The sequence below is a fragment of the Dyadobacter sp. genome (assembly GCF_039919315.1).
In the GTDB taxonomy this organism is placed as follows: Bacteria; Bacteroidota; Bacteroidia; order Cytophagales; family Spirosomataceae; genus Dyadobacter.
This window is the reverse complement of the sequence record NZ_JBDSFX010000102.1, coordinates 1-230,686: the sequence shown is the minus strand read 5'-3', so window position 1 is coordinate 230,686 and position 230,686 is coordinate 1. Positions and strand designations below refer to the sequence as shown.

General features: G+C 45.1%; 189 protein-coding genes and 1 pseudogene (1 of these 190 cut by a window edge). 93 read left to right on the top strand and 97 right to left on the bottom strand.

The features are described 5' to 3' along the window. A protein-coding gene (locus ABIO93_RS30555; RefSeq protein ID WP_348073830.1) for an amidohydrolase family protein crosses the window boundary here: on the top strand, positions 1-226 show its 3' end. Its footprint begins 1,115 nt before the window's first position; the window shows 226 of its 1,341 coding nt (coding positions 1,116-1,341); the start codon falls outside the window, past its left edge; the stop codon is at positions 224-226. Positions 227-255: 29 nt separating this feature from the next. Further along, positions 256-621 (top strand): VOC family protein, encoded by a 366-nt coding sequence (locus ABIO93_RS30550; protein WP_348073829.1) that lies wholly within the window; start codon positions 256-258, stop codon positions 619-621. 51 nt (positions 622-672) lie between these two features. On the opposite strand, the gene ABIO93_RS30545 is transcribed toward ABIO93_RS30550, so the two are convergent. Beyond that, positions 673-1,551, bottom strand: a complete 879-nt coding sequence (locus ABIO93_RS30545; protein ID WP_348073828.1) for an alpha/beta hydrolase — start codon at positions 1,549-1,551, stop codon at positions 673-675. A 285-nt stretch (positions 1,552-1,836) separates the two neighbouring features. Here ABIO93_RS30545 and ABIO93_RS30540 point away from each other — a divergent pair, with 285 nt between their 5' ends. The 8 genes from ABIO93_RS30540 (at position 1,837) to ABIO93_RS30505 (ending at position 11,144) form a co-directional block, all read left to right on the top strand. Then, positions 1,837-2,844, top strand: coding sequence for a hypothetical protein (locus ABIO93_RS30540; RefSeq protein WP_348073827.1), 1,008 nt, complete (start codon positions 1,837-1,839; stop codon positions 2,842-2,844). Next, complete coding sequence (locus ABIO93_RS30535; RefSeq protein WP_348073826.1) at positions 2,845-3,984, top strand: glycosyltransferase family 4 protein; 1,140 nt, start codon at positions 2,845-2,847, stop codon at positions 3,982-3,984. It abuts the gene before it with no gap. 41 nt (positions 3,985-4,025) lie between these two features. After that, positions 4,026-5,183, top strand: coding sequence for a glycosyltransferase (locus ABIO93_RS30530; RefSeq protein WP_348073825.1), 1,158 nt, complete (start codon positions 4,026-4,028; stop codon positions 5,181-5,183). A 49-nt stretch (positions 5,184-5,232) separates the two neighbouring features. Then, positions 5,233-6,159 (top strand): glycosyltransferase family 2 protein, encoded by a 927-nt coding sequence (locus ABIO93_RS30525; protein WP_348073824.1) that lies wholly within the window; start codon positions 5,233-5,235, stop codon positions 6,157-6,159. After that, positions 6,116-6,682 (top strand): WcaF family extracellular polysaccharide biosynthesis acetyltransferase, encoded by a 567-nt coding sequence (locus tag ABIO93_RS30520; protein WP_348073823.1) that lies wholly within the window; start codon positions 6,116-6,118, stop codon positions 6,680-6,682. The genes ABIO93_RS30525 and ABIO93_RS30520 overlap by 44 nt, the downstream gene beginning before the upstream one ends. Continuing rightward, on the top strand, positions 6,679-7,422 hold the full coding sequence (locus tag ABIO93_RS30515) for a glycosyltransferase family 2 protein (protein ID WP_348073822.1): 744 nt from the start codon (positions 6,679-6,681) through the stop codon (positions 7,420-7,422). Before ABIO93_RS30520 ends, ABIO93_RS30515 begins: the two co-directional genes overlap by 4 nt. A gap of 147 nt (positions 7,423-7,569) precedes the next feature. Continuing rightward, positions 7,570-8,778: an MraY family glycosyltransferase gene (locus ABIO93_RS30510; protein ID WP_348073821.1), complete on the top strand. Its 1,209-nt coding sequence runs from the start codon at positions 7,570-7,572 to the stop codon at positions 8,776-8,778. 95 nt (positions 8,779-8,873) lie between these two features. After that, the gene (locus ABIO93_RS30505; RefSeq protein ID WP_348073820.1) at positions 8,874-11,144 is read left to right on the top strand and encodes an NADP-dependent malic enzyme; all 2,271 of its coding nucleotides are present in this window, start codon (positions 8,874-8,876) and stop codon (positions 11,142-11,144) included. 191 nt (positions 11,145-11,335) lie between these two features. On the opposite strand, the gene ABIO93_RS30500 is transcribed toward ABIO93_RS30505, so the two are convergent. After that, positions 11,336-13,198 carry a sugar-binding domain-containing protein gene (locus ABIO93_RS30500; protein WP_348073819.1) on the bottom strand — a complete coding sequence of 621 codons (1,863 nt, stop codon included), beginning with the start codon at positions 13,196-13,198 and terminating at the stop codon, positions 11,336-11,338. A 184-nt stretch (positions 13,199-13,382) separates the two neighbouring features. Between ABIO93_RS30500 and ABIO93_RS30495 the strand changes: the two genes are divergently transcribed. Together ABIO93_RS30495 and ABIO93_RS30490 are read left to right on the top strand one after the other, a co-directional pair. Then, the gene (locus ABIO93_RS30495) at positions 13,383-14,447 is read left to right on the top strand and encodes an isoaspartyl peptidase/L-asparaginase (RefSeq protein ID WP_348073818.1); all 1,065 of its coding nucleotides are present in this window, start codon (positions 13,383-13,385) and stop codon (positions 14,445-14,447) included. Between the two features lie 83 nt (positions 14,448-14,530). Beyond that, positions 14,531-15,634 carry a T9SS type A sorting domain-containing protein gene (locus ABIO93_RS30490; protein ID WP_348073817.1) on the top strand — a complete coding sequence of 368 codons (1,104 nt, stop codon included), beginning with the start codon at positions 14,531-14,533 and terminating at the stop codon, positions 15,632-15,634. Positions 15,635-15,644: 10 nt separating this feature from the next. Here the strand turns inward: ABIO93_RS30490 and ABIO93_RS30485 are convergent, their stop codons facing one another. Further along, positions 15,645-16,538 (bottom strand): alpha/beta hydrolase, encoded by an 894-nt coding sequence (locus ABIO93_RS30485; protein ID WP_348073816.1) that lies wholly within the window; start codon positions 16,536-16,538, stop codon positions 15,645-15,647. 194 nt (positions 16,539-16,732) lie between these two features. Here ABIO93_RS30485 and epsC point away from each other — a divergent pair, with 194 nt between their 5' ends. Beyond that, complete coding sequence (gene epsC / locus ABIO93_RS30480) at positions 16,733-17,563, top strand: serine O-acetyltransferase EpsC (protein WP_348073815.1); 831 nt, start codon at positions 16,733-16,735, stop codon at positions 17,561-17,563. Here epsC and ABIO93_RS30475 read toward each other — a convergent pair. Together ABIO93_RS30475 and ppk1 are read right to left on the bottom strand one after the other, a co-directional pair. Continuing rightward, positions 17,556-18,149, bottom strand: a complete 594-nt coding sequence (locus tag ABIO93_RS30475) for a TetR/AcrR family transcriptional regulator (protein ID WP_348073814.1) — start codon at positions 18,147-18,149, stop codon at positions 17,556-17,558. The genes epsC and ABIO93_RS30475 overlap by 8 nt on opposite strands. A 205-nt stretch (positions 18,150-18,354) precedes the next feature. Beyond that, positions 18,355-20,454, bottom strand: a complete 2,100-nt coding sequence (gene ppk1, locus ABIO93_RS30470; RefSeq protein WP_348073813.1) for a polyphosphate kinase 1 — start codon at positions 20,452-20,454, stop codon at positions 18,355-18,357. A gap of 141 nt (positions 20,455-20,595) precedes the next feature. On the opposite strand from ppk1, the gene ABIO93_RS30465 reads away from it, so the two are divergent. After that, positions 20,596-21,618 carry an aldo/keto reductase gene (locus ABIO93_RS30465; protein WP_348073812.1) on the top strand — a complete coding sequence of 341 codons (1,023 nt, stop codon included), beginning with the start codon at positions 20,596-20,598 and terminating at the stop codon, positions 21,616-21,618. Between the two features lie 52 nt (positions 21,619-21,670). On the opposite strand, the gene pyrE is transcribed toward ABIO93_RS30465, so the two are convergent. Together pyrE and ABIO93_RS30455 are read right to left on the bottom strand one after the other, a co-directional pair. Further along, positions 21,671-22,312 carry an orotate phosphoribosyltransferase gene (gene pyrE / locus ABIO93_RS30460; protein ID WP_348073811.1) on the bottom strand — a complete coding sequence of 214 codons (642 nt, stop codon included), beginning with the start codon at positions 22,310-22,312 and terminating at the stop codon, positions 21,671-21,673. Between the two features lie 2 nt (positions 22,313-22,314). Then, positions 22,315-23,619, bottom strand: coding sequence for a hemolysin family protein (locus ABIO93_RS30455; RefSeq protein WP_348073810.1), 1,305 nt, complete (start codon positions 23,617-23,619; stop codon positions 22,315-22,317). Positions 23,620-23,720: 101 nt separating this feature from the next. Here ABIO93_RS30455 and ABIO93_RS30450 point away from each other — a divergent pair, with 101 nt between their 5' ends. Beyond that, entirely contained in the window at positions 23,721-24,410 is a 690-nt protein-coding gene (locus ABIO93_RS30450) for an NUDIX domain-containing protein (protein WP_348073809.1), read from the top strand. Between the two features lie 24 nt (positions 24,411-24,434). On the opposite strand, the gene coaD is transcribed toward ABIO93_RS30450, so the two are convergent. The 4 genes from coaD to ABIO93_RS30430 form a co-directional block, all read right to left on the bottom strand. After that, entirely contained in the window at positions 24,435-24,917 is a 483-nt protein-coding gene (gene coaD / locus ABIO93_RS30445) for a pantetheine-phosphate adenylyltransferase (RefSeq protein ID WP_348073808.1), read from the bottom strand. 19 nt (positions 24,918-24,936) lie between these two features. Continuing rightward, the gene (locus tag ABIO93_RS30440) at positions 24,937-25,842 is read right to left on the bottom strand and encodes a DUF3822 family protein (RefSeq protein WP_348073807.1); all 906 of its coding nucleotides are present in this window, start codon (positions 25,840-25,842) and stop codon (positions 24,937-24,939) included. A 15-nt stretch (positions 25,843-25,857) separates the two neighbouring features. After that, entirely contained in the window at positions 25,858-26,376 is a 519-nt protein-coding gene (locus tag ABIO93_RS30435; protein WP_348073806.1) for an NUDIX hydrolase, read from the bottom strand. Positions 26,377-26,482: 106 nt separating this feature from the next. Continuing rightward, entirely contained in the window at positions 26,483-26,923 is a 441-nt protein-coding gene (locus tag ABIO93_RS30430; RefSeq protein ID WP_348073805.1) for a CBS domain-containing protein, read from the bottom strand. Between the two features lie 140 nt (positions 26,924-27,063). Between ABIO93_RS30430 and ABIO93_RS30425 the strand changes: the two genes are divergently transcribed. Further along, a complete protein-coding gene (locus tag ABIO93_RS30425; protein WP_348073804.1) occupies positions 27,064-28,491 on the top strand; it encodes an AAA family ATPase in 1,428 nt (475 codons plus the stop codon). Between the two features lie 20 nt (positions 28,492-28,511). On the opposite strand, the gene ABIO93_RS30420 is transcribed toward ABIO93_RS30425, so the two are convergent. Beyond that, a complete protein-coding gene (locus ABIO93_RS30420; protein ID WP_348073803.1) occupies positions 28,512-29,468 on the bottom strand; it encodes an L-threonylcarbamoyladenylate synthase in 957 nt (318 codons plus the stop codon). Between the two features lie 172 nt (positions 29,469-29,640). Here ABIO93_RS30420 and ABIO93_RS30415 point away from each other — a divergent pair, with 172 nt between their 5' ends. Both ABIO93_RS30415 and ABIO93_RS30410 read left to right on the top strand, forming a co-directional pair. Continuing rightward, positions 29,641-31,380 (top strand): GMC family oxidoreductase, encoded by a 1,740-nt coding sequence (locus ABIO93_RS30415; protein ID WP_348073802.1) that lies wholly within the window; start codon positions 29,641-29,643, stop codon positions 31,378-31,380. 30 nt (positions 31,381-31,410) lie between these two features. After that, positions 31,411-32,046 carry a gluconate 2-dehydrogenase subunit 3 family protein gene (locus tag ABIO93_RS30410; protein ID WP_348073801.1) on the top strand — a complete coding sequence of 212 codons (636 nt, stop codon included), beginning with the start codon at positions 31,411-31,413 and terminating at the stop codon, positions 32,044-32,046. A gap of 81 nt (positions 32,047-32,127) precedes the next feature. On the opposite strand, the gene ABIO93_RS30405 is transcribed toward ABIO93_RS30410, so the two are convergent. The 5 genes from ABIO93_RS30405 to folP form a co-directional block, all read right to left on the bottom strand. Next, positions 32,128-33,741, bottom strand: a complete 1,614-nt coding sequence (locus tag ABIO93_RS30405) for an ATP-binding cassette domain-containing protein (protein WP_348073800.1) — start codon at positions 33,739-33,741, stop codon at positions 32,128-32,130. A 132-nt stretch (positions 33,742-33,873) separates the two neighbouring features. Then, entirely contained in the window at positions 33,874-35,148 is a 1,275-nt protein-coding gene (locus ABIO93_RS30400) for a WD40 repeat domain-containing protein (protein ID WP_348073799.1), read from the bottom strand. A gap of 170 nt (positions 35,149-35,318) precedes the next feature. Further along, positions 35,319-35,582: a 30S ribosomal protein S20 gene (gene rpsT / locus ABIO93_RS30395; RefSeq protein ID WP_348073798.1), complete on the bottom strand. Its 264-nt coding sequence runs from the start codon at positions 35,580-35,582 to the stop codon at positions 35,319-35,321. A 109-nt stretch (positions 35,583-35,691) separates the two neighbouring features. Further along, a complete protein-coding gene (gene cdaA / locus ABIO93_RS30390) occupies positions 35,692-36,495 on the bottom strand; it encodes a diadenylate cyclase CdaA (RefSeq protein WP_348073797.1) in 804 nt (267 codons plus the stop codon). Between the two features lie 37 nt (positions 36,496-36,532). Then, the gene (gene folP, locus ABIO93_RS30385; RefSeq protein WP_348073796.1) at positions 36,533-37,384 is read right to left on the bottom strand and encodes a dihydropteroate synthase; all 852 of its coding nucleotides are present in this window, start codon (positions 37,382-37,384) and stop codon (positions 36,533-36,535) included. 81 nt (positions 37,385-37,465) lie between these two features. Between folP and ABIO93_RS30380 the strand changes: the two genes are divergently transcribed. The 3 genes from ABIO93_RS30380 to ABIO93_RS30370 are packed head-to-tail and all read left to right on the top strand — an operon-like array spanning position 37,466 to position 39,679. Then, positions 37,466-38,011: a DUF1599 domain-containing protein gene (locus ABIO93_RS30380; protein ID WP_348073795.1), complete on the top strand. Its 546-nt coding sequence runs from the start codon at positions 37,466-37,468 to the stop codon at positions 38,009-38,011. A gap of 41 nt (positions 38,012-38,052) precedes the next feature. After that, entirely contained in the window at positions 38,053-39,144 is a 1,092-nt protein-coding gene (locus ABIO93_RS30375) for a BT_3928 family protein (protein ID WP_348073794.1), read from the top strand. Between the two features lie 31 nt (positions 39,145-39,175). Further along, positions 39,176-39,679 carry a shikimate kinase gene (locus ABIO93_RS30370; RefSeq protein ID WP_348073793.1) on the top strand — a complete coding sequence of 168 codons (504 nt, stop codon included), beginning with the start codon at positions 39,176-39,178 and terminating at the stop codon, positions 39,677-39,679. Between the two features lie 54 nt (positions 39,680-39,733). On the opposite strand, the gene ABIO93_RS30365 is transcribed toward ABIO93_RS30370, so the two are convergent. Together ABIO93_RS30365 and ABIO93_RS30360 are read right to left on the bottom strand one after the other, a co-directional pair. After that, positions 39,734-41,287, bottom strand: coding sequence for a hypothetical protein (locus ABIO93_RS30365; RefSeq protein WP_348073792.1), 1,554 nt, complete (start codon positions 41,285-41,287; stop codon positions 39,734-39,736). 125 nt (positions 41,288-41,412) lie between these two features. Further along, positions 41,413-42,723 carry a hypothetical protein gene (locus tag ABIO93_RS30360; RefSeq protein WP_348073791.1) on the bottom strand — a complete coding sequence of 437 codons (1,311 nt, stop codon included), beginning with the start codon at positions 42,721-42,723 and terminating at the stop codon, positions 41,413-41,415. Between the two features lie 181 nt (positions 42,724-42,904). Between ABIO93_RS30360 and proS the strand changes: the two genes are divergently transcribed. Next, positions 42,905-44,380, top strand: coding sequence for a proline--tRNA ligase (proS, locus tag ABIO93_RS30355; RefSeq protein ID WP_348073790.1), 1,476 nt, complete (start codon positions 42,905-42,907; stop codon positions 44,378-44,380). A 74-nt stretch (positions 44,381-44,454) separates the two neighbouring features. Then, positions 44,455-44,886 carry a peptidylprolyl isomerase gene (locus ABIO93_RS30350; protein WP_348073789.1) on the top strand — a complete coding sequence of 144 codons (432 nt, stop codon included), beginning with the start codon at positions 44,455-44,457 and terminating at the stop codon, positions 44,884-44,886. Between the two features lie 57 nt (positions 44,887-44,943). On the opposite strand, the gene ABIO93_RS30345 is transcribed toward ABIO93_RS30350, so the two are convergent. Further along, a complete protein-coding gene (locus tag ABIO93_RS30345) occupies positions 44,944-45,573 on the bottom strand; it encodes an ATP-binding protein (RefSeq protein WP_348073788.1) in 630 nt (209 codons plus the stop codon). 4 nt (positions 45,574-45,577) lie between these two features. After that, a complete protein-coding gene (dprA, locus tag ABIO93_RS30340; RefSeq protein ID WP_348073787.1) occupies positions 45,578-46,702 on the bottom strand; it encodes a DNA-processing protein DprA in 1,125 nt (374 codons plus the stop codon). Between the two features lie 121 nt (positions 46,703-46,823). Here dprA and ABIO93_RS30335 point away from each other — a divergent pair, with 121 nt between their 5' ends. Next, positions 46,824-48,647 carry an alpha-amylase family glycosyl hydrolase gene (locus tag ABIO93_RS30335; RefSeq protein WP_348073786.1) on the top strand — a complete coding sequence of 608 codons (1,824 nt, stop codon included), beginning with the start codon at positions 46,824-46,826 and terminating at the stop codon, positions 48,645-48,647. A 50-nt stretch (positions 48,648-48,697) separates the two neighbouring features. On the opposite strand, the gene lepB (ABIO93_RS30330) is transcribed toward ABIO93_RS30335, so the two are convergent. The 8 genes from lepB (ABIO93_RS30330) to ABIO93_RS30295 form a co-directional block, all read right to left on the bottom strand. Then, positions 48,698-49,876 (bottom strand): signal peptidase I, encoded by a 1,179-nt coding sequence (gene lepB, locus ABIO93_RS30330; protein WP_348073785.1) that lies wholly within the window; start codon positions 49,874-49,876, stop codon positions 48,698-48,700. A gap of 142 nt (positions 49,877-50,018) precedes the next feature. Next, positions 50,019-51,155, bottom strand: coding sequence for a signal peptidase I (gene lepB / locus ABIO93_RS30325; RefSeq protein WP_348073784.1), 1,137 nt, complete (start codon positions 51,153-51,155; stop codon positions 50,019-50,021). 24 nt (positions 51,156-51,179) lie between these two features. Continuing rightward, a complete protein-coding gene (gene dapB, locus ABIO93_RS30320; protein ID WP_348073783.1) occupies positions 51,180-51,899 on the bottom strand; it encodes a 4-hydroxy-tetrahydrodipicolinate reductase in 720 nt (239 codons plus the stop codon). Positions 51,900-51,933: 34 nt separating this feature from the next. Next, a complete protein-coding gene (locus ABIO93_RS30315; protein WP_348073782.1) occupies positions 51,934-52,641 on the bottom strand; it encodes a DUF5683 domain-containing protein in 708 nt (235 codons plus the stop codon). A gap of 3 nt (positions 52,642-52,644) precedes the next feature. Then, positions 52,645-53,562 carry a ParB/RepB/Spo0J family partition protein gene (locus ABIO93_RS30310; protein WP_348073781.1) on the bottom strand — a complete coding sequence of 306 codons (918 nt, stop codon included), beginning with the start codon at positions 53,560-53,562 and terminating at the stop codon, positions 52,645-52,647. Between the two features lie 28 nt (positions 53,563-53,590). Further along, positions 53,591-54,388 carry an AAA family ATPase gene (locus tag ABIO93_RS30305; RefSeq protein ID WP_348073780.1) on the bottom strand — a complete coding sequence of 266 codons (798 nt, stop codon included), beginning with the start codon at positions 54,386-54,388 and terminating at the stop codon, positions 53,591-53,593. Between the two features lie 164 nt (positions 54,389-54,552). Then, a complete protein-coding gene (locus ABIO93_RS30300; RefSeq protein ID WP_348073779.1) occupies positions 54,553-55,575 on the bottom strand; it encodes an SPASM domain-containing protein in 1,023 nt (340 codons plus the stop codon). A gap of 86 nt (positions 55,576-55,661) precedes the next feature. Then, entirely contained in the window at positions 55,662-56,123 is a 462-nt protein-coding gene (locus ABIO93_RS30295) for an Lrp/AsnC family transcriptional regulator (RefSeq protein ID WP_348073778.1), read from the bottom strand. A gap of 179 nt (positions 56,124-56,302) precedes the next feature. Between ABIO93_RS30295 and ald the strand changes: the two genes are divergently transcribed. From ald to ABIO93_RS30280, 3 genes are all read left to right on the top strand, one after another. Beyond that, complete coding sequence (gene ald, locus ABIO93_RS30290) at positions 56,303-57,415, top strand: alanine dehydrogenase (RefSeq protein WP_348073777.1); 1,113 nt, start codon at positions 56,303-56,305, stop codon at positions 57,413-57,415. A gap of 456 nt (positions 57,416-57,871) precedes the next feature. After that, the gene (locus tag ABIO93_RS30285; protein WP_348073776.1) at positions 57,872-59,662 is read left to right on the top strand and encodes a DEAD/DEAH box helicase; all 1,791 of its coding nucleotides are present in this window, start codon (positions 57,872-57,874) and stop codon (positions 59,660-59,662) included. Between the two features lie 66 nt (positions 59,663-59,728). Beyond that, positions 59,729-60,250, top strand: a complete 522-nt coding sequence (locus tag ABIO93_RS30280; RefSeq protein ID WP_348073775.1) for a DinB family protein — start codon at positions 59,729-59,731, stop codon at positions 60,248-60,250. A gap of 14 nt (positions 60,251-60,264) precedes the next feature. Here the strand turns inward: ABIO93_RS30280 and ABIO93_RS30275 are convergent, their stop codons facing one another. After that, on the bottom strand, positions 60,265-61,137 hold the full coding sequence (locus ABIO93_RS30275) for a zinc dependent phospholipase C family protein (protein WP_348073774.1): 873 nt from the start codon (positions 61,135-61,137) through the stop codon (positions 60,265-60,267). A gap of 508 nt (positions 61,138-61,645) precedes the next feature. On the opposite strand from ABIO93_RS30275, the gene ABIO93_RS30270 reads away from it, so the two are divergent. Next, complete coding sequence (locus ABIO93_RS30270) at positions 61,646-62,050, top strand: Dabb family protein (protein WP_348073773.1); 405 nt, start codon at positions 61,646-61,648, stop codon at positions 62,048-62,050. A gap of 69 nt (positions 62,051-62,119) precedes the next feature. On the opposite strand, the gene ung is transcribed toward ABIO93_RS30270, so the two are convergent. Continuing rightward, the gene (ung, locus tag ABIO93_RS30265; protein WP_348073772.1) at positions 62,120-62,785 is read right to left on the bottom strand and encodes a uracil-DNA glycosylase; all 666 of its coding nucleotides are present in this window, start codon (positions 62,783-62,785) and stop codon (positions 62,120-62,122) included. Between the two features lie 150 nt (positions 62,786-62,935). Between ung and apaG the strand changes: the two genes are divergently transcribed. The 11 genes from apaG (at position 62,936) to ABIO93_RS30210 (ending at position 72,441) form a co-directional block, all read left to right on the top strand. Next, on the top strand, positions 62,936-63,322 hold the full coding sequence (gene apaG, locus ABIO93_RS30260) for a Co2+/Mg2+ efflux protein ApaG (RefSeq protein WP_348073771.1): 387 nt from the start codon (positions 62,936-62,938) through the stop codon (positions 63,320-63,322). Between the two features lie 57 nt (positions 63,323-63,379). Further along, positions 63,380-64,156, top strand: coding sequence for a class I SAM-dependent methyltransferase (locus ABIO93_RS30255; RefSeq protein ID WP_348073770.1), 777 nt, complete (start codon positions 63,380-63,382; stop codon positions 64,154-64,156). Between the two features lie 109 nt (positions 64,157-64,265). After that, a complete protein-coding gene (locus tag ABIO93_RS30250) occupies positions 64,266-65,234 on the top strand; it encodes a DUF2157 domain-containing protein (RefSeq protein WP_348073769.1) in 969 nt (322 codons plus the stop codon). Beyond that, the gene (locus tag ABIO93_RS30245; RefSeq protein ID WP_348073768.1) at positions 65,231-66,373 is read left to right on the top strand and encodes a hypothetical protein; all 1,143 of its coding nucleotides are present in this window, start codon (positions 65,231-65,233) and stop codon (positions 66,371-66,373) included. Before ABIO93_RS30250 ends, ABIO93_RS30245 begins: the two co-directional genes overlap by 4 nt. A gap of 57 nt (positions 66,374-66,430) precedes the next feature. Then, a complete protein-coding gene (locus tag ABIO93_RS30240; protein WP_348073767.1) occupies positions 66,431-67,408 on the top strand; it encodes a glycoside hydrolase family 43 protein in 978 nt (325 codons plus the stop codon). A gap of 77 nt (positions 67,409-67,485) precedes the next feature. After that, complete coding sequence (locus ABIO93_RS30235) at positions 67,486-68,547, top strand: endonuclease/exonuclease/phosphatase family protein (RefSeq protein ID WP_348073766.1); 1,062 nt, start codon at positions 67,486-67,488, stop codon at positions 68,545-68,547. 127 nt (positions 68,548-68,674) lie between these two features. After that, positions 68,675-69,433, top strand: coding sequence for an EcsC family protein (locus ABIO93_RS30230; protein ID WP_348073765.1), 759 nt, complete (start codon positions 68,675-68,677; stop codon positions 69,431-69,433). A 4-nt stretch (positions 69,434-69,437) separates the two neighbouring features. Beyond that, positions 69,438-70,226: an ABC transporter permease gene (locus ABIO93_RS30225; protein WP_348073764.1), complete on the top strand. Its 789-nt coding sequence runs from the start codon at positions 69,438-69,440 to the stop codon at positions 70,224-70,226. 1 nt (position 70,227) lies between these two features. Beyond that, entirely contained in the window at positions 70,228-70,992 is a 765-nt protein-coding gene (locus ABIO93_RS30220) for an ATP-binding cassette domain-containing protein (protein WP_348073763.1), read from the top strand. A 2-nt stretch (positions 70,993-70,994) separates the two neighbouring features. Beyond that, positions 70,995-72,008, top strand: a complete 1,014-nt coding sequence (locus ABIO93_RS30215) for an MlaD family protein (RefSeq protein WP_348073762.1) — start codon at positions 70,995-70,997, stop codon at positions 72,006-72,008. Between the two features lie 64 nt (positions 72,009-72,072). Next, positions 72,073-72,441 (top strand): Hpt domain-containing protein, encoded by a 369-nt coding sequence (locus ABIO93_RS30210; RefSeq protein ID WP_348073761.1) that lies wholly within the window; start codon positions 72,073-72,075, stop codon positions 72,439-72,441. 37 nt (positions 72,442-72,478) lie between these two features. On the opposite strand, the gene ABIO93_RS30205 is transcribed toward ABIO93_RS30210, so the two are convergent. Next, on the bottom strand, positions 72,479-73,651 hold the full coding sequence (locus ABIO93_RS30205) for a glycosyltransferase family 2 protein (protein ID WP_348073760.1): 1,173 nt from the start codon (positions 73,649-73,651) through the stop codon (positions 72,479-72,481). A gap of 3 nt (positions 73,652-73,654) precedes the next feature. Next, complete coding sequence (locus tag ABIO93_RS30200) at positions 73,655-74,572, bottom strand: glycosyltransferase family 2 protein (RefSeq protein WP_348073759.1); 918 nt, start codon at positions 74,570-74,572, stop codon at positions 73,655-73,657. 181 nt (positions 74,573-74,753) lie between these two features. Here ABIO93_RS30200 and ABIO93_RS30195 point away from each other — a divergent pair, with 181 nt between their 5' ends. The 5 genes from ABIO93_RS30195 to ABIO93_RS30175 are packed head-to-tail and all read left to right on the top strand — an operon-like array spanning position 74,754 to position 78,490. Further along, a complete protein-coding gene (locus ABIO93_RS30195; protein WP_348073758.1) occupies positions 74,754-75,305 on the top strand; it encodes a hypothetical protein in 552 nt (183 codons plus the stop codon). Beyond that, a complete protein-coding gene (locus tag ABIO93_RS30190; protein ID WP_348073757.1) occupies positions 75,302-76,459 on the top strand; it encodes a response regulator in 1,158 nt (385 codons plus the stop codon). The genes ABIO93_RS30195 and ABIO93_RS30190 overlap by 4 nt, the downstream gene beginning before the upstream one ends. 5 nt (positions 76,460-76,464) lie before the next feature. Further along, positions 76,465-76,803 carry an STAS domain-containing protein gene (locus tag ABIO93_RS30185; protein ID WP_348073756.1) on the top strand — a complete coding sequence of 113 codons (339 nt, stop codon included), beginning with the start codon at positions 76,465-76,467 and terminating at the stop codon, positions 76,801-76,803. 3 nt (positions 76,804-76,806) lie between these two features. After that, entirely contained in the window at positions 76,807-77,376 is a 570-nt protein-coding gene (locus ABIO93_RS30180) for an anti-sigma regulatory factor (protein ID WP_348073755.1), read from the top strand. Between the two features lies 1 nt (position 77,377). Beyond that, entirely contained in the window at positions 77,378-78,490 is a 1,113-nt protein-coding gene (locus ABIO93_RS30175) for an acyltransferase (RefSeq protein ID WP_348073754.1), read from the top strand. Positions 78,491-78,554: 64 nt separating this feature from the next. Here the strand turns inward: ABIO93_RS30175 and ABIO93_RS30170 are convergent, their stop codons facing one another. Then, positions 78,555-79,895 (bottom strand): lipopolysaccharide biosynthesis protein, encoded by a 1,341-nt coding sequence (locus ABIO93_RS30170; RefSeq protein ID WP_348073753.1) that lies wholly within the window; start codon positions 79,893-79,895, stop codon positions 78,555-78,557. Between the two features lie 243 nt (positions 79,896-80,138). Here ABIO93_RS30170 and ABIO93_RS30165 point away from each other — a divergent pair, with 243 nt between their 5' ends. The 4 genes from ABIO93_RS30165 to ABIO93_RS30150 all read left to right on the top strand — a co-directional run bounded on the left by ABIO93_RS30165 (position 80,139) and on the right by ABIO93_RS30150 (position 85,278). Then, positions 80,139-81,035, top strand: coding sequence for a glycosyltransferase (locus tag ABIO93_RS30165; RefSeq protein WP_348073752.1), 897 nt, complete (start codon positions 80,139-80,141; stop codon positions 81,033-81,035). Positions 81,036-81,039: 4 nt separating this feature from the next. After that, positions 81,040-81,813: a glycosyltransferase gene (locus tag ABIO93_RS30160; RefSeq protein ID WP_348073751.1), complete on the top strand. Its 774-nt coding sequence runs from the start codon at positions 81,040-81,042 to the stop codon at positions 81,811-81,813. Between the two features lie 23 nt (positions 81,814-81,836). Beyond that, positions 81,837-82,604 (top strand): glycosyltransferase, encoded by a 768-nt coding sequence (locus ABIO93_RS30155; RefSeq protein ID WP_348073750.1) that lies wholly within the window; start codon positions 81,837-81,839, stop codon positions 82,602-82,604. Positions 82,605-82,665: 61 nt separating this feature from the next. Further along, positions 82,666-85,278: a response regulator gene (locus ABIO93_RS30150; RefSeq protein ID WP_348073749.1), complete on the top strand. Its 2,613-nt coding sequence runs from the start codon at positions 82,666-82,668 to the stop codon at positions 85,276-85,278. A 13-nt stretch (positions 85,279-85,291) separates the two neighbouring features. On the opposite strand, the gene ABIO93_RS30145 is transcribed toward ABIO93_RS30150, so the two are convergent. Then, positions 85,292-86,479 (bottom strand): glycosyltransferase, encoded by a 1,188-nt coding sequence (locus ABIO93_RS30145; protein ID WP_348073748.1) that lies wholly within the window; start codon positions 86,477-86,479, stop codon positions 85,292-85,294. Between the two features lie 67 nt (positions 86,480-86,546). After that, positions 86,547-87,398 (bottom strand): beta-1,6-N-acetylglucosaminyltransferase, encoded by an 852-nt coding sequence (locus ABIO93_RS30140; protein ID WP_348073747.1) that lies wholly within the window; start codon positions 87,396-87,398, stop codon positions 86,547-86,549. 127 nt (positions 87,399-87,525) lie between these two features. Between ABIO93_RS30140 and ABIO93_RS30135 the strand changes: the two genes are divergently transcribed. After that, complete coding sequence (locus tag ABIO93_RS30135; protein WP_348073746.1) at positions 87,526-88,590, top strand: acyltransferase; 1,065 nt, start codon at positions 87,526-87,528, stop codon at positions 88,588-88,590. Here the strand turns inward: ABIO93_RS30135 and ABIO93_RS30130 are convergent. Genes ABIO93_RS30130 through ABIO93_RS30110 form a run of 5 tightly spaced genes read right to left on the bottom strand, consistent with a single transcriptional unit; the run spans position 88,577 to position 94,276 of the window. Further along, positions 88,577-90,097 carry an O-antigen ligase family protein gene (locus ABIO93_RS30130; protein WP_348073745.1) on the bottom strand — a complete coding sequence of 507 codons (1,521 nt, stop codon included), beginning with the start codon at positions 90,095-90,097 and terminating at the stop codon, positions 88,577-88,579. The genes ABIO93_RS30135 and ABIO93_RS30130 overlap by 14 nt on opposite strands. Further along, positions 90,097-90,243, bottom strand: a complete 147-nt coding sequence (locus tag ABIO93_RS30125) for a hypothetical protein (RefSeq protein ID WP_348073744.1) — start codon at positions 90,241-90,243, stop codon at positions 90,097-90,099. The genes ABIO93_RS30130 and ABIO93_RS30125 overlap by 1 nt, the downstream gene beginning before the upstream one ends. Before the next feature lie 12 nt (positions 90,244-90,255). After that, on the bottom strand, positions 90,256-91,434 hold the full coding sequence (locus tag ABIO93_RS30120) for a glycosyltransferase (protein ID WP_348073743.1): 1,179 nt from the start codon (positions 91,432-91,434) through the stop codon (positions 90,256-90,258). After that, a complete protein-coding gene (locus ABIO93_RS30115; protein WP_348073742.1) occupies positions 91,431-93,611 on the bottom strand; it encodes a lipopolysaccharide biosynthesis protein in 2,181 nt (726 codons plus the stop codon). The genes ABIO93_RS30120 and ABIO93_RS30115 overlap by 4 nt, the downstream gene beginning before the upstream one ends. Next, positions 93,608-94,276, bottom strand: a complete 669-nt coding sequence (locus ABIO93_RS30110) for a TolC family protein (protein WP_348073741.1) — start codon at positions 94,274-94,276, stop codon at positions 93,608-93,610. The genes ABIO93_RS30115 and ABIO93_RS30110 overlap by 4 nt, the downstream gene beginning before the upstream one ends. Before the next feature lie 326 nt (positions 94,277-94,602). Here ABIO93_RS30110 and ABIO93_RS30105 point away from each other — a divergent pair, with 326 nt between their 5' ends. Next, entirely contained in the window at positions 94,603-95,010 is a 408-nt protein-coding gene (locus tag ABIO93_RS30105) for an acyltransferase (RefSeq protein WP_348073740.1), read from the top strand. A gap of 4 nt (positions 95,011-95,014) precedes the next feature. Here the strand turns inward: ABIO93_RS30105 and ABIO93_RS30100 are convergent, their stop codons facing one another. The 4 genes from ABIO93_RS30100 to ABIO93_RS30085 all read right to left on the bottom strand — a co-directional run bounded on the left by ABIO93_RS30100 (position 95,015) and on the right by ABIO93_RS30085 (position 98,553). Continuing rightward, positions 95,015-96,229, bottom strand: a complete 1,215-nt coding sequence (locus tag ABIO93_RS30100) for a sugar transferase (protein WP_348073739.1) — start codon at positions 96,227-96,229, stop codon at positions 95,015-95,017. A 12-nt stretch (positions 96,230-96,241) separates the two neighbouring features. After that, positions 96,242-96,631 (bottom strand): response regulator transcription factor, encoded by a 390-nt coding sequence (locus tag ABIO93_RS30095; protein WP_244819280.1) that lies wholly within the window; start codon positions 96,629-96,631, stop codon positions 96,242-96,244. Between the two features lie 361 nt (positions 96,632-96,992). Then, positions 96,993-97,976: a hypothetical protein gene (locus tag ABIO93_RS30090; RefSeq protein ID WP_348073738.1), complete on the bottom strand. Its 984-nt coding sequence runs from the start codon at positions 97,974-97,976 to the stop codon at positions 96,993-96,995. Next, positions 97,963-98,553, bottom strand: a complete 591-nt coding sequence (locus ABIO93_RS30085) for a sigma-70 family RNA polymerase sigma factor (protein WP_348073737.1) — start codon at positions 98,551-98,553, stop codon at positions 97,963-97,965. Before ABIO93_RS30085 ends, ABIO93_RS30090 begins: the two co-directional genes overlap by 14 nt. Positions 98,554-98,695: 142 nt before the next feature. Between ABIO93_RS30085 and ABIO93_RS30080 the strand changes: the two genes are divergently transcribed. Continuing rightward, entirely contained in the window at positions 98,696-100,555 is a 1,860-nt protein-coding gene (locus ABIO93_RS30080; RefSeq protein WP_348073736.1) for a von Willebrand factor type A domain-containing protein, read from the top strand. Between the two features lie 56 nt (positions 100,556-100,611). Here the strand turns inward: ABIO93_RS30080 and ABIO93_RS30075 are convergent, their stop codons facing one another. The 4 genes from ABIO93_RS30075 to ABIO93_RS30060 form a co-directional block, all read right to left on the bottom strand. Beyond that, the gene (locus tag ABIO93_RS30075) at positions 100,612-101,196 is read right to left on the bottom strand and encodes a DUF4202 domain-containing protein (RefSeq protein ID WP_348073735.1); all 585 of its coding nucleotides are present in this window, start codon (positions 101,194-101,196) and stop codon (positions 100,612-100,614) included. 17 nt (positions 101,197-101,213) lie between these two features. Next, complete coding sequence (locus tag ABIO93_RS30070; RefSeq protein ID WP_348073734.1) at positions 101,214-101,687, bottom strand: hypothetical protein; 474 nt, start codon at positions 101,685-101,687, stop codon at positions 101,214-101,216. A gap of 93 nt (positions 101,688-101,780) precedes the next feature. Continuing rightward, positions 101,781-106,004 carry a malto-oligosyltrehalose synthase gene (treY, locus tag ABIO93_RS30065; protein ID WP_348073733.1) on the bottom strand — a complete coding sequence of 1,408 codons (4,224 nt, stop codon included), beginning with the start codon at positions 106,002-106,004 and terminating at the stop codon, positions 101,781-101,783. Positions 106,005-106,073: 69 nt separating this feature from the next. Continuing rightward, positions 106,074-106,451: a response regulator gene (locus ABIO93_RS30060; protein ID WP_348073732.1), complete on the bottom strand. Its 378-nt coding sequence runs from the start codon at positions 106,449-106,451 to the stop codon at positions 106,074-106,076. A 192-nt stretch (positions 106,452-106,643) separates the two neighbouring features. Between ABIO93_RS30060 and ABIO93_RS30055 the strand changes: the two genes are divergently transcribed. Beyond that, positions 106,644-110,858, top strand: coding sequence for a two-component regulator propeller domain-containing protein (locus tag ABIO93_RS30055; RefSeq protein ID WP_348073731.1), 4,215 nt, complete (start codon positions 106,644-106,646; stop codon positions 110,856-110,858). An 11-nt stretch (positions 110,859-110,869) separates the two neighbouring features. Here the strand turns inward: ABIO93_RS30055 and ABIO93_RS30050 are convergent, their stop codons facing one another. From ABIO93_RS30050 to ABIO93_RS30040, 3 genes are all read right to left on the bottom strand, one after another. Further along, a complete protein-coding gene (locus tag ABIO93_RS30050; protein WP_348073730.1) occupies positions 110,870-111,259 on the bottom strand; it encodes a response regulator in 390 nt (129 codons plus the stop codon). A gap of 332 nt (positions 111,260-111,591) precedes the next feature. Then, positions 111,592-112,674, bottom strand: a complete 1,083-nt coding sequence (locus tag ABIO93_RS30045; protein ID WP_348073729.1) for a T9SS type A sorting domain-containing protein — start codon at positions 112,672-112,674, stop codon at positions 111,592-111,594. A 15-nt stretch (positions 112,675-112,689) separates the two neighbouring features. Further along, positions 112,690-116,754 carry a hypothetical protein gene (locus tag ABIO93_RS30040; protein ID WP_348073728.1) on the bottom strand — a complete coding sequence of 1,355 codons (4,065 nt, stop codon included), beginning with the start codon at positions 116,752-116,754 and terminating at the stop codon, positions 112,690-112,692. 889 nt (positions 116,755-117,643) lie between these two features. Here ABIO93_RS30040 and ABIO93_RS30035 point away from each other — a divergent pair. Both ABIO93_RS30035 and ABIO93_RS30030 read left to right on the top strand, forming a co-directional pair. Next, positions 117,644-121,213, top strand: a complete 3,570-nt coding sequence (locus ABIO93_RS30035; RefSeq protein ID WP_348073727.1) for a histidine kinase — start codon at positions 117,644-117,646, stop codon at positions 121,211-121,213. 5 nt (positions 121,214-121,218) lie between these two features. Further along, positions 121,219-121,974, top strand: a complete 756-nt coding sequence (locus tag ABIO93_RS30030; RefSeq protein WP_348073726.1) for a LytTR family DNA-binding domain-containing protein — start codon at positions 121,219-121,221, stop codon at positions 121,972-121,974. Positions 121,975-121,979: 5 nt separating this feature from the next. Here ABIO93_RS30030 and ABIO93_RS30025 read toward each other — a convergent pair whose 3' ends face one another. Both ABIO93_RS30025 and ABIO93_RS30020 read right to left on the bottom strand, forming a co-directional pair. Continuing rightward, positions 121,980-122,363 (bottom strand): DUF3037 domain-containing protein, encoded by a 384-nt coding sequence (locus tag ABIO93_RS30025; protein WP_348073725.1) that lies wholly within the window; start codon positions 122,361-122,363, stop codon positions 121,980-121,982. After that, entirely contained in the window at positions 122,341-123,138 is a 798-nt protein-coding gene (locus ABIO93_RS30020) for a HipA family kinase (RefSeq protein ID WP_348073724.1), read from the bottom strand. Before ABIO93_RS30020 ends, ABIO93_RS30025 begins: the two co-directional genes overlap by 23 nt. A 204-nt stretch (positions 123,139-123,342) precedes the next feature. Between ABIO93_RS30020 and ABIO93_RS30015 the strand changes: the two genes are divergently transcribed. The 3 genes from ABIO93_RS30015 to ABIO93_RS30005 are packed head-to-tail and all read left to right on the top strand — an operon-like array spanning position 123,343 to position 126,624. Next, a complete protein-coding gene (locus ABIO93_RS30015) occupies positions 123,343-124,761 on the top strand; it encodes a hypothetical protein (RefSeq protein WP_348073723.1) in 1,419 nt (472 codons plus the stop codon). 57 nt (positions 124,762-124,818) lie between these two features. Further along, entirely contained in the window at positions 124,819-125,496 is a 678-nt protein-coding gene (locus tag ABIO93_RS30010; protein WP_348073722.1) for a hypothetical protein, read from the top strand. A gap of 36 nt (positions 125,497-125,532) precedes the next feature. Beyond that, positions 125,533-126,624 carry an Ig-like domain-containing protein gene (locus ABIO93_RS30005; RefSeq protein ID WP_348073721.1) on the top strand — a complete coding sequence of 364 codons (1,092 nt, stop codon included), beginning with the start codon at positions 125,533-125,535 and terminating at the stop codon, positions 126,622-126,624. A 66-nt stretch (positions 126,625-126,690) separates the two neighbouring features. Here the strand turns inward: ABIO93_RS30005 and ABIO93_RS30000 are convergent, their stop codons facing one another. Further along, a complete protein-coding gene (locus ABIO93_RS30000) occupies positions 126,691-127,692 on the bottom strand; it encodes a zinc-binding dehydrogenase (RefSeq protein ID WP_348073720.1) in 1,002 nt (333 codons plus the stop codon). A gap of 91 nt (positions 127,693-127,783) precedes the next feature. Between ABIO93_RS30000 and ABIO93_RS29995 the strand changes: the two genes are divergently transcribed. Beyond that, positions 127,784-128,653: an AraC family transcriptional regulator gene (locus ABIO93_RS29995; RefSeq protein WP_348073719.1), complete on the top strand. Its 870-nt coding sequence runs from the start codon at positions 127,784-127,786 to the stop codon at positions 128,651-128,653. A 59-nt stretch (positions 128,654-128,712) separates the two neighbouring features. Beyond that, a complete protein-coding gene (locus tag ABIO93_RS29990) occupies positions 128,713-129,087 on the top strand; it encodes a hypothetical protein (protein ID WP_348073718.1) in 375 nt (124 codons plus the stop codon). A gap of 586 nt (positions 129,088-129,673) precedes the next feature. Here the strand turns inward: ABIO93_RS29990 and ABIO93_RS29985 are convergent. Continuing rightward, positions 129,674-132,319 carry a c-type cytochrome gene (locus ABIO93_RS29985; protein ID WP_348073717.1) on the bottom strand — a complete coding sequence of 882 codons (2,646 nt, stop codon included), beginning with the start codon at positions 132,317-132,319 and terminating at the stop codon, positions 129,674-129,676. 133 nt (positions 132,320-132,452) lie between these two features. Continuing rightward, complete coding sequence (locus tag ABIO93_RS29980) at positions 132,453-133,346, bottom strand: LysR substrate-binding domain-containing protein (RefSeq protein WP_348073716.1); 894 nt, start codon at positions 133,344-133,346, stop codon at positions 132,453-132,455. Between the two features lie 324 nt (positions 133,347-133,670). On the opposite strand from ABIO93_RS29980, the gene ABIO93_RS29975 reads away from it, so the two are divergent. The 6 genes from ABIO93_RS29975 (at position 133,671) to ABIO93_RS29950 (ending at position 139,619) form a co-directional block, all read left to right on the top strand. Continuing rightward, a complete protein-coding gene (locus ABIO93_RS29975; protein ID WP_348073715.1) occupies positions 133,671-133,991 on the top strand; it encodes a PadR family transcriptional regulator in 321 nt (106 codons plus the stop codon). A 1-nt stretch (position 133,992) separates the two neighbouring features. Further along, the gene (locus tag ABIO93_RS29970; RefSeq protein WP_348073714.1) at positions 133,993-136,689 is read left to right on the top strand and encodes an ABC transporter permease; all 2,697 of its coding nucleotides are present in this window, start codon (positions 133,993-133,995) and stop codon (positions 136,687-136,689) included. 119 nt (positions 136,690-136,808) lie between these two features. After that, entirely contained in the window at positions 136,809-137,729 is a 921-nt protein-coding gene (locus tag ABIO93_RS29965) for a Nif3-like dinuclear metal center hexameric protein (protein ID WP_348073713.1), read from the top strand. A 138-nt stretch (positions 137,730-137,867) separates the two neighbouring features. Then, the gene (locus ABIO93_RS29960; RefSeq protein WP_348073712.1) at positions 137,868-138,440 is read left to right on the top strand and encodes a hypothetical protein; all 573 of its coding nucleotides are present in this window, start codon (positions 137,868-137,870) and stop codon (positions 138,438-138,440) included. An 18-nt stretch (positions 138,441-138,458) separates the two neighbouring features. After that, positions 138,459-138,815, top strand: coding sequence for a hypothetical protein (locus ABIO93_RS29955; protein ID WP_348073711.1), 357 nt, complete (start codon positions 138,459-138,461; stop codon positions 138,813-138,815). Between the two features lie 3 nt (positions 138,816-138,818). Next, a complete protein-coding gene (locus tag ABIO93_RS29950) occupies positions 138,819-139,619 on the top strand; it encodes a hypothetical protein (protein ID WP_348073710.1) in 801 nt (266 codons plus the stop codon). A 3-nt stretch (positions 139,620-139,622) separates the two neighbouring features. On the opposite strand, the gene ABIO93_RS29945 is transcribed toward ABIO93_RS29950, so the two are convergent. Next, the gene (locus tag ABIO93_RS29945) at positions 139,623-140,030 is read right to left on the bottom strand and encodes a VOC family protein (protein ID WP_348073709.1); all 408 of its coding nucleotides are present in this window, start codon (positions 140,028-140,030) and stop codon (positions 139,623-139,625) included. A gap of 174 nt (positions 140,031-140,204) precedes the next feature. On the opposite strand from ABIO93_RS29945, the gene ABIO93_RS29940 reads away from it, so the two are divergent. Then, complete coding sequence (locus ABIO93_RS29940; protein WP_348073708.1) at positions 140,205-140,888, top strand: outer membrane beta-barrel protein; 684 nt, start codon at positions 140,205-140,207, stop codon at positions 140,886-140,888. 48 nt (positions 140,889-140,936) lie between these two features. On the opposite strand, the gene ABIO93_RS29935 is transcribed toward ABIO93_RS29940, so the two are convergent. Further along, a complete protein-coding gene (locus ABIO93_RS29935) occupies positions 140,937-141,185 on the bottom strand; it encodes a hypothetical protein (protein ID WP_348073707.1) in 249 nt (82 codons plus the stop codon). Between the two features lie 369 nt (positions 141,186-141,554). On the opposite strand from ABIO93_RS29935, the gene ABIO93_RS29930 reads away from it, so the two are divergent. From ABIO93_RS29930 to ABIO93_RS29920, 3 genes are read left to right on the top strand one after another with little or no spacing between them, the layout of a single operon-like run. Then, positions 141,555-141,905, top strand: coding sequence for a hypothetical protein (locus tag ABIO93_RS29930; protein WP_348073706.1), 351 nt, complete (start codon positions 141,555-141,557; stop codon positions 141,903-141,905). 6 nt (positions 141,906-141,911) lie between these two features. Then, on the top strand, positions 141,912-142,427 hold the full coding sequence (locus ABIO93_RS29925) for a hypothetical protein (RefSeq protein WP_348073705.1): 516 nt from the start codon (positions 141,912-141,914) through the stop codon (positions 142,425-142,427). 27 nt (positions 142,428-142,454) lie between these two features. Then, a complete protein-coding gene (locus tag ABIO93_RS29920; RefSeq protein WP_348073704.1) occupies positions 142,455-142,967 on the top strand; it encodes a Panacea domain-containing protein in 513 nt (170 codons plus the stop codon). A 52-nt stretch (positions 142,968-143,019) separates the two neighbouring features. Here ABIO93_RS29920 and fdhA read toward each other — a convergent pair whose 3' ends face one another. Continuing rightward, on the bottom strand, positions 143,020-144,207 hold the full coding sequence (gene fdhA, locus ABIO93_RS29915) for a formaldehyde dehydrogenase, glutathione-independent (protein WP_348073703.1): 1,188 nt from the start codon (positions 144,205-144,207) through the stop codon (positions 143,020-143,022). Between the two features lie 181 nt (positions 144,208-144,388). After that, positions 144,389-144,967, bottom strand: a complete 579-nt coding sequence (locus ABIO93_RS29910) for a class I SAM-dependent methyltransferase (RefSeq protein ID WP_348073702.1) — start codon at positions 144,965-144,967, stop codon at positions 144,389-144,391. 182 nt (positions 144,968-145,149) lie between these two features. On the opposite strand from ABIO93_RS29910, the gene ABIO93_RS29905 reads away from it, so the two are divergent. Then, positions 145,150-146,151: a ScyD/ScyE family protein gene (locus tag ABIO93_RS29905; protein WP_348073701.1), complete on the top strand. Its 1,002-nt coding sequence runs from the start codon at positions 145,150-145,152 to the stop codon at positions 146,149-146,151. Between the two features lie 88 nt (positions 146,152-146,239). On the opposite strand, the gene ABIO93_RS29900 is transcribed toward ABIO93_RS29905, so the two are convergent. The 8 genes from ABIO93_RS29900 to ABIO93_RS29865 all read right to left on the bottom strand — a co-directional run bounded on the left by ABIO93_RS29900 (position 146,240) and on the right by ABIO93_RS29865 (position 156,036). Next, entirely contained in the window at positions 146,240-147,388 is a 1,149-nt protein-coding gene (locus ABIO93_RS29900) for an AI-2E family transporter (RefSeq protein WP_348073700.1), read from the bottom strand. 127 nt (positions 147,389-147,515) lie between these two features. Beyond that, the gene (locus tag ABIO93_RS29895) at positions 147,516-148,556 is read right to left on the bottom strand and encodes a hypothetical protein (protein ID WP_348073699.1); all 1,041 of its coding nucleotides are present in this window, start codon (positions 148,554-148,556) and stop codon (positions 147,516-147,518) included. A gap of 2 nt (positions 148,557-148,558) precedes the next feature. Beyond that, positions 148,559-149,983, bottom strand: coding sequence for an MBOAT family O-acyltransferase (locus ABIO93_RS29890; RefSeq protein ID WP_348073698.1), 1,425 nt, complete (start codon positions 149,981-149,983; stop codon positions 148,559-148,561). A 129-nt stretch (positions 149,984-150,112) separates the two neighbouring features. Then, positions 150,113-150,667, bottom strand: coding sequence for a hypothetical protein (locus ABIO93_RS29885; RefSeq protein WP_348073697.1), 555 nt, complete (start codon positions 150,665-150,667; stop codon positions 150,113-150,115). Positions 150,668-150,679: 12 nt separating this feature from the next. After that, positions 150,680-151,276, bottom strand: coding sequence for a 2'-5' RNA ligase family protein (locus ABIO93_RS29880; protein WP_348073696.1), 597 nt, complete (start codon positions 151,274-151,276; stop codon positions 150,680-150,682). Between the two features lie 116 nt (positions 151,277-151,392). Then, positions 151,393-155,055: a phosphoribosylformylglycinamidine synthase gene (gene purL, locus ABIO93_RS29875; RefSeq protein WP_348073695.1), complete on the bottom strand. Its 3,663-nt coding sequence runs from the start codon at positions 155,053-155,055 to the stop codon at positions 151,393-151,395. A 148-nt stretch (positions 155,056-155,203) separates the two neighbouring features. Further along, positions 155,204-155,680, bottom strand: a complete 477-nt coding sequence (locus tag ABIO93_RS29870) for a DUF6644 family protein (RefSeq protein ID WP_348073694.1) — start codon at positions 155,678-155,680, stop codon at positions 155,204-155,206. A 2-nt stretch (positions 155,681-155,682) separates the two neighbouring features. Then, a complete protein-coding gene (locus ABIO93_RS29865; protein WP_348073693.1) occupies positions 155,683-156,036 on the bottom strand; it encodes a DUF6152 family protein in 354 nt (117 codons plus the stop codon). A gap of 77 nt (positions 156,037-156,113) precedes the next feature. On the opposite strand from ABIO93_RS29865, the gene ABIO93_RS29860 reads away from it, so the two are divergent. Continuing rightward, positions 156,114-156,725 carry a DUF4468 domain-containing protein gene (locus ABIO93_RS29860; protein WP_348073692.1) on the top strand — a complete coding sequence of 204 codons (612 nt, stop codon included), beginning with the start codon at positions 156,114-156,116 and terminating at the stop codon, positions 156,723-156,725. Between the two features lie 3 nt (positions 156,726-156,728). Here ABIO93_RS29860 and ABIO93_RS29855 read toward each other — a convergent pair whose 3' ends face one another. Both ABIO93_RS29855 and ABIO93_RS29850 read right to left on the bottom strand, forming a co-directional pair. Then, positions 156,729-157,556 carry an SGNH/GDSL hydrolase family protein gene (locus tag ABIO93_RS29855; RefSeq protein ID WP_348073691.1) on the bottom strand — a complete coding sequence of 276 codons (828 nt, stop codon included), beginning with the start codon at positions 157,554-157,556 and terminating at the stop codon, positions 156,729-156,731. A 66-nt stretch (positions 157,557-157,622) separates the two neighbouring features. Further along, positions 157,623-158,375, bottom strand: coding sequence for an MBL fold metallo-hydrolase (locus ABIO93_RS29850; protein ID WP_348073690.1), 753 nt, complete (start codon positions 158,373-158,375; stop codon positions 157,623-157,625). 77 nt (positions 158,376-158,452) lie between these two features. Here ABIO93_RS29850 and ABIO93_RS29845 point away from each other — a divergent pair, with 77 nt between their 5' ends. Both ABIO93_RS29845 and ABIO93_RS29840 read left to right on the top strand, forming a co-directional pair. Next, on the top strand, positions 158,453-159,379 hold the full coding sequence (locus ABIO93_RS29845) for a LysR family transcriptional regulator (RefSeq protein ID WP_348073689.1): 927 nt from the start codon (positions 158,453-158,455) through the stop codon (positions 159,377-159,379). A 95-nt stretch (positions 159,380-159,474) separates the two neighbouring features. After that, positions 159,475-162,300, top strand: a complete 2,826-nt coding sequence (locus ABIO93_RS29840; RefSeq protein WP_348073688.1) for a PQQ-dependent sugar dehydrogenase — start codon at positions 159,475-159,477, stop codon at positions 162,298-162,300. 210 nt (positions 162,301-162,510) lie between these two features. Here ABIO93_RS29840 and ABIO93_RS29835 read toward each other — a convergent pair whose 3' ends face one another. Further along, the gene (locus tag ABIO93_RS29835; RefSeq protein WP_348073687.1) at positions 162,511-162,702 is read right to left on the bottom strand and encodes a cold-shock protein; all 192 of its coding nucleotides are present in this window, start codon (positions 162,700-162,702) and stop codon (positions 162,511-162,513) included. A gap of 96 nt (positions 162,703-162,798) precedes the next feature. Here ABIO93_RS29835 and ABIO93_RS29830 point away from each other — a divergent pair, with 96 nt between their 5' ends. Beyond that, entirely contained in the window at positions 162,799-163,680 is an 882-nt protein-coding gene (locus ABIO93_RS29830) for a transglutaminase family protein (RefSeq protein ID WP_348073686.1), read from the top strand. 133 nt (positions 163,681-163,813) lie between these two features. Then, a complete protein-coding gene (locus tag ABIO93_RS29825; protein WP_348073685.1) occupies positions 163,814-166,039 on the top strand; it encodes a c-type cytochrome in 2,226 nt (741 codons plus the stop codon). 448 nt (positions 166,040-166,487) lie between these two features. Here the strand turns inward: ABIO93_RS29825 and ABIO93_RS29820 are convergent, their stop codons facing one another. Beyond that, positions 166,488-167,687, bottom strand: coding sequence for an amine oxidase (locus ABIO93_RS29820; RefSeq protein ID WP_348073684.1), 1,200 nt, complete (start codon positions 167,685-167,687; stop codon positions 166,488-166,490). 2 nt (positions 167,688-167,689) lie between these two features. Continuing rightward, entirely contained in the window at positions 167,690-168,847 is a 1,158-nt protein-coding gene (locus ABIO93_RS29815; RefSeq protein WP_348073683.1) for a glycosyltransferase family 1 protein, read from the bottom strand. Between the two features lie 329 nt (positions 168,848-169,176). Between ABIO93_RS29815 and glgX the strand changes: the two genes are divergently transcribed. Continuing rightward, on the top strand, positions 169,177-171,354 hold the full coding sequence (gene glgX / locus ABIO93_RS29810) for a glycogen debranching protein GlgX (protein ID WP_348073682.1): 2,178 nt from the start codon (positions 169,177-169,179) through the stop codon (positions 171,352-171,354). 87 nt (positions 171,355-171,441) lie between these two features. On the opposite strand, the gene ABIO93_RS29805 is transcribed toward glgX, so the two are convergent. The 8 genes and pseudogenes from ABIO93_RS29805 to ABIO93_RS29770 all read right to left on the bottom strand — a co-directional run bounded on the left by ABIO93_RS29805 (position 171,442) and on the right by ABIO93_RS29770 (position 179,902). Beyond that, positions 171,442-172,110, bottom strand: a complete 669-nt coding sequence (locus ABIO93_RS29805) for a DUF6766 family protein (RefSeq protein WP_348073681.1) — start codon at positions 172,108-172,110, stop codon at positions 171,442-171,444. A 24-nt stretch (positions 172,111-172,134) separates the two neighbouring features. After that, entirely contained in the window at positions 172,135-172,860 is a 726-nt protein-coding gene (locus ABIO93_RS29800) for a hypothetical protein (protein ID WP_348073680.1), read from the bottom strand. Between the two features lie 54 nt (positions 172,861-172,914). Further along, positions 172,915-175,104 (bottom strand): catalase, encoded by a 2,190-nt coding sequence (locus ABIO93_RS29795; RefSeq protein ID WP_348073679.1) that lies wholly within the window; start codon positions 175,102-175,104, stop codon positions 172,915-172,917. Positions 175,105-175,120: 16 nt separating this feature from the next. Continuing rightward, positions 175,121-175,672 (bottom strand): ferritin-like domain-containing protein, encoded by a 552-nt coding sequence (locus ABIO93_RS29790; RefSeq protein WP_348073678.1) that lies wholly within the window; start codon positions 175,670-175,672, stop codon positions 175,121-175,123. A gap of 98 nt (positions 175,673-175,770) precedes the next feature. Further along, positions 175,771-177,276 (bottom strand): hypothetical protein, encoded by a 1,506-nt coding sequence (locus tag ABIO93_RS29785; RefSeq protein ID WP_348073677.1) that lies wholly within the window; start codon positions 177,274-177,276, stop codon positions 175,771-175,773. 52 nt (positions 177,277-177,328) lie between these two features. Further along, entirely contained in the window at positions 177,329-177,784 is a 456-nt protein-coding gene (locus ABIO93_RS29780) for a PA2169 family four-helix-bundle protein (RefSeq protein WP_348073676.1), read from the bottom strand. Between the two features lie 169 nt (positions 177,785-177,953). Beyond that, positions 177,954-179,195, bottom strand: coding sequence for a hypothetical protein (locus ABIO93_RS29775; RefSeq protein WP_348073675.1), 1,242 nt, complete (start codon positions 179,193-179,195; stop codon positions 177,954-177,956). 147 nt (positions 179,196-179,342) lie between these two features. Further along, positions 179,343-179,902, bottom strand: a pseudogene (locus ABIO93_RS29770) (LysE family translocator). Between the two features lie 300 nt (positions 179,903-180,202). Here ABIO93_RS29770 and ABIO93_RS29765 point away from each other — a divergent pair. Next, positions 180,203-182,257, top strand: coding sequence for an alpha-amylase family glycosyl hydrolase (locus tag ABIO93_RS29765; RefSeq protein ID WP_348073674.1), 2,055 nt, complete (start codon positions 180,203-180,205; stop codon positions 182,255-182,257). Positions 182,258-182,351: 94 nt separating this feature from the next. On the opposite strand, the gene ABIO93_RS29760 is transcribed toward ABIO93_RS29765, so the two are convergent. The 3 genes from ABIO93_RS29760 to ABIO93_RS29750 form a co-directional block, all read right to left on the bottom strand. After that, positions 182,352-183,701 carry an alkaline phosphatase family protein gene (locus ABIO93_RS29760; RefSeq protein ID WP_348073673.1) on the bottom strand — a complete coding sequence of 450 codons (1,350 nt, stop codon included), beginning with the start codon at positions 183,699-183,701 and terminating at the stop codon, positions 182,352-182,354. 77 nt (positions 183,702-183,778) lie between these two features. After that, a complete protein-coding gene (locus ABIO93_RS29755) occupies positions 183,779-186,937 on the bottom strand; it encodes a carboxypeptidase regulatory-like domain-containing protein (protein ID WP_348073672.1) in 3,159 nt (1,052 codons plus the stop codon). Between the two features lie 257 nt (positions 186,938-187,194). Next, positions 187,195-187,731, bottom strand: a complete 537-nt coding sequence (locus tag ABIO93_RS29750; RefSeq protein WP_348073671.1) for a hypothetical protein — start codon at positions 187,729-187,731, stop codon at positions 187,195-187,197. Positions 187,732-187,976: 245 nt separating this feature from the next. Between ABIO93_RS29750 and ABIO93_RS29745 the strand changes: the two genes are divergently transcribed. Continuing rightward, positions 187,977-188,846: a hypothetical protein gene (locus ABIO93_RS29745; RefSeq protein ID WP_348073670.1), complete on the top strand. Its 870-nt coding sequence runs from the start codon at positions 187,977-187,979 to the stop codon at positions 188,844-188,846. Here the strand turns inward: ABIO93_RS29745 and ABIO93_RS29740 are convergent. Continuing rightward, positions 188,841-189,242: a response regulator gene (locus ABIO93_RS29740; protein ID WP_348073669.1), complete on the bottom strand. Its 402-nt coding sequence runs from the start codon at positions 189,240-189,242 to the stop codon at positions 188,841-188,843. The genes ABIO93_RS29745 and ABIO93_RS29740 overlap by 6 nt on opposite strands. Positions 189,243-189,587: 345 nt before the next feature. Here ABIO93_RS29740 and ABIO93_RS29735 point away from each other — a divergent pair, with 345 nt between their 5' ends. Continuing rightward, positions 189,588-190,220 carry a response regulator transcription factor gene (locus tag ABIO93_RS29735; protein ID WP_348073668.1) on the top strand — a complete coding sequence of 211 codons (633 nt, stop codon included), beginning with the start codon at positions 189,588-189,590 and terminating at the stop codon, positions 190,218-190,220. A 49-nt stretch (positions 190,221-190,269) separates the two neighbouring features. Beyond that, positions 190,270-193,323: a two-component regulator propeller domain-containing protein gene (locus tag ABIO93_RS29730; RefSeq protein WP_348073667.1), complete on the top strand. Its 3,054-nt coding sequence runs from the start codon at positions 190,270-190,272 to the stop codon at positions 193,321-193,323. A 22-nt stretch (positions 193,324-193,345) separates the two neighbouring features. On the opposite strand, the gene ABIO93_RS29725 is transcribed toward ABIO93_RS29730, so the two are convergent. Then, the gene (locus ABIO93_RS29725; protein ID WP_348073666.1) at positions 193,346-193,819 is read right to left on the bottom strand and encodes an SRPBCC family protein; all 474 of its coding nucleotides are present in this window, start codon (positions 193,817-193,819) and stop codon (positions 193,346-193,348) included. Between the two features lie 362 nt (positions 193,820-194,181). Here ABIO93_RS29725 and ABIO93_RS29720 point away from each other — a divergent pair, with 362 nt between their 5' ends. Both ABIO93_RS29720 and ABIO93_RS29715 read left to right on the top strand, forming a co-directional pair. Continuing rightward, positions 194,182-194,499 (top strand): hypothetical protein, encoded by a 318-nt coding sequence (locus tag ABIO93_RS29720; RefSeq protein WP_348073665.1) that lies wholly within the window; start codon positions 194,182-194,184, stop codon positions 194,497-194,499. A 100-nt stretch (positions 194,500-194,599) separates the two neighbouring features. Then, entirely contained in the window at positions 194,600-195,097 is a 498-nt protein-coding gene (locus ABIO93_RS29715) for a GyrI-like domain-containing protein (protein ID WP_348073664.1), read from the top strand. Between the two features lie 46 nt (positions 195,098-195,143). Here the strand turns inward: ABIO93_RS29715 and ABIO93_RS29710 are convergent, their stop codons facing one another. Both ABIO93_RS29710 and ABIO93_RS29705 read right to left on the bottom strand, forming a co-directional pair. Then, positions 195,144-195,599, bottom strand: coding sequence for a hypothetical protein (locus ABIO93_RS29710; protein ID WP_348073663.1), 456 nt, complete (start codon positions 195,597-195,599; stop codon positions 195,144-195,146). 123 nt (positions 195,600-195,722) lie between these two features. Then, positions 195,723-198,146 (bottom strand): glycogen debranching protein, encoded by a 2,424-nt coding sequence (locus ABIO93_RS29705; protein ID WP_348073662.1) that lies wholly within the window; start codon positions 198,144-198,146, stop codon positions 195,723-195,725. Between the two features lie 202 nt (positions 198,147-198,348). On the opposite strand from ABIO93_RS29705, the gene ABIO93_RS29700 reads away from it, so the two are divergent. The 3 genes from ABIO93_RS29700 to ABIO93_RS29690 all read left to right on the top strand — a co-directional run bounded on the left by ABIO93_RS29700 (position 198,349) and on the right by ABIO93_RS29690 (position 202,679). Next, positions 198,349-198,924 carry a dihydrofolate reductase family protein gene (locus ABIO93_RS29700; protein WP_348073661.1) on the top strand — a complete coding sequence of 192 codons (576 nt, stop codon included), beginning with the start codon at positions 198,349-198,351 and terminating at the stop codon, positions 198,922-198,924. A 133-nt stretch (positions 198,925-199,057) separates the two neighbouring features. Continuing rightward, complete coding sequence (locus tag ABIO93_RS29695) at positions 199,058-201,202, top strand: PQQ-binding-like beta-propeller repeat protein (protein ID WP_348073660.1); 2,145 nt, start codon at positions 199,058-199,060, stop codon at positions 201,200-201,202. Between the two features lie 298 nt (positions 201,203-201,500). Further along, entirely contained in the window at positions 201,501-202,679 is a 1,179-nt protein-coding gene (locus ABIO93_RS29690; RefSeq protein WP_348073659.1) for an acyltransferase, read from the top strand. Positions 202,680-202,694: 15 nt separating this feature from the next. Here the strand turns inward: ABIO93_RS29690 and ABIO93_RS29685 are convergent, their stop codons facing one another. The 3 genes from ABIO93_RS29685 to ABIO93_RS29675 form a co-directional block, all read right to left on the bottom strand. Next, positions 202,695-203,873, bottom strand: coding sequence for an efflux RND transporter periplasmic adaptor subunit (locus ABIO93_RS29685; protein ID WP_348073658.1), 1,179 nt, complete (start codon positions 203,871-203,873; stop codon positions 202,695-202,697). Between the two features lie 59 nt (positions 203,874-203,932). After that, complete coding sequence (locus ABIO93_RS29680; protein WP_348073657.1) at positions 203,933-208,321, bottom strand: CusA/CzcA family heavy metal efflux RND transporter; 4,389 nt, start codon at positions 208,319-208,321, stop codon at positions 203,933-203,935. Between the two features lie 89 nt (positions 208,322-208,410). Further along, entirely contained in the window at positions 208,411-208,725 is a 315-nt protein-coding gene (locus ABIO93_RS29675; RefSeq protein WP_348073656.1) for a DUF6660 family protein, read from the bottom strand. 251 nt (positions 208,726-208,976) lie between these two features. Between ABIO93_RS29675 and ABIO93_RS29670 the strand changes: the two genes are divergently transcribed. Beyond that, positions 208,977-209,267 (top strand): hypothetical protein, encoded by a 291-nt coding sequence (locus tag ABIO93_RS29670; RefSeq protein ID WP_348073655.1) that lies wholly within the window; start codon positions 208,977-208,979, stop codon positions 209,265-209,267. 43 nt (positions 209,268-209,310) lie between these two features. On the opposite strand, the gene ABIO93_RS29665 is transcribed toward ABIO93_RS29670, so the two are convergent. From ABIO93_RS29665 to ABIO93_RS29650, 4 genes are all read right to left on the bottom strand, one after another. Further along, positions 209,311-211,473, bottom strand: a complete 2,163-nt coding sequence (locus ABIO93_RS29665) for a T9SS type A sorting domain-containing protein (protein ID WP_348073654.1) — start codon at positions 211,471-211,473, stop codon at positions 209,311-209,313. A gap of 174 nt (positions 211,474-211,647) precedes the next feature. After that, positions 211,648-214,128, bottom strand: coding sequence for a hypothetical protein (locus ABIO93_RS29660; protein WP_348073653.1), 2,481 nt, complete (start codon positions 214,126-214,128; stop codon positions 211,648-211,650). Between the two features lie 67 nt (positions 214,129-214,195). Then, a complete protein-coding gene (locus tag ABIO93_RS29655; protein ID WP_348073652.1) occupies positions 214,196-215,869 on the bottom strand; it encodes a RagB/SusD family nutrient uptake outer membrane protein in 1,674 nt (557 codons plus the stop codon). Positions 215,870-215,905: 36 nt separating this feature from the next. Then, a complete protein-coding gene (locus tag ABIO93_RS29650) occupies positions 215,906-218,965 on the bottom strand; it encodes a TonB-dependent receptor (RefSeq protein ID WP_348073651.1) in 3,060 nt (1,019 codons plus the stop codon). A gap of 181 nt (positions 218,966-219,146) precedes the next feature. Here ABIO93_RS29650 and ABIO93_RS29645 point away from each other — a divergent pair, with 181 nt between their 5' ends. From ABIO93_RS29645 to ABIO93_RS29620, 6 genes are all read left to right on the top strand, one after another. Beyond that, positions 219,147-220,484 (top strand): hypothetical protein, encoded by a 1,338-nt coding sequence (locus tag ABIO93_RS29645; RefSeq protein WP_348073650.1) that lies wholly within the window; start codon positions 219,147-219,149, stop codon positions 220,482-220,484. Between the two features lie 160 nt (positions 220,485-220,644). Further along, entirely contained in the window at positions 220,645-221,814 is a 1,170-nt protein-coding gene (locus ABIO93_RS29640; protein WP_348073649.1) for a homogentisate 1,2-dioxygenase, read from the top strand. Positions 221,815-221,883: 69 nt separating this feature from the next. Then, entirely contained in the window at positions 221,884-223,011 is a 1,128-nt protein-coding gene (gene hppD, locus ABIO93_RS29635) for a 4-hydroxyphenylpyruvate dioxygenase (protein ID WP_348073648.1), read from the top strand. An 11-nt stretch (positions 223,012-223,022) separates the two neighbouring features. Then, a complete protein-coding gene (phhA, locus tag ABIO93_RS29630) occupies positions 223,023-223,745 on the top strand; it encodes a phenylalanine 4-monooxygenase (protein ID WP_348073647.1) in 723 nt (240 codons plus the stop codon). 19 nt (positions 223,746-223,764) lie between these two features. Then, positions 223,765-225,009: a fumarylacetoacetase gene (gene fahA / locus ABIO93_RS29625; RefSeq protein WP_348073646.1), complete on the top strand. Its 1,245-nt coding sequence runs from the start codon at positions 223,765-223,767 to the stop codon at positions 225,007-225,009. Positions 225,010-225,120: 111 nt separating this feature from the next. Then, entirely contained in the window at positions 225,121-227,280 is a 2,160-nt protein-coding gene (locus ABIO93_RS29620; protein WP_348073645.1) for an ATP-binding protein, read from the top strand. A 181-nt stretch (positions 227,281-227,461) separates the two neighbouring features. Here ABIO93_RS29620 and ABIO93_RS29615 read toward each other — a convergent pair whose 3' ends face one another. Continuing rightward, positions 227,462-228,460: an NAD-dependent epimerase/dehydratase family protein gene (locus ABIO93_RS29615; protein WP_348073644.1), complete on the bottom strand. Its 999-nt coding sequence runs from the start codon at positions 228,458-228,460 to the stop codon at positions 227,462-227,464. Positions 228,461-229,244: 784 nt separating this feature from the next. Between ABIO93_RS29615 and ABIO93_RS29610 the strand changes: the two genes are divergently transcribed. Then, positions 229,245-230,686, top strand: a 1,442-nt coding sequence (locus tag ABIO93_RS29610) for a M4 family metallopeptidase (RefSeq protein ID WP_348073643.1), incomplete at its 3' end; no start/stop codon positions are given.

The window sequence follows — 230,686 nt, the reverse complement described above, 5'->3', positions numbered from 1 at the left end:
GATGGTTCAGTCTGGTCTGACACCTTTGCAAGCTATTACCATCAGTACGCAAAATGCTGCGAAAGCATTGAAAATGGATCAGGAATTTGGGACATTAAAAAAGGGAAAAAAGGCTGATCTGATTATCTTGACCGACAATCCAGAAAAGGATATTAAAAACACCCGAAAGATTGAGGCGGTTTGGAAAGAGGGAAAAGAAGTGAGCAAAGGGCCTTTACAACATTAATTTTATTGGAAAAACCACTCCATCAAACAATGAAAATTGAATTTAAGAGACTAGACCACATTATGCTTTGCATTCCGATTGGGAAAGAGCAAGAAGCGCGTGAATTTTATGGAAATATCTTGGGCCTGAAAGAAATAACAGATACTGGATACGCATTACCCAATGGGGCAATATGGTTTCAAATGGGTGATATTCAGCTTCATATTCGTGCCGAAGATGCCCATGAAACCTCCCAGAGACATCCGGCGTTTGAAGTACACGATCTCGAAGCAGCCCGGAAGCTTCTGCAATCACATGGTATTGAATTAAAAAATGAGAGCAAAATACCCGATCGGAACCGGTTTTCATTCAGAGATCCATTCGGCAACAGGATCGAATTCATTGAACTGATTTAAAACAATGAAGCCTGGCGAGATGCCAGGCTTCACTCATATAAGGTACCCGACCTAGTTGACAATGTCTGTGTAAGGATTGCTGATCGTTACCACCTCCTGATTGATGAATTGGATCAGATTTTCATTCAATCTCTCCTTGTGAGTAATAAACAATCCGTGCGGCGCGCTCTCGTAGATAATGTACTCGGCACCGGGAAGCATTTCCGAAGTACGGTCGCTGCTCACTTCAATGGGGACAGTCTTATCCGATTCACCATGAATGATCAGTATCGGAATGTCCAGATAGGATAATTCATTTCTGAAATCCGTCGCACTGAAACTCCGAATGCATTGTGTCGTCGCGCGACCCGATGCCTGTAATGCCAATATGCCATGCCAATTTAGTATCTCGTCGCTTACGGCATTGTTTAACAGCGAATTACCATAGAAATCTTTCGCAAAACCAGTCAGGAATTTAGGCCTGTCCTCTTCTATATCTTTAACAAAACCGTCAAAAAGTTCCTGGGGCACCCCGTCAGCATTATCCTCTGTTTTCAGCATATAAGGTACCACCGAGCTGACAAGCACTGCTTTGGAGATCCGGTCGCTGCCGTAGGTACTCAGGTACCGGACCACCTCGCCTCCGCCCATTGAAAAACCAACCAGCGTCACATCATGGAGATCCAGTTCATCGATTACGGATTTTAAGTCAGCGGCCAGCGTGTCATAATCATACCCGTTCCAGGGCTTATCCGACCTACCAAAACCACGTCTGTCGTATGCAATGCACCGGATACCATGCTTTGGAAGCTCATTGAACTGATATTCCCACATTTCGTGGCTGAGCGGCCATCCCGAGATAAAAATTACAGGCTTCCCCTCGCCTACTTCATGGACAAACAATTTAACCGGTTCCGATGAAGTCCCTGCTTTTGATTCAATGAATTTCATAATAATGTGTTTTTGAAAATGCTTTTGAAATAATTTAACACCAGTTCAGTTATACTTCGCAGGTGTTAATCAAAGGATACCCAATTATTATTCCAACTCAACAGAGGCGGCTTTGTTGGATATACGGGGCATTTATTGGAACAATACCGGCACAAACCGTGCAAGATCATCAGCATGGGCGTGCGCTGGCAACATATTTATTTTACGCAGACGTAAAAAGTCGTAATTGGAAAAAGTAATTCTAAATTTGCAAACGCGTTCGAAGCAGACACCGAACTACACACGATGTTAAAATACGTTTATAAGTCATTCATTGCGATTGTTATTCTGGCCGGGATTGCCGAAGTAGTATTGAGAGTAAAATACGGTTTCTGTAATTCTCCGCTCTACGTTTCCGACCCTGATTTTGAATACATTTTTGCCCCCAATCAGGATGTTACACGCTTCGGATACAGGATCCGCACTAATAGCTACTCCATGCGAAACGATGAGGTTTTACCGACCGATAGTTTGGTAATTCTTCTGATTGGCGATTCGGTTGTCAATGGTGGCAGCCTGACCGACCAGGACAGCGTGGCCTCCACATTACTTGAAAAACGTTTTCTGAAAGATTTTGGCCAGAGAGTGCGGGTACTCAATATTTCTGCCGGATCGTGGGGCCCGGACAACATTGCCGGTTACCTCAAAAAATACGGTCTGTTTAAAGCCAAACTGATCTGCCTTGTAACGAGCAGTCACGACGCGCACGATATCATGTCGCCGGAAAGTCCTGTGGGAAAAGATCCCGGCTGGCCCGACAAACAATACAAAGTGGCCCTATACGAGCTTTGGGACCGCTATCGCTGGATGTTCTTTTATTTCTTTGATTCTTTCTTCATTAGCCCGCAGGTAGCCAAAGAACCCACCATTGCCAAAACAAAGGTCGATTCGGTACAGGTAGATGCCACTAAAAAAGAGGAGCTTAATGATGCCGGCATCCGCAAACCAGGCCTGGTGTTCAACCCTGGATACGAGCAGATTTATCAAATGGCTAAGGACAATAAGGTGCCCATGTTCATTTATCTACATCCTGAAATTTCCGAGATCGAGCTGGGACATTTCAATGATCAGGGAGACGAGATTATCCGTTATGCAAAAGAAAAAGACATTCGCCTGATCAATGAATTCCGGTATGATATTTCTCCGAAATACTATCGCAAGATGGATGTCGTGCATTTTAACAGTAACGGACAAGTCTTTCTGGCCGACAATCTTTATCCATTATTTCAAGAATATCTTAACCTCAAAAAATAAATGCGCGTACTTGTTGTTCACAACCAATTATGGGCGCATTACAAATCCAGGCTTTTCAGCGAGATCAACCGGTCTTTGAAAGAAAATGAACCGGAAAGTGATTTTCTGGTCGTCCAGATTGCCTTATACGAAGCGAGCCGAAGCGTCATGCAAAGCGACGAAACGGTCCGCTATCAATATCCTTATCAAGTCTTATTCGAACGCAGCCTGGACAGTGTCGCTTTTGGTGAAAGACGGAAAGCATTGTTTGCCGCCTTTCGTCAATTCAGGCCAACAGTGCTTAATATCACCGGCTACTTCGACTGGGCGCAGGTACTACTCATGTTTTATGCCAGAATACAAGGTGTAAAAGTGGTCATTTCCTCTGAATCGTCTTCCATGGATCACAACCGGTCGAACATCAAAGAATCGATCAAAAAATTCATTGTGAGCCGGGCCAATGCTTTTTTTTGCTTTGGTAAAAGCTCCGCAAAATACCTGGAAAGCCTCGGTGTAAAACCTTCCGACATTGCAGTCCGGAAAGCGGCCGTCATTGATGAAGAATACATCAAAGGACAATATGACCTGTCCAGAGCAAAAATTGGCGTAAAAACCGGAGTCAAAAGGTTCATATATGTAGGCAGGCTTGCACCCGAAAAAAATCTTGAACTCATGATCAGGGCTTTTAGCAAAATCCAGGGTGAAAACTGGGAAATGCTCTTGGTTGGGGACGGTCCATCGAGAAGTTCTCTTGCAAAACTTGCGGAGGAATTGGGCGTAACAGCCAAAATTCAGTTTGCGGGAGGCGTTGCATGGTATCAAGTTCCGCAATGGCTGGCCAAAAGTGATGTGCTCATATTGCCCAGTAAATCAGAGCCTTGGGGCTTGGTAGTCAATGAAGCGATGGTTTGCGGCATGCCCGTGATCGTCTCCAAAACTTGCGGATGCGCGGAAGATCTGGTTAAAAACGGTGTGAATGGTTTTACATTTGACCCCGAAAACCAATCAGAGCTGGAAAAGGCAATGGACTTTTTTATCCGGCACACCTACGATATCACGCCAATGGGCAAAGAGTCTTTGGCACTAATCGCCCCGTTTTCATCAGGCAAGGTTGCTTTGCAAATGGTGAAGTGTTATCAAAAATTAGAGCAGGCCAGCTAGTGACTACCATGTGCTTTCGTCTCAGAAATTGAATGCAGAATATGCGAATTTTAAATATATGTGCTTACACCTGGGCAATCGGCGGACCGGCCAGGATCATTTATGACCACACCACCGAGGTCGTCAGGCAGGGCCACCAGGTCGACATTCTGAGCCCGATGACGCCCGGTGAGAAAATGTATCCCGTACCCGAAGGTGCGCGGCTGATCGAATGCGCCCGCACGACGCCGTTAAGCAACATTTATCGTGAGTTCTCCATTGATATGTATCAGTATTTGAAGAAACATATCCATGAATATGATGTGATCCACATGCATGGTATCTGGCATTTTGGAAGCCTGGCACCTTTTTTAATTCCTAATAAAGCCGTAAAAGTGATCACCATTCATGGTCTTTTGGATAAATGGGCGGTAGCACATAGCAAATGGAAGAAGCAGATCGTCACACTGCTTTACCAAAAACGTCTCTTGGGAAAAGCAGACCTGATCCAGATCAATAATACGGATGAAGAGGAAGATGTCATTCGTTACCTGGGTTACCGGCCGAAAAACATGGTCATCGTGCCCAATGGTATGAAGCTCGCCGAGTATGAAAATTTGCCAGCAAAAGGCATGTTTCGAGCCCAACATGGCATTAGTACTGATCAGCAAATGGTGCTCTTCATGGGCAGGCTTAACATTAAAAAAGGCCTCGACCTGCTGCTTCCGGCATTCAAAAAGATACACGAGCAGCTACCCAATGCCATTCTCGTGCTGGCTGGGCCCGATGATGGGTACCAGACGGAAACCGAGGATTTTATCAAAAAAAATAACCTTGGCGACCGTATAAAACTGGTTGGTATGCTTACCGATACCCGCAAGAAAGAGGCACTGGCCGATGCGGATCTTTTTGTACTCCCATCCTATTCCGAAGGGTTTTCTATCGCGGTTCTGGAAGCGATGACTTCCAGGGTTACCGCCCTTGTTTCCGATCGCGTTGGCTTTGGCGACTACATCAAACGGTATGATGCGGCGTATCTCACACCGTTGACCAGCGATGGCGTAGCTGATGGACTTCTTAAAATATTACAAGATAAAATCTACGCTGTCGAACTATCAAATCGTGCCTACAAGATGGTAACCGAAAACTTTGACATCAAAACGGTAGCCAATCAATTATTAGAAGAATACAAGAAAATTAAAAAAACTAATTATCTTTGAACATCAAGTAACCGATCAAACGAAAACGATTTACCGTTTTCCCCTGGGTATGATTGATTTATCCGTCATCATTTTAACACACAACGAATCCAAGCACATTGCACGTTGCATTAAGAGCCTGCTTCAGGTAACGGATAAGATCTTTATCGTTGATTCATTTTCCACAGACGATACAGTTGCAATTGCAGAAAGCCTCGGCGCTGCCGTCATTCAAAATCCCTGGGTCTCCTACGCTTTTCAGTTCAATTTTGGCATTGAGAACAATCCTTTCAAAACCACGTGGCTAATGAGGATGGACGCCGATGAATACATTACGTCCGATCTCGCAGCAGAACTTTCCAACTCCTTACAAGGAATTGCTGGCGACGTGTCGGGATTATATGTCAAAAGACGCGTCATCTTTATGGATAAATGGATCAGGCGGGGCGGTTATTACCCGATCTGGCTGCTAAGGCTCTGGCGTCGCGGACTGGGGACATGCGAAGAGCTCTGGATGGATGAGCACATTAAGCTCAGCAGCGGTACTACCGCTCAGTTACAGCATGATATTGTGGATCACAACCTCAATAACCTGACCTGGTGGACGCAAAAGCATAACAATTATGCAATACGGGAGGTAATCGATTTATTGAATATAAAATATAATTTTGATAGTAAAGAGACTGTTGAGCCCAGCTTTTGGGGAAGTCAGGAGCAGCGCACACGTTTTCTGAAGATTAAGTACGCGAGCATGCCCTTGTTCACCCGTCCATTTATCTACTTTTTTTACAGGTATTTTTTAAAAGGTGGTTTTCTGGATGGCAAAAAGGGGCTGATCTGGCATTTTCTTCAGGGATTCTGGTACCGCTTCCTGGTGGACGCAAAGATTTACGAAGTTTACTTCAAAGTTGGAACAAGCAAGGAAAGCATCATTTCACATTTCAGGACAGAATATGGAAAAGACCTCAAAAGCCCAAACCAATCTGTCCGGGTATGATAACAGCTGGTACCAGCCAGGAGGCTTTGTGAAGCAGCTTTTTTGGTACCTGACCTGCCGGATGTTCATCAATACGTATCTACCCTATCCTTCTTTTTTAAAGGTATGGCTTTTGAAGATTTTTGGAGCGAAGGTGGGTTTAAATGTGGTGATCAAACCAAAAGTGAATATTAAATACCCATGGTTTTTGGATATCCAAGACCATGTCTGGATAGGTGAAAATGTGTGGATCGACAACCTCACTTTGGTGACAATTGAATCAGATGTCTGTTTATCGCAGGGTTGCCTGCTGCTGACCGGCAATCACAATTATACCAAGAGCACTTTTGATCTGATTGTCAAGGGCATAACGATTGAAAAAGGCGCCTGGATCGGAGCGAAAGCGACGGTCTGCCCGGGAGTACAAGTTGGTTCTCATGCGGTGCTGACTGTGAATTCGGTCGCAACGACTAATCTGGAAGCCTATGGAATTTATCAGGGAAATCCAGCCAAATACATTAAAACGAGAAATATAACCAGTTGAAAGTAAGCATACTGACCGTAGTTTTTAATGGCGTCCAAACCATTCGCCAGTGTATTGATTCTGTAAAAGACCAGGATTATCCGCTGATCGAATACATTGTAATCGACGGTAATTCGAAAGATGGTACGCAGGCTGTGGTTCAGTCTTATGGGGATCAAGTGACCAGATTTATCAGTGAGCCTGATGCCGGAATCTATGATGCCATGAACAAAGGCATACAATTAGCAACAGGTGATATTATTGGTATTCTGAATGCAGATGATTTTTACGCCAGCCGCACAGTGATCAGTGAAATGGTGGCAGCGATATCAGCCGGTGATTTTCAGGGTTGTTATGGGGATCTGGAGTACGTGGATTCGGTAGACGAAACGGTCGTTAAGAGGAAATGGATTTCTGGTGACTATCAAAAGGGTGCGTTTTTGAATGGCTGGATGCCACCACATCCTACTTTTTTTGTAAAAAAGGAGGTTTACGAACACTTTGGAAAGTTCAGGCTCGACCTTGGAAGTGCAGCAGACTATGAGCTGATGTTACGGTTCATTCATAAGGAAGGCATCAAAGTCGCTTATCTTCCAAAAGTTTTGGTCAAGATGAGAATCGGAGGGGTTAGTAACAGTACTTTACGCAACCGAATTGCGGCCAACCGAAATGATTTAAAAGCCTGGAAGACAAATAATTTAACACCCAGATTTTACACTTTGTGGCTAAAACCGTTGAGAAAAATTGTTCAGTTTATCTAAATAACCGGCTCAAATGCATCCAGGCCGGATAATAAATATTTTGATATTCAGCTATTTACATATTCCTAATATTGATTTAAATTACGACTTTTGGTTAGGATAACTCCCTAACAATGTTATAACACTTCATATACATTGGCAGACACTATGAAATTACAACTACCTCTACAGATCCTAAGTGAAGGGAACTTCAGCAACATCATTCACCATGATGTTTATCAATGCCTCCTTTCCTTTCTGATTGCCTGTTTCCTCTCCATCATCTCGATTCCCATTATCATTAATCTGTCGAACCTTTTACACTTGACAGCTAAGCCGGGTTTTAGAAGTTCACATGAAACAGAAACACCTACATTGGGCGGAATCGCCATCTTCGCAGCTACATTAATTGCCTATTTCCTTTGGCCCCATTCTGAAAACATACTGGATTCCAACCTGATCAGCCTGGCAATGACAGGTGTGATCATTCTGTTTTTTCTGGGCATTAAAGATGATATTTTGGCCGTTGACCCAACCAAGAAGCTGATTATCCAAATTTTCGCTTCGCTGATACTGGTGGCGATGGGGAACTTTAAAGTTGATAATTTTTACGGTATCTTCGGAATTCACCAGGTTTCGGATTTTATCAGCATTCCACTGACTGTCTTTATTTTCATCGCTATCATCAATGCGATCAATCTGATCGATGGTATCGACGGGCTCGCCGGGGGTATCAGCCTGATTGCCGGACTGGGCTTTGGGATATGGTTTATCCTCAATGACCACTTCTCGTTTGGCTGTCTTGCATTTGCCATGTCGGGTTCGTTACTGGGTTTCCTTCGTTTTAATTTCTCGAAGACCAGCAAAATCTTCATGGGAGACACCGGCTCATTGATCGTGGGTTATCTGCTTTCCATATTCTCTGTTGAATTTCTATCGCTGAATGTGGGGTACCTGCATGATCCGAACGCATACTTTAATGCACCGATCATTGTAATGGTTTTGCTGATCGTTCCTATTTTTGATACACTGCGCGTTTTCATCGTCAGAATTTTCAAAGGAGGGTCACCATTCGTTGCAGACCGCAACCACATGCACCATATCCTGATCGATAACGGCCTGAACCATTTCTGGGCAGCGTTTTCATTGTGGATGGTTACGATCCTGAATACTGCCTTGTTCTTTACGTTTCATGGTAACATTACCAACACCGCTTCCCTGTACATTTACATAGCGCTGTTTGGTCTGTACATGGTATTTGCTCATTTTTTAAAGAAGAGAATCGTCACAGTAAAAGAGAGAAAGAAGCTGGTTAAAAGTCCTTCCTTTAATGATGATGACGTTTCTTCTTCCAATAAAGTACTCAGAGATTTTTAAAAAATATCGGATGATTTTACTGTTAATACCACAGTAAATTTCATGGCCTTGTATCGATTGTTTGTACCTTAGCACGAAATCATTGTCTAAACGGTATGAATAAAAAGATCAGAAAAGAGGACGCCCTATACTACCATTCCAAGGGTAGGCCTGGTAAAATTCAGGTGATTCCTACCAAAGAAACCAGCACGCAACGCGATTTATCACTCGCATACTCTCCCGGAGTAGCGGAGCCTTGTCTGGAAATTGCTGAAAATGTTGAAAATGCCTATCTGTACACTGCCAAAGGAAATCTGGTCGCTGTAATCAGTAACGGGACAGCCGTTTTGGGGCTAGGTGATATCGGCCCGGAAGCTTCCAAACCCGTTATGGAAGGCAAAGGACTCCTCTTTAAAATATATGCAGACATTGATGTTTTTGATATTGAACTCAATACCAAAGATGTTGATGAATTTGTCAGGACTGTTAAGATCCTGGAACCGACTTTTGGGGGCATTAACCTCGAAGATATCAAAGCCCCTGAGTGTTTCGAAATTGAGTCGCGACTTAAAAAAGAGCTGAGCATTCCGGTCATGCACGATGACCAGCATGGTACTGCGATCATCAGTGCGGCAGCGATGCTGAATGCATTGAAATTGGTCAAAAAAGATATCAATGACATTCGTGTGGTTGTTTCGGGGGCAGGTGCCTCTGCTGTTTCCTGTACCAAACTATACCTTTCCCTTGGAGCCAATCCCAAGAACATTGCCATGTTTGATACCAAAGGCCACATTCACAATGGCCGGACTGATCTCACTGAAATGAAGAAACAGTTTGCAACTGAGGTGGCTTACGCTTCCCTGGAAGAAGCCATGATAGGTGCCGATTTGTTCCTGGGCCTTTCCACAGCAGACATCGTTTCCAAAGATATGGTGAAATCAATGGCTAAGGACCCCATTGTTCTGGCCATGGCTAACCCTAATCCCGAAATACCCTATCCTGATGCAGTAGAAGCCCGTGAGGATGTTATCATGGCAACTGGCCGCTCCGATTATCCTAATCAGGTCAACAATGTGCTTGGCTTTCCTTATATATTCAGGGGCGCCCTGGATGTACGTGCGACAGAGATCAACGAAGAAATGAAGCTTGCAGCAGTTCACGCGCTGGCTGATTTGGCCACCAAGCCCGTACCGGACATTGTCAATCTGGCTTATAATGAGACCAATATTGTTTTTGGTAAAAATTATATTATTCCAAAACCCGTGGATCCGCGCTTGCTGACCACTGTTGCTCCTGCTGTTGCGAAAGCAGCGATTGCAACTGGTGTAGCCCGGAAAATTATTACAGACTGGGACGCTTACGAGCAGGAATTATCCAGCCGCTTGGGACGCAATGAACAGATTTCCCGCGTAATTCTCAATAAGGCGAAACTTGCTCCGAAAAGAGTGGTTTTCGCAGATGCTGAGAACATTCAAGTGCTGCGAGCAGCACAACAAGTACGTGATGAAGGAATTGCTATTCCGATTTTGCTGGGTAGCAAGGAAACCATTCAAAAGATGATCGCCGAAAGTAAGCTGGATCTGTCAGACGTTGCGATCGTCGATCCGCGTGCAGAGGAGAATGCGCATACGATCGACAGGTATGCGAACGCATTGTACGAAAAGCGTAAAAGGAAGGGCTTAACACCTATCGAGGCACACAGGTCAGTTTATTTTAGGAGCTATTTCGGTTCTATGATGGTGGAAACGGGCGAGGCCGATGCACTCATCTCCGGGCTAACGCGAACTTATCCCGACACCATACGTCCGGCATTGCAAGTGATTGGTAAGGGTCCTGGCGTGAATAAAGTGGCAGGTATGTACATTTTGCTTACTCCAAAAGGTCCGCTTTTTTTCTCCGATACAACCGTAAACCTGGATCCCACCGTAGATGAAATTGTTGAAATCACCGAACTGACGGCAAAAGCTGTCGAGAGATTTAACATTCATCCACGCATTGCACTGCTCACTTATGCCAATTACGGTAGCGCAGGCGGAACGGATGCCGAGAAAATGCGTGAAGCCACTGCGATTCTTAAAAAACGTAACCCGACCATGCTTGTAGAAGGAGAAATGCAGGCGCATTTGGCTTTCAACACAACGCTTTTAAAGGAAAACCATCCTTTTAGTGATCTGGTTGATGGCGGTGCCAATACATTGATTTTCCCAAATCTTTCCGCTAGTAATATCGCATACAACTTGTTAAAGGAAGCAGCTGAACTGGAAACGATCGGGCCGATATTGTTGGGTATGAAAAAACCAGTTCACGTTTTACAGCTAGGTAGCTCTGTTCGTGAGATTGTCAATATGGTTGCAATTGCCGTGGTAGAAGCGCAGATGAAGCATTGATTCTGAATGATGTGACATTGATAATAACAACTTGTCACATTGATAATAACAACTTGTCACATTGAGCGGAGTCGAAATGCGTTACTTCCTGGTTGTAGCGCATTTCGACTGCGCTCCTTGTGACAAAGGTTAGTTTGAAGTCACAAAGTGGTTAACTCAATATGACAAAGAGGTCAGCTTCAATTAATACATTACTTCAACTTCACCCAAGCCGGATTATATAGTGGCAGGTGAATTTGTTTCAATTTAGCTTCCGGCAGCTTCACTACTTTCCGGTCATAGGTCATCAGACCATTGATTTCTACTTCTACATCGGTTGTTTGCGTATAAACGGCGGCCGATAATCCCTTTTTGATCAAAGGTTCGAACCTTTCGATAAACGATTCATAGCGTTTGTAGAGCTCATCCGGATTCTTAAAACTCTGGTATCCCCAGTTATCTTTTTGCTGCCAGGTATGCTGATCAACCGGTAAGCCCAGGCCTCCAAATTCACCCAGAACGATGATTTGCTTTGCTCCAAAAATCTCAGGTTTAGGCATCACCGGTGCAGGATAATTATGCATGTCGATAATGTGTCCTACCGGATGAAAATTACCCCCACTCGCACTGTTCACAAGCCTGCTGGGATCATATTGCATGGTCCAGTTTGTGATTTCCTCTGTCTTAAATTGCCCCCAGGCCTCATTAAATGGTACCCAAACGACAATAGATGGAAAGTGATAATTGGCATCCATAATCGCCTTCCATTCGGTTTTATAAATGTTTTCTGACTCTGGCGTACGGTCTTTGTCGGTTTCTGCACCGGTGATTCCCGGACGCTGTTCCCAGTTATTTCCCAGATCACCGCTTGGCATATCCTGCCAAACCAGCATACCCAGTTCATCGCAATACCGGTACCACCTTGCCGGTTCTACTTTCACGTGTTTTCTGATCATATTAAAACCCATTTCCTTGGTTTTAACAATGTCAAATTTCAATGCTTCGTCTGTTGGCGCAGTATAAAGTCCGTCAGGCCACCAACCTTGATCAAGCGGCCCATATTGAAACAAAAATTTGTTATTAAGCAACATGCGCTGCACGCCGTTCGCATCCGGCTGCATAGAGATCTTACGCATTGCGAAGTAGCTCTTTACCTCATCCACCACCTTGCCGTTACGGGCAATGGTAACAGTGAGATCATATAAGAAGGGAGAATCCGGTGACCAGAGTTTTGGATTACTGATCGTTAAAACCGCATCGGTACCAGCGGCTACTTCCTGCTCAGCTACCTTATTTGCCCCGTCCCAGGCGGTGATTTTAACTTTATCAGCCGGCCCTGCGCTTTTAATGTCAGTATGGACAGTCACAGTTTGCTTATCAATGTCCGGTGTTTGTTTAATTCCTGCAACATAACTTATCGGAACCGTTTCAAGCCAAACCGTCTGCCAGATGCCCGTTACAGGAGTATACCAGATACCATGTGGGTTTTTGATCTGCTTTCCTCTCGGCTGAGGCCCGTCGCTACTAGGATCCCAGACTCTGACACTGATTTCCAATGGCTTCTTCTTGATCAGCAAATTGGTGATATCAAATGTAAAGGGATCATAGCCACCCTGATGGGAGCCGGCAGGTTGGCCATTTACGAAAACATCACATTTCCAATCGACGGCGCCAAAGTGAATCAGTACCCGCTGATCCTTCGATTTTGGTACAGCGAAATCAATCGAGCGGTTGTACCACAGTGCACTATCTTTCCCCACAGTTCTGCCTACCCCGGACAAAGCCGATTCGACTGCAAAAGGCACCAGGATTTTCCCGTCAAATGTTGTTGGTTTGGTATCCGACCCATTTTTGGGTACAATGGCATAGTTCCACAAGCCATTGATATTTTGCCAGTTCTGCCTGACAAGCTGGGGTCTGGGATACTCAGGAAGTGGATTTTGAGCAGTCACTTTGTCGGCCCAGGGCGTCACGATTTTACCTTGCACATATTTCCATTCCGCAGTTTTTTGCGCAAAAGATTGGCCGCAGACGGTTCCCAACACAGCGCCTAAACCAAGCAGTACTTTTTTCATCAGGATTTTTAGTTACAAACCGTATTAATTATATGAAAGTAAAAGAACCGCATCAGACACCTCTACTGCCGTAAATGATGAGCACAACTAGTCAAAAACACGTTTTCTACTCTATTTGAACGGTGTAAAGGAAATTTAAAGTTTAGTGCTTAGCTTTGGAAAGACTCACTCAAATTACAAGATCATGAAAAAGCTCTGCCTCATTGTCCTGTCCTCATTTAGCTTCGTTACTACGTACGCCCAGGATTATGCCAGCAAGATCACCCTGGTATTGCACGGAGGCGCAGGTACCATCACGCGGGCGAACATGACTCCCGAGCGTGAAAAAGCATACAAGGAAGTGCTCAACATTGCTTTACAAAAAGGTTATCAGGTTTTAAAAAAAGGAGGTACCAGCGTTCAGGCGGTGGAAGCTACCATTCACGTCATGGAAGATTCTCCATTGTTCAATGCGGGAAAAGGTGCAGTATTTACCAGCGAAGGAAAAAACGAGATGGATGCCTCTATTATGGAAGGCAAGACATTGAAAGCCGGTGCGATCGCAGGTGTTACGACCATTAAAAACCCGATCAGTACGGCCATTGCTGTCATGGAGAAATCACCGCATGTGATGATGGCTGGCAAAGGGGCGGAAAAATTCGCCAAAGACCAGGGTCTCCAAATAGTAGACCCCTCTTACTTTTACACCGAGGCAAGGTATAAAGCATTACTGAGAGCGAAAGAAGAAGAAAAGACAGAGCTGGACCACGACGCAAAGGAAGAGAAAGAGGTCCAGAAAACCCCTAAAACAGGTTTCCTGGACAAAAGTGAGCTCATTTTCACTGAAGGTAAAAAATTCGGTACGGTGGGATGTGTCGCACTGGATCAGTTTGGTAACCTGGCGGCAGGCACCTCTACCGGCGGAATGACCAATAAAAAATATGGCCGTATCGGTGACGCGCCAATTATCGGGGCTGGAACGTATGCCAATAATGCTACCTGCGCTGTGTCTGCCACGGGCCATGGCGAGTATTTCATCAGGTCGGTAGTGGCTTACGACATCTCTGCATTGATGGAATATAAAGGTTTGTCCCTTCAAGACGCTGCTAATGAAGTAGTCATGAAAAAACTGGTGGAGCGGGGTGGCGAAGGTGGCGTAATCGCATTGGACCGCAATGGAAATGTGGCCATGCCATTCAACAGCGAGGGAATGTACAGGGGCTACATTAAAAGTGATGGAAAAAGCGAAGTATTGATATATAAAGACTGATTTCTTCGTGAAAAGTCATACAAAAAAGGATCCCCCGGACGTTCTGATTTCAACACAGAACTTACGGCTTCCTTTTCTTCGATATGAAATCAGTTTACAGAATAATCCTCCTGCTTTTGCTGATCACGCCAATGTGCTACGCAACCCACATCAAGGGTGGCGAGATCTCGACTTCTTACGTTTCCGCACAAACATATAATGTTAAAGTTCGCTTGTACTCTGACCTCCAAGTCGGTGAAGGTGCGGGGCAATCCACCGTGGTGGTTTGCTTTGGTGATGGCAGCACAAAGGAATTTTCCAGGCTTCCGGGAGGAATAGTTCCCGGAAGCCCCAATGTAATTTATTCCGATTATGTGGGCACGCATACCTATCCAGCCAATGGAACCTATCAGATCTCGGTATCGATACAAAATCGTACCTCAGGCCTAATTAATCTACCAAATTCAGAACAAACACCAATCTTTTTGTGGACCGTTATTAATACCCAGTTACCCAACAACACGCCGGTGATGCCGTATCCTATATTTGAGGCCGGTGTGAGACAGCAATTTTTGATTGATCTCAAGCCTGCTGTGCAGGATCAGGACAGTATTACTGTTAAAGTATCAAGGCTTAGCAAGGCGTCACCAGGAACTTGCGGTGTCAGAATGGCGGAACATACTTATCTGTTTCCTAATGAAATAAGCAGTTCGGGTGTTTTTAAGGTCGATGCTTTGAAGAAAAAACTGGTTTGGCAAGCGCCAGAAGTGATTGGGAATTATGCATACGCAATGGTCGTCAGCGAGTGGCGGGATGGTATCATTATCTCGGAAACTTATCGGGAAGGTTTAATCTCAGTCGTTGACCGTCCCGGCGAAACGGTGGAAGTTTTGCCTTACGAGTCTTCGGAATTTGGAGGGTTAATTACCTCAGCGCCTAACGTTGATTCACCAGAAGTCTCGATGGCTGTTGAAGCATACCCTGTCCCTTCGGAGGACTTTGTAACCGTAAAAGCTTACAGCAAAACAAGGGCTGTAATTCGTTTGCAGCTTATTGATATAAAAGGTAGGGTCATTAGGGAAATTAGCAGCAAGTCTCCTGTCATTCTGGTTCAGGAGGAATTCGATGTGCGGAATCTGAACCACGGGATTTATATGATCCGGGCAGACAATTCGGTTCATTCGGTGACTCAGAAAATACTTCATTAAGCACCAGTCGCTACTGTCTCAAATCCACAGAGGTAATTTTTTCCTGGAAGAGCTGACTTTTCAGTAGCATTTCTTTAATCATCGCCAAATGCGTGTAGGTGATCATATGGCCCGCATTGTGTAGGAAAATATATTGCGCCCGTTTACTGCGGATATGCTTTTTGGCGAAATCAATGTTCGAAGGATCGGCGATCCAGTCATTACCACCCTGGATAACTGTGGTGGGAATTTGAAGATTTTGCCACACAGGAAGCAGTTTTTTCAACTCTTCGGAATGACTATATTTTTCGGCAGTAGCGGTATTGAATTCTCCGGGCAGAAACAGCTGAATAAAAGAATTGCGGCCCCATTTGGAAAACCAGTAAAATTTCTCTTTTTCAGGATCAATAACGGGCGAAACCATAATCAATTCCTTCACTTTTTCAGGAACCATTGATACCAGCTTGGCTGCAATGGGCGCGCCATAAGAACGCCCCAGAACAGTGACCTTTTCGGCGCTTTTATTGAGGTTGAATACGGGAAGCAATGCATTGGCCTGGGTAGCGATGGAAGTTACAAACCTGCGTTTTTTCAATCGTGATTTTCCATAACCTACCCTATCAACAGAGACAATATGGAAATGCTTTTGCAGATCTTCGTCGTCCATCAGATTCATATAGCCCCAAAGCGAACCTGGTGCCCCGTGAATAAGGAGTAGCATAGGAAGCGTATCGGCACCCACACTGGCAATGCAAAGTGAGAGCGTATCGTTTTTGATGATCTGTTCAGTAGGCTTTATCTTCTTTAAAGCATAATGTTTTCTGACCTGTTTGGCTGATATGATATACCTCGAAAAGCACGAACTTAGTGAAGCCGACAAAAAAAGGACCAATACAAACGACCGAAGGAATTTAAAACTTAACATATACTTTAGAGAATGTTACTCTATTTCATAAATTCACAGGATATTTCAATATACGAGAAAATCACTCTTAAAGTGAAAAGGCTGAGCGATTTTTCAACGAAACAGCACGAATTAAATTTTTCCGTCCGTTTCTGTGTTCAGTAAAAAAGGGATGCCAGCTATAAATTGACTTTATTGTCTAACTTCTACATTTAATGACAGCCAACCACCAAGAACTATTCTTTCAGCGTCTGGACAAGCAGAATGAGAGATACAAATACAAATTGCCTTCCCGACAGGATGCTGGTAAATTCATTAAAGACCTGATTAATTTTTTATTCCCGATCAGTCAGGATTGCCCTAGTTGCCCATCGAAGGATCTAGCTGCAAAATATGCTGACTTACGCCACAGTCTGGACTGCATGCTACAACCCATGCTTCCACAGCTGGACAGAGATAAAGAAGACATTCTGGATCAGGTTTTTTCACAAATCCCCGGTATCTACGAAGATCTTTTGATGGACGCCAAATCTATCACGGATAATGATCCTGCATCGGTAGGCATTGAAGAAGTTATTGCGGTTTATCCCGGCTTTATGGCCATTGCGACCTATCGCTTTGCGCATTCTTTTGCTAAAAGCGGTATACCACTGCTACCTCGGATGCTCACAGAATATGCCCACAGCCAGACTGGGATAGATATTCATCCCAATGCGGTCATAGGCCATTCATTTTTTATCGATCACGGGACGGGAGTAGTAGTTGGAGAGACGACGCACATTGGCAATAATGTAAAATTGTACCAGGGCGTAACGCTGGGTGCTACCCATGTTTCAAAGTCGCTCGCATCGCGCAAGCGACACCCCACTATTGAAGACAATGTGGTAGTTTATGCCAACGCAACTATTCTGGGAGGAGAGACCGTCATCGGTCATGATTCGATTATTGGCGGCAATGCTTGGTTAGTAAGAAGCGTACCTCCATTTTCGCAGGTATATCACCAAAGCAAAATAGAGATACGCCAGCAACCTCTGCCTCTTACATAATGCTCCGGATAAATCTCCGGACACCCTCCATGTAAACGGGTTCTGCCTGTGGGAAGGCATAACGTGGTTGAGTAGTCATCGTAATGCTGATGAAACCATAGGTTAAACACCACCATTCATAATAAGTCTTGGTTACAGCCTCGCCTGATTTCGGGCGCAGGCCTGCGATCATTTCCCAGACCGGATTACCTTTGATACTCATTGCCTCAGAGTAAACTCTCTTGGAATCACAGTATGCACCTTCCAGGTTAAACATGACCTGAAAGACTTCGGGATTCTCAACGGCAAAATGCCATATGCTCTGCGCAACTTCCACCAGTTGTTTCTGGGGATTACTGAAATGCCCTTTTATTTTGACAAATTCTGATTGCAGGTAATCGAAACCTTCAATGCGGATTGCTTCCAGAAGTTTGTCTTTACTTTCGAAATATTCGTACAGGATTGGCGGACTGTATTCAATCACCTCAGCAATTTTGCGAATCGAAACAGCGGTCCACCCGTCTTCACGAGCGATCTCCTTGGCTGTCTTAACGATATCTGAACGAACCTGTATTCTAAGCCGCTCTCTTCGCTCTACTATTCCCATGCTACAATGTGTCTTTTATGATTGAGTCAGAATGTTATGCTCTCAAATATAATGATATACTCCATACGGCTCAAGGGCATTTCGCCCCTCACCAGCAAAAATTTTGCTTAACTTTTTTATTTTTTTTCACAAACTGCGTTCATGAAATCTGACGGCTGATTATAAAATTTTAGTGTTAGAAAATTTTTTTTAACCGTCAAAAATGTTAATGATCTACCTTTCTGGTGGATCCATTTTTCTCTATTTTTTCCACTAGCCTGTAATTCGCATCCTGTGCCCTTACTTTGCCGCGCGACTCGTCGGTAATGCGTAAGTTATTCTGATACAGGTCGAGCCGCACAGATTTTTGATTGTCGTTTGCGTAATTTCTGAGCACCATCCGCATCTGATTTTTCAATGACTCATCCAATATTGGAAAACAAATATCAATCCGCCGGTGCAGGTTACGATGCGTCCAGTCGCAGGATGATAGGAAAATCTCATCATTGCCCCGGTTAGCAAAATGAAAAATACGTGTGTTTTCAATATACCGGTCCACGTGCCGGCTGATCGTAATGTTATCACTGATCGATGGTAAACCGGAGATCAGTCCACAGCTTTCGCTCACGATCACATGCACGGGAACTCCCATTTGGCCGGCCTGATATAGCTTATCAATGAGAATATGGTCCTGCAACTGATTTATTTTAATGGTTATAAATGATTTCAGACCTGCATTGCAATTGGCAATTTCGCGATCAATCAAATCCAGGAGTCTTTTTTGGAGCGTAAACTGTGTTACCTGCAAGAAGTTAAACGGCAGGTACTTATATTTCTTAGGCTCATCCTGGGTTGACAAATAACCAAACAGAAGTTCCAGCTCATTGGTCAGCTCGCGGTGGCTGGTTAGCAGCGCATGGTCTACGATCTCCCGGCTGGTAAGCCTGTAAAAACCACCGGTTCCTAAAAAAGCGTAACGCTCCCACCCCTTTTGAACCTTTCGTTTAACCAGGGCCATTTTTGCATGAACCTTCAATCCGGGAACACTTAGAATGATCTTCACCCCTGCATCCCGCATCTTTTTTGACCATTGCAAATTCTGTTGAATGTCCAGTTTGGTATTTAGTTCAACATAGGTAGTTACCCGTTTCCCATTTCTTGATGCGCTGATCAATGAATTGAGAATAAATGAATTGGGACTAATTTTATAGAGTGAAACATGTATTTCCCTCACATGCGGATCAATGGCCGCCTCATTAAAAAACCGAACAATCGGCTCATAGGATTGGTAGGGCAGATGCAGCAGCTGATCTGCTTTTTGAATAGATTCAAAGACAGAGGTTGTCTCATCGAAGTCCGGATTCTGTACCGGCCTTTGGTAGGGATAGTCCAGGCGCCGGGACAAAACAGGAAATTTGACCAGGTCCTGCATACATATATAATGTCCGCGCTCATGAAACTCGCTCATCGGTATGGCAGCCTTGCCCGCCAGGTATTCCCGCATAAAAAGCGGCATGCCTGATTCGTAAAAATACTGCGACGGCTGTATAAAGTTCCTTTTTTCAAGCTGTTTCAGAATCCGTTGTGTAATCTGCATCGGGTACTCATCTTCCACCGCTAATTCCGTTTCCCGTTCTACCCGAATGGTGTAGCTTTCAAGAACTGTATAGCCCGGAAATAATAACCCCATGTTTTCACGGATCACGTCTTCCAGAAATGCAACATGCCTTTTCCCATCCCATTCAGGCAGTTCGACGAAGCGACCATACGCTTCGGAAGGCACATTCACCGTAGCATACCAATCCTCATCAGCATCCTCTTTAAGTTGCAGCCTGACAACCAAATAAAGCTGCCTGGATTCAAAAAATGGCATCTTCGAACTGCGACGGCTGTCCATGAAAACAGGTTGTAAATAACGGAACAGCTTGTCGACGAAAAATTTACGCAGGAATGCAGAATGCTCGGCTGCAAAGGCCTGCCGATAGTAAAGGTGAACGCCCTGATCGGCCAGCGCGGGTAAAATACCAGAAAGTAAGATGTCGTTGAATTCGCGCAGCTGATTTTCGACCGTTTCATAGACGTGTTCCAGAAGCGATTCAGGAAAAAGGTTCAACTTGACACGGATATCATTGCTAACCTCGCCCATAGCCAACAAACTTGGAATACGTACCCGGAAAAATTCCTTGGTTTGGTAGGCATAAATTCCCAGAAAACGCAGACGCTCCCTAACGGGTACGGTTTCATCCTTCGCTTCGAGCAATAGTCTGTAATTATTGGAGAGCCAGCTTAAATTTGGATCGAAGTAGGGATAGGAAACATCAATCATTGAGTGTGGTGAAAAAGATTCTAATTTTGTTACAATATAAATACATTTGGCGGGTAAGGATATAACTTTGCGACACAAAATTAACCACGTACGATAAGCGTTCGTTGTTATATCTTCATTCAAATTCTTAATACAATTACTATGCGCTATCAATTATTGGGCCGGTCGGGTTTAAGGGTATCAGAACTTTGTTTGGGTACCATGACCTTCGGAACAGAATGGGGCTGGGGAGCTGACAAACACGAAAGTTTTAAAATATTCGAAGCATTTGCCCACGCAGGAGGTAATTTTATTGATACAGCCAACCGCTATACCGAGGGTTCCTCTGAAAAATATGTAGGCGAATTCATTGAAAGTGATCGTGATCATTGGGTGCTGGCCACCAAGTTTACACTCAAAGACCGCAACAATGATCTGAACTTTGCCGGTAATCATCGCAAGAATATGTTCCGCTCTGTTATGTCGAGCCTGAAAAGGCTTAATACTGAGTACATTGACTTGCTTTGGGTGCACATGTGGGACAATACCACTCCTACCGAGGAAGTCATGCGCGGCCTGGACGATCTGGTTACAAGAGGATTGGTACATTATGTCGGAATTTCCGATACACCCGCCTGGATCGTTTCGCAGGCCAATACGATTGCCGATTTTCGGGGTTGGAATGCATTTGCCGCTATACAGTTTGAATACTCATTGTTACAGCGAACGCCTGAAAGGGACCTTCTTCCGATGGCCAAAGCGCTGGATCTGGCTGTTACTCCCTGGGGTGCTATCGGCGGAGGCGCATTGACCGGAAAATATTTGAGAGGGGAAACCGGCCGCGTACCTGACGACAGTATGCGCCGTAACGACCATAGTAGCATTATTGCACAAACTGTGGTAGATGTGGCAAGCGAATTGGGCGTCACACCCGCCCAGGTAGCTATCAACTGGACACGTCACCGCGACCAGGTAATGATACCCATCATTGGAGCTTCCAAAGAGAAACAACTCATCGATTCCCTTGGATGTCTTAATTTCCAATTGCCTGAGGAGGTTATTCAAAGGCTCAATGAGGTCAGCAAAATTGAATTAGGATTCCCACACGAGTTCCTGAAATCGGACGGGGTCAAGGAGGAAGCTTTTGGAGGATTCTTTGAAAAGCTGGATAATCATAGGAGCTGAAAATACTTCGGCTATCGGCCGTCGGCTATCAAAAATAACCGACTGCCGATGTCTACTTGCCCCACTTCTCCGGCGCTACTCGCCAGGCGCTTAGGCTTTCCACTTGCGAGCTATTGACATAGTCGTGCTCCAATGCGGTTTCTATCAATGCATTGTAGTTGCTCAATGTGCTCAATTTCACATTTTTCACTTTAAAATTATTTTCTGCGACTGCGAAACCATAAGTAAAAATCGCCACCATTCCGGCTACTTCAATACCAGCGTCTCGCAGCACATCTACTACTTTGAGAGAGCTTCCGCCCGTGGAAATCAGGTCCTCAATAATAATTACAGATTGTCCCTTTTCGATCCTGCCCTCGATCTGATTTCCCATTCCGTGCTTTTTTGGCTCCGGACGAACGTAGGCAAATGGAAGTTCCAGCAAATCGGCTACTAATGCTCCCTGCGCAATGCCGCCCGTCGCTACCCCTACTACCACCTGTGCATCCGGGTATTCACGTCTGATCAATTCAGCAAGCATTTTTTTAATGTAAGTCCTCGTCTCCGGATACGATAACGCGACACGGTTATCGCAATATATGGGCGACAGCCAGCCAGAGCTCCACTGAAATGGTTTTTCGGGGCTTAATTTGATAGCCTGGGCTTCCAGCAGCAGTTCTGCAATTCTTTTGGTACTCTCCTGATCGTTCGACATTGTTACTCTTCGGATTCCTCTTTTTTACTATGATTTATAACTAATAACTTATCAATTCGGCTTCGGTCCATGTCAATCACTTCAAATTCAAAGTGTTTCCATTTAAACTTCTCCCCTGTTTTAGGAATATTTTCCAGTACATGCAGCACAAATCCTCCCAATGTGTTGAAACCCACCAGCTCACGGCGCTCTGTATCCTGAATATTTAAATTGAAATAATGTAAAAAATCATCAAATGGAAGCTGTGCATCGATCAGATAACTTCCATCCTCACGTCTGACGATTTCAGAAGCCTCTTCAATATCCTCTGAAATGTCGCCTACCAGGGCATCCATAATATCGTGCATCGTCAGCACACCGAGCAAGCCGCCATACTCATCGACAATAATGCCAAAATACACACGCTGTTCTTTGAATTTCTCCAGTGCCTGATAAGCACGGTTACTTTCGGGGAGATACACCGGATCGCGGACAATGGCATTCAAATCCGCCATTTGTGCTTCAATGTCTGTGGCGATCAGGTCCTTTACATATACCAGCCCCACCACATCGTCCACTGTACCACGGCAAACCGGGTAAATGGAATGTCTGGAATCAAAGATCTTTGCTTTATTTTCTTCAATGGTATCTTCCAGGTCCAGCCAGACGATTTCCTGCCTGTTGGTCATCAGTGAGGTTACTTTTCTGTCGCCAAGCTGGAAAACGTTGTGAACGATCTCCTGCTCGATTTCTTCAAAAACACCACCAGAAGTTCCTTCCTGGATCAGACTTTTGATCTCTTCCTCAGTTACTGAATTCTCACTTTGTTTGATATTCAGTATTTTAATGATCAGATCACTGGAAAAGCCGAGTAAAGCAATGAACGGCGCGGTTGCCTTTGAAAGCAAATTCATGGGCGTGGCCATAAATTTGGATATCGCCTCCGGGTTGGCCATACCAATCCTTTTAGGGACCAGTTCTCCCAAAACAAGCGAGAGATAAGTGATAAAAACCAGTACCGTTCCAACTGCGAGTGAATGGCTATAAGGTGTCAAAACTGGTATTGTCGATATAAAATGCTCAAAATCAGAGGTAATGTTATCGCCGCTGTACATACCTGTTAAAAGACCTATCAATGTAATACCGATCTGAACAGTCGATAGAAAACGGGTTGGCGAATTGGCTAGGTGTAATGCGGCTTTGGCACTGGAATCACCATTTTTTGCAGCAGCTTCAAGACGGGATTTACGGGATGAAACAAGTGCGATCTCAGACATGGAGAATATACCGTTGAGCAGCACAAGAAGTAGAATTATCAGGAGTTCCAAGAACTTTTAATTTGATACTAATACAAATTTATCAATAATAATCTCTGTCTAAACTAAACTCTTTACTTAATTTTGGTATCGATTCACGTACCATTTGAAAAATGATCATTTTTTTTGACGACCGTCCATTCAGAATTGTACGGACTAATCAGCTTTCTGCAACGGAAACCTCGGCTTTTGACCACATTGTGGACCTGAGATTGGAGAAGTTGCAAAAAAGCATGCTCAGCGGGCATGTCTTGTTCCTCAATTCCACATCGGCGATCGCCATCCAGTTACTACAAATCCTGGAAAAGGGCTTACCCAAGGATATGTTGTCGGTTACGGTGGCAACCAGGGAAAAATCGGAGGTGGAGGACAAAATTAAATCTCAATACAAAGTAATTAAAGCCGCCGGAGGAGTTGTGGTCAAGGAGGGAAAATGGCTTTTCATGTTCCGCCGCAAGAAATGGGACCTTCCCAAAGGGAAACTCGATAAGGGTGAAAATTCAAAGACTGCTGCAATACGCGAAATAGAAGAAGAAACTGGCGTGAAAGCGCTGGTAAGGGACAAAATCTGCACTACATGGCATACCTATACGCTCAATAACAACCGCATTCTGAAACGTACCAAGTGGTACCTCTTCGACTGTCTGGACGATTCTCAAATGAGCCCGCAGGTGGAGGAACAAATCGAAAAACTGGATTGGTATACGCAATCAGAAGCCAAATCATTGCTGATCAACTCATACAGCTCGATCCGATATGTAGTGGATAGCCTTGCCAAGGCACACAACATCAAGGAATCCTGAACATTTGATGCATTCATGATAAACTCAGCCTTCTTGGTTGAGTTTATTCATTTCTGAAAGTGAGTAAGGCAGAAAATCATCGACCTCCTGTCCATAGCGGTGCAGGTCACGGATAATGCTGGAACTGATAGGAGCAAGTGGCGGTGAAGTGATCAGGAAAACAGTCTCAATTTCTTCGTACAAGTACCGGTTGACCTGTGAAATACCATTTTCATACTCAAAATCGGTTGTGTTACGCAAGCCGCGCAGCAGAAATGTCGCGCCTAATTCTCTGGCTGTGTGGGCAGTTAGGTCATCATAAGTCACTACTTTCACATTACGCTCCGAATCGAAAGTCTTTTCAATCATTTCCTTCATCACATCCAGCGGAAAATACCTTTTCTTGGTTGCATTGTTTCCAATACCGATCACAACCTCATCAAAGAGCCTTAATCCACGCAAAACGATGTCCTGGTGTCCTTTCGTAAACGGATCAAATGACCCTGGAAAAAGTGCTATACGCTTCATAAGCTACGCTGCCGTTTTATTAGGATGATACCAGGTATGTATTGAAAAGGCCAAAATACCTGTGGCCAGGAACATCACCACACTGGGGACTGTATTTTAATGTAGTGGGCCCGTTTCCTATCTGCAAATTGGAAAAAAATCGCGAAAGCTCCGTATATGCATCCGAAGAAGATGATATTTCACCATAACATAATACCTTCATTTCGTCCGGCAGCAAGTTTAACTGATTGAGCGTGAAAAGTATAATGTAGGCCAGCTCCTGGGTTTGCGAATACCTAAACCTGTTACAAAGGATCAACTGCTGACTTTCGCTGACAATGAGCGTAAAGTATTCCTTTTCAAAATAAATTGAAACGATCCTGAGCTCCTGCTGCTCGGCATGGCTTACCAGCGCGCCGATAATCAAAGGACTGGTAATGTGGTAAAATGCGATGCTGGAAGAACCAAAGTGATTGATCATCCAATCATACCAGATCTGCGGAATGCTGAATACATTATTGGCATGTACCAGCGGTAATTCATGATAAAGTACCTTCTCCTCCTTTGGAACAGCATTACCCAACGCAAACGAAAGGTAGTCCTCCACTGAATCCTTTTCAAAGATCAGATTAGGTATCAGACTGAAAGCGTGTGAATTAATAGCAATCCTAACATTTTTCCAATCATTGGAAGACCATAGCAAATGCCCTGTAAAGATCTTTTTTAGTTTTTCAAAAATCTCGTCCGGATTCAGGGCCGTATCAAATGCATAATCTTCCAGCCAGATACATTCCATCCTTTCGTCCCGGACAATGCAAAACCGGATGCGCCTTTCGTCCACTTCAATGCACAATGTGCATAATGGAATACTGGCCGCGTCGAATGAGTTATCGCCTACGAGCAGCGTAGGTATAATTTCAATGACCTGGTTTTCAAAATTTGCCACAGTAACAGGATAATGTTAATTAATATAGTTGTTAAGCCTCAGTATTCCCTCTACCGAATCAGCTTTGGAAAAGAGCCTATGCAATTGATCAGCATGGTATCGACTAATCTCCTGCCAGTTCATAAAACGCACATCTTGAATGATCTGATTCTGAAACAAAAATTCCGGATCAAGGCCTTTTATGATTGCACCTTCAAAAGATGTTATCTCAAAAAACAATTCAATAGCGTGCAAGGGATCAGCAATGTGCTCATTAAAAAAAAGCAGTGAGCCAACCTCGACTTCCAAACCGGTTTCTTCCTTAAATTCCCTTTGAACAGCCTCCTGTGCAGTTTCCCCAAAAATTATCCCACCACCAGGAGGACTCCAGAAAAAACCGTCTGTCCCATACATAGCATGATTGACGAGCAGGATCTTTCCTTCGGCCACACAAATACCACAAGCGCGTACCCGTATTTGACCTCCATACAAATCCTTCACATCATCATTGATCGCAGGCAAAATGTAGTTTTTTAGAGCGGCAAAGATAACCATCCTGCCAGAATTGGCAAGACATAATTATCCAGTCACGAACCTGTTCTGTTTTGAATGTAGCTAACAGTTCCGTATCACTTTCTGCGTGAAGTAGTTAATGTGACTTTCAGGAATAAGGACTGCCTGAGATATAACTTTCAAGCGTGTTGATATGCTCCTTTTGTTCCCGGATAATGGCCGATACGATGTCATTGATAGAAATGATCCCGATCAATATCCCATCTCGGTTCACAGGTAAATGGCGAATATGTTTGTCAGACATAATCTGCATACATTCCTCGATTTTCTGATCGGTTTCGACTGTAATCACCTTGGAGGTCATCACGTCCCTGATGAGCGTATCCCGTGAGCCCCTTCCCTGAAGAATAACCTTTCTTGCGTAGTCCCTTTCTGAGAATATACCGATCAATTCATTATCTTCAAGAACCAAAACTGCACCAATGTTTTTCTCGGCCATAAGTTCCAGAGCCTCAAACACCGTGTTGTCCTGCGTTACGGACCAAAGCGCATTGACAGGCTTGTTGCCCATTACATATTGTACCAGCATAGATGTTTAGGTTTTGATTGTGAGGTAAAAGGGAGTCTAATATATGGAATTGAAACATTAAAATCCAATTAATTCTGTGTATATTTTTGTAATCCTACCCCCACTTTGATATTACTTTTCCTTCCATTAGATTCGTTGGCATGGAAACAGACAAAATTTTACCTTCCGAATTATTACGAAAACGTTTTCCCTTTAAACCCACTGACGGACAGCTTCGTTTTTTTAATAAAACCAATGATTTTCTGATCGAAGAAAAGGGCCTGGAACGATATAGAGACTGTTTTCTTTTGAAAGGATATGCGGGAACAGGTAAAACAACCATCATCAGCACATTAATCAAAGTCCTTAAAAACTTCGGCTACCAATCGATTTTGCTGGCACCAACCGGCCGCGCAGCGAAGGTAATGTCGGGCTATGCTGATAAAATCGCCCTGACGATACACAAGAAAATATATAAGCAAACGGCCGACTCGTTTTCAGGCACATTGACATTCCAGCGACAGAAAAATTACCACAACAATACATTATTCATTGTCGATGAGGCTTCTATGATCACCGACGAGGCTGATTTCGGAAGCCGGAGCCTGCTGGCCGACCTGATTGATTTTGTATTTGAAAACCCGGGTAACAAGCTGATGCTGGTTGGCGACGTCGCTCAGCTGCCGCCCGTGGGCAAGGAGCTAAGTCCTGCATTGGACGGGGACTATCTGGAAAAGACATACTATATGTCCGTTTTTCAGGAAGAGCTCCGGGAAGTAATGCGTCAGGATGAGCAGTCAGGCATTCTGTTCAATGCTACCTTGCTAAGAGAGCAACTTGCCGCCGAAAAACCTGAAATCCAGATCACCACCCGCTCCTACCGGGATGTTTTCAAAATGACGGGAGAAAAACTGGAAGAAGGGCTGCGGTATGCCTACGATAAATATGGGAAGGAAAACTCGATTATTCTGACCCGTTCCAACAAATCGGCAGTTCAATACAATGAGTATATCCGGCGAATGATCAATTTCTCGGAAGAAGAATTAGACGCGGGTGATAGACTGATGGTCGTGCGAAATAATTACAACATTTTGGATGAAGACTCACCGGCGGGTTTTATTGCCAATGGCGATTTTGTAGAGCTTTTGAAAATTCGAAAAACGCAGGAAATGTACGGTTTCCGCTTCGCAGACGTCACATTGCGCCTGAGTGATTACGAAAAGCAGCCTGAATTTGACGCTAAAATTTTCCTGGATACGCTCCATTCTGCCTCGCCTTCCATGTCCTCCGAAGATAATAAGAAGCTCTATGAGGCAGTATTGGAAGATTATTTTCACATTAAGTCAAAAAAAGAGCGAGTCGAAGCTTTGCGTAAAGACCCTTATCTGAATGCATTGCAAGTCAAATTCGCTTATTCGCTGACTTGTCACAAAGCGCAGGGCGGACAATGGAGCGCGGTATTCATTGACCAGGGTTACCTACCCGAAGAGCAGATCAATGCAGAATTTATCCGCTGGCTTTACACGGCCATCACCAGGGCAACCGACGAAGTATTCCTGATGAACTTTCACCCTCATTTTTTTAAGTAAAATCGATTGAACATTATAAATTAATCTGTTACAGAAGCGCGTTGCAGTCTGTCGTTGATAGCCAGTCCGAGCCCTGTCATAGGAACCCATTCAGCCTTGATCGTAGCAACAGGCAATGTATCCAGCTCTCGCAGGTAGGCAAATAAGTGACGCGCTGCCTCCTGCATATCCCCTGATGGACTCAAAATGCGTTGATATTTTCTGTCCAAACCTTCCAGATACTGGTCAAATAAAAGATAGCCCATCAACTCATTATCTTCGTCGGAAATTTCATTCCTTCTTTGCAGGTACAATGGTTTTCGGGGAGCATAATGGCTTTTGAGCATACCGGGAGCCTTCGGATCGGAGGTTGAATGCGGCATTAATTTCACTGGGCCAACTACATTTTCAATATCCTCAATGGCCAATCCGCCCAACCGGTACACAATGATATCGTCGCCTTCAAACCCAATAATGGTGGACTCAATGCCTACTTCGCATTCGCCACCGTCTAATATGTAAGGAATTTTATCACCCAACTGCTGATCAACGTGCCCTGCATTGGTAGGACTAATGTAACCAAACGGATTGGCGCTGGGAGCAGCCAATGGGAATGTAAGACCTGCCAACAGTTCGAGCAGCAACGGATGTTTGGGAATGCGGACGGCAACTGTGTCCAAACCCGAAGTGACCAGATCAGGGATAATTTGTTTTTTAGGCAAAAGCAAAGTCAGCGGCCCTGGCCAGAAATGTTGGGCAAGTCGTTGTGCCGTTTCAGGAAATTCAGAAACATATTCCTTCACTTTTTCGATCGAATCCGTGTGAATGATCAATGGATCAAATGCAGGCCTGTTCTTGACTTCAAAAATGGATAAAACCGATTTTTCATTCAATGCATTGCCTGCCAGCCCATACACGGTTTCGGTAGGAATTGCTACCAGTTCTCCTTTAATAAGAAACTCCTTTGCAATGTTTAGTTCGGTTCCGGTGATTGCCAAAATATTGTTCGATTTTAAGAACACAAAAATAACGGCTCTGAATTTCAAATCCGCTACATCTCATTTAGATTGTTTTTAAATAAACTTGAAAGTTGGTCGGAATAGCGCCCCGTTACGCAATCCCTGATTATATTTATTGATTAAATAATACTATCTAAACTACCCTTTTACCATGTTTCAAATCAAAGAACAACCTGCCGTTTTTGATGTCTGCATAATAGGCTCAGGAGCGGGAGGTGGAATGGCAGCTTACCAACTTGCGAAAGAGGGTGCCAAAGTGGCTCTTTTGGAAGCTGGCGGATATTTTGATCCTGCTGATCCTAAGTACATTACTCAGCTAAAATGGCCTTACGAATCACCAAGACGTGGCGCTGGAAACCATCGTCCCTTCGGAGATTTCGACGCTGCATGGGGCGGATGGGAACTTGAAGGCGAACCATATACCCATAAAAACGGAACGCAATTCGACTGGTTCCGCTCACGTATGCTCGGCGGACGTACCAATCACTGGGGTAGGATTTCGCTGCGTTTCGGCCCAAAAGATTTCAAAAGAAAGAGCATCGACGGCCTGGGCGACGACTGGCCAATCGGATACGACGAAGTAAAACCTTACTACGATAAAGTCGATAAACTGATAGGTGTTTTCGGAACGGTTGAAAACATGGATAACGAGCCGGATGGTATCTTCCTTCCTCCTCCCAAGCCACGCTTGCACGAGCTTTTCCTGAAGCAAGCCGGAAAAAAGGCAAACATTCCAATTATCCCTTCCCGGTTATCCATCCTGACTAAGCCGATCAATGATCAGCGTGGGGTATGTTTTTATTGCAGCCAGTGCTCGCGGGGTTGCCAAGCTTACGCCGATTTTTCCTCTTCATCCGTACTTTGCATTCCTGCGATAAAAACCGGTAACGTTACCCTGATCAACAATGCCATGGCGCGTGAGGTCCTGACAGATCAGGCTACTGGTCTTGCGACTGGTGTATCTTACGTAAACCGTGTTACTTTAACCGAACATACGATTAAGGCAAAAGTGGTAGTGCTGGCAGCCAGCGCCGGAGAGTCTGCGAGATTGCTTTTGAACTCAAAATCTGATCGTCATCCGAATGGATTGGCCAATTCAAGTGGCGTAGTGGGAAGGTACCTGCATGATTCAACAGGCGCATCTCGCGGCGCATTTCTTCCTCATTTGATGGATCGCAAGCGTTATAACGAAGACGGTGTAGGAGGTATGCACGTATATACGCCTTGGTGGCTCGACAATAAAAAACTTGATTTTCCAAGAGGTTACCACATTGAATATGGTGGTGGTATGGGAATGCCAAGCTACGGTTTCGGCTCGGGAATTGAGAATCTGAATGGTAAGTATGCCACCAAAGATGGCGTAATGAAGCCCGCCGGCGGATATGGTTCTTCACTTAAAGAAGACTATCGCCGTTTCTACGGGGCGAATATCGGAATGGCAGGACGTGGTGAAGCCGTCCCCGACATCAATAATTATTGCGAAATCGATCCGAATGTGGTTGACAAATACGGTATCCCGGTACTTCGTTTCCACTACAAATGGTCGGATTACGAAATCAAGCAGGCCAAGCACATGCATGATACATTTGAAGAAATGATCCATGCATTGGGTGGTGTAGCAACCGGTGTTAAACCAGGTGCTGACACCAACTACGGCATTGCAGCTCCTGGTCGTATCATTCACGAAGTAGGAACGGTAAGAATGGGCGATGATCCTAAAACTTCTGCGCTCAACAAATATTCGCAGGCGCATGATGCCAAAAACGTATTTGTAGTGGATGGCGGTTCATTCGTGTCACAAGCCGATAAAAACCCAACCTGGACGATCCTGGCACTGTCGATGAGAGCATCGGAGTACATTGTGGGTCAGGTTAAATCAAAAAATATATAATCATTTGAACATTGTTTCAAGTCAAACAATATGAAACGTAGAGATACACTTAAAGCCTTGACGCTTAGCTCGCTGGGACTTACCGCGCTAAACCCGCAGGTAGCCATGGCCGAGCAGCGAGAAATGGATATGATGAATCCGCCTGAAACCCCGATTAAGATACCGGGTGGAAGGCAAAAGGAGGAAGCGATCCGGGATGCTAAATTAATGAAAGAGAAATTTTTTACAGTGGCGGAACTTGCTACCGTAAAAGTGCTGGTAGATATCATTATCCCTGCTGACGGCAAATCAGGTAGCGCCTCACAAGCAGGTGTTCCGGATTTTATAGAATTTATAGCCAAGGATATGCCCCAAAACCAGATTCCTTTACGCGGAGGACTCAAATGGTTGGACCTGGAATCAAACAAGCGGTTCAAGAAGAGTTTCGTCCTGAGTACCAAAGCGCAGCAACTGCAAATTGTTGATGACATTGCTTATCCTGAAAAAGCTAAGCCGGCATTAAGTCAGGGTGTTGCGTTTTTCAATCTGATGCGTAACCTGAGTGCCTCGGGCTTCTACACATCCAGGATCGGTATTGATGACCTGGGTTACGTAGGAAACACACCCAATGTATGGGAAGGTGTTCCGGCGGACGTGCTGAAACAGTATGGTTTGAGCTACGAATAGGGAAATATTTAGCGTTAACATTAAAAAAGAACCCGGCTTCCATCAATGAAGGCCGGGTTCTTTTTTAATGTTCTATTTCTATCAATACAACTTTTGTCTCTGCTCTTTAACGGTCTCGTCCTTCAAGAATTCGTCGTAGCTCATCAATTTGTCCAAAATACCTTTTGGTCCAATTTCAATGATACGGTTGGCGATCGTATGCACGAACTGGTGATCATGGGAATAGAACAAAAGACAGCCCTGAAAATCGATCAGGCCATTGTTCAAAGCCGTAATGGATTCCAGGTCAAGGTGGTTGGTCGGGTCATCCAAAACCAATGCATTAGCGCCCGACAACATGGTACGTGAAAGCATACAACGCACTTTTTCACCTCCTGAAAGCACTTTGGCCTTTTTCAGAGACTCTTCACCCGAGAAAAGCATCCGACCTAAAAATCCGCGGATGAAGCTTTCATCTTTCTCTTCCGAATACTGACGCAGCCAGTCGACCAGGTTCAGATCAACATCGAAGAAAGAGGTAGGATCTTTTGTAAAGTAGGATTTAGTAATCGTCACACCCCAGGTATAAGTACCTTTGTCCGCTTTCTGAATTTCATTAATAATATCAAAAAACGAACTGATCGCCATGACATTACGGCTGACAAAAGCGATTTTATCTCCTTTATTAATGTTGAAGCTCAGATTCTGAAAAAGCTTGGTACCATCCTCAGCCGTTTTGGACAATCCTTCTACTCGCAAAAGCTGATCACCCACTTCTCTTTCCGACTTGAAGGCAATGTACGGGTACTTACGTGACGAAGGCTTAATGTCATCGATCGTAAGCTTTTCCAACAGTTTCGAACGCGAGGTGGCCTGCTTGGATTTTGAAGCATTAGCACTAAACCTGCGAATAAATTCTTCCAGTTCTTTCTTTTTATCCTCTGATTTTCTGTTCGCATCCTGGCGCTGCTTCAAGGCCAATTGGCTTGATTCGTACCAGAATGAATAGTTACCTGAGAACATTTGCACTTTGCTGAAATCAATGTCTACCACATGTGTACAAACTTCGTCGAGGAAGTGGCGGTCGTGGGAAACAACGATGACCGTATTTTTAAAATCAGCCAGGAAGTTTTCCAGCCACAAAACCGTTTCCACGTCCAGGTTGTTGGTAGGCTCATCCAGCAAAAGCACATCCGGATTACCAAATAATGCCTGTGCAAGAAGTACCCGGACTTTATCATTGGCGTTGAGATCACTCATCAATGCGGAATGCAGTTCCTCGCCCAGTCCTAGTCCGCTCAATAATTGAGCTGCTTCGGTTTCTGCCTCCCAACCATTCAAATCAGCGAATTCCGCTTCCAGGTTCGCCGCTTTTTCTCCGTCAGCATCCGTAAAATCTTCCTTTTCATATATCGCCTCGCGCTCCTTCATGATTTTGTAAAGACGTTCATGTCCCAAAATCACAGTATCCATCACTGAATAACTATCAAATTCAAACTGGTCCTGTTTCAGGAAAGTCATCCTTTCGCCAGGATTCATGCTGACGTTGCCGGTTTGCGATTCAATTTCTCCTGAAAGAATTTTCAGGAATGTGGATTTACCTGCCCCATTCGCTCCAATAACGCCGTAACAATTCCCAGGGACAAACTTTATATTTACTTCGTCGAATAATATCCTTTTACCGTATCGTAATGATACGTTCTGAACCGTAATCATCTTAAAATATATTTTTATGAATGAAACCGCAAAACTACAAAAAACACGCCGATTTAGCATGTTTGATCAAACTAAAAGCAAACAAAACGGGCCGGTGATCGCCGGCCCGCTGGTATTTAAAAAATGATTTGATCAAGGAATCACACGTAATGTATGTGCGCCCTTGCCCACACTGATCTTAGCCCCCTGTTTTTTGAGCGTCGGAGCATCTCCTTTTGCTACACTCCAGAATTCAACCCCGCCATTTCCATTACCATATTCCAGGTACTCGTAAACCGCTACTGCCAGGTTGGATCCGTCTTTATCGAATGCTACACTTTGCGGAAAAATACCTTCAAAAGGATAATCAGCCACTTTGGTAGGAACACCAGTCGCAGCCAGTTTGTACAATGTCAATGAAGCACCTGTTCCGGCTCCTGCTTCTGTCCAAGGCGAACTGCTTTTTCCTGCATTGACCGTTACAAGCAATGTACCATCCGGACTGATCGCAAAAGCGCCAGTGTTGGTACCGGCCGGAACCTGCCCTGCCACTTTATGCTCAACAGCGCCATCCATTGAAAAGTCAACTACCAGAAGCTCACCGTCCGCTGCACCTTTCCCAAGGGCTGCTTTTGAATCCAGGACCAGGTAATGTTTACCGTCTGTCGAGAATCTTCCGAAACTAGGATCTGTACCTACTTTTATCGGCTTGCCCACCAGTTCTACGTTTTTAAGCTTACCAGCCTCTCTGATCACTTTGTATAACCCTACTTCATTGGAGTTATCCAATGTAAAAGCGATAAAGTCACCAGACGGGTGCCACGAAAGATCAACGATTTTATTGGCTGTATCAATTGCAGCAGGCAAATTCAGGAAACGCGCAGGCTTACCGTCCGGCCCGGCTTCAATGAACACAAGCTCCTTACCAGTATCGGTAGTAGAAAGGATCAATTCGTTTTTATTGACATCAATAGCTGTCGGCTTTCTTCCTACCGGAAAACCAAACTTCGCTTTTGGCGCAGCAAGATTCGTAATATCTACAACAAACAGCTTTTCTCCTGCCGGAAATTCTTTGGATGCATCTTTATACTCGGCAACCGCGTCTTCCGGTCTGATGCGGCTTTCCAAGACAAAGGCAAGCCCCCCGTTTGCAGGAACCGCAAGGGTCTTCGAGGATGCCAAGGCCGAATTGGACACCAATGCGGTACCTAACCCCTTACTTCCTCTCTCAATCGGAAACTTAATGGTAGTTAACTGATCTCTGCTTGTGATGTCTCTTAATAACTTACCATCAACCAATGCCGAGGCTGACATATCTGCGTCCGACACAACGACCAGGCCGCGGGCATTGAAGGTAATGGGCGATTGAGCAACAGACGGAAAACTTGCCAGAGCTGCCAAACCGGCAAACAATGCTACTTTTTTCATGAAAAAGAATTTAAGTTTTAGGTGGTTTGAAAATTATGATACACATATCAAAAGAAACCTTGTAAAGCCAAATGCCTTACAAGGTTTCTCCCATCAATTGGCAATATACAATAAAAAAATAAACCCCGACAACTAAGTTATCGGGGTTTATCTCCTGGTAGAAAAAAATCTTATGCTGCTATCGCAAGTGAATTGACCAATTTGGACAATTTTGATTTTTGATTAGAAGCCTTTTTCTTGTGGATGATATTTTTCTTTGCCAAACGATCCAACATTGAAGAAACAGTTTTGTAAACTTCAATAGCTACTGCTTTATCAGTCGTTTCACGCAATTTCTTTATGTACGAACGTGTAGTCTTGTGCTGGTAACGATTACGCAAACGTTTAGTTTCGTTAGCGCGAATTCTTTTTAATGCTGATTTATGATTTGCCATTATTTTGTACTTGATATTTTTCTATTTCTCATTTCGGTTTGCAAAAATAGAAATTGCTTCTTAAAATGCCAAATTTAGAGTAAAATATATTCTGAGAATCTTTCATTGACTATTTCGGCATGCGCTGAACATCCGAAGAAAGATACTCTTCGATGCGGATTTCCAGCTCATTATATGGAATGTTGCTATGTAGCTCTCCTTCCACTGCCAACGAAATTTTGCCCGTCTGCTCTGAAATCACAATGACAATCGCGTCAGTTGCCTCACTCATTCCCATTGCTGCCCGGTGGCGAAAACCGAGTGATGATGGCACATCCACGCCATCGGCTACCGGCAGTACGCATCTGGCGGCTTTCAAAACGCCGTCCACGATTACCACCGCGCCATCATGCAGTTCACTATATTGGTTAAACAGTGAGACTAGCAGTGGCTTGGACACACGGGCATCCAACAACTCTCCTGTCTCTACATATTTGCTGAGATCATCCCGCTTGTTAACCACAATAAGTGCTCCTGTAAAGTTGGCGGCAATGGTTTTGCTCGCGTCAATGATCTCCCTCAGGTTTTTCACCTTGAAATCCAGCACAGAATTGCCGAGCACTTTTTTCAGAAAACTATTATTGGTATAAACCGTCGACTTCCCAATGATGAGCAAAAAGCGGCGGATTTCCTGCTGAAAAATAACGATTAGAGCGACAGCTCCCACACCCATAAAATATTGCAAAATGGCCGTCAGAAGGCCCAGGCCTAACCCCTTAACCACAAGGTAAAAGACGTACACGAACAAATAACCCAGGAAAACCCTGCTGGCAATACTTCCCCGCACAAGTGTATATACCTGATAAAGAAGAACAGACACTAAAAAAACATCGAGGACATCGGCCCAGTTGATGTTCAAAAAACCCACACGCATATGAAAATCAATATTATTTCGCGACTAAATTACTATTTTAATTCATACAGTTGCCAGCCTCCATCCATAGTTTTACTACTTCCACTGCCGGCCCTACATCGTGCACCCGAAGAATGGATGCTCCCTGCTGCAAAGCCAGTGTATTGAGAATAGTGGTTCCGTTTAATGCCTCATCCGCTGAAATTCCTAGTGTCTTATAGATTGTCGTTTTTCTGGAAATTCCAGCCAGTACCGGGTAGCTCAATAGGCTGAATTCCGACAGGTGCTTCATCAATTCAAAATTTTGAGCAACGGTCTTGGCAAATCCAAATCCGGGATCGATGACTATGTCAGTTACTCCCCTGTTTCTAAGCCCAGTAACTTTTCCTTGCAAATCACTCATAATATCGGGTATCAGTTGATTGTACTTTGTCATTTGGTTCATGGTCTGCGGGTTTCCGCGCATGTGCATCAGAATATAGGGAACCTTCAACGCGGCAACAGTGTCGAACATAGCAAGATCCAGACTTCCGCCAGCGACATCATTAATGATATGCGCGCCCTTTAAAATCCCCCTTTCTGCAACCTGGGAACGAAAAGTATCAACAGAAATCACCAGATCAGGAAAATATTTATTCAACGACTCCACGGCTGATTCTATTCTGTCGCCCTCCTCTTCCTGATCAATTTCCCTGGCGCCCGGACGGGTTGAGTAGCCGCCGATGTCGATAATCCCCGCGCCTTCTGCAATCATTTGCCCCGCCTTGTCTACGACCTCATTTTGCGTGGTAACGCGGCTTTCAGAATAAAAAGAATCGGTCGTGATATTAAGTATTCCCATCACCACCGGTGTTGAAAGATCGAAAAGCCTGCCCCGAATGTTGAGTGTTTTTTTGCTAACTTGCGACATAAATGTTGTTAAATGCGGCCAATGGAATGAGTATGAGGTAATTTGTTCCGAACGCCACCGAAGCAGTAAACCAATTAAATAGTGAAATCCACAGAATCGGAATATCAGGAAATCATTCAGTATTGCCAAGATCTTTTTACAAAAAAAAATAAAGATTACGGAACGTCATGGCGCATTCTGCGAATTCCTTCCATTACAGATCAAATATTCATTAAAGCTCAGCGTATTCGTACCATTCAGGAAAAGGGCGTTCAAAAAGTTAATGAAGACATCTCCTCTGAATTTATCGGTATCATCAACTATTGCGTAATGGCCCTAATCCAGATCGCCTCTGGTGAAAGTAAGCAGCTCATCGATGATTCTGATCTAACGACACTTTATAACATTCAGGTGAACGAAGTAAAAGAGCTTTTGTTTAATAAGAACCACGATTACGGCGAAGCCTGGCGTGACATGCGCGTGAGCTCGATGACTGATATCATCCTGATGAAGCTGCTACGGATCAAACAAATCGAAGATAATCAGGGATACACATTGGTTTCAGAAGGCGTAAAAGCTGGTTATCAAGACATTATCAATTATTCGGTTTTCTGTTTAATTAAATCCAATTCATTACAGACTAATTAAATCATTACTGGCCGCAAGGCGAACCCGTTAACCCATCTGAAATGAAAATTCTTGCTCAGATTTCGCGTGTCATCGTTGGATTGTTATTCATTTTTTCCGGTCTCATCAAGCTCAATGATCCAATAGGGACGCAGTATAAGCTGGAAGAGTATTTTGAAGTCTTCGCGGCCGACCTTCCCGCTTTGCATGATTTTTTCATTTCCATTGTTCCCTTTGCACTCTACTTTTCAGTATTCCTTTGCACGGCCGAAGTAGTTCTGGGGATCGCGTTGCTGGTGGCTTACAAACCCAGAGCGGTGTCCTGGTTGCTGCTTACCATTATTCTTTTCTTTACGTTTCTTACATTCTATTCCGCCTATTTCGATAAAGTAACAGACTGCGGATGTTTCGGGGCAGCCATTAAGCTGACTCCCTGGACTTCATTTGGGAAAGATCTGTTCCTGCTGGCGCTGATCCTGATTATCGTATATTATCGTAGAAAATTCAAAGCATATCCGACCGGCATTATTGTAGTCATTTCTACCATTGCGTCGCTGGGCATCGCAGTTTACTCATTGAGGCATTTACCCATTATCGATCTGCTGCCTTACCGGGTCGGAGCAAGCATTCCCGCTCAGCTCAAACCCTCAGCACCTCTTCGATACTTATATATTTTCGAAAAAGACGGTGAAAAGTTTGAGTACGAAAAGTACCCGAGCGATACTACCCTTGTCTTCAAGGAAATGATCGTACTCAATGAGGATGCAAAGCCAAAGATCACCGACTATAAAGTCTGGAATGATGCAGGTGATTACACCGAGGAGACATTCAAAGGGAAAAAGCTGTTTCTGATCATCAAAAATCTGTCAGATATTAATACCGCGGCGTTGCCTGATATGAACAAACTGATCAATAATGTGCGAACAAAGGGCATTGAACCCGTTATTCTGACTTCTGGCAATAGTGCTGAAATTGAGAAGTTCCTTAGCGAACACCAATTGAACGCTCCATACTATTACGTGGATGCCACTGTTTTGAAGACGATTTCGAGATCTAACCCTGGACTTTGGCTATTAAAAGAGGGTACGGTTAAAGGTAAATGGCATTATAACGACACGCCCACAGCCGAGGAGGTGATCGCACTGGCCAAATAAAGACGGTATCTCAGCTCGCACCAAGCATTCAATGAAAAATATTATACTCGTCGGAATGATGTCTTCCGGCAAAACTACCCTTGGAAAAAAACTGGCGCGGACGCTGGGATACCGGTTCATTGACCTGGACAAGCTGATCGAAAAGGATCAGCAAATGGATATTTCGTCTATTTTTAGTCAAAAAGGAGAAACCTATTTTCGTGAAGTGGAGAGCCGGGTCTTAAAGGAAACTGCTACTCAAAAAGCAATCGTGCTGGCTTCGGGAGGTGGTACCCCCTGTTTTTACGACAATATGTCATTGATCAAAAAAATGGGCATCAGCATTTTTCTGAATGTTCCTGCGGCCGATTTAGCCCGACGGATCGAAAACCACGGAAAAGACGACCGGCCCATTCTTTCGGGGACAACTTCACTCCAAGATACTTTACAAAACAAAATCACCGAGCGCCTCCCCTACTACTCCCAGGCGGATATGACATTGACTGGCGAGATCGAAGTGAAGCATTTACTGGAAGTACTGGGGCCATTATTATAGCAAAACACCTGCGAATCGCAGGTGTTTTGCATTCAATCTATTGCACTCCTTCTCTCAGAAAAATATCCCAACGGTCAGCATTACATTCACCGGCTTGTTGGAAACCTCCACAGACGAATAGTCTTGTACATTGTTTAAAGTGTAAGGTGTAAATGCGGATTTATAGGTGGTCAATGTGCCGGTTAAATCTGCGAAAAATTTACTTGTTCTTACACCCACACCTGCCGAGAATGACAATTTACTCCGGTCGATACCATCATTGTTTAAATAGGGATCGGAGAGATAGGCTGCTCCTACGCGTCCCCGGAACGCCTTGGCACGAAACTCGCTACCCAACCTGAAATTGACTGCATTCTTATAGCTATCCTGGATCTCAGCCCTTGTATCGTTTTTAAAATTGGTGTTATCACTGCTGCTCAGATAACTGGTCTTGGTGCGCATGCCGCTATATCCTACAAATTCCACTGATCCCGTGATGAAACCCTTATCCTGTAAAAAAACAGTGGCGCCGACATTTCCTCTTACCGGACTTGTCAGAGAATATTCGAAGTCATTGGGCGCCAGAGGCAATGATGTGTAGGGCGGCGTAATCAACTTACCATCCGGGCCAGTTACCAGGTTGTCGACAAACTGTGCGCTCACGTTCTGGGAAAATGTTTCCTTAATGGCCGTGAATGTTGGGCTAATGATCACCCCGCCAAGCTGAAACATCGGATTGACTTTGTATATCACACCAACCGAAAGGTTGATACCGCTTCCCGATACAGTCAGGGCCTCTCCCTGCTCAATAGAGATCAGCTCAGGGCTGTCGATGTAGCTATCACGGAATGTCCGATCGTACTTATAACGGATCCTGTTGAAACCTACATTGGCACCGATATAAAATTTATCATTCAAATTTCCCGCATAAGCCAGCGTCCATTGTGTGTTGGCGCCGGTAGCACTGTAAGTCCCGGACTGATCCACTACGCTGCTTTTATCCAGCGCATTATACGGGGCACCCGCCGCAGTAGTGGGGTTGATCAGGTACATCTGATAGTAAGCAGCAGGTATCGAAAAAGCCACCGGTCCGCCATTGGAGGTACTACCTTCAAAATCTGTTTCCAATTGTGTGACGGGCGTTTTGGCCGCGTTCACATTCTCAACGACATTATCTAGGTACGCGCTCCTGTTGTTGCGACCGGAATAGTAGTAAATGTCCTGAAACGATTGCTGGCGAGAAAAGGAAATACCCAGCGATGACCGCTTCCATTTTCTCTGAAACCCGGGCTGACTAGCTATTACCAGCGATGCCTGCGCCAAGTTGAAATTGGCTTTGTTATCCGAATTTCTTGTTCCCAGATAATCCGTTTTCGTACCGATACCTGTTACTGCCGGGCTAATGGACAATTCTGACCGCGTATAAAAGCCTAATCCAGCAGGGTTGCCGTGTATAGCGCTCGGGTCACCTCCTAATGATGCGTGATTTCCTCCCAAAGACTGAAACCTGGCAGAACCTGTTTGGTTCATTTCGGAATATCGTAGTGCATCGGCTGCGTATTGGCCATAGGATGAAGAGGAAGCTAGTAGGGCGAAAGTGATTGATGCCCATAAATGTGGTTTTGTCATGGCATTTTTTACTGATATCCGGTAATCTTAATTTGACTATGAAGTAAACGAAAACCCTGCAAGAATATGACATCTTGCAGGGTTTTGTATATTAAATTCTATGCGTCATGCACGGGCCGTTACAATTATCTCGGTCCTCGTGATGAAGAACGGGTGGCACCGCCTCCGCCGCCCGAAGAGCCGCTGCTTGCAGGTGCACTGTAACTTCTTGATGGCGCGCTATATGTTGGTGCACTGTAAGTCCTTGTCGGCGCACTGTATGATTCAGTACTTCTGCTCGGCGCAGAATAAGACCCGCGTGACGGAGTACTGTAATCAGACTGGCTCCTTGACGGAGGACTGTATGATGGCGAGCTGTTAGTGTTGACGCTGTTCCCTCTTGACGAGCGTGGTGAAGTATAACTTCCTACATTACCACTTTCAGACGAATAACTGCTGGCTCCTGACGAGCGTGGACGAGAATAGTAAACGTTGTTTCCTTCTCCCGATGCACTCCTGGTACCGTAAGACTCGCCACTTGTTCTGCCACCCGCATCTGCTACACCGCCACGTCCGGAAGTTCTGGATGATCTTGGTGAAGCATAAGAATCGTTGGCTGAAACTGCATTGGCTGACCTTCTACCGCTACGTTCTCCTGAACCAGTCGCTGATCTTGGCGTATTTACTGAACCCGAATTGTAGCGATCATTACTTCTGGATCTGCTGCCACCTACATTGGATGCAACACGTGGTCCGTAAGTTCTTGAAAGGCCTCTTTCATAATTGTTGTTGACTACGATAACCGGACGGCTGTAAGCCCATGGGTTGTAACCATATCCTCCGCCATAAAAGCTGTCATAGTATCCACCATAGCCACCATATCCGTAGTTGTTATATCCAAAAGGACTGTAACCGAAGGAGTTATAACCGAATGGATCGTAACCATATCCCATCATGCTTCCGTAACCCCAGGGAGAATATCCCATCATCATGGAACCCATTCCAAAACCAAGATATGGACTCATTCTGAATGAATTGCCAAATCCGAACTGGAATCCTACATTCATTCTACTACCAGGCCAGTAAGATCCAAGGCCGCCGTAATAAGGTAATGTATTGGCTGTCGCTAAGTTATACCCGTCAGTAAAGCCGGCATTGTAACCTACATCATTTGAAACCGCCCGTTTTACACTGCGGGATGAAAGGTAGGATTCGTCGTAATAGTCGCTAGTGCCTGATTCGGCGTAATCTCCGGTGTAAGCGTAATCCGGATTGTTTGAGCGGGATACTTCTTGATCTGCACCTCGGTCACTTAACACAACTCCGGAATTAGGATTCCCGCCATAAAGGTCGTCATATCCTCCACCCGAACGTGATACATATTGATTTGTGGTACATCCCCAAGCTCCCAGCAACACTAGCAAAGGCAAATATTTTGCTTTATTGATCGTACTCATGGCTTTAAAGGATTAAAAGTTTGTTGCTAATATATATAAAATTCCGTTCCATACAAGTAAGTAAACGTCTGTTACAATACATTAATTCCAAAGTTAACATAAAAAACTATCTTTGCAACTGCCAAAAAAGGAGCATGTATTTAACGATAAACTCCATTTCAATTACAAAATAATCCTACGAATGAGTAAAGCCCTGCCAACCCGAAGTGAAAATTACTCCGAATGGTACAACGAGTTAGTAAAAAGAGCCGACCTGGCAGAAAATTCCGCGGTCAGAGGCTGTATGGTTATCAAACCTTACGGCTATTCGATCTGGGAAAAAATGCAGCGTGCGTTGGATGATATGTTTAAAGAGACAGGACATTCCAATGCCTACTTCCCCCTATTCATCCCGAAATCATATCTGAGTAAAGAAGCATCACATGTGGAAGGTTTCGCGAAGGAATGTGCGGTTGTTACCCATTACAGGTTAAAAAATGATCCTAATGGAAAAGGAGTAATCGTTGATCCGGACGCTAAGCTGGAAGAAGAGCTCATCGTGCGCCCAACCTCTGAAACCGTGATATGGAGCAGTTATAAAAACTGGATTCAATCCTACCGCGACCTGCCTTTGCTCATTAACCAATGGGCCAATGTGGTGCGCTGGGAAATGCGTACGCGCCTCTTTTTGCGCACCGCTGAATTCCTTTGGCAGGAAGGCCATACCGCTCACGCAACCGCCGGGGAAGCAGTAGCAGAAACCAAACAAATGCTGGACATCTACGCCACTTTCGCAGAAGAATGGATGGCAATGCCGGTTGTAAAAGGAGTGAAAACAGCGAATGAAAGATTTGCAGGCGCCGAAGACACGTATTGTATCGAGGCACTAATGCAGGATGGAAAGGCATTACAGGCTGGTACTTCCCATTTTCTTGGACAGAATTTCGCGACCGCTTTTGATGTGAAGTTTCAGGACAAAGACGGAAAACTGGAATATGTCTGGGGGACTTCCTGGGGTGTTAGCACCCGCTTGATGGGCGCGCTCATTATGGCGCATTCTGATGACAGCGGATTGGTACTACCTCCAAAATTGGCCCCTATTCAGGTCGTGATCGTTCCGATCTACAAAAATGAGGAGCAGCTCGCCCAGATTTCTGAAAAAGTAGGAGAGATCACCAAACAGCTTAAAAAGCTGGGTATCAGTGTTAAATATGACAACAACGATGCCTACAAGCCAGGTTATAAATTTGCGGAATATGAGCTGAAAGGTGTGCCTGTAAGGCTTGCGCTCGGTGCGCGTGACCTCGAAAATGGCACAGTTGAAGTGGCCCGAAGAGACACTAAAACCAAAGAGACCGTTTCGCTGGAAGGCATTGCATCTCACATTCAGGAGTTGCTGGACAACATTCAGGAATCTATTTACAACAAGGCGCTGGCATTCAAGAAAGATAATACTTTCCGCGTCGATACTTTTGAGGAGTTCAATAAAGTACTGGATAATACAGGTGGATTTATTCTGGCGCACTGGGACGGTACTTCGGAAACAGAAGAAAAAATCAAGGAGGAGACCAAAGCTACCATTCGCTGTATCCCTTTGGATCAGCAAGAGGAAGTTGGCGTTTGCATTTATTCGGGAAAACCATCGGCTGGAAGAGTAGTCTTCGCCAGGGCATATTAAATTAGTAACCCGGCTTTCCTATCCAAAATTCAGAGGGAAAGAAGGACATTTTTAACCATTTAAGTTAACATACAATGAAGCAGGCGCAGGCAGGTGATCATGTACAGGTCCATTACAAAGGGACCTTACCAGACGGACAACTTTTTGATTCCTCTGAAGGACGTGAACCATTAAGCTTTCAATTGGGAAGCGGACAAGTGATTAAAGGATTTGATGACGGCGTAACCGGAATGGAAATTGGCAACAAGAAAACCATCCATATTCCCAATGCCGAAGCTTACGGTCCGATTAATGAAGATATGATCATTAATTTTGAGCGTGCACAGATACCTTCCGACATTCCTTTGGAAGTAGGCGGCACGCTGAACATGCATCAGGACGGTAACGGACAGGTGATCCCGGTGGTGATCAGAGAAGTAACGGAGGAATACGTTATTCTGGACGCCAATCATCCCTTGGCAGGTCAGGACCTGATCTTTGAACTGGAACTGGTAGGCATCAAGTAGTTTTAAAAGATTTGAATAGGATCAGCCTGAATCGTCATTCGGGCTGATCCTATTTTTTTATTCGGCCCATTTCAGACTGAAAGTTTCGGGTTTATTGCGGGAAATTTTCAGCAGTATTTGTTTTGCCGCCAGATCTTGTAACATTCGTTCCGCCCTTTTTTCCGAAATATTGATAATCTTGGAAAATACTTTTGCATTGACTGAATCAGTCTCTTTCAGATAAGTAATCAGCGTTTTCACGTGCCGGGAGGAAAGAATTTTTTCAGTATTGGCGTCGCTTTCTCCATATAGCAAAAGTCTCGGAATAGGCAGGCTCTTATCTTTAACTCTGATATAAATAATCCGCTCTGCTTTTTCATTAATGGCATGATGCGGCTTTTCAGGGCTGTCTTCCACTTCAATCAGCAGGATCTTCTTACCGTCGATCAGTTCCGACCGGATGCCTATCGTCAGCTTTGGCTCAATTAATTCCCCCATCGCTTTTTCCAGCTTCTGCAACTCCTTCAGCTCCGACTCCACGCCCGGAATAGTACCATTATCCGCCACTCCTATCAGCAAATTGCCTCCCGATGTATTGGCGAATGAAACTATGGTCTTGGCAATTTTGTAGGCACTGTCGATCGTTCTTTTAAACTCGGTCGTCAGCCCCTCTCCTTGCTTAATCAGTTGAATGATACCTTTACTCATGCATTTACATTAAACCATATTTTTTACCCGGTAATGACCGGACCATTCCCTGAAATTCAAGATTTAAAAGCAGTGTTGCCAGCTTATTCTGATGCATTCCCGATTGCCAGGCCAGTTCATCGATTTGAACAGACCCTTTTTGTTTTAACAGCGCAAGTATCTGTCCCTCGTCCTGCGTGAACCCTTCGAAGCTGCATTGCGCCTGCACTACTGGCACTGCGGCAGGCTTCTTAGTTTCCAATCCCCAACCCATTGCGGTCACCATGTCTTCTACCGAGGTAAAAATGGATGCCTTGTGGTCTCTGATCAGATAATTGCAACCCTCCGATTGCCCGCTTCCAATCATACCTGGTACTGCGTAAACATCGCGATGGTAATTTTGCGCAAACTCGACCGTGATCAGACTTCCTCCTTTTTTGGCAGACTCTACTACCACTGTAACATCGCTAAGGCCTGCAATAATTCGGTTCCTGGCGGGAAATCTCATAAAATCAGGCTTGGTACCCAATGCATTTTCTGTGACCAATCCGCCATTCTCCTGCATTTCCAGTGCAGTGCGTTGATGCCCAGCCGGATAGATTACGTCAAGCCCGCTCGCCATCACGCCCAGTGTGGGCAAATTGTACTTTACACAGGCGCGGTGTGCAGTAATGTCAACACCATAAGCCAGGCCGCTAACGATCATCGCTTTGAACGGTTCCAGCTCTTTAATGATTGTTTCGGTTACTGATTTTCCATAATCACTGATTTGCCTGGTTCCGACGATCCCAATGCTGATGGCGGTGTTGAAGTCGAATTTTCCTTTGGAATACAGCACAACAGGTGCATCATACAAAGGTTTTAACCTCGCAGGATATGTTGGATCATTAAAAAAATGAAGATTAACACCTGATTGATTGCAACTGTGCAACTCCCTTTCAGCCATTTCAAGCGTGGTTTTAGCCAGAATCGCTTTTACAACCTTGTCTCCAACTCCGGGGATTTTGATAAGATGCTTGTAATCTGCGAGGAAGACGCTGGAAGCGCCGCCGCAATAGCTGATGAGTTGGCGAATGGTAACCGAACCAATTCCTGGCGTATGGATAAGCGCCAGTGTGAAGACTTTTTCGTCTTCGTTAGATTGTAACATATATAGTGTGTTTTCAATGTGGATCTGAACGTATAAAGTCGCAGAAGCTACTGGCATACATTTTGCCAATATACGTCAAATAGTTTACCTCAAAAATAACAATAATCTGCAAATAGGGAATATGGAAAATTCACAGACTGATCAACCGGAAACCACCCAACATTATGAAGGCATGGGGGCGACCTGCTATCCCGATGGCGTGTACTATCGTGTATGGGCGCCTCACGCAGAAAGCGTATCTGTGGTGGGTACTTTCAATGATTGGAATGATACAGCTACGCCTCTTCAACCCGAAGAGAATGGTGTTTGGGGCGTTTTGGCTGAAAATTCAAAAGAAGGAGACGAATATAAATTTGTATTAAAAACGCCATCAGGCGATTTGCACAGAAATGATCCTTATGCATTAAAAATGACCAACTCAGCTGGAAACGGTGTCGTCTACAATCAAGGCTCATTTGATTGGCAGGATGTACACTTTCAAATTCCAAGCTGGCATGAACTGGTCATCTATGAGCTGCATGTGGGCACCTTTCATGTGAAGGAAAAAGATCAGGTTGGGACCCTATACACTGCGATCGAAAAGCTGCCTTACTTGAAGGATATGGGCTTTAACGCTGTTGAATTAATGCCCTGTTCTGAGTTCCCGGGGTCCCGCTCCTGGGGATATAATCCCGCAAATCCATTTTCAATTGAATCAGATTACGGCGGCCCGGATGGTCTGAAAGCATTCGTTAAAGCTGCTCACGAGGCCGGTATAGCCGTTATCCTTGATGTGGTTTATAACCACTTTGGCCCCTCGGACCTTGACCTGTGGCGTTTTGACGGCTGGGGTGAAAACGATGGTGGCGGGATCTATTTTTATAATGACTGGCGTGCCGAGACTCCTTGGGGAAGTACCAGGCCGGATTTCGGACGCAACGAGGTGAGGCAGTACATTCATGACAATGCAATGATGTGGCTGAAAGATTACCGTGTTGACGGTCTCCGAATGGATATGGTTCCCTACATCCGCAATGTGAAAGCCGACGGTAATCCGGGTAATGACATTCCTGAGGGAAAATCGCTTATGCAATGGATTAATAAAGATATTCGCGACAATTGTCCTAACTGCATTACCATTGCCGAGGACATGCATTCACTGGATTTTATTACGAATTCAGTTGAAAATGGTGGCCTGGGATACGGGTCACAATGGGACGCAGAGTTTGTCCATACCATTCGGGATGCCATTATAACGGCCAACGATCAGGATAGAAATATGGATGAGGTGGTTGCTGCAATTACCAATCGGTACAATACTGATGCTTTTCAGCGGATCATTTACACGGAATCGCACGATGAAGTAGCTAATGGGCAGGCCAGAGTTGCCGAGGAAATTGCAGAGGGGGATGTTAACAACTGGTATTCCAAAAAGCGTGCAGCATTAGGAGTTGCGTTGGTACTGACTTCGCCGGGCATCCCGATGATATTTCAGGGACAGCCGCTTCTGGAAGACAAATGGTTTTCAGACAATGATGCAATCGACTGGTCCAGGCTCGAAAAATTCAGCGGGTTTGCTACCCTCCACCGCGATATGATCCATATCAGAAGGAACTGGTTTGGAGTTACCAAGGGACTACAAGGTCAGAATGTACAGATAATCCGTGCCGATAATGAGAAAAAAGTAATCTTTATGCATCGCTGGGACCAAGGTGGGCCCAAAGACAGCGTAGTGATATTACTGAATTTTTCAACCGAAACCTTCTCGGACTATAAGGTAGGATTGCCAAGAGCGGGAAAATGGAACTTGCGGTTCAATAGTGATAACGAACAATATGACCCGGAGTTTTCACACATAGGAGTTTTTGACATTGAAACAATGGACGGTGAGTTTGACGGGCAACCTGTATTTGGTTCATTCCAGATCCCGCCCTACTCCGCACTGATTTTTTCGCAAGAGGAATAGAGTTCTAAAATTTACGATAACAAACAGAGGCCGCTTGACGGCCTTTTTTGTTACTGAATGATCCTAAAAATTCTATCCCAGCGCAATTTCTTTAAAAAACTGGTAGGATTAGGATCAATGGACATCCATACAAAAGCCGCTTTCCCTACAATGTGATCCTTGGGCACAAACCCCCAGTACCGCGAATCAGCCGAGTCATGGCGGTTATCACCCATCATAAAGAAGTAATCCTGTTTGAATGTGTAGCTTTCCAAGACTTTTCCGTTCAAAGTTATTTTACCTTCTTCCAGGATAACCTGATCGTTGCCTTCATAATTTTTAATTACCTCACCGTAGAGGGCAATGTTCACTGCGGTCATGGGCACCCTCGCGCCTTCTTTTGGAATCATAACTGGTCCGTAATTGTCTTTATTCCAATCCAATAAATTAGTCGAAGGAAAAAGAAATGGTTCTTTCAGGCCCTTACTCATGAAAACCGGTTCGATCCTTTTTACAAAATCATGAGATTTGAGCTGAGCGGCCAGGTCACTCGTCGTTTTGACGATGTATCCGAATTCATCATTTGCAGCAGTGCTATCATTGAAAGTCTCGGTAAACTGTGTGAAGTCGGTAATGCCATTCTTGCGGAATACATTTTCTTCATTGATCGCCGTCGTGGTGGAAACAAAGTACTCGTTCTGCATCCGTACCGGATTAACCTGTTTATTTCCGTTGATGTAAACCTGCCCGCCCCTTACTTCCAGCCGATCGCCTGGCAGCGCCACACACCTTTTAATGTAATTGGAGCGCTGATCGAGCGGATGGGGATGTAGGTTCGGCAATACTGAACTGTACTTCTGGTAGGCGTTCGGGTGTTCGACAGGCAGATAAAATACGATCACATCTCCACGTTTAACGTCGGTGAATCCTGGAAGGCGGAACTGTGGCAACTGAATCCAGTCCAGGTAGGATGGAATACTGGTCTGCCAGATCGTCTGGTGCGTAAGCGGTACCTGCAACGGCGTGACCGGGGTGGTAGTCCCGTAATGCAGCCTGCTCACAAAAAGGTAGTCCCCTACCAACAGGCTATTTTCCATGGAAGGTGTCGGAATTACAAAAGCGCTGAAAAAGAGCCAGCGAATGATCGTGGCCGCTATCACCGCAAACAAAACGGAATCCAGCCATTCGCGAAATGCAGATTTCCTGGGTTTTGTTTTCTCGGGTGTTTGAAAAATTTCTGTAACCGGCATTTTAATGAGGATTTAAAGTCGCGGCAATATAGCATTTATCAAAATAATAAGAAAACAGTTATATAATGTTTATTTATATATGAATCAAAACAAAAAAGGGAAGGCCATAACGACCCTCCCTTTTGCATGTACTTTTGAAATGCTAGTTAATGACGCGGAAAAGGCGATTCCAGCGAATTTTATTAAAGAAGCTAGTCGGACTCGGATCTATTGACATCCACACAAACACCGCTTTTCCTACAACGTGATCCATCGGAACAAAACCCCAATAGCGTGAATCCGCAGAATTGTGACGGTTATCACCCATCATAAAGTAATAGTCCTGTTTGAATGTATAACTGGTAATGGCTTTACCAGCCACTTTTACTGATTTTTCGTCCAGTACTACATCTTCATTTTCTTCATAATTTTTAATAACCGGTCCGTACATCGCTACGTTTTCTGGCGTCAGTTGAACCGTCATGCCTTTGGCGGGAACAGTTACCGGCCCGTAATTATCACGATTCCATTTATAAAGAGATGAATTCGGATACAAGCTAGGCTCACTGATATCTTTTGAAGATTTCACCAATGTAATGTTTTTAACGAAATCGTAAGTTTTGAGCTTGGCTGCAATTTCCACCGTGGTGAAAACCAGGTAACCCATCTGATCATTGGAAGGAATCGTATCATTATAGCTTTCGCTATATGCATTGTACTCCGAAACGCCATTCTCCTTGAAAACCTTCTCTTCATTAACCGCCGTGGTAGTCGCTACAAAGTACTCATTCTCCATACGGACCGGGTTTTCAACCGCAGTACCATTGGCAAATACCTGTAAATCCCGTACTTCCAGCTTATCTCCCGGCAAACCCATGCAACGCTTGATATAATTGGTTTTCAGGTCAACCGGATGCTGCAATTCGGGTGGGTAATTAAAGACAACGACGTCACCACGTTTCACATCGCTAAATCCTGGCAAACGATATTGTGGCAACTGAATGGCGTCCGTATAGGAAGGAATATTTGTTCCCCAAATCGTTTGGTGGGTCAACGGAACCTGCAAAGGCGTTTTTGGTGTGCGGGTTCCGTAATGCAGCTTACTTACGAAGAGAAAATCCCCCACCAGCAAACTGTTTTCCATCGAGGGAGTAGGTATCGTAAATGCCTCAAAAAACAGCCACCGGATCAATGTCGCCGCCACAACGGCAAACAATATGGAATCAAACCATTCCCGCACCGGAGATTTCCTTTTTTTAGTATGAACAGCGTTAGAGGTCAGCTCTTTATTAATAGCCATGCTATGCAATGATTGTTAAGTGTATTAATCCAAATTTTTGAGAAGGTCATTCATGCCAAAAACCCCGTATCTGCCGGGGAGCCACTCTGCCGAAACGACCGCACCTAATGCGAATCCTTTGCGACTGTGGGCAGTATGCGAAATTTCAATGGTATCTACTTCTGATTCGTAACGCACGACATGCGTCCCCGGAACTTCACCCTCGCGCTTTGCCAGGATCTGAACGAAACCTTCCTCGTCATCAGGGGCAAGTTTCCATCCAGTCAGGTCTTCCCGCTCTTCAATTATGCCTTCTGCAAGTGTGATAGCGGTACCGCTCGGGGCGTCCAGTTTATGAATGTGGTGAATTTCGGTCATCGAAGCCTGATATTCCTGACCATTCATCAGGCGGGCAAGCTGACGACTCAGGCGAAAGAACAAATTAACGCCAATGCTATAATTAGAAGCATAGAAGAAGGCTCCTGACTGCTCTTTGCAAAGATTTTCAATCTCAGTACGGTGTTCCAGCCAGCCCGTTGTGCCACTTACGATCGGCCATCCCTTTTTTAAGCAGTAGGTTATATTATCGTATGCTGCTTCCGGCGAGCTGAACTCGATAGCCACATCCACATCAGCGGATTTGAGCTGGTCCATATCTGCGCGATTCTGGACATCAATTTTCCCAACGACCGAATGTCCCCTGTCAAGGGCAATTTGCTCAATCGTTTTTCCCATCTTGCCATACCCGAGTAATAATATTCTCATTAACTAAAAATTAGATTCCGTACTTATTTATATATCATTTTAAATTAAAAACAACTCTTAAACCTGGCGTTGGTGTGATCATCGACGGCTGATGAAGCTTTGGTTCTATCCGAAGGCTTAGATCTTCCGAGAGATCAAATGTTTTTAAATGCGCCGCCACGTTGGCCTCAATGATCGAAAGCGTGTAAATAAGCCCTGTTACGATCAAGGAAAACCCTCTGTTCCTTCTCCAATAGTTTTTACCCTTCGCGATCCTGTCCCTTGTCGCCGGCAAATACTGACTATTCGTATTTAACAAATTCCTCACCCGGACTATTTTCGAGGAATCAGCAGTCAACCCCGTCTTGATCTGCCCATACTTAGGACTGTTTTTATCCAGGTCGTAAAACTCCTTATATGCACTGAGGTAATCATTGTACTTGATCGAATTCAGATAGTAGGTGTACAACCCACCGCCGAAAGCAATGTAAACAATGGGCAGCTTCCAGTAATCCCGGTTATAAATTTGTCCACCACCCGGGATTAGAGCAAGTCTAGTTGCTGTTTTAGGAACGGGGAAAAATTTCTTCTTCCCGTCGGCATCTTTAACGTTTTTTAACGAATCTGACCCGGTTACAATGAGGGTATCACCAGTGATCACGGTCTCTTTACCGATCTTTATGGTGTCCCTTTTAGTTGTCGTTTGCGCCGCAAGTCCCTCCGAAAATAACAAAATTACCCCAAGCCAAAACCAGTTTTTCAAGTCTTATTTGAATTTCAAAGTGTCCAAAATCTTTTTCAATTCGTCCTGAGACGTAAAAGGGATCTTAATTTCACCCTTGTGCTCCTCATTGCTTTTTACCGAAACCTTAGCTCCGAAAAAGGACGATAATTGAAACTGTAACGACTTTATTTCCTGATTAATTGTTGCTTGCTTTTTGGCCGCGAACGAGATATTGCTCATCATTCCCAGCTTTCTTACTTCTTCCTCTACCTTTCTCACCGACCATCCTTCTTCTATGATCTTATTAAAAATTTTAAGCTGACTCTGGTCACTGTTAATGGTAATGATCGCCCGCGCATGACCCATACTGATCTGATTGTCGCGAAGTGCAGCCTGGATGACCGGAGGCAATTTCAATAGTCTAATATAATTATTGACCGTGGTGCGGTTCTTTCCAACCCTTACACCCAGTTCTTCCTGTTTCAGATTACATTCCAGTATCAGGCGCTGATAGCTCAGCGCTATTTCAATAGAATTAAGGTTTTCACGTTGAATGTTTTCGATAAGCGCCATTTCCAGCATTTGCTGGTCATTGGCAGTCCGTACGTAGGCAGGTATGGAGGTCATGCCCAATGAGCGTGACGCCTGTAAGCGACGTTCCCCGGATATAAGCTGGTAGGAATCATCTCCGAGCTGCCTCACCGTGATGGGCTGAATGATGCCTTGTACACGGATAGAATCCGCCAGTTCCTGCAAGGATTCCTGATCAAACTTCGTACGTGGCTGGTAGGGATTGGCTTCGATGTGATTTACATCAATGTCATTCATAGACCCCACCACGTCAGTAGGTGCAAGACGGGCGCTGGCCCGGGGCGGGTTCATTTTTTCCGAATCTTGTAGAAGAGCACCCAAACCTCTTCCTAATCCGGTCATTTTCTTTGTCTTACTACTATTCTCCATCGTATGTCGCGCTATTCAAATCGTTTTATTAGTTCACTCCCAGATGTTTATCGGAGGAGAGTAAACCATTTTTAGTGAGAATTTCTCTTGCAAGATTCAAATAGCTGACAGCACCTTTACTATCAGCATCCTGTGCCATGACAGGGATTCCAAAACTTGGCGCTTCACTGATACGTACGTTACGAGGGATAATGGTATTAAAAACGAGTGACTCAAAGTGGTTAGTAACTTCATTGACAACCTGATTGGATAAACGCAGGCGCAAATCATACATGGTTAACAAAATGCCTTCAATAACCAGCGCAGTGTTCAGGCGGGATTGAATAATGGTAATGGTGTTCAGCAGCTTACCCAGACCTTCCAGGGCGAAATATTCGCATTGCACCGGAATAATTACTGAATCGGCCGCAGTAAGGCTGTTGATGGTGATCAAGCCCAGCGAAGGCGAGCAGTCAATCACAATAAAATCGTAGTCGTCACGCACTTCCGCAATAGCGTCCTTCATTCTGTGTTCACGGTTTTTGAGGTTAATCATCTCAATTTCCGCTCCCACGAGGTCAATGTGCGATGGTAATAAATGCAGGTAAGGAAAATCGGTTTCAAGAATAATATCGGCCGTTTTTGCCTGCTCCACCATGCATTCGTAAATACTGTTTTCCATTTCCTGGGGGTTGAATCCCAGCCCCGAAGTGGAATTTGCCTGAGGGTCAGCATCAATGATCAGCGTCCGGAATTCCAGCGCAGCTAAACTAGCGGCCAGATTAATAGCAGTGGTGGTTTTCCCTACTCCTCCCTTTTGGTTTGCAATTGCAATTACTTTGCCCATGTATTAATTTGTGTTACCAATGTCAAATTTCCATTATTCGGGACAATTCACCAAAAAATGTTCCACGGAGTTTGAAATTAAATAAATAAGTGCCTATATATCAGAATACTAGCTGACATTATTATTTGGTTAAAAATAAAATAAGGTTCAAATTGAGTAGTGTTTCACGCCCAAACCTGGGTTCCTTCGGTGCAGTTTTTGCACATTTCTATCTCGGAGCGCGACCTAATCAGCGAAGCACGGAAGTCCTGGTATTTTTTACCTCTCCACAGCTGCCGGAAGGTCTGTCTTTTCATATCACCCAGCTGGTATTCCGCATCTTTATCAAAGCAACAAGGCACTACCGCCCCGTCCCAGGTGATCACGCATGAATGCCACATTTTCCAGCAATGGTCTACAAATTTATTTTTAATGGAGTAGCGGCCGGTTTCTTGCTTCTGATACCTGGAATATTTCTCAATGGTCGGTATCAGGTCCGAACCTTCTTCGTAATCATAAATCTGTGCAGTTTTTAGTCCTACCTCATCCACACCCATTTCCTCTGCCAGTTTTTTCACATCCTCTATCTGATGCTCATTGGGTTTCACGACCAGAAACTGAAAAATAACATGAGGCGTACTGGATTTCAATTCTTTCTTCCACTTAATGATGTTACGGGTACCTTCCAACACTTTTTCAAGGTTCCCTCCTATCCGGTACTGCTGGTAAACATCCTGCGTCGTACCATCGATAGAAATAATTAATCTGTCCAATCCCGATTCCACCGTTTTTCTCGCCTTTTCATCATTCAGGTAATGGGCGTTCGTAGAAGTAGCCGTATAAATGCCCTTATCATGCGCATACTGAACCAGTTCGAAGAATTTCGGATGAAGGTATGGCTCTCCCTGAAAATAAAAGATCAGGTATAATAATGTATCAGCCAGCTCATCAATGGTTTTTTTATAGAGCTTTTCCTCCATCATGCCTGTCGGCCTGGTGAAAGAACGCAGACCACTGGGACATTCGGGGCAACGCAGGTTACAAGAAGTCGTTGGTTCAAAAGAAATGGCGATAGGCATTCCCCAGTGAACAGGATTCCCCGTCGCTTTTGAATAAAAATAGCTGCTTAGTATCTGAACGGCGTTCCAGGCTCTCTTCACCGTCACTTTGGACATCAGGTTCAGGCCGTCTTTAAAATTCTTATTCATCGTTTATGGCTGTAATTATTAGGCGGTTAGCTACTAGCTGTTAGCCTTTGGCGGTCAATGTCGGGAAATTAGGTTGCTTCTCTAAATTAAATAACAGCAATTCCCGTGGTGTATTTGATTTCGGAAATTACAAAATAACTACTGATGTGTAACACACTTTTGAGTGCAGAAAGTTTGTGCTGGTAAAATTGATTGTACGCTTCCCCGTCTTCCACCACTACTTTCAGCATGTAATCAAAATTGCCTGAAACAACCGAACATTCCAGTACTTCACTCATGTTGACGATGGCTTGATTAAAGTCCTCAAAGCTCTCCTTACGCTGTTTGTCAAGGGTAACATTGCAGTAAACGACCAGTGCCTTACCTAGTTTTCGGCGGTTTAACAGGCATACATACTTGTCAATAAACCCTTCTTTTTCCAACTTTCTAATACGTTCGTGCACCGGCGTTACCGAGAGATTGATCTGGCTGGCTATTTCCTTGATAGTCAGTTGAGAATTCTTTTGAAGCAGTTCCAGGATCTTTCGGTCTGTGGTATCGGGTTGCATATAGTTTTTTTTATTGCTAACTGTTATTTGATATGGAGTTGAACAGAATTTTTTCTCACGTATACATTCAAAAATAGTTTTCTTTTCTGTCTTAGATACATTTAGTAGTAAGTTTTTCCGCCATAAATTAATTTTGTAGTCTCTTCAATACTATCCAAACACTACAAAATTCTATCGCAATGATCATTGGTGTACCCAAAGAAATCAAAAACAATGAAAACCGTGTGGCTTTGACCCCGGCAGGTGTAACAGAGTTCCGCAAACACGGTCATACGGTTTATGTACAGACAGATGCAGGCAAAAGCAGCGGTTTTACAGATGACCAATATTTAGAAGCAGGCGCGGGCATTCTTGCTACCATCGAAGAGGTTTACGCGATTGCCGAAATGATCATCAAAGTAAAAGAGCCGATCGCCAGCGAATATGACCTCATCAAGCCCGATCAGCTTTTATTTACCTATTTCCACTTTGCTTCTTCCGAACCGCTCACGCACGCTATGATAGCACGTAAGGCCGTTTGCCTGGCGTACGAAACCGTTGAAAAAACCGACAGAAGCTTACCGCTACTAGTACCAATGAGCGAAGTAGCCGGTAGAATGGCCGTTCAGGAAGGTGCCAAGTACCTTGAAAAACCAATGGGCGGATTTGGAATCCTACTAGGCGGTGTCGCAGGCGTTAAGCCAGCCAATGTGCTGGTTCTGGGCGGCGGGATCGTTGGAACCCAATCTGCGAAAATGGCTTCCGGCTTAGGAGCCAATGTGACGATCGTCGATATCAGCCTGGCAAGACTGCGTTACCTGGAAGATATTATGCCGGCCAATGTAGATACCGTCATGTCCAATGAATACAATATCCGCGAACTGGTGAAAAGTGCAAATCTGATCATTGGAGGCGTACTCATACCAGGCGCAAAAGCGCCGTCATTGATCACCCGTGATATGCTGAAACTGATGAAGCCCGGAACCGTAATGGTAGACGTAGCCATTGACCAGGGCGGCTGTTTCGAAACTTCCAAGGCAACCACACACGAAGATCCTATTTATGAAGTAGATGGCGTGGTACATTACTGTGTGGCTAACATGCCTGGTGCTGTGCCTTATACCTCCACACTTGCATTGACCAACGCGACTCTTCCTTACGCACTACAACTGGCGAATCTGGGCTGGAAACAGGCGTGCTCCAACAATGAGGAGCTTCGCAAAGGCTTGAATGTGGTGAATGGACAGGTAGTGTTCAGAGGCGTTTCCGATGCCTGGAATCTTCCATACACGGATGTAAAAGGATTATTCTGATCAACAAACCACTCTGAAAAAAACCTGGCGGGGACATATACCCGTCAGGTTTTGCTTTTCTAAAAATATTACAATTAATTTCCCTACTGCATTGCGATTTCCAATATTATTCTTACTTTTGCATAAATTTTAACGAACATCCGTTCGCTATCTCTGCTTCATAACACGGTTTGGCATTTACAGATTAGCCACCAACCTTTAAATTTGCCCGGTTGGATTTCCCGTTTCTCATGCAGAGCCCCACGGATCGTTTGTGGTGGGCTTTGCGCAATCCCTTTTTAAATTATTAATACTGCTTTGTCTTGCTGTCCGGTTGACCGGCGGCTTAAAATGACATGAGCGAAATCTTTTGCCGTATTCAATTTAAACCTGAATGCATTTTAACGGAAAACTATGGTTTGACCGTAGCAGAAATTATTAAAATTATCTCTCAGAATTAATACTAATAAACATATAATGACAACAGAAACTATTGAAAATTTCTCAGAGCTTGGTCTCTCTGAAAACATTATTAAAGCCTTAACTGAAATGGGTATTGCAAAACCCTCTCCTATACAGGCACAAGGAATTCCAGCAGTAATGGGTGGAGCTGACGTAATTGGTCAGGCCCAAACCGGTACCGGTAAAACAGCTGCATTTGGTATTCCTGTGCTGGAAAGAATTGATACATCAAGTAATGCAGTACAAGCCCTTATACTTTGCCCAACACGTGAATTAGCAGTACAGGTTTCTGAGGAATTAGGCCGTTTAGGCAAATTCATGAGGGGAATCAGAATTGAAGCAATCTACGGAGGTGACTCTATCGATCGCCAGATCCGCTCCCTGAAAAAAGGTGTACATATCGTGGTAGGAACTCCTGGTCGTGTCATGGACCATATGGAGCGCAAAACGTTGAAATTTGACGAAGTAAGAATGATGGTGCTTGACGAAGCGGACGAAATGCTTGACATGGGTTTCCGTGAAGACATTGAAAGCATTCTTGCTGACATGCCTGAGGACCGTCAGACAGTTCTTTTCTCGGCAACCATGTCGAAGCCGATTATGTCGATCACCAAGCGTTTCCTGAATGATCCTATCCTGATCAAAGTGGTTCGCAATGAATTGACCAACGTGAATATCGAACAGGTTTACTTTGAAGTGAAGCCACAGGCGAAAGTAGAAGTAATGACCCGTCTGATCGACATGCACCATTTGAAATCGCTACTGGTTTTTTGTAATACCAAACGTAAAGTGGACGAGATCGTTGAAGACCTTCAACTGAGAGGTTATGCATCGGAAGGTATCCACGGTGACTTGCGTCAGCAACAACGTAGCAATGTCATGAGCAAATTCAAGGCTGGTGTTACCACTATCCTGGTTGCAACAGATGTAGCAGCACGTGGTATTGATGTGAGCGGACTGGATGGCGTGATCAACTACGATATTCCATTGGATGAAGAATATTACGTACACCGTATCGGCCGTACAGGTCGTGCAGGTTTGTCAGGAAAGGCATTCTCCCTGGTTGCCCGTGACGAGAAATATCGTCTTAAAACTATTGAAGGCTTTACCAAAGTAAAAATTGAAAAAGGAGTAATTCCTTCTTACGAAGATATCGTTGGCGTTCGTAAAGCACGTTTCGTTGAAAACATCTCAGCATCAATTAAAGAAGGTGATGATCTGGATCTTTTCAATGATGTTCTGGAAATGCTGCATCACAGTGGCTTCTCTACTGAGCAGATCGTAGGCGCATTGGCTAAGCAGATCATGGGTGTTCAGAAAAACGAATACGCTGATAGCAACCTGGCATGGGAGGAAAGACGCGGCGAACGTGATGGCCGTCGTGAAGGTGCAGGTGGGGACAGGTTTGAACGTCGTCCATCAACTGGAAGTCGTTTCGAAAGAGGCAACGACCGCAGAGAAGGTGATCGTCGTGGCGCTACTGATCGTTACGCACCGGCCGGAAGACCTGATTCACGCAGAGTAGAAGGTAGTAGCCGTGACGAATCGAAACGCAGCGCTACGCCGGAAGCAGGTATGACCCGCTTATTCCTAAGCCTTGGACGCAAAGACCATATCCTTCCAAAAGATATCGTTGGAGCCATTGCAGGCGAAGCTAACATACCAGGAAAAACCATTGGAGCGATTGATATTTATGATAAATTCACTTTTGTAGATGTCCCTGAGCGTGACGCCCGTGCGGTATTGCGTGCAATGGATGGCAACACCATCAAAGGAAAGCCTGTCCAAATTGACATTGCGAAATAAGAATTCAATCATTGTGATTGCGAAAAGGGACTTGTAAAAAGGTCCCTTTTTTTGTTACCTTCCCGCATGCAACACATCGAAAAACTAGAAGTATGGCTCAGAGGTCCGCTGCCAGCAGTACCCGCATTGTTACAGCCCGTCGCGCATGCATTGCTTCAGGGCCAGGAGGAAATGAGCATGTTTGCGTCTGATTTTCCTGCTAAATTTTTATGGGAACGGCCCGAAGGCCTTGCATCCGTGGGCTTTCATTTGCAGCATATTACAGGTGTTCTCGACCGGTTATTCACGTATGCATCAGGAGAATCGCTCAATGAAACCCAGCTCTCGTATCTGAAAAGCGAAGGAAAAGAGCCATTTGAAGGTTGTTCTTATGATGATTTATTAAAAACACTGACTAAGCAAATTGCCCTCTCGATTGAGCAGCTTAAACAGACTAACGAAAATACATTGACCGAAATCCGCTATGTGGGCAGGGCAATGATACCGTCAACTCAGCTAGGACTGCTTTTTCATGCAGCTGAGCATACCCAGCGCCACGTGGGACAACTGATTGTCACAGCACGAATACTACTTTCCCGCCATATTTAAGGTAATGTGTTCGGTTAGTTTTCACTTTCTTGCCGAACGTGAAAAAGTCGCTGTAACCAGTTTTGCTGCTCGGCAGTTTCTTCTTTTTTATCAATAGCTCCAAAAGAAAAGCCCGCTATTTCTCTAAGATCAGGCTGACCTGCATTGACCCAGCAAGTGTACCAAATATCGCCCACCATTTTGACCGAAGCTTTCATTCGCCGCTCCACCTGGTCGCCAAGGAGCTGATGGTATTTCTCGGAAAATTCACGGGAATAGGTACGCGTCAAAATGTTATTTCGCAATTCATAACTGTACTTTTTATCTGCATTAAAACTCCGGGTCAGTTCTTCTTCAAAATGGAAAACAGAATCGCTTGCCTGATGCGAGTCGGCCACAGTTTGCCACACATCATTGGCAATATCGGCTCTGTATTGGGCCTCTCCGATCCATAGATCATAATGCTCGGCAAATAGTTCGGGAAGGCGTGATTCCCAAAAACCATGAATCCCCTCCTGATTGGTCAGCTGTCCATTGTAATTCTTGGTAGTATGTAAAGGCACGTGAGAATCCGCAATATAATGCCCAAGGTCGGCCGACACTCGGAGAATACGCCGGGCATCTTTTTCCTTCAAAGCCTCCGTTAGCTGAAAAGCTGCCGCTTGAATGTGCCAAGGCACAATCCCATGTTTTCTCAAACTATCCTCTCCTAATTTTGATACAGCTTCTCGCCAGTATTTTGGTAAGATTTGCAGCGCGCTATCGCCATAAACATCCAGATCAATAAAATGCCTTTCGGCTTCGCCTACCACCGAATACCTTCTTTTATCGGGGTTAGTCGCGTTTTCCGACAGGTAATCGACATGCTTTTTGTAAAAGAACTGCATCTCCGGGGGCAAGCGATACACTGCCAGCCTGTTGATTCGCTTATGAGCCCAGAATCCCCAACGCGGCGAAAAACAACAAAACAGGATCATACACATGGTCAACACCATCGATATGAGCCATTTTGGCGAAAAAAAAACTCTTTTTTCGAAAACTTTTTTTCGGAAGTCGTTTTCGAAGACCATACAATATTTGGCTGTTGGTGAATACCCATTTACAGCCATTCAGACGCAATTCACAGAAAATAGTAACGATTAGTTAAAGTTTTTAACCCGTTTATCTAATTTATCCATTTTTGATCAAGCCCATATTCCAATTTTTCACACATTTCTTATTGAAATATCAAAAACAAACATTATGCATGATCCAAAATTTAATTTTGAAAAAATCCGATTTACCTCCTGTTCGTTTCTTAAAATATCATTTTTTCAGAATAAGTTATATTATATATATAAATAATACAATTATTAAATATTGTTTTAACTTTGTGACAAGAAAATTTTAGAATCGAATCTCATAGAATAAGTAATAATGAAAACGAGAAATAAAACATTAGGATATTTAGTACCTGTCTTCGCTTTGTGCGTCTTTATGTTGATTATTTACGGGGCATACGTACCTCACAAACCAGCTGAAATCCAGCGCGTGGTTTGTATCAAATTTAAAGCGGGAACTACCAACGAAGATGTAGAAAAACATTTGCGGGATTTCGCTATCATGAAAAACGCAGTGAAGGACGTAGTAGCATATTCAGCTGGCCACGTTCAGAAATCAGGGGTTGACGAAAATCAGTTCGATGTGATTCATTATCTGACCTTCCGTACAAAAGAAGGTGCTCAACAATACGCTGCCAATTCAGACCGCAAAGCATTTGTTAAAACAAATCAGGCTAATTGGGATAATGTACTGGAAATGAATTCCAACATTGAAAAATAATTAACAATAGTAATAGGAGTGAAAATCTTAAAAAGAGTCGGGCATCCCGACTCTTTTTTTCGTTTCAACCTACCAATTGATTTCGTCTAATCCCTGTGCTTTCAGATATTCGTTCGCCTTACTGAAATGATGTGTACCAAACCATCCACCATTGTTAGCCGACATCGGTGAAGGGTGACGCGCCTTTAATATATGATGCTTGGAAGCATTAATGATACTTCCTTTGTCCTGAGCGTATTTTCCCCATAGCATGAACACCAAATTTTCCTTGTTGTCGGATAAGCATTTGATCACTGAGTCTGTAAACCGCTCCCAACCTTTATTCTGATGAGAGCCCGCCGCGCCGCTTTGCACAGTAAGTGTCGCATTGAGCAGTAAAACCCCTTGCTTAGCCCACCTTTCCAGGTTACCAGTTGGAGGAACTGACTGGCCAAGGTCTTCCTTAATTTCTTTAAAAATATTGATCAGCGAGGGAGGCATCCTCACCCCATCATTGACAGAAAAACAAAGGCCATTCGCCTGTCCGATGCCGTGATACGGGTCCTGACCGAGAATCACCACTTTACAAGCGTCGAAACTGCAAAAATTGAAAGCATTAAAGATCTGCTTTGCAGGCGGAAATATTTGTTTTGACTTGTATTCATCCTTCACGAATGCAGTCAAAGAGGTGAAATAAGGCTTTTCAAATTCAGGTGCGAGGTGCTCTTTCCATGACTGCTCTATTTTTACATCCATACGTTTGTTTTTAATTTGGAAACCAAATTATATGATTTTTGATTTGGTTTTATCAGTAATTGATGACTATTTTCGTTTAAACAGAAGTATTATTGAGTATATTTAACGCAATACCCACCGTATCCAAAACTTAATAACACCCTCATCTATATGGTTTCCAAAGTGACAGATGGTGTGAAAGTCACCGTATTAACGGAATATCAGCCGGATTACTCCAACCCGGGACAAGATCATTACGTTTTCACTTACAAGATACTGATCGAAAATCATAGTGAGCATACTGTTAAACTATTAAGAAGGCATTGGCTTATCTATGACGCTAATGGCACGGTCAGAGAAGTGGAAGGAGCTGGAATTGTGGGCCTTCAACCCATTCTCGAACCAGGTGATATCCATGACTACGTATCGGGCTGTAACCTTCGCACAGATCTTGGAAAAATGGCGGGCACCTATCTAATGGAGCGAGTTTTGGACGGGCGTCAATTCAGGGTAATCATTCCTGCGTTTTCATTGGTAGCGCCTTACCGAATGAATTAAGATCATCAAAAAAAGGGCTAATCTTCCAGCCAATTTTTCCTAATAAATACCAGACCATTGATTGCAGCTTATTTTAAGTACCTTTTCCGTTCGGGAAACCAACATTCCATCCATTCTCCTTTCCTGTTTGAGCTTTACACGCAGGTAATTTCTGTCAGAAAAGACAATAACCCTGATTATGTTGCCCTCAAATCTCTGCGCAAAGAACTCCTAGCTTCTGATGAAGAAATAGAAATCCTGGATCTGGGTGCAGGTTCACGGGTTGATAAATCAAACTTTCGCAAGATTAAGACCATTGCCAGAAACGCCGAAAAACCTGCAAAATTTGGCCGATTGTTCAATCGCCTGATCCAGAGATTTCAGCCTCATACTATTCTTGAACTCGGTACTTCACTGGGGCTTACTACCTTATATATGGCCAAGGCAAAGCCGGACGCCGACCTGATCACTTTTGAGGGCTGCCCCGAAACGGCAAAAAAGGCAAAACAGCATTTCGATAAATTCAATGCAAACAACATCGAAATTGTTCTGGGCAACATTGATCAAACCTTGCCGGAAGCATTAAAACGAATGAACAGGGTTCTGGACTTCGCCTATTTTGATGCCAACCACCGTTTCGAGCCTACCGTTCAATACTTTGAAGATTGCCTGCCTTACATTCAGAATGATTCCGTATTTATTTTTGATGATATATATTGGTCCGAAGGCATGACCAAGGCCTGGGAACATATCAAAGCACACCCCCGGGTTACGCTCACCGTAGACCTGTTCTGGATCGGATTGGTTTTCTTTAGAACTGAGCAGGTTAAGGAAGATTTCGTGCTGCGTTTTTAGATAGCAGCCTCAGGTCATATTCATGAATTCCGTTAGATAAGTTCAAAGGTTTGAGGGCGACATTATTTCTGTAAAGTTGCTACCTTTACTTTCCCTCGTCTAACAATTAATGAATACACAAACTATACTTAACGCGCTGATAGGCAAAGAAGTACTATCGGATCCTCAGGCTTCTGTCATCGAATCCTATGAAGCTGCCAAGCCGTTTTCCATCCATTGGGAGCTGCGTTCAATCCTCTACCTGGGCATCATCCTTTTTACCTCCGGAATCGGGATCATTATCTACGAAAATATAGATACGATCGGCCACCAGGTTATCATCGCAGCCATTGCAGCACTTACGGGGGCCTGTTTTTATTATACGGCAAAGCACAGTCTTCCGTATAGTCATCAAGAGGTCAAGAATCCTAACAAATTTGTAGATCACGTGCTTCTGCTGGGTTGCACACTATTTCTGGCCCTGGAAGGTTATTTGCAATTTCAGTATAACGTATTCGGTTCACGTTACGGGCTGGCGATCATTATTCCCACCATTGTATTTTTTCTTTGCGCCTACCGTTTTGATCACCGCGGCGCACTTTCCATGGCCATTACCGGTCTGGCTTCATGGCTCGGGCTTACGATAGCGCCCTTCTCGATTTTATCTGAAAATGATTTCACGGCAGAACGTATTTTGGTAACTGCTGTCGCGCTTGGTGTGGTGCTGGTAGTCATTGGCTGGATCTCTGATCAAAAAGAACTTAAAAAGCATTTTTCTTTTACATATATGTTTATGGGTGGAAACCTGGCAAGTATTGCGGCCATAACCGGCCTGTTCTCACACGATTTCAAAATTGTTTATTTTGTGATTGGAATGGCACTCTCCGCATTTTTTGTTTTCCGTGCCCGCTACGCTCACTCACTGATTTTTCTTTTAATGGGCGTCATTTACGGTTACTCCATTATCACGTATTCGATATTCATTACACTTGGCGAGGATGCCGCATTTGCTCTGGGAACATTTTACTTTCTGTTTTCAAGCATTGGGGTCATCTTCTTTCTTTTAAACTTTAAAAAATTCCTGGGGATCAAGAAATGAAAAAGGCCTATAACGAAAACTGGGTTGAAAATCTACACATTCAGCAAACCGCGTCTGCATGGCTATCCAAAAATCTGCTGACCCAAGAACAGTTTGAGCAGGTAAAGAACGTTTTTCCCGAACAATTCTATCGACCAGGGATCTTCGTCAAAATCGGGCTTTTCTTCTTCGCCATGATTGCCTGTTCGTTTTTTGCAGGCTTCATCTCCCTCTTCTTCCTAAGTTCAGGTTCAGAGGCCGGCTTCTCCTTCCTTAGCTTGATTTGCGCCTTTTGTTTCGCCTTTTTTCTTGAATATCTGATCAAAAACAAAGGATTGTTCCATTCCGGCGTGGACAATGCATTGCTATATGCGGCTGTTTTCGGGGCGATGATACCTGTTTTTCTTGTTTTTGAAAATGCAAGCGTCTGGCTTTATTGTATAGTCGCGCTGGCCATTCTCGTTCCAGTTATATTGCGATATGCTGATTTGTTGGCTGTCGTTATTGCATTTGGAGTGCTATTTACACTGCTGGCAAATCTGATGATGATGTTTCCCCTGGGTAAAGCACTGCTTCCTTTTTCAGTAATGATCTTATCAGCGGTCATTTATGTGACGGCTAGAAAAAGTAAAAGTCTCTACTACCAGGATTGTCGGAAAGTGCTTGAAGTGCTTTCACTCTTTACATTTTACCTCGGCGGCAATTATTTTATCGTCCGGGAAGGCAATGCATTGATGAATGATTTTAACCTCCCTGTCTCCCCTCAGATTTCATTTGCTCCACTATTCTACTTTTTCACCATTATTATCCCTCTCGCTTACATCGTGAACGGTTTGAGAAAACATGACCGAATTCTTTTCATTATCGGGTTGCTCGCTCTCGGATTTTCAATTTTTACATATCGCAGTTACTTCAGTCAGCTGACGCCATCGCAGGAGCTGGCCGTGGCAGGAGCGCTCCTGCTCCTCATTGCCTGGGCAGCAATTCGTTACCTGCACACACCCAAACACGGGTTGTGTGACGAGCCAGACGGCAGACGTAAACTTGCTAATCTGGAAGCCATTTTGGTGGCTCAGCATCTGGGGCAGACTCCCCAGGAAAACGGAATAGAATTTGGTGGAGGTAATTTTGGCGGCGGAGGTGCAGGGGAAGTCTATTAATTTGATAAAAATTAAGAACTTTACACAGATTTACATATCCCTGTCGAAATCTGTTAAATGAAAAAACACCTTTTACTGCTGTCAGTTTGCCTGTGTAGTTATTTCTCATTTTCTCAATCAGTCTCCAAAACTTCCGGAAACCCTGTATTTCCTGGCTGGTATGCTGATCCGGAAGGCATTATCTTCGGTAACCGTTTCTGGATTTATCCCACCTATTCCGCTCCGTATAACCAGCAGGTACATATGGATGCATTTTCATCCAAGGATCTGGTAACCTGGACAAAGCACAGTAATATCCTCGATACCGCCTCCATCAAATGGGCGAAACGAGCGATGTGGGCACCTTCCATTATAGAAAAGGACAAAAAATACTATCTCTTCTTCGGTGCAAATGATATTCAGAGCGATCAGGAGAAAGGTGGTATCGGTGTTGCAGTATCAGACAAGCCGGAGGGCCCGTTTAAAGATTATTTGGGCAAACCACTCATTGATAAGTTCCATAATAAAGCCCAGCCGATCGATCAGTTCGTTTTCAAAGATAAAGACGGGCAATACTATCTATTTTACGGAGGCTGGCGTCATTGCAATGTTGCCAAATTAAAAGATGACTTTACAGGTTTTATTCCTTTCGAAGACGGTACCATCTTCCATGAAATCACTCCCGAAAATTATGTAGAAGGTCCCTTCATGTTTATCAGGAATGGCAAATATTACTTTATGTGGTCGGAAGGGGGATGGACTGGCCCGGATTATTCGGTTGCTTACGCCATTGCAGACTCTCCTTTCGGGCCATTTGAGCGGGTTGGGAAAATTCTTCAGCAAGATCCCAAAGTGGCCACCGGCGCAGGCCATCATTCGATCATTCAGATACCCGGCAAGGACCAGTGGTACATTGTTTATCACAGACGTCCGCTCACGGAGACGGACGGAAACCACCGCGAGACCTGCGTGGATGTGATGACGTTCGATCAAAAAGGGTTGATCAATCCTGTAAAAATTACCCGGGAGGGCGTAAAACCGGTGAGTTTAAAATAACCTATCAGCTTTGAGTCGGAGGGACAGGTTTGGAATAAGAAATTATTATTACCTTAACCGCCACAAAGTCTTTCCAAATGCATTCGTTTAAAATCGTTTTAGAGGTTTCAGGTGGTTTAATCATACTTTTTTCATTGATACCACTCATCAGAAACGACTTCTGGGCCTTTCGGGTATTTGAATATCCCAGGCTCCAAAAGCTGTTTCTAAACCTGTTGATTATCATCCTCTATTTGTCATTGTTTAACATTTCTTCGGGGTTTGGTTTCGTTTTCACTGCATGCTGCGTACTGAATGCCTGCTATTTGATTTATCAAATATTCCCTTTCACATTTTTGGCGAAGAAAAGCATGTTGAAAGTGAGCCAGATCAATGGGAAAGATGGCCTCAGCATGATCTCTTCCAATGTGTTTCAGGACAACAAGAACACTGCCGGTTGCATGAAGGTGCTCCAAAAATACAGCCCTGACCTGATTCTGCTGCTGGAAACGGACACAATTTGGGATGAGGGAACGAAGGAGCTGGCAAAGGACTACCCCTATAATGTGCTGGTTCCGATTGATAACACCTATGGAATGCTACTTTATTCAAAACTGAAACTGATCGACCCGAAAGTCAGGTATTTGGTAGACAATGAGATTCCGTCCATTAAAACGCAGATTGAGCTCCGTTCCGGCCAAATCATTCAGCTTTACTGTGTACATCCCACGCCGCCAGTTCCGGGCGAGAACATGTATTCCACCGAGCGGGATAAAGAACTTTTGCTGGTTGCCAAAGAAGTAAAAGAAAGTAATGTACCGACCATCGTCGTGGGTGACCTTAATGATGTCGCATGGTCCTATACCACTAATTTGTTTACCCAAATCAGCGGATTGCTCGATCCCAGAAAAGGTCGCGGCTTTTTCAATACGTTTCATGCCAAATATCCATTTTTAAGATTTCCGCTTGACCATGTATTTTGTTCAACAGATTTCAAGCTGGTACATTTGAAACGTCTCGAAAATTTCTCATCCGACCATTTTCCTATTTTAATTGCCCTACAATACGAGCGGACTGCTGATAATGAGCAGGAAGAGCCGATTGCTGATCAAGATGAAATCGAGCTCGCAGAAGAAAAAATCGCAAAAGACATCAATTAATTTCCTCAGAATCCTGTTATCGTTCGAACTTTTGGCGGGTTGGAATGATTTTTGCTACTTACAGTGCAGTATACGCATTACCCGTCCCTATTCGACCTGAATTAGCCATTGATCCAATATGCAGAGCATGACATATGAAGAAAAGATACAGCCTGAATTAGTCAAATGGCAGCACAGAATGCAAAAGCGGCCCAACTTTGTTGACAGGACCTCTAAAAAATTTCAGGACAAAATCAATAATATCATTCCCGACAAAGTTCATCAGGTTATCACTGCGACGATCAAGCAAATGACCCGGGGAGTGCTCACGGGCGTTGAGTACACCACCTCGCTCCCACTGCCGGCAACGAGCCTGGAAGAGATAGAGCTGGCGGTCAAAAAGAAAATAGAGTTTTATAAAAAAGCAGGAGCAGCCGAAGGTGGTATCACCGGCGCAGGTGGATTTTGGCTTGCATTGGCCGAATTCCCCATTTTAATTGGTATTAAAATGAAGCTGCTATTTGAAATTGCCGCGCTTTATGGCCGTCCCGTAGACGATTACCGTGAGCGGTTATTCATTCTGCACATTTTTCAGCTCGCGTTTTCCAGTCAGAAACAAAGACAAAAAGTATTTGAACAAATGAGTCTTTGGCACGTCAAGAGCGCAACATTACCCGAAGACATTCACCAGTTTGACTGGAAAACCTTTCAGCAGGAATACCGTGATTACATTGACCTGGCAAAAATGGCCCAGCTTATCCCCGGGATCGGCGCAGCCGTAGGTCTTATTGTCAATTACAGATTACTGGATCGGCTCGGTAAAACTGCGATGAATGCTTACAGAATGCGTTGGTTTGAAGAAAAGTATATCAACAACAGTTACTCAAAGATCAACCTTGTAAAATAATTGAATGAGCGCTTCGAAAAAGGGATATGTCTACACAAAAGGGTTGGATTCCGCCTTTCTTTCAGTTTATAATGGCTACATGTTCTTCCTGCGATTTTTCAGGGAAGCCTTCAAGGGAAGGATGGAATTTCAGGAAATCGTTAAACAATGCTATGCTATTGGAAACAGGTCGCTACTGTTGATCAGCATGACCGGATTTATCACGGGTATGGTTTTCACCAAGCAATCCCGTCCTTCACTGGCAGAATTTGGCGCTACATCCTGGTTACCTTCTTTGGTGGCTATCGCTATTGTAAGAGCATTGGCAGCACTGGTTACCGCACTGATCAGCGCAGGTAAAATCGGTTCCAGCATTGGTGCGGAGCTGGGTTCCATGCGCGTTACCGAGCAGATCGACGCAATGGAAGTTTCAGCGGTAAACCCATTTAAATTTCTGGTCGTCACCCGCGTACTGGCTTCAACAATCACCATTCCCATCCTCATGTTTTATTGTACACTCGTTGCTTTGCTGGGCGCATATCTCAATGTGACTTTAAATGAGGGCACTAGTTTCATCGCATTTTTTGAAAATGCATTTGAACAGATCACCTTTCTGGACATTGGAACGTCGGTTGCCAAAGCAGTGGCTTACGGATTCACCATTGGAATAGTAGGCTGTTACCAGGGATATAATGCCAGTAAAGGCACAGAGGGTGTTGGTAAAGCTGCAAACTCCGCGGTCGTGATTTCAATGTTCCTTATTTTCATTGAGGAAGTGATTATTGTACAGGTTTCGAATTATTTCAGAATATAAAATGGAAGAAAGTACCCAGCCCGATCAACCGGTTATAGAAATCAAAGATCTTCACAAATCTTTTGGTGATCTCCACGTACTGCGGGGAGTAGATCTGGTTTTGAACAAGGGCGAAAATGTGGTAGTGCTCGGCCGCTCAGGAACGGGAAAATCAGTCCTGATTAAGATTATCGTTGCACTACTGAAACAGGACAAAGGAAGCTGTGTCGTTCTGGGAGAAGAGGTTTCGACGCTCAATGAGAAAGAGTTGAGAAATCTACGTCTAAAAATTGGATTCTCTTTTCAGAACAGCGCGCTATATGATAGTATGACCGTTCGCGAAAATTTGGAATTCCCGCTCGTCAGGAATGTGGCCAACCTTACCCGTGCTGAAATCAACGAACAGATCGAATCGGTTCTGGATGCTGTGGGCCTTTTGCAAACGATCAATCAGGTGCCGTCAGAACTTTCAGGTGGACAGCGCAAGCGAATTGGGATTGCCCGGACGCTGATTCTCAAACCTGAGATTATGCTCTACGATGAACCTACGGCAGGACTCGATCCTATTACCTGCCTGGAAATCAATCAATTAATTAACGAAGTGAAGGAGAAATATCACACTAGTTCCATTATCATCACGCACGACCTCACGTGCGCCAGAGAGACCGGCGATCGCATTGCGATGCTGTTCGATGGCCAGTTTCTCAAACAAGGAACATTTGAAGAGGTATTTGATACCGATGAAGAAAGAATCAAAAGTTTTTACGATTATAATTTTATTCAATAATAATGGAAACATCAACAAGAAAACGCTCCATCACAGTCGGTCTGTTTGTCATCATCGGCATTATCATCTTCGTGGTAGGCATACTCACAATCGGTAGCATGAAAAAGGTTTTTTCTTCGACTATATCGGTCAAAACCATTTTTGACGACGTGAATGGATTGAAACCAGGCAATAATGTCTGGTATTCAGGGGTGAAAATTGGAACCGTGAAAACGATTCGTTTCCTGGAAAATTCGCGTGTGGAAGTCATGCTACACATAGAGGAGAAATCACAGGAATTTATCCGTAAGAATGCGAAGGCAAAAGTAAGTACCGACGGATTGATCGGGAATAAAATTATCGTTCTATACGGCGGGACGCAAAAAGTGCCGTCCATTGAGGATGGTGATGAGCTGGTGGTTGAAAAAATAGAAAGTACAGAGGAAATGCTGGCAGTGCTCTCTGAAAACAACAAAAATTTGCTCGGAATCACCAGCGCATTTAAGACGATCAGCAAAAATATCCTGGCTGGAAAAGGAACAGTAGGTATGTTGCTCAATGATGAAACGCTCTACAAAGATGTGGATCAGACAATGGCAGCACTCAAAAAAGCAGCGACTAACGCTCAGACAATGACTTCGTCATTATCAGGATTCACCGATAAGCTCAACCAAAAAGGTGGGCTAGCTAACGATTTCGCTACTGATACGGTGATTATGAGGGATTTGAGAACCACAATCGGCAAATTGAATGAGACTGTTTCCTCAGCCAACGTCATGGTTGGTAATCTTAAAACGGCCAGCGCGGATCTGAATTCCAATACAACTAGTCCTTTGGGTGTGATGCTGCATGATGAAGCTACGGCATCAAACCTGAAAAGCACCCTCAAAAACCTGGAAAGTACCACCGAAAAATTGGATGAAAATATGACCGCGCTGAGGTCCAATTTTCTCTTCCGGAGGTATTTTAAACGCAAGGCAAAAGATGAGGCCAAAGAACCCGCGAAAGAAGAAGTAAAAGAACAGGTAAACCAATAAATTCATAGTTTTGCAAACCCACTGACTCTTTCAGCGTTTGAAAAACTTTTAACTGAACTCTTTGATGGCTTTACAACTCAACCCTGCTCTGGATACTGCTTACATTGATCAGGTATACGGGGATGACCCTGTTATTCTCTACATGATTTTTGACGCATTTCTGAGTGACTCTCTCCCGCGCTGGCATGCACTGCACCAAGCTCTGGACCAGGAGGATCTTAAAGAATCTGCAAGTATTGTTCACGGCCTCAAACCGTCTTTTACCATGACTGGTCTAACCGGAATACGTCCCAAAGTAGAACTTTTGGAAAAAGCGATCAAGGAAAACAGTCCAGCCGATGCCCTGATGACGATGTATAAGACGATTTCAGCGGAGCTTAATTCAATGATACCCATTCTGGAACAGGAATCAGAGCGATTGAAACAACTCTGACGACATTGTATCAAACTAATGTAGCGCGTGGTGAAAACTACGCGCTTTTTCTTTTGGCCTTGTCCCAGGCCGCACTCTGTGTGCCCTTGTAATACCGCCTTATTCCCGCCAACACAGCATAATTCATCATGCAGAAGTAATAGGGAACAAACAAAGCCTTCACCTTGATCTTTCTTCTTTCCAGTGCCCAGCCGGCCAGAGCAAGCGAATAAAAAAAGACTTGCGCAATCAGAATAAGCTGGTAAAGCCAATTTCCACCTTGGATTACAGTGACAAAATTCAGGATGAATGCCAGTATCATCAGGAATGGAGTTACCGTCCACCGCAGCACACGGTGGCTTATGTACTGGAAGGATAACATTGGGTAATGTAAAGGATTCAGCAATTTTTTCAGTCTTAAAATAGATTGTATCCCGCCAGCAGCGATACGCACCTTTCTTTTAAGCTCTTCCTGAATGTTCTCAGAGGAAAGCTCGGACGCGTAAGCTTCCGGCTCGTAGATGATGCGGTACCCTTGCTGCGCGATACGCATCGAAATCATAAAGTCGTCCAGGATGGTATCGGGCTCAACCGAAGTATAAACCGCGTGCCTCACACTGAAAAGCTCTCCGGCGGCACCGACAACAGAATATAACTCCGAATCCCATTTTTTCAACGCCGACTCATATTTCCAATAGAATCCTTCACCGGCCGTTGCATCGGATACCGTATCTTGCATTACTCTTTTCTCGCCCGACACTGCCCCTACCGTGGGATCGGCATAGTGCCTGGCTATCAATAATAATGCGTCTTTATTCAAAAACGTATTGGCATCTGTATAAACGACCACGTCACTGTCCACCTCATGCATGGCGCGGTGCATGGCCAGAATTTTCCCGCTCCTTTCCGGCTTATGCATCAGTTTAATCTCGCTGTAGGTGCTGATCAGATCTGGCGTGCGGTCGGTGGAGCCATCGGTGACGAAGATCAGTTTTAACTTTTCTTTGGGGTAAGACAGGCCCAGTGTGTTACTAATTTTTTCTTCGATAATACTTTCCTCATTGTAGGCCGCGATAATCAGCGTTAAGGTTGGAAAATCCTGATCCAGGCTTGGCGGAATGCGTTTACCCTTGAAAATACGTCGAATGCGCACCAGGATATACAGCAGTATTCCGTATCCCAGAAAAGTGTAAAAAACAACGAATAAACTGATCCAGAAGAGTATTTCCATAAATTAACGGGTGAGGGGAAAGCCGAGGTTATTGCTATCCGCTTTGTTGGTAAAATGCCAGGTAATCGCTTTGAGAAAAACAGGAACGAAACTGAACTCGTTATTCCTGACATAATGAATTAAATTTCTTGGAACCACAGCAGCAAAAAAGTAGCAGCAAAAAATAAAGAACGTAAGCCCGGAAGCATTTTTCCGGATAAACAATATCCTGTTCCGGTTCATGAAATATTCTTTCAGAGCCGTGCGCTTTCCAACCGAAACAGATTCCTTGTGATAGATCAGTGCCGATAGATCTACATGGACCTCGTACCCTGCCTTCCTGATCCTTTCGCACCAGTCAAGCTCCTCATAATACAGAAAATAATTTTCTGCCATCCCCCCTGCCTTTTCCAATGCTTCTCTTTTGATCATCATGGCTGCTCCGTGCGCATAGCCGGTCACCCCGCTCAGTGCGTCGTACTGCCCTTTGTCCTCCTCGAACTGACCAATGGAGGCATTACGTGCTGTATAGTAATTCATAGGAGTGTACCCTGTGTATTGGAGCATGCCCGGATGATCAAAATAGTGGATCTTGGGAGAGATTATTCCAATTTTTGGGTTCGCTTCCATCGTTTGCACTAATGTGCCTATCAGCTCTGCGGTTACCTCAGTATCGTTATTGATCAGAAATAAATACTCCCCACTTGCTTCCCGGATGCCTATATTGTTTCCACCGGCAAATCCAGTGTTCAGTTCGGACCTGATAAATTTAACATCCTTATAGCGGCGCTGCCACTCCGGCACGGGATTAACCTTGCTGCCGTTGTCCACCACAATTATTTCAAGATCAGGATAGGTGTTAACCTCATCCAGTGATTTTAGTAAATCCTCTGTGACCTGAGGCTGATTAAAATTTACTGTAACAATGGACACGCTCTTCATACAGTGTGACAGGCCGGGCTGTTCTGAGTGGGGAAATATTTTTATTGATTTGTAGAACTATTTCAAAATTAACAATAAAAATATAGCTTTAAACAAAATGTGCAGGCCGACAGTTGATTTTACGAATGTCGGTATATAATAGTTATTTTAGATCGATAAAATCCAAACAATTACTTGTAAAGTGAAAATAACTCGGCTGCTGGATATTAAAAGAGTTCCCCAAGAAACCGAAAGTTACTCTTCCGGGCCGACATCAGATTACACTGCACTTGAAAGTAAGATAGAGGAATTGGTTCAGGTCATCGAGCGCACCGGTGTAGATCATCTCCATTCCAAGATTTATGCGCAGCGCATTGCAGAGGCCTTCAAAAAGTCAGCAATGACCCAGAAGCAGGTCGCTCCTTTTCAGGCCCTTGATCAGGATAACAATCTATCGAGAGAAGAGCTTCTGGAAGGACTTGAAAAATTGCTGGCAGAAAATAAGATCGACAGTAAAATGAACAGCTCCTCCAAGGGGCATACCTTCTTGCAAAAAGGCATCATGTTCTTGTTGGCCATACTGCTTATTGTTTTCGGGTTTGCCATGATCATCATGCCCGCACCACCTGACTTTGAGATACTAACCGTATATTATTTTAATGCAAATGACGGTGTTACAGTGATGGACTTGGTTTCATTACTGATTATTTTTGGGGGAGTACTTCTGTTCTTGTTAAATTTTAACAAAAAATGATCAGTTTTCCCGGTCCCCCCACTACTGTAAAAAAAATCCTTTTGGTCGAAGATAACCTCCTGTTCCGCAAGGTTATCGAAGCCTCTTTACTGAAAGCCGGATACAATTGTGTGCTGTGCGAATCTGCCACCGAAGCCTTAAAGCTGCTACTGGTTGAAACCCCTGATCTGATTTTGTCAGATTATGATATGCCGGAAATGAATGGCTTTGATTTCAGGCAGGCCGTTTTGCTTAATCCCAACATCAGCGACATTCCATTCGTGTTCCTCACTTCCTTTACCGACAATTCGCTCGTACTGGAAGGCCTCAATATGTACGCGCTGGATTTTATCAATAAGGAAACGCCGATACCGGTGATCATTTCCAAATTGAACAACATTATTAAGTCCCTGCAAAATGAGCACGTCCGGTCGGTACGCGAGCTAAAAATTGCTGCTGAAACATTGAATGTCAAGTCAATACCAGTTCGGGAGCCTGTAATAGCAGGTTATAGGGTATTCTTCTGGCACAAGGGATACCGTGGTTATCCCGGTGGTGATTTCATTGATTTTGTACACGCTGACGACCGGTTTTGTTTTGCGTTCCTGGGCGATATCATGGGAAAGAAATGGCAGGCGTGGTTTTTCACATTTGGCTTTCTTAGCTACATCCGCGCTGCGATCCGTTTTTGTGTCCTGGACAACGATCTGAATCTTGATATGATTGTCCAGAAAATCAATAAGCTGATTTACCTGGACGAAAGCCTTCAAAACATTTTGTCGAGCCTCTCACTGCTTTTGCTAGATAGCGAAACTGGCGAAGTTCACTACACAGGTGCGGGAGATCTGCCGCTGATCAGTTATAATTCCAGTGATCAGGGCGTGAATACCATTCAGTCTTCGGGCTTATTGCTGGGTTTATTAGAAGATGGTTTTTATGACAAACAGATTATCCATATGAAGTCAGGTGACCAGCTTGCCATATTTACCGACGGCATGATTGATATTCCTTCCAATGGTTCTAAAAAAAGCGATTATCCTTTTTTTGTTGAAAAAATAAGCCCATACCTGGGAAAAAACGAAAGTTTTAACCTCATCACCACTCATGTCCTGGATATGATAGATGACAATAATCAAATGGACGATGCCAGCATCATTTTTATAGAAAAACAATAACCCTGATGATCTTAAAAATCAACGAAATTCATCGCATTGTACAAGCCACCATCCTGCCGGAAGAGGCTAGTCTTACAAATGCAGAACTATTCAAGGAAGAAATGATAAGCCTGATTGCCAATGGTGCAAGACTGGTAATCGTAAGTTTTGAAAATGTGAATTATATCGACAGCTCATTTTTGGGTAGCCTGGTCGTCGCGCTGAAATATGCTATGCCTCGTAACGTCGACATCTATCTTGTTTCACTTAAACCGGACGTCAAAAACCTGCTGACACTGATCAGAATGGATAAAGTCTTTAAAATATTCAAAGACTACGAACAGGCGATGGAAACTGTAAAGTAGCTTATGAACGGGGATTCGGAGGAGATTAAGATAGTTTTTAAATGTAACCGGGAGGTAATTCCCGGTACCGTGAATGCGTGCCTGGATGAGATCAGAAAGAAAACAGAATCTCATTCCATCAATGAGTCTATTTTGTCCAGGATACAGTGGGTGATTACCGAGTTGCTGACCAACGCGGTAAAACATTCTGGTCAAGAGGAATCGGCATTGAACATCAGCATCAGCGATTTTGACCTGGTACTGCAAAAGGAGGACTCAGGAAAGCCTCTCCATTTGACGGCACAGGATAGTAAAAAAATCATCTGGCCCATTGAAAACCTCTCCACTCCGATGGATTTTCCTATTTACCACAACGGCATGGACTCATTATGCGTCAGAACCGATAATGCCGGTAAAGCCATCTTTTTTATCGAAACAATGGCAGATATGGAAATGCCAGGATTGTTGACAGATACCAGCGAACACTTCGGTCTGCTGATTATGACCAAAGCTTCGGATCAATTCACTTACGAATACGATTCTTTGAACAAGGTAAACCGATTTGTATGCTTGTTCAATCTCAAAAGTAAATAGTATGAAACATAGATTTGAAGTTCTGGATATTTTTCGAGGGTTATTTGCCGCATTGGTATTTATGTTTCACCTGGCGCCTTTCGCGGACACGCCGCTGCTCAACAATGCGTTTGTCGAAAACAGCGATATGTTTGTTGATTTCTTCTTTGTGCTCAGCGGCTTTGTGATTGCTTACAGTTACCAGTTCTTATCCAACGGACCACAGCTGAAACTGTTTTTGACTAAACGAATTTATCGGGTCTACCCCCTTCATTTAGTCATGCTTTTGGCTTTTGCAGGAATGGAGGTAGCCAAAAATTTGCTTAATCCTTACATTCAGGTCAATAATCTGGTGAATCCTGCTAACAGTGTCTCTACTTTTTTCACCTCTTTATTTTTGGTCAATTCGACGCCCATACCTGGGGTAGCAGATGTGAGCTGGAACATACCAAGCTGGTCGATCAGCGCTGAAATGATTGCCTACATGGTGTTTGGGACGCTTTTGGTTCTCATTCATTCATCCGGACAATTCGCCCGCAAAAATCTTTTCTACGCCCTTGTAATCATCATTTCCCTGACGGGTCTTTGGCAGGTATCCAATAGTTTTCAGATCAATTACAGCTTCAACTATGGCTTTTTGAGGGGCGTTTTAGGTTTCTTTACCGGGGTAATTTGCTTTAATCTGTTCGATAAAACACATCAGCAAGTCAGAACGTGGCCACCGATCCTTTTTTCACTTTCTGAACTGCTCACACTCATCTCGATAGCGATTTGCATTTACAATGGTGAAGTTATGAAACCCTGGGGAGCTGTGTTCGAGATTCTGTTTTTTGCCTGTATTTATACCTTCTCATTTGAAAAAGGTTTTATATCAACAGGATTAAAGAGCGTGAAACTGTTTCATCAGTTGGGGAAATACTCATACTCTATCTATATGACGCATGCCCTGATGATCAGTCTGTTCAATGTGCTGTTTATCAGGATTCTCAAATTCCAGCCCCAGGACTACTCCTATCTGGTCATTTTGAATTTCGTACTGATCTATTTTGTCTCGGCTTGGACATTTAATAATATCGAAATGCGGTTTCAGTATAAATCCAAAAGAAAACCAGCACCGGAAGAAGCCCAGAAGTAGAGAAGCACCCCGCTAGAAGTCATCTTAAAAGGGTGTAAAGAATTAGAATCCAACCTTCTCAACGCTATTTGACCGCGAATTTGAGCCAGAAAGTTCTCACCAGACTAATAGCCTCAGCATATCCTGTGGAGAAAACACTGAATACGCTGAACGGATGAAAACGGTTGAGCCCCCAGTAGCCGATACTCACGCCGATCAAGGTTGGAACAATGCCAGCCACCGCTACGCCATATACATTTCCGGTCAGGTAAATCCCCAGAAAAGATGCCGAAACACTTCCAACCAGCATCAACAATACCTTTATAAAATTGATTTTGGGTTGATGGATTACATCCAGTGTCAGTGCAAAAAAGCGGTCGAGTGGATAGAGGAGAGCGAATGTCATGAATAGCCTCATAATGTTGGCCGCTTCCGAATTAACATATTTGCTCCCACCGATAATGCCGATGGCGACATCGGCAAGCAGTACCGCGCCCACGCAGGCGGGGAGCAGCGCAACGGTAATGAGGCCTGTATAGCGTTTCATGGTATTGATCACCTTTTCACGATTTCCCTCATTAAAAGCCGCCGAAAGTTCAGGCATTCCGGTGGCGGCAAAGCTGCGCAATGGAATTTCGATAATTTCCATCAGCCTCTGGCCCAGATTGAAAACAGCCAGCGCCTCGGGTCCCAGCATGAAATTGATGATCATGGTATTGGAAGTGCCAAAAAGATTGGAACTGAGCGTAGTACCGACACTATACTTACCGAAATGGAATATTTCACGGATACATTCCCAGCTCCTGTTTTTGAAATCGCCCAACCTTGCCCAACCCATCACAATGGTAAAAAGGCTCGTCATCGCTGCGCCGCCCAGGTAAGCGTAAATAATGTTTTGCAGGTTGGCCGTTTTGGTTACTGCCATGATAATGACAAACAATATGAAAACGCCCTGACTTAAAAACCGGATGCATAACAGCTGATCAAACCGCTGCTCGGCTTGTACTACGCAGGAAGCAATAAAATACGGAAGCGAGGCAACGTAAATCACTCCAAACCATTCCAGAAAAAGAATGAGGGAGGGGTTTTCGAAATAAGAGGAAAACAGAAACGCAGGAATGTTGATCAGCAGCAGAATACTTGTAATGGAACCTCCTATAAACCAGGCCGAACCTACCACTTCCGCCTTTCTGCCATCACTGGCACCGGCATAAAATTTAATGAAGGCTGTGGTCAGAAAGCCGGAGCGAAAAGTATCGACCAGCAGCAGTATGGAAAGAAAAAACACCCACATCCCAATGCTCGCTACTGGCAAGGCACGGTAGAGGATAATCATGTTGAGCATGCCCAAAACGGACATGATACCATTTCCGGCGAGCGAAAGAAAATGTTTGTTTCTTAACTTTTGTAAAAGTTGAAATGCCATTTATTTACAGAGTCAGAAAGTGAGCCGGGGTTTAACGAGGATACGCAAATATGTAATTTTTTAATTACATATTATCTTTGGTACGAATTATTTCCACAGATTATTTAACTAATTTGCTCAAATATAGGACAGCCAAAACAATAGAACTAATATTACAATTTTCATACAAACCGGGATTAAAGTTTTAACTTTCCCCTCAGGCCGGACACGTAATAGCAGGATCACATTTATTTTCAAAGCTTATTGAAACCACTTTATTATCAGGATATGAGTTTATTTGGTTTGCCGAAATGGATTTCACCGCACTTATTTACAAACAAGCGCTTTCAGGATCTCACAGGTAAAGAAATTGATCATCTTAAAACCAATATCAGCCGTTTAAGGGACGATAATCCGGACATATCCGTGGTGATTCCTGCCTGGAATGAGGAAAATAATATCTACCGCACGCTGTCTTCCCTGTCAGCCAGCAGAAGCAAATACAAGGTTGAAATTATTGTGATCAACAACAATTCGACCGATGGTACCCAGCACGTGCTCGATACGCTGGGTGTCCGCAATTACCTGCAAACGGTTCAGGGAACACCCTTTGCGCGACAAATGGGCCTTGAACTTGCCCGTGGAAAGTACCATCTCTGTGCTGATTCCGACACATTTTATCCGCCCGACTGGATCGATCTGATGGTAGCGCCAATGGTCAACGACTCCGGTATCAGCGGTGTGTATGGCAATTACGCCTTCATTCCGCCTGATAATCAGGGGCGGCTGGGGCTTTGGCTTTATGAAAAATTTGCCGGCATTATGATCCGGATCCGTAAGAAAAACCGGGAGTATCTCAATGTTTACGGATTCAATATGGGGTTTGTCACCGAGATCGGTCGCAGCACCGGAGGCTTCAAAGTAAGCGGCTCCCGGGTGTATGCCAATATTGTAGGGAGCGATTTCCAAAATGAGGCAGAAGACGGCCGGATGGCGCTGAACCTGAAAAAGGCCGGAAACCTGAAAATGGTAACCGATTCGAAGGCTACTGTATTTACATCTCCCCGCAGGTTGCTCGACGACGGGAGCATTACCAATGCTTTTTTCAACAGGGCCAAAAGGCAATTGAAAGGAATGCGTGATTACCTCTCTATGTTTTGATTTTATGCACATTTTCCAGGACACGACACTGCTGATTACCCACTATAACCGAAGTGAATCTTTGGAGCGGCTTTTGACCAGTTTTGAAGATCTGAACTGTCGCTTTGGGGACATTGTGGTTTCTGACGACGGCAGCAAGCCCGAGCACCTTACCAAAGTCAAATCTCTGGGAAACAGGTTCAACTTTACGCTGGTTACTACTCCCGTTAATAAAGGTTTGGGAAATAATATTAACAAAGGTCAGGATGCAGTCAAGACGCCGTACACTTTATATGTACAAGAAGATTTTCAGCCATCCGATATTTTTCCTGAGCATTTCGGAGACGCGATCGGGTTTATGCGCGCTGATTCCAAATGGGACATTGTCAGGTTTTACGCCTACTTCGCCTACCCTACTTTGAAACCATTTAAAAAAGGATTTTCGGAAATGGTATATTCGTTCTGGGATTTGAACCACCTGAAATTTTACTATTACAGCGACCATCCTCATTTAAGGCGCAGCAGTTTTTTAGAGAAATTCGGACGCTACCCCGAGGGCATAAAGGGTGATTTGACCGAATACACCATGGCGGTGCATTTTTTACAGAAGAAAGGTAAAGGTTTGTTTTTCAACGACTTTACAAAAATATTTTATCAAAAAAATTCGTCTGATGAGCCTAGTACCATGGTCAGGGCTGATTGGAAACTCAGTGAAAACCCGTTGATCAAGCTTGCCAGGCTTGCCTACCTGCGATACCGGTGGTTGAAGAATACCCTCGACCTTGTGTTCATGAAATAACCCGGAATGGGCTGACCTAAACTATGAAAAAAGAATACTTCTTTAAGGATGTGACCCTGCTGGTCACCCATTATAACAGGAGTCAATCCCTGGAACAACTTTTAAAATCTTTCATACAGCTCGACTGCCAGTTTGAAGATATCGTGGTTTCCGATGACGGCAGCAAGCCCGAGCACATCGATTATCTCCAGTTGCTGCAAAAACAGTTTGATTTCAGACTGATCACTACGCCCAAAAATAAGGGACTTGGCAACAACATTAACAAAGGCCAGGATGCCGTTCAAACTTCGCTCACCTTATATGTGCAGGAAGATTTTACGCCTGCTGCGATTTTCCCTCAGCGCTTTCAGCATGCGCTGAACCTGATCAATGCCAGACAGGAGATTGATATAGTCCGATTTTACGCTTATTTTGAATATCCCTACCTGAAAAATCCCGACGAAGGCTTCTATGATATGGCATTCAAACTATGGAAACCTGGCTACCGAAAGTTTTACATGTACAGCGATCATCCTCACTTGCGCCGTAGTGATTTTTTCCAAAAGTTTGGCAGATATATCGAGGGCCAGAAAGGTGATTTCACCGAGTACAGCATGATGATGTCATTTCTCAAAAACAATGGTAAGGCCCTTTTTTATAAGGATTTCCAAAATCTGTTTACGCAAAAAAACTCCGAGTCCGAGCCCAGTACGATGAAAAGAGAAAACTGGCGGGAAAGCAATAATTTTTTTCTTTCACAGCTGAGGCATCTTTACCGGCATTTAAAATTTAACTTTGATTACCTGACTTGAAATAAAGCTTTCAAGATCTTGCCGTTAATCAGCTCCCACGAGAGTCCAATAATTCCAGTCTATGCCGACCAGTTTGACAAAAGATTCATTCAGATGGTACTATGCGAGCATATACCTTGGCCTTGCCTTGATTTTTGGATCTCAATATTTTACATACAAAAACGTCACAGACCTTTCCCTCAACAATGAAAGGCTCAACAGGACCATTGGCGTGTTGAATCAGACAGCCAATTTCGGATTGCTTACCAAAGACTTTCAGTCGAATATGCGGGGCTATCTGATCACCCAGGACCGGGCCCTGCTGACTGATAACTACAATAAAAAGATTCAGCTGATCGGAATTACGGACACTCTTTTTAATCTGGTACAAACTGACGAGGTTCAGCGTAAAAACGTGCAGGACTTGCTGTCTATATCCAGCAGGATCGTGTTGTATTCTCAGGGGGTCATCACCATTTACAGGACTGATGGGCCGGAAAAGGCTTTCAGCAAAATTCAGGAAGGGGAAGGAATCCAGCTCAATAACATTCTGACCAAAAAGATCAATGAAATCGAAGATTACGAAAATCATAACCTGAACCAACGCAGAATGCTGGTAGCACGTACCCAGAAAAACTCGGTTCTCTTCATCATTGTCACGGGCATTGTCGGGTTTCTTCTTACCGTGCTGTCCATCATTTTCTTGAATCTCGATAAACGAAAGCAGGTATTGCTGCAAAAGGAGATCAATGAAAAGGAACGGCTGTTGAGCCAATACCTGGAAGCGATCCCGGATGGCGTTATGGTAATCAACAAACAGAGCGAAATTGTATTTTTAAATCAGTCCGGTAGAGATATACTGGGGCTCAAATCAGGCAAGTCGATCACATTAGCCGACCAGCTGAACCAGATTAAACTACTCGACCCAAACCGCTACCACGTACGCTTTACCGCTGAGACGCTTCCGGTAGCGAGGGGATTGCAGGGCGAAAAGCTGATCGCGAATAAAATAGATCTGGTTCTAAACGATAAAATTTATCATTTAGAAACCAATGTGCAACCTGTGATCGGGCTGGAAGGCGAAATTACGAGTGCCATCACCGTTTTCAGAGATATTACCGAGCGGGCTAACTATGAGGCTACTTTGGAAAAGGCCAGGGTGCTTGCCGAAAAATCCGTCAGGGTTAAAGACATTTTTTTATCGAATGTAAGTCACGAGATCCGCACACCATTGAATGCGATCATTGGGTTCACCAACCTGCTGATCGGCGAGGTGACCGACCCTAAAACCATTGAATACGTAGGGTACATTCAATATGCAGGAAGAAACCTGCTTGAACTGATCAATGATATCCTTGACTTCTCCAAGATAGAAGCCGGGCAGGTTCACCTAGAAAAAACCACGATTTCGATCAAAGAGGTAGTTGAGTCTGTATCCGCAATTATCAACCAGAAAGCGGTTGAGAAAGGCATTACCTACGAGTCTGTTCTTGCGGAAGGTATCCCCGAGTACGTCGAAGCTGACAAGCTGCGCCTTACCCAGATCTTGCTGAATGTGTCCGGTAATGCCGTCAAATTCACTGAAAAAGGAAGCGTCAGGCTGACGGTAAATCCGATCAGCGAAATCGTGAATGGCAAACAAACGATCCGGATTGAAGTAACTGATACCGGAATTGGAATTGCAAAGGATAAGATCAATGATGTGTTCAACCGCTTTGTGCAGGCCACTGAAAGCACGACCAGGGTTTTTGGTGGTACAGGTCTTGGCCTTAGCATCGTAAAGTCGCTGGTACACCTGTTTGACGGAACATTGAAGTTACAAAGTGAAGTAGGCCAAGGGTCCGTATTTACAATGGACTTTCCATTCAAGGTCATGAAACATGCGGCTCCGCAGGAGGAAATGGAGCTGAGTATGGACGCCGGTGCGGCGATCAGCAAGCTGCGTGTGCTGGCAGCCGAGGATAACACATTGAATCAAAAACTTTTGAAAGCCATTTTTGAAAGGCTGAAAATTCCTTTGAGTATTGTCAATAATGGTCAGGAAGCATTGGATAAGCTCAATTCAGAAGAATTTGACATTGTATTAATGGACATTCAGATGCCAGTCATGGACGGCTATACTGCCATTAAAGAGATCCGCAGATCTATATCCAAGACCATCCCGATCATCACGATGACTGCTCATGCAATGGTCGGGGAAAAAGAGGAATGTCTTAGCATTGGCGCCAATAGTTACATTTCGAAACCCTTCAAGGAAAGTGAATTGCTTTACACCATAGCGCATTTAGGAAATAAGGATAACTTTGAATCACAACCACCACCCAAAAAAGAGCTCAACACGCAACCTCAAAACAACATGCCCGACAATATTTTGAATCTGGAATATCTTTCTGAAATCACAGGCGGTGATCAGGAACTTCGCGATGAACTGATCGCAATGTTTGAGAAGGACAGCCAGATCCAGTTATCCTCTATCGCTGATGCGTCTGCTTCGGGAGATACGGACAAATTACGCCAGTCCATTCATAAATTCAGATCTTCGCTATTCTCGGTAGGAATGCTGGATACGGCCAATCAATACAAAGAACTGGAAGCAACTCTAAAGCTGGGAAACTGGAATGCAGAACTAAGCCAGAAACTCGTCCTGCTAAAAGCAGAATCCGAGAGGGGCTTGGTACAGTTAAAATTGTTATAGCATTCGAATATCCTCAGGATACGGAGCCCGCCCGGCTAATGGCCTTGTAAATTTCACCTACACTGTTTTCCCAGGTATGAGAGCTTGCAAATGTCCGCCGGGCTACCTTTCCGGATTCTGAATTTTCAGAAAGTGCCAACTCAATAAGGGCAATGTAATCCTCCTTGGTCTGTCCCAGGTAAACGTGTTCGGCAAAAACACTCATCGCATCGGTTTTGGTTGCTACTACCGGCTTACCAACTGCCAGGTACTCGTCAATCTTCCTTGGATAATTGCCTATCGTTACTTCATTGAGCAGCTGCGGATTGAGGCATACATCAAAAGAATTGATATAAGCAGGCAGATCCTTGATGTCCCTTGAGCCGGTAAAGATCACATTGGGCAAAGCATGCAAGCCACTTGCCCGAAACTCATTGTCTTCCGGTCCCACCAGTACCAGGTTCCAGTCCGGGCGCGTTTTTGCTATATGTTCGAGCAGGTCCATATTCAATCGGATGCTCTGCAATGCGCCTACATAACCAATGCGAGGGTGAGAGATTGCACGCATATCTTCGGGCTCATCTTGACTGGCAGCTTCCATGAATATTTCCAGATCGCAGCCTTGCCCCACATAGTATGACTGCGGATTATATTTGCGGCAATAGTCTGCGAGGTAGGTTGAATTAGCGACACACAGGTCACTTTTAGCGATCAGCGCAGGCTCGATAATGGCTCCGTGCTTTTTCCAATAGTCCACGGCCAGCATAAAGTCCCTGGAATAGTAAATGGATAATTTTGGACTCAGCATTTCTTTCAGGTGAAAGCTGCGGAACATATCATTGTCATTGAAATGGATATAATCCCGGAAACTCAGTTTCGCCGCCGCCCGGGCAATGCTGCCGGCAAAAGTCCGGTTATTTCTTTTATTGAGAAAAGTAAAGATTGCCTGGGAGGAAATCCAGTTGATCGACTCAATTAATTCGTCCGGATACAACACCCAGAGATTTTCCTGCACCTGTTCAAGGCCGTCCCGCTTTTTCCGAATGACATCCCGGCGTTTGATTACCTTTGGATCATCGCCATTTTTAAACTGAGTAATTCGGTCAAGGGCAGAATTGACATACAATACACGATGCTGTTTGCTAAATTCTAATGCAATATTTTTGCAATTACTACCAATTTCCACATCCCAAGCCTGTTGTCCGGTAATAACAATGTCCATAAAAATTTACCGATAAGTGAAAAATGATTTCTGCATCTATTCTGTGAAATGCCCCCAGGGCTCACAATCAGGTGTGATTGAGTATTTTTTTATCAAGTTGATCCAGTAACCCGGAGGAACTCAGCACATCGAATTTTCTGGCAAAAATAGCCCCGGAGTTTAGCAGTTTAGTCAGATCAGTTTCTGTCAATATTTCAGGACTAGCCTTCCCTTCCAGCCATCGGATGTACCTCAGATTGTCATTGACCATTTTGGCCCGAAAATCAGAGTTGTATAAAATGGTTTGAAAAACCAGTTCATCAGGCGCCCAGGTATGTTTGAAAAAATTGACAAACCTTGGATGCGAATCCAGATATTGCAATATAAATCTGACAGCATCCATGGTTAAGCTCATCCATTGCGAGCGTCCCACCGGTACCAGATGATCCGGTACTTGTCTCGCAGGCAGAAGTTTGTTCATCCATTTCTGCACCATGTACTTGCCGGGAAATGCGTAGTTGGTCAAATGATACTCGGTTAATCTGGGAATGGCTTCCTTCCAATCTTCCATCACCAACTCATACTGCATGAAGTTATCAGGCTGATGCTCCTGAAAAAACCGATGGATTTCATCAGGATACTTCAACGGATAATCCGACCCGCTTAACAAATTCACATAATCAATGCTCAGATCAGACGCTGCTATGGCACGGAATCCATTGATCGTTGCCTGCACAATGCTGTAAGCCCCCCAGCCGACTTTTACGCGTTCATTTAGCAAAAACACCCGTTCCCTTGCCGCCAGAAAACGAAATGGATCCAGGGATGCTTTGGCGTCAATGTGCAAAAAAAAGTACGCATCCGGATGTTCGAGCGCACGGATAAGGCGTGCCAGTTGCCCGGGTTCAGAATGAGCCAGAATGAGATGAGCAATTTTCATAAACTGATCTGTTGCTTAGCGTTTTCCAGCTAAATTTTTGTGAAGGATATCTATATTCAGATGACTTAAAGATGGCATAATTTAATATTTTTGTACAAATAATTTTACTTAGTTCCCTCAATTTAAAATGACGAAATCACCGGTAAGGATTCATTCGCTTGATTATTTGCGTGGCCTTGCTGCGCTTGGAATCATGGTTTATCACATGCACCTGCTCAATTTTGGTGAAACCGATTCATCCTCTCCACTGGCCGTTATCAAGATCTACGCAGTGACGATTTTCTTCATTCTGAGCGGATTAACTTTATATAAGGTCTACTATCGCAGCCTTACCATCGACTCAATCAAAGTCTTTTTTATCAAAAGAGCATTTCGGATCATTCCACTTTTATGGTTGGCGACCTTGCTTACATTCCTACTCTCCAACGAGAGTTATACATTGAAAAAGATCATGGTCAATATGCTGGTTTTGCCTGGCATTCTCAAACCCGAAACCTTTATTGCAAACGGCGCCTGGTCCATAGGAAATGAACTGGGCTTTTATCTCTTTTTTCCACTCATCATTCTGCTCATCCAGCGGAATGTCAACTACCTCATCGCCTTCTTCCTGATCTCACTGATACCGTTCTTATACTTCACTTATTTTGTACTCGATCCCAACGTTACGCTCGGAATGCAGTGGAGTCGCTATGTAAGTCCATTCAATCAATTCACCTTTTTTCTGGTGGGAATGGGCTTGGGTGCATTGAGAAATCCTCCTGCTATACTGGTGCGTGCAGCCCCTCTTCTTTTTCTTGTAACACTGGCACTGCTGTTCACCTACCCCGTACATGGTGAGCCTATTCAACTCACATCCGGCAATAACAGGATCGTCCTGTCCATACTTACCACATTGCTTTGCTACTTTATTTATATTGCTGACTTCTCGTTCCTACCGGCTGCTGCGCAATGGTTTTTCTCGACATTAGGAGAGATCAGCTATTCTGTTTACCTCATTCACCCCATTGTATTCATTTTGATCCGGATGGCCTTGGGTGAAACTGCGGTCTCGCAACCTTACATTCTGATCGTAAGCACCATAGTCGCCTCACTCATTCTCAGTTATTTTGTATATCAATATTTTGAAAAGTATTTCATGAATCTCGCCAAACTTTTCACCTTCACCAAGAAGTCGGCGGTCACAGTGAAATAGCAGCCTGTTTGAGGCGTTTCTCCTCCTGCTTGTCGTCAATCACTTTGGTGACATTGATAATCGCTACTACGAGATAAAAGTAGATGTTGGAAGGAAATTGCACCAGTGCTTCCTGAGGGTAATTTCCTATATTATAAGCAAATACAATCAACAGCATGGCCATGCAATAGGTTTTCAATTCCTTATCCCGAATAGTATAGTAATTGTTGATGCCCTCCCTCAGAATAAAAAACATCAACAGACAAAATATGGCCAGGCCAATCCAGCCAAGTTCAACAGCGATGCGGACATATCCGCTATCAGGCGGAAATTTGGCCAGGTAAGAATTGGGCGCAAAACGCTGACCCCATGCTCCCGTAGCGCCCAATCCTCCGCCCATAGGATGGGACAAAATGTAAGGCTGAATGCGTTTTTGATTGTTTTTCCTGGCCTGAAAGGAAATGTCCTCATTGGGTTTGAAGGCCGTCTGAAAACGTACGATATTCGAATTGCTGGTCGGCATTAAAATCAGGAAAAGAATACCGACGCCAGCAATGGCAGTACCGATAACCACCTGCCTGTTGAACCGAAGTATAACAAACAAAACCATTGCCGCAGGAAGCAGTACATACGCTCCCCTGGTGCCCGAAAAAAGCATTGCGGTAAATAAGAGGACGACCAGAATGGCCAGTACCGCCTTTTTCCAGGTTTGCTTTACATAGGTCAACATGGCGATACACAAGATACTGCTTACTACCATGTTATAAGAAAAGGCAACAGGATCGGAGAAGATCGAAAACTTCCTCCAGTGCCCGGCAATGAATAGCAATTCTTTGATGTTAGGATCAGAATAAAGCCACTCCTCTTCCGCAGCTGAAAACCCGATAAATTCTTGCTTGAATGCGTATAGAGCTGCGAAAACAGACAGTGCAATCCACATTTTAAGTAGAAACCGGATCTGCTTCACTGTCTTAATCTGGTACATAAACACAAAGTACGTCAACATGACGATGGCTACCGCCCGGATCGTATACACCCATGCCAGGCGGGATTCGGTAACAGGGTTGGCTACTTCTACCAGGTTATAGAAAATCCAGATCAGGATCATTGTACTGATTGGCCCATGGAAAACCTTCCAGTTGGGGTTTCGTTTCTGGTGAATAAAAAATCCCAGAATAAGTAATCCCTGAATGCCATCCATGACCGTTCCCATCGGGAAATCGATACCAAACCGCATAATATAAAAAAGCAGATAGGCTAGTACCAACAGCACTACCATCCCAAATTGCGGAAAAACGACTACGGAATAAATAACCGGCGGCACGATCATCAGCACCAGGATGAGCGCCCCAGCCAACGTTCCCTTGTATGCAATGAGCGCACCCAACCCCACCGACATTAAAAGCAGAATGATCAGCCCGGTCGTGTTGGTAAGCTTATCCACCCAAAAAAGTTTTCTAAGCCGGTACTTCAAAGAAGTATGGCCCTCATTAGGTTTGGCAATAAAGAGCTGTAAATCCTTCTCCACTAAAAAAATAGAATTTTAAAGAAAAAAATAAATGCGCTGATCACCGCAAGAAGCAATGCTACCTGACGGGTCTTCTTTTGCAATGGTGTCAAATGATCAAAGGAAATTTTCTTTTTCTTCTCGGTCTTTTCCGGGTATATTTTCATAATTGCAGAAGGCTATAACTGTTTATGGTCCGTTTGTCCACTTCGTGTTGCCACTGAAATCTGATTGGCCTTCCGCGCATTAAGTAGTGCCAGAAGTTGAAAAGCAATAAATTTTGGAATGTTGACGAGCGAATGATAAATCCGAGGGTCTGTGTGCGATCTGCTTAATGAGATGTAAAAGCCTGTCACAAAAATACAGAGCCCTATAAACCAAGTGATTGCCACCGATAAAGAGATAAATATATTGATCAGCATAAAAAATACCGACAGGATCAGGAAAATGAAAAGCGGAGGTCTCAGCAGTACCAGTCCAAAAATCATCTGGTTCCAGTTCAAGCCTGCTACTCCCCCGAAAAAGATCTTGAAGCCCAGTGCAAAGTACTTGAACCAGGTATTGATCCAGCGTGCCCGCTGCTTAACCAGCTGATCGGATCCGGTCGTCTTTTCATCATATACAACCGCTTTTTCAGCAAATGCAATGCGGTACTTCCTGCTGACGATTCCCTCCTGAAGAACTTTGTCGAATCCTGCGCCGGTAACATCCAGATGCCCGAGACATTCCTGATACAGCGCGGTACTGAACGCCATACCCGAACCAGCCAAAGTGGCGGACGAGCCAGCGCCGAAAAGGATCTTACCGTCATAAAAATGATAATAGATATCCCGTGCAGCATCCAGGCAAGCGTAGGTACTATCCAGGTTCTTGGCTTCACGCACGCCTTGTACCGCCTGAAAACCCTGTGTAAAATAAGTGTTCAGTTCGTGGAGGTATTGTGGATCCGTTAAGTTGTCGCTATCGATAATGGTCAGGTGAGAATGCAGTCTGATGAAATTTTTGATGGCATGGAAATGAGACCGGGTGTTACTGCCCAGAACCTGCTCAGGCCTGAGCAAAAGCACTTTATCCGACGGGAAATGCAGACCGCTGATGTCACATTTATCCGCTACTACATAAATATGATAGCGTTCGTAGTTCAATTCCAGCAAAGAAGCTACCACGGCCGGTAATTGCTGCGTGTATTCGTACGCCGTTACAATAATGCCAAAGTCCGGTAAATCTGCCGCGGGGTGGCCTGGTATGCGCTTTTCGCCGCCTCTCAAACTGTAAATCAGCAACAGTAACACTGGAAATACCAGGTTAAACCAGATCAAGAACTGAATGAGCAGCCACACTGCCTCGACTATTTTCATGCTTCCAACGGTTTACCGATTTTACCTGCCTGTTCAGGAATGTCCTCCGTATTGGTCAGTACCCATCCAGAGAATTTATCTTCCAGATTATTGAGATACTGTATTTTGGATTGATCTTCTCCCGAAATGGATTGTCCTGCTGCAAATACCGCCACTACCCTATCCGAGAATGTGATCCATTCTTTTGCTTTGTTCATGGCAGTCAATGAATCCGTTTCGATCAGGACGATATCGAATTGTGATTTCAGCACCTGTAAACGGTTGGCGATACCCTTCTCATCAGCAAGTTCCAGGAGCGAAATATCGCCTCCGTTGTTACCAAGGATACGGATCTGGCCGGGACTGGCTTCAATAACCGCATCGCTCTTGATAAACCTTTCGATGAGGCTACTGTCAGGGTTCAGTTTCGAAATATCCGGTTGCCCGAAATTACCGTCAATGATCAGCACTGTTTTGTTAATCTTAGAAAATGCCCAGGCCAATGCCACTACGAACGAGGTTTTTCCTACTCCATACGACAAGCTGGTTATCGCGATCAGTTTCGGATCATTCAGCTCATTATCAATTTCATAGCGAATAGACCGCACCAAATCTTTGTACAACCTGATGGATTTATCATCGGACGAATTCATACCGGAGAGGCTTAGGCTCGAACCTTTGTCCAGTGCATTCAGATAACCCAGTACAGGCCGCTCGGTTGCGTTGGCAAGCTGCAATGGATAGCGGATGGATTTGTCCAGATAGAATAAGATGAAGAATACAAATACGCAGAAGGCTAAACTGATTACCCCCGAGAGTATCACCAACACCATTTTCTTTGATGCCTGTACCTCCCCTGGCATGGCGCGTTCGATCAAACGCAGGTACACCGGGAAGCTGAATTCAAGACTTGCTTCGTTGTATCGTTGCAATGATTCAATGTATTCTTTGCTGGCAATGTCAATGGATGTTTCGTATTCCTGGATCTTGGCCTCATTAGGGACCAGTCCATCGAATTTGCGGTTCAACCGATTTAATTCCCCTTGAATGGAGGAGACACTATTTTTGGCCAATTCCAGTGAAATTTCCATGGTCAGCTTCTGGGTAACCAGGTCTTGTTTGAGCGCCATCGGGTTGTAAGCATACTTATCAGAAGCCTCGTCAATCTCGCCGGTAAGCTGGTTGCGCAAGGAATCCAAACTAAATTTCAAGCGGGGATCAAAATTATTCGTCACGTAACGCTCGTTCAGCGCTCTTAGATTTGCTTTTGTAGCAATGATCTTTTGATTGATCCCGATAAGCGTACTTTCGAAATATTTTCGTTCAGCAGGATCAAACTTATTGTCAATGTTGCGGATTGCGGCCCCCAGTGCTATGATATCTTTTTGAGCGACTTCTCTTCTGGTCTCGTAATCAGCCATTTGCCCATAAATACTCTTTGCCTGCTCATTCAGGTTCAAGACGCGGTTTTGAATTTTGAAATTTCGCAATGTGTTCATCCGCGTATTGAGAGCCGCCTGCTTTTGCAACATAAAGTTTTGCAAGAAATCAATAGTCCTTTTGTTGTTACCAACTACCCTGGACGAGTTATCGGAGATCAACTCCTGGCTCAGGACATTGATCACATAGGCAGCCAGCCCGGGACTTTCTGCTTCAAACTCTATGTCGATGTAATCACTTGCTCCGGTCCTGTAAATAATCAGCTTATCCCGCAATGTACTAGCACCATAATTCATGTCCACGATGATCTTATTGAGGTTATTCTCATAAGGTTTCCAAAGAGAAAGCTCTTCGCGGGTCTTATATTTCTGGGTAATGAGTGCGATTGCCTTGGCTTTATCGGCTTTGCTCATATTTTCCAGCGCTCTCACAGGTTCGCGCCACGTTGAATCCTTTAAGCCTTTCAAATCATTCAGTATCAGCCGGTAAGAAACCTGATCTAGGGTCCTTTTCAGGCGCAGCACCTGAATAAGGCTCTCGAACTTGCGGGCTATCTGCTGCTCCTGTTCATCTTTGGCCTTCGTGATCACCTGGTCGGTTTTGTCTACCAGCCCTGTTGCAATACGGGCACGTGACACGAATGTGTCGGGCAATCGTCTGACCAGAAAGTATGTGATGATAACAGTGATCAGCGGAACCAATATCAATGTGACTTTATTCCGCTGAAGCAACCTCAGAAATTGTAAAAATTCGCTCATTTTATGTCTTCTAATTTTTGTCCCAACAATTCTTCCAAACTGCTTTTGGCAATCAATACATCACTTTCAGCATTCAACAGGTTTTGCGAGTGATCGGTCTGCATAACCAGCATCTGGCTATACTTTTCAATCGACTCCTGCCCCATTTCAAATCGATGTTTGATATTGGAAACCATGCTTTCGATATCAAGCACGGCGGTGGACCTCACCCGAAAAACTGCTCTTTTCTGGATATAGGTGAAATAGCGCTTTTTGACCTCTGCTTCCATGTTCAGATCGAAGGATTCTTTGTCGTACTGTGCAATGGCAAGCTCACCCTTTGCCTGCCTGATCATCGTAGGCTTTTGAAGAATGGCCCCGATATTGACGAAAAAACCCAGCTGATATCCGCTGAGCACTGTCGGTGATATGGTAGCCGTGTTGTTGTTAGGGCTATAGAGGTAGGAAAAATTAAAAATATCAAAATAGGAAAGCTTGGCCTTTTTGATACCGTATTCCGTGACTGCCACCCTGGCCTCGTACATTTTGATCTTGGGGTAGTTGGTTTTGCAAACCGCAATCAGTTTGTCGAGATACTCGTAGGAAATATCCTTGCTGAGCGATTCCTGTGCTTTGGCGGTGTGTATTATGAAAAACAGGGGAACCAGAAAAACGGCGTATCTCATCGGCATCAATTTGAAAAATATGTTATTAAAATTATTTTTTGCTTGATTTTGTAGCAATAAAAAATACATTTGGATAAAATTATTACTACATCATTTTTTTCACAATCCTTTCAGAAATGCCTTTCTCTGATCAAATCCGGAACAATCCCCGTTTAAAAAAGTTTTTTCACTGGCTCCTGATACCAACCAATCAGGCCCGTCCAAGGCTATGGGTGAGGATATTTTTAAACCGGTTTTATCATCAAAAAGGTAAAGCTGTAGTCATCAGACGTTGGGTACGAATGGATGTAGTACCATTCAATCATTTTTCAATCGGAAACAATTCTATGATTGAAGATTTCACTACGGTCAATAATGGTGTGGGGGATGTGGTAATAGGAGAAAACTCTTTGATAGGCCTTGGTAATGTAATTATCGGCCCTGTAAAAATAGGAAATAATGTAATCCTCGCTCAAAATATCGTGGCCAGCGGACTGAACCATAACTACGACGATGTCACTCAACCCATTCATCAGCAGGGAGTAAACGTTGCTCCCATTGTCATTGAGGATGATTGCTGGATCGGCGCCAACACAGTGGTTACCGCCGGAGTTACCATTGGAAAACATTCCGTCGTTGCCGCCGGGGCTGTGGTTACCAAAAGCATCCCTCCTTTTTCCGTTGCGGTAGGCAATCCCGCCCGCGTCATCAAAAGATATGACGAAACTCAAAAAGAATGGATTAAAACCTACTAACATATCACACGTTTTCTGACTGTAAAAGAGCAGGGAAGGTTTTAAGAATGATCTGCATATCCATTTTGAATGAAAATTCCTTGGCATATGTGATATCCAGTTGAGTTCTTTCCTCCTCGGACATATCTGCTTTCCCCTTGCCTCTTTTGGTGACCTGCCAAAGGCCTGTCAAACCAGCTGGGCCTGCAAAGCGCAGAATTTTGTCGTCAGTAGTCATTTTTTCGGCTTCATATAGCGGTAATGGTCTGTTACCAACCAATGACATATCACCTTTGAGAATGTTAATAAGCTGTGGCAATTCGTCCAGACTCGAATTTCGCAAAAACTGACCGAAACGTGTAATACGCGGGTCATTCTGAAATTTCATGAAAGCTGCCTTCTGGTCTTTTTGGAAATGGTACAATTTTTCGCAAATTTCCTTACCATCGTGAAATAGCAGGCTTTTACAGTGATTTCCCGCCAGACATTCGTCGCACAATCCCCTGCTTTCAAGTTGTTGGACCGGTTCGGTATTCTTATTGTACATGCTCAATGCAGCCATTTTGCGGATCAGCTGATCCGCGTCAGTACGCATGGTCCTGAACTTGTAGAGATCGAAGATTTTGTAGCCGCTACCTACCCTTTTAGACCTGTAAAAAACCGGCCCTTTTGAATCCAGACGAATGAACAGGGCCACAAGCAAAAATACCGGAAGCAATAGAATAACTGCACTGCCTGTCGTGATCACGTCGATTGCTCTCTTCCAAAGTGGTGTCTTGTTGCCCTGAGAAGCTATTTTTTGGGAGGCTTTGTTGGCAACATACCATTGCCGTTTCTTAAAATATTTAATTCGGGTGATCAGGTCACCATCGTCAAAGCGAACAGAAAAGACATCGTCAGCATGTTTTGCCTTAGCCACATCTATTGCTTCCTGACTTAGACGGTCAACCAGTAGTACAAAAGGAATATTGCCATATCCTGAGCTGCCACGGATAATGTCCAGAAGTTCCAGACCGCCGCTGGCCGAGTGCGCCAGGATGACATCCGCGGGGTAATTCTCCTTCAATGCTTCCAGGACCATTTCCTTCGATGCGAAATACTCTGCCTGCAAAGATTCTGCATATTTCTCCGAAAATCTAATGTATTCGTCAAGGTCAGCATTCATATACATGACCCTGAACTGGACCATGTAGGACTTCGTTTCAACAACCATTCCCGGGGACGTGCTTGTCAATTCCATGTTTGTAACTGATTAGGAGAAGCGTTTTGCGCGGCGCAAGATCGCATTGATCTTTGCATGAACTTCCATTGGATTAAACGGCTTTACCATGAAGTCGTCTGCGCCCAAATTAAGGCACTGGATACGTTCACTGCTCTCGTCAGATCCTGAAAGTATGATAATTGGAATATCGGAATATAGATTGCTGGCTTTTGCCACTTTTAAAAATTCCTTTCCACTGAGATTGGGCATATGGAGATCAGCAATAATGAGGTCCGTCTGGTGGCCTTCTTCCAACCACAGCATCCCTTCTGACCCATCACTTTTAATTACTACGTTAAAATCTTTTTTTAGAAAATGTTCCAGAATTTTCGTGATACTAGGCTCATCATCTATAATTAACAGATTTTTTCTACTGTCCATAGGTTATGTAAATATTTATCAAAAAAGATCGATGGTTAGACTTAATTAATGTAAGGGTTTACAATTATTTCGTAGAATTAACGATAATACTTGCCATAACAAAATTTGAGGGGAGAAATTGTAGAATTCTTGTATTGAACCCATTTAGTTTTGCACTAAAAACTAGCTTCTCCATCTTTTTTCAGGAAATAGGCGCATTGTGCGTATCACATCAAATTGAAGATTCCTTGGAGAGAGCTACTAAGCGTATGTAGTAAAATTAAGTACTGGCAGCAATATCTCAAAAGATAACTGTTCTAAATTAGGAATAATTAATAATTAGTTCTACAAATAGCTAGGTAATTAGCTGATTGTACAGAAGTTAGTTTGAATTGCGAAACCGGATGCGAACGGTTGTTTGCATCCCAGTTGGCTGGCCGTCGGACCTGGCAGGTATCCAGGCTGGACCATTCTGAATGGTAAGTATGGCTTTTTGATAAAAACGCCGGTCACCTTTGGTTGAAAATGTGGATAAAGTGCTGTCAGCATTCACCGTGAAAGTAACCTCGACATCTCCTGGCTGCTCTGCTGACAAAGCATTCTTCGAAAGATAGAATTGAAATGACTCCCAGCCATTTAACGGGGCCGGACGACTGGAAAGCGATGTGGCAGAAGCCCCTGCGGCATCATTCTTAGTCACTTTCCGCGCTGACTCTGAGAGCGGCGCCTGAGACGGCAAAGCAGCTGCCGCAGTAGCGGATGCCGGAATAGTTTGAACAATTGAAATTTGTTCCTGATCATTTGCTGCAATCGATTCTTCCAAATTGGTATCCAAGCGTTCCTGTACTTCCTGAGCCGGTGCGGCAGCTGCGACAGGTTCTGATGTAGTAGTATTAGCAGGCGAGTTTCCGTAAGCCTTTTGGGGTGTGGGCCTAGCAGATGCTGGCGGCAATGGAGTTTCTTTTACTTTCACTTCTTCATCGACCGCAGCGTGCTCAGGTTTTTCAATGGACATTTCGAATGCTACGTCCTGCGTACTGGTATTTTTATTTATTATAAAAACAAACCAATACAAGCTCATGCCCAACACAATAGAAGCCGCCGAGGCATAAGCCCATATCGGCAGGGTCCTGCTTTTTTCCGGTTTGGCTTGTTCATTTAATGTATCCCTAAGGCTTTCAAGTGCGGATTGATAGTCGATCTGATCTTCATTCAATGCTAAAAAACCTTCATAGGCGTCGGCCACAAGCGGTTCTTCCAGCATTCTTTTTTCAAGGCTGTGCTGTTCTTGCGCGGACATTTCACCGTCGCGATAACGGCGAAAATGATCGAAGCCAAATTCCGGTTGTGAATTAATCGTTGCCATTTCTATCCATGCAAATTTTCAAATTCCGCTTTCCGTTCTGGATATAGCTTTTCACTTTATTGAAATCATAACCCGTTTCGATGCAAATGTCCTTATAACATTTCTCTTCCACGTAAAACAACTGGATACTAACCCGCTGCTCGCTGACCAGCGATTGCATACATTTGCCGAGCGAGTTCAGCTGATGATCAAGCGTAAAAATGTCCTCCGATTCGTTATTTTGTAAATCCGGGCCGGCATACTCCTCCTTGATTTCCTCGTTGCCCACAAACACGCGTTTGCTCCTGAGCTGCATGAGGCAATGGTTTCTTGCAACGCTGTGCAGCCAACTTTTGAAGTTGCCTACTTCATGGGTCTTCAAATCCTGAACCAGTTTTTCAAATATCTGCATCACCGCATCTTTACTTTCATCCTCATCCCTCAAATATTTATAACAAATCCCGAACACCATCTCCATGTAGCTGGAATACAGTTCCCCCAACAGCCCGACGTCTCCCGTCTGGCGGTAAACCGACAGGCGCTGGGCCTCCGGTAACGGTTCTGGATTCCTGGTTCGAAATATGCCTAAAAACTTCACATGTGCCTGCTTAAAGATAACTTCTTCTGAGCCAAGTGACCATTGGATGCAGTTTTCTCAAAATTCCATAAAAAATATTTAAAAGTTTTATGGAATTATCCGTCGGCGTGCATCAAGTTGAAAAAACAAAAAGATATCGACCATGAAAACAAAAATTGTAATACTCCTCGCCACGTTTTTCAGCGCATTCGCCATGCTCCCCGACAGGACCATTACCGGCGTCGTTAGCGATACCAATCAGGTTCCGATTTCCGGAGTGATGGTAACCGTTGCAGGCAGCAAAGCCATTGCTATGAGTGACTCTGCAGGAAAATATTCGATTTCGATTCCTACATTTTCCAGAACCCTGTTTTTCAGTTATGTAGGTTACAAAACAAAGGAAGTTAAACTCACCAAAGGTTCTGAGATCAATGTAACCATGGAAGCGGGTACGCCCTTCCAGGAAGAAGTAGTGGCCACTGAGCACGAGGACGTCGCATTCACCGTTGAGCCCAATTTCGCAAAAATGGCAGCAAGCCCATCGACCTATGCCGCCGGAATGACCGTTCGTTCACAAAAAATGAACACCGAAAATTATAATCCAATCAACGAAAATAGCTTTCAAATGGTTGGTCAGCAGGCCGTCACGACATTCTCGGTAGATGTGGACCGAGCCGCGTACAGCAATATGCGCAGGTTTGTTAACATGGGACAAATGCCTCCGGTTGATGCGGTGAGGATCGAGGAAATGATCAATTACTTTGAGTATGACTATCCACAGCCCGCTGCCGGCAACCCGGTATCGGTTACCACTGAAATGACGGACTCTCCCTGGAATAAAGGATTGAAACTGTTGCATATCGGCTTACAGGCCAAGACAGTGTCCAGTAAAAACCTTCCCGCTTCCAATTTGGTCTTTTTAATTGACGTATCAGGCTCAATGTCTGATGAAAACAAGCTCCCGTTGCTCAAAGAGGCGTTTAAATTACTGGTTGACCAACTTCGCGCGGAAGATAAGCTCTCGATCGTGGTCTATGCCGGTGCGGCGGGCGTTATCCTCCCTCCCACTTCTGGAACCGACAAAATGAAAATCAAAGAAGCACTTGACAACCTGGAAGCCGGTGGCTCGACGGCTGGCGGTGAAGGAATTGAAATGGCTTACAAGCTTGCCAAAGAAAATTTTTTACCCAAAGGTAATAATCGTGTCATTCTGGCTACCGACGGCGATTTTAATGTCGGCATTTCCAGTGAGGGAGAATTGCAGCGGCTAATAGAAGAAAAGAGGAAAGCAGGAATTTATCTGAGCATCATGGGCTTTGGAATGGGTAATTATAAAGACAGCCACATTGAAACACTAGCCGATAAGGGAAATGGAAACTACGCTTACATTGATAACATTCAGGAAGCCAGAAAAGAATTTGTGCAGGAATTTGGCGGTACGTTATTCACGGTCGCCAAAGATGTCAAAATACAGATTGAGTTTAATCCCACGCATGTACAAGCCTACCGGCTAATCGGCTATGAGAACCGGGCATTGAAAAATGAAGAATTTCATGACGATAAGAAGGATGCCGGTGATATGGGATCGGGACATACCGTGACTGCTATTTATGAGATTGTGCCAGCCGGTGTGCAGAGTGATTATCTCGCCAAAACGGATGCATTGAAATATCAACAAAACAATGTATCAGGTGTAGGCAGAACGGATGAAATGCTCACGATTAAAATCCGGTATAAAAATCCTGACAGCGAAAAAAGTGTACTTTTCGACTTGCCAGTTAAGTACTCGCTTAAACCCATGGCGGCATGTTCGGATAATTTGCGGTTTGCAAGTTCCGTAGCTGAATTTGGCCTGTTGCTTAGAAACTCAGAATTCAAGGGAACATCAACCTACTCGGATGTGATTGCCCGTGCCAAAGGAGCTTTCGGCAAAGACGAAGAAGGTTACCGCTCCGAATTCGTTCGACTCGTCAAAACCACGCAAACGCTGGATGGTAGAAAGGAAACTGCCAGGAAAGATTAACAACAAGAATGGCCGGAGCTTTGAAGGCCCCGGCCATTCCTTTTGATATATTACTTCTAGTCTTCCTTCAAAGCCTTCTGAATCAAAGAGATTCCGTCTGAACTATAATTTAAAGATAGTGCCATATTTCTGCCTGGGTCGCTCATTTTCCCCCAGGTTTTGCGAAGGATATCAATCATTTTTTCTTCGCTGAGCTTTGCGATCAGATCGTCGTACTGAAATTCCAAAAATACCAGGCAAAGCGCGTTTTCCATGGTTTGCACCTCGCTATCCGCCTTGATACGTTGTTTCATAATGATCTGCTTCACGCGGTCGATCACATCCCGCTCATAACCAACCGATTCTAAAATTTCCGAAGCTTTTCCCGCGTGGTACCGCCCCAGATCGCTTCGCCATTTCAGGTACCCTAATCTTCCGTCCGGGTAGGAAGTTCTAGCTATTTCCCACCTGCCGATATGCTGACTCCGTGAAGCAAGCAGTAAGCTTTCGCTGGCTTCCGGTTCGAGCTTTTTTACCCATTCATAAAGTTTAATGGCATAAAAATATTCAGCAGGATAATCTACCTGATCGTGTACCAGGTGCTCCGGGGATCTGCGGTTATAGGTATCAAAAAGTTCAAAAGCACTGTCAAGTCTGTTCATGGAGAAGGAGCTGAAAATTATTTCTTAGGTTTGAATTTCAATGCGACTTTGGTCATTCGCGGATAATCGTAGGCTGTACTCTGGGTTTTCATGCTAAATGACTCGTCGCTCACATCCTGCGGCACAATGGTCCACTCCCCTCCTTTTGCTTTTACATCCGGCGCATTCACAGTAATGTCTTTTTCATTGACCGTCCATTTCAAAATAAACGGCTTGCTTTCTCCTTTGAAGATCCCGGAAAAAGTCCCATCCTTTTTAAGCTCAACCGTTTCCATATAACGTTCAAAATCAATCGACCCGAATTGCTGCGTCATTTTCCCGTCCTTGAAGGTAACGGCATCATTGACAGCAATTTCATCAATCTGCCAGAGCTTAGTTCCAGTCAGGATAGCAGCTGCTTCGGCAGGGTTTCCTGCATATTTTTTACATGCCTGCAACTGACACAATAAGCATGTCGCAAGAATGAGAAATAAGGTGTTGAATCGCTTCATATAATCAATCAAGGTGCATTGCAATATAATGACATCCCGAACAGAGCACCTATGGAATGCCTGACCCAATATCTGAAAAAGCACAGAGAACGCCTAATCCCGGTTAAAAAGCGTAGTCAGCTTTACCAGAAACTGCACAGCTTGATCGTCAATCTGTCCCGGCAATAATCGCCACGACCAATTGTCACCATGCGTTCCAGGACTGTTCATTTTGGCAGTCTCATCCAGGTTGAGTACATCCTGAATAGGCAGAATGGCGGCTTTGGCTACCGAGCCGTAGGTAAGCCTTGCCAACGCTTCGCTGACATTATCCTCATTGACCGGATACCCGACATAATTTTCAATGCGTGCCTGCAACGCATCGTCGGTGGATTCCCTGTACCAGCCTTTCACTGTGTTATTGTCGTGCGTACCCGTATATGCGATGAAATTTGGAGTGAAATTATGGCCAATATGATCCGATTGCGGCATATTTTCGTCAAATGCAAATTGCAATACCTTCATCCCGGGTAAAGAAAATTTGTCTCTGAGCTTGTACACCTCGGGGCTAATCTCGCCAAGATCCTCCGCTATAAAGGGAAGACTACCGAGCGAGGCTTTTATTTTTCTGAAAAAATCCTCATCCGGCCCCAGTTTCCATTCGCCGTTCACGGCGGTTTCTTCGCCGCCGGGTACTTCCCAGTAATCCGCAAAAGCACGAAAGTGATCCAGTCTGATCAAGTCATAAAGCTCCATATTTTTGGCAAGTCTCTGCACCCACCATTGATAATCCTGCGCTTTGAGGGCGCCCCAGTTGAATACGGGCATACCCCAAAGTTGGCCATCATCCGAAAAGGCATCGGGCGGCACACCAGCCACACCCGTGATTTTACCAGTTTCGTCCACACAAAAGAGCTCCCTGTTTGACCATACATCCGAGGAATCATAACTCACATAGAATGGAATGTCACCCAGTAACTTAATGTTCAGGCTGTTACAGTAGCCGCGCAGATTTTTCCATTGTTTGTCAAATATGTACTGCTGCCATTGCACATAGCGGATACCATTGGGTTCTGATTTGAGAACTTCCTTCAATGCCTGCTTGTCCCGCAACCGAAACTCTTCGGGCCACTCGTACCAAGGCTGATTTCCGTGTTTTTCTTTCAAAACCATATATAATGCGAAATCACCAAGCCATTCCGAATTCTTGTTACAAAAAACCTCAAAATCAGTCCTGTCAGCATTGCTTGCATCCCGATTGAATGCTTCATATGCTTTTTTCAAGAGGTTTTTTTTAACGTTTTCGGCTTTTGCAAAGTCAACATGCGCGGTTTTCGGCAGGTAGTATTGGCTTATCAAATCCGATGTAAGCAGGCCATCCTTTACGAGTTCTTCCGGACTGATCAGCAAAGGATTCCCAGCACGGCTCGACAGCGCGCTATAAGGTGAATTTCCCTGCGCCTCTTCACTTGGGTTCAGGGGAAGTATCTGCCACAACTTCTGATTGCTTTTTTCCAAAAAATCGGCAAATGCGAAGGCTTCCGGGCCTAAATCACCAATTCCAAATGGTGAGGCTAAGGAGGTAATGTGCAATAAGACGCCTGCTTTCCGCTCATTTTCAAGCCTTGAACCCTTTAAAATAGCAACCGGCAAATTGTTAAATATTTCGTGAGGGTGAAGTTTCCCTTGAAAATCTGCGCTCTGTCTGGTGAACACATTCTGCCACTCAGGCGACAGATTATCTGGCAGCACAATGGAGGTATCCTTCCAGTCAAGCTCCAAAAATGGCTTTTGCTGCTCTTCACAAATTCCAGCGGTATGCAATGGAATTACCACTACATAGAAATCCTTTTTATGCTTTCTGGCAAACGCAAGCAAATGATCTTTGTAAATACCCCTTGTTTTCAAAGCAACATATTCTCCTTCATCGAATAGTGAGGGATTGCTGTTCCGAAGGTTGAACAACTCACTGGTCAGCCACAATTTTATTTGTGCATTGCTCCGGTTTGCCCACAGATTTTCCAGCAAAACTTCCCTTTCCTGCTTCTCAAACTCGTCTAACCATTCTTGCCGCAAAATATAGTCAACAGGCCGCCGGTTATCAGGATCCACCAGACTAAAATCCCACAATTCGCAGCCCTGGTACACATCAGGAATGCCCGCACAGGTAAATTTGAGGGTTAGTTGCGCCAGTGAATTTACAATGCCGTAATCCGAAACCTTCGTGTGAAAAGACGTGAAGTTCCGCCAGAAATTGCCTTGCTCATCCAGCAACTGCGCTGCAAAATCTTTGACATCCTGTTCATACTGCTCATCAGGTTCAGCCCAGTTGGTGTGTACTTTTGCCTCCCGCATTGCTTTCTCCAGATAGTCACCCAGTCTTTGCGCAAAATCATCGTCCCCTTCACCTGGCATTGGATATGCCCCTGTTAAGGTCTGGTATATCATATACTCATCATTGTCGTCAGGACCCGACCGGCCTTTTTTAAATTCAGCGTTAATATCTCGCCATTCATTTACCCTTGCAAGCCATTGCTCCGGCAGGTCGGTCAGCACATTCAGTCGCGCCCGCACATCCTCTCCCCTCTTGGTATCATGCGTGGAAGTGGCGTTCAGCGCAAGCGGCCACTCCTTTCGGCGAGTATGCATATAAGCATGAAACTCCTTTTGAGATAACCCAAACCGGTCGGGGAAATCGCCTACTTCATTGTGCCCAATGAAACGATAATAGGTGTACATTAATGTGTCCTCGCCTCCTTTGGCCATCAATGGACCGGAAAACTGCATCCAGCGCTGATAGAATTCCAATGCTTTTGCACGGTGGTTTTCATCAGCGGATATGGGTTTTTCCAGTAACGATTCTGCTATCAACGCAGTTGCGTCTGACAGGTGCGAATGCTTCTCAGCGACCTCGTTCAAGATCTGGGAGACGGCAACCGTTTCCGTTTCTGACAGCGGCATGGTATTGCCGTAATAGCGGTATACCGGGCAATGTATCAAAAATTCGCCGATCGCTTTTTTTAGATTATCCTTACCAATGCGTTCAAGATCATCAGGCTCTGCAAGTTGGAGTTCTGAAAAAAGCCTATGCAGATTTTCCAGTTCTCCACCCATGTGCTCGTATAGGATCTCTGCCTTCTTTCTCAGCAAATGCGCGCGAATCGGTTCATCATTTTGAATTAGATTCTGATAAAAGTTCGTAAAAGCTTCTTCGGAATTGCTGTTGGTAAATAAATTATTGACTAAGCCCAGAAATTCATACCCCGAGGTGCCCTGAACCGGCCAGGCAACGGGAAGCTGCTCTTTTTTTTCAAGTATTTTTTCAATCACAATATAGGTTTCGTCCCCGGCTAGTTTACGCAGCTTTTCAAGATAGGACAACGGGTCGTAAAGCCCATCAATGTGGTCTATCCTTAGGCCCTGAAAAATGCCTTCCTCTAATAAAATCTTTACCAATTGATGATACTCCTCCAAAACCAAATCATCCTGCATATTGAGACATATCAGGCTATTGACGGTGAAAAAGCGCCGAAAATTGATCTCCTGCTCGCTTTTCCGCCAATGACAAAGCTCATATTCCTGCTCATTGGCAAGTTGGAGCAGTAACACCTTGTCTGCGTTTACATACGCAAGGGTGTTCTCCAAATAGATTTGAAATGATTCAGTTTTATACAGAGACGAAAGCTGCAAAAGAAACTCTCTCCATTGTGCTGCAAATGTTCTGACATCCTCTGTCTCATGGATCTCTTTCAGCAACTCCACCCATTGCCGGACAGACTCAGGATGCTCTATTCCGTCCAAATCCAGCACCGCCAAATATGAGCGTAGATTAATGGGAAAGCATGAATCTCCAAAATTCAACGTCAATCTGCCGCCGGTATATCCCATTGTTAGTTCTCCTGCTTTGACCGTTTCGTCCAGCTCCTTTCCCAGGAAGGGTGCCATTATTTTTCCCTGAAAAAAATGGCCATTCATGCTGGTATCAAAAAAAGGAGCATAAGCGGATAGCCGCCCTTTTTCCAGCACGTCCATCAGCCATTGGTTTTCAGAGTGATAAGCCATATGGTTGGGCACAATATCCTGTAACCAGCCTATGCCACTTTTCTTCAATTCATGGCATATTTCGCGCAGTTGATCGATGGTGCCCAGCTCAGGGTCTATACGGCGAGGATCAATTCCATCATAGCCATGCGTGCTACCACCGGTCGCCGCCAAAATTGGCGATGCATAAATGGTGCCTACGCCCAATTTCCGAAGATAGGGTATCAGTGATGCCAGATCGGCAAAAGGAAAATCCTTATGAAATTGTAATCGGTAGGTAGATACGGGATGGTGCATAACAGCTTGGATGTTCTTTTGCTGCACATTAAATATTATGCCAGCCGCTTTGGCCATGTGGTCAATGTCCTATTTGCGCAGCAGTTCACGCAGGACAGGTATTTCCAGCGGTTTAGACAACAATTGTATGATGTAGGGGTTTGTTCTTGCTTCCTCGATGTCCGTTGTGTCAACCGTAGAAGATATCATAAACAGTTTTATTTTCTCGCGTATGGCAAGCGGCAACAACGCGTAGTGCTCGGTGAACTCAAAGCCGTTAATGCCAGGCATTTGAAGATCCAGCAGAATTACGGTATTTGGGAAAGTTTCGTCGCACTGCCTGAGGTATTCTATTGCATCAGAGGCTGAACCAAACGGATGGACCAATTTTGTCAGGCCACTTTTTAAAAGTAGTTTTTCCTGAGTGAATAAATCGAATACACTGTCATCAATTATAATAAATTCCATTGCATCTACTGGTAAGAATTTTATTATAAGCCATTCCTGAAAAACGCATTAATATAAAATTGCAGAAAAATAGTTTTTTTTTCTACATTTAAAAGATAATGTAGAAGTAGTTACTTGACGAAGCTGCCCGACATGTAAATGTAATTGCAAAGTGGTAAAAGTTAAGTAATGCGTTATTTTGTTTGGTATAAAATGAAAGTCTTTTTAGTAACGGTTCTATTTTTCCTGCTTCCTATTGTTTTTTTGCATGCGCAAGAAAAAAACAGACCTTTTCGACACCTTACCACAAATCAGGGCCTTTCCCAAAATAATGTAACCAGTATCGTTGCTGACCGTCGCGGTTTCATGTGGTTTGGAACCCAGGACGGTCTCAATATGTACGATGGATATAAGTTTATAGTTTATCACAACGAACCCGGCAATGCTGGAAGTCTGTCACATAGCTATGTACATGTTGTCTTCGAAGACCGTAACGGATGCCTATGGGTCGGCACCGACGACGGCGGGCTGAGTTGCTACAATTATGAGACCAACCAATTCGTAAATTTTCGACACGATCCCAAAAACCCAGCCAGTATCAGCAGTAATAATGTCTTGTCCATTGCGCAAGATGCCAGAGGAAATCTTTGGGTGGCTACCTCCGGGGGAGGATTAAATTATTTCGACAGCATAAAAAAGACTTTTCGCAGGTACATGCATCATGCCAATGACCGGGGAAGCATCGCGAGCGACTTCGTCAATTCTGTTTTTGTAGACAAGAAAGGCGTGGTTTGGGCGGGAACCAAGGACCGCGGGCTCGAAAAGCTGGATGCGAAAACGGACCGGTTCATTCATTATCCTCATGACCCGGCCAATCCACATTCGATCAGCAGAAACGAGTTGAATAGCATTTATGAAGATTCAAAAAACAATTTCTGGATAGCCACAGAAGGTGGTGGACTAAATCTGATGGACAGAAGTACAGGTAACTTCATCTCTTACCGCCATAATCCAACTGACCCTGAGAGCATTTCTCACAATGATGTCATTTCAATAGCAGAAGACAAAGTAAAAAGACTTTGGATAGGAACCAGAAACGGAGGTATTAATATCCTTGAAAAGGATGGTGATTTTACTAAATACATCGCCGATAAAGCCAATCCAGAGGGCATTAACAACGGCTCGATTTATGCTCTTTTTTGCGATAAGATCGGAACCATGTGGGTGGGTACTTACAGTGGGGGCATCAATGTAATGGATCAGGAATCACTAAAATTCAACCGTTACAGAAGCAATCCAAGCAACTCCCGGGGCATCAACAATGATAATATCCTATCTATTACCGAAGATCATCAGGGCAAATTGTGGCTCGGAACCGATGGTGGTGGTATTAATGTGTGGGATCGCAGCACCAACCAGATCAACCACTACCTGCATGAGCCAGCCAGGCCGACAAGCATTGCCAGTAACTACATTATATCCCTCCATGAAGATACCAACAGCAAGATGTGGATTGGTAATTATAAAGGTGGAATCAGCGTCTATAACCGTCCGCTCGATTCCTTTAATAATCTCAACAAGGAAGGAAAAATCAAAGATGCCATACCTGCCAATATCCATGCAATCATCGATGATCTGAAAGGATCATTATGGATAGGTACCTCCGAGGGCCTGCTTCGTTATAATAAAGAAGCAGGCTCTTACGTCCGCTATCAAAATAATCAAAAAAAACGTAACAGTATCAGTAGCAACCTGATCCTGTCCATGCACGTAGATCGCGCCGGGCTGTTGTGGATCGGTACAGAAGGGGGCGGGTTGAATCTTTTCAATGAAAAGCAGGACACATTTACCTCATTCGTGAATGATATTGGAGATCAGAAAACGATCAGCAACAATCTTGTCAACTGTATTTATGAGGACACAAAAGGCAACCTATGGGTGGGAACCAACGGTGGTCTGAACCTGTTTGACCGCGTTGGCAGACACTTTAAGGTCTTCCGCCAAAAAGACGGGCTACCTAATGATGTGATTCAGGGTATTATGGAAGACGCCCATGGAATACTTTGGGTCAGTACCAATAATGGGCTATCTGCATTTAACCCGGCCACAAGGGTATTCAGGAATTTTGATAATAGCGACGGCTTGCAGGGTACATCTTTTAATCGGATGTCGTTTTACAAAAATGCAGCTGGCACCATGTATTTCGGTGGACAGAACGGCCTGAATGTGTTTCATCCGGACAGCATCAGATACAACAGTTTTGTGCCGCCCGTTTTCATTACTGACTTCCAGATATTTAACCGCTCAGTCAGCGCACAGGATACGGACTCTCCTATCAAAAAGCACATCATTGAGGCAAAAGATATCTTTGTCACCTACAAAGACCTGATGCTGTCCTTCGAGTTTACCGCCCTGAATTATACCCTCACACGAAAAAACAAGTATGCATACAAACTAGAGGGATTTGATCAGGACTGGATATATCCCGGGACCACCCGCAGGGCTACTTATACCAATCTGGATCCTGGTGATTATGTTTTTCATGTAAAGGCATCCAACAACGACGGTGTCTGGAACGAGACAGGGACTTCCATCAGGCTGCACATCGTGCCTCCGTTCTGGAAAACCTGGTGGTTTCGTGTTTTGGGTGTTCTTGTTGTCCTGGCGGTAATATTTGGTTTGTACCAGGCCAGGATGAATGTGATAAAAAGGCAAAAACTGGCTTTGCAAAGGCAAGTTGAAGAAAGGACCAAAGAAGTGATTCTTCAAAAGCAGGCACTAGAGCAGCAGGCCACCGACCTGCACAAACTAAACGGTGACCTGCATCAGAAACACATTGAGGAGCAACAGGCAAGACAGGATGCCGAAAAGGCCAATCAAGCGAAAAGCATATTCCTGGCCACGATGAGCCATGAAATCCGAACCCCTATGAATGGGATATTGGGAATGGCGCTGCTGATCTCACAAACCGAAATGACCGAAGAACAGGCCGAGTATGCGGATACGATCATCAGCTGTGGAGACGGACTATTGACGGTTATTAACGATATCCTGGACTTTTCTAAAATTGAGTCCGGGAACATGGAGCTGGAACACAAATCTTTTGACCTGCATGAATGCATAGAAGAAGTATTAGGTATTTTTTCCAGAAAAGCAGCAGATTTGGGTCTTGACCTGGTATATCAAATCGATCCGGAAGTACCCGCAATGATTGTAGGTGACAATCTTCGATTGCGGCAGGTGCTAATCAATCTGGTAGGAAACGCTATCAAATTCACAAATCATGGTGAGATCATGGTCAGTGTGGAGTATGCGGGGGAAATAAATCAGGATCAAATCGAGTTAAAATTTCAGGTGCAGGATACGGGCATTGGCATTCCTGCGGACAAATTGAGCCTCCTGTTCAAGGCTTTCTCGCAGGTAGATTCTTCGCATACCCGAAAGTACGGAGGTACCGGCCTTGGTCTGGTCATCAGCCAGCGTTTAGTGGAGCTGATGGGCGGTACTATCTATGCAGAAAGTGAAGTTGAGACAGGAACGAGTTTTTATTTCACCATCCATACTGAACCCAGTAAAGACTCTGTGCATCCAATAAGCGACCCGAACAGTTCAGGCCCAGAGGGCAAAACAGTGCTCGTGGTGGATGATAATAAAACGAATCTTAGAATTATAGAAACGCAGCTGAAACATTGGAAATTAGTACCCATTATGGCGTCATCAGCTAAGGATGCGCTTAAAATTCTGAGCCAGCACGATAAGATTGATATGGTAATTACCGATCAAAACATGCCTGAAATGAACGGGGTACAACTGGCCCAAAAGATAAGAGAGAAATTTACTGATCTGCCTATTGTCCTATTGAGTTCAGTGGGAGATGAGACCCGAAAAAACCATCCTGGTATTTTCTGCTCAATTCTGACAAAACCGGTCAAGCATCAAAAGTTGGGGGAGGTTATCAAAAAAGAACTTTCCAGGCAATTGATTGCTACTGAGGTCGTGGCGCCGGAAGGTAGAGGTCTACTGTCCACTTATTTTGCCGAAGAATTCCCTATGAGGATCCTGATCGCGGAAGACAATGCCATAAACGAGAAACTTTTTGTGACTGTGTTGACCAAATTAGGCTATCGAACAGACGTAGCCAGAAATGGTCAGGAAGCTCTCGACGAGGTACAGGCGCAAGCATTCGATATTGTTTTCATGGACGTTCAAATGCCTGAAATGGATGGGCTGGAAGCTACCCGTCTGATACGCAAATTAGCCATGCAACAGCCTTACATCATTGCTATGACGGCCAATGCGATGCAAGAGGACAGGGAAATCTGTTTGCAATCGGGAATGGATGATTATGTATCCAAACCACTGCGTTACGAAGAAATAAAAGCTTCGCTCCAGCGGGCTTTTGCTGCGAAGCAGGTTCAGGCGGGATAATGTTGGCTTCGTTACAAGATATCATCCTCGCCATACTGGTTTTCTGCCAAAATCTGGTTAATGACAACTTGATACTCCTCGCTGCTTGAACGTTTGGTGAGAAATGCATCGGCACCTGCATTCAAATAGAGGTCTCCGTATTTCTTTTTATTCTTTCCAGTAAAAATCAGTATGCAAATGTCATTTTTTATTTTTCGAAATACGTCAATTATATCCATGTCTCTTTCAATTCGAATGGATATATCCATCACCACCAATCCAACTCCTTCATTAATAATTCGATCCATTGCTTCCTCCAAAGTCGCGGCATGTAATATAGGTCTGCCAGGAAAAAAGTCTTTAACAAACATTCGAATCCCATAGCTCACAATTGGATAATCAAAGATTAGAATTGACGTCATATTTGTGGGTTGTTTAGATGAAGGGTTAAATAAAATCGGAAACAAAGTCCCGGACGAACGAACTTGTCCATCCGGGAGCACACTACACACGCAAAGCTTATTTTCGTTAATTTGGATTGTAATTTTTAATCAAGATCCGTTAGGACGACAAAGCGAGAAAGGAACATTCATTTGCTCGTTTATTAGAACTTAAAAATAAAGACATTAATATAGCCAATGATGGTGTTCTATACTCCATATACGTTTTGAGTTAAAGTTGGCCTTCTTGGATTGTTAAACCTAGGAACGTTAACCCTAATAAGTCGGCGTTCCCAGGTATAGTTTTCTTTTGATTATCTGGCGACCAGGATTTTGTAGCTGCTCACTACATTGTTTTTCTGTGCAACCTTTACCACGTATATTCCGGCTGCCAAATTTTTAACATTGATGGTTGTACTTGGTGCTCCAACGGACTTATATACTTCCAGTCCGTTCGTATCGTAAATTTGGATATGAGAAACTCTCGAAAAGTCATCCACTTTGACGCTCAGTTCATCTGATACCGGATTGGGATACATGGCAATCTTTGTAGTGATCCCGAAATCAAGGCTTTGAATTTTACTGTAAGCACTAGTGCCATCCACATCAACCATGCGTAAGCGGTAAAGATTGGCTCCATTCAGCGGATAAGCATCCAGGGCGGTATAGCTCGCCAGAACACTGCTCTCACCTTTTGCTGACACTTTAGAAATCGTCTCCCAAGTTTTCCCATTCGCACTACGCTCCACATCGAAATGATCGCTGTTGGTTTCCTCGGAGGTTTTCCAGGCCAATTGCGCTGTATTGCCTTCCTTGGTTGCATTGAAGGAAACAAGCTTAACCGGCAAAGCAGTCTGAACAAAATTGAATGGTCGGAACAGGTTCTCATTTGCGAAATTCGACCAGGAACTTCCGAATACATCTGCATTTGACCGTGGCGTAAACGCGAAAGTTTCAAGAACCGGTGCTGAAAAGTTAACGGTGTAGGTAGCAAGCCTGACAAACACATCATTTGGTATGTCAGCATTGTTATCTGCCCGCTCTAAGGTTAAGCCTAGCTTTTGCGTGTTCGCTGGTCCTCCATCCGGAACAAAAACTCCTACCTGGACGCCGCTGCTTGCAGAAGCGTAAGTTGCTGATCCGCTTGCGGAGCCTCCGGTAAGTGTAACGCCAGCTGGCAGAGCAAGATCAAGTCGTATATTGTAAGCGATCCAAGATCCATTATCCAGCCCGCCATATTGCGCGTCTCCCTTTGCCTCGACATCAAAAGTCCAACTTAATCCATTTGCACTAACCACACGATTGGTGAAGTTAATGAGAATCGCTTGGGATCTCACGTTGTCGGTCACTGCCAGGAATATCAAGACAGCTAATGAACATCTTAAAAGTAGTTTCATAATTTTCTGGTTTTGTTAATATTTGAATACAATTGAAAAGAAGCCGGCATTGAATCTGTTTCTTTGGGCGGTTACATCTTGATTTTCCAAGAAAGCGTTCATGTTCAGATCTCTTGAAGAATATACGCCTACACCGCCTGTCTTGAAACCGTTCCTTGTTTGAGTGACATCCTGATTCGATACGAAATAATCCTGTGAAACGTCTCCACTGATCATACACCAAATGCCATTGACAAGCTTCATTTGGTCGGGGGATGATCCATCGTTGAAAACAGTGTTCAAGCCCGTTGTGAAGTCTGCTGATCCCGCAATAAGATTAATTGGATTACTGCGGATCGCCAAATGGTTGCGGTGCTTAACAACAATGAAAACATCTCCAGACGGCTGGGTGAAGCTAGGATATTGGCCATTGACATCCACCAGGTACCCGTCCGTCCTTAGCAATAGGCTTTTGGTTTGTAAAACAGCGAATGGCGATACAGCGCTCTTGATATCAACTTTGACCCAGTCTACCACATTCCCTGCTACACCAGCTGGATTATTTATATCGTTGTAAACAACGCCATTTCCATAGGGATCTGTTTTTGGCAATACACCTACTATAGTCTGATTGGTGTACTTTTGAAGATCATTCCTCATCGTGGTGCCTGAGCCAGGCATTGCACCTTGCAGCGCGATTTTTATCGCGATTGCGCTTGGTGCGCAGGGAATCACAGTAGCTGTCACTTTTGCCGTGGAATTTTCTGTATTATAACAATCCATGCTAACAAAATATTCAAAGGCATAATACTCGCCTGCACCAACCAGTTCACCCGGCTGAATCCAGGAGCCAGTGTGAGTTGGATTGTCGAACCACCTCAATTCTCCATCATTGTCGTTCACGAGAAGACCGAACAAATCGTCAGTGTCAAATCCAAGCTTAGGACATACGTTCTCTAATGAATTGCCTTTTAATTTTACCTGCTGAGCTGGGAGTATTGCTAGCACAGCTGTCGAGTTATTTGTATTGTAGCAATTATTAATAACATCAAACAAGAAACAGTAATAGGTACCCACAGAAACAGATGTTGTTGGCGCAATCGGTGAACCGTTATGCTGAGGATTATCAAACCAGACGAACTCGACACCAGCCGGTAGCTGCGTTACTAGAATGCTATTTTTTAAGTCAACGGTCTGCCCCGGGCAAAGTAACTGTATAGCTGGATTGATTACTATGACCTGCTCACTACCGGCATTACAGGTCGCCACGCAATTCGAACTTACAATCACTTTCGAAGTCGAATTATCCGTGTTGTAACAGTTCTCTGGTCCAAAGTAAAAGAAGGCATAGTAAGTACCAAGACCAGCTTTTGAGGGATCTGCTATCTGTGCACCAGAATGTGTTGCATTATCAAACCACCTTATCACTGAACCCACAGGCTGAAAGCCTTGGAATAGCGTGTTGAGGTTGATTGTAGCAGGCGGACAAAGAGAACTTGTCGTTGCGCTTAAACCAACCTGAGGTGGTGCTGTTACATACACTTTGGCATCTGAGATATCTGTATTATAGCATTGATTAACAGCATCATAAAAAAATGCATAGTAAAAGCCTGCTTTCACTGCTGTGGGATCTGCAACAGGTGCTGCATGCAAGGCATCCGTAAACCATACTAATGAAGTTCCGACAGGTGCTGAACCCGTAAAGGTATTGTTCAGGTTAAATGTTGACGATGGGCAGTTCTGCTGAAAGTTGGTTTCACCAGACAAAATCACCTGCGCTGTTCCGGCCTTGCAACACAATACTATGGTGACATTGACGGAAGCAGGGTGATCTGAGCTCCAGCAATTGTTTACCGCATCATAATAAAAGGCGAAATAAACTCCTGAGGCACTTACGCTGGATGGATTAGCCACCTCCGTACCGGGTTGATGTATTGAACTAGTATACCACTTTACCGTTGTCCCTGCCGGCGCAATACTATTGACCAAACTGGTCAGATCGACCGTACTCGAAGGGCAAACATTACTTAAAGTAGTCGCGGACAATGAAGGAGCAGCAGCACCTGCTCTACAAGGGCTGGGGTCACAACGTGTGATCGTGACGGTTACTTTTGCCGTTGAATTGTCCGTGTTCCAGCAATCTGGACCACTTGTAATAAACGCATAGTAAGTACCGGCACCAACGGCAAAAGCTGGGTCTATCGGATTGCCGGAGTGTGTTGGATTATCGTACCAATTAAGAGCGCCATCCGCCCAATTGCTGGTGACAGTTTGATTCAGGTCGACCGTTTTGGATGGGCAAAGATTAGAAGCAACTGAACTTTTCAGAAGGACTTGATCTGTACCTACATTGCACGGTGGCGGACAAACCGAAATAGTGACTACTACTTTAGCGGTGGAATTATTCGTGTTCCAGCAATCATTTACAGCATCATAGTAAAATGCATAATAGGTTCCGGCAGTCGCTGTAGTAGGATTCGAATATATGTTTGCGTGTGCTGCATCCGTACACCATGTGATCGCTTTGCCGAAAGCTGGCCCAGCATCATTTAAATTTACGGTGGTTGCGGGACACACATTTTTCAAAGAAGCATTGACCACTACTTGAGCAGTACCAGCGTTGCATGGTGGCGGACAGGGTGTAATTGTCACCACAACCGCAGAAGTAGAATTGGCCGTGTTAAAACAATCATTAACCGCATCATAAAAGAAAGCATAATAAGTACCAGAAACTCCAACGTTGATTTTCTTAATCCCACCAATTTCTGAACCGGAAATAAGTGTACCGGGAGCATGGTTTGCAGTTGAATAGAATACGATATCCGTCCCGTCAGGAGGCAAACCATTCATCAAAGTCCGAAGATCAACCAGTTGTGACGGGCAGATATTTTTCAGAGTGGTGGCCGTTAGCGGAACCTGAGCTGTTCCTGTCTTGCAGCAGTCTTTGATAAACGACTGTACCATTGCCGAAGAGTTGGCTGTATTATAGCAGTTATTTACACTATCGTAAAAGAAAGCATAGTAAAATCCGGATGTTGTAATATTGGTAGGATCAGCTATTTTGGTACCTGTGTGCTGGGGATTATCAAACCAGACCAATGAACTACCGGTAGGGCTTGTCCCAGTAAATGCACTATTTAAGTTTATCTTTTTGGCAGGGCAAATATTGGTTAAGAAGTTCGAAGTCAAACTCACTTGTGCAGTTCCCGCACTACAGCAACCGGTTATTGAAGCTTGCACCATTCGCGTTGAATTGTCAGTATTATAACAATCCCCTACACTATCATAAAAAAAAGCATAATACGAGCCAGATACCGTAACATTCGTCGGATCTATCACGGACCATCCTGTGTGCTGGGGATTGCTGAACCACACCAAGGAGCTTCCTTGTGGCGGTGTGCCTGTAAATGCAGTGTTGAGGTTGATTTTTTGCGCAGGACAAGCATTTGTTAAGAACGTCGAAGTTAGATCGACCTGAGGCGTTGCACTGAAATTACAGGTGGTCTCGTCAATCGGATCCGAAATCATGTCCAAACTCACAACTCCTTTTGCATTTGTGGGAACCTTTACAATAACACTAAATGATGCTGTGGTTTGCTGAGCTTTGAATGTTATTGACTGTTGTATCCATTTGTTCGTATTGACTCCAGGAGAAAAGGCGATGTCAGGCTTAACAATGGACACACCATTGTTAACTTGTCCTCCGGCCAAGGTAGGCCATTGAGTAGTTGTTGTTCCACCATTATAATAATAGAGGCTAGCCATAAGGGAATACTTAATTGTATATTCAAACCCTGGAGTTAGACCGGTGATAGTAGTGGTCATTCCTCCATCGCCGTTATGCATCGACCCCTCAGCTTGCAGGGTTAGATAGGTTAGACTTAGGGAAGCCGGTGGTGGCATTGGTGCTGAGTGCCATGGATAAACCCCAGGTTGTGCTGGGTAATTAAAGCCGCTCTTATTGGAAACGACAATGGTAGACCCGGCATATACAGGGTTCCAGCCTGCTGTTGCCTTCGTGGCAGCTATGCTTTGGCCGAAGGTAAATGCTGCGGCCCAAAGCAGGAAGGCTAGTGTGATTAATAGTAATTTCTTTATCATCTTTTCTAAAAATTTAGATTGAAACTTTTCATTTTAATAGAGGGGAAAAATTCCATAATTCTTTTGTTCTCTTATCTTCTATCATTTCAAAATGTGCCTTTCACTATGTAAAAGGACTTTCAGATGGGTGCTTGCTTTTTTCATACGTTCGTGTTTTGTGTGAATGGAATATTTACCAATTCCACAAATTTGAACAGCAAAAAACCAGTCATTGCAAAGAAATGAACAAACGGCAGTTTCAATTATTCTTCGGCAATCTTAGTTGCAACTAGGGACGCGACTTCTGATTTAATAAGGTATTTAATCGTTATTGCTATCAAAAAATATTAACAATAAGGAAAAGGCACCCGCCGCCAGTATTGGGATTCCCGTTACCCACACAATGATATCCGCAGTTGCCGGATCACCGTTATCATAAAAGCCATACGACATCACAATTGACATAATCAGGAGAGCCCCGATAGATCGCAGTACATACGTTTGAAATTTAGAAGTGCGATTTTCGTCGTCATTAATAAAATTAACGATGATAAGCACTACCGCTATAAAGTTTATTATTACGCCTAAAAAATACATAACTTAATTAAATGGGTTAATTGATTAATTAGTTCTATCAGTTAACGCATAACAGTTTTTACAAATATGCTTCCTGATATTTCGATAGACAGTAAAAATCATTTATTAAAATGAAACCATCATTTAATAATGAGCAATCGGCAAGTTTGGATGAATATCAGGTAGATTTCGAAAACAATGGAGTAAGAATGTAGTTCGACAAACGGGTGCTGGCGCGCGAAACCTTAAAATAACTGAAACCTACCTCACAATAATTTTTTAGCTGCTTTACAAACAGTTACCTTAGATTTCAGGTAAATGAGAAAGAAACCGGATGATAGGTAAAATTTTACTATTGATAATCAGCACTGTCATGGTAACCAACGTGTACGGACAACTCATTTTTCAGAACCTACGGGAGGAGGATGGCCTCAGCGCAAAGCAGGTAAGGTGTCTTTATAAGGATGAGCAAGGTTACCTCTGGATTGGCACCAGCAACGGTTTGAATCGATTCGACGGTGCGGTAGTGAGGCAGTATAAAGCGCATTCGGGGCATCTCGATTTTTTCGTTAATGCCATTTCACCCATTGCCGGGACAAACAAACTATTGTTAGCGACCAATCAGGGGTTAGAGATTTTCAACAAGAACAACTCCAAATTTGAAAATACTGCACACCTTTCTCTACTCAGCCAAACCGATATCTTAACGATAAAACCAGATGGAAAGGGTAGACTTTGGATCGTCACGAAACTTCGAATTTTTATTTTCTTTAAAAACAAACTGATACCTATTGAAGCGATTATACCCGGTGCAAAAGAAATCCTAGATTCGGAATTTCTTTCATCTTCTATTATTCATGATTCTTTGAGAGGCGGATTTTGGGTAGGTGGAGATAAAGTGTTTTTCATTGACTATAAACGAAATATAATTTTTCACAAGAATAATAACCCTCAAAACATTTCACTTTTAAAGAAGAGTCATATTTCCGCCATTGCGCTTGATAAAGAATTCAATTTTTGGTATAGCTGTAGTAAAGATTTGTCGCTAAATTACTGGAACTATAAAAATAATAAGTCCGAAAAATATCTATCATTAGATGGAGAAAAAATTTATGAAGGATGTAACTATATTTTTATTGACAGCAAAAATAGGGTCTGGATTTCCACCTGGTCCTTTGCCGCGTATGTTAAAGAACCAGGGAGTACAATAAAAAAAATCCCTTTTGATCAAAATCAAACTTATTCAATTGGCTATGGTTTTTTTCGAGAAGCTATTGAGGACAAAGAAGGGAATGTTTGGCTCGCTACGATTAATGGAATCAGTAAAAGCCATGCAAAAGCTCCTATCAAAGCCATTTACCAGCTCCCGAGTTTTGATTTTTTTCTACATACCGGTTTTTCACATGCAAACACCGTAACCATAGACAAAGATTTAATAATGGCAACTAAAGACGATGGAATTGTCGCCTACCACATGAAAACTGGAAAATTTAAGCGACATACAGCCATCGACAAACCACCATTTTTAGAAAATAGATTTGTAATGTCGGTTAAGGTAGGATCGACATGGTGGTTCGCCGGCTTTAACGGCATCTATTCTCTTGAGCACGGAAAAAAGCTAAAGAAACTTAATGTTTACAAACAGAGAGGAGCTGTACTATCTTCCCATTTCATATTTGCCGACAAACAGGGAAATATTTGGTTTCAAATTTTAAACGATGCACTTTATCGATACAACCCGAAAACCAATCATTGCGACAGGTTTGATGGGAAAAGCGAGAAATACGGTAAATTCAATAATAGCACTTGCACCAGCTTTCTTCTTTTAAACAATGGCAATATTTTATTTTCATTAGCAAGGACAGGAATTCTGATTTTTGACACCGAGCGCGAAAAGTTTGTGACTCACCATATTACCAAGGTGCGTGATTTTGAGGCAAGCTCTCTTGAAGAAGATAGTTATGGCTACATTTGGGCATCTAGCATGGGCAAGGGAATTATAAAGTTTGACCTACAGGGAAAGACGATTGAAATATTCAATACCGCAAATGGACTCACTTTTGATTTTATTACTAGCCTAGCGATTGACGACAGAGGTTTCATTTGGGCCGCTGGCCGGGAAGGGCTGGTATTTTTCAACCCATTAACGCACAATGTGACAAAAGTCACAATCGATCTAGGCCAAACACTTGAGAATTACTGGAACGATGTAACAGTGTCCAATAAACTTGTTTACGCGGTTATGCTTGATCACGTAGTAGTCATCGATCCATTTCTTTTTGCGTCTATTACGTTGGATAAGCCACCGCACATCACATCGGTCAAAATTTTTGATCGTGAGATTGAAGATTTTGCCAGTAGAAAAACACTACGCTTAACAGCCGATGAGGACTATCTCAATTTCCAATATGCCTCTATACATCACCGGGATGTCCCCTCTTTGCAGTACAGCTACCAGTTGCAAGGATTGGACAAAAAATGGATCAATGTCGGCAGAGCAACCACTGCCTCTTACAACAACTTATCGCCGGGCAGCTATACTTTTAAAGTGAGGAGCACCGATAAAAATGGGAAGTGGATGACTGCCGTCTCCTCTATTGATATTTATGTAAAACCTCCCTGGTGGCAAAGCTGGTGGTTTATCTCCCTAGTGACGACATTGGCAGGTGCGTTCATTATTTTGGTATACCGGGCACATTTGCACCGCAAGCAAAAAATGAAATTTGACAATACGATTGATTATTTTGCCAACTCTGTATATGGTGAAAATTCAGTCAGTGAAATCTGTTGGGACATTTCCAGAAATTGTATTTCCCAATTAAATTTTCAGGATTGTGTTGTCTATCTCTGGGATGATACCAAAACAAAATTGGTACAAAAAGCGGCCTACGGTAAAAAAAATACAAAAGAACACGAAATTACCAATCCGATGGAGTTGTCGATTGGAGAGGGGATTGTAGGAGCTGCTGCCAAGGAGAAGAGAATTTTAATCATCCCAAATACTGCGAAGGACAGCAGGTATATTGTTGATGATGAGCGCAGAATGTCGGAAATTGCTGTACCGATCATACATGAAGGTAAAGTAATCGGAGTCATTGATTCGGAACATAGCAAAAAGGGGTTCTTCAACTATGAGCACGTGCGGGCGCTATCCACTATTGCGGCCATCAGTGCGACTAAAATAGCTGAGGCGCAGGCTGAGGAAAAGACGCAGCAGAAAGAGATCATGCTCCTGGAAATAAGCAAGATGTTGGCTGAAAGTCAGTTGATGGCCTTGCGGGCGCAAATGAACCCTCATTTTGTTTTTAACTGTCTCAATAGTATACAGGAATGTATTGTGACGGAGAAGTATAGGGAGGCCAGCAAATACCTGAACAAATTCTCCAAGCTTTTCAGAATGGTCCTGAATAATTCTGATAAAAATCTGGTAACCATTGAGGAAGAGATTGAAGTCCTTGACCTATATCTTCAACTGGAACAGATGCGATTTGAACAAAGCTTTGTCTATAGCATCACGTTGGAGGATGACCTTGACGAAGATATCGTGTTGCCCTCCATGCTACTCCAGCCCTACGTGGAAAATGCATTATGGCACGGATTGATGCATAAGGATGGAGAAAGAGTGCTATCGATCAAATTTCAGCGGATCGATGATGATATTTTCAAATGTACCATTGAAGACAACGGCATTGGCAGAGAAAAATCTTTTGAAATCAAAAAACATCATGTCAAGGCCAAGATGCATAAGTCCAAAGGTTTGCAAATTTCCAAAGACCGCCTCGATCTCCTGCAACGACAAGGGCAACATGCATCCGTGAACATTATAGACAAATATAGTCCCGACCACACCGGCATCGGAACCACAGTAGAGATAGAACTTTCAACTTTCCTTAAAACTACCTGAAAACCATGATCAAAGCCCTGATTGTTGATGACGAGCCCAAAGCACGGAATGTGCTGAACCATTATCTTGTTAATTTTATTCAGCAGGAACTCGATATCAGGCAGGCCGACTCTGTCGGGCATGCACTGGAAATCCTGGATAAGTTTATACCAGACATTATTTTCCTGGACATTGAGATGCCCGGTCAAAATGGCTTTGAGTTACTGATCGCCAGGAAAAGCCCTACCTACGACATTATTTTCACTACTGCCTACAATCAATATGCGATACAGGCGATCAGATTTAGTGCACTGGATTATTTGCTGAAACCAGTGGACCCCGAAGAACTGCAGACTGCCATTAACAGGCACCTTGAAAAGAACCAACATAAATCAGCAGAGGAAAAACAGCAGCTGTATGATAACCTGGTCACCAACATCGGAAAAACCAAGGTCAAAGATTTCCGGCTGGCAGTACCTTCCAACAGAGGAGTATATTTCTTTAACCTTGATGAAATCCTTCGGCTTGAAGCAGACAAAAACTATACATGCATTCATTTGCTGGGTAAAAAGCCATTTCTGTCCAGTAAAACATTGAAGCACTTTGACGAAATGCTTGCTGAATTTAACTTTCTCCGTACACACAAATCTCACCTGGTAAATCCAAAATACATCAAACAGCTTAGCCACAATAACCAGTTCATTTTACTCACCGATGGTTCTCAAATCGAGATATCACGTCGAAAAAAAGATATTGTTCATCAGTTTCTCAATATCAAATAAGCAAATTACCTCACTTGCTGGTCAAACAATTTCATCAGCGTTTCTGACGGATCTTTGCAAAAGCCGGAATGAACTCTGGATGATTGAATTACTGTGCTTCGGGTTGCCGTAAGCCACCGAAATCGGGATGAAAGAGGTAGTGAACCGATAGCGCCTCCTTCCTTCCTGCCTTTACAAATACGCTCCAGAGCGTCGAGGTACAGTGTCACATCTTCCAGGTCCAGGGAGGGTGAAAAGGCTGAAATTCGCGGTACATTCAATTCATACCGGGTTTGTAGAAAGCCTTGCGAAGGACAATATAGTATGACGCCAATGTTGATAAATTCTTCGCGTTCCACCCTGGGTACAACGCGGATAATGGCATACTCATATAAGTGATTCCCTTGCATCTTGCGCCCCTTTTATAAATATTTCCGAGGCAGTTAACCTCGTCTCTAAAAACTCTGAATATGCGTTCCTGTGCGCATCAACTGCCAGAAACGGAGAATCGCTTAGCAGCCATTCCTGCGGAATTAGCGATGTTACAGATTTGATGATATCTCCATTTAAAATCGCACGAAAGTCCGCATTAACCTGCTCTAATTCAGAAGCATACTTTAATAAAACGTGATCCTTGATCTGTACAAAAGGTTTGATAGCCTGCTCTTGCCAGTTATCCCATGAATGATGAAAGTAGAGCGCCGCGCCGTGATCGATCAGCCAAAGCTCTTTATGCCACATCAGCATATTCGTGTTACGTGCGGTCCGGTCTACGTTGGTTAGAAAACTATCCAGCCACACAATCTGTGATGCCAATTTAGGATGAACAATGGTCACCAGTGGATCAAAGGTAATTGCTCCTGACAAATAATGGACTGCCAAATTCACGCCTGTGCTGGCCCGAAGCAGATCCTGGATTTCCTCGTCGGGTTCTGTCCTGCCGAATGCTTCGTCCAAATCTGCAAATACTATTTCAGGGATTTTCAAACCTAACAAACGAGCCAGCTCGCCGCCGATCAATTCCGCAATGAGCGCCTTTGGCCCCTGCCCTGCTCCGCGGAATTTGAGAACGTAAAGAAAGTCGTCGTCGGCCTCCGCAATAGCTGGGAGAGACCCTCCCTCACGCAATGGGGTGAGATAACGTGTAACCCTGACAGTTCTCAGATTTGGCTGTTTTGTGTCCATTTTATCGCATTTGGTAATTTAGAAATTGTCAATATAAGCAATTTTAATAAATTATTTTAAGGGTGATTAATCGCTCAACTTATCAGAAACAAGGTTTTTGCAAGAAAAAGTTATATTATATAAATAAAAAATTTGCAAAAGTGACAACCACTGTTAGTTTTGTAGAATTAATTGCAGTTACGCAATTTCCTCCTCTTCAAAGTAATGGTTATCAATATCCGCATTATATTGACATCACTAGTGTTTGTATTTGCCATATGCGGCAAATTACTAGGACAGCCTAGCAATGCAATATATGCCGACAAGCAAACTAACGACGGTACTGCTGCCGGACTTGGTCTTACGGGAAGCTATTCTGTTACAGGTGCAGACAATGTTCGCAGTACGCTAGCGAGCCCAAAGCCGAATAATTCCTTTGCCACTTTGACAGCAACCAGTACCGCCGGTATCTCTACTGCATGGATCCAACTGGAATTCCCGAGCGAGGTGATAAGCAGCGTGGGCTCTCCAAGGACTGTTTATCTTCGAACCAGCAATAACAATTCCACATTACTGGGTGGCAGGCTCGCCGTTACTGCCTATGATAAAAACAATAACTCGGTGGGTGTGGTATCTTCGGCGTTTTCCACGTATTATCTGCCCGATGGGACGGTCTTTATTGCCATTTCACCCACTGCGACATTTAAATTCGTAAGAGTGACGGTATCTTCACCCATTGCCTTTGGTTCCAATTCATTGCAGGTATACTATGGTTTTTACGGTCCCTCTGCGTCAAACACATCAAACCCCTACCCTTTCAATGTGGTCGATTGTGGGCAACCTAATGTCACAACCAAAGGCTATTCGGGATTAACGCTGGGAACTTTTGAGATATACAACGCCTGGGAGGCCATTGACGAATCGCTCACTTCCAAGTCCTCGTTCATTTCTAGCGGCGCCGCCCTGTTGGGAGGCCATATCAAGCAAACATTCTTTTTTAACGGGGTTTCCAATCCTTCGGATGCCGTCAGGTTAATATTGTCACAAAGTGGTTCTTTCCTCTCCGCTAATGTCGCTGCGAGTATAACTTTGCAAGCGTATAATGGTAATAGTTCCGTCGGGACATCTGTATTAATCAACAATTTACTCGACGTGCAGCTGCTTAATCTACTTGGGGGAAACGACAGCGTCATTACGTTTTATTTCGCCCCGAAAGACGGTTCAGGCAACTCAGTAGTCTTTGACAGAGTGGAACTCGATCTAAACATTGCGGGTCTGGGTGTGGGCCTGGGTGCCAACGGAATCAACGTTCATGATGTCCGCAGGTCTCCCGGTATCGCTAACGCATCTGATGCTAGCGCGTGTAGCAACATTGGAACTGTGTCACTTTCAGCATTATCCTCGCAAATCAACATCAGTGGCATCGGATCATTCACTTATGCATGGTATACGGACATCCGATTGGGTACGCAATTATCTGCTCAACAGAGCTGGACCGCTCAGGGATTAAATACACCCGGACAGGTCACATACTATGTCGAAACACAAAAAAGTGGCGCGGGCTGCATTGCATCGCCACGAAAGAAAGTAACAATAACGGTCACGGCACCTCCTCTATCACCTTCTGTTGCCCTTGTTCCGTAACTGGATTTCCTGTTCACAATTAAATTAATCTATCTACCCTAAAAACAATCCATTTTTATGAAAAAATGTTTTACTTCCATCTGTGTTCTGTTTGTCTTGACAGCATTTTCTAATGTTTCCAAAGCGGGAACTTACTATGTCATCAACGGCGATGCCTTTTCCCTGTCACCAGCCGCAGGCTCCAATTTTTTCCAATACCTCTGGACCATTGATCCTGGGTCCGGGCAAACCATTCAGACGCTTGACCAGGCCTCGGGCGGCGTTCTGACCTATACATTTTCTGACGCGGCGACGTCGCCAACACTGCACAAAATTTCACTTGGGGTTATCCAGGTTTTGGATGGCTGTTTGTCTGAGGTAGTGGAACATACCATTATCGTGTTGCCAAAGCTCACCGTATCCATTACTGCCGACAAATTGAACTTCTGTACTGACAAAAGTGTCGACGCCACTTTGAGCGCAACAGTCACAGCCGTAACCGGACTAGCTACATATGGAGTGACAATCTCTCCTTTTGCATGGAAAAAAGGTGGTACCCTGATCACAGGCGAGAGCAGCACATCATTGCATGTCATCACCGAGGGGGTATACGAGGCGTTAGTCACTTACCAGTTGCCAACTACCGGAACGTATGCACTTACTGCGTCCAAACTGGTCAATGCTGTCGTCCCAGGTAGCCAGGAAATCCTTCATAACCTTGCAGTGCCGCTTACTCCGATTATTACACTTAATTAATTGATTAACGGTTCGGGACTTAGAAAACTGGTACTGATGCGCAACTTCCTACTTGTATGGATGCTCCTTGTGTCCGGCTGCGCCATTGCGCAGGGCCCGGCTAGGGAAGTGTTCATGTGCAAGCTCACCACTCTCCGCCTGAAAGCTGAGTCTACCGGGGCGTCCCGATACGAATGGTACAGAAATAACCAGATTATTCTTGGTTCCGGTGCTGAGGAGTTGGTCGTCGATGAGGAAGGGGCTTATAAGGCAATTGGCGTTAATGACGACAACTGCACCTCACAGGAGTCGATTTACATTATTGTAAAACATCATACGCCCACCGCAGTGGATGATGTTGCCGATGGATTTGTTAACAAAAAAGTTGTTTTGGATGTTCTGAAAAATGACCTGTCCGTCTGCGCTGATTTTGATGGTACCACGCTCACTATTGTCCAGCAACCGGCTAACGGCAGCGTATCGAGTGTGAATGGAAAGCTGGAATTTACCCCTCTTCACAACTTCACGGGACAAGTTACTTTGACGTACACCGTTAGGGACAAAACAGGTCAGCTCTCAAACATTGCCAATGTCAAACTGGAAATTTCAACGGACCCATTGCCTGTAAGACTTGCCTATTTTGAAGTTACTAAAAACGAAACTATGGCTAAGCTTGAATGGGCCACTTCCGAGGAAACTAAGAGTGACCATTTTGACATTGAAAGAAGCACGGACCTGAAAAGCTGGCAGAAAATCGGAAATGCAGCAGCTGCGCTTGAAAGTAAAGTAGAGCGCCGTTACCATCATACCGATAGTCTTCCCGAGTCAGGAATAAACTATTATCGATTGAAGATGGTGGATGCTGACAACACTTTTTCGTTTAGCCGGGTCAGATCTGTTCATTTTCCTGAATTTTCATGGGCCGAAGTTTATCCCAATCCTGTTGATGATATGCTTTACATTGCCATACGCAATAGCAAGGTTAAAAACATCCGGCTCATCAGTAACGCAGGGCTGATCAGGTTATCAAAGCCAGTGCTTTCCGGCTCAGTCACAATTTCAATGAAAAGCTATCCTACCGGCATGTATTACATTCATTTTGAACAAGATGATGGTGCGGTCAAAATTTTCAAAGTAATGCATCATTGACACAACTTGTAACAAACCTACTAAGCAAAGGTAACAATGGCGGCGTCATCCGCCATTGTTTAGCTTTCACTGATTGGCCAGCACGATTTTGCCAAACTGCTTCCCCTGATGCATATAATCGAATGCTTCCTGGGCCTGGCTCAATTTCGAATATATCTTATCGATCACCGGTTTGATCTCATGCTTTTCAGTAAATGCCAGCATGTCTTTAAAGTCCTGCAAGGTACCCATGGTAGTGCCCAGGATTGAAATGTTTCTCCAATACACCTTATTTGGAATGATATTGCCAATAGGCCCGTCGGTACCTCCAAAAAATACGATTCTGCCACCAGGTTTGACAATCTCAATAAGGTTACCAAAACCACTACCTGATGCACTGTCAAGAATCACTTCAAAGCCGCCAGTTATATCCTTCGCCTTGATTGGCCAATTTTCATCTTTGTAGATGAACCCATCCACTGCTCCCAACTCCTTCGCTTTGTCGATTTTATCCTGCGAGCCTGACGTCACATACACTTGTGCCCCTGCCGCAATCGCGTATTTCAATGCGAGCAAGGCGGTACCGGCACCGATTCCGGTGATGAGGATTTTCTCTCCTGCTGCCAGTGCAGCTCTCGTAAAAAGTGCCCTGTAAGTCGTAAGGCCAGCCAGAGGAAGAGCCGCAGCTTCCGCATCGGTGAGGTGAGCAGGCTTGGCATGAATGTATTTTTCATCAATGGTAATGTATTCTGCAAAAGTTCCCGGGTCAGGGTTCCCCAATATTTTGAAATCGTCGCCAAATGCAGCAGGGTTATCACCCCAGTTGTGGCCGGGGTTGATAATCACTTCCTTTCCGACCCATTCATTGCTGACATTTATACCAACACCGGTAACGGTTCCGAACCCATCGGAACCCAGGATCAATCCCTCCTTCGTGCCCGCATACTGCCCTTTCTGGATCCACACATCACGATGGTTCAATGCTGAATAGGCTAATTTGATTAGAATTTCATTTTCCTTTGGCTCCGGTGTAGGTACTTCCCGGATCACTAATGGTTCGTTGCTATTGATTAAAAAAGCTGCTTTCATAATTCTTTTTGTTAATTGAAATGCAAATTTGTACTATAAAAAAGATATATTTGCTGTACAAGTTTGCTATATAACAGTACACTTTTTACTAATGAGAGAAAATCTTCACCAACCATTTGAAATTATCTATAAAGAACTGGACGAATGTCCTATGGGGCAGCACCAGCATAATTTCTTTGAACTGGTTTACATTATCTCAGGCAGCGGCACTCAGGTTATTAATCAAAATAAATTTCAGTACCATCAGGGGCATATGTTCCTGATCACGCCAGAAGATACCCACTCATTCGACATTGAAACGACAACGCGGTTTTTCTTTATCCGTTTCAATGATTTGTATATCAAAAGCAATTCCTCGCTGGTCAGTGCTTCCCGGAGAAGCGAGTTATTGCAAAGGCTGGAATTCATTTTACAGAATGCAAATCACCAGCCTGGTTGTATACTTAAAAATCAAACTGACAAAAGCATTATCAAGCCACTGGTAGAGGCTATTATTCGCGAATATGTCAACCGTGATCTTTACAATCAGGAGCTTATCAACCAATACGTTAACACGATGATTATTCTGGTAGCACGAAACATTGCCAAATATCTGCCAGAACAAATCAGCGAGGGTACTGAAGTGAAAGCGCTTGAAATTCTGCAATATATCCAGCAGAACATTTACTATCCCGAAAAGATTAAAGCTGGGTACATCAGTCAGCATTTTGGAATTTCAGAATCCTACTTAGGGCGTTATTTTAAAAAACAGACTAACGAGACGATGCAGGAATATATCATCAATTCGCGGCTCAAACTGGTTGAGACTCGCTTATTGCATAGCGATATGCGTATTAACGAGATTGCGAGCGAGCTATCCTTCACAGATGAAAGTCATCTAAACCGATTTTTCAAGAAAAGCAAAGGTATGACACTCGGGGAATTCCGAAGGAAACATCGGCAGTCCGTTACCAATTCATGACACTGGAACGGTATTTTAGAATAAATGAATCAGGATCACCATTCTTAAATCTGAAAACTATGAAAACGCTTCAATTCATTCTAATTGCGCTCCTTTTGGCTCCCGCCATCTCATTTGCGCAGTCTGTCGATAAAAAGCCCGGTTCTTCCAAAAGCCAGAAAGTGTATCAAAGAAAGACTTCACGGACAAAAGTTAGCACTGACACTTCCGATGTTAATGCTATTTTAAAAGATTCGGCTAATGCCGAAAGTGGCCCTATACTGAATGATAATGGCAACGTCAGCACCACGGGAACCATTGACGGACGCAGCAGCACCGGACGTCCGGATGCAGATACTACCGCTTCTTACACCGTAAAGAGGCGTAAAAAGACGATCGTAACCGGCGGCGCAATCATGCCCGATACCATTAAAAAGAAGACTGCGAAGCCTTGAAAGCGTCCTAGGTAAGGTTTCTTTTTCTTGAATAAATTCCTATTTCTGAGGAAATGAACGCGATGCAACAGGCATTCAAAATTTCTTTTTGAATGCCTAGTGGATAATCAGCTCTTGCTTGTTTGGAAAAATCGTAGAAGGCCAAATCGAGGAGATGACGGTAAATAAGGATCTGCTTTCAAATATACCTTGCTTTTGTCTAACAAAAAATCCCTGTCAGATGAATCTGGCAGGGGATCAAATGGAATAAATAAACGTTGAGAAAAGTATATATCCGATAAGTGACTTCCGATTTACAATTACTACTATACAGTCCAGCAAAAGGACTACCTGCAAATATATATTTTTTAGAAATCTTTATTTCAAAACAATCGCGGCCGGTAGTATTATTTGGCAAAATATCTTTCACTGCCAGTGAAGGTATGTCAATAAATTGAACCTTGTAACCCAGCGCTACTGTAAGTTTATGTGAATATTTAAGTTCTACGTCAAAATTAGCCGGAATCAGAGCGGGGAAATTGCAAGAAAACGAAAAGGGGCACAAGGCCCCTTTTCGTTTAATATTTATTGGTCTAACTACCCAATTCTACTTTTTCTGCTGGGAAAGAAATGTGACCAGGGAAGCAAACTCTTCGTAGGATAGTTCATTAGCAAGTCCCGGAGGCATCATGGAATTTTCCATTTCTTTTCTGGAAGTTACATCCGACATTTTGAAAGTGTAAACCGCACCGGTAATGTCCCTCAAAACGAGTTTCTCAGCCGATTCCTCAGAAACAAAGCCCATATAGCTTTTCTCGTCTTTAGTCGTGATCAGCACCGAAGCAAAACCTTGCGAGATAGACGCATTTGGTTTCAAAATAGATTCAGCGATCTGCTCGCGATTCATAATCGAGCCAATTTGCCCCATATATGGTCCTTTTAATGGGCCGTTTTTGGTAATGCTATGGCAAGCCACACATCCTTGTTTGGTAAACAATGTCTTACCCAGCGCCGGATTGCCTTCTATTTTCGCAATCGCGAGCATCACATCTTCAATAGAATTTTCACCGATCTGTCCTTTCTTATTCTGGATCTTGCTCAGGTCAATTTTCAATTCCTGTTTTTCAACAACAATGTCCTCGCCACCAAACTCATCGATCCCCATACGCTGGCGGCCATTCAACTCCGCATAGAATTTCTTTCCGGAAGCATCAGCTTTGTTCCATTCCCCGATCAGGAAAGTTTTGATGGCATCTGACGATTCCCACGCAATGGCTTTATAGTATGGACCGTGCGTGTCAGGTCTGGTACTCCACCACCAGGAACCATCATAAGGCGCTTCTTCCTTATAAAGCCTGCCCAATGTGGTCAATATCTGCTTTTTCAAAGCCTCATCTTTGGCTTGTCCATATGCTGCTATCAAGCCTGAAACTGCTTTTGGATCATGCATATACCGCAATGCCCAAAGTGCAATAGTTGAATTCTCAGTACCAATTGCTTTTACGCACGCATCGACCGCATGAATCGCAACCAGTGAACGAACTGCAATATGCGGCGGAACGATGGCAGAATTGGGCGTCGCATGCGGACCTTCCGTGCCTTTTTCAGGTGATACAAATGAGGAAGGAACCTTTACCGCAAGTAATGCCGGTGCAGCTTCTATACGTCCCAATCGACCCAGTCCAATACTGGCTGCAATCTGTACACGTGGTGACGCATCCTTCATTCCTTTCATAAATGGCTCGGTAGGCACCTTATCCAGATTAGGCTTTCTGTCGGCCAACGTGCGCAATGCAAATTCACGCACGTCGCTGTCGTCAGTCAATTTCACCAGATTGGCAATACCCTCTTTTCCCGCAGCCTGGCCGTATGTGAAAATCCCGGCGGCTCTGATGTATAATGGAAGACTTTTATTGGCAGCGATAGTCCAGGAAGCTTTTGCAGCCTCTTTGGGTGAACGCGCCAATAATTCCTGTTGTGCGGCCAAACGCTGAACGGCGCTTTCTGATTTCAAAAGTGCTTCCAGCTCTTTCACCGAAGACTTTTTAACATCCTTGAAAGCTTTGTACTGCCAGCCTTTTGGAACTGCACGTACTACAAACCCTTTGCCTGGATTACCGGAATAACCAGCTCCATCCCACGCTGCCAGGTACATACGTCCCGAAGCATCCACATCCAGGTCGGTGATCTGCGCCAACTTGATAAATTCCTCTTCATTTTGTTTAAATGTCGGTCCGTCAGCCGTGACGCGGTGCACGTACACCTGGCTCCTGCCCCAGTCTGCCATCATCGGTACGCGGTTGTATTTCGCAGGCCACGTAGGATCGTCCAAGAACAATGAACCCGTTCCCGATCCGCCGCCCAGGTCGATCAACGCGGGAATAATTTCTTCCGTAAAGTTTTTGAATAGAACTGGATAGCCGTATTCTCCTGACTGGATCTGGTTGCTAAAACGAATGTTCCAACCGCCGCCATCATTGGTATTGTCACGGGTAAAAATATTCATATACGGGTCAATCGCCACGTCATATATGTTACGCATGCCATGCGTGTAGACTTCCATTTCAGTACCGTCGGGACGAACCCTTACGATTCCTCCGCCCAATTGGGTCAGTTTTTTACCTGAGCGGTCCACTGCTTCATGAAAACCAAAATCCCCCACGGCAATATAAATCCAGCCATCAATTCCCATGCGGATACCATTGGTTGAATGGTCGGTGCCCCGACTTTGCAGGAATGTCGGATTACTGATGCCTTGTATCAAAGGATTGGAAGGTCCGTCGGCAACGCCGTCGTGATTTTTATCTTCAAAAACAACCAGGTCCATGCCGGAAGCTTTTCCATTGGCGAAAGTGGTATGCAGCACAAATACCTGATCGCCCATTGAAATGATCCCACGTGGATCATCTACTTTCGCGAATGTAGTATTCTGGTCCACCTTGCCATCATTATTAGAGTCAACCAGGCGGACTATGCTCCCTTTTCCGGGATCTTTTCCCAAAGAACCAATCATGTCCACACCTACATACACCTCCCCGGTTGCCGCCACCGCCAAACAGGCAGGGCTCGGAGTAAGATTAGCGCCCGCGAACGGGGTTACGTCGAGTTCCGCGGGCCAGCTGGTCGCATTAGGCAGCGAATCGATTTTTGTCACGGCTTTTTTAACTTCCTGGCCTTCATGGTGCTGCAAATTCATGCCATTCCAATAGAGCAGCAGAAATGTGGAGACCAGGCCAAATGTAATTTTTAACATATCAATAAGAAATCAATGAGCGGGTTGGGTACCGTGTAAAATGGACAAAATGCTAATATAAATAAACCGCGAAAATCTGAATAACTACTCTAAAAACCTCACCATTTTGCTTAAAAAGCGAATGTCAGCGCGGTTACTTAGCATGATGTTTGGCAAATTTCATGAATAGCTCAGGCAGCGCTTCATGCTGACCATGCAGGATAGTAAAATGAAAATATCGCTCAATCGTCAATCCCTCCACGTCCACAATCCGGCACTCTTTACTTTGTAGTTCTTTAAGTACCGAGTGAATCGAAAGAAAAGCCATCGTATCCGAATGCAGCATGTACAATTTCATACTTTCCGTCCCGCCAAGCTGCATTTCGCTATTGAGGTCGCCTATACTAATCCCGACCGTTTTTAATGCGTGGGCAATGACTTCTAAAGTTCCGGATCCGGGTTCGCGTAGTAACAGTGGAATCTGTTTCAATGTATCGGCAGCAATCTGGCCCGTAGCAGCTAGCGGATTCTTACTATTAGCGACCAGCACGATTTCGTCTTTCAGAAATTCTATGTATTTGATCGCCGCATTTTTGGAATATCCTTCGATCAGCCCCAGATCAATTTCTTTGTTTTGAAGGGCCTGCTCAATTTCTTCTGTATTTTTAACCGTCAGCGTAACCTTCACGGTGTGGAATTTCTTGTGAAAAGCGGCCAGTATGGGTGGTAAAATGTACTGTGCAGCCGTCGTGCTGGCCCCCAAACGCAATGTACCTCCCTGCCGCTGCGACAAGTTGTTGATCTCAAATTCAATGTTTCGGTAAATCTCAAATATTTGCTCAGCATGGTGAACCAGGATCTCACCCGCGGCCGTCAGCTTTATTTTAGATCCATTTCTTTCAAAAAGTTTGGTATTCAACTGATTTTCCAGCTCATGAATGTGCTTGGTCACTGCGGGCTGGCTGATAAAGAGCTCGGCCGCGGCCTTGGTAAAATTCAGCCTTTTGGCCACCGTGTGAAAAACCTGTAAACGAAAATCAAAAACCATATGTGAGTCGAAAAACTAAACTTACGCCATACGTCCCGATTATTCAAATATCGTCCATTCCGACTGTCCGCACATGATTTCAAATGTCCGCATTTGAACAGTACATTAAAGCAAAATCCTCATTTTTAACCAAAATAAACACTTTCCAAATCTGGCACTCTATTTGTTATACAATTACAGAAGAGATGGCTAGGCGTTTGCGGTTAGGCGTTAGCGGTTAGGCGTTAGCGGTTGGCCAAAAAAACAGAATACAAAAGCCAATCGCTAATAGCTAACAGCTAATAGCTAATAGCCAACAGCCAACAGCCAATAATTGCTAAAAAAATGAAGGGTACATACCTAGGCGAATTTGAAGAAGTCGTTTTGTTGGCTGTTGCGATCCTTTCGGGGGATGCGTACGGCGCTGCAATTACCAATGAGATCGAGCAGCAACTGGGCCGGTCCGTTAACCTTGGCGCGGTACATGCTTCTTTGCACCGGCTGGAAGAAAAGGGATTACTTACTTCGCGCCTGGGTGGTGCTACTGCGGAAAGGGGCGGACGAAGCAAACGACTTTTCGCCGTTACAATGGCCGGCACCAAGGCATTGGATACCATTCGGGAGATTCGGAATAGAATGTGGGACAGTATTCCAAAAACTGCGTGAAATGAAATCAAATAACAGTCAAAATCCACCAAAATGGCCCAACCGCTTGCTCCGGCTGTTCTGCGCATCGCATCTGGTGGAAGAGCTCGAAGGCGACCTGGAAGAATTGTATTTTCAGCGCATTAAATCCGGGGATATAAACAACGCGCGGTTTCGACATACCATCGACGTGCTGAGCATGATCCGCCCGTTTGCATTCAAAAAAGAGGCTAGCAAATACCCACAACCATCTATCATTCAACTATCTATGATTAGAAATTATTTCAAAATTGCCCTGCGCAATATGTGGAAAAACAAAGCTTTTTCCTTCGTTAACCTTACTGGTTTGGTGGTAGGGATCACCGCTTGCCTGCTGATATTACAATATGTGAGTTTCGAGCTCAGTTTCGATCAGTTTCACAAAGATGCTGACCGTATTTATCGCATTACCAACGACCGGTTCCAGCAGGGGAAACTCGTGCAGCATGGTACCATTACCTATCCAGGCGTCGCCCCTGCGATGGGCAAGGATTTTAATGAAATTGAATCCTACACGACCATCGGAAATCCGGGTACATTCAGTTTACAGAAAGACCACAAAATTTACGAAGAGAAAGGCGCTTATGTTAATGATCATTTTCTCTCTGTTTTTACATTTCCGCTCATCGCCGGCGATCCCAAAACTGCGCTCAAAGCACCCAGATCCATTGTGATCTCTGAAACCAATGCGCAGCGGATCTTCCACGCAACTACGGACGATTACGCAACCCTGATCGGGAAAACCGTCCATGTGGACCAGGACACAGAACCTTATCTGATCACTGGTGTGATGAAAGACTTTCCGGCCGCTTCGCATTTGCAATATGGCGTGCTGATGTCGTATGAAACGCTGGCCAAAACATGGGGCGAGTGGGTAAGGGCTGGTTTCGAAAGCTCCGATATGTGGCATTATGTGAAACTAAAACCGGGTGCGGATGTAGCCAAACTAGAAAAGAAATTCCCTTCATTCAGTCAGCGTTATTTTAAAGGAGATAAGGTTACTGGCAGCGAGGAGAAATTCTTCCTGCAGCCGTTGAACAAGGCGCATTTGTTTTCGGATTACGAATATGAGATTGGTAAAGTCAATAATGGAAAGGCTGTATGGACGATGCTCATCATCGCCGTATTCATTCTCCTGATTGCCTGGATCAACTACATCAATCTTTCTACCGCCCGCTCACTTGAACGCGCCAAAGAGGTGGGTGTTCGCAAGGTCGCGGGGGCAACATCCGGTCAGCTGATCTGGCAGTTTTTATCCGAATCTATTATACTTAATCTGCTCGCACTTATTTTGGCAGTTGGACTTACCGTTGCATTGCAGCCTGTTTTGAACCAGCTTATTGAAAAACCATTATCGCTTTCCCTGCTAACCGGCGATGGTTTTGGAGGAAAATATATGGCGCTCGTTTTGGTTGGCATTTTTGTACTCGGTATTTTACTTTCCGGCTTCTATCCCGCATTCGCATTGTCAGCATTCAAGGCAATCCAAGTTTTAAAAGGATCATTCAAAACATCGACCAAAGGCATCTGGGTGCGCCAGTCACTGGTCGTATTCCAATATACGGCCTCCATTACATTGATCATCGGTACATTCATTGTATTCAAGCAATTGAAATTCATGCGGGAAGAGAATCTGGGTTTCAATATGGATCGCGTGCTGGTCATACGTGGGCCGGAGCTTACGCGCTGGGATTCAACAGCCATCGACCGGATCAATGCATTCAAAACAGAACTGGAACGCCTGCCTTCTGTGAAAGTGGCGAGTGCATCGGCCAATGTATTTGGCAACCGTCTGAGCAGGAGCTTTAATGTAAAAAGAGTGGGTGCTGACAACGCAAAGGGGGTTACATTCAGCCGCATGCCGGTGGATTTTGCTTTTTTCGAAACCTATCAGATCAAAATGCTGGCCGGCCGTAATTTCCGCCCGACGGACTCGAATAACGATGGCAACAAAGTTACGAATGCCATTCTGAACCTGTCAGCCGCTAAACTACTCGGCTTCAAAGATGCTGAACAAGCTGCCGGACAAAAATTTGAGCTTTATGGTAAAGAATGGAATATCGTGGGTGTGGTGAGCGATTTTCATCAACAGTCCCTCAAACACGCCATTGAGCCCATTGTTTTCGCGCCTTTTTACACATTGGCTGGTTTCTTTTCGATCAAAATAAATACCGCTGACCTGGGAAATTCAATTGGTATGGTCAAACAGAAATACAATGACTTCTTCCCCGGCAACAATTTCAATTACTTTTTCATGAACGAAAAATTCAATGAGCAATACAAGGACGACCGTATTTTTGGACAAGTTTCGAGCTTTTTCTCCCTGCTGGCAGTTATGATCGCTTCGCTCGGAATTTTCGGACTGTCGTCCTACACCATCGCCCAGCGTACCAAGGAAATCGGAGTAAGGAAAGTGCTGGGTGCGACCGTTGGAAGCATTGTCACATTGCTATCGCAGGATTTTCTGAAATTGGTATTAATTTCCATCGTAATAGGCTCTCCAATAGCTTGGTACGGAGTCAGATTATGGCTCAATGACTTTGCTTATAAGATTGATATTGAATGGTGGATGTTCGTGCTGGCAGGACTTTTGGCTATGATCATTGCTTTTGCAACGGTTAGCTCACAGGCGATTAAGGCGGCGTTGATGAATCCGGCGAAATCGTTGAAGAGTGAATGAGACATAAGCCAATGACTCCATGGATTTATTTGTTGCAGTAACTATTTGAAAACATTATCTTTTGTAAAAACGTATGGATTCACCTCCATGCGTTTTTTTACAAAAGCAAGCCACTCAATATGAACACAAAGCTCCTGTTTCCGAATACTCTTCAAAGGAGAAAATTTCTTCTTCATTCACTAAAAGCATCTGCGGGCCTGGCGGTGTTGTCACCTGATTTTTCATTTGGTAAAGCGTCGGTCGGATCGAAAAAGGCCTGGACGGTGCAGCAGATTATGGACCTGGTGATGAAGGAAGGCAATCTTTCACCTATTAACGATACAGTAGATACCTTGAAGTCGGGCAGTGCTGGCCAGACGGTGACAGGTATTGTGACGACTATGTTCGCTACTGTGGACGTGATCAATGAAGCTGCGAAACGCAATGCGAATTTCATCATTGCCCACGAGCCTACATTTTATAATCACCGAGACAATCCGGATTGGGTGAAAAATAATGAAGTGGTAAAGAAAAAGCAGGAATTGCTTAAAAAGCACAAAATTGCGGTCTGGCGGTTTCACGATTACTGCCATTCGCTACGCCCGGACGCAGTAAGTTATGGCGTCGCTAAAAAAGCAAATTGGACGTCTTATTATAAAACGGGTTCGAGAATACTTACTATTCCTTCCATCGGTCTTGGTGATTTGGTTAAACATTTAAAAACTTCATTAGGGATCAAGCAACTACGGGTAATCGGTGAACTGGATCAAAAATGTGTCAAAATCGCATTGATGCCCGGCGCATCCGGTGGAGTGTCTCACGTGACGGCCGTAGAAGCAGAAAAGCCAGATGTCCTCATTGTAGGTGAGGTGTCCGAATGGGAAACTGCCGAATACATTCGTGACAGCAGACTACTCGGCGGCAAAACTGCGCTGATTATTCTAGGTCACTCAGTAAGTGAAGAGCCAGGAATGGAATACTTTGCGGAATGGTTACAGCCGAAACTGGCGGATTTAAAGGTGACGCATATTGCTTCGGGTGATCCGTTTACTTGGCTTTAAAGGTAGGCCGTAGGTGCAAACCCGGTGGGCAAAAAAAACTAATATTCAGTGGGTTACAACCATCTGCAGAAATTTCTTTTCTTGCATTTGTACAGGAGCTCTTAGCTCCAACATTAACTCAACTTAATTGATCCTACCATGAGAAAAAATTCACTTTTCCTCCCACTTTTTCTGTTTCTGCTCTTAGCTGGTTGCAATAATTATGACCGGAGCAACACTGTCAATCCGATCATCGGCGATAGGAGCTTTATCGAAACATTCGGTTTTAAACCTGATGAAACATTGGATAACGATCTTAGAATCAAAACTCACCTTCAATATATTGAGCGCCTGCTTCGGAACAAAAACGTTTCTTTCTTAACGGAAGATCTTAAACACAAACGTAGTCGGTTGCTCGACCTGCTCCGCGCCTATGCCACCGCAGGCAAATTCCCTAGGAACTATGATTATTTAGATCAGCGCAGACCTTGCTTTATTGATAGAGACAAAACTATTTGCGCAGTCGGTTATCTGATAGAACAAACTGCGGGACGCAACGTGGCAGAGGCGATTAACACGGTGCATCAATATGATAGCATTTTTGAAATGGATAGTAAAATAGTGGATGAATGGATAGCATCCAGTGGTCTCACCAAGGAGGAGTGCGCAATGATACAGCCTACGTATGGCCCTGCTGGCACGCAGCTGCGCAATAATATCAAGCCTGTATAAGCTATCGGCTCCGCGATTTTGATAGGTACCAGTGTTTGCTTTAATACCGTTAATATTATTGACATATCGAAAAGCAACAACAATAATACGGCCCCCGTACTGGGACTTTTGAGTGGAGCAACTCAGATTACGATCGGTGCGATCGGCTTCAACTCCGAAAAGAATGCAATATATGACAACGACTATAGCCCCAGCGGTCAGCGCACGCTTTCTATGGTCAATATTGGCTTGGGCACCACCACTATGCTTCTCAGTACCTGGAACCTGGCAAGACAACATAAAATTCGTAAGCAACGCACATCGTGGAATATTTTTAGTTTTCCAGATGGCAAAAATCAAGCGGGGTTTGGTCTAAGTTTTAGTAAGAAAATCTAATTTATGTTCAACAAACAGCACCTCAATATTACCATGAGAAACCTTTTGGTACACTTCATCATCACATTTTTTGTTCTATTGGGTTGCAAAGACAAATCGGTCGAGCATCTCGAAGAAGTTGAACTTCCGGAAATATTGGAACCGTTGAAACCACTGGCAGATGATGATCTGGTAAGCCTTTCGGCCGATTTGGAAGCGCATTTAATTACTCAAAAAATAGATCGAAACGACATTCCGAACGGAAGTATCAAATATGCAGATATTAAGAATGTGGATAGCCTTCACATTCAGTTCGTTGGAGCCAATAAAAGCATGAGAGGACTAGAATATTTCACAAATCTGGTATACCTCAAATTCCAGGCTTATCAGGTTCCGACAGATATCACCAATAATTATTCGTGGGCATTTCCAGTGGGTGTCGTAAAGGAATTTAAGCCGCCACTTGACACATTGGATATTCGCTACAACCTTAAACTGGAATATCTGGATGTTTCCGGACACTCGGACGGCGGCGGGCAAAGAGCTTCAATCGGCTTTTTAAAATTAGGAGCAAACACCAAACTAAAAACACTAATTTCGATATACGCCATGTTGAAGACTATGAATCTAACTGGCCTTACGAATCTTGAATATCTGAATATTGGTGAGAATTATAGTTTGAAAGAGGTTCGATTGTGCACAAATACCAAACTAAAAAAACTCAGGTCTTGGCAGGTTGAGCGCTTTTACGTGCCCGACCCGGCCAATATGAGCCCGGACCTGGTTCGGGAAACCGGCGGGGCCACATATCTGAAATGTGAATAAGAACTACGCAGTCCGGATATTCACCATCCAGTCGATACCAAACTTATCCTGAAAAGCGCCAAAGATATCGCCCCACATCTGGCGGTCCATTGGTACTACTATAGTCCCGCCTTCGCTCAGGGCACTATACTTCTCCCGCAAAGTGGCTTCGTCAAAACCGCTGAGCGACAAGTTGATTTTCCCGGCGCCGAGCGGCGTTCCCTCGGGTGCGTCGCCTCCCATAAATCCCACTGAACCGCCCATGAGCGTGCCGTGCATGATCTGGTCGCGAACTCCGTCGGGGCAGCTTCCATCCAGATCGCCGTAGGTCATGAAATTCAGTTCGCCACCGAAAATAGGTTGATAAAACTCGAACGCCGCACGGCAATTGCCGTCGAACATTAAATACGGATGCAGGTCAATTTTTGACATGGTTATTGGTTTAAGGTTGAATTTATTATGAATTTGATAGTACAAACCTAGATTGTTCTTCATCATTTTTGCGGGTGAAATCGGGACAAATTCAGGGGGACTTTCGGACAAGATGCTTCCAACCAATGACGAGCCAATTTTGTCACTATAAACTCAATCTCGCTGCCTGCATCCATGAAAAAATCGTTATTGCCCCTGTTATCATTTTTACTGGTCGCCAACATGGTTCAGGCTCAGAACTCTCGCGAATTCAGGAGATTCGGTGTGGGAGTCTATGCTGGCCCCCAGTTTTTTGGGAAGATATATGACAATGACAAGGTGTCCAATGTCTCCGGTCTCGCGTCCGGTCTGGATCTTAGTTACGCATTTTCAAAGCAGCCGCAGGGATTTTCACTGCATTTCCAACCCGGGTATAATTCTTTCAAGTATTTCGCCACCAAAGGTGCTAATTCGCCATTTTATCTTGAAACGACCTGGCGATGGAAGGCATTTCATTTCCCGCTACTATTGAGGTACACTTTTACCTCAGGCATGATCAGGCCTTTTGCAGAAGTTGGTCCGACACTCAGGCTGCGAAAAGCATTGACTATCCGTGAATATGGTTATGCCTGCGGTTTTGCCGGTTGCAGCGGGAATGACATCACCAATGATCTGCAATCTGAAACCAACAAAGATCCGATCATAATAACTGCCGCGGCCGGTGTTGAAATTGATATTTGGAAAATAACCATCCCTGTTTCCATCCGGCTACAGGAAGGCATCCGCGACTACGGAATGAAGGATTACAGTACGGATGGAGCTTACTACGACGGATTAAAAACCAGGACGATACAGGTCACGGCGGGGATTAGCTTTTAAAATATCAGTCCGAGCGAAGCGGTAGCTTTGCCCGGACTGACCTACGGGCTAGGCCGCCGCCCGCATCGCTTTCACCTTCTCAAAAAACATAACCAAATCCCGGAACGATGTAAAAATATCGGCCAGGCGCGGGTTGAAACCCATTTCTCCCTGCGCAAGCATGTAACCGGTAAAAATCGCCCAAAGGTCCTCAATCCAGGTTTCGGCACTGCACATGCTGAGCAATTCTTTAACTTCATGACCATAGGCCATGCATACCGAATCCACTGACTCGGGCAAGTGTGTTTGTGTTTTCATTGTTCATTATGTTTTAAAGGATTAAAAAATGCGCCCTGTTTTAGGTGTCCTTATGCACATAATGGGCATCCGAGGCGCTTTCGCGACACTCGCACCATAACAGGGCATTTCTTGCAAGATTCTTCATTTTCATTATGTTTTAAAGGAATGCGATATTCGGGAGATGGATTGAGAAATGCAAATTCAGCAAGGGGGATATTGCTACAAAAGACCGATTTTAACCTTCAAATCAATGATACCAACCGGTTGAAAGACGCTTGGGATGTGTATAGTTCAAGTCAAGTTACAATAGTTTAGTTTGCATTGTTATTCAACTATAAAGTTGATTTTATTGAAATAATATGCAAATAATTAAACTTATTAATAAATTTGGTATCGCGATTAGAAGTTGAGCAGTTTCTTGCAGAATTCTATACTAAATACAGCATCTTCGGCATAGTCTTGACGGCACGCACGAATCCCAAGAATACGGAAACTTTGCTTGGTCTTGATATAACGATAACCAAGCTGAAAGGGATTATTGAGTCTTTGCAAATCAGCGACTATGTCAGTGGCCCGATGGATGACACGCTTTATGGAATCGCAAGGCTTTGGGTTTTTGGCTATGCCTATAAAGGCTGCGAACTTTATATTAAAATCTCGCTTGGCAGACCTAATAGCAGTGTGCTCTGCGTTTCCTTCCACACTGCCCAACATCCTCTAATTTATCCGTTTAAATAGCACATTATGAAAAGTCCACTTACAGGCAACGAGGCTTCCCTACATCACGAGTTAATCACGCTAACATACCGAAAGGAGAAATTTGAGCTTTTCTGGCATTATTACCTTTGCAAGGATTCAGGTGAAAAATTCACAACGTTGGAGCTTGAAGATTTGAACATATCACAAGTTCATAACCAGTATCGCGAAAAATATCGTATTCCGTTTCCGGAGGAAATCAGGGAGATCAGGCAGATGTATGATGTTTCGGCGAATAAAATGTCGGAGATACTTGGGCTTGGCACCAATGCTTATCGTTTGTATGAGTCGGGAGAAATTCCTTCGGTTTCGAATGGACGGTTGATTTTGTCGGTTAAAGATCCGGCAGCTTTTATCCGGCAGGTGCAGGCCAGTTCACATATTCTGAGCGAGAAAGAGGCAAATAAGCTGGTGATGAAGGCCGAAGCGATCATTGCAGAAAATGCAAAAAGAATGTGGGATCTGTTATTTCTTGACCAAATTTTCGAAAATCAGGCCCCTTAGGCACTCAATGGATTCCGGAAACCGGATATGAATAGGATTTCCAATATGATCTCCTTTTTTGACTCGAAGGTTAAGAAACTTTATAAAACCAAGCTGAACAAGCTGCTGTTTTATGCCGATTTTCTTTCGTACTCACGGACCGGTTATGCTATCTCGGGTATTTCATATCGTGCAATCCAGTTTGGCCCGGTGCCTTCGCAGTATCAGAAAATGTATGTCAAGCTTTCTGACGATGCTAAATTGTCGATCGAGCAGGTGGAGGTTGGGAATGGAAATTATGGTGAAATGATTTCGACATCCAAGTCATTTGACCCGTCAGGCTTTAACGAAAATGAGTTGAAAACTTTGCAGGACGTGTGCGAGCTGTACGGCAAAATGCAAGCGTCGGCATTGGTAGAAGCCAGTCATCTGGAAAAAGGGTGGATTGATAATGAGCAATCCAAATCATTTATAAACTTTCAGGAATCCGCATTTTACTTAGTGGAAAATACGCTATTGAAAGAAAGCGCAGGCGGAGATAAGCACGAAAGCCCGGAATAAAAAAGGACGACCACATTCACTAATGCAGTCGTCCCTTCTCAAAAACCTCACGCTACGCAATCATCCCGTGCGGGTCAATCACAAACTTTTTCGCAGCACCTTTATCAAAATCCCGATAGCCGCGCGGAGCGTCCTGCAATGTGATCACTTCCACGTTGACTGCCTTAGCGATCTTGATCTTATCATATAAAATCGCGTTCATCAGCTGACGGTGGTATTTCATGACAGGGCATTGTCCGGTGTAAAAAGCATGCGATTTGGCCCAACCCAGTCCGATACGAATACTCAAACTTCCTTCCTGGGCAGCTTTATCTTTCGCACCCGGGTCACCTGTCACATACAATCCCGGAATACCGATTGCCCCACCTGCTCTGGTAACTGCCATTGCTGTATTGAGTACCGTCGCCGGTCGTTCCTCGCCTGCCTGAGAACCATGCCCTCGCGCCTCAAAGCCGACACAGTCCACAAAACAGTCGACTTCGGGTACGCCAATAATGGCCTCAATAGCTTGTTCCAGCGGCGTATCTTTGGTCAGGTCAATTACTTCGCATCCGAAGCTTTTTGCCTGATCAAGTCTTTCCTGTATCATATCTCCTACGATCACGACTGCCGCGCCAAGCAAATGACAGGATGCGGCACACGCTAACCCAACCGGACCAGCTCCGGCTACATACACAATCGAACCAGGCCCTACCCCCGCGGTCACAGCACCGTGGTAGCCCGTCGGAAAAATATCCGAAAGCAATGTAAGATCCTTAATGTAAGCCATTCCCTGATCTTTGTCAGGAAATTTAAGCAGGTTAAAATCAGCATAGGGTACCATTACGTATTCGGCCTGCCCTCCTACCCAGCCGCCCATATCCACGTAGCCGTACGCAGCGCCAGGACGTGCAGGATTCACATTCAAACAAATTCCTGTGCGTCCCTCCTTGCAGTTCCGGCACCTTCCGCAAGCAATGTTGAATGGCACTGACACGAGGTCACCCACTTTAATAAACTCCACGTCACTGCCGACTTCCAGCACAATTCCGGTGATCTCGTGACCAAGTACCAATCCAGCCGGAGCTGTGGTACGACCGCGGACCATGTGCTGGTCGCTTCCGCAAATGTTGGTGGATACGATTTTGAGGATAACACCATGCTCGCATTTCCGGTTGCCCAGAGCGAGTTTAGGATATTCAATTTCCTGAATCTCCACTTCACCTGGCTTAATGTAAGCTACTCCATGATTTTGGCACATAAGGTAAATTTTAAGGGTTAGTACTGAACTCCGGCTCTTTGATAATTATAAAATTATCTGGCAATTATTAAATTCAAACAACTTAATACCCAAAATTTACTCTTATACGTATTCCCAAATTTGATTTTCATGTGAATGCTACGACCTGTGAACCATTCTCGCTGGGGACAACACCATTTTGCTACACCTTCACCGCAATAACAATACCCGTCGCCCAAACCTGCCTTGTCAAAGCAAGATCCGTCCGGCTATCGAGGTATTCGAGCAGGTTCAATGCCTTGATATCGTGACCTTCGGGCCAGTTAGGCTGAGGTAGCATGTCATCAATGATATAAAAAGCACCTGGGTTCAGCATGTTTAGTACTTCGTCCAGAAGCAGATACTTTCCATGCCAGGTATCAGCAAAAATGTAATCATATTTTTCATCTTTATTATTGTCAACCCAATCCGCACCGTCGCTGTGGACCAATGTGAGCCTTGGATCGCCTCCCAAATGGTTGGCAGCAATATCCAGAAAACGGGCGTCATTGTCGATGGATACCAATGTTGAAGATGGATCCATACCAGCAAGTATCCATGCGGTCGACAGGCCTGTGCCAGTTCCGAGTTCAAGTAATTTGCTGCCCGGCTTGGCCGCAGCCAGCGTTTTCAGCAAGGAACACACGTGGATGTCGGATGCCATCGTGAAGCCCGACTGCTTTGTTTCCTCGTCAATGGAAGTGTAAGCCGGCGGTTTGGGCTGATTAATATCTTGCGTCATGATACCTGGGAAATTGGGTGGATAATTGGGTGTGAAAATACATCACGCCTACCGCTTAATAAAAACCATTGTTCATAAATCCCAAAAACAAAACAATTCTTCCTTATAATAATTATATTTGAAATTACCTATGATAGGTATCAAAATACAATTTTACTACCAACGTTCACTAAACCGACAAGATGAAAAAACATTATTTACAATCCATTTCCGCTTATCTCCTGCTATTATTTGGCGTATTTGCCTGCACAGATCACGAAATCCCCCAGGAACCTATTCCAGAACCTACACAATTTGCTGTCTCTAACTTTGCCTCTGGCCTTCGAGCTCCTATTGGCATGGCTATCGATGAAAAAGGTCAACTTTGGATCACTGAAGCGGGGACGGGAAATAATGACGGTGCCATTGTGATGATCACACCTGGTGGCGTCAAAACCACTGTTGTTCGCGGATTCATTTCGGCAGCTAGTCCGGAAGGCGGCCCGGAAGGTCTTAGTCACCTGTATTATGAAGGTGGCAAACTCTATGTCCTGCATGGCCTGGAAGGATTTCTTTACACCGTGGACGTGTCCAACTTTAAGGAAGGTGATCCAAGAATGGCATTGAACCTGATTCCAAAGGAGGATATTGGCACGTATGTAAGAAGTAAAAATCTGACTGATCCGTTGAATTCCAATGCATATAGCCTTACCAAGGGTCCGGATGGCAATCTATACATTGCGGATGCGGGAGCAAACGCCATTATCAAGCGCGATAAGATGACCAAAGCATTGAGCGTATTCGCCAAAATCCCTGGCCCGTCTGAGAGTGTGGACGCCGTTCCAACTGGGATAGAATTCGACGGGTCCAATTTTCTGGTTAGCCAGTTAACAGGTTTCCCATTCGCTCCCACAGTTGCAAATGTTTTCAAGGTGACCACAGACGGAACTGTTAGTGTTTACAAAAGCGGTTTCACGACCCTTACCCACCTGACCTTGACTGCTAACAAGAAGCCATTACTTCTGCATTTCGCAGATTTCGCGCTTCCGGGTGGGTTTGCACCGTTTAGTGGCTCTATCCTAAATGAAAATGGGACTGTTTTGCTGGGTGGGCTCATGATGCCCACTGATATCAAGCGGAGTGGCGACCGAACATTCTATGTTCAGAGCTACGCGCTGGGAACCGTGCAAAAGCTGACCTATTAATAGTACTAACAAGGACAAAAGCCTCACGCTGAAAATGATCGGCGTGAGGCTTTTACTTTTAAGATTATCTCGATTCTACGAATCGAAATCATTCATCTGACACTTCATTTGGATCTACTATCGTTCCCGGAGCATTGACCGGCATAGTATCTCCCAGCAACTTACCCCAGGGTTTGAGCTCATCGATCCGGTCGAATATAATTTTGAGCACCGCGACGAAAGGTATGGACAGAAACATCCCGCTCACCCCCCAAAGCGTCCCGCCCAGTAACACTACCAATATGGAAATGAGCGCATTAACTGAAACTTTAGAAGACACTACCCTTGGGACAATGATGTTATTATCAGCAAACTGGATGAGTGTATAGGCGCCGATGATCAGCAATGGCGTGGTATAGCCGTCTTTGGTGATAAACGACATTAACACAGGCAATGCGATCGCCACAATTCCACCGATGTAAGGAATCAGGTTCAAAATTGCTCCGATTACACCTAGCAGGACCGCGTATTTTACACCCAGAATTAGCAAGGCAATTGAATTAAGCGTCGCAATAATGGAAGTTTCGATCATTAATCCCACAATGTAGCTTTGCACGGCACCTTTGGTTTCCTTCAAAATATCTGCGACCTGCTCAGAATTATCTTCATCGAAAACCTCAAAAATAAAATTGAGTATCAGGGGCTTGTAAAACAATAACAAAAAGATGTAGAGCGGGATTAGTATGAAAAAACTGATCATTCCAAAAACAGTATTCAACGTTTTTCCAACATAAGTACGGCTACTGTTCATTGCTTCATCTACCATGCTTTTTTGCTTTTCAGTTGAAATGCCAAAACTGCTAGACAGCCAGCTTTGCAGGCTAGTGAGCAAAGCCTCGGTTTTCTTTTGAAGCTGTGGGAGCATTTCACCAAAATGTGCGATCTGAGAGGACAGGAAAAACATGATACCGGCGACCACCAGCACCGCCAGCAAAATGGTAAGGACAATGGACAGGATTTTATTAAAATTCCATTTTTGAAATTTGTTATAAACCGGATTTAGCAGAATAGCAATCAGCCCGGCAAAAGCGAAAGGAACAATAATGTCTTGAAGAAGGTACAAAAAGTAAAAGAACAAATAAATGCCTATCAGCGACATGGGAGCCTTGATATAGAAGGGGTAACCTTGCCGGGCATGTAGCCATTCACCAGGATTTACCGGCTGGCTATCCTTATTCTTATTAAAAAACAGGCCCATAAAAAGTCTTTGTGTTAGCGTGAGAAAAGTGGTTGGATTCGGAAAACCTTGCCGATTGCCATTATTGTAAATAAGTTATCAAAATAATGCCAGAGCGGCAGAGGTGCCCGATAACTTACAATAATGTTCAGTTAGTATGGGATACTAACCTATTAACCGTTTGCAACCACAACCGCTTCCCTTGCACATTCCAGTGTCCATCACTTTTGTGAAACCATTCAGGATGCTTTCTAAGCGTATCTTGAATAGATAATACTGGCACTTCGAGCTTCGGATGCATCTCTATACGTGAAATTTGATTGTTGTAAACAAACCTGTCAGGCTCACAAACCGTCACTTTATTGGGTATGAAACAGAAATAGACTTCCTTAAAACCGACGCCTCTGTAATAATTACGAATGATGTTCATATTTGTCACCACGGAGTCGATAGACGCATCATCAATAGCCTGGAAGGGAGAAAGAACACTTGCAGGGTTGGCTTCAACTTCGTAAAATAGAAATTGATGATCTCTGGAAATTACTGCTCCAGGATGCGTTCTGCCAAACCATTTGAGCATTATCTCTGCTTTTAATTCCTTTATTTTCAAAAAAGTTATAGAATTGAACAGTAGGAATTCAAGCCGTTGATTAATCTGATCATTAAATTTACTAAGCCAAAAAGAGGTAGTGCCGGGTGCTTTGGCAGTTTTGACGACGCTGCCTGGATTGTCTGTTTGGAATCCCTTTTCTATGTAAAGTTTACGGTAGCTTGCTTTTAGTCTTTCCTGAATTGTACGTTCGATAACTTCAATAACGAGTATAGACTGCTTTTCAGAATTTAGGTGTACAGTTTCAACATTCAACCCCAGCCAAATATGATGATTCTGGTTTCCCGCATAGAAACCTGTATCCATAGTTGTAAAACTATCCCCAATCGTGTACAAATCGACTTCATCACTTCTTGTAGCTGGTTTGTCTGCCTCGGTGAGAGCATCTTCCAGGTCCATGTTCAATTCCTTAAACCTTTCCAGATTAGTCACGTTATAAAGATCTCCGAACCTGTATTGGTTAGGTATCCATCCACGATCATTTAATTTCTTTTGAAGCTTGTCCGACATTCCGACCATGAGAATTCCCAATGAAGCAACAAGAAGAGCCAAGCGGATGAAAGTATTGGTAAAATGCATCACTAAAACTGAAAATAAATAAATTGATTGCTCCCAAACATGCCGAACAAATAACATAAAAGCGAAATCACTGCAACAGAAGGCCAGAAAGTGGGTTGGCCTGGTACGTAATCAGGGATATAATGGTCTTTAAACATCAGTAATGCAATCAGAACCAAGCATAAAAGCAACTCTGTATCGTTGATGCTCAAATGAGGAACCGAATATGCGGACGGACTGGCTATGGTAGAAAAGATCTGAAATGCATCTGCGGTACTTTCAGCCCTGAAAAAAATCCAGGCAAAAGCGACTAAAAGAAAAGTCCAGCATATATGGAGCAGTCTTGATAGCTTGGAAAAAACTGTTGATTTAGAATTGGTAAACCAGGATTCGGTGCCGAGAATATGCGCAAGTATCAGGTAAAAACCGTGCACTCCTCCCCAGATAATGAACAGCCAGCTGGCTCCATGCCAAAGACCACTCAAAAGAAAAACAAACATGAGATTGATATACATTCTGACCTTCCCGACGCGGTTACCGCCCAGCGGAATGTATAAGTAGTCTCTGAACCAAGTGGATAATGAAATATGCCATCTTTTCCAAAATTCCGAAATGGATCCTGAAAGGTATGGCGATCGGAAATTCGTCATCAGCTTAAAGCCCATTGTGCGGGCAGTTCCCAGAGCAATGTCTGAGTACCCGGAAAAGTCACAGTAAATCTGAATGCTGTAGAAAAAAACAGCTATCACTAAATTGGTAGCATTTTGGTTGTCAACATGGCCAAAAACCTCATCCGTAACCAAAGCCAGGCGGTCGGCGATCACCACTTTTTTGAATAGTCCCCAGAGAATCAGCCATAAACCTACTCTCAGATTATCCCATTCATAGGATATCTGTTCGCGGAATTGCCAGAGCACATTCTGCGGCCTCTCAATGGGACCAGCCACCAGCTGTGGGTAGAAAAGCACGTATAACGAATAGATCCCGAAGTTGTACTCAGCTTTCTGGTTTCCACGATAAACCTCAATGGTGTAACTCATGGATTGAAATGTATGGAAGGAAAGGCCAATCGGCAGGACCAATCCAGGAAATAGCGAATTGAACGCTGGCGATTGATGATTTGCCTTACCCCAATCAAGCAGCAACGACAAGTTGCTATTTAGAAAATCAAAGTATTTGAAAAAAGCCAGAAAGCTGATATTGGCAATAATGCTGGCTACTAAAACCCAAAGCCTCATCTGACCATTGGTTCGTTCTATCCATATTCCAGAGGTGTAGTCAATGAGAATGATACAACCAAGAATAATGAGATAGGCTGGAATAAAGGAAGCGTAGAAATAAGCGCTGGCGATTAGTAAAACCATCCAGCGAAAACGCCCGTGAACCGAGTAATACAAGGTTGTGACGAAAATGAAGAAAAATAAAAAATGGAGGGAATTGAATAGCATTGGTGATAGTGCTTATTGTCAGAGGTCGGAACCCGAACAAACAAAACATTATCAACAGCTACTACCAAAGAAAATGAGCGACCTGACATTCTGAATTATCAAAAGGCGAAAAATGACAATTAAACCTGCCTACGCTTCCTTCCTCAAATAAACAATATTCCGCTCCGCCGGGTGATAGTTAACATGAATCTGATCACCGGGTTTCAGCGTTTGGTACCATACTTCGCTGATGTCGACGGGTATCTGCCTGGGATCGGCAGGGTGACAAATAATAACATAGTAGGATCTGGAATTTACACTGGAATTCCTGGTGCGCGGATGAGAGATCAATTCCTTGGACTGAACTGCGCAATAAGCCCGCTGTGTCAACGACTTTTTAGGATATAGCCAATACTTTCTCGCAATGTGCAGCGCCGTTGGCATGAATGGCATCAGTATTATTATCAACCCGACTATCGCCAGCCAACGATACGGATTGCCTTCTTGATCCACAGTTTCTCCATACACCGTCAATCCGTTGAGCAGTTCACTGGTTTTCTCCGGTTGAAATATCAATCCCGCAAAAACGATCAAAAAAATGATTGCTAAAATGTAAAACAGCCAACTGCTTCCAAGTTTTCTCCACTTCTCAATTTTATAAACCAGCAGATCCCCGTAAAACTCATTTTTCGCGTAGCTGTTCATAAGGTTTCGAAGCTAAGGTTGAAACAAATCTAATTGAAGCGTAGCCGCGTCATCCCCAAGCAATGGAAGTATATCGATCACTTCATACTGCCTCTTTTTTTCAACGAACTTTCTGATCACAAAAGAATCACAGGTAAAATTGGCCTCATAGGTATTGAAAATGGAATATGCCATAGCGATCCATTCCCGGGTCAGTCTCCGTCCGATGGACATGTGCGGATTTTTGGACTCGTCGGCCCATTTTCTGATAAATTGCTTTTTTAGTTTCTTGTCAAATGTCTTCATCACGGCCCCGGTCCGCTCCCGGATTGCGTCGCAGGATTGGTCCGTTGGTTTGATGTAAAATGCGGAAAAGTTAGCATGATCGAAGTCTCCGAAATCAGAGAATACGATTTCAAATGGTGCCAAGCCAGCAACAATGCGCTGGTATTCAGCCAAAATAGCCGGATAGTTCTCCTCTTCGGCCTCAAAGCCATCCAACGAAACATGCGCCTCAGCATTGGCACTACCATAGCTCTTTCCAATGGACGCTTTAAGTAATTGCTTCATGTCTACCACCTGTTGCGCAATTTCCTGACTTGGCATAATGGCGAGGGAATACTGGTTCACGTGTCGATGATTTAATTTGAAAGGTTAAATGCAGGGCCGCATTATGAGTCCAAATCTACATTTTTTTACAATAAAAAAACCCGCTGCAAACAGCGGGCCTACATTTGAAAATCTTTTTAATTTTCCTTCTCAATCCATTTGCGGGCATTCACAAAAGCTTCCATCCACGGAGAAACTTCATCTTTTCGTCCCTCTGGATAATTCGCCCAGTGCCATTGGAAAAGTGATCTTTCTATGTGCGGCATCATTACCAAATGTCTACCAGTTTCGTCACAGATCATCGCCGTGTTGAAAGCAGATCCGTTGGGACTTGCCGGGTATGTTTCGTAACCGTATTTGGCCACGATGTTATATTTATCCTCGGCGTATGGAAAATCAAACCTTCCTTCACCGTGTGACACCCAAACACCCAGTGTACTTCCTGCCAAAGTAGACAGCATCACAGATTTGTTGGGCTGAATGGTCAGCGAAGTGAAAATACTTTCGTGCTTTCCGCTCGCATTGTGCAGCATCTTTGGCTTTTCTTCATGGTTCTCATTGATCAGTCCCAATTCTATGAAGAGCTGGCATCCGTTACAAACACCTACAGATAAGGTATCCTCTCGCTTAAAAAAGTTTTCCAGCGCGATTTTAGCTTTCTCGTTGTAAAGGAACGCTCCGGCCCAGCCCTTAGCAGAACCCAGAACATCGGAATTGGAGAACCCTCCTACTGCGCCAATAAATTGAATGTCTTCGAGCGTTTCCCGGCCCGAGATCAGGTCAGTCATGTGCACATCTTTCACATCAAAACCAGCCAGATACATTGCATTGGCTAATTCTCTTTCTGAATTACTACCTTTTTCACGAAGTACCGCAGCTTTCGGGCGCGGTTTGGCAGCGTCGATTACAGGTTTCTTTCCGTCGTATTTTGCAGGAAATTTATACCGGAGCAGATGATTTTTATAATGATCAAAACGCTCCTTTGCCAGTCCTGGCTTGGTTTGCTTTTTATCCAGTAAATAGGAGGTCTTAAACCAGATATCACGTAAATTTTCAATGTCAAAATTCCAGCTGTTGGCCGAATCTTTCACTACCAGGGTAGCAGCCAGATTCACTGTTCCAATTTTATTGAAAGTAACATGGTTTGCCTGCAAAATCGCTTCTGCCGACTCGTCAGCCTGGAAAACGATGCCAATATTTTCGGCAAAAAGTTTTTCAATAATATCCTGTTCACCAAGCCCGGAAAGCTCAATACTCGCGCCTAAGTCACGGTCAGCAAAACACATTTCCAATAGGGTGGTAATTAAACCACCACTACCGATATCGTGGCCCGCCTGGATTTTCCCTTCCTTTACTAATTGTTGAATGGTATTGAAGGAATTTTTAAATTGTTCTGCATCCTGAATATCAGGGGTTTCAGAACCAATTTTATTTAAAATCTGAGCAAATGATGAGCCGCCTAGCTTATAGCTATCTCCTGAGAGGTTAATGTAATAGATCGCCCCACCATTTTTCTTCAAAACCGGCTCTACCACCGCAGTAATGTCATCACAATGTCCGGCTGCGGAAATAATCACCGTTCCCGGTGCGATCACATCGCCGCCTTTGTATTTCTGCTTCATCGACAGCGAATCTTTGCCCGTGGGAATATTGATTCCCAGGTTGATGGCAAACTCTGAGCAAGCTTTCACGGCCTTGTATAAACGCGCATCTTCGCCTTCATTTTTACAAGCCCACATCCAGTTAGCCGAAAGAGAAACGCTGGTCAATCCGTCTTTCAAGGGCGCCCATACGATGTTGGAAAGTGACTCTGCAATCGCATTACGGCTACCTGCGGCCGGGTCGATCAGCGCAGAAAGTGGCGCGTGGCCTATCGAGGTAGCGATACCGTCCTTACCCTGAAAATCCAGTGCCATTACGCCGACGTTATTCAAAGGCAATTGCAAAGGGCCTGCACATTGCTGTTTTGCAACATGGCCGCCTACGCAGCGATCTACCTTGTTAGTAAGCCAATCCTTACTGGCGACAGCTTCCAGTTGCAGCAACTGTTCCAAATATTCATGCAGTCTGGAAATCTCATATTTCACCGGCTGATAATTCCTTTCAACCGTTTTGTCGTTCATTACTACCTTGGGTGAACTACCAAACATGTCGTCCATTTTCAGGTCCATCGGTTTGGCGCCTGTTTTGGCAGACTCAAATGTGAACCGGTGATCGCCTGTCACATCGCCGACTGTATACATCGGCGCTCTTTCCCGGTCAGCGATTTTCTGTAAAGTTTCAATGTTCTCTTTGCTGATCACCAGCCCCATACGTTCCTGGGATTCATTACCAATGATCTCTTTGGCCGAAAGCGTCGGATCACCTACCGGTAATTTATCCAGATCAATATTTCCGCCAGTTTCCTCTACCAGCTCGGACAGGCAATTCAAATGCCCGCCTGCACCATGATCGTGAATGGAAACGATCGTATTATTACCGCTCTCTACCATTCCACGAACCGCATTGGCAACACGCTTCTGCATTTCGGGATTGGAGCGCTGGATTGCATTCAGCTCAATACCTGAACCAAATGCGCCGGTATCGGCCGAAGAAACTGCCGCACCACCCATTCCGATCCGGTAATTCTCACCACCCAGTACCACTATTTTATCGTCTACCTGCGGCTTGGCTTTTTTGGCCTGATTAGCTTTTCCGTATCCAACACCGCCCGCCTGCATGATTACCTTGTCATATCCCAGCTTGCGGCCTTCTTCTTCATGTTCGAAAGTAAGTACCGATCCAACGATCAAAGGCTGACCAAACTTGTTACCGAAATCAGTGGCGCCATTGGAAGCCTTGATGAGGATATCCATCGGTGTTTGATACAACCATTGTCTTTCCTCGACTCCTTTTTCCCATGGACGGTTTTCTTCCAAACGTGAAAGTGCGGTCATGTATACGGCTGTTCCGGCCAAAGGCAATGAACCTTGCCCGCCTGCAAGCCGATCACGGATCTCTCCACCTGAACCTGTAGCAGCTCCATTGAAAGGCTCTACGGTGGTCGGGAAATTATGCGTTTCCGCTTTCAGGGAAAGCACTGATTCAAAGTCTTTTATCTCATAGTATTCAGGGACATCCGGCCGTTTGGGCGCGAACTGCTGAACTACGGGGCCTTTTATAAAAGCCACATTATCCTTATAAGCTGATACAATCGAGTTCGGGTTGGTTTCAGAAGTCTTGCGGATCAGTTTGAACAGCGATATAGGTTGCTCCTCGCCGTCAATGACAAATGTACCATTGAAAATCTTGTGACGGCAATGTTCTGAATTGACCTGTGAAAAACCGAAAACCTCCGAATCAGTCAATTTTCTGCCTAATTTTTCAGCCAATGTATTCAAATACTCAACTTCCTCATCACTCAGTGAAAGCCCTTCCTCCTTATTATATGCAGCAATGTCAGCAATTTCCAGTATCGATTCTGGCTGAATGCTGATGGTGTAAATTTCCTGGTTGAGCTCGCTGTATTTTTGCGAAAGCATTGGATCAAAATCCGTAAAATCTGCCTCTACCCGCTTAAATTCCTCTATGCGAACAATGCCCTGAATGTCCATATTCTGGGTAATTTCAACTGCATTGGTACTCCACGGCGTAATCATGGCAGCGCGCGGGCCGACAAAGAAATCAGCGATGATGGTTTGGCTTTGAAGTTGGGCACCACCGAACAGCCATGTTAATTTTGAAGTATCTGAGGCTGTGAGCGTTCGCTCTATTTGTAATGCAAAAACTGTGTTGTGATCGTCGGCGAAGAAGTAAATCATGGTATCGTTTTATGGTGCAAAGGTAATTTAATTTTTCCCCGATGCCCATTTGAAGGATAAAAATTGCTTTCTGTTTCTGTAACAGTCGAAAGATGTTACGTTGTTCCTGGGAAAGCCTAAATTATAAACTGAGGTTAACTTTTTTACTCTAATAAGCCAGCAGACGCCCGCAGGCAATGACTGCAATCCATATAATGATCGATACCAGAGCTGATAATTTGGAGGAAACCGGGAGTTCTTGTGTGGATTGAGTGTTGGATGCTCTTTTGAAAATAAATTGGTGAAAGACAAACACATTTAATGCTGCTACTACCAGCAAAGCCATTTTTAACCAAAACGTAAAATCAGTACCGAGCGCTTTTGCGTTGGTGATAAATAGTAAAATCCCGGATGGAATGATTAGTATCAAACCTCGCTGCGACCATGGAAGCAAATGCCTGGCAAGACCATTCACGGGCAAATTTTTAGAATAACCCAGCAGCCTCAGATCGAACACGAAGGCCGCCCCTACCAGCATCACGATACCAACAATGTGAATGATTTCCAACGCCGGATAAAGCCACAGGGACTGCCTGATACCGACAGCCCATGTGGTTTTTTCCAGCCATTCAAGTTTCTCAAGCACAATTAACGCAGTTCAAATTTCTTGCCGTCGACAAATATCCTTTCTGCACGCATCTCGTTTTTCTCTGTTTTGTGCGGATAAGCAACCAGTCTTACCGAGGTTCCTTTTGTGATCATATCGCCAGTCAGCCCGCGGTCGGTCATCCGGCTAGTCGGTGCCAGAAAGACTGTGATCAACTCTTTCTTGTATTTCACCTTCGCCAATACATGCGGATTTTCATAAATGGATTCTTCGATTTTCGTCTCAAAATCCATCGGTTTGGTCTGATCGTAATCTGCCCAACCGTGATGTAGAAATGTAAAAGATGCACAAAACAAAAAAGCTAGTGCCAATGAAATTTTTGTTAACCGAGTCATAACCTGCTGAGTTTAGTGTAGTTAAAATTAACCGATTAAAATGACTTTAAAAACTAAAACCGACACCGAAACCCTGAATGCCCTTCGAAAAAGCTTTTCAACTATATTTACCGGATAACCATTTTCCGAAAGTTTTGAAATATACCATCTTAATCGTTTTAACCTTCCTATGCCAGCAGGCGTTCAGCCAGGACGGTTTACTTCCACTAGACGGCGAAAAAAATATCCAGTATTCCGATTTGGGAAAGCCTGAATTGGGTAAGGCGGAAATTTATAAAAAGGCTCAGGAATGGGTCAGCAAAACTTTCGGCAACTACGAAAACGCTGTAACTGGCAGCAATCAGGAGTCCGGCAAATTGCTCATAACCAGCTACGTACCCGTATCGCACTCGCTGTACGAATACTTGCGGTTTGATCTAAGCATTGATTGCCAGGACCATCAATATGTAGCCAAAATTTCAAAACTGGACGGGGTCTCAACGATGCGCAGTCCGGCCAGGCTTGGACCCAGAGAAAATGACATCATTACTGCAAAAGAGATACTGGTCAAAACGGAAACTGCTCGCAAAAAGAAATCAGCAGAAGAAGCATTGCAAGTTGCCAAAGCTGACAATGAAAGCATCAATAACACCATGTACAACCTTCTTGGCAGCCTCAAAGTGTCAATTACGTCCAAGGATGGTCAGTAAAAGCTATTTCAGTCCTTTCCATTTTTTGACCAGCTGCTCGGCGATCACTTCGTAACCTTTATCTGACGGGTGCAGCCCGTCGTAAGTCATGTTAACGGCTTCCACCGGGTATGGATATTCGTCCGTTTCCGGGTTAAACGGGATGGTGGTATACTCGGGATAAGTGTAGTTTTTATAATTGCCTGTCAGCGGATCTTTCAGTTTTTTGAAGTTCACCATGTTGTTTAGATCAATGCCGCTGTCGTGATAGAGATCCACCACCGGAAATTTTTCATGCTTGCCAATGGCCACCACTGCATCTGCAAATTGTTCCAAACTTTGCTCTTTTTTAGCCTTATATGAGCCATATGCATTGTTTTTGGCGCTATTGATATACACAAAATCTCCCCGCTGCATAGGCGTGATGAGCATGATCTTCGCCTTTTTATTGAGCAATTTCAATTTGTCGACAATGATACGAAAAGCGCCATAAACTGAACTTGTACCCGAATTTTGCTCAAAATCGGAAATGGTACCTAGCGGGCGGCCCTGCCACCAGTCATTGGTACCCAGAAAAATCGTGTACACATCTGCTGTTTCGAGATTGAGCGATTCAATTTTATCCGCGATATTAATGGATGTCCAGCCATTATGCCCCTGGTTAATGTATTGCACACGAGGATATTTCTCGCTGATCAATGTGAGATAACCTTTTGTGACGCGGTTACCTGTTTCGTTCTGATGGTCATTCAGGTAGGTGATCGAGTCGCCGATGGCGACCCAGGTGATTTTCCTGCGGGCAGCCCCGCTAAATGTTAAAGCTATTAAAACGAGCAGGACAAGTTTCTTCATGAATGATTGGATTGCATAAACGACCGAATATAGTAATCCTGATCCGGTCGTTTTTTACTCCTCCTGTCACCTGTTAATTTCTGGCAGCGGAACAAATTCGCCCGGCTCCAACAACGTGACCTCTACGCCTTGCTGCTCGGCAGACCGTGCCAGTTCTTCCAGCATTCCGGGATATTGATCGTAGGTGCCCGGCTTATTAAAGCCATAATGTATCGGAACGAGCGTTTCTGCATGAAGCAATTTTGCCGCGGCCACGGCCTGAAAAGGATTCAGGGTAATGGGTACCGGACTGAATTCCAGTCGAGGAATGTTGAGTACCACGCCATTGATCGGTAGAAATACCGCATCGAAATGCTCGAATGTCCTTCCTATATGCCAGAACTGATTATGCCAGATCGTGTCGCCACCGTGCAATATCCGGTGTTCCGCATCCTCTACTACCCAAGATACCTGTTTGTCGCCAATCCCATCCATTCCAAAAACAGGCGTAATAGTAAAGTTTCCAATGGTATGGGCAGCACCCAGGGCCAGGCCGGTGGGGTTCAAGCCGTCGTTGATCAATTCAGCGGTGATCTGGTCGGAACTGAACAACTTTCCATCTGGTTTCAGGGTAGCATTGATCAGATCCTTATCATAGTGATCGGAATGTAAATGCGTCAATAAAATAACATCCGCTTTGGTATGGTCACTGAAAATATATGGGTCTTCCGGGCCGATTCCCGCACTTCCTCCCTGGTAATTTTCAACAGCATCAATTAGCAGGACCTGACCATTGGATTCGATTTTTAAGCCTGCCCAGGACAATCTTTGAATTTTCATTTTACTTTTCATTTGGTACAGTGCAAAAGTAATTCTTTAGATATATATGAGTAAAATGATTTATTTTTATAGAATTAATGAAAAATATTCATGAATCTACAACTATGCTGACACTTCAACATCTTTATATCATTGAAAAAATAATCTCTGAAGGCTCAGTGACCAGAGCATCAGAAAAACTGAACCTGACGCAGTCTGCCCTTAGTCACCAGATCAGGGACCTGGAAACTGTGGCCGGCTTAAAGCTCTTTAATCGTATTGGGAAAAAGCTGGTACTGAGCGAAGCGGGCCAAAAAATTGTTTCCGGCTCCGAAAAAATACTGCCGATAATCAGGGAGCTGGAAGCGGAATTGGAGGAAATGCGTTTGGGAAAATTTCAAACCATTCGCATCAGTACCGAATGCTACACTTGCTACCATTGGCTGCCTCCTCTTCTGGCGGATTTTAATAGAGAATATCCCAACATCAATGTGCAGATTGTGGCCGACGCAACCCGCAGACCGATGGAATACCTGGAAACCGGACAACTGGAACTGGCCATTGTGAGTCACGCTCCCGCCGATGCAAGATTACATTACGAACCACTTTTTGATGACGAAATGGTAGTGTTGATGTCTTCCAAACATCCACTCGCCATTCGCAATACACCCCTGGAAACCAGCGATCTCAATGCTGAAAACCTGATCGCCTATTTCGCGGGAGCACCCGACAGCGTTTTAACCAAGGGCTTCATTGAGAGTCTCTCTCCGCAAAAAATAACTCCTGTACCACTCACTGAGGCGATTGTAGAAATGGTCCGTTTCGGGATGGGCGTGACGGTGATGGCATCGTGGGTAGCAAGACAATACGAACAGACGCCGGGGCTCAGCATTCTGCCATTCCGGTCAGGGGCAGGCAGGCGCACCTGGTATGCATGCACACGTAAGACCCACGACGAATCTTTGACCCAACTCGTTAAGATGGTTCAGGAAGCCTTGCAAAGTCAGGATCAGTTGCAACCGTAGGTTATTAAATGTGGTGCGGTCAGACAATATCCCCTTTGATTTGATCAATTTTTTCACAATATTACCACAAGATCGATCTAACCATTTTTAAGCTAATGATAAAATTTTCCTTACTAAAGTCCAGCTCACTCCGGCTGGCAGCATCACTTTGCGCAGTTTCTCTGGTCTCTTTTACTTTACAAGACACCACTCCCAAACCTGACGAAAGCAGGTTCACTCCCGTTGTGATTGCTGATAACCTGGACGAACCTATGGTTTTCGAGGTGATGAAAGACGGCACGGCTTACATTATCGAAAGAAAAGGAGCACTGAAAAAATACGACCCAATAACCAAATCAACGGATTTAATTGCGACCATCCCTGTCAACACCAAATATACGAGTGCAGAAGGAGTGGTGCGTGAGGCCGAAGAAGGATTAATGGGTTTCACAATGGACCCGAATTATGACAAAAACCACTGGATTTACCTGTACTATGCCCACCCTACAGAAAAAAAACACATACTGGGACGTTGGGAGATAAAGGAAGGCCAACTGGTAGAAGCCTCCAAAAAGACCTTGTTGGAAGTAGAAACACAGCGTGAAGTTTGCTGCCATACGGGCGGGGGCATGACCTGGGACAAAGCCGGAAATCTTTACCTGACAGTTGGGAACAATACCGGTAACCAGAAAGGCGCACAAACCGACGAACGTCCGGGTAGAAGCAGCTGGGATGACCAGGGACATGCCGGTAATACCAATGATTTAAGAGGAAAAATATTAAGGATACACCCTGAGGCAAACGGTACCTATACGATTCCGGATGGAAATCTTTATCCGAAAGGAACCGCTAAAACGCGTCCGGAAATCTATTCAATGGGCCACAGAAATCCATGGCGCATTTCCGTAGATAGCAAAACAGGGTACGTGTACTGGGGTGAAGTAGGGCCCGACGCTGGCGAAGACTCGGAGATCGGCCCAAAGGGTTATGATGAAATGAACCAGGCCAAAAAACCCGGCAACTTCGGCTGGCCATGGTTTGTGGGTAACGACCAGGCATTCCCGGTTTACGACTATGCCGCAGACAAGCCCCTCGCCAAAAAAGATCCTAAAAATCTGGTCAATAATTCCCCGAACAATACTGGGTTGGCCGAACTTTTCCCGACTGCACCTTCATTTATATATTATCCCTATGGCGTGTCTGAGAAGTTCCCACTTGTTGGCTCAGGATCGCGCAGTGCTACCGGTGGTCCTGTCTACCATCAATCGGATTTCATTAGCCCAAAACGTCCCTGGCCAGCATATTATGAGAACAAATGGATCGCTGCCGACTTCTCACGTGGCTGGATCATGGCGATCACAATGGATGATAAAGGCGATTACCAGTCCATGGAAAGGGTATTACCAAACTACCACCCGGTTCAGCCGATTGATATTAAATTCAGCCCCGACGGTGACTTGTATATTCTCGAATATGGAAGCAACTGGTTTCGCAAAAGCGATAATTCCCGCCTGGTCAGAATCGAATACAATGGCGGCAACCGTAAGCCACTTGTGGAAATTGCTACGGATAAAAAAGGCGGTACCGTGCCATTTAAGGCAAAACTTTCTTCGGAAGGAACCAAGGATTACGATGGTGACGCATTGAAATACAGCTGGAAAATCACCAGCGCCGGCAAGACCGTGAAAACCTTTACGACTGCCAGTTCTGAAATTTCTTTTGACAAACCAGGTATTTATACAGCCAGCCTTACTGTTACCGATGCAAAAGGATCCAGCAACAGTAAGTCAATAAAGATCATTGCGGGGAATGAGCCGCCAAAAGTTGCCGTGGATCTGGATGGAAATCAAACATTTTTCTTTGCCGGTAAACCGATTCGCTACCAAGTGGATGTGGACGATAAAGAAGATGGCAGCCTGGCTGCCGGAAAGATCAAACCTGAGCAGGTAGCCATCAGCATTGATTACACTTCGGAGGGATTTGACTACGCAGAGGTCATTCAGAGCCAACGCAGTGTGGATGCTTCCACGCAGTTCGCGGTAGCGCAGGTATTGATGGGAAAAAGTGATTGTAAAGTCTGCCATCAGCCTAATACCAAATCTGTCGGCCCTTCATTTGCAGATATTTCCAATAAATACAAAGGGCAGAGCGGGGCGCTTGACAAGCTCGTAAAAAAGGTACGGGAAGGTGGTTCAGGCGTTTGGGGTGAGGTAGCGATGGCCGCGCACCCAAGTCTGCCTGTGGCCGACGTGGACGTGATCGTGAAGTACATACTGAATAGCACGGATAAGACACTAAGTACATTGGCCGTTAAAGGTGATTACACGCCCGATATCCCTAAAGGCGACAATGGAAAAGGCACCGTACTGATCAGGGCGGCGTACACTGACCGGGCCGTGGGCAACAACAAGGCCATTCCTGCGCAAACATCCGAGGAAATGATCGTGCTAAGAGACCCTGAGATCTTCGCTGCCGAAGCCTCCGTTGTGAAAGGCGCAGAATTAAAAGCGCTGGGAGTGGCCGGGCAAGGTTTCAGTGTAGTAAGTTTTGACAAGAGTTATCTGGGTTTCAAAAGCATCGACCTTTCAGGAATACAGAAACTCGAATTGAATGCTGCGGCACAAAAGCGCGAAGGCAGTGTGGGTGGTACCATTGAAGTAAGGCTTGACTCACCCACAGGAGAAATCATTGGTCAGCAAAACGTAGAAATCGCACCGGAAGTAGATATCGCCAAAGTAATGGCAGAAATGGAGAGCGAGAAAAAGAATGCGAAGCCAGCTACTCCGGCGAAAGCACCGGCCAATCGTTTTTCCAGGCCTCCGATTCACATTACGCTCCGTGATATTAAAGGAAAACATGATCTGTACCTGGTTTTCAAAAACGATAATGCCAAGTCCATTGAACCTTTGTTTTCGTTTTCAAAAATTACTTTTCAGCAGTAGGTACATAGTTTGATTCAAACACGCCTTCGATCGGCTAGGAAAGCAAAAGCCTTTCTTAGCCGATCACTTCGTTTAGATCCGGCGTACCGAATCTTTTCAGGCTAATAATATGTGACTTCAATGCAGCTAGAAAACAGCTGTTTTCTAGGTAGGGCACAAAAAAATCCCCCTTGCTCAGGAGGATTTCCACAATGATTATGTGATCGAAAATCAGATAACGTTAACGTTAACCGCGTTCAATCCTTTTCTACCATTTTCTACTTCGTAAGACACATTATCATTTTCGCGAATGTCAGTATTCAAACCCGACGAATGTACAAAAATGTCGTCCCCACCATTTGTAGGAGAAATAAAACCAAAGCCTTTGGCTTCATTAAAAAATTTAACAGTTCCTTCTTGCATTATTTTATCTTTTATTAAGCTGCAAATATAATACAAAATTCTAAATTTTCTACATAAATTGATTAAATTCAGTATTTTATTCACTCTTGTTACATTATGTCTCTCTCGGTATCTATTTATCACAAAACGGAATATGTTTATGACCGGAAGGTTTTTCTCTCTCCGCATCTCTTTCGGCTCAGGCCAGCCGCACATTCCCACGCCGTCATTAACAGCTACCAACTAACCATTTTACCGCCTACTCATTACATTCATTGGCAGCAGGATTTGTTTGGCAACTTTATCGCCAGGGCGGATTTTTCCGAAGCTATCAATGGCATGTCGCTGGAAGTCAGGCTGGACGCGACATTAAATCCATATAATCCCTTTGATTTTTTGCTTGATGATTTTGCACAGTCTTTCCCTTTCTTTTATCCTGCCCGCATTCAAAGCGATTTGGCTTCCTACACTGAAATCCTCGACTGGGGACCGCGCATCACACAATTGGTACAGGAAGCAAAAGCATTGAATGGCGATACCATTGGCTTTCTGGTCGAACTAAACAAGCTCATATACAGACATGTCGGATACACGCAACGAATGCAGGTAGGCATTCAAACCTGCGAGCAGACACTGGAGAGCGGCATGGGCGCATGCCGGGATTCTGCCTGGCTACTGGTGCAGGTATTGCGCCATCTGGGTCTGGCCAGCCGCTTTGCATCGGGTTATCTTGTTCAGTTTATAGGTGATGCAAGCATTGGATCCGTCGATTTGCATGCCTGGGCGGAAGTATTTATTCCCGGCGCGGGCTGGATAGGGCTCGACGCAACCTCTGGACTTTTTACCAGTGAAGGCCACATTCCGCTTGCTTGTACGCCCCGCCCAGAGGATGCGGCCGCAGTGACTGGTACTACTGATCCGTGCCAATCCTCGATCTACTATCACAGCTCGGTCACAAAACTTTCCACTGGAAATAGTCAGGCAGTTCCACTTTCCTGAAAGCAGGTCAGTCAGCATGTTCGACCACATTCCGGCCGTCTATCCCGGAGTTAATCAAACTTTAACACAGCAGCACGTTAAATGCGGCGATGTGGTGACTTATTGTTTAAATATGGATAGATAAAATCATTTTATGAACAAAAAAATCGGCTTAGTCACGCTTGCCACTGCTTTTGTGATGGTTACCTGTCAGGTTTCGCGCCAGAGCACACCGGATACCCTCCTTACTACCACAGACGCATCGGTCAATGCCATTCCGGCGTTCACAGCGGACCCTTCACCCGCGCATCTTACACCGGAACAAAGTATTAAAACTTTCAAACTTCCCAAAGGTTACCATCTGGAACTTGTGGCCAGCGAGCCAATGATCCACGAGCCAGTCGCGATTGCCTGGGATGGGAATGCGCGTATGTATGTAGCCGAGCTTAACACCTACATGCAGGATGTGGAAGGGACGGACGAGCACGCGCCCACTAGCCGGGTAATGCTCCTGGAAGACACCAACAATGATGGCAAAATGGATAAAAGCTCTGTTTTTATCGATAAAATGTTATTACCCAGGATGCTTTTATGTGTTGGCGACGAAGTACTGGTCAATGAAACAGACACTTATGATGTTTTTAGTTACAAAGACACTAACAAAGACGGAGTGGCCGATGTGAAACGGGCGGTTTATACGCCCGGCAAAAAGTCGCCCGGCAACCTTGAACACCAGCGAAGCGGTCTAGACTGGAATATTGACAACTGGATTTATATGGCCGTGGATCCCGTCAGGTTTCGCTACAAAAACAACATGCTGGTCCCCGATTCTATCCCTAGCGGTTCGAACGGGCAATGGGGCATTACCCATGACAATTATGGAAGGCTGTTCTTCTCTTCGGCCGGGGGTGAAGTGCCGGCCCTGGGATTTCAGATCAACCCTATTTACGGAAGAATGGAATTTGACGATCAGTACAGCGAGCAGTTCAATGACGTTTGGCCTATTATCAAAACACCCGATGTAGAAGGCGGCCTGAAACGACTGCGCCCGGATACGACATTGAACCATTTCACTGCCAGTTGCGGGCAGGTTATTTTTCGCGGCGACAGGCTCCCGGCCGATCTGCAGGGCGATCTCCTGATCAGCGAGCCTGTGGGCCGATTGATCCGGCGCGCCAAAGTGATCAACAAAGACGGTAAGATCACCCTTGAAAATGCCTATCAGAAAGAAGAATTCATCGCTTCAACCGACATGAATTTCAGGGGCGTGAACATGTACACGGGCCCCGACGGCTGCCTGTACCTGGTAGACATGAACCGTGGGATCATACAGGAAGGAAACTGGACAGGTCCCAATAGCTACCTGCGTCCTCAGATCAAACGTCTGGGGCTTGACAAGAACATTCAACATGGAAGGATCTACCGAATGGTATACGATGGCATCAAGCCCGGGCCAAAGCCTCATATGCTGGATGAAACCGCTGCCAAACTCGTCACATACCTGGGCCACCCCAATGGCTGGTGGCGCGACAATGCGCAGAAAGAGCTTATTGTTCGCAACGATCAATCGGTGGTACCGGTGTTAAAAACGATCCTGGCAAGCCAAACCGGCAAGTCTAATGCGCTTTCTCGCTTGCATGCATTGCAGACCTTGGAGGGATTGGGCGCCCTGGACCATCATGCTATCGCCAACGCCCTGAAAGATGAAGATGCTGAAATCAGGAAAGCGGCTGTAAGATTAGCAGAATCGTTTCTTAAAAAAGACAATGGGCTGATCAGTAACCTTGCCACCCTTAAAACTGACCCAAGTAGCGACGTGCGCGTGCAGCTTGTTTTTTCGCTTGCATACAGCCAGTCTGCGGAGGCAAAAAAGCTGTCGGATGAACTGGTGAGTGCATCGAATGGCAATCCGGTGTTTGCCCGGGCCGTAAGGAGTATCGAGAAGAATGAGGATGCCAAAAAATTTGGTCTTCGCCTGGGCCGCCTGGATGCGGGTGACCGTACGCTGGTCATGAACGGTTCGATCATTTATAAATCGCTCTGCGCTACCTGTCACGGCGCCGATGGAAAAGGACTGGTTAGCAAAACCGCCCCTCCATTGGCAGGCTCCAAAAGGCTGGCCCGAAATACGGATGCCTCGGTGCATATTTTGCTGCAAGGACTTTCGGGCCCTGTCGATGGGCAGACCTACCCTAGCGAAATGCCCGCTATGAAAGATAATGATGATCAATGGATTGCCTCAGTGGTTAGCTATGTGAGGCACGAATTCACAAATGCCCCTCCCATCCGCCCGGACGCTGTAAAAGCGATCCGCGAGAAGACTTCCGGACGTGATAGAGCATGGACATTGGAAGAGCTCTTGGAGAAAAAGGCGCAGTAGGTTGCTTTAAAAATCTTTTATAGCAAGTATGAAAACCCCGGCCGGAAATGATCCGGCCGGGGTAAAAAAGTTGTTTTCCATTCAAAATATACGTATCTTACTGCTAATCAGTTAATCTGAGAACTCTCTCCGCCCCGGCTCGCTGCGAGTCAATCCATTCTTAGCCTGGATTAAGATGGAACAACCTCCATTGGAGCTTTGTAACTCACTTTAACATTTCCAGACATGACAAATAAGATATTAAAGGCCTTAAAAGCATATTTGCTCTTACCGGCCCCAGACAAACTGATCTTCCTAAGCCAAATCAATGAAATAGAGCAAATGCCAGCGACGGTCAGAGTGGATTATACAAAATCACTTTTTGCACGGGCATCTGGCGAGAAAAAAAACGCAGGGGCTTAGTAAGGCGATAAGATCAGTAACTGTGGAAATTCAGTCGCATTGCCTTTTATTGCCATTCCCTTGCCGGTGCCGAGGCTTTCAATTCCAGTTTCTGATCGATTAACTTCCGCCCGGCTAGCAGGGCCATAGCTGACGGATGATGTAGTACACGCGCGTTGGGACCTGAAAAATCCGTGTCCCAGACTCCGGAGTGATGCCAGACGTCGAGTCGGTCCCAATCGGGCCTATCAATGATCGGGTAAATGCAAACACCCAGCAATGGTACATTCCTATCGATGAGCTCCGCACATTGAGATGTGATCATTTCGATCCATAGCGGCCGGTCTTCTTTGGGGTGGCTGGTTTCAGATAAAATAATGGGTTTCCCGTATCGGTAATAGGCACTTTCAAGGAGATCAGCCAGTGGTCGCCATCGGGGATCATGCACGGGATCATTCCAACCCAAAACTTCGTGGCTATCGATGGTCCATTGGTTGTTATAATAGTAATTGTAACCTAACACATCCACCAGATCCCCGCTTCCACCCAGCTCAGGGCAGATTCGCCCGCAAAGCATATCAATGGCCTGGAATTGTTGTTCATTTTCAACTTGGGCCAGAGCCAGTTCCTCATCGGTTGGAAAAAGACCAGGTACCATATTGACAAGCGGCTCAGTCGTGACAATCCTGACCAGTCCACTGATCCGCTTCATGGCTTTTGATGCCGCGATATATGCACGCACCAATGCGTATTTCAATTCCCAGCCATTCTTCGTGCAATACGGCACTGTCCCTCCTACCTCACCCCCTAGCCACGAAATGAAGCTCACCTCATTGACAGGAGTCACATACATTAGCTTCCCGGGATTATGCTTGATATAAAAAACGGTAAAAGCTTCACAAAGCGCCACGAATCGGGATGTAAAATGCGGGTGGAACGGACTAAGATCAGCGGGGTATCCAAAGTGGCAAATATCCCAGATCTGCTGCACATCATATTCCCTTCCGGCATGCATCATATCCAGTACAAAATCGAAATTGTAATGGTAGGGCTTGTACTCTACCACACTCCATCGGATACCTTCTCGCACTGTGCGAATGCCCAAAGAGCTGATCCGTAAATAGTCTTCACGGATCAGCGCCAAGTGCCCGGTCATTTGGAGGAGGTCTACCCTGTCACCGCTCGCATTGAGCTGATCGGTGCATTCAAACCCGGCCATCCAGAAAGTTTTAAATGGACTGCGCATGTGCTTGGTTGCTATACACATGGCTAGCTGGCTTTTTTCAACTCAGTGACAAGCACAACCGAGTTGTTCTGACGTTTGACCGCCAGCATCAATTCTACCATTGCGGTAAAAGTATCCTCCCACGACTTATCAGAAAGGAACTCATCTACGGCTTGCAGCAACTGCCTGTCCTCCGACTTTTTCAATTCGTACTTGATGGCCGAGATAAACGTCTCGGCATCACTGCCAATGCTCACCAATCCCATTTGTTCATACGGATGCACGACATCGCGAATCGCAGTAGATACTACGGGCTTTCCGGCGGCGAGGTACTCAGGCGTTTTCGTAGGGCTGATGAACCGCGTGGATTCATTGAGAAGAAACGGGATCAGCGCAACGTCCCAGCCTGATAAATATGCAGGCAACTCCTGATAACTTTTGGATCCGAGGTAATGAATGTTATCGGCAACTGGTAATGCAGCTGGATCAATCTTCACCACGGGGCCGATCAGTACAAGTTGCCAATCCGGCTGTCTGATAGCAATTTCTCTGATCAATTCCTGATCAAACCGCTCGTCGATCACCCCATAAAAACCCAGCTTGATGCCAGTGATAGAGGCCTGGTCTTCTGGTTCAGGCATGGCTGCCCTGGCTGCTTCAAAATGGGCCTTGTCAATACTGCTTGGAAATGGGTGAATGTTATGGTGGCTAGTCTTTTTCGCTTCATAAAGGCTGACGCCTCCGGTGAAGACAACGTCAGCCTGTCTGAGCAGCAACTTTTCAATAAACTTAATCCTTGGCGGTGCAAATTTAAAGGCCGACAGCTCGTCCATGCAGTCGTAGACAATTGTGTCTGGTGTAAATGATTTTGCAAATTCGAAAGCCATGGGCGTGTAGTACCAAAAGATGAAGTTGCGGCAGTCGCGATCTTCAAAAAAAGATCCGAGCAGCGCCCTCATCATGTTGATGGTTTCTTCCGTTGTCGCGCCTGCTGGCAAGTGAGGCACGCAGACAGACAGGTTTTCTAGCTTTCTTTCAAATGTAATGTAGGGGCTCCCGGGACTATCATAAAAAGGTTCTTCCAGGAAATACACATGAGCGATGTCAGCAAAGCGGGTCATCAGGTGCTGCGGGCGCTGAAACACAAAATCCCATCTCAGATGAGAAAAACAAAGCAGGTCTTTTTGTAAGTTGATGGTCATATCTAAATGATAAGTGCTTAGTAAAAATTGACACCAATCAATAAGAACTATGCCAGCGACTCCGACTCGGCAAAAACCAGTGTTTAGGAGGTCATAATGCAGCTTATCCGATCTCACTGCGGCTGAATCTTCCCATGCAAATTAATTTCGGTGCAATTGATGCTCAGACGCTTCACGAATTCCACAGTTGTTACTACGGACAGGGTTTTATCTTATGGTACCGCATTCAAATTCCAACCTAAAACTGATACCGCGCCTGGCACGAAAATTATCGATGTCGCTCCGAGTTGGCAATATCATCTCATTAGAGAAGTAACATCACACCTACTATGGAAAGACATATCGAAAATCAATTACTGGAATCACCTGGTGAGCTGAAAGTAAAAACGCTGCCGGGCGAACCTTATCCCCTCGGTGCGACGTGGGATGGAGAAGGCATCAACTTTGCCATTTTTTCCGAGAATGCCGACAGTATCGAGCTTTGCCTGTTTGAACCGGAAAATGAACAGGACGAATACATCAAAATCAAAATTGAGGAAGTTACGCACCACATCTGGCACGTATATGTGCCCGGACTCAAACCCGGCCAGCTTTATGGATACCGGGCATATGGGCCATATGACCCTGCAAAAGGTCACCGTTTTAACCCTAACAAACTATTGCTCGACCCATACGGAAAAGCCATTAACGGCACCGTAAGATGGGATAACGCGGTTTTCGGGTATCAAATCGAAGGCCCCGATAAAGACATGAGTTTCAATGACAGCGACAGTGCGAATTTTATCCCTAAGGCTGTGGCCATTGACCCTGACTTTGACTGGCAAGGAGACACCCGTCTTGAAATTCCTTACCATAGTACGGTCATTTACGAGGTCCACGTAAAGGGCTTTACTATGCGTCGGGAAGAGATCCCGGAACAGATCCGCGGTACCTATGCTGCAATAGCCCATCCTGCTTCCATCCAATATCTGAAAGCGCTGGGCGTGACTGCTGTTGAGCTGATGCCCGTGCATCATTTTGTAGAAGACCAGCATTTACTGGAAAAAGGACTGACGAATTATTGGGGTTACAACACATTAGGCTTCTTCGCACCGGATGCCCGGTATAGCAGCAACCGAGAGCCGGGTGGGCAGGTCATTGAATTCAAGGAAATGGTCCGTGAGCTGCATAAGGCTGGGATGGAGGTTATCCTGGATGTGGTGTATAACCATACTGCGGAAGGTAACCACATGGGGCCGACGCTTTCATTCAAAGGGTTGGATAATGCTTCCTACTACCGGCTGATGGAGGACAATAAGCGGCATTACATGGACTACACGGGTACAGGCAACACGCTGAACGTCCAGCTTCCCAATGTACTTGCATTGATCATGGACAGTCTCCGTTACTGGATAACTGAAATGCATGTGGACGGTTTCCGGTTTGACCTGGCGGCGGCACTGGCGCGCACCTTGCATGATACTAACACACTCAGCTCATTTTTTAACATCATACATCAAGACCCGGTGATTTCACAGGTGAAGCTCATCGCCGAGCCGTGGGATATTGGGGAAGAGGGATATATGGTCGGCAAGTTTCCTCCTGGCTGGGGAGAATGGAACGGCGTTTACCGCGACCAGATACGTGATTTTTGGCGTGGCTGCGATATTGAGATGACAGCATTTGCCCAGCGCTTTACGGGCAGTCCAGACCTGTACCAGGGTGATTATCGCAGGCCCACTGCCAGTATCAACCTGATTACCGCTCACGACGGGTACACCCTCAATGACCTGGTGAGCTACGACGAAAAACATAATGAGGCTAATGGCGAAGACAATAAGGATGGCGATGATAATGGCCATTCGTGGAATTGTGGTGTAGAAGGCCCTACGGACGATCCGGAGATTATTGCGCTCAGAAACAGACAAAAAAGAAATCTATTAACCACCATGTTCCTATCACAAGGCGTACCCATGCTGGTTGCGGGTGACGAAATTGGGAGAACCCAAAACGGTAACAACAATGCATACTGCCAGGATAATGAAATATCCTGGCTTGACTGGGGTTCGGCCGACCAGCAGCTATTGGAATTCACTAAGTCGCTGATCCGGTTTTGCGAAGATCACCCTACCTTCCGGCGCCGGCGCTGGTTCCAGGATTTGCCGGTGACTGGCTCGGATGCAAAAGATATTATGTGGTTCCGACCGGATGGACACCAGATCTCCGATCAGCAGTGGGAAGGGGGCTCGGCACGCTCCTTTGGGGTTTTTCTGAATGGACAAGGTATCAGGTGTGTTGACAAGAACGGCAATAAGGTCACCGACGAACATTTTTACATCATTTTCCATACTGGTGACAAGCCGCTCGATTTCGTATTGCCAGGCGATGAATGCGGCTCCAACTGGCACATTGTGATCAATACAGCAGAAAACTTTATCGGGGACAACGAATACATTATTGCATCCGGTGACAAGCTCAATGTGCTGGCGCACTGTGTGGTTGCATTAACGTGCCGATCACTCGCATGATTTTTAATAGTAATCGTCGTTAAAAGAATTTGAAACAATGGAACCAAATCAAAACACGCGCGACGGACGAAACGAACCTATATCTAATCACTTCCCAGTCTCCCAATGTGCTGCATCCACTGGCTTCGACTCCGGCGAACCCTTTTGACGCAGGAAAATGGTTAACAGGACGACACTTGCTATTGACAGGAATTCACTTTGCCAATTCTGGAAGCTTTCAAACCAGAAATTGGCCTGCGTCAGGTAGTTGCCCAGCGTGTCCTGGGGCAGGCCGTTCAGCACCTGCTGATCGTTATGGTCAATCCAGCTTCCATAGAGGTGAAGATACCAGCTTATCAAGAACAAAACGCCGAACGCAATGAATAGTGAATTTTCATAAAGCTTTAAGATTATCCCTCCTTTCCGCACCGGCCATGGAGCGTCCGGCCCGGGCTTTGGCTCCCTATCGACTTCTTCTGGCTCGTCGAGTGATTTGGATTCGGCTGAACCTTGCTGGCGAAGGCCAACGGTCAGCATGATATACAATGCCATTTGCAGGAATTCACTTTCGAAGTTTTCAAATGTTGCTGAAATAAAATGTCCGCTTTGCAGGTATTCGGAAAAGGCCATTGCAGGCGCATGATCCTGTTCGCGTTCGGCGTTGTGCTCCTGCCAACCTGTAAGAGCCTGAGCACCCAATGTCACCACGAACAGTGATAGAAAGAGCATACCTAACCCGTTTCTGTAAAAAAATGAATGTTTAGAAGATGGCTTCATGATCAAATTGTTTTATTGTTAGGTTTACTTTGGCAAAAATGTGAACTGAATAACACCTGCCTGAGCGCCGTCATCATTGCTTCGCTGCCAGCCAAACGATACCGGAAAACGCTCTGCCAGGAAAATTCCAAATCCCAGTGACAGCTTTCCTTTTTGGTGACTGCCCGATATCCAGTCGCCTAACAAATGAAGTTTTTTATACCAGATACCAGCATCAAACGCTGCCTGTACGCCGTACGAAGGCCCATCACCCAGGTATCTGTGGTTACCGATGTATGGTCCGGCTGCAAACTGATATTGCCCGTCAAGGCCTGCTGAGTAGGCCAGGTTAGCGTAGCCAAAGTATGCGAAACTGCCATGATGATGTGACACCAGCGTTCTTCCGCCCACACCTCCTATTCCAAAGGATAATTGATCACTCAATTCGAAAACTTTCTGCGCATTGACCAGCAGTAATGGCGAAAACGGGATCGCTGTGGAAGTATCATTAAATTCAAACTGACGGTCTTTCAAACTAAAATTCAGGTTGATCAGGTTCATACCAATCTCCCAGTTTCTGCCCAAACCATAAGTGAATGTCGTGGAAGATTCAATCTGATCATCGACCTCAAACTGCTGCTGCACACTTACTTTCCGGAAATCGGTAATATCCGAAGACGATACATTGAATACTGTTAATTGGGCAACAGATCCGAAAAATGGACCACAAATGAGCAATAGAATAAAAGAAAGTTTGCAAAATAGATTCATAGATGTCTGGTTTAAAAAAGCCGCCTGGTTTTACCCAGACGGCTAATCTTACGCTTATGCAGGAATTTTTCGGGGCTTCTCCCGATCCCAGAAACGGTGTTGGGAAATAGCAAGGATAAACTTGTCCGCAAGTTCCGCAGGATCCTCCAGAACCACCAGGCCTTCTTTTAGTACAGTCTGGTCAGAAAATTCCGAAGGCAGCTTTTTACCGAAATAAGTGGCCTCCAACACCTGGATCGCTCCCGTATCGGCTGCAATGGCCTTACAATGCTTAAAGGCTTCATTCAGAAAATGAACAGCGTCCGCATCCGCTTCAATGGTAGCAGCACTGTTTGTCCCACCAGGAACGTAGACAGCGTCATATAGTACCGAAGCAGCCGTTAAAAAGCTATGATCTACCGGTATGTGTACATCATTTTCAGAAATGACATAATTCAGTCTTGGCGCTATCACCTCCACTACCGCGCCCGCTGCTATCAATGCATTTTTAACCGTTATCAACGACGATTCCGTGACACCATCAGCTGCAAGAAATGCGATTTTACGCGTTTTGACGCTATCCTTGATGGTATTGACCATACTTAATGCATCAGAGATACTGACTGTTGATTCGAAAATAAAGGAATCATAGTCTGCCGGATCCCCATCTGCGGGAATGCTGTGGTTGACAGGCAGTTTCGGATCTTCCGGTACATGCATCCTAAGCGCAAAAGCAACCTCGGCAGCAAGTCCTTTGTCGATCAGGGACAGGATACCCAGCATACGCTCGCGGATTTCGACGCTTTTAACCTTTCCTAATTCAAAGCTGAGCGCGTCCACAATGTGGTTTTTCTCGGGATCGGACTGACTGTTAAAAAACAATTTCGCCTGACTGAAATGGTCAAAAAAGCTTTTACTTCTCGCCCTGACCTTTCTGGCATCTATCCTTTCGGGATAGGAAGTAAATCCACCTTCCGATGCTTTTGCCTGGGCAGGAAACCCGCCGCCAATCGTATTGGGGTTGTAGCTGGATTTGCCTTTGTTAATGGTCTGCCGCATAAAGCCGTCCCGCTGATTGTTACGAACGTCTACGATCGGGCGATTGATAGGAATCTCCTGAAAGTTAGGGCCGCCTAACCGGGTCAGCTGCGTATCAGTGTAGGAGAACAACCTGCCTTGCAACAACGGGTCATTGGTAAAATCAATGCCCGGTACAATATGTCCTAAATGGAATGCGACCTGTTCGGTCTCCGCAAAGAAATTATCCGGGTTCCGGTTCAATGTCAGTTTGCCAATCCTCTTGACGGGAACAAGTTCCTCAGGGATCAGCTTGGTCGGATCCAAGAGGTCAAATTCATATTTAAATTCATCGGATTCCGGTACGATTTGCACGCCCAATTCCCATTCCGGGAAATTCCCGCTTTCGATCGCATCCCACAAATCTCTTCTGTGATAATCGGGGTCCTTGCCTGAAATATTCTGCGCTTCGTCCCATGCTACTGAATGCACTCCCAGCAAAGGTTTCCAGTGAAACTTCACAAAACTGGATACGCCTTCCTCATTAACAAAGCGGAAGGTGTGAACGCCAAATCCTTCCATCATGCGGTAGGACCTGGGAAGAGCACGGTCACTCATTGCCCACATGATCATATGGGCAGATTCCGGCATAAGGGATATAAAGTCCCAGAAGGTATCGTGAGCGGAAGCGGCCTGCGGCATTTCATTATCCGGCTCCGGTTTCACGGCGTGAACCAGATCGGGAAATTTAATGGCATCCTGGATGAAAAACACAGGCATGTTGTTTCCTACCAGGTCGAAGTTACCTTCCTGTGTATAAAATTTCACAGCAAACCCGCGCACATCCCTAGCCAGATCGGTAGAACCACGTGAACCGGCAACTGTCGAAAACCTTACGAAAACAGGTGTTTCGATGGAAGGGTCATTCAGAAAACCAGCTTTGGTCACATTAGCCATTGGCTCGTAAACCTTGAAAACGCCATGCGCACCCGATCCTCTTGCATGAACAACCCTTTCAGGAATACGCTCGTGGTCGAAATGCGTAATTTTTTCCCTGAGGATAAAATCTTCGAGCAGCGTTGCTCCTCTTTCACCCGCCTTTAAAGAATTTTGGTCGTCATTAATGCGCAGACCGGTGTTGGTATTCATCAATTCGCCCGTGGCGTCCGCAGTATGCGGGGCCAAACTGGCTGTTTTATCATTTTCCTGCTGTATCGAGGACTGATCAGCCTCTTTTTTGGTCGCCATAGTATTGTTGGTTAAGTCAAGCTTCGTCAGCCGCTTTATAGTTGACATCGTTTTCAGCTACCTCAGTCAGCAGCTCATCGGCAAGTTTTTCTTCATTTAAAGTTTGTGCAAGTATTTCCGCAACTTCGTCAAGGCCAAGCGTTGTGGCCAGCTGTACCAGGCCGCCGTAGGTAGCGATCTCGTAATGTTCCACTTTTTGAGATGCCAGTATGATCCCCACATCGCGCGTCGCCGTCCCTGAGTCGGTGCTTTCAATGATGCCCTCACCTTCTTTGGCAAGACCTTCCATTGCATCACATTTCTTAGCGATAGCTTCCAATCCCAACAGATCGAATATAACTTCTAGCCTGCTGACATGCTCGACAGTTTCTTCCAAATGGTTTTGGATCGTATCAGCCAGCTTTTGGGAGGTAGCTGACTTGATCATCTTAGGAAGTGTTTTTACAAGGTGGTTTTCTGCCCAATAAATATCGCGGAGGCAGTCCACAAACAATTCCATCAAGGCAGGTTCTGCTCCCGCGGAAGTTTTGGTTTTAAATTTAGGCTCTGAACCTGTATCGTTTTTCATATGGGAAATAGTTATGTTGAATAACTTCTGGTACAAAAGCCGTTCCACTTAATTGTGGTTATTGAGCAATATTTTATACTTGTCGACCTGGCTTTCAATTAATCTAATGCAGGTCTTATAGATAAATTTAGGTGACTACCCTTTCCTTGCCATCTCTGTTTGTGTTTTGGAAGGGTCCCTCCCTTCCCGGGAGTTTGATCATTGGCCGGAGGTAGGTAATGTTGGATCGCAATCGCCAGATTTCCTAAATCCACTACGCGTCGAATATGCAGATGAATGCCCGACTTTGCGATGATTTGCTGGTCGGCAATTCCCATTTTGGTATCCCAAAAAACAACCCGGTAATGGCCGTCGTCCAGATTCGGAACCGAAAGGCTCACAAGATGTTGCTGCTCATTAAGCTTAATTTTGGCCTTGTTGCTACCCGTATATAGCAGCCAGATAATGGCCTGATTGCTGTCCCCACATCCGAAAACCCGGACAGAAGGTCTGTTGACGAGGATCTCTTCATTCAAATTCACCCTTCTGAAATTTTTCCAGTCGATCAGGCGCACAAACGCTGACAGGTTCTGTTGTGCCCGTCGCATACCGTGTGTCAGCACGTGCGGGTGCCGGTATGGCCACCGCATCCCACCGCCTGCGGCCCCTGACGCGAAGTGTGCCCATTGCATATGAAGGTAATGGGCGTCATCAAAGTCTTCGGGAAGGCCTTTTTTGTTTCTTCGAAAATAGGCGATCGGGCCATGTTCGCTGTCAAAAAATGGACGACCCGCAGGAAGCAGTTCAAGAGCATACCTCACCATCCGACCGGTCGTGATTGCTGCTGAATGGACATTTTTGGGGTAGTCGATAGAGCCTGGCTCGTAAAAATGAGTGGAGGCAAAATCGAGCAGCGGATGCTGGAATACGAGAGCGTTCATACCGGGCTCGTTGAGGATGGGTGCAAAAGCGGAAATGGTTTGCAGGTGGGATTTTTGGAATAATTGCATTTCCTTTTCCCGGATGTGCGTACTAATGTCATCAATATACCTACCCAAATTCTCAATGCTCTTCCCAGCATGCACAGGACTGATCTCATTCCACAAATCCCATCCAAACAACGCCCCGCTTCCTCCCCATCGCTCAATGAAAAAAGTAAACCTTTCTTTCAGCGCGGATAGCATATCCGGGCAGCTCAACCATTGCCATTTGCTCTTACATGGCCCGCCTAAAAGTTGATTATAGGGATGATATTTCCAGCGCCTGGCCATCCAAAAAGTATCGAACGGGGTCACAAGGACGCGGATACTGTATTTTTCGCAAAGCAAAAAAAGATCATCCCAAAACTGCACCATATTGGACTGAAACCTGCCCACAGGTTTTTCAAAATAGCGGCCTTCGGTTTGGCAATATTCCATCATCAAGCGTATGCAGGTGACGCCATGCGCGGCCAGGTAAGCCATATGTCCCTCCGCCTGGGCCACGTCTTTTCTTTTAAAGAGACCCTGGAAATCAGGCCAGGTTACCGCGTCATTCTGACCGACCGGTGTCCAGTCAGTCCCCTTCTCATCCTGAAAATAAGGACTATCTACGTCAACGACGATCCATGGCATTATCGAGGGCATTTTAAAAATTGAAAGCTGCCCTTGGGAGGCAGCTTTCAATTTCAATCCTTGGTTAGGCTTTTGCGACATCCCGCAAAGCTTTGATCCGATCATGTGCAGAATTGATGCCCTGCGCCTGACTTCTCACAATCTCAATACCCTGATAGGGTAACTGCTCATCAGACAACGCATCCTTATATGCTTTCTTGATTGCATCCTCGCCACGTTCAGCCTCGGATAAAATGCTTGCTCGGTCACTGCCGCCAAATAATGCTTTCACATCGATCCACGCCCGGTGTAAGGTGCCGCTTACGCTTTTTTCAGTTTCAAGGTGTGGTGCAGACCCTGCGAGTGCGGATAATTCCTGCACGTTTTTACGGCTTTGATCGGCATACTCTTCAAAGATTACTTTCAAATCGAGATTTTCATCATTAATATCTTCAATTGCTTTTTCAAAACCAGCTACGCGGTCATTGTTAATTTCAATCAGATCTTCAATCACGCCATTCGCATTTTCTGTAGTTGCCATATTGATTTTTAATTTGTTCAAATCAATACTTTACGAATATCGTGCCGCAATCATCACAAGCTAAAAAAAGATGGGTTAAGTGCCACAAAGAATAACCGTAAAAGAAATCCCTTATCTACCGCGAAATGAATTCAAAAAAAGACATTTGAATTAGTTAAGATTTCAACCCTTAATTAACACGTTTTACGCGGAAGACACCATTCACAGCCGTTTCACCGATTTTAAGAGGGTTAGGCGCTGTATCAATCCAGCCAGCAGGTTGCACAGTGAATGAGCCTACTACCCAGGCCTTGTCGGAACAGTCAACGGTCAGTGAACCTCCGCTTACGGCAAGATTTTTTCCGTAAAGATGTTGATAGATCAGTTTACCTTTGTTTAAATTAAAAGCCACGGCAATGCCTTTTGTCCAATGGAAAATACCCGTTGGAGCTCCATTCCAAAGTAAAGAAGCACTTTCCTTTCCATCCATCCCCTGAATAACATTCTGTGCGCCGGTGATACTGGCTCCTCCTGCATATGTACGCCAGGCCCCGCCATCCAGCTGAACTGATAGTCCTTCCGGAGCAGTAAAAATGTTGCATACCAGCCGGATATCTTTAAAGAGTACGCCGTCTATTTTCACAGTTTCGTTGAGAAACACAGTTACCGCAGCAGGATTGATGGCCGGAATGGAAGAAGGCGCATGGTAATCGGCCTGGTTTTGGTTAGGTTTCAGAACACCCCCGCCCCGGAGCGTCCATTTTTCAATGTGCTTCGAAGGAATGCGGCTGGGAAGCGGTACAAAAAAATCATCCCCCACTTTTTCTGATTGGGGTGTCTGAAAGGCTACCAAGAACAGATTCCCGCCCGGGTTCAAAAACGAATTTCCGGGAGAAATGTACATGGTTTGAAACAGCGCCCAATCGCTGAAATGCGTACTTTCCACACGCACAGATCGTGCTGTTGTGTCAAGACTTTTAGCTGACGGATACTGCCAGATTCCTTTGTCGTTTTGGTAGGCAATGCGCAGTGCTTCGGGAATGGAGCCATTCACGTCGGTTTCGTTATAGTTGAATGTGACGGTCACCGGTTTGCCGAAGACTTGTCCGTGCGGCAGCAAACGGAACGCCTGCCCCGTGCCGGCAGGACATTGGTTACTGAGCGGTTGAACTGAAATGGTTTGCTCGGTAGCTAATGCTCCGGCCGGAATGGTAATGCGGATACGTTCGTCAGCAGATTGAATGGTACCACCCGCAGGCCCGATGTTGGCAGTAATAGCAGTGCCTTCGGAAATTCCCACCGGAGTAACGGCGCCGGTAACCACGGCGGGTGTACCATCCGGTTCGGGCCTAACGGACTCGTTTTTAGAATCACAAGAGGCAATCAGAAAAGTGAGCGCTAGGCCCACCAGTAATGTAATCGGACTTTTCATGGCTGATATTGATGGTGACTTTATGAGGTATTGAACTTGTCATTTGACCCCACAAAAGTATAATCCATTGAAAGCCTCCAAAATAGTGGGTACTGCCCATTTTCATGAGCAGTACTACCTACATCCGGAATTTATATGTTGATGTAATTATCTTTTATCCAGCGCCATTTTCAGCGCCAGGACGGTGAGGATACTTGCCATAAACCATTTTTGAATTTTGACCCAAAGCGGCCTGCCCGAAAACCAGCCAGCCACACGTGAGGCACTCAAAACGATTATAAAATTGACCGTAAAACTGATCAGCATCTGCGTGATGCCCAGTTGCAGGCTCTGCGCCGTCACTGATCCGTTTTCAGGGTTAATAAATTGAGGAAAGAAGGAAAGGTAAAATACCGCCACTTTGGGATTTAAAACACTGGTAAAAAACCCATGCTGAACAATTTTGCAGGTTTATCAATAGCCAGATCAGCTTGCATTTCAAACAGACTTTTGTTTCCGGGTTTCACAGCCTGATAGGCCAGGTACAGTAGGTAAAGCGTACCGGCTGTTTTCAGGACTGTATATGCCAGCGGCACCGCAAACAAAACAGCGGTCAAACCAAAGGAAACCATGACGATATGAAAAAAGAAACCGCACACGATACCGCCCAGCGAGGTGAGGCCGGCCATTTTGCCCTGTGTAATGGAGCGGGAAATGAGATATACCATATTCGGTCCGGGACTGATAACCAATACCAGGCAAGCCAGCGCAAACAATAAAAGGTCAGAAGTTTGTATCATCAGTTTTTGCTGCTCATTGTTTCACACAAAACTGCCTTACAATTGGAGCATTGCGATCATCCAATTCTTAAAAAGCGAATAGTCCAATGCAAACATATTGCCAGTGTGGTTTCCTCCCGGTTACCGGTTGCTCAAATTGACGATTAAATTATTGATGCATAATCATTTAGCTATATATTTAAGTATACAATTCCTGATTGTCACAAACATTACAAACCTGGATAGCGTATGTCTACACCGATATCACTCCTGAAACCAGATCGACCCGACTCGATGTCGGGTGCCAGAGACCTCATCAACCTGGCCATCCGCGAAGGTGTCTTCTACTATCCGTCGCCTATAAGCTGGCGGGACGAAGTATTGTATTTTTTGCTACCTGACCGGTTCAGTGACGGTAATGAATCCACACGCCCATTATTGACAAGGGAAGAAATCGCTGCATTGCGTCAGACGGCCAGCCGTCCGGATTGGAACTGGCAACAATGGGCGGAATCGGGCACCAGATGGCAGGGAGGGACCATTAGCGGTATCAAAAGTCAGCTGAGGTATCTGAAAGATCTGGGCATTACCGCCATTTGGATCGGCCCGGTTTTCAAACAACGGATAGGCCTCAACTCTTACCACGGCTACGGTATCCAGGATTTCCTAGACGTTGATCCGCGCTTCGGCACAAGAGAAGACCTGGTCAAACTCGTTAGTGAATCTCACAGCAACGGAATACGTATACTACTGGACGTTATTGTGAATCATTCCGGGGATAATTGGGGATATGTGCCGCCCGATGGAGATTTGAGCAGCGCACTCAATGAGCCAGCCTACAAACCGTGGCCGCATTTCTACGGATCCGATGACCTGGATAACACAGAAGGCTGGCAACTGGCCTGGCGCGATGCGGCGCAGAAAGGTTTTGCGACCGAATCCGCCGACATTACCTCACGGCATGAGGGCGCATGGCCACGAGAGTTTCAATCCAAAAATATATACACCCGTGCAGGAATGGGTGACCTGGGCGAATCGCGTGACATAGGCGACCCGCACGCCGAGCACAAACGCACTGATTTTCTTTCCTTAAAGGATTTTGCCCTGGATGTGCCGGGTACCCTTAGCCAATTGATCCAATGTCTGCAGTACTGGATCGCATTGACTGACTGTGACGGTTTTCGCATTGATACGGTCAAGCACATGGCGCTGGAAGAGACTCGAAACTTCTGTGGTGCGATAAGGGAGTTTACGGACCTGATCGGGAAGCATAACTTTCTTCTAATTGGTGAAATAGCAGGCGGTGACAATTTTCAGGACGCGGTACTGGATTACACAGCCATGATGGAGCGGAACCTGAATGCAGCCCTCGATATTGGAAGCGCCCGATTGACACTGTCGGCAGTGGCCAAAGGATTGCAAAGCGGTAATTCCTATTTTGATATTTTCAATGAGCAAAGTCAGGGCTTCGAGTCCCACCGAAGCTTTGGAGACAGGCACGTTTCGATCCTGGATGACCACGATCATGTGTTTGGGAGTAAAGTTCGCTTTTCTGCTGAGGTACCGGATCATTTTCAAGTCAAGGACTACTATGTGACCGTGCCGGTCGCCATTCAGCTGCTTACACTTGGAATTCCCTGCATTTATTATGGTACCGAACAGGCATTTGCCGGTCCGGCCAGTACCCAGACAAACCAATTGGGCGGTTGGCGGGGTAACGATAAATATCTGAGAGAGGCCATGTTTGGCCCCGCCCATCCGCGTGCTAACATGACCGAAAGTATTGAAGACCAGGTATTGCTGCAAGATAAATCGTTACCCGGATTTGGCCCATTTGGTACTACGGGAAAACATTGCTTTGATCCGGGGAGCCCGGCGTACGTACGGATTTCCAGCCTTTGCAAAATACGGGCTGCGCACCCGGTGTTACGTTTGGGCAGGCAATATCTACGTCAGATCCAGATTCCGGGGACGGGATTTGAGCTACCAAAAGCAGGGGAGCTGGTGGCGTGGTCACGGATCCTATATAATCAGGAAGCGTTGTGCATCGTAAACCCCAATGGTTTGGATGCCCGGGGTGGTAATGTGGTCATAGCGGCTGAGCTGTCACCGCCTGGTACTGAGTATGTAGTCATTGCTAATACTGCACAAACGGCAGCAGGAGCACCCTACGCCGGGTCTCATCCTGCCGGATCGAAGGTTACGGTGAAGGTTTCAAACCAATTCGGCGGCACTTCTTTTGTGGAGATACGGGAAATTCAGCCTGCGGAGGTTTTGGTTTTGCTTAAAAATAGCTTTGCATAACACACACCTGCATTGTTTTGATTTAATATGAAAAACAAAAAAGACCGGCTGCCATCGTTAGAGCAGCCGGTCTTTACTAAATCGCTTTTCAAAACTATTCCTTCGAAAGCAACCCCGGATAGAGCGTTCCGTCGGCAGATGGAAAGTCAATGTTCAGTAATTTGGCAATCAATGGGGCGATATCTTGCAAGCCCATTTCAGGGATTACTGCTCCTTTTTTGATGCCTTTCCCAAAAACGACAAATCCTGTCTGTATTTCTTTTGAATCAGGGAAAAAACCGTGGGTACCACCGCTGGCCGGACGTAGGAAATCGCCAGTTGCAGCGCCGTTGAAGGTAAAACCTTGTTTTGGAGCTAATGCGAAAGCCGCATTCGGGTCAGCACCCACAGCGTCCAATGCCGCGCGGTCTTTGATGTCGAACATTGCTTTTTGCGTTGGCGTCAGTTTGTCGAGAGCCTGTCTTACTTTTTCCAAAGTCTTTGTATCCTTCGGATCTTTCAAATGCAAAAATGACGATCCTGCCGAGGCGTGGAAATATGCTTTCCATGCGTCTTTGTTATTCGGATCATAAAGTCCGGCTTGTGCGAGGAGAATGTTCGGAGCTATGGACGAGTGAATGTCAACAAACCCATGGTCGCCAGTGACGATGAAGGTAGTTTTGTCTTTTATTCCCGCTTTTTCAACTGCTTCGATAATGGCTTTGATGCCACGATCCACACTCGTTAATGCGGCACGTACTTTCTCGCCGTCACGTCCTTCTTCATGCTCGAAGTGATCGACTGCCACCAAATGCACCGCCAGGAATGAAGGTTTGTATTTGCGGATAATATACCCGCTGGCTCTCGACAAGTTGTCATCAATGCCGAGGTAGTCTCCGTCAAAGTCGATTTCTTCCAGCTTGCCGATCGCATTTTGCTGCACTTCTTCGAAAAAGCCTTTCGGAAAAGAATTTTCATTCAATGCATTCAGCATATCCCTTTTTCCACCTTTTGTTTTTGGTAAATACCAATATTCCGGAATGTTGTAATCAGCCGGACCGCCCAATGATACCGGCCAGAATACGGATGCCGTTTTTAAACCTTTTTCTTTCGCTGCGCTGAAAATCGTAGGCACTTTAATCGTCTTGTAATCCCAGATCCATTTGCCCGTCACTTCCAGCGGTTCAGACGGCGTGTTGTAATACACACCGTGTTTGATCGGCTTTACACCGGTCACCATTGTGGTGTGGGAAGGATAGGTCACCGTCGGGAATACACCGACAACCCCGTCGGCGTACGAGCCGGTATGCATCGCCTGGCGCAAGTTCACCATCGACCAGCTTGGATCTTTGTAAAACTCCGGACGTAGCCCATCGATACTGATCAGGATCACGTGGGAATCCTGGGCCAGCAGCGAGCCGAAAGACCAGAAAATGCATGCGATAATGCTAGCTATTTTATTCATTTTCATTTAGTTATATTAAAAAAACTGAGCAAACATTGCTGTCCGCTCAGTGCATTGCAAATTGATTTTCTGCTGAACTAAAAAGAGTACCTTAAACCAACCTGGATCTGATAAGGGTTACCGTTCAGGCTGGATACACCTGTACCGTTGCTCATCCCGTAGCCAAATCGCTGTGTCGCTCTGTCGAATGAACGGATCGTGTACAGGTTTTGCTTACCCAGGTTATTTCCTACGCCCCAGTCCTTATTCAGCAAGTTAGCTACGTTGAAAATATCGACAGAAGCTTCCAGACCGTGATTCTTGTAGAAATTAAATTTCTTAGCCAATCTCAGGTCGAATACACCATAGAATCCGTTGATACCGCCGTTACGCTCAGCCATTTTGCCCATATCTCTTGTGATGTAGTCTTTAATGCTTTGCTCTGCTTCCGGGTTGTTAAGGATGGCTTTGATGCCGTCGCTGACAACCTTCGGCGTTTCAGGGCTGTTAGGATCATAAATGTAAGGAAGGTCGTTTGAAGAAACGAAGTCACCGTTCATGTTACCGCTCACGGCCATTGAATAACGCGTCCCGCCGATACCGGAGTAACGCAGACCCAGTGTTACACCCCAAATGCTTGGCGCAGTTCCATAGAATACTACTTTGTTACGGAAGTGGTTGTTGGCATAAGTAATACGGCTCAGGTCGCGTGGATCGTCATTGACCATCAAATCGAGTGTCGCCGTGTTTGCCACGTTACCATTGTACGAAGTATTGTCTTTCGAATCGTTCCATGTATACGAGAATGTGATCTGTCCATCTTTGAAATAACGGTAGGTACCGTCGATCACCACGGCATACTGATTTTTCTTGCCAGTGCTGTTCAATTCAAGTACACGGCCTACGTTCTTGGTTTTACGGCTTTCTAACCAATTGGTCGCGCCATTTTTTTCCGTGATCGTGTTAACAGGTACATATACGCCACGGTTTGCTTCTGCAGCAATGCGGAAGTAAGGCTCTTCCACCATGTTGCGGTCTACATACATATAGTTGTTGCGTGCCCATGAAGCATAGCCGCTCACACCGATACGCAGACGATCGCTGAAAAAGTGGTTGTATGAGAAGTTTGTTTTGTAAAGAACAGGTATTTTCGCGTCAGCGTTGTTCATGTTGATCGTGATCAGACGCTCAATTTTCGGATTGTTGAACAGGTCAGCACCGGGAGCAGAAGACGGGTCGGCACGGTAGCCCGGGAAGTTGGGTTTAGGTACCAATGCACCCTGAATCTCAACCGCTGCCACTTTAGTTCCGTCGAACAGCATGTTGTTGATCATCGAATAAGGGTTCAGTTGTGAACCGAAGACACCCGCACCAAAACGAACAATGTCCTTGCTTTGTTCATTTACATCCCAGGTAAATTGTACGCGTGGCTGCAACTGTGTTGTATTGATCTTGTTGTCGGTACGCAGTTTCAATTCGTCGAATACGACCTGACTGAAATTCGCCTTGCTTAGATATTGAGTATTGTCTAAACGCAGACCAGCCATCATTTCAAGACCACGCGCCAGTTTGGTATCCATTTGTGCATAAATACCTGATGCCAGTGAGTTGACGATCGAGCTTGGATCGGCTAGCAGGTTGATTTCTCTTGCATAGCGGTAAGGCGTCTGGTTGTTGAAGTTGTCTAAACCGGTGAAATAGAAGCGTCCATTCATTTCACTACCATAAACCGATTTCATACGGTTGAACATTACATCAATACCGAAAGTGAAATTGATTTTTCCGGTGTTGTAATATAGGTTATTTACAGCCTGATACGTCTGCCCTTTGAACCACTCCGGAGAAAAACGCTGACCACCAATTTGAATCGCAGTGATATAGTTATTGGTACCCGCAGTAGAGGTTATGTTCTCAACAATGGCACGCGGGATACTTGCCGAAGGAAGTTCCGAGCTTGGGATTACCGCTTCATCCTGAAAGAAATGCTGCACTTTTAATTCGTTCGTGATTTTTGGGTTCACGATCGTACGAAGTGATGCCATTATGCTGTTGTTGAAACGCTTACGATCGATATAAGATTCGTATGCATTAATGGAAGTGTTGTCACCTTCCGACAGCTTGTCCATCTCGGTAATGAGGTTGTTGCGCAGCGTCAGCAGGTTCTTCGAATTCAGCTGCCAGTCAATTCTTGCGAAGATCGCGTCAGTGCCTTTCTTCTTAGGAAATGAACCGAATTGCGGGTGGTTGGATACGCCGTATTTCGTTCTGGCGATGTCCAGGAAGTTGTCCAGGGTAGTCTGCGTAACCTTGTTGGCTGCTACATCAGCGTCTGATTGCAGATTAGCAATAAAAAGAGGACGGGAATCGGCCTGATGATCCCATGCCACAAAGAAATGCGCTTTGTCTTTTTTCAATGCGCCACCCAGTGACATGCCAAACTGGTTTGTCGAGAAATCCTGCGTTCTTTTATTTCCACGCAAGTCATGAGAGCTTGAAAGCCAGTCGGTACGCATAAAGTTGAATGCGCTACCTGACAATTTGTTCGTACCCGACTTGGTTACCGTACTGATTGTACCGCCACCTGCGCGGCCCATTGTCACATCATACTCATTGGTAACGACCTTAAACTCGCGGATCGCCTCCATTGAAATCGCGTAGGCCCCGCCGGTTTCACCACCCGCAATCGTGCTCCGTGAGGTCATACCATCAATTGTATAGTTGGTAGAAGATCCCAGCTGACCGCCAAGGCTGTTACCGTTGCTCAATGGAGAAAGGTCAATAAGCGAGGTGAAATTCCGCCCGTTTACCGGCAGTTTGGTAATATCTTTTGCAGTAATCGGAGTGGAAGAGCCTAGACTCACTACGGTGTTTTTGAGTGAGTTAGCTTTAATGTCAACTGCATTCAATTCAGTTGCACTGATTTCCAGACTGAAATTCAACCGCAGCTGATCACCTTGGTTCAGGGCATAACCTGTTTTCTTTTGTTCTCCATAACCAATGTAAGACACAGTGATAGAGTAAGGTGATCCCAATGGTAATTGCTTGATAATGTAGTCCCCGTTGGCATCCGTTACCGTACCTGCCTGAAAACCTGTCGATTCATTTTTTACGAATACAGTGGCGCCCACGATCGGACCCACTTTTGCTTCGGAGACCTTTCCCACGATGGTGGCTTCGTTGCCTTGCCCCAATGAGCGCGGCGCAGCATACAGTAATAGTGCCCACATCAGCAGGCAAGTAGTAATTAATCTCATCATTTTCTGTTCGTTTATTTAATTATCAACTAGTGGTTAATGCGCATCCGGTAGGCGTACAGACGGTGACTATCCCTTATATACGTTGTGTTCAGAATGAATACCGGCATAGGCTGCCTGGATCGCAGGGATTCGGCTTAGGTGAAGCCGTCCGGATAGCATCCCCGCTAATCAGGCGCAAATGTAGGCGCGCAATGTTACCATTGCGTTAATCGCGGATTAACCTTGGGTTAATTTGAAAAAGTGAGAGAAATGGAAGTTTATTCAGGGCATTCGTCCAGTGGGGTAACCTTTCCTTGATCCAATTGCCAACAATTACCGTAAACATCTGAATATACTAATCGCAGGTTTAGGTGTTGGCCTGTAATATATTCCTCCAATTTCCGGCCCAATGAATCATTCTCATAAATACCAATCAGATTGACTCCATCACCTGATTTAATCACTGAACCATTTTGAATATAATCAAATCCCGCTCCCTTATTGTGGTATCCCAGCTTCGAAAAGAAAAATTCCCGGGGATTCTCATAACTTGTAGTATCATACATGCATTCTACTTTTTGTATGATAGCAGGGCCGATCCCACGATTTTCCAATTGCCACAGATATTGACCTTTTCTGGTCGAAACATAAGCCTGCAGATATGGCCACACGGACGCATGTTGCTCCTCACGTGCTATTTTAGTTTGAAAAATAGAGACAAAAAGAGCCGCTAAACTCAGGACAACGGCAGAAACACCAAGCAGTATTTCAATGTTGATTTTTCTGGCTTTCGGATTTGGTTCTTCTGGCGGCATTTTCGATCAAAGATTTTGATTCTATAAGAAACGGGCTTATCAATCTACTTATTTTTCGGTTCACAAATTGTCAGTGGTTACATCGCCGAAGGTTTGCGCAACGGCTCAATAAATCTGCTGTTCACTCAATGATCCGGAAATGAGCGGCACCCACTACGTAATTTTACGTATAACCAAATCCTCCTGCGGCGGCTGGTTTGGAATAGCAGATCCGTTCAGCAAACTATTTTATACACATTCATTTTATGGAATTCCCGATCCTCATTGCATTCTTTGCCTTTATCTTTTATCTGAGATATGTGCCTGATAAAAGGTCAGAAAGTGAAAAGGAAGAAGACAGGCTTTCTGAGAATATTGCTTTGTACCGCTCCGGTGATCTGTCAAAGGCATTTGACACCTTTGACCAGCGTATTAAGCAATACCCGCAATCCAGTATTTCGTATTTGTACAGAGGTCTTTGCAACAAGCAAATGGGTAATCTAACTTTGGCAACAAAGGATTTTCTGACAGGCATCAGCTATGATAACACCTTTGCGGACTTGTATACCGAACTGGGGAAAGTACAGAGAGAAACCGGCCAGCTGGAAGATGCGCTCACCTCCTTTACGACGGCCATCAGGGTATCGCGCGGACAGGCACCTGAGCCTTACCACCAAAGAGGTCTGACGCTACAAGTTCTCGGTCGGGGCCCGGAGGCCGACATTGACTTTGCGACCGAAGAATTTATAGAGCAACAAGAAGCACGTGAAAAACAAAATCAAACAGAAACCAAACGTCCGCCGTGGTTTGACCGCAAACTTCTGCTCAATATCATGCTGGTGTTTGTGTGGTCTGCGCTTTTAATCGTCTCGATCAAGGCCGCTTCCAGCATTCATTTGCCTTACCTTACAGCCGTAGTGCTATCGGTTGCGCTGGGCTTCGCAGAACCAGACCGGGGATGGATCCTGGCCACCACCCAATGCATCACCCTGCTTGTGGTATATATGTACGTGATGGACAGGCCTTCATCTCAGGCGCGCACGGAGCTGGAATATTTTATGTTGTTTGGCGCGATCGGGCTGACCTTTATGACAAGTTTTCTGGGAGCATTTCTCAAAAAGGCAATCAGTTCATGAAAAATCCCTGATCTCACTGCAGGTGTAGTTGCCGCCTTTGATGACTGTTTTGATGCAGGTGACGAGTTCTTCGGGCTGGTTGTTTTTCAAAAGATATCCTCTTACTCCTACTTTCATCAGCGACAGTGCCTGATCGTAAAGCAGCCTACCGGCGTAAACCACAAATGATGATCCGGGATATTCCCGCATCATTCTCTTGATAATCGTCCTGTCAATTCCATCACATTCTTCGGTCAAACCGATGATGATAATATCGAAAGTCTGGTGGGTTACATTCTTTTTGAAAGAATTGAGACAGGCTGTTTCCAGCATAGTGACATTTTCGAAATGGTCTTTGAGCAAGACAGACATTCCTGAACGAAGGACCGGGTGCTGGTCAATGAGTGCAATTTTCATTCCTGACAAAGTTTATTAGCTCACCAATAGCGTTAATTCAAAAAAATCATTCTCCCGGCACAGCCGGGAGATGACCAATCTACTCAACGTTATGAAATCATTCACCTATTACTCTTTATACTTCTCATTCATGATCCGCATTCCTCACAAGCCCGTCCGCCTCTCTTTTCATGGTACAAATGTATTGCGTATAACAGCCAACGACATCACAATAAATTGAAACCAATCTTGAAAAATGTTTTTTCAGGATTAAATAAATTTAGTCGCATGCAAATTAGTTCTATTGGCGATTTTCCCTAATATTGTCATATAAATACACAGATTTTTATTACTCTAACCGTTCCAATGAGCATTCAAATTATAGTAGCTGAGGACCATCCGCTGATTTTGATGGGCATCCAGCATTTGTTGATGGAGCATATACCAAGTGCAGTGATCACTACTACCGCAGACTTTAATAAAACGCTGGCTATACTTGAAAAACAAAAATTTGACCTCCTCATTATGGATATCAATTTACCGGGCGGAGATAAGGTGGGAATGATCAGCATGGCCAGAATGAAGCAGCCCCTCATACCGATACTGGTCTGTTCCAGTTATGATGAGCAGCTCTATGCACTACCATTTTTGAAAGCCGGCGCAAACGGATACATTTCAAAAACCGCCGTGAATGAGGATTTTAAACTTGCCGTAGATCAGGTATTGGGAGGCAGGATTTACGCCAGTCCCTCCGTTATGCAGAACGCATTTGGCCAGCTTTTCAACACAAAAAGCGGGCAGGATTCTATTTGCGACAAACTTTCTGACAAGGAGCTGGAAGTGGCCAAACTATTATCCAAAGGACTGTCAACCAAGGCAATAAGCAACCACATTCATCTATCCTCCTCTTCTGTAAGTAGCTACAAGGCCAAGATATTTGAGAAACTGGGCGTGAGTAATGTCATTGAACTGACCACCTATTTTGAATTGAACGGATAGCCTATCGCGCTGTTGAATACGTATTATGCATGTATTTTTTAATGGCTGAATGAGAATTATACCGGTTTTCTTTTTACAATGCCTTACCTGCCTGCTAGCGGCTATCGTACCGGTTTTCGCACAAGATCAACAGGTACTCTCACACCGGTTACAACATTTCACAGATCAAAACGGTCTTCCCCAAAATAGTGTAAAAGCCGTTATGGAAGATCAAAATGGCTTTGTATGGCTATCGACCGAAGCCGGCCTGGTGCGTTTCGACGGGCAACGGTTCATTTCATTTGAAAGGTCTGTGATTCCCATATCAAGCAACAGGATACGTGGTTTTGTACCAAATGTTGTAGATTATGGAAACGATCGCATCCACGAGTTTTATGCATTGACTGAGAGCAATGAATACATCGGTGTCCTCAAAAGCGGTCTGGCCTCGGCAGACACTGCATTTTACAGCCGTTACCAAAAAATCCACCCCAATGCGCGAAAGGAAGTGCGGCATAACAGTATACTGACCAGCCTGCCCTCGCAATATGAGACCAACCCCTTTTATGAGGATTATTTTGCGGCCACCGGAGCACATCAGTTTTACATTTGGAAAGGAAACAAAATAACTTGTTATGAAAACGGAAAAGTCACTTTCAGCGTGGATGGCCCATTCAGGAATTTGTTACTGCTTGATAACAGCGCGATTGCCATAGATGCTGACAGGCATTTTGTAAAAATCCGTCCTGATCAGATCCACACCAGGCTTATACTCAGAGGCGATATCACCGCCAATGCACTGTATGATCCTAAAAAAAACAACTATCAGTTGTTTTGGAACAACATTTCCCGCAAAGCATTTCTGTATCTGAATAAGTGTTTTTACACCTTGAAAGAATCACAAAACGGCGAGCTCACGACGACACTCATCCTGAAAGGTTTTGACTTCGATAATCTCAATATCGTCACGGCGCATTACAATGAAAAGCTGGGTTTTCTTTTTCTGGGAAGTATTACAAAAGGTCTCTATCTGATCAAAAAGAACGATTTTAAAACATTGAAATTACAGGCAAAAGATGCTGACAATGTTTACTATGCACAGAGTCCGGGGCCGGGTCGTTCTGTTTTGACAGCCCAGGGATACAGGCTGGGCATTACCGCAGATGGCCAGAAGGCAACAGCCAGCCGCGTCTCGGCTTTCATGGATGATTTTAACTATAAGTTTTTTATGGGAATCAACCAGGACAGCACGTTCTGGTATGGAGTCGGCAATGATCTTTTTAAACTCGATAAGTCAGGTCAAAAGATCCTGGTCAGGCTCAAAGTCCAGGAAACCTTCAAGTCGTTATTTGTCGACCAAAGTAATAAGCTATGGATTGGCTCCGATTACAACACCTTATACCGGCTGGACGAGACAGCTGGCCGACATAAAATAACGCCGATGCTGAAAGCGAAATTTGGAGGCATCACCATGATGGGGCAGGAAACTGCCGAGACCCTGTTGCTGGGCACCGAAACGGGTCTTCACAGGTATAACTTCAAGACCGGCAGGCATGAAATTGTCAAAAATTTCAAAAACATGAATATCCGCAGCTTTTATGCCACGCGTGACGGCACCTGGATTACTACTTACGGAAACGGAATTTATTTGCTCAACCGTAAGGGATTGGTCAGGTTTCCACTGGATAAAGATCGTTTTCTGGCTACCGCCCATTGCATTATCGAAGACGCGAAAGGCTTCTTTTGGATAACGACCAACCGGGGATTGTTTCAGGTTGCCAAAACGCAACTGCTTGACTACGCCAGCAACAACCGCAGTTTGGTCTACTACCTGTATTATGACCAGAGCCACGGCTTTGCTACCAATGAATTTAACGGAGGCTGCAACCCATGCGCCGTCAAACTAGCCGACGGCACCGTATCTTTGCCATCGATGGACGGTCTGGTATGGTTTTCCCCGCTCAATATTAAATCAGAGTTGCCCGAAAAGGGAATTTTTGTTAGTTCTGTCAAAATAGACGGCAGAGATATCAGCATGCACGATGATCTGGAAATACCACGCGATTTCGAGCAGATCCGCATGCAGGTAACGACCCCTTACCTGGGTCATGTAAACAATGTTCAAATGCAGTACTCTCTTTCCGGCGAAGGCCGAACTGAGAAATGGATGGCTGTCAATGAGGATTTTGTAATTCCGGTTCCCAAAATCCCTTATGGCCACTACCGTCTGACCATTCGTAAGATCAACGGTTTCCGTCCTAATGACTATACCTATAAAATCGTGACTTTGCATATTCCGCCGGCATGGTTTGAAACCTGGTGGTTCCGGTCGGTGCTGGCATTGATGCTGCTGGCGTTGTTCTTTTTCGCAGTAAAATGGAGAACGGCTTATCTGGTTAAAAAGGACAGGGAAAACAATCTGCTTCGTCACTACCGCGTCATCAGTCAAATTGTGGCCGCCGTTAACCATGATATTCAGACACCTTTACATTATGTCGGCTATTCTTTAAAGCAGATCAATTCGTACTTGCATCAGCAACCGGGTAGTAGTCCATTGATCACCCGCATGAGCGATGAATCGCTGAACACCTCTATGCGGATAGGTACGCTCACCAAAAACCTGCTCGACTACATTAAGCTGCAAAACAAGAATGCAGCCTCCCGGACACATATGGATTCAGTCAACGTTTCGGAGCTGGTCACAGGTATAGGTGAATTATTTTCAGCCATTGCCACGTTCAGAAACATTAGCATCAGCAATGAAGTCCCCGGCGAATTTGTGCTGTGGAGTGATCCCAGCCTGCTCTCTATTGTGGTCCATAATTTGCTGGACAACGCCCTGAAAATAAGCAAGTCGGAAATCAATATTTCTGCTGGTTATCGAGACGGCAAAAAGCAGATCGTCATCGAAGATACTGGCGATGGAATGCCCGATGACCTGATCAGATGGCTCAACAAATCGTATCGATCCTATGAGGAATGGCTCCGTGTACCCACCGACACCGAGCAAAAGGGTATAGGTCTGGTCATTGTGAAGGATCTATGTGTACTGCTTCGGATCGACATTATTGTCTCCGCAAAACAAGGTAGCCACACCAGCATTGCACTTGTTTTCCAGCAATAAACAGTCTTCCAAAATAGGTCCTCTATTTGTGAGCAGTGACATCCTTAGGAAATTTGTCGGCAATCAGATTGAGGTTGATTCCGTGTTCCATATAGGCTTTCAAGCCGTCCAGCACCGTTGTAAATCCGCCAGTATTATCGTTCACAACTTTAATCAGCTGCTCGCCTGTAGCCATAAAGCCAAAGTTGGCAATGGTCACGTAAGTTGCCTGGTCGCCAGTTTGCTCAAAGTTAAATTCCACAGTGGTAGCCGGTTCTCCCCATTCGATCACGATCAATTTTTCCGCAATGATCTCCTGCACAGAAACCTTTACAGCGATACCATACATTTCCCACTCCCATATAATCACTTCCCCCTTTTCCAGCATTCCGCTGCCTTTGGTGAACCAAAAATTCCGTGTTTGCTCTGGATCGATAAATGCATTAAAAACGTCCTTAGCGGGCTTTCTGATTAACATTTCGGCAGTTACCGGGGCTGTTTGTCTGTTGGTTGGCATAACTGAAAGTTTAAGTTACAAATGGCTTCCTAAACTTATATATAACCGTTTGGTTTTGCAAATTTTTTCACTGAATGTTGAATACACTCGGGTTTAAGAAAGAAAACACTCCCGGCCATACAGCTTCTGATTCATTCGGGAAGAATTTGAGAAACAAAACTCGGGTTTGTCCAAAGGTCGCCACAGAAGAAATGAGATGATATGCAAATAGTGGGTGTGGCCCCATATTCATTTCCGTAGATATACTTTGACACGGTATACCGTTAAATAAGTTTTCGGGTAAGTCCTCACGCAAAGTCTACTGATAGTGACTAAAAATGTAGATTTTCAAACTACGAAATTCAATTGTGCTGCCTTCAAATATGAATAATAACCATCTTTATCGCCAGGAATATATCCGACTTTTGTGGATCCACTCACAGCAGGTCAGTAACCAATCCGCCAAGGCAAATGAACAAAGAAGGGCTTTGAAACTACATCAAAAAAGAAAGATCAAATCCTTGGACAAAGGACTGGGCTTATTGAAGCGGGCATACCTGACGATGAAACACTTCTCGGAGCTCAGAGAATTCAATGGTATGATCGAACAAAACCACATCGAACTCCTTCACAGGCAACAGGAAGAGATCCAAAAATTGAAATCCAGTTGGGAACTTCACACTGCTCCTTCCCACCAGTAGCCATTTTTGTCGCAACTGCCCTTTTAGATTGACGTATTAGCCCCCGGTATCGCGTTAAAAGATCCGGTAATTTTACACATCAACAAATCAATCAGAGGACATGCTTTCAGAACCCAAAGTCGAGTACAGACAGGAACGTCATTTTCTGGCAATTGCTAGAACGGTACATATGAATGATATTCCGGAAGTTTTACCACCATTAATTCCTGAGGTAAAAAACTGGATGAATCAAAACCATATTGCGGCCAGCGGTCCGGATTTCTTTTTGTATCGCTCCATGAATCCGCAAAATGAGCTGGAATGTGAGGCAGGTTTTGCCATTCACGCAGCGGTTTCAGGAGAGGGCCATATCCAGCCAGGAAGCTTTCCCGCCGGTGATTATGCCAGCATTATCTACACGGGCGACTTTAAAGACATGATGCAGGGCCACATTGCATTGGAACAATGGATCAAAGAACAGGGGTTTAAAGAAAAAATACATTCTTCAGACGGCATGATCAGATGGGGTGGCCGCACCGAATTTTACCTGATTGATCCTGATAACGAGCCAGATCCGGCCAAATGGCAAACTGAAATTACGTTTTTGCTGGAAGACTAGGCTCAGACCAATGAATGCGCTTCATTCACTGGCTGCTAGATTGCCGCTACACCACCACTCCTCTGATCCAGTGCTCCGCTTGCTCGGGATCAGTTAGAAAGCGCTCCTTTTCTGTGCCAAACATAGCCTGATATTTCTCGATCTTACTCTCGTCCTGGTGTACATGAACGGCTGCAAAGCAGCTGATTCCACGGGTATTAGTTAGCTGCATATCTGCTGCCTCTTCAAATAGATGGACATAACCCGCCTTCCATCCATATCTGGCCAATGTCTGCGGTACAACTGTTCTAAATCTCTTATGTGCTGCAAAATCCAGCGCCGTAAAGCCATGCAAATTGACCAAAATCTTAAACCGGCCGTTGTCCTCCACTTTGGATAAGGTTTCCTGCAACCCGTTGTCCCATTCTTCGACGCCTGCCATATCCACATCGCCTGTAATGTGAGTGATCACCAATTTTTCCTCGGGAATCCATTCACTTGCTGAAATGCCTGTTTGTGTCATTTTAAAAAGGTTATATATTTTCTATTTTGAAAATGAACCAATAATAAAAAATCGTCCCGGAAACTGCCAGCATGGGCTTGCTAAAAAAACAAACGAGTTCTCAAGCGGCAGGTTTTAATCTGCTCACAGTCGGTCCACAAGTAAGGATACATTCTTTCCACTTACTTCAACAACCTCAAATGCGCCTTCTTTTTTAGGTTCGACATTTTTCCCGTTGATTCGCCAGTTTTTGAATGTACCGGAAGGAAATGCGATCAGGATTTTCCAGTTTGCTTTCGTCTGAGTGATTTCCCAGGTTTCCGAATTTGAAGATCCCTTGTAAGTAATGTCCAGCTCATTGTCTCCGGCTGCTACATTTTCAAGTTTCGCCTCCTTCCATTGAGTTGGCATTTGCGGTTGAAATCGGACCATTTCCATGGATGCATTGGGCTGGATGCCGAAAAACTGCTGCACTATCGGTACGGCGTAGCTGTAAATGTTCCAGGCCTGTGCCATCATCCCATAATCAGGCGATACCTCATAAATCGAGCCTGGCAATGCAAAACTGAATGATTTTGTCATGCGTTTCAGATAGTCCAGCGCGCGGTCGGGACGTCCGTAATTGTTTTCGGCGATCGCCAGCACGCCGGTAGGGAGCGTCATCACAGCGCCTGTGTAGGTAAATACTTTATTGTTTCCCGCCACTGAACGCTCGTCTTTTCCAGCAGATTCGTCCCTATCGATACCTGTCACAAACGCACCAAATGGATTGATGAATTTAGAAGCAGTGTTCAATGCAGCCAATGCCTTTGCGCTGTCGGCTATGCCGGTCTCCATAGGTGTGTTCACGACCCAGTTATGATGTACCACAAAGCCCTTTTTCTGAGTAGTTCCTGCCCGGACAGTGGCAGACTTCGCCGCTTGCAGCTCGGCTACAGCCCACGGCTTTTTCAATGTATCCGCTCTGACGATCGCATCATTGATGAGGCCGATAGCCTGGGCGGGCGTACCAATGAAATCGGCAAAGGAATTACTTTCCGGCACCCAAAAATCCTTGTTGATCTGCACTTTCAGCTTGTCCGCAATGGTTTTGTACTGAGCAGCCAATGCCTTATCACCCATTTGCTCAGCCAGATAGGACGCGTCGGCGAAAGCTTTCTGAGTATAAGAGGCCACGTCAATCATTTCACTGTTCATACCGTGGATCTCCATCATACCAAAACCATCCGGAAGCAAATTGCCGTCCTTGTCATTCTCTTTCAGCAGCCATTCCAATCCTTTTTTAATGACTGGGAAATATTTTTTCAAAAACGCCTTATCGCCCGTCCAAGCATACACAAAAGCAATCAGTGACGCAAACTGAGGTGCTTCATTGATGTTCCCCGGATTAAATACAGCTCCGTTTGTCGATGCTTCATGGATGATCCTACCATTCCCGTTGGCCTTTTCGGACAGCTTATAAAGCACCTCAATAGCATTGTAGACAAGCTCCTTCTGACCGGTAGCAATGAGTCCTTTCAAAGCATATTCACTATCGGCGCCAAACCACCACGGATAATCCGGCGCTCCTGCTGACAAGCCGCGGCCAATCGCCGGCACGTCCCTTACCAACCAATCGGTATTGAATTTCACCCATGTAAAGGCCTGTTCAAGTTCCTTATCCGGTATAGTGAGTTTCACCTTATCCGAAAGCATTTCATAGCGTTGCTTTTTTGCGTTGAGTAGCTGAGGAGCATCCCGCTGCACTTCTGCCAATGTTTCACTGGCTTTGCCGGAAGATTCGTAAGACCCGGACACAGTAATGGGCAAGCTAACAGTACTACCCGCTTTGATATCAATAGAATAGCTCAGTGTGGCAGTTGTACCTTTTCCTTTTGGCTTGTAATCGCAGTAAACTGCACCTTTTGCATGCTTTTCCGGCTCCGTGTCAGAGCTAAACATGACATACCATTCATTTAAACTGTCCTTCACCATCCAGCCTTTCGAAGCAGCATCCCAGGTGGCTACATCCTGAGCATCAATCATATTGGTGCGTTCGCCGAGCCAAACAGGCCTCAAATCAGAATATCCTGTAAAACCGAATTCTATTTTTTTGTCCTCTTTGGATGTATTAGTAAAAGCAAATTCCACGACAACGGCCTCTTTCCCGTCAGGTACAAACTGCCACCGCTCCACCACAAGATCTTTCAATCCACTTCTGAAAACATGCCGGTTGGCAAAAGGAAAATTTGTGAAAGTATCGGCCTTCATTAGGCAAACCTGCTGCTGATCCGACGTTACCGTAGCCACAAATCCATCCATTAGTTTAATAGGATGGTCCCAGATCCCGCCCATCTCTCCGGTAACATGCCAGCCGAGCTCAGGAAACGCCCCATCCTGCGTCCCGACCATATAAACCCGGTCGCCTGCGGTAATGTAAGGCGTGTTCAGATAAGTGCTTTTGCCGTCGATATGCGCTACGCCCGAAAGAAGCGATTGAATGGTTTGCCTATCCTCCGCTTTTTTCTGGCATTGAAAAAAAAATAGGGAAAGCAAAAAAATGGCAAAAACGCGGCATCCGGATATCATAATAGCAGTAGGGTTTGAAATTTTTCCAAGTTACTCAATAAATGTTTGAGCCCGTTGAGGAAGGGCAATAATGCCCTGACACACTTACATTCACTTGCGAGACACTAATATTGTCGCGATCGACCCCCTCCAAAGTCGCATCCATAACCCTGGATGAAAACCTGATCAGCTACTTTTGTAATCAACAAAACAACAAAAGACCATGAGAAAATTAAAGCTTCAGGTACAGATGACTATTGACGGATACATTGCAGGACCAAATGGCGAAATGGATTCGATGGTATGGGATTGGGATAACGAACTGAAAACTTACGTACAAGAGCTTACTGATCCTGTTGACTGCATACTATTGGGACGAAAGCTTGCAGAGGGATTTATTCCATACTGGGCCAACGTGGCTTCAAATCCGGGCGACCCTGAGCATTCTGCTGGCAAAAAATTCACTGAAACACATAAAGTCGTTTTTACCAAAACGCTTGAAAACGCGCCATGGGACAATACTGTGCTGGCGAAAGGCAACCTTGCCGAAGAGATCGCGCAACTGAAAAATCAAGAAGGTCAAGACATCATTACTTATGGTGGGGCAACTTTCGTTTCCAATCTTATCGCGGAAGGACTGATAGACGATCTTCATTTATTTATTAATCCTACCGCTATTGGCGAGGGAATGACCATTTTCAAGGGGCTTAGCAGCAAACAAAGCCTGACGCTGGTTCAGTCAAAGTCATTTGACTGCGGTATTGTTGTGCTTCACTATCAACTCAAAAACAACGGATAAGCAAATAGCTGTCATCAGCATACAGATTTGAGAATTCAACTATCTACCTCAACGCAGAAAACGGCGACAAAACATCGGTCGGATACATTAGAAAAATAGTAAAATGGAGCCGTATGTGCCTTTTAAGACTGGCATGAAAAAAACCCTGATCACCCTCATTTCCTTTATTGCGCTGGTCGCTTATCAAAACAGCAAAGAGGAAGACCGTACGTGGAGCGTTTACAAAGCAGACTCCCACAGCACAAGCTATTCGCCTCTCGACCAGATTAATACCTCCAATGTAGCACAGTTGCAGCCAGCCTGGACTTTTGCATTGAAAGACATGAAAGAAGGTTCCCGACCGGGCAGTAGCGAGTGCAATCCCATCATCGTCGACGGCGTAATGTATGCCACCTCAGCCAAGCATTGGGTATATGCCGTGAATGCCGGTACCGGTGAGCAGATTTGGTCATTCGATCCTTTTGATGGCGCGGAAGGTGGTGGAGTAAGCCGAGGATTGACTTACTGGGAAGAAGGTGAGGGCAATACTGCCTCAAACAAACGGATCTTGGTGACGGGTGGAGATAACCTGTTTGCATTGAATATCCAAACAGGAAAACCGATTCCCGGTTTTGGCAAAGAAGGTAAAGTCAGCATGAATGTGGGGTTAAGGGACGATCCCGCAAACATTTCGGTGATCCCGACCTCGCCCGGGATTATTTTCAAAGATCTGTTAATCATGGGCGCGGAAGTATCCGAATTATATGGCGCGCAGCCCGGTTACATTCGGGCATATCATTGCATCACTGGCAAACTCGTCTGGACATTCCATACCATTCCTTTGCCGGGAGAACCAGGCTATGAGACCTGGCCGAAAGATGCTTACAAATATGCAGGCGGCGCCAATGATTGGGGTGGAATGAGTGTGGATAGCAAGCGCGGTATGGTATTTCTGGCGACAGGCTCCCCTACTTACGATTATTACGGAGCCGACCGTAAAGGCAAAAATCTTTATGGAAACAGCGTGGTAGCATTGGATGCGGCCACCGGCAAATACGTCTGGCATTTTCAGACGGTGCACCACGACCTTTGGGATTATGACCTGCCCGCCCCTCCTAACCTGGTCACGGTGGAAAGGAATGGTAAGCCATTGGACGCAGTCGCGCAGGTTTCCAAGCATGGATTTATTTTTGTCTTCAACCGCGAAACCGGCGAGCCACTTTTCCCGATCGAAGAACGCAAAGTACCCGCTTCCAACATTCCAGGTGAAGAAGCATGGCCTACTCAGCCATTTCCATCGAAACCTAAGCCTTTTGCCAGACAATACATGTCCGAGGCGGATCTGACCCGTTATACCGACGCCGGCCACGATTCACTTGTTAAAAAATACCGCTCCATGCGTTATGAAGGTCTTTTTACACCGCCAGATTTGAAGGCAACATTAATGCTGCCCGGCTCACGTGGCGGTGCTGAATGGGGAGGCGCAGCGTTTGATCCTACGAGCAGTGTACTATATGTCAAATCCAATGAATCGCCGGAGATCGAATCCATGAAAAAGGTGGATCTGGATCAGGAATCGAAGAATATGTCTGTTTTCCAGCAAGGCAAATCCATCTACATGACCTATTGCGTGGCTTGCCATGGTAAAGATAAAAATGGTGATGAGCCCACGTATCCTTCGCTGATCGGATTGCGCAACCGGATGACGCGGGAAGCTGCTTTGGACAAGATCAAAAAAGGGGCGGGAAAAATGCCTGCCTTTGCCAGTGTCGTAAAGGGCAAGGAGAAAGCCATCATCGCATTTCTCTATGAGCGCGAGCAGCAAAGTACCAGTGCAGTTACCAAATTTGAAACCGGCAAAACCAAAGCTGGCGCCGACAAATACCTGAACCTAACCGCCTACGGCCATTTCCGAGACCCGGACGGCAACCCTGCGCTGACTCCACCCTGGGGAACATTAAGCGCAGTCAATCTTACAACAGGAGAATACGACTGGCAGATTCCGCTTGGAAATGATGATAAACGACAAGTCAAAGATGGCCCCGAAACAGGTCAGGAAGGTTCTGCGGGACCGATCGTCACCGCAGGAGGACTGATATTCATCAGCGGTACCAATGACAAAAAGCTCCGCGCGTTCGACAAAAAAACGGGTAAGTTACTCTGGAAAACCGATCTGCCGGGCGTGGCCAACGCGACCGCCTGTACGTATACCAGTGGGGGTAAGCAGTACATCGCCCTGTCAGTAGGCGGTACCAAAGAAAATCCTTCCGGCTTCATTATGGCTTTTAAGCTGCCTTAGTGATCTGCTGGTCAAAAGTTTCTTTTGCGCCCTTTTCTGACCTTCCCGCAAAACAGACGCACTACAAAAAGAAATACAATTTATAGAATATATATAAATTATACTGAATAATTGCCACAATTCGGTATTTTCTATTGCATTGCCGCGTCCAATCAATATCTTTGATTTAGAAGCCGCACGTATTACATCAGTAAAATCACGCAGATCCTTCCTGGAAACTGCCTTCATGATTTTATTTCTCTCTGATCTTTCTCACACACCCTTTTGCTTTGGTATACCCCAGCTCAACAGATATATTATGCGTGAACAATCAGCAAATAAGGCCTCTGGATACTTTCCTCAACTCGATGGTCTGCGCGCGCTTGCGATCAGTCTGGTCATCGCATTCCACTGGTTTCCTGAGAATCTTCCTGTCCAAAGCTTGTGCAGCGGACAATTCGGCGTAACCTTGTTTTTTGTTCTGAGCGGCTTTTTAATTACTGGAATTTTATTGAAGGCACGAGGCTTTTTAGCCACTCAGGGGTTTGCCCATATTTACAGATCCTTTATGATCAGACGTATTCTCAGAATTTTCCCAGTCTACTATTTTGTAATTTTAGTTGTCTGGATTGCGCAGTACCTGCATTTTCTGCCTCCTATTGAAACAGAATTTTATGAGTACCCCCTCTATTACCTGGCCTATTGCTCCAATTTTCTAATCGACAAATTCAATAACTGGTCAGATGTACTATCGATCTACTGGACGCTCGCTGTGGAAGAGCAATTCTATATTTTCTGGCCTATTATCATTCTGAAAATAGCCACCACGCATCTAAAAAAGGTAATTATTGCCTGCATTGCGGTAGGTATTTTGTCCAGGTTGATCCTGGAAGTGCTCGGTCACGGCAGCGGTGTACTGATGCCTACCTGCCTGGACTCCTTCGGCCTGGGTGCCTTATGGAGCGTCGTATTGCTTCAAAAGGATCAGGCTGAAAAATTTGTCAGACAAATTCGTTTGCTAACTCTAATCTGCGCTGCGCTGTTTATCCTGTTCTGTTTTTATTGGCAGGATTCGATTTTCAAACTACTCTTATTCAGGACTTCGATGTCAGTTCTGTCACTCTATCTTGTTATCACAGCCAGTTTCAAAAACGGTTTTAAATCCGTGGCGGGGAAAGTACTTGGAAACAAATACATTGGGCTGCTGGGGAAGATCAGCTACGGGATCTATGTGTACCATATGCTGGTGCCCGACTTTCTGATGCCGATCTTACTCAGTTTTTCAAGACGGGTACTTCACATGAAAATAGTCCTGTCTCCTGCCTGGTTTGTAGTGGCCAGCTTGGCTTTGCTACTGGCCACTGCAACATCATCCTGGTTGCTGCTCGAAGTTCCTTTCCGAAGATTAAAAAACAGTTTTCAGGTACAGCCAGGCGGCTCCAAGGACTATATCGGGTATCGCGAAGAGATTGCGATGAAAATCGCAAAGTATATTTAGAGTGAGGCTATAACCCTACTCCTCCTCTTCGGCATTCTTCAATTTAGATAGCAGCGCATAAGCTCCGTTCACCACTATTTTTGCATTTCTACCATCAAATCCGTCCGGAAATTTAATTTGTGAAAACCCGTTTTCGGATACACCGCGGCTGACTTGCTGCATAATAAACAACAGCCCGGCTTGCTCATTTTTTTGTGTGCCGCCCTGTTGCACGAAAATGTAGGATTTACCCTCAAAATCGACAATAGCCTGATCAGGTAGTGCGGTGACCGGATTAGCACCCGTTTCAATGATAGCTTTGACGAAATTTTGTGGTAACAGTCCCGGGTCATCCTTGGCCAGGTGGCAATGGACGCGTACCGTCCGGTCCTCATTGATTTTCTGATTGATCAGATAAACTTCGGCCAATAGCTCTTTATCGGGATTATTGCTCACCGTAAAACGCACTAACTGCCCCAGTTTGATTTTAGGGATATCCTGCTCGAAAACCGAAAGTTCAACGTGCAAGTGGTCGGTATCGACAATCTCGAACATCACGTCGGTCGGGTTGACATATTTACCCAGGTTCACATTCACGGTCGTTACTGATCCGCTGATCGGGGAAGTAATGACCGCGCTATTGACTATGGTACCTTTTTCCAATGCATTCATGTTAATACCCGCCGTTTTCAGTCTTTCACGCAAACCGGTCAAACGTGCTTTCTGAATTTTAACTTCTGATGACGCTTGTTGCAGCACTTTTTGTGCATTGACATTGTCCTTACTGAGCTCGCTTTGGCGCGCAAATTCCAGCTGCGCGTATTCCAGCTTACTTTCTGTTTCCAGGTAATCCTGCTGGATCTGTATGAAATCCGGGTTTTCAATGGTTGCTAATACCTGGCCTTTCTTCACATTCATTCCCTGCAACAGCTCCGTTTTCCGGACAAAACCACCCATTGGCGCCGAGATACTGACCAGGTTTTGCGGCGGGATATCGATGCTTCCGTTAGCAAGCACCACCTCACTCAAATTACGGGTGGATAGCATGCCTGTTTCGATTCCTGCTGTTTCATACTGCGCCTTGGTCAGCTCGATGGTATTGCTTTCCCGCTCTTCTTCTTTCGGCGTTGACTCGCTGGTTTCGGGTTTTTCTACTTTTTGATTGCAGGAAGAAAGCCCGGCCAGTAACACTAAAATGACTAATATATTTTTCATAGTTGTAATGCCTTTAAATGCCTGCATATGATTTATTCACTGAATGTTAGCCCTGAACCTTATTGTTTATTGATCAGAAACTCGATTTCGATCACCGACTGATTGTAGGAATCAAGCAGGTCCAGATAGTTGTATTCAATGTTCCATGCGCGGGTCATTGCCTGCGCGAATTCAACATAGCCGATCTCGCCTGCCTCGAAAGCGCGGTTAGCATGGTCGCGAATGGTCTTGGCCAGCACCAGCGTTTTCTGCTCGTACAGAACCAGGCTCTGATCCGCAGTTTGATAAGCTTGTACTGACTGTTGCAGGGAACTGTTCAGCTGCAATGTGGTCAGATCAAGCTGATTCTGAGCCATTTTTTCATTAAGTTCAGATGCTTTGATTCGCGCTTTGTTAGCTCCATTGAAAATCGGGATACCTACGCCAAACTGAAATCCCTGAAAACGTTTTCGCGCACCATAGAAAACTTCGCTGCTACCCACGATCTGGGCGCCAATTAATGATTGGTTGAAATAACCAATACTAAAACCCGGCAAAAGGCTCGTACGCTGGGCGGCTGTTGCTTTCCGGTCGATGGCAATTTGTTGACTCAAAAATTGTAAATAAGGATTACCAGCCATTTTGGTACTATCAAGGTCAATATCCGCCAGGCTGCGCCTTGTCAACGTATCAACTTCCGGCCCGACCGGATCAGCGCTGAAAATCAATGTCTGCAATTGCTTTTGCAGGTTGCGTTTTTCTCCCTGGTTTTGAATAATACGTGTTTGTATCTCACCCTGCTCGCTTTGGGCTACCGAATACCCCAACTCACTGGACTCTCCGGTTTTGAATCGCAATGCTGCGGCTTTTACGAAACGTTCGATTCGCGCACTTTCCTGCGCCAGCAAATCCTGTTTTTGACCGACAAGGATCAAATTATAATAGACGCTTTTGATCTGCCTGATCAGTTCCGCTTTGGTCACTTCTGCTTTTGCTTGCGCACCTTTTACCTGCTCTGTCAGCAGCTCCTTTCGTCTGGCGCCTACCTTGGGATGCGGCAGTAGCTGAGATATATTAACCTGATTATCAAACCGTTTGCTATTGTACTGACCGCCCATCCATGACAGTTCTGTTTTAGGAAGATCCACTGCAGTCCCCACCAACCCATTTTGATAATCGACCTGGTAAATACCCGATTTGACTTCCAGATTCTTGGCCATCCCCTCCTCAATGGCCTGCGCCAGGGAGATTTTGCGGATAGTTGTGTCGGTAGTCTGTCCCAGGACATTCGGCGTGAATGCAGCGCCTCCCAAAACAATAAACAGTAATGTCAATGGTTTGATCGTAACTCTGGTAGCAAAACGTTTTTCAAAAATCAAATACAAAACCGGTAAAACAAGCAGGGTAAGCAGCGTAGCCGACAGCAGACCGCCGATCACCACAGTAGCAAGCGGCCTTTGCACCTCTGCGCCCGCACTTGAAGAAAGCGCCATGGGCAAAAACCCCAGCGAGGCTACCAGTGCAGTCATCAGCACAGGCCGAAGCCTGCTCTCAGTGCCTTGAAAAATCACTTTTCGCAGATTAGTCTCGCCTTCCTTGCGCAGAAAATTAAACTCTGCGATCAGTACGATCCCATTCAGAACAGCTACACCAAAAAGTGCTATGAACCCAATACCTGCCGAAATACTGAAAGGCATATTCCGTAACCATAATGCCAGAATACCACCTATGGCAGATAATGGGATGGCTGTTAAAATCAAAAGACTCTGCCGGAGCGAGCCGAACGTAAAATATAGCAGAATGAAAATCAGCAGGAGCGCGATCGGAACAGCGATACTCAGACGCCCGGAGGCCTCCTGTAAATTTTGAAATTGCCCTCCATAGGTAGTGTAATAACCCGTTGGAAGCTCGATCTGGCTCTCTATTTTACCCTGAATTTCTTTCACCATACTTTCCACATCCCTGCCGCGCACATTGAAAGCGACTGTAATTCTGCGCTTTGCATCTTCGCGCTGGATCTGGTTAGCACCAATTTTCATTTCGATGGTAGCGATCTGAGAAAGCGGTACCTGGTGGCCGGCGGGTGATGTGACAAACAGGGCGCTCACATCTTCCAGTGTCCTACGGCTTGCGTTGTTAAGCCTTACGACAAGGTCGAATCTTTTTTCTCCTTCAAATACAAGACCTGCGCTGCTTCCTGCAAAGGCAGTATTTATTGCCCTGTTAGCATCAGCTATATTGATGCCAAAGGTAGCCAGCCGGTCCCGATCGAAATTGACTACAATTTGCGGTAAGCCGCTGACCTGCTCCACATAAATATCTTGCGCTCCCTGAACCTTTCCGACCAGTTTCCCAATCTTACCGGCTTCACGAGCTAGTACTTCTAAATCTTCTCCAAAAATTTTGATGGCCACATCTTGCTTAACACCCGTCATCAGCTCATTAAACCGCATTTGAATGGGCTGTTGGAATCCGAATGTGACCCCGGCTATCGACTCGGACAATACAGCCCGCATTTTTTCAGCGAGTTCTTCCCTGCCGGATGCTTTCTTCCAGACTGATTTTTCTTTCAAAATGATCATTAGATCCCCAGCTTCCACCGGCATCGGGTCAGTGGGTATCTCCGAGGAGCCGATCTTGCCGACAACCTCAACGACCTCGTCGGGGAAATTCTTTCTGAGCAAACCCGCTGCTTTTTGAGCCGCATCTACGGTTTCAGATAAAGAACTGCCCGTCAGCACACGCATTTCAACAGCGAAGTCCCCTTCATCGAGCTGCGGTATAAATTCACCGCCCATGTTCAGGAATATCCAGAGCGTAACGCCAAAAATCATAAAGGCAGAAGTTAAGACTATCATCCTGCGACGAAGCGCAAAACCCAGAGCGGGCACGTAAAGCCTGTGAAAAAAGGCGATGATCTTGTCGGAAAAATTGGCCTTGTGCTCGTTTTGCTTACTGAGAAACAATGCTGAAACCATCGGTACATAGGTTAATGAAAGGATAAAAGCACCGAGAATGGCAAAACTGACGGTCTGGGCCATGGGTTTGAACATTTTGCCCTCAATACCGACCAGCGCCAAAATTGGCAGATAAACGATCAAAATGATAATTTCCCCGAACGCTGCAGAATTCCGAATTTTTGAGGCTGATTCATAAACCTCACGGTCCATTTCTTCCTGGGAGAGGCGATGCGTATATTTCTTTCCCATGATATGATGCAAGGTAGCCTCCACAATGATAACCGCCCCGTCGACAATCAGGCCAAAATCTATCGCGCCCAAACTCATCAGATTCCCGGACACACCAAATAAATGCATCATACTCACTGCAAATAACATGGCGAGCGGAATAACAGAGGCTACCACCAGCCCGGCCCTGAGGTTGCCCAACAGGAGAATCAGCACAAAAATGACGATCAATGCGCCTTCGATCAGGTTTTTGGAAACAGTATGAATCGCGTTGTTGACCAGCTTGGTACGGTCCAGAAACGGCTCTATGACTACGCCCTCTGGCAGTGATTTGCGGATTTGCTCAATGCGCTCTTTTACATTACCGATTACTTTCGAAGAATTCGCACCTTTCAGCATCAGCACAAGTCCTCCAACCACTTCGCCTTCGTCGTTGCGCGTCATCGCGCCGTAACGAACAGCACTACCGAACTGCACATTGGCAATATCACGGATCAGCACCGGAAGCCCGTCGGAAGTGGTCTTTACCTGGATTTTTTCAATGTCTTTTAAACTGCCGATCAGGCCCTCACTTCTGATAAAATAGGCATTGGGTTTCTTGTCAATGTAGGCCCCGCCAGTGTTCTGATTATTTTGTTCAAGTGCGGTAAAAATCTCGCTCACCGAAATCTGCGAGCTCCTGAGCTTGAAAGGATCTATGGCAATTTCACATTGCTTCAAAAAACCTCCAAAGCTGCTCACATCCGCAACACCTTCGGTACCCAGCAGCTGCCGACGCACAATCCAGTCCTGAATACTTCTGAGCTCCATAGGCGGATACTTTTTCTCATAACCCGCTTTGGTGTGCAGTACATATTGGTAAATCTCGCCCAGGCCGGTCGTGACGGGCGCCAGATCAGGTGAGCCTACGCCCGGGGGAATCTGCTCCACTGCACTCTTCAGTCGCTCTGATACCTGCTGCCGGGCCCAGTAAACGTCCACTTTATCTTTAAAAACAATGGTAACAACAGACAATCCAAACCTGGAAATCGAACGGATCTCTTCAATGTTGGGAATGGTAGCCATGGCAGTCTCCACCGGAAATGTGACCAGCCGCTCTACCTCCTGGGCGGCCAGCGACGGGCTGGTGGTAATGACCTGGACCTGATTATTGGTAATGTCGGGGACCGCATCAATCGGAAGCTGGGTAAGCGAATAGATCCCGCAAATCGTCAATGCAAGTGTGAAAATCCCGACAACCAGTTTGTTATGAATGGAAAAATAAATGATTTTATCTAACATCAGATTTTAATTTACGCTATGAATGAGCTCACAGCCGGGTCCGTAAAAATGGACGCAGCCGTAAACCAAATCTTGAAAATACAGGTAAACTAAATCCTGGGCGGTTGCCAGATAGATGTTAAATCACCGCTAATGGTCTCGGAAGAGTATGCAAAAATTAAATCTTCGAATACCGGAAAACTGGCCAACAGGGATGGGGAGGTTATTTCCTGTTGCAGCGTGATTGCCGAGCAGCAGGTACAGATACAAAATGGAGAGCACAAATCAATGTCGGCAGCCTGTTGCTGATCATTAGCGTTCACAACCACATGATCACTAAAAGCAGCCTCTACTGCCTGATCCTGACAAGGAATGCAGGACAATGCAACGGTGTAAAAGGCCAATATGATCAGAATGATTCGCATACTGCGCAAAGCTAGTTCAAATAAACGTGCAACAGGTAGGCAAAAATGCGGTCACCTTAAAAATCGTCTTAATGATGGTAGCAGAGTCATCGAAAACCTGTTTTGATGTCACAAATAGTCGCTAACGTCAAAAACTGTCTTTTTTACCGTCTGGAAATGCCCATTGCAACGCCTTTCCAGATTTATGTTAAATAAAAAGTAAGATTCCCAACGTTTTAGCTTAAAAATGGTCTTTGTAAAAAAACTCGGCTATGAAATTATCATTCTATACGTTTCTCTCTGCAAGCCTTCTATTAGTCGGATGTAAAAACGAAGTAAAACTCCCCGAGAAAACAGCTGTGATTGCCCATATGGATTTTACATTTTGTGGTTATTGCGGCGGCTGGTTTGTATACATTGATTCGACGATGCATCGGGCGGATATTCCAGCGCCTTTCAACAAGGAAAATAACAAGGTGCTGATACGTTATGAAGAAGATCAACGACCCGGTTATAACGACGCTCGATGGATCACTATCAAGTCTATCCGGCAAAAGAAGTGATTAATGGACTCGATATCTCGCACCTAAACAGAAATCTCGGCCTTTATCTAACTATAATATGCTTCTTCACATCTATCGTCGCCGTTTTGACTCTGATCATATATTGGCCAGGGCCTAAATGATGAACCGGGACCTTTACCCGTCTTCCCAGGTTTTGTTTGATAAGAATCAATGTCCTTCCAAAGGAATCATAAACTGAAATATCTGCCTGCTGAATTTCCTCTCTGGACTCAATGCTAATTTCGCCTTCGTAAACAGGATTAGGAAAAATGACGATGTCTGCAACCTGGTCAGAGCCTATCAGCAATTCATCGGAAGCAGGCGAATAACAGGTGAGTGAATTGTCTTCAATTGTGAAAGTCTGTGCTACCCGTGCTGAATATACTCCGGGCCGATCCGTTTGAATCGTGTCTTTTGTTGCTGCTAAAGTCTCCTGATCTCGTTTCCAGATAAAACTTGAATTCCGATCTGTCCCGTCTGTGGTCAATGCAATGTCATACGGGCCGATCTTGGAGATCATTGGTCTGATAACCGGCTTTTGAACTATAATCGAGGCGGGCGAGGAATCGTCGGAAATACAGCCGAAAACATTTTCACTCCTGACTACGAAACTTCCGGTTTGTTTTACGGTAAAAGCATTTCCCGTTTGAATTGCATCATTTTTCCCCTCATTGTACCACCGATATTTGTCAGTTCCCGCAGCCACATTCAATGTCAAAGACGAATCTGCGCAAATTTGCTGCATTCCGGCTTGAATAATGCCAGGCGTCGCTGGTTTGATCGAAGACTGGATCACGATTTTCTGCGTGCGGATCGTGTTACCGAACGCATCTTTCAACTTGGCCGAATATACGCCGGGAGAAGTTACAGTCAGCGACCTTCCCTGCTGCTCGGATACATTGCCATTTTGTTCGACAGACCATACATAATTGCTATACTGATCGGGCAGTGACAATGACACCGAATTATTGCCAGGCTCACATTGGATCTGGACCTTGGGGATTTGCTGGCTTATCATCGGTTTGATGCCTTTCAAAAAGCTTTCTGACAGTACATCATCCCAGGCATTGGCCAGTACAGTAAGTGCCTCCACTCCGTAAAAATGTGTTCCGTCGACCCTCGTAATTGGCAAATCATCGGTATCGGGTCCGCTGAATGTGATCTCACCCAACTCTTTGATGACTGCGTTTTGTGCGTTGATAATGGCCGGACTTGTCACTGAATTACCCGTATCGTCAGTAATGCGCGAGGTTTTTGAAATCACCCAAGAAAGCTTTGTATTAGTATCGGTTCCAAGCTTTTGAATCACCGATTCCAGATCCGTTCTGAACTGATCAAACCCCGTTCTGACCGGATAATTGTCGGACTCGCCCAACATCCACAGCACAGTACGCGCGCCGTATTGGATCGCATAATGCTGCACGGCCAGCCGAAGATTTCCATAAGGCATTTGCTCAGGAAAGCGATAAGTATCTGAATAAACGCTGGTAGTAGGCTTGTTCTGGCTGCTCAAAAGCCAGTTTTGAATGGAGGTACCCGACCAGGCTGTGTTGATAAACAGAATCGGAACATTCAGCTTTTTGGTCAAAAGATCGCCCAGAATTCCCCAGCACCAGGCTGTATTACCATTGGGGCCCAGCACGTGGATGCTATCCTGCAATTGCAACTGCTCAAAAACCGCTGGTGGGGGATCATTCAGGCTGCTTTGGAACTCGTTGTTATAGTTAATGTAGTTTACTCGGTCATCGGTGGCGCCGGGAGGAAGCGGGAAATCTTTTCGGGCATCTACACCCTGGGCATTGGACTGGCCGGAAATGATAAAAACCTCTCCTACCCCCATTTTGGAAATCTTATCGGTTCCTGTCACTTTTCCAGACAGTGAGCTGCGTACTTCAAGGGTATACCATCCGCCGGATAGTTGCAGCTGGCCATTAAAAACACCTCCGCGGGGCTTGTCCTCCAATGTCGTCCAGGCGACATCTGTTCCCTGCCCAGCCTTGATAGGCAATGCTCGAACTTCTATTTTGTCTGTCTCAGCAGTGTAATTTCCGCTGATCGAAACCTGAGCACTTCCGTTTGTCTGCCGTTGAAAGATGGCCCGTTCAGAGGGAAACGATACCTGAACTTGTGAATAAACGCAAAAAGTAGAAAAGTGCAATATGGCCAGCAACCAAAAAACCCGCAGAATGTGAATGCTTTTAAACATCAAAATAACTATTCGCAACAGTAACAAATGAATCGGAGGCCTTCGTGGCTAACCGGGTGCAAAAGTACACGATACATATCATAAAAGAAAAGTCCTTTAAATCATATTGAGTTAAAGGACTTTTCAAAACGAATAAATAGAGGTTGTAACCCCGATTTTTTTGAAAAAATGGTGTTATTTATATTCCAACCAGGTGGTCGCTTCACAGCTTTTATCGGTTTTAAACCGGATCCATCTGGCTGCAAAATCCTTTGGAAAATTAAAATCAGCCGTTTGTCCTGGCGCCACAGTTATTTTTTCCGACGTCATCCAGGGACCATTACCTACCGGGTCAACTTCCATTGTGAAAGTAACAGGGCTGGTGGCCTTATGTGAAAGCTTCAATGTTTTTTTATCATAAAAACCGATCAGGTACGGATCAGACGCTTCTCCTGCATTCACTGCGGTGTTTTTCCAGGGGCCGCCATGACCAGTAGGTTTGCCCAGTTTCCATAGATCATCAATGGCTCCCGCCCAGACGGCGGCTTTTTGATCATCTGAAACAATGATGTGCGCGCTATTTTTCTTTACGTTTTCATCAATTCCCGTCATTACCAGCAGGCCACGATATGACGCGTAATCGTTGATACGCAGATTATGAGACGATATCGGCCTGATTTTAGCGTAACCATCCGCATTTTCAGCAGGAAGCTCGTAAAATGTACCGTGGCAATTGAATAGATCGCGCTCCGTGGATACTTCGCGGCAGATCCGCAGGGCTGCATCGTTGGTAAGTCCGGTGAAATGATCGTTACCAAGCGGTAACCGCCAGCGGCGCCCTTTGTCGTCCACTACCAGTACCGATGATTCGTCCACGGTCACGACTTTTTGCGGGATAGCAAATTTGGATTTAATAAACGACTGCGTTTTGGAATCTTCCCCGCGCACCAGTTTCATATTTTGATCCAGCTCGTAATAACCTGTTTCAGTAGCTTTTTCTCCGGAATAATCCTGCGCTGCAATGCCTAATGCACGGCGGTTGTCACCCAGCCCATACAGCAAGCCTCCCAAAGTCTTCGATGTACCCACATGACTCAAACCGGCAAAAATCGGGTCGGCAGAGGTTGAGCGTTTTTCATCCGCTATGTAGGAGAAATGAGCCGAAGCATTGGTTGCCTTATTCGCTTTGATCCTGATCCATTCACCGGCATCGCTGGCGGCAAACTCAGCTTTGACTGCGCTTTTTGGGCCTACTTTTATTGATTTCAATGGGCGCCAGGAACCATGACCGGTTTTATCAACCTCAAAAGTAAAGCTAACCTCGGCGTCCCCATTGTTTTGAATCCAGGCAGTGCGGTTTGCCCAGCCGCCAAACAGGAAAGGTTCGGAGTAGTCGGAGGCTTTGATGTTTTCATTGAGCCATACAGCTCCCTCGGCAGTGTTTGGACCCAGCAGGTCTGGCTGTTTCAGGGAAGTAAACCACAGATTTGAATTAGACTGTCCCGGGCCTTCGATACTACCTTTTGCTTTTCTTTTGTTCAAAAATTCTCTCTGGGCAGAGTCATCACAGCCAAAAACAAGCTGATCATTCCAACGCGTAAAATCCCCAATTACCTTCAAATAGGCCGAACGAGGACGAATACCTGCCGCATTTTTGGAAGAAAAACCACCTGGGAATGTCCAGAACATACCGTGCATCGTCATCAGGTAATCGGGCTGTTGCGCCGTGCCAATGTCCCTGATCCGCGGCCATTCCGTGTTCCATCCGTGGGCGCCGTCATAGCTGTGGCTGGCTTTGGGCAACCTGAAAAATGTCCATTTGCCGCTGTCACGCACGCCGAGTAATACGGATTTATGATCCCAGCCTGTGGCCCAAATCGGGTCGGTTTCCGGGTTTTTGTTGCCATTAATCCCACCCGGGCCGGTTACTTCCACGAACTGGTTGCGGCGCACAACTTTCCAGTTTTTCCCGTCCCATTCCGATAGTGAGCCTGACTCGATATCAAACTGCTTTTCAGCGAGTTTACCCGGCTCACCATTGTTGGAATAAACCGCCACGCCCTGACCGGAATAGTAACCTTTTCCATGTGTGCCGGGTAGCAATGCATTATACTGATAAGGCTGCTGCTCACCATCACTTTTGTTGTTTTTTACATTTCCGTCTTCATATAATTGATTCACAGCCAATGTATTGACATCTACTTCATAGAAACCCTCTTCCATCGTCCCGTAAAGGATCTTGTGCGCAGGGTCTGTCAAATGGCGGGCATTGCCGGTATGCCTCCCAGGCATAGTTTTGTAGGATATCGCCCTGACGGCACCTTTACTGTCAATAGCATAAGGCCCTATGAAAAGCTGCTTACTTTCGGCGTGGATCATCCGGTTGGCAGGCGTACCGCCAATGCTTTCGGGACGGATGGTTTGCTTTAAATCTGTGCTGATCTCATAGAGTTTGTCCGAAGAGCCAAACGGCAAATGCGGCGCGTAAGTAATGGCCCAGAGCTTGCCAGCCCAGGGAACCACAGCACCGGTGCCGCATTCTCCCTCATTATTATACATCGCCAAATGCGGATATATACCACTGTATGAAGGTTTGCTTTTATTTTGGGCATTCAGGTCAAGGCTCATTAGCACCAGCAGTCCGGCAAGACTGGCAGCGAGATTGTATTTTTTCATCAAAATAATGGTTAAAAGCTGAGCATGATAACGCTAAGCCTCTGATTATGAAACAAAACTATTAAAATTAATAACCTGAATTCTGTGTAATTCCTGTGTTAACGCGTCTTTCCACGGCGGGTATAGGCCACAGGTACTGCTTTGATTTATCGAAATTCCTTTGCGCCAATACTTTCACATCCGTACCAAACCCGGCGTAGTCAGCAATACCGTCACTGTCTATCGGGGTAACGCCAGGGAATGGCCATTTGGCGCGGTTCTGAGCAGCGGGATCAGGTAAGCCAATGACGGGTTTGGTCAGCACTTTTTCGGCCAGTTTCCAGCGGATCAGGTCCATGTAGCGAAGGCCTTCCCGCGGGAACTCGACGCGCCGCTCCCTGCGCAGTACCTGCCAGAGTGCAGTAGCGTTGGTTGCAGTTACAGCCGGGTACGCGCCGGTTTGCTCCACGGCAACGCCATAAGCACGCGCCCGAACCTGGTTAATGGCGTTCAAAACCGTTTCATCCAATTCTCCCAGCTCAATTTTGGCTTCCGCGTAAGTCAGCAGAATCTCTGCATAACGGATAATGATCGCATCGTTGTCTTCCACCAGGCGGTCGGGCCAGGTCTGGTCAATGCCTTTTTTCCAAAGGAATCCTGTGAAGCTTGCAAAAGCAGCCACCGCGCGGGAGTCTTTGTTAGTTACCTTTTTATTTTCTTTTGAACTGAAAATAGTCAGAGAATCCGGATGCGGATTATAGTTGTAGCCCAGCCACTGCGTGTTGAATTCAACCACAGTAGCAGTTAAACGCGGGTCACGGTTTTTGAATGGCATTTTGGGATCATATAGTTTTGAGTCTGCGATCAGCTTTCCGTCCGTGCACTCATAGGCATCTACCATGTCGCGGGTAGGTAACTGCGCGCCAAATCCGCCTGCATTTCGGGAAATGTTGTCCTGAACATATCCGGCAGTACTGAATACCTGCTGCTTTTCATCCCGTGGAATACTGATGATCAGCTCTTTGCTGGATTCTCCTGCTTTGACAAACAATTGAGAGTAGCTGCTGTTCAATGCGTAAGCATTCAATTTGATAACCGCGTCGGAAGCTTCTTTGGCAAGCTGCCATTGGCCGGCATATAATGCAGTTCTTGCCTTAATGGCCAGCGCAGCCCCTTTGGTGAGACGTTTTGTTTCAGCAGCTCCGTAAGAAACCGGCAGATTGGCCGCGGCAAAATCCAGCTCCTGAAAAACAAATGTGAGCACTTCTTCCATGCCGGTACGGGTAATGCCATAGGATTCTTCCAGCGTAATCGGGGTGGTCAGGAAAGGAACATCTCCAAAGTGCGTAACCAATCTCGCATATTGATAGGCCCTGATGAGGCGCATTTCAGCTTCCAGTCGCAATAGGATATTAGCCGGGGTACTGGCGGCAGCTTTGTCTTTGTTGGCCAGAAACGAATTGGCCCTGGCAATGGCTTTGTAGCAATTCAGCCAGTAGGTCTGCACGGCTGCATCATCGGCAGTCATCGTGCCGCCGATCACAGCATTCGTAAGCTGACCGCGATGCCATTCATTGTCGCTGAAAAGCTCATTGTCATTGCCCCAGAAAGCAAGCCGGTACAGATCGTTCACCGCCAATTGCAATTCTGTTTGATTAGAATAAAACGTCCCGGTAGATGCCTCGGAAAGCGGGTTCAGGTCGAGGGTGTGACAGGCTGTAAGGCAGGTCAGCAGCGAAAATATTAGGGTTAACTTTTTCATGATCGATAATTTGACTTTTGGTATAAATCCCTTTGATTAAAACCGGATCGTGGCGCCCGCCATCAGGGTGGTTACGATGGGATAGGAATAGCTTCCCGATTCAGGATCAAGGTAGTTGGGAAACTTGCTGAGTGAGAACACATCATTAGCAGACACATAAAAACGCAGCGATTGGATGCCCGCTTTCTTGACGGCAGTCTGTTTTAATGTATAGCCCAAAGTGATGTTTTTAAGACGGAAATAAGCCCCATTGATCAGCCAGTAATCCGAAAGCGAATAATTGGCGGCGTTGGAAGTCCGTGAAAGGCGAGGATAAGTGGCGCGCAGGTTTTGGTCTGCACTATTGTTCACACTCCAAAATTTGCCAATCATATCGGAGGGCATGTTTCCAAAAGCTTCGGCAAACGGTTGAACCACTTCACTATTGAGCCTTGAGCGCCTTTTGGCCACTCCCTGAAAGCTCACGCCGAAATCGAACCCTTCATAATCCGCCCGCAGATTTCCACCATAAAAATACCTGGGCAATGCCCCGCCAAGCAGCACCTTATCATCGGTCGTAATCTTGCCGTCTTGATTGATGTCCTGATAACGGACGTCTCCAGGCTTGGTAGTCACATTCAGCACAGGCGCACCATTGATTTGATCCTGGGTCTGAAATAATCCATTGGCTACGTAACCAAACCATTCGTTGTACTCGCTCCCATTCCGAATGATCTGATCGCCCCGGAACTCGGTACCTTTCAAGTCTCCTACCGTAGATCGCGCATCGGATAAATTGGCGGCTATGGAATAATTCAGCTTGTTAATACGGTCTTTCCAGCCTACTTCCAGCTCCCAGCCTTTCACATTGAGAACACCCGCATTCTGATTGGGTTTGTCGTAGCCCAAGTATAGCGGAATGTCGAGGGGCAGAAGAATGTCCGTGGTTTTTTTCATGTAATAATCTGCTCCCAAAGTCAGGCGATCATTTAGAAAAGCTGCGTCGAGTCCAATGTCGGTGGTACGGCTTGTTTCCCAGGTGATATTTTCAACTGCGTAAACCTGCTGGCCGCCGCCGGTTAATGGTACTACGCCGCCATTTTGATAAAACAATGCGGTGGAAAAATCCACAGTGGCCAGGTAGGGATAGTAGGCGGGGTTGCCATCTTTGTCCAATAACCGCTCATTACCGGCTTTCCCCCACGATCCCCTCACTTTTAAAAATGACAGCCACTTATTGTTTTTCAGGAAACTTTCCTCTGAAACCGTCCATCCCGCAGAAAGAGACGGATATACTGCCCGCCTGAAGGCCGATGCGAACCGGGACGAGAGATCCGAGCGAAGGTTACCCTGTAAAAAATACTTGCTCTTGTAATTGTATTGGAGCCTTCCAAAATAGGAATGCAAGCCAGACTGATTGGCGCTTCCTGAGTTGTCCCTGAGCTCTGTTGAACCCGAGTTCAGATAAGGAAAATCAGTCAGTGCAAAGCCGCTGCGGGAGGCGCCCAGTGTTTCCAGCGAGCGGTAGTTTTCTTCATAACCAGCCAGTATGTCGATAGAATGGCCATTTGCAAAGTCTTTCGCATAATTGGCAAGTACCTGCCCGTTCATGGTCAAACCTTCCGATCGACCTTCGGACAATGTTGTTCTGGCCTGGTTGACAACCGTGCTACTAGTACCGTCGGGATTGGTGTATCTGATCTGTTTGGAGAAATATTTATTCTTATCCAGGTCAAAAACCGGCGCGACCAATGCGGTCAGAGTCAGGCCTTGCACGGGCTTGTAGTTGAGTGATATCCGGCCTCCTATCTGGTTATAGAGGGTTTTGGAGAAGCCGCCTTCGCGGATTTGAGCGAGCGGGTTACGACCGTCTTTCCCCAGTGCCAGCCGACCGTCCGAGTAGACGTCATCATAAATTGGCGGCATCACGCGCGCTTCGTAAATCGGGTTGAAAGTACTGTTAGGAAGCTCGTTAGCATTACCCTGATTGGAAGTCCTTTTGTAGAAAACATCCATATTAACAGACATTTTATCATTGACCTGCATATCATTGTTGATCCTGAAAAGATACCTGTCATATGAGCGGTTATCGTAAAAGGCCCCGGCGCTGGCATATCCCAGGGAAGCCTTTGTTTTGATCTTGCCCGAACCCATTGTAAATGAGACATCGTGACGCTGGCGTGGTGCGCTGCTGCGGTTAATGATTGATTTCTGCCAATCTGTATTTGGAAATCGGTCCGGGCTTACCCTGTTACTATCCAGGTAGGAAGCGATAAATGACGCGGCAAAAGGTCCTGTACTAGCCCCGTCGTTGGTGGCCTGCTCATTAAAATACTTCATGTAATCCACCACGGCTGCATAACCGGGCGTAGCCGTAGCGCGCTGTACACCATACTCGTAGGTGTATTCCAGGGTGCTTTGTCCATTTTTCGCACGCTTGGTAGTAACCAGAATTACGCCCGCGGCACCTCTTGACCCATAAATGGCAGCTGAGGCGGCATCTTTCAAAACCGTAATGCCTTCCACGTCTCCCGGATTCACATTATCAATGCTGCTCACCGGCACACCATCCACAATTATGAGAGGGCTGTTGGTACCAATGGTGGTAATACCGCGGATCAAAATCGAGGAACCCGAGCCCGGAGCGCCGCTGCTGCGGGTGACCGAAACCCCGGCAACACTTCCCTGCAAGGCATCGGAAACCTGCAATGTTTGTCGTCCGGCAACGTCTTTGGAGCTGATGGTGGAAATAGCACCAGTCAGGTCTTTTTTCTTTTGGGTACCATACCCTACCACCACTACTTCGGCCAGCGAGTTATCATTGGGTTTTAAAGAAACATCCAGATTAGAGCGGCCCGCCACATCTATCTCCTGACTTTGGTAACCTACAAACGAAAAGGTCAGTGTAATTACCTCAGCATCTGGCAATGCAAGTTTGTACTGCCCGTTAGCATCGGTAACGGTCCCTTGCTGTTTCCCTTTCACGACAATGCTCACGCCGGGAAGGTCCTTGGCCTGCTCGTCCGTCACTTTTCCCGACAACTGGCGCGTCTGTGCCCAAAGAGGGTCAAGCCATCCAAATAGCAGGATGCAGCCAAGTAGAATTTTTTGTCTCATAATCTTTGAATATTTTAGAGTTTCAAGACGGTTTTACTAATAACCGGTCGATATAAAAATTTAAGTTTGCAAATATAATTTTGCATATTTTGATGATTGGAATATCGGGTTGATCACTTGCTCAACCAAAACTATGGACAACCTAAACAATTGATAAATAGCCCATTGGAGCAAATATTTTATGGAGAATGGACAAGGCAGGGCGAGTTCTTTGGATCATCTGGATTACTGCTGCCAACTTGTAAGTGAAGAATTCGGTAAGCCTGACATTGCTGGCTGGAAAAACAGCGACTATGTCAAACTAGGGAATATTCTCTATAAAAAAACACACGTTCAGATCAGCCCCAATACACTTAAACGTATTTTCGGCAAGATCAAAACCGATGTTCGTTATTACCCTCAAAGGGCTACGCGCGACGCACTGGCCCTTTACGTCGGATATACTGATTGGGAAAAGTTTACAAATGCCCAATTGCTGCCTGTGCAGGTTTCAATAAAGTCAGCCCAAACACCTCTTCATTCCACACCATCCACCGCTTCACCTGTAACCATTCCCGCTACGCGGAAACGAAGCTACAAACGGTGGTTTATCCCGGCAGCTGCGGTTGTAATTAGCCTGGTCATTTTTTTTGCATATCAACTATTCTTTAAGCCTGATAGGCACACGCCACTCGCACTAGTTTGCGAGAACCCTATTGGTGAAAATCCTCACTCGGCATTGTTTGTTGTACATGGAATGGACGGTGCCGGTCCCTCCAAAGAACATTACACCATTGATTTTGGCGATACGCATAAAATTCCTGTGGTGGATGGGGATAGCCTGTATTCACATTATTATGAAGTTCCGGGCATGTACTTCGCTGTTCTGAAACTGGACGGCATTGCTTTGGACACTGCCTCGGTCTATTTAAAAACAAATGGCTGGACAGCAACAGCCAGAATGATGTACGATACGACGCGGGTGTACCCGATCGAAGTACCGAACCTTTTCACCGGAGGCAAAAACAGTGTCAGCGCAATGGAAGCTGCGCATGCCGGCATTGATACCAACAGGACCTTTTTCGTAGATTTCATCAATACGCAGATCACCAATATCGACGGTGATAATTTTGATCTTTTTGTCAAATTGAAAACTTCACCCTCCCGCGCCGGGGTACGCTGCTCGCAAGTGCGTGTGAGTGTATTTGGGCAACATTCCAAACATCTGGTGGACGCTATGAAACCAGGCTGCGTGCATTGGACAGACTTACAATTTTCTGAAATCAATAAGCAAGGAGAATCCAACCAGCTGAACTTTTTAGGGGTAGACCTGCACGAGGGCGGCTCGATGGAAATCAAAGTGGAGAACAAACACGCCCGCATTTTTATCAATTCCAAGCAGGTTTATGAGATCAGTTATCAAAAACCGTTAAAGAAAATATACGGTTTAGGCATCACCTTTTCCGGCATTGGCTCCATTCAATCAGTCTTGCTCACAGACCTGAAAACTGGTCAGGCATTTAATGGGAATTTTCAGTAATTCCATTCATCAGACCGACAAATTTCACTAGCAAGCTCATTTTACATTCAATTCAAATAATGCAAAAATTTATTTGAATATTCAATTATTTGTTATATCGTTGCATTGGCAATTATTAGTTAGCTTATATTCAGTAGATATTTAACTGATCCACAGAACCATGCCTATATATCATCGACTTGGAAGCATTCCGCCCAAAAGGCATACCCAGTTCCGCAAGTCTGCGGAGCAGGGCTCGGGGCTGTATTATGAGGAGGTCTTTGGCACCATTGGTTTCGAAGGAATGTCCTCGCTGCTGTACCACACCTGGCGGCCCACGCAGGTGAAAGCTTTTGCTGCACCTTATGATGTTTCTCCCAAAATTGCGATAGCCAACAATCTGACGATGCGCAAATTCATCGGTTTTAATATTCAATCTACCGATGATTACCTGGAAAGCCGCATTCCGTTGATGCTCAACCGCGACCTGGTGATAGGTTTGGCTGCGCCGGTAAGGGGCCTGATGCAATATTTCTATAAAAATGCCGACGCCGACGAGCTGCTGTTTATTCATCATGGAAAAGGAAAACTATCCACTTTTTTTGGCAGTATTCCCTTTCAGGATGGTGATTACATGCTGATTCCAAGAGGTATAATCTACCAGATTGAGTTTGATACGGATGATAACAAGCTGCTTTACCTGGAATCGCACTCCCCTATCTATACGCCCAAACGATACCGAAATCATTTTGGACAGTTGATGGAGCAGTCCCCGTTTTGTGAGCGGGACTATATCTTGCCAAGAGACCTGCAAACCCATGATGAAAAAGGGGACTTTCTGATTAAAATAAAAAAACAGAACTACATACATCCCGTTACCTATGCCACGCATCCTTTCGATGTGGTCGGCTGGGACGGCTACAATTATCCTTGGGGCTTTTCGATTCACAATTTCGAACCCATTACCGGCCGCATTCATCAGCCTCCGCCTGTTCACCAGACTTTTCAGACCGATGCATTTGTAGTTTGCTCTTTTTGCCCGAGGTTGTACGATTATCATCCGCTGGCCATACCTGCCCCTTATAATCACAGCAACATTGATTCGGATGAGCTGCTTTATTATGTAGATGGCGATTTTATGAGCCGCAATAATATTTCGCAGGGTGACATGACGCTTCACCCCGGCGGGATTCCGCACGGCCCGCACCCGGGCGCATACGAGCGCAGTATTGGTAAAAAAGAAACGCAGGAACTCGCCGTCATGGTCGATACTTTCCGGCCGCTCATGCTTACAGAGGCGGCGATGGGGATTGATGATGGGGTTTATTACAAAAGCTGGGCGGAATTTTGAGTTTTGAATGACTGAATGAATGTCATGGATCGTGAGTCGAGAATCAAAAATTGTTAATATACAAACAACATGGAAGCGAGTACAGAAACTATAATCTTACCTCCACACACCGATTTTCTGCCGATCAACGGTATGGATTATGTGGAATTATTTGTTGGCAATGCATTGCAATCGGCGCATTACTTTCAGAATGCTTTTGGTTTTCAGCCACTGGCAATGGCTGGGCTGGAAACGGGGTTGACCGACCGGGAGTCTTATGTGGTTATCCAGGATAAGATCAGGCTGATTTTTACTTCGCCGCTGCATGGAGGGACTTCCATTGGGGCGCATATTGATCAGCACGGGGACGGCGTCCAGGTTATTGCGCTCTGGGTCGATGATGCTACCCAGGCATACAATGAAACCATATTGCGCGGTGCCAGTTCTTACCTGGCACCCGTGATTGAGCACGATGAAACCGGCCAGGTCGTGCGCTCGGGAATCCATACCTATGGGGATACCGTGCATATTTTTGTGGAACGCAAGGATTACGCCGGCATTTTTCTGCCAGGATTTATTGAGTGGAAACCTGCGCACATTCCGCCTGGTACCGGCTTGCGCTACATTGATCATATGGTGGGTAATGTAGGGTGGAACGAGATGAACAAATGGGTGAAATTCTACGAGGATGTGATGGGCTTTACGACCCTGGCCTCCTTTGACGACAAAGACATTTCCACCGATTACACCGCGCTGATGAGCAAAGTAATGAGCAATGGCAATGGACGGATCAAATTCCCGATCAATGAGCCGGCGGAGGGAAAGAAAAAATCGCAGGTAGAAGAATATCTGCATTTTTATGGCGGCCCGGGGGTTCAGCACATTGCTGTCAATACGGATCATATTATTGAAACGGTAAAAGCACTGAGGGACCGTGGGGTGGAATTTTTGCAGGTGCCTGCATCTTACTATGAAGATCTCTCGGAAAGGGTTGGAGAAATCGATGAGGAAATTCGCAGCCTGAGGGAGCTGGGTATCCTGGTAGATCGTGACGATGAGGGCTATCTGCTGCAAATTTTTACCAAACCCATTATGCCACGCCCTACTTTGTTTTTTGAGATCATTCAGCGAAAAGGTGCGAGATCGTTTGGAAAAGGCAATTTCAAAGCTTTGTTTGAAGCCATCGAACGGGAGCAAATGCTGCGAGGAACACTTTGAAATGATACATTATGGACCAGGCCTATGACCATTATACCAAAGCTGATCACCAAATGTGGCGGCAGCTTTTTGAGAGGCAGAGGCGCATTCTGCCTCAGATCGCCAGCAGTGCTTACCTGGATGGAATTGAAAAAGTGGGGTTTACGGCAGAGCATATCCCGAATTTTGAATCAGAAACCAACCCATTACTAAGTGCCTTAACGGGCTGGGAAGTGTACGTGGTACCTGGCCTGATCCCACATAAAGAGTTTTACTCACATCTTTATAACCGTCAGTTTCCCGCTTCGAGCTGGCTTCGAAAACCCGAGCAGATCGATTACCTGCAAGAGCCTGACATGTTTCATGATACCTTCGGACATGTGCCGCTTTTGAGCAACCAGGCATTTTGTGATTTTATTTCACATCTGAGTGCGGTGGCGCTGCGCTTCATTGACAATGAGGAAATTCTGCAGCTTATTTCCCGTTTGTACTGGTATACTGTCGAATTTGGATTGATCCGTGAAAATGGCGCGCTGAAAATATATGGCGGAGGAATTATTTCATCGACCGGCGAGAGTAATTATTGCCTAGGCAAACAGGTTCCCAAGATTGATTTCGACCTGGTCACGGTAATGAATACGCCCTATCACATCGACAAGTACCAGGACCATTATTTTGTGATTCAATCCTACGATCAACTTTACGATTCGGTCACAGGTATTGAAGAGTTACTCGTGGTATTTGCAGATAAGTAATGTTGACCAAAATATTCCCATGCAACAATCGTGGCTTCCCATCGCTGATCATTCAGACTTCTCCCTTCATAATCTGCCTTTCGGAATTTTCAGCAAAGGTCAGGGTGCCTTGGTGGCAGGTGTTGCCATCGGAGAATATATTATAGATCTGGCCCAGGCGTTCGACAAAGGGATTTTCCCAGCATATCCATTAAAAGAAAATGTTTTTCGTCAACCCTTTCTCAATGATTTCATATCGCTGGGCCCGACGTTTTCCGGATATGTGCGTTCCGTCTTGCAACAAGGTCTACAGGATACTGATTCCTTGTTAAAAAGATTGGCAAACGTGCTGATCGTACAGCAAAGCGACGTGCAAATGCATATCCCATTGAAAGTTGGCAACTACACCGACTTTTATTCCAGCCAGGAACATGCCACTCATGTCGGAAAATTGTTCCGGCCCGACAATCCGCTGTTTCCCAATTGGAAACACATGCCGGTCGCTTACCATGGACGTGCTTCTTCCATAGTAGTTTCCGGTACCGTCATTGACCGGCCCAATGGCCAGATTAACAAAGATCCGGCAGGTGATCCGATTTTTGCCCCGACGAGCTCACTGGACTACGAGCTTGAACTTGCCTTCGTAGTGGGCAAAGATTCGCAAATGGGTAAACCGGTTGCTATTGAGAAGGCTGAGGATTACATTTTCGGTGCATTGCTCTTTAATGACTGGTCGGCGCGCGATATCCAACGCTGGGAATATCAGCCGCTTGGGCCATTTACGAGCAAAAACTTTGCATCCAGTGTTTCTCCTTGGATTGTGACGATGGAGGCGCTACAACTGTTTCGGACAGAACCACCCGTTCAGCTCCCGCAGCCACTACCCTATCTGGTCCATCCCGGGAGAATGGGGTTTGATATTGCCCTTTCGGTGGCTATCAAGCCATTTGCCGACCAGGAGTACATCATATCTGAGACGAATTCGGATTATCTATACTGGAACCTGAGCCAACAGGTTGCCCATCATACCATTACAGGCTGTAATTTGAATGTGGGAGACTTACTGGCCACTGGAACAATCAGCGGACCCGGACGCAATAGCGCAGGCTGCCTGCTGGAAGCCACCGTCGGAGGCAAAGAACCCATCCATTTCAGCAATCATGTGCGCCGTTTTTTGGAGGATGGCGACGAGGTCATCATGCGTGGGTATGGTCAAAAAGAAGGTATCCGGGTGGGTTTCGGTGAATTAAAGGGCCGAATTAGGGCTACCCAGCATGTTATTTAAGTTATCGGCGCGCACATTTAGTCAAAAGCGGTTACATTTGCGAACTGAATTGCCTGGTTTGCTGGCTCCCCTGCCGCATGCACGGAAAATTTAAGCAATATACTCTCCGCTATGAAAAATTCTCCTCCTGTTGCGTCCCGCGCGGCCTTCGCCTGGACTGCAGTACTTACGGTCTTGCTGGCCAGCTTTGCCTTTGTGACACTGCTGACCTATTGGAAATCAGAGACAATAAAAAGCAATATACAGGCCTTGCAACTTGAAAATGATGGCTACCACCAGATCGATACGTGCATATCACTTCTTTATTCCGCCGAAAACAACAGTCGCTTTTTCGTAGTAACCCTGGATTCTGCATACCTGAGATCATACGCTGATCAGCTGCGAACTGTAACAGGGATACTACACGAATATGAAAACGAGAGGAAAATCCGCGTAAAATCCATGTCCAGCCTGCTTTCCAATAAAAAGGAGAAGAATGCAGAATTTATCAATCTCAGAATGATGGTTGATAGCCTTTTATCTTTTTCATTGAATACAACAGAACCTGTGACCCTTGCATCGGGGCGGTATGCACGCAAAGCGGCCATTACCCGCAAAACAGCTCAAATAGATACCACCCAGGTTTCTACCCTTAAGAGCAAAAGAAAACTAGTCGGGCGGATCATGGACGCGATCCGGAATAGCGACACCCTTGCCAAAAGTGTATCGCTCACCAATAGCAGCACGGTGATGAGCCAGGATTCAGTCAGAGCATCCATGCCGGTCTTGCCTGTCAAAAATTATGCGCTCCTGGAAAATGCCCGCCGGAAATTGAGCACCACAGAGCAGCAGCTGCTGTCGATTAACGGCAGAATTTTTTCCAACCTTCAAAAATCGCTGAGCGCATTAAAAAACGGCGAGCGGCACCAGATAAAGGCATTGAGAATGTCGCTGCTGTCGGCGACCTCGTCCCGACTCACTGAAATGAGCGCGCTGATTTGGGGAGGTGTCCTTGTGGTTATTTTACTGGCCGTCCTGATTATCTCTAACCTTGCCAGGCTCTATAAAAAAGATTTGACCATTGTGGAATATGCCAAGCTGAGTACAGAAACGGCCAAAAGGAAAGGGCAATTTATGGCTCAGATATCTCACGAAATCCGCACGCCGCTGAATTCAATTATTGGCTTTTCGCAATTGATTGATACACAAAAACTGGAAGGTGAATTGCAGGAGAATGTCAATGCGATCAAAGGAGCGTCCAAAATATTGCTTACGCTGGTCAACGAGATTCTTGATTTTTCCAAGTTCGAAAGCGGGAAGATCATGCTGCATAACAAACCGTTTTTACCGGTACCGGTATTAAGCGATGCAATTTCGATGTTGTCGGTGCTGGCCGATGAGAAGAAGATTAGAATATTGCCGCGTATGTCACTCGACCGTGGTATAGCCTTGAAAGGCGATGATTTCAGGATCAAACAAATTATAATTAATTTATTGGCCAATGCAATCAAATTTACTCCCGAGAACGGAAATATCCTGGTTAGCGCTTCCCTTGAAAAGAAAGATCAAGGCAAGGGATTGTTCAAAATCAGTGTAAAGGACTCCGGGATAGGTATTGCAAAAGAGCATTTGGGGGCCATTTTCGAAGATTTCACTCAGGTTGAAAGCAGTGACAGTAAATCACGTCAGTTGGGAACTGGGCTTGGCCTGGCTATTTGTAAACGCATTGTAGATTTATATGGCGGAACGATCAAAGCAGACAGCGTTCCAGGTCAGGGATCCGAATTCATAGTGAGCCTACCATTAGAATTAGTCGAAAATTTTCCCGGAATCGCTATTCCGGGAATAGATAGTATAAGTACCCCGGAGAGTGTAACCCCGTCGGCTGTTACCTCCATCACCATATTGAAAGGGAAAAAAGTGCTGATAGCGGACGATATTAAGATGAACCTGCTGCTGATCAGTAGGTTCATGGATAAGCTGGGGGCTTCCTACGATTTAGTTGGAGATGGTCAGAAGGCTTTTGAGATGTTCAGCAACAACCCCTATGATCTGGTTATAACTGACATTCAAATGCCAGTTATGGACGGCATCGAGCTTACAAAACTAATCCGTGGCTACGGGAAAGAGGACAAGGCGCAAACCCCTGTCCTGGGCTTTACAGGGAGTATTGGAGAGGATAAATTGGCCTATTACGCACGAGTAGGAATGAATGATGTGCTGGCAAAACCATTCGATGAGGACCACTTTGCTAGTATCCTGAAAAAGCTATTTCATTTAAAAAGCAGGTAGGGCCGTCAGAATCAACCAAATACGGCCGGTGATATCGGATATGACACGAAAGAAACAACAAAGGACGACTTGATAAAATCGTCCTTTGCACAATACTGCTATATAATTTACACGGATTACTAAGTCCAGTTACATGCAAGACGCGCTTTTCGAATTAAGCCCCTTAATGCAGATGTGCTAATTATTGATTGTATTGCTGGTACCATTGCACAAATGAATTCACCCCATCTTCAATGTTGGTGGTAGCGCGATGCCCGGTTACTGCTTCCAGCTCGTCTGTATCAGCCCAGGTGGAGACAATATCTCCCGGGATCATGTCCTTTAAGTTGATTTCAGCCTTTTTTCCGAAGGAAGTTTCCAGACATTTGATGAAATGAAGCAGATTGACAGGCTTACCATTTCCAATGTTATAAATCTGGTACTTATTGGGCAGGTCTGAGTCCAGTACTGCATTTATTCCGCCTACAATATCATCTATATACGTAAAATCACGTTTCATTTCACCGTGGTTATATACATTGATAGGCTTGCCTGCCTCTATGGCTTCCGCAAATAAAAACGGGGCCATGTCAGGCCTCCCCCATGGGCCATAGACGGTAAAAAATCGAAGCCCCACAGTGGTCATATCATACAAATGACTGTACGTGTGTGCCAAAAGTTCATTGGTTTTCTTGGTGGCAGCATAGACATTAATCGGAGTTTCTGATTTTTGGACCGTTGCAAAAGGTTGTTCAGTATTTAAACCGTAAACGCTTGAACTGCTTGCATAAACCAACTTGGCGGGCCGATGAAGTCGGCAGCACTCCAAAATGTTAAAAAAACCTTCAACATTGGATTTCAGGTAGCTGCGGGGGTTTTCCAGGCTGTAACGTATTCCAGCCTGGGCGGCCAGGTTAACAACGTAGTCAAAATGATGCTTGTTGAACAGATCCAATAATTGGTCCATATCCAATAGATCCATTTTGATAAACTGAAAGCTCGAAGTAGAACTTAAATTGACACTGTGAGGTACAATACCCGAGACTTCAATTCCAACCTGGCTGAGTCTGTCAAGCTTCAACTGTACTGAATAATAATCATTGATGTTATCGATCCCAACAACTTGATGTCCCTGTGTAATCAGTTTTTTTACAAGATGAAAGCCTATAAAACCTGCTGCTCCTGTCACTAAAACCTTCATGTTAATATTGTTTTTTATTGTCACTAATCTCTTTTGGGAATATAAACCGGGTCATTCGCAGAATGAATGATGGGTGCGGACTGCAATAACTGGTTGCTGTATCCTAACCATGGAGTGATCCACAATTCTGGGGAGTTTGGGTTGCCGCATAGGCAGAGAATTTTTCATAAAAAGTGTGTTATAAAGAGAATTTCAAAAATACTGGATTGTATCCAATCTTAATGTTTTTAAGTGAAGAAATTATTTAGCAGCAAAAATTCCGGCCTACTTGGTCAGTGACCGACCTAATAGGTCTGCATCACCAGCAAAAAGATCATCAACAGCAAAATTACCGTAAATGGAATCCAAAAAATCCCCCGACTAAGAGAAAACCTGATCGTCTCAATGAGTGCTTCCATGACTATGTATCTGCCAGTTATAAAACCATAGACATTATTTCGCACGCCATACGTTGCATCCAGCACTGTGAAAAATATGTGATAATGTGTCATAAACTCTTCCCACGTAGAATTTTGGTGGCAGCGCTCCCGATACTCGCTTTAAGGAAAAATGCCGAAGGTTCTCACGTTGAAAACGTTTGCTTAAAAAGCCGGTCCGGTCACAGAATCTATTTTTGCCAGATCAACTTAGACACGCTGCTCCAAAGAAGCGTCAATTCACCAATAGTTTACTAACAAATTGATAATCAAGACGGTAACTTAATGTTACATTTCCAAGTAAAATTTTTATTATTCAAATTTCTACCTACATTCGGTATCCGTCATCCCAACTTTTCTGAAATATTATGAAACATTGTTTACTCATCATTCCATTATTTTTACTGTGCGCTCATGCTTCTATTTCCCAGGCACCTGTGAAAGGAGAAATAGACGCCTTTGCGGCCCGCACAGGTGCTCTTCCCACGATAGACCCTGCTACTAACTCGCTAAGTTTCCTGCGGTTTCCTGCCCAGAGAGCGTTTCAGATCAATGGCGGTGATGTTCAGCAGAAATCCGCAAACTTCATTGCTCAGAACGGTGGTATACTTGGCATCCGGCCGGGTCAGGACGCATATCGTTTACGCGGTCAGCAGACCGATTACTATGGCTTGGAAAATGTGACATTGCAGCAGACGTATAACGGTGTTCCGGTATTTGACGGTCTGATGAAATTGCACTACAATAAAAACAAGGACTTAACCGCTCTGAATGGCAACTACATTTCCGACATTAAAGTGAATGTAGTCCCGACCTTGGCGCAGCATGAAGCGGAAACCCTGGCAATTCAGTATGTAGAGGCGCAAAAAATGGGTACCACCATCGCTCCTCTAAAAGTTAACAAAAGCACTATATATATCTTCCAGAAAGGACTGGCACAAGGTGTGTATGGAACGAAGCTATTGGTTTATGAGGTGGAAGTTGCAAATGCTGCCGATGTGAGAGAAATTCTTTACATCGATGCACACAATGGAGCACTAGTAGACCAATTTACCGGAATCCACGAGGTAATCCACCGGACGCTTTATGAAACATCAATAAGCGCTGGCAACCTGCGCTGGGACGAGGGCGATGCATTGCCGGGAACACTGGATGAATGGCAGCAATCGGAAGTAGAGTCAGCAGGTTTTATGTACAATCTGATGAAAAATGCCTTCGGATATAAATCCTATGACGACGCGGATGCTCCGATGGTCACCATTAACAATAATCCAAGCATCAATTGCCCTAATGCTAACTGGAATGGGTCAACAGCTAACTATTGTACTGGTGTAGCCACCGACGACGTAGTAGCACATGAATGGGCGCACGCCTACACGCAGTACACAAGCGGGCTTATATATAAATGGCAGTCGGGCGCACTCAATGAGGCTTATTCGGACATCTGGGGCGAAACGGTAGATCAGCTGGACGGTTATATGGATGCTGGTGAAAGCAATCTGCCAAGGACTGGGTGTGGCAGCTCCTCGCGGTGGCAGGTGGGCGAAAAAAGCACTGCTTTTGGCGGCGCGCTCCGGGACATGTGGGACCCTACATGTTTCGGCAATCCCGGAAAAGTATCCGATCCTCAATACTGGTGTGCTTCTACTGACAACGGAGGCGTGCATATTAATAGTGGCGTGATCAATCACGCTTATGCGTTATTGGTGGATGGAGGAACTTACAATGGCCAGACGATTGCGGGTATAGGGATTACCAAAGCGGCACATATTTTTTGGCTGGCACAATCACAATATATGACCGCTACGAC

Bases quoted from the DNA above. Each gene is read 5' to 3' on its own strand.
- ABIO93_RS30550 (WP_348073829.1), top strand. From the start codon at position 256: ATGAAAATTGAATTTAAGAGACTAGACCACATTATGCTTTGCATTCCG.
- ABIO93_RS30545 (WP_348073828.1), bottom strand. From the start codon at position 1,551: ATGAAATTCATTGAATCAAAAGCAGGGACTTCATCGGAACCGGTTAAA.
- ABIO93_RS30540 (WP_348073827.1), top strand. From the start codon at position 1,837: ATGTTAAAATACGTTTATAAGTCATTCATTGCGATTGTTATTCTGGCC.
- ABIO93_RS30535 (WP_348073826.1), top strand. From the start codon at position 2,845: ATGCGCGTACTTGTTGTTCACAACCAATTATGGGCGCATTACAAATCC.
- ABIO93_RS30530 (WP_348073825.1), top strand. From the start codon at position 4,026: ATGCGAATTTTAAATATATGTGCTTACACCTGGGCAATCGGCGGACCG.
- ABIO93_RS30525 (WP_348073824.1), top strand. From the start codon at position 5,233: ATGATTGATTTATCCGTCATCATTTTAACACACAACGAATCCAAGCAC.
- ABIO93_RS30520 (WP_348073823.1), top strand. From the start codon at position 6,116: ATGGAAAAGACCTCAAAAGCCCAAACCAATCTGTCCGGGTATGATAAC.
- ABIO93_RS30510 (WP_348073821.1), top strand. From the start codon at position 7,570: ATGAAATTACAACTACCTCTACAGATCCTAAGTGAAGGGAACTTCAGC.
- ABIO93_RS30505 (WP_348073820.1), top strand. From the start codon at position 8,874: ATGAATAAAAAGATCAGAAAAGAGGACGCCCTATACTACCATTCCAAG.
- ABIO93_RS30500 (WP_348073819.1), bottom strand. From the start codon at position 13,198: ATGAAAAAAGTACTGCTTGGTTTAGGCGCTGTGTTGGGAACCGTCTGC.
- ABIO93_RS30495 (WP_348073818.1), top strand. From the start codon at position 13,383: ATGAAAAAGCTCTGCCTCATTGTCCTGTCCTCATTTAGCTTCGTTACT.
- ABIO93_RS30490 (WP_348073817.1), top strand. From the start codon at position 14,531: ATGAAATCAGTTTACAGAATAATCCTCCTGCTTTTGCTGATCACGCCA.
- ABIO93_RS30485 (WP_348073816.1), bottom strand. From the start codon at position 16,538: ATGTTAAGTTTTAAATTCCTTCGGTCGTTTGTATTGGTCCTTTTTTTG.
- epsC (WP_348073815.1), top strand. From the start codon at position 16,733: ATGACAGCCAACCACCAAGAACTATTCTTTCAGCGTCTGGACAAGCAG.
- ABIO93_RS30475 (WP_348073814.1), bottom strand. From the start codon at position 18,149: ATGGGAATAGTAGAGCGAAGAGAGCGGCTTAGAATACAGGTTCGTTCA.
- ppk1 (WP_348073813.1), bottom strand. From the start codon at position 20,454: ATGATTGATGTTTCCTATCCCTACTTCGATCCAAATTTAAGCTGGCTC.
- ABIO93_RS30465 (WP_348073812.1), top strand. From the start codon at position 20,596: ATGCGCTATCAATTATTGGGCCGGTCGGGTTTAAGGGTATCAGAACTT.
- pyrE (WP_348073811.1), bottom strand. From the start codon at position 22,312: ATGTCGAACGATCAGGAGAGTACCAAAAGAATTGCAGAACTGCTGCTG.
- ABIO93_RS30450 (WP_348073809.1), top strand. From the start codon at position 23,721: ATGATCATTTTTTTTGACGACCGTCCATTCAGAATTGTACGGACTAAT.
- coaD (WP_348073808.1), bottom strand. From the start codon at position 24,917: ATGAAGCGTATAGCACTTTTTCCAGGGTCATTTGATCCGTTTACGAAA.
- ABIO93_RS30435 (WP_348073806.1), bottom strand. From the start codon at position 26,376: ATGGTTATCTTTGCCGCTCTAAAAAACTACATTTTGCCTGCGATCAAT.
- ABIO93_RS30430 (WP_348073805.1), bottom strand. From the start codon at position 26,923: ATGCTGGTACAATATGTAATGGGCAACAAGCCTGTCAATGCGCTTTGG.
- ABIO93_RS30425 (WP_348073804.1), top strand. From the start codon at position 27,064: ATGGAAACAGACAAAATTTTACCTTCCGAATTATTACGAAAACGTTTT.
- ABIO93_RS30415 (WP_348073802.1), top strand. From the start codon at position 29,641: ATGTTTCAAATCAAAGAACAACCTGCCGTTTTTGATGTCTGCATAATA.
- ABIO93_RS30410 (WP_348073801.1), top strand. From the start codon at position 31,411: ATGAAACGTAGAGATACACTTAAAGCCTTGACGCTTAGCTCGCTGGGA.
- ABIO93_RS30405 (WP_348073800.1), bottom strand. From the start codon at position 33,741: ATGATTACGGTTCAGAACGTATCATTACGATACGGTAAAAGGATATTA.
- ABIO93_RS30400 (WP_348073799.1), bottom strand. From the start codon at position 35,148: ATGAAAAAAGTAGCATTGTTTGCCGGTTTGGCAGCTCTGGCAAGTTTT.
- rpsT (WP_348073798.1), bottom strand. From the start codon at position 35,582: ATGGCAAATCATAAATCAGCATTAAAAAGAATTCGCGCTAACGAAACT.
- cdaA (WP_348073797.1), bottom strand. From the start codon at position 36,495: ATGCGTGTGGGTTTTTTGAACATCAACTGGGCCGATGTCCTCGATGTT.
- folP (WP_348073796.1), bottom strand. From the start codon at position 37,384: ATGTCGCAAGTTAGCAAAAAAACACTCAACATTCGGGGCAGGCTTTTC.
- ABIO93_RS30375 (WP_348073794.1), top strand. From the start codon at position 38,053: ATGAAAATTCTTGCTCAGATTTCGCGTGTCATCGTTGGATTGTTATTC.
- ABIO93_RS30370 (WP_348073793.1), top strand. From the start codon at position 39,176: ATGAAAAATATTATACTCGTCGGAATGATGTCTTCCGGCAAAACTACC.
- ABIO93_RS30365 (WP_348073792.1), bottom strand. From the start codon at position 41,287: ATGACAAAACCACATTTATGGGCATCAATCACTTTCGCCCTACTAGCT.
- ABIO93_RS30360 (WP_348073791.1), bottom strand. From the start codon at position 42,723: ATGAGTACGATCAATAAAGCAAAATATTTGCCTTTGCTAGTGTTGCTG.
- proS (WP_348073790.1), top strand. From the start codon at position 42,905: ATGAGTAAAGCCCTGCCAACCCGAAGTGAAAATTACTCCGAATGGTAC.
- ABIO93_RS30350 (WP_348073789.1), top strand. From the start codon at position 44,455: ATGAAGCAGGCGCAGGCAGGTGATCATGTACAGGTCCATTACAAAGGG.
- ABIO93_RS30345 (WP_348073788.1), bottom strand. From the start codon at position 45,573: ATGAGTAAAGGTATCATTCAACTGATTAAGCAAGGAGAGGGGCTGACG.
- dprA (WP_348073787.1), bottom strand. From the start codon at position 46,702: ATGTTACAATCTAACGAAGACGAAAAAGTCTTCACACTGGCGCTTATC.
- ABIO93_RS30335 (WP_348073786.1), top strand. From the start codon at position 46,824: ATGGAAAATTCACAGACTGATCAACCGGAAACCACCCAACATTATGAA.
- lepB (WP_348073785.1), bottom strand. From the start codon at position 49,876: ATGCCGGTTACAGAAATTTTTCAAACACCCGAGAAAACAAAACCCAGG.
- lepB (WP_348073784.1), bottom strand. From the start codon at position 51,155: ATGGCTATTAATAAAGAGCTGACCTCTAACGCTGTTCATACTAAAAAA.
- dapB (WP_348073783.1), bottom strand. From the start codon at position 51,899: ATGAGAATATTATTACTCGGGTATGGCAAGATGGGAAAAACGATTGAG.
- ABIO93_RS30310 (WP_348073781.1), bottom strand. From the start codon at position 53,562: ATGGAGAATAGTAGTAAGACAAAGAAAATGACCGGATTAGGAAGAGGT.
- ABIO93_RS30305 (WP_348073780.1), bottom strand. From the start codon at position 54,388: ATGGGCAAAGTAATTGCAATTGCAAACCAAAAGGGAGGAGTAGGGAAA.
- ABIO93_RS30300 (WP_348073779.1), bottom strand. From the start codon at position 55,575: ATGAATAAGAATTTTAAAGACGGCCTGAACCTGATGTCCAAAGTGACG.
- ABIO93_RS30295 (WP_348073778.1), bottom strand. From the start codon at position 56,123: ATGCAACCCGATACCACAGACCGAAAGATCCTGGAACTGCTTCAAAAG.
- ald (WP_348073777.1), top strand. From the start codon at position 56,303: ATGATCATTGGTGTACCCAAAGAAATCAAAAACAATGAAAACCGTGTG.
- ABIO93_RS30285 (WP_348073776.1), top strand. From the start codon at position 57,872: ATGACAACAGAAACTATTGAAAATTTCTCAGAGCTTGGTCTCTCTGAA.
- ABIO93_RS30280 (WP_348073775.1), top strand. From the start codon at position 59,729: ATGCAACACATCGAAAAACTAGAAGTATGGCTCAGAGGTCCGCTGCCA.
- ABIO93_RS30270 (WP_348073773.1), top strand. From the start codon at position 61,646: ATGAAAACGAGAAATAAAACATTAGGATATTTAGTACCTGTCTTCGCT.
- ung (WP_348073772.1), bottom strand. From the start codon at position 62,785: ATGGATGTAAAAATAGAGCAGTCATGGAAAGAGCACCTCGCACCTGAA.
- apaG (WP_348073771.1), top strand. From the start codon at position 62,936: ATGGTTTCCAAAGTGACAGATGGTGTGAAAGTCACCGTATTAACGGAA.
- ABIO93_RS30250 (WP_348073769.1), top strand. From the start codon at position 64,266: ATGAATACACAAACTATACTTAACGCGCTGATAGGCAAAGAAGTACTA.
- ABIO93_RS30245 (WP_348073768.1), top strand. From the start codon at position 65,231: ATGAAAAAGGCCTATAACGAAAACTGGGTTGAAAATCTACACATTCAG.
- ABIO93_RS30240 (WP_348073767.1), top strand. From the start codon at position 66,431: ATGAAAAAACACCTTTTACTGCTGTCAGTTTGCCTGTGTAGTTATTTC.
- ABIO93_RS30235 (WP_348073766.1), top strand. From the start codon at position 67,486: ATGCATTCGTTTAAAATCGTTTTAGAGGTTTCAGGTGGTTTAATCATA.
- ABIO93_RS30230 (WP_348073765.1), top strand. From the start codon at position 68,675: ATGACATATGAAGAAAAGATACAGCCTGAATTAGTCAAATGGCAGCAC.
- ABIO93_RS30225 (WP_348073764.1), top strand. From the start codon at position 69,438: ATGAGCGCTTCGAAAAAGGGATATGTCTACACAAAAGGGTTGGATTCC.
- ABIO93_RS30220 (WP_348073763.1), top strand. From the start codon at position 70,228: ATGGAAGAAAGTACCCAGCCCGATCAACCGGTTATAGAAATCAAAGAT.
- ABIO93_RS30215 (WP_348073762.1), top strand. From the start codon at position 70,995: ATGGAAACATCAACAAGAAAACGCTCCATCACAGTCGGTCTGTTTGTC.
- ABIO93_RS30210 (WP_348073761.1), top strand. From the start codon at position 72,073: ATGGCTTTACAACTCAACCCTGCTCTGGATACTGCTTACATTGATCAG.
- ABIO93_RS30205 (WP_348073760.1), bottom strand. From the start codon at position 73,651: ATGGAAATACTCTTCTGGATCAGTTTATTCGTTGTTTTTTACACTTTT.
- ABIO93_RS30200 (WP_348073759.1), bottom strand. From the start codon at position 74,572: ATGAAGAGCGTGTCCATTGTTACAGTAAATTTTAATCAGCCTCAGGTC.
- ABIO93_RS30190 (WP_348073757.1), top strand. From the start codon at position 75,302: ATGATCAGTTTTCCCGGTCCCCCCACTACTGTAAAAAAAATCCTTTTG.
- ABIO93_RS30185 (WP_348073756.1), top strand. From the start codon at position 76,465: ATGATCTTAAAAATCAACGAAATTCATCGCATTGTACAAGCCACCATC.
- ABIO93_RS30180 (WP_348073755.1), top strand. From the start codon at position 76,807: ATGAACGGGGATTCGGAGGAGATTAAGATAGTTTTTAAATGTAACCGG.
- ABIO93_RS30175 (WP_348073754.1), top strand. From the start codon at position 77,378: ATGAAACATAGATTTGAAGTTCTGGATATTTTTCGAGGGTTATTTGCC.
- ABIO93_RS30170 (WP_348073753.1), bottom strand. From the start codon at position 79,895: ATGGCATTTCAACTTTTACAAAAGTTAAGAAACAAACATTTTCTTTCG.
- ABIO93_RS30160 (WP_348073751.1), top strand. From the start codon at position 81,040: ATGCACATTTTCCAGGACACGACACTGCTGATTACCCACTATAACCGA.
- ABIO93_RS30155 (WP_348073750.1), top strand. From the start codon at position 81,837: ATGAAAAAAGAATACTTCTTTAAGGATGTGACCCTGCTGGTCACCCAT.
- ABIO93_RS30150 (WP_348073749.1), top strand. From the start codon at position 82,666: ATGCCGACCAGTTTGACAAAAGATTCATTCAGATGGTACTATGCGAGC.
- ABIO93_RS30145 (WP_348073748.1), bottom strand. From the start codon at position 86,479: ATGGACATTGTTATTACCGGACAACAGGCTTGGGATGTGGAAATTGGT.
- ABIO93_RS30140 (WP_348073747.1), bottom strand. From the start codon at position 87,398: ATGAAAATTGCTCATCTCATTCTGGCTCATTCTGAACCCGGGCAACTG.
- ABIO93_RS30135 (WP_348073746.1), top strand. From the start codon at position 87,526: ATGACGAAATCACCGGTAAGGATTCATTCGCTTGATTATTTGCGTGGC.
- ABIO93_RS30125 (WP_348073744.1), bottom strand. From the start codon at position 90,243: ATGAAAATATACCCGGAAAAGACCGAGAAGAAAAAGAAAATTTCCTTT.
- ABIO93_RS30120 (WP_348073743.1), bottom strand. From the start codon at position 91,434: ATGAAAATAGTCGAGGCAGTGTGGCTGCTCATTCAGTTCTTGATCTGG.
- ABIO93_RS30115 (WP_348073742.1), bottom strand. From the start codon at position 93,611: ATGAGCGAATTTTTACAATTTCTGAGGTTGCTTCAGCGGAATAAAGTC.
- ABIO93_RS30110 (WP_348073741.1), bottom strand. From the start codon at position 94,276: ATGAGATACGCCGTTTTTCTGGTTCCCCTGTTTTTCATAATACACACC.
- ABIO93_RS30105 (WP_348073740.1), top strand. From the start codon at position 94,603: ATGATTGAAGATTTCACTACGGTCAATAATGGTGTGGGGGATGTGGTA.
- ABIO93_RS30100 (WP_348073739.1), bottom strand. From the start codon at position 96,229: ATGGAATTGACAAGCACGTCCCCGGGAATGGTTGTTGAAACGAAGTCC.
- ABIO93_RS30095 (WP_244819280.1), bottom strand. From the start codon at position 96,631: ATGGACAGTAGAAAAAATCTGTTAATTATAGATGATGAGCCTAGTATC.
- ABIO93_RS30090 (WP_348073738.1), bottom strand. From the start codon at position 97,976: ATGGCAACGATTAATTCACAACCGGAATTTGGCTTCGATCATTTTCGC.
- ABIO93_RS30080 (WP_348073736.1), top strand. From the start codon at position 98,696: ATGAAAACAAAAATTGTAATACTCCTCGCCACGTTTTTCAGCGCATTC.
- ABIO93_RS30075 (WP_348073735.1), bottom strand. From the start codon at position 101,196: ATGAACAGACTTGACAGTGCTTTTGAACTTTTTGATACCTATAACCGC.
- ABIO93_RS30070 (WP_348073734.1), bottom strand. From the start codon at position 101,687: ATGAAGCGATTCAACACCTTATTTCTCATTCTTGCGACATGCTTATTG.
- treY (WP_348073733.1), bottom strand. From the start codon at position 106,004: ATGCACCATCCCGTATCTACCTACCGATTACAATTTCATAAGGATTTT.
- ABIO93_RS30060 (WP_348073732.1), bottom strand. From the start codon at position 106,451: ATGGAATTTATTATAATTGATGACAGTGTATTCGATTTATTCACTCAG.
- ABIO93_RS30055 (WP_348073731.1), top strand. From the start codon at position 106,644: ATGAAAGTCTTTTTAGTAACGGTTCTATTTTTCCTGCTTCCTATTGTT.
- ABIO93_RS30050 (WP_348073730.1), bottom strand. From the start codon at position 111,259: ATGACGTCAATTCTAATCTTTGATTATCCAATTGTGAGCTATGGGATT.
- ABIO93_RS30045 (WP_348073729.1), bottom strand. From the start codon at position 112,674: ATGAAACTACTTTTAAGATGTTCATTAGCTGTCTTGATATTCCTGGCA.
- ABIO93_RS30040 (WP_348073728.1), bottom strand. From the start codon at position 116,754: ATGATAAAGAAATTACTATTAATCACACTAGCCTTCCTGCTTTGGGCC.
- ABIO93_RS30035 (WP_348073727.1), top strand. From the start codon at position 117,644: ATGATAGGTAAAATTTTACTATTGATAATCAGCACTGTCATGGTAACC.
- ABIO93_RS30030 (WP_348073726.1), top strand. From the start codon at position 121,219: ATGATCAAAGCCCTGATTGTTGATGACGAGCCCAAAGCACGGAATGTG.
- ABIO93_RS30025 (WP_348073725.1), bottom strand. From the start codon at position 122,363: ATGCAAGGGAATCACTTATATGAGTATGCCATTATCCGCGTTGTACCC.
- ABIO93_RS30020 (WP_348073724.1), bottom strand. From the start codon at position 123,138: ATGGACACAAAACAGCCAAATCTGAGAACTGTCAGGGTTACACGTTAT.
- ABIO93_RS30015 (WP_348073723.1), top strand. From the start codon at position 123,343: ATGGTTATCAATATCCGCATTATATTGACATCACTAGTGTTTGTATTT.
- ABIO93_RS30010 (WP_348073722.1), top strand. From the start codon at position 124,819: ATGAAAAAATGTTTTACTTCCATCTGTGTTCTGTTTGTCTTGACAGCA.
- ABIO93_RS30005 (WP_348073721.1), top strand. From the start codon at position 125,533: ATGCGCAACTTCCTACTTGTATGGATGCTCCTTGTGTCCGGCTGCGCC.
- ABIO93_RS30000 (WP_348073720.1), bottom strand. From the start codon at position 127,692: ATGAAAGCAGCTTTTTTAATCAATAGCAACGAACCATTAGTGATCCGG.
- ABIO93_RS29995 (WP_348073719.1), top strand. From the start codon at position 127,784: ATGAGAGAAAATCTTCACCAACCATTTGAAATTATCTATAAAGAACTG.
- ABIO93_RS29990 (WP_348073718.1), top strand. From the start codon at position 128,713: ATGAAAACGCTTCAATTCATTCTAATTGCGCTCCTTTTGGCTCCCGCC.
- ABIO93_RS29985 (WP_348073717.1), bottom strand. From the start codon at position 132,319: ATGTTAAAAATTACATTTGGCCTGGTCTCCACATTTCTGCTGCTCTAT.
- ABIO93_RS29980 (WP_348073716.1), bottom strand. From the start codon at position 133,346: ATGGTTTTTGATTTTCGTTTACAGGTTTTTCACACGGTGGCCAAAAGG.
- ABIO93_RS29975 (WP_348073715.1), top strand. From the start codon at position 133,671: ATGAAGGGTACATACCTAGGCGAATTTGAAGAAGTCGTTTTGTTGGCT.
- ABIO93_RS29970 (WP_348073714.1), top strand. From the start codon at position 133,993: ATGAAATCAAATAACAGTCAAAATCCACCAAAATGGCCCAACCGCTTG.
- ABIO93_RS29965 (WP_348073713.1), top strand. From the start codon at position 136,809: ATGAACACAAAGCTCCTGTTTCCGAATACTCTTCAAAGGAGAAAATTT.
- ABIO93_RS29960 (WP_348073712.1), top strand. From the start codon at position 137,868: ATGAGAAAAAATTCACTTTTCCTCCCACTTTTTCTGTTTCTGCTCTTA.
- ABIO93_RS29950 (WP_348073710.1), top strand. From the start codon at position 138,819: ATGTTCAACAAACAGCACCTCAATATTACCATGAGAAACCTTTTGGTA.
- ABIO93_RS29945 (WP_348073709.1), bottom strand. From the start codon at position 140,030: ATGTCAAAAATTGACCTGCATCCGTATTTAATGTTCGACGGCAATTGC.
- ABIO93_RS29940 (WP_348073708.1), top strand. From the start codon at position 140,205: ATGAAAAAATCGTTATTGCCCCTGTTATCATTTTTACTGGTCGCCAAC.
- ABIO93_RS29935 (WP_348073707.1), bottom strand. From the start codon at position 141,185: ATGAAAACACAAACACACTTGCCCGAGTCAGTGGATTCGGTATGCATG.
- ABIO93_RS29925 (WP_348073705.1), top strand. From the start codon at position 141,912: ATGAAAAGTCCACTTACAGGCAACGAGGCTTCCCTACATCACGAGTTA.
- ABIO93_RS29920 (WP_348073704.1), top strand. From the start codon at position 142,455: ATGAATAGGATTTCCAATATGATCTCCTTTTTTGACTCGAAGGTTAAG.
- fdhA (WP_348073703.1), bottom strand. From the start codon at position 144,207: ATGTGCCAAAATCATGGAGTAGCTTACATTAAGCCAGGTGAAGTGGAG.
- ABIO93_RS29910 (WP_348073702.1), bottom strand. From the start codon at position 144,967: ATGACGCAAGATATTAATCAGCCCAAACCGCCGGCTTACACTTCCATT.
- ABIO93_RS29905 (WP_348073701.1), top strand. From the start codon at position 145,150: ATGAAAAAACATTATTTACAATCCATTTCCGCTTATCTCCTGCTATTA.
- ABIO93_RS29900 (WP_348073700.1), bottom strand. From the start codon at position 147,388: ATGGGCCTGTTTTTTAATAAGAATAAGGATAGCCAGCCGGTAAATCCT.
- ABIO93_RS29895 (WP_348073699.1), bottom strand. From the start codon at position 148,556: ATGCATTTTACCAATACTTTCATCCGCTTGGCTCTTCTTGTTGCTTCA.
- ABIO93_RS29890 (WP_348073698.1), bottom strand. From the start codon at position 149,983: ATGCTATTCAATTCCCTCCATTTTTTATTTTTCTTCATTTTCGTCACA.
- ABIO93_RS29885 (WP_348073697.1), bottom strand. From the start codon at position 150,667: ATGAACAGCTACGCGAAAAATGAGTTTTACGGGGATCTGCTGGTTTAT.
- purL (WP_348073695.1), bottom strand. From the start codon at position 155,055: ATGATTTACTTCTTCGCCGACGATCACAACACAGTTTTTGCATTACAA.
- ABIO93_RS29865 (WP_348073693.1), bottom strand. From the start codon at position 156,036: ATGACTCGGTTAACAAAAATTTCATTGGCACTAGCTTTTTTGTTTTGT.
- ABIO93_RS29860 (WP_348073692.1), top strand. From the start codon at position 156,114: ATGCCCTTCGAAAAAGCTTTTCAACTATATTTACCGGATAACCATTTT.
- ABIO93_RS29855 (WP_348073691.1), bottom strand. From the start codon at position 157,556: ATGAAGAAACTTGTCCTGCTCGTTTTAATAGCTTTAACATTTAGCGGG.
- ABIO93_RS29850 (WP_348073690.1), bottom strand. From the start codon at position 158,375: ATGAAAATTCAAAGATTGTCCTGGGCAGGCTTAAAAATCGAATCCAAT.
- ABIO93_RS29845 (WP_348073689.1), top strand. From the start codon at position 158,453: ATGAAAAATATTCATGAATCTACAACTATGCTGACACTTCAACATCTT.
- ABIO93_RS29840 (WP_348073688.1), top strand. From the start codon at position 159,475: ATGATAAAATTTTCCTTACTAAAGTCCAGCTCACTCCGGCTGGCAGCA.
- ABIO93_RS29835 (WP_348073687.1), bottom strand. From the start codon at position 162,702: ATGCAAGAAGGAACTGTTAAATTTTTTAATGAAGCCAAAGGCTTTGGT.
- ABIO93_RS29830 (WP_348073686.1), top strand. From the start codon at position 162,799: ATGTCTCTCTCGGTATCTATTTATCACAAAACGGAATATGTTTATGAC.
- ABIO93_RS29825 (WP_348073685.1), top strand. From the start codon at position 163,814: ATGAACAAAAAAATCGGCTTAGTCACGCTTGCCACTGCTTTTGTGATG.
- ABIO93_RS29820 (WP_348073684.1), bottom strand. From the start codon at position 167,687: ATGTGTATAGCAACCAAGCACATGCGCAGTCCATTTAAAACTTTCTGG.
- ABIO93_RS29815 (WP_348073683.1), bottom strand. From the start codon at position 168,847: ATGACCATCAACTTACAAAAAGACCTGCTTTGTTTTTCTCATCTGAGA.
- glgX (WP_348073682.1), top strand. From the start codon at position 169,177: ATGGAAAGACATATCGAAAATCAATTACTGGAATCACCTGGTGAGCTG.
- ABIO93_RS29805 (WP_348073681.1), bottom strand. From the start codon at position 172,110: ATGAAGCCATCTTCTAAACATTCATTTTTTTACAGAAACGGGTTAGGT.
- ABIO93_RS29800 (WP_348073680.1), bottom strand. From the start codon at position 172,860: ATGAATCTATTTTGCAAACTTTCTTTTATTCTATTGCTCATTTGTGGT.
- ABIO93_RS29795 (WP_348073679.1), bottom strand. From the start codon at position 175,104: ATGGCGACCAAAAAAGAGGCTGATCAGTCCTCGATACAGCAGGAAAAT.
- ABIO93_RS29790 (WP_348073678.1), bottom strand. From the start codon at position 175,672: ATGAAAAACGATACAGGTTCAGAGCCTAAATTTAAAACCAAAACTTCC.
- ABIO93_RS29785 (WP_348073677.1), bottom strand. From the start codon at position 177,276: ATGCCCTCGATAATGCCATGGATCGTCGTTGACGTAGATAGTCCTTAT.
- ABIO93_RS29780 (WP_348073676.1), bottom strand. From the start codon at position 177,784: ATGGCAACTACAGAAAATGCGAATGGCGTGATTGAAGATCTGATTGAA.
- ABIO93_RS29775 (WP_348073675.1), bottom strand. From the start codon at position 179,195: ATGAAAAGTCCGATTACATTACTGGTGGGCCTAGCGCTCACTTTTCTG.
- ABIO93_RS29765 (WP_348073674.1), top strand. From the start codon at position 180,203: ATGTCTACACCGATATCACTCCTGAAACCAGATCGACCCGACTCGATG.
- ABIO93_RS29760 (WP_348073673.1), bottom strand. From the start codon at position 183,701: ATGAATAAAATAGCTAGCATTATCGCATGCATTTTCTGGTCTTTCGGC.
- ABIO93_RS29755 (WP_348073672.1), bottom strand. From the start codon at position 186,937: ATGATGAGATTAATTACTACTTGCCTGCTGATGTGGGCACTATTACTG.
- ABIO93_RS29750 (WP_348073671.1), bottom strand. From the start codon at position 187,731: ATGCCGCCAGAAGAACCAAATCCGAAAGCCAGAAAAATCAACATTGAA.
- ABIO93_RS29745 (WP_348073670.1), top strand. From the start codon at position 187,977: ATGGAATTCCCGATCCTCATTGCATTCTTTGCCTTTATCTTTTATCTG.
- ABIO93_RS29740 (WP_348073669.1), bottom strand. From the start codon at position 189,242: ATGAAAATTGCACTCATTGACCAGCACCCGGTCCTTCGTTCAGGAATG.
- ABIO93_RS29735 (WP_348073668.1), top strand. From the start codon at position 189,588: ATGAGCATTCAAATTATAGTAGCTGAGGACCATCCGCTGATTTTGATG.
- ABIO93_RS29730 (WP_348073667.1), top strand. From the start codon at position 190,270: ATGAGAATTATACCGGTTTTCTTTTTACAATGCCTTACCTGCCTGCTA.
- ABIO93_RS29725 (WP_348073666.1), bottom strand. From the start codon at position 193,819: ATGCCAACCAACAGACAAACAGCCCCGGTAACTGCCGAAATGTTAATC.
- ABIO93_RS29720 (WP_348073665.1), top strand. From the start codon at position 194,182: ATGAATAATAACCATCTTTATCGCCAGGAATATATCCGACTTTTGTGG.
- ABIO93_RS29715 (WP_348073664.1), top strand. From the start codon at position 194,600: ATGCTTTCAGAACCCAAAGTCGAGTACAGACAGGAACGTCATTTTCTG.
- ABIO93_RS29710 (WP_348073663.1), bottom strand. From the start codon at position 195,599: ATGACACAAACAGGCATTTCAGCAAGTGAATGGATTCCCGAGGAAAAA.
- ABIO93_RS29705 (WP_348073662.1), bottom strand. From the start codon at position 198,146: ATGATATCCGGATGCCGCGTTTTTGCCATTTTTTTGCTTTCCCTATTT.
- ABIO93_RS29700 (WP_348073661.1), top strand. From the start codon at position 198,349: ATGAGAAAATTAAAGCTTCAGGTACAGATGACTATTGACGGATACATT.
- ABIO93_RS29695 (WP_348073660.1), top strand. From the start codon at position 199,058: ATGAAAAAAACCCTGATCACCCTCATTTCCTTTATTGCGCTGGTCGCT.
- ABIO93_RS29690 (WP_348073659.1), top strand. From the start codon at position 201,501: ATGCGTGAACAATCAGCAAATAAGGCCTCTGGATACTTTCCTCAACTC.
- ABIO93_RS29685 (WP_348073658.1), bottom strand. From the start codon at position 203,873: ATGAAAAATATATTAGTCATTTTAGTGTTACTGGCCGGGCTTTCTTCC.
- ABIO93_RS29680 (WP_348073657.1), bottom strand. From the start codon at position 208,321: ATGTTAGATAAAATCATTTATTTTTCCATTCATAACAAACTGGTTGTC.
- ABIO93_RS29675 (WP_348073656.1), bottom strand. From the start codon at position 208,725: ATGCGAATCATTCTGATCATATTGGCCTTTTACACCGTTGCATTGTCC.
- ABIO93_RS29670 (WP_348073655.1), top strand. From the start codon at position 208,977: ATGAAATTATCATTCTATACGTTTCTCTCTGCAAGCCTTCTATTAGTC.
- ABIO93_RS29665 (WP_348073654.1), bottom strand. From the start codon at position 211,473: ATGTTTAAAAGCATTCACATTCTGCGGGTTTTTTGGTTGCTGGCCATA.
- ABIO93_RS29660 (WP_348073653.1), bottom strand. From the start codon at position 214,128: ATGAAAAAATACAATCTCGCTGCCAGTCTTGCCGGACTGCTGGTGCTA.
- ABIO93_RS29655 (WP_348073652.1), bottom strand. From the start codon at position 215,869: ATGAAAAAGTTAACCCTAATATTTTCGCTGCTGACCTGCCTTACAGCC.
- ABIO93_RS29650 (WP_348073651.1), bottom strand. From the start codon at position 218,965: ATGAGACAAAAAATTCTACTTGGCTGCATCCTGCTATTTGGATGGCTT.
- ABIO93_RS29645 (WP_348073650.1), top strand. From the start codon at position 219,147: ATGGAGAATGGACAAGGCAGGGCGAGTTCTTTGGATCATCTGGATTAC.
- ABIO93_RS29640 (WP_348073649.1), top strand. From the start codon at position 220,645: ATGCCTATATATCATCGACTTGGAAGCATTCCGCCCAAAAGGCATACC.
- hppD (WP_348073648.1), top strand. From the start codon at position 221,884: ATGGAAGCGAGTACAGAAACTATAATCTTACCTCCACACACCGATTTT.
- phhA (WP_348073647.1), top strand. From the start codon at position 223,023: ATGGACCAGGCCTATGACCATTATACCAAAGCTGATCACCAAATGTGG.
- fahA (WP_348073646.1), top strand. From the start codon at position 223,765: ATGCAACAATCGTGGCTTCCCATCGCTGATCATTCAGACTTCTCCCTT.
- ABIO93_RS29620 (WP_348073645.1), top strand. From the start codon at position 225,121: ATGAAAAATTCTCCTCCTGTTGCGTCCCGCGCGGCCTTCGCCTGGACT.
- ABIO93_RS29615 (WP_348073644.1), bottom strand. From the start codon at position 228,460: ATGAAGGTTTTAGTGACAGGAGCAGCAGGTTTTATAGGCTTTCATCTT.